The sequence below is a fragment of the Acinetobacter sp. XH1741 genome, assembly GCF_041021895.1.
GTDB lineage: Bacteria > Pseudomonadota > Gammaproteobacteria > Pseudomonadales > Moraxellaceae > Acinetobacter.
The window spans coordinates 286,728-517,413 of record NZ_CP157428.1; the positions used below are offsets into that span (position 1 = coordinate 286,728).

At 40.0% G+C, this 230,686-nt stretch carries 202 protein-coding genes, 3 tRNA genes, 3 rRNA genes, 3 pseudogenes and 1 riboswitch (1 of these 212 running past the window's edge); of the genes and pseudogenes, 93 read left to right on the forward strand and 118 right to left on the reverse strand.

Going from position 1 to position 230,686, the window contains the following annotated elements:
- Positions 1 to 825: 825 nt before the first annotated feature.
- Together ABLB96_RS01510 and ABLB96_RS01515 are read left to right on the forward strand one after the other, a co-directional pair.
- On the forward strand, positions 826 to 1,728 hold the full coding sequence (locus ABLB96_RS01510) for a helix-turn-helix transcriptional regulator (protein ID WP_348898511.1): 903 nt from the start codon (positions 826 to 828) through the stop codon (positions 1,726 to 1,728).
- A gap of 111 nt (positions 1,729 to 1,839) precedes the next feature.
- Positions 1,840 to 2,841: an aldo/keto reductase gene (locus ABLB96_RS01515; RefSeq protein WP_348898512.1), complete on the forward strand. Its 1,002-nt coding sequence runs from the start codon at positions 1,840 to 1,842 to the stop codon at positions 2,839 to 2,841.
- 45 nt (positions 2,842 to 2,886) lie between these two features.
- On the opposite strand, the gene ABLB96_RS01520 is transcribed toward ABLB96_RS01515, so the two are convergent.
- From ABLB96_RS01520 to ABLB96_RS01530, 3 genes are all read right to left on the reverse strand, one after another.
- Positions 2,887 to 3,282 (reverse strand): hypothetical protein, encoded by a 396-nt coding sequence (locus ABLB96_RS01520; RefSeq protein ID WP_348898513.1) that lies wholly within the window; start codon positions 3,280 to 3,282, stop codon positions 2,887 to 2,889.
- A gap of 77 nt (positions 3,283 to 3,359) precedes the next feature.
- Complete coding sequence (locus ABLB96_RS01525; protein ID WP_000952854.1) at positions 3,360 to 3,557, reverse strand: hypothetical protein; 198 nt, start codon at positions 3,555 to 3,557, stop codon at positions 3,360 to 3,362.
- A gap of 43 nt (positions 3,558 to 3,600) precedes the next feature.
- Entirely contained in the window at positions 3,601 to 4,344 is a 744-nt protein-coding gene (locus ABLB96_RS01530) for a hypothetical protein (RefSeq protein ID WP_348898514.1), read from the reverse strand.
- Between the two features lie 230 nt (positions 4,345 to 4,574).
- On the opposite strand from ABLB96_RS01530, the pseudogene ABLB96_RS01535 reads away from it, so the two are divergent.
- Positions 4,575 to 4,745, forward strand: a pseudogene (locus ABLB96_RS01535) (EamA/RhaT family transporter); the annotation flags it as partial.
- Positions 4,746 to 4,787: 42 nt separating this feature from the next.
- On the opposite strand, the gene ABLB96_RS01540 reads toward ABLB96_RS01535, so the two are convergent.
- Positions 4,788 to 5,953, reverse strand: a protein-coding gene (locus ABLB96_RS01540; protein WP_085947552.1) for an IS3-like element ISAba21 family transposase whose coding sequence is annotated in 2 segments (ribosomal slippage) — positions 4,788 to 5,695 and positions 5,695 to 5,953 — 1,167 coding nt in all. Because the reading frame shifts where the segments join, the coding sequence is not laid out codon by codon here.
- Positions 5,954 to 6,019: 66 nt separating this feature from the next.
- Between ABLB96_RS01540 and ABLB96_RS01545 the strand changes: the two are divergent.
- Positions 6,020 to 6,736: pseudogene (locus ABLB96_RS01545) on the forward strand (DMT family transporter); the annotation flags it as partial.
- A gap of 1 nt (position 6,737) precedes the next feature.
- Here ABLB96_RS01545 and ABLB96_RS01550 read toward each other — a convergent pair.
- Positions 6,738 to 7,649, reverse strand: coding sequence for a LysR family transcriptional regulator (locus ABLB96_RS01550; RefSeq protein WP_348898552.1), 912 nt, complete (start codon positions 7,647 to 7,649; stop codon positions 6,738 to 6,740).
- A gap of 138 nt (positions 7,650 to 7,787) precedes the next feature.
- On the opposite strand from ABLB96_RS01550, the gene ABLB96_RS01555 reads away from it, so the two are divergent.
- From ABLB96_RS01555 to ABLB96_RS01570, 4 genes are all read left to right on the forward strand, one after another.
- On the forward strand, positions 7,788 to 9,032 hold the full coding sequence (locus ABLB96_RS01555; RefSeq protein ID WP_348898553.1) for an MFS transporter: 1,245 nt from the start codon (positions 7,788 to 7,790) through the stop codon (positions 9,030 to 9,032).
- 23 nt (positions 9,033 to 9,055) lie between these two features.
- Entirely contained in the window at positions 9,056 to 9,382 is a 327-nt protein-coding gene (locus tag ABLB96_RS01560) for a gamma-glutamylcyclotransferase family protein (protein WP_348898554.1), read from the forward strand.
- Between the two features lie 111 nt (positions 9,383 to 9,493).
- Positions 9,494 to 9,569, forward strand: a tRNA-Thr gene (locus ABLB96_RS01565).
- A gap of 369 nt (positions 9,570 to 9,938) precedes the next feature.
- Positions 9,939 to 10,322: a hypothetical protein gene (locus ABLB96_RS01570; protein ID WP_348898086.1), complete on the forward strand. Its 384-nt coding sequence runs from the start codon at positions 9,939 to 9,941 to the stop codon at positions 10,320 to 10,322.
- 227 nt (positions 10,323 to 10,549) lie between these two features.
- Here ABLB96_RS01570 and ABLB96_RS01575 read toward each other — a convergent pair whose 3' ends face one another.
- The 4 genes from ABLB96_RS01575 to ABLB96_RS01590 all read right to left on the reverse strand — a co-directional run bounded on the left by ABLB96_RS01575 (position 10,550) and on the right by ABLB96_RS01590 (position 14,426).
- Positions 10,550 to 10,975 (reverse strand): GFA family protein, encoded by a 426-nt coding sequence (locus tag ABLB96_RS01575; RefSeq protein WP_348898084.1) that lies wholly within the window; start codon positions 10,973 to 10,975, stop codon positions 10,550 to 10,552.
- A gap of 8 nt (positions 10,976 to 10,983) precedes the next feature.
- A complete protein-coding gene (locus ABLB96_RS01580; protein ID WP_348898083.1) occupies positions 10,984 to 11,811 on the reverse strand; it encodes a class I SAM-dependent methyltransferase in 828 nt (275 codons plus the stop codon).
- Positions 11,812 to 11,815: 4 nt separating this feature from the next.
- Positions 11,816 to 13,114 (reverse strand): FAD-dependent oxidoreductase, encoded by a 1,299-nt coding sequence (locus tag ABLB96_RS01585; protein ID WP_348898082.1) that lies wholly within the window; start codon positions 13,112 to 13,114, stop codon positions 11,816 to 11,818.
- A 439-nt stretch (positions 13,115 to 13,553) separates the two neighbouring features.
- Positions 13,554 to 14,426 (reverse strand): pirin family protein, encoded by an 873-nt coding sequence (locus ABLB96_RS01590; RefSeq protein WP_348898081.1) that lies wholly within the window; start codon positions 14,424 to 14,426, stop codon positions 13,554 to 13,556.
- A 276-nt stretch (positions 14,427 to 14,702) separates the two neighbouring features.
- Between ABLB96_RS01590 and ycaC the strand changes: the two genes are divergently transcribed.
- Together ycaC and ABLB96_RS01600 are read left to right on the forward strand one after the other, a co-directional pair.
- Complete coding sequence (gene ycaC / locus ABLB96_RS01595) at positions 14,703 to 15,329, forward strand: isochorismate family cysteine hydrolase YcaC (protein WP_348898087.1); 627 nt, start codon at positions 14,703 to 14,705, stop codon at positions 15,327 to 15,329.
- A gap of 20 nt (positions 15,330 to 15,349) precedes the next feature.
- The gene (locus tag ABLB96_RS01600; protein ID WP_348898080.1) at positions 15,350 to 16,324 is read left to right on the forward strand and encodes a LysR substrate-binding domain-containing protein; all 975 of its coding nucleotides are present in this window, start codon (positions 15,350 to 15,352) and stop codon (positions 16,322 to 16,324) included.
- Positions 16,325 to 16,428: 104 nt separating this feature from the next.
- Here the strand turns inward: ABLB96_RS01600 and ABLB96_RS01605 are convergent, their stop codons facing one another.
- Positions 16,429 to 17,877, reverse strand: coding sequence for an NAD-dependent succinate-semialdehyde dehydrogenase (locus ABLB96_RS01605; protein WP_348898078.1), 1,449 nt, complete (start codon positions 17,875 to 17,877; stop codon positions 16,429 to 16,431).
- Positions 17,874 to 19,166 (reverse strand): 4-aminobutyrate--2-oxoglutarate transaminase, encoded by a 1,293-nt coding sequence (gabT, locus tag ABLB96_RS01610; RefSeq protein WP_348898076.1) that lies wholly within the window; start codon positions 19,164 to 19,166, stop codon positions 17,874 to 17,876. Before gabT ends, ABLB96_RS01605 begins: the two co-directional genes overlap by 4 nt.
- A 156-nt stretch (positions 19,167 to 19,322) precedes the next feature.
- Here gabT and ABLB96_RS01615 point away from each other — a divergent pair, with 156 nt between their 5' ends.
- Positions 19,323 to 20,822, forward strand: coding sequence for a PLP-dependent aminotransferase family protein (locus ABLB96_RS01615; protein ID WP_348898075.1), 1,500 nt, complete (start codon positions 19,323 to 19,325; stop codon positions 20,820 to 20,822).
- 64 nt (positions 20,823 to 20,886) lie between these two features.
- Here ABLB96_RS01615 and ABLB96_RS01620 read toward each other — a convergent pair whose 3' ends face one another.
- Both ABLB96_RS01620 and ABLB96_RS01625 read right to left on the reverse strand, forming a co-directional pair.
- A complete protein-coding gene (locus ABLB96_RS01620; RefSeq protein ID WP_348898074.1) occupies positions 20,887 to 22,329 on the reverse strand; it encodes an amino acid permease in 1,443 nt (480 codons plus the stop codon).
- Positions 22,330 to 22,632: 303 nt separating this feature from the next.
- Entirely contained in the window at positions 22,633 to 23,181 is a 549-nt protein-coding gene (locus ABLB96_RS01625; protein ID WP_072689577.1) for a helix-turn-helix domain-containing protein, read from the reverse strand.
- A gap of 68 nt (positions 23,182 to 23,249) precedes the next feature.
- Here ABLB96_RS01625 and ABLB96_RS01630 point away from each other — a divergent pair, with 68 nt between their 5' ends.
- Positions 23,250 to 23,945: an AzlC family ABC transporter permease gene (locus ABLB96_RS01630; RefSeq protein WP_348898073.1), complete on the forward strand. Its 696-nt coding sequence runs from the start codon at positions 23,250 to 23,252 to the stop codon at positions 23,943 to 23,945.
- Positions 23,942 to 24,265, forward strand: coding sequence for an AzlD domain-containing protein (locus ABLB96_RS01635; RefSeq protein ID WP_348898072.1), 324 nt, complete (start codon positions 23,942 to 23,944; stop codon positions 24,263 to 24,265). The genes ABLB96_RS01630 and ABLB96_RS01635 overlap by 4 nt, the downstream gene beginning before the upstream one ends.
- Before the next feature lie 40 nt (positions 24,266 to 24,305).
- Here the strand turns inward: ABLB96_RS01635 and ssb are convergent, their stop codons facing one another.
- The 3 genes from ssb to ABLB96_RS01650 form a co-directional block, all read right to left on the reverse strand.
- Positions 24,306 to 24,893: a single-stranded DNA-binding protein gene (gene ssb / locus ABLB96_RS01640; RefSeq protein ID WP_348898071.1), complete on the reverse strand. Its 588-nt coding sequence runs from the start codon at positions 24,891 to 24,893 to the stop codon at positions 24,306 to 24,308.
- Positions 24,894 to 24,944: 51 nt separating this feature from the next.
- A complete protein-coding gene (locus ABLB96_RS01645) occupies positions 24,945 to 26,309 on the reverse strand; it encodes an MFS transporter (RefSeq protein WP_348898070.1) in 1,365 nt (454 codons plus the stop codon).
- Positions 26,310 to 26,455: 146 nt separating this feature from the next.
- Complete coding sequence (locus ABLB96_RS01650) at positions 26,456 to 27,538, reverse strand: DUF475 domain-containing protein (protein ID WP_348898068.1); 1,083 nt, start codon at positions 27,536 to 27,538, stop codon at positions 26,456 to 26,458.
- A 263-nt stretch (positions 27,539 to 27,801) separates the two neighbouring features.
- Here ABLB96_RS01650 and tenA point away from each other — a divergent pair, with 263 nt between their 5' ends.
- From tenA to ABLB96_RS01665, 3 genes are all read left to right on the forward strand, one after another.
- The gene (gene tenA, locus ABLB96_RS01655; RefSeq protein WP_348898067.1) at positions 27,802 to 28,476 is read left to right on the forward strand and encodes a thiaminase II; all 675 of its coding nucleotides are present in this window, start codon (positions 27,802 to 27,804) and stop codon (positions 28,474 to 28,476) included.
- Positions 28,477 to 28,541: 65 nt separating this feature from the next.
- Positions 28,542 to 28,913, forward strand: a complete 372-nt coding sequence (locus tag ABLB96_RS01660; protein ID WP_348898066.1) for a MerR family transcriptional regulator — start codon at positions 28,542 to 28,544, stop codon at positions 28,911 to 28,913.
- 103 nt (positions 28,914 to 29,016) lie between these two features.
- Positions 29,017 to 29,823, forward strand: coding sequence for an SDR family oxidoreductase (locus ABLB96_RS01665; RefSeq protein ID WP_348898064.1), 807 nt, complete (start codon positions 29,017 to 29,019; stop codon positions 29,821 to 29,823).
- 43 nt (positions 29,824 to 29,866) lie between these two features.
- Here ABLB96_RS01665 and ABLB96_RS01670 read toward each other — a convergent pair whose 3' ends face one another.
- The 4 genes from ABLB96_RS01670 to ABLB96_RS01685 all read right to left on the reverse strand — a co-directional run bounded on the left by ABLB96_RS01670 (position 29,867) and on the right by ABLB96_RS01685 (position 32,262).
- On the reverse strand, positions 29,867 to 30,208 hold the full coding sequence (locus ABLB96_RS01670; RefSeq protein ID WP_004789991.1) for a GlpM family protein: 342 nt from the start codon (positions 30,206 to 30,208) through the stop codon (positions 29,867 to 29,869).
- 52 nt (positions 30,209 to 30,260) lie between these two features.
- Positions 30,261 to 30,614 (reverse strand): DUF1304 domain-containing protein, encoded by a 354-nt coding sequence (locus ABLB96_RS01675; protein WP_002053763.1) that lies wholly within the window; start codon positions 30,612 to 30,614, stop codon positions 30,261 to 30,263.
- A gap of 64 nt (positions 30,615 to 30,678) precedes the next feature.
- Positions 30,679 to 31,656: a zinc-binding dehydrogenase gene (locus tag ABLB96_RS01680; protein ID WP_348898062.1), complete on the reverse strand. Its 978-nt coding sequence runs from the start codon at positions 31,654 to 31,656 to the stop codon at positions 30,679 to 30,681.
- Positions 31,657 to 31,659: 3 nt separating this feature from the next.
- Entirely contained in the window at positions 31,660 to 32,262 is a 603-nt protein-coding gene (locus ABLB96_RS01685) for a TetR/AcrR family transcriptional regulator (protein WP_348898060.1), read from the reverse strand.
- Positions 32,263 to 32,556: 294 nt separating this feature from the next.
- Here ABLB96_RS01685 and uvrA point away from each other — a divergent pair, with 294 nt between their 5' ends.
- Positions 32,557 to 35,388, forward strand: coding sequence for an excinuclease ABC subunit UvrA (gene uvrA, locus ABLB96_RS01690; RefSeq protein ID WP_348898058.1), 2,832 nt, complete (start codon positions 32,557 to 32,559; stop codon positions 35,386 to 35,388).
- Positions 35,389 to 35,423: 35 nt separating this feature from the next.
- On the opposite strand, the gene ABLB96_RS01695 is transcribed toward uvrA, so the two are convergent.
- A complete protein-coding gene (locus ABLB96_RS01695; protein WP_348898057.1) occupies positions 35,424 to 37,130 on the reverse strand; it encodes a GGDEF domain-containing protein in 1,707 nt (568 codons plus the stop codon).
- Positions 37,131 to 38,123: 993 nt separating this feature from the next.
- On the opposite strand from ABLB96_RS01695, the gene omp33-36 reads away from it, so the two are divergent.
- Entirely contained in the window at positions 38,124 to 39,026 is a 903-nt protein-coding gene (omp33-36, locus tag ABLB96_RS01700; protein ID WP_348898056.1) for a porin Omp33-36, read from the forward strand.
- Between the two features lie 58 nt (positions 39,027 to 39,084).
- Here omp33-36 and ABLB96_RS01705 read toward each other — a convergent pair whose 3' ends face one another.
- The 4 genes from ABLB96_RS01705 to ABLB96_RS01720 all read right to left on the reverse strand — a co-directional run bounded on the left by ABLB96_RS01705 (position 39,085) and on the right by ABLB96_RS01720 (position 44,130).
- Positions 39,085 to 41,052 (reverse strand): choline BCCT transporter BetT, encoded by a 1,968-nt coding sequence (locus ABLB96_RS01705; RefSeq protein ID WP_348898055.1) that lies wholly within the window; start codon positions 41,050 to 41,052, stop codon positions 39,085 to 39,087.
- 166 nt (positions 41,053 to 41,218) lie between these two features.
- Entirely contained in the window at positions 41,219 to 41,911 is a 693-nt protein-coding gene (locus tag ABLB96_RS01710) for an ion channel (protein WP_348898054.1), read from the reverse strand.
- 169 nt (positions 41,912 to 42,080) lie between these two features.
- The gene (locus ABLB96_RS01715; RefSeq protein ID WP_348898053.1) at positions 42,081 to 43,796 is read right to left on the reverse strand and encodes a cation acetate symporter; all 1,716 of its coding nucleotides are present in this window, start codon (positions 43,794 to 43,796) and stop codon (positions 42,081 to 42,083) included.
- A 1-nt stretch (position 43,797) separates the two neighbouring features.
- Positions 43,798 to 44,130, reverse strand: a complete 333-nt coding sequence (locus tag ABLB96_RS01720) for a DUF485 domain-containing protein (protein WP_348898052.1) — start codon at positions 44,128 to 44,130, stop codon at positions 43,798 to 43,800.
- A gap of 183 nt (positions 44,131 to 44,313) precedes the next feature.
- Here ABLB96_RS01720 and ABLB96_RS01725 point away from each other — a divergent pair, with 183 nt between their 5' ends.
- Positions 44,314 to 47,811, forward strand: a complete 3,498-nt coding sequence (locus ABLB96_RS01725) for a PAS domain-containing hybrid sensor histidine kinase/response regulator (protein WP_348898051.1) — start codon at positions 44,314 to 44,316, stop codon at positions 47,809 to 47,811.
- A 370-nt stretch (positions 47,812 to 48,181) separates the two neighbouring features.
- A complete protein-coding gene (locus tag ABLB96_RS01730) occupies positions 48,182 to 48,949 on the forward strand; it encodes a hypothetical protein (RefSeq protein WP_348898050.1) in 768 nt (255 codons plus the stop codon).
- Between the two features lie 44 nt (positions 48,950 to 48,993).
- Here ABLB96_RS01730 and ABLB96_RS01735 read toward each other — a convergent pair whose 3' ends face one another.
- On the reverse strand, positions 48,994 to 49,644 hold the full coding sequence (locus tag ABLB96_RS01735; RefSeq protein ID WP_348898049.1) for a response regulator transcription factor: 651 nt from the start codon (positions 49,642 to 49,644) through the stop codon (positions 48,994 to 48,996).
- A 375-nt stretch (positions 49,645 to 50,019) separates the two neighbouring features.
- On the opposite strand from ABLB96_RS01735, the gene msuE reads away from it, so the two are divergent.
- Positions 50,020 to 50,757 (forward strand): FMN reductase, encoded by a 738-nt coding sequence (gene msuE, locus ABLB96_RS01740; protein WP_348896493.1) that lies wholly within the window; start codon positions 50,020 to 50,022, stop codon positions 50,755 to 50,757.
- A 43-nt stretch (positions 50,758 to 50,800) separates the two neighbouring features.
- The gene (sfnG, locus tag ABLB96_RS01745; protein WP_348896494.1) at positions 50,801 to 51,913 is read left to right on the forward strand and encodes a dimethylsulfone monooxygenase SfnG; all 1,113 of its coding nucleotides are present in this window, start codon (positions 50,801 to 50,803) and stop codon (positions 51,911 to 51,913) included.
- Positions 51,914 to 52,005: 92 nt separating this feature from the next.
- On the opposite strand, the gene ABLB96_RS01750 is transcribed toward sfnG, so the two are convergent.
- Complete coding sequence (locus ABLB96_RS01750; RefSeq protein WP_348896495.1) at positions 52,006 to 52,410, reverse strand: winged helix-turn-helix transcriptional regulator; 405 nt, start codon at positions 52,408 to 52,410, stop codon at positions 52,006 to 52,008.
- A gap of 105 nt (positions 52,411 to 52,515) precedes the next feature.
- On the opposite strand from ABLB96_RS01750, the gene ABLB96_RS01755 reads away from it, so the two are divergent.
- On the forward strand, positions 52,516 to 53,058 hold the full coding sequence (locus ABLB96_RS01755; protein ID WP_348896496.1) for a cysteine hydrolase family protein: 543 nt from the start codon (positions 52,516 to 52,518) through the stop codon (positions 53,056 to 53,058).
- A gap of 39 nt (positions 53,059 to 53,097) precedes the next feature.
- Here the strand turns inward: ABLB96_RS01755 and acs are convergent, their stop codons facing one another.
- A complete protein-coding gene (acs, locus tag ABLB96_RS01760; protein WP_348896497.1) occupies positions 53,098 to 55,047 on the reverse strand; it encodes an acetate--CoA ligase in 1,950 nt (649 codons plus the stop codon).
- A 563-nt stretch (positions 55,048 to 55,610) separates the two neighbouring features.
- On the opposite strand from acs, the gene ABLB96_RS01765 reads away from it, so the two are divergent.
- Entirely contained in the window at positions 55,611 to 56,186 is a 576-nt protein-coding gene (locus ABLB96_RS01765) for a DUF805 domain-containing protein (protein WP_348896498.1), read from the forward strand.
- Positions 56,187 to 56,300: 114 nt separating this feature from the next.
- A complete protein-coding gene (locus ABLB96_RS01770) occupies positions 56,301 to 57,272 on the forward strand; it encodes a mechanosensitive ion channel family protein (protein ID WP_348896499.1) in 972 nt (323 codons plus the stop codon).
- On the opposite strand, the gene ABLB96_RS01775 is transcribed toward ABLB96_RS01770, so the two are convergent.
- The 5 genes from ABLB96_RS01775 to prfB form a co-directional block, all read right to left on the reverse strand.
- Entirely contained in the window at positions 57,261 to 57,968 is a 708-nt protein-coding gene (locus ABLB96_RS01775) for a 16S rRNA (uracil(1498)-N(3))-methyltransferase (protein WP_348896500.1), read from the reverse strand. The two genes, ABLB96_RS01770 and ABLB96_RS01775, sit on opposite strands and share 12 nt — an antisense overlap.
- On the reverse strand, positions 57,965 to 59,257 hold the full coding sequence (locus ABLB96_RS01780; RefSeq protein ID WP_348896501.1) for a 3-deoxy-D-manno-octulosonic acid transferase: 1,293 nt from the start codon (positions 59,255 to 59,257) through the stop codon (positions 57,965 to 57,967). The genes ABLB96_RS01775 and ABLB96_RS01780 overlap by 4 nt, the downstream gene beginning before the upstream one ends.
- A 168-nt stretch (positions 59,258 to 59,425) precedes the next feature.
- A complete protein-coding gene (locus ABLB96_RS01785; protein WP_348896502.1) occupies positions 59,426 to 60,484 on the reverse strand; it encodes an alkene reductase in 1,059 nt (352 codons plus the stop codon).
- Between the two features lie 28 nt (positions 60,485 to 60,512).
- On the reverse strand, positions 60,513 to 60,815 hold the full coding sequence (locus tag ABLB96_RS01790) for a helix-turn-helix transcriptional regulator (protein WP_002053977.1): 303 nt from the start codon (positions 60,813 to 60,815) through the stop codon (positions 60,513 to 60,515).
- Between the two features lie 202 nt (positions 60,816 to 61,017).
- Positions 61,018 to 62,113, reverse strand: a protein-coding gene (gene prfB / locus ABLB96_RS01795) for a peptide chain release factor 2 (RefSeq protein ID WP_099143691.1) whose coding sequence is annotated in 2 segments (ribosomal slippage) — positions 61,018 to 62,040 and positions 62,042 to 62,113 — 1,095 coding nt in all. Because the reading frame shifts where the segments join, the coding sequence is not laid out codon by codon here.
- A gap of 391 nt (positions 62,114 to 62,504) precedes the next feature.
- On the opposite strand from prfB, the gene ABLB96_RS01800 reads away from it, so the two are divergent.
- Positions 62,505 to 63,272: a putative porin gene (locus ABLB96_RS01800; protein WP_348896504.1), complete on the forward strand. Its 768-nt coding sequence runs from the start codon at positions 62,505 to 62,507 to the stop codon at positions 63,270 to 63,272.
- A 43-nt stretch (positions 63,273 to 63,315) separates the two neighbouring features.
- Here the strand turns inward: ABLB96_RS01800 and recJ are convergent, their stop codons facing one another.
- From recJ to ABLB96_RS01850, 10 genes are all read right to left on the reverse strand, one after another.
- A complete protein-coding gene (recJ, locus tag ABLB96_RS01805) occupies positions 63,316 to 65,016 on the reverse strand; it encodes a single-stranded-DNA-specific exonuclease RecJ (protein ID WP_348896505.1) in 1,701 nt (566 codons plus the stop codon).
- On the reverse strand, positions 65,017 to 65,673 hold the full coding sequence (gene pdxH, locus ABLB96_RS01810) for a pyridoxamine 5'-phosphate oxidase (protein ID WP_348896506.1): 657 nt from the start codon (positions 65,671 to 65,673) through the stop codon (positions 65,017 to 65,019).
- A gap of 9 nt (positions 65,674 to 65,682) precedes the next feature.
- Positions 65,683 to 67,020 carry a phosphoglucosamine mutase gene (gene glmM, locus ABLB96_RS01815; protein ID WP_348896507.1) on the reverse strand — a complete coding sequence of 446 codons (1,338 nt, stop codon included), beginning with the start codon at positions 67,018 to 67,020 and terminating at the stop codon, positions 65,683 to 65,685.
- 148 nt (positions 67,021 to 67,168) lie between these two features.
- Entirely contained in the window at positions 67,169 to 68,635 is a 1,467-nt protein-coding gene (gene guaB / locus ABLB96_RS01820; protein ID WP_348896508.1) for an IMP dehydrogenase, read from the reverse strand.
- Positions 68,636 to 68,770: 135 nt separating this feature from the next.
- Positions 68,771 to 69,136, reverse strand: a complete 366-nt coding sequence (locus tag ABLB96_RS01825) for a YkgJ family cysteine cluster protein (RefSeq protein WP_348896509.1) — start codon at positions 69,134 to 69,136, stop codon at positions 68,771 to 68,773.
- Between the two features lie 91 nt (positions 69,137 to 69,227).
- Positions 69,228 to 70,025: an MBL fold metallo-hydrolase gene (locus ABLB96_RS01830; protein WP_348896510.1), complete on the reverse strand. Its 798-nt coding sequence runs from the start codon at positions 70,023 to 70,025 to the stop codon at positions 69,228 to 69,230.
- Positions 70,026 to 70,292: 267 nt separating this feature from the next.
- On the reverse strand, positions 70,293 to 70,868 hold the full coding sequence (locus ABLB96_RS01835; RefSeq protein ID WP_348896511.1) for a TMEM165/GDT1 family protein: 576 nt from the start codon (positions 70,866 to 70,868) through the stop codon (positions 70,293 to 70,295).
- A 15-nt stretch (positions 70,869 to 70,883) separates the two neighbouring features.
- A riboswitch (yybP-ykoY riboswitch) is annotated at positions 70,884 to 71,080 on the reverse strand.
- A 214-nt stretch (positions 71,081 to 71,294) separates the two neighbouring features.
- Positions 71,295 to 73,232: a 2-oxo acid dehydrogenase subunit E2 gene (locus ABLB96_RS01840; protein ID WP_348896512.1), complete on the reverse strand. Its 1,938-nt coding sequence runs from the start codon at positions 73,230 to 73,232 to the stop codon at positions 71,295 to 71,297.
- A 2-nt stretch (positions 73,233 to 73,234) separates the two neighbouring features.
- Positions 73,235 to 75,952, reverse strand: a complete 2,718-nt coding sequence (aceE, locus tag ABLB96_RS01845) for a pyruvate dehydrogenase (acetyl-transferring), homodimeric type (protein ID WP_348896513.1) — start codon at positions 75,950 to 75,952, stop codon at positions 73,235 to 73,237.
- A gap of 251 nt (positions 75,953 to 76,203) precedes the next feature.
- On the reverse strand, positions 76,204 to 76,896 hold the full coding sequence (locus tag ABLB96_RS01850; protein ID WP_348896514.1) for a M23 family metallopeptidase: 693 nt from the start codon (positions 76,894 to 76,896) through the stop codon (positions 76,204 to 76,206).
- Positions 76,897 to 77,003: 107 nt separating this feature from the next.
- Here ABLB96_RS01850 and ABLB96_RS01855 point away from each other — a divergent pair, with 107 nt between their 5' ends.
- Positions 77,004 to 77,444, forward strand: a complete 441-nt coding sequence (locus tag ABLB96_RS01855) for a DciA family protein (protein ID WP_348896516.1) — start codon at positions 77,004 to 77,006, stop codon at positions 77,442 to 77,444.
- Between the two features lie 97 nt (positions 77,445 to 77,541).
- On the opposite strand, the gene lpxC is transcribed toward ABLB96_RS01855, so the two are convergent.
- The 8 genes from lpxC to gshB all read right to left on the reverse strand — a co-directional run bounded on the left by lpxC (position 77,542) and on the right by gshB (position 86,778).
- Positions 77,542 to 78,444: a UDP-3-O-acyl-N-acetylglucosamine deacetylase gene (lpxC, locus tag ABLB96_RS01860; RefSeq protein ID WP_348896517.1), complete on the reverse strand. Its 903-nt coding sequence runs from the start codon at positions 78,442 to 78,444 to the stop codon at positions 77,542 to 77,544.
- A 110-nt stretch (positions 78,445 to 78,554) separates the two neighbouring features.
- The gene (gene ftsZ, locus ABLB96_RS01865; protein WP_199999723.1) at positions 78,555 to 79,730 is read right to left on the reverse strand and encodes a cell division protein FtsZ; all 1,176 of its coding nucleotides are present in this window, start codon (positions 79,728 to 79,730) and stop codon (positions 78,555 to 78,557) included.
- Positions 79,731 to 79,894: 164 nt separating this feature from the next.
- Positions 79,895 to 81,157, reverse strand: a complete 1,263-nt coding sequence (gene ftsA, locus ABLB96_RS01870) for a cell division protein FtsA (protein ID WP_348896518.1) — start codon at positions 81,155 to 81,157, stop codon at positions 79,895 to 79,897.
- Between the two features lie 60 nt (positions 81,158 to 81,217).
- Positions 81,218 to 82,072 carry a cell division protein FtsQ/DivIB gene (locus ABLB96_RS01875; RefSeq protein ID WP_348896519.1) on the reverse strand — a complete coding sequence of 285 codons (855 nt, stop codon included), beginning with the start codon at positions 82,070 to 82,072 and terminating at the stop codon, positions 81,218 to 81,220.
- 2 nt (positions 82,073 to 82,074) lie between these two features.
- A complete protein-coding gene (locus tag ABLB96_RS01880) occupies positions 82,075 to 83,001 on the reverse strand; it encodes a D-alanine--D-alanine ligase (protein ID WP_348896520.1) in 927 nt (308 codons plus the stop codon).
- A 38-nt stretch (positions 83,002 to 83,039) separates the two neighbouring features.
- A complete protein-coding gene (gene murC, locus ABLB96_RS01885; protein WP_348896521.1) occupies positions 83,040 to 84,488 on the reverse strand; it encodes a UDP-N-acetylmuramate--L-alanine ligase in 1,449 nt (482 codons plus the stop codon).
- 11 nt (positions 84,489 to 84,499) lie between these two features.
- Positions 84,500 to 85,597, reverse strand: coding sequence for an undecaprenyldiphospho-muramoylpentapeptide beta-N-acetylglucosaminyltransferase (gene murG, locus ABLB96_RS01890; protein ID WP_348896522.1), 1,098 nt, complete (start codon positions 85,595 to 85,597; stop codon positions 84,500 to 84,502).
- A gap of 236 nt (positions 85,598 to 85,833) precedes the next feature.
- Positions 85,834 to 86,778, reverse strand: a complete 945-nt coding sequence (gene gshB / locus ABLB96_RS01895) for a glutathione synthase (protein ID WP_348896523.1) — start codon at positions 86,776 to 86,778, stop codon at positions 85,834 to 85,836.
- Positions 86,779 to 86,938: 160 nt separating this feature from the next.
- On the opposite strand from gshB, the gene ABLB96_RS01900 reads away from it, so the two are divergent.
- A complete protein-coding gene (locus ABLB96_RS01900) occupies positions 86,939 to 87,151 on the forward strand; it encodes a DUF1737 domain-containing protein (RefSeq protein WP_077163725.1) in 213 nt (70 codons plus the stop codon).
- 227 nt (positions 87,152 to 87,378) lie between these two features.
- The gene (locus ABLB96_RS01905) at positions 87,379 to 89,571 is read left to right on the forward strand and encodes a TonB-dependent siderophore receptor (protein WP_348896524.1); all 2,193 of its coding nucleotides are present in this window, start codon (positions 87,379 to 87,381) and stop codon (positions 89,569 to 89,571) included.
- Positions 89,572 to 89,620: 49 nt separating this feature from the next.
- Here ABLB96_RS01905 and pyrE read toward each other — a convergent pair whose 3' ends face one another.
- Positions 89,621 to 90,271, reverse strand: coding sequence for an orotate phosphoribosyltransferase (pyrE, locus tag ABLB96_RS01910; protein WP_174730911.1), 651 nt, complete (start codon positions 90,269 to 90,271; stop codon positions 89,621 to 89,623).
- 38 nt (positions 90,272 to 90,309) lie between these two features.
- On the opposite strand from pyrE, the gene ABLB96_RS01915 reads away from it, so the two are divergent.
- Together ABLB96_RS01915 and ABLB96_RS01920 are read left to right on the forward strand one after the other, a co-directional pair.
- Positions 90,310 to 91,134, forward strand: coding sequence for an exodeoxyribonuclease III (locus tag ABLB96_RS01915; protein WP_348896525.1), 825 nt, complete (start codon positions 90,310 to 90,312; stop codon positions 91,132 to 91,134).
- Between the two features lie 456 nt (positions 91,135 to 91,590).
- Positions 91,591 to 91,941: an arsenate reductase gene (locus ABLB96_RS01920; protein WP_348896526.1), complete on the forward strand. Its 351-nt coding sequence runs from the start codon at positions 91,591 to 91,593 to the stop codon at positions 91,939 to 91,941.
- A 38-nt stretch (positions 91,942 to 91,979) separates the two neighbouring features.
- Here the strand turns inward: ABLB96_RS01920 and ABLB96_RS01925 are convergent, their stop codons facing one another.
- A complete protein-coding gene (locus tag ABLB96_RS01925) occupies positions 91,980 to 92,417 on the reverse strand; it encodes a DUF2147 domain-containing protein (protein WP_348896527.1) in 438 nt (145 codons plus the stop codon).
- Between the two features lie 149 nt (positions 92,418 to 92,566).
- Here ABLB96_RS01925 and ABLB96_RS01930 point away from each other — a divergent pair, with 149 nt between their 5' ends.
- Entirely contained in the window at positions 92,567 to 93,478 is a 912-nt protein-coding gene (locus ABLB96_RS01930; protein ID WP_348896529.1) for an alpha/beta hydrolase, read from the forward strand.
- Between the two features lie 179 nt (positions 93,479 to 93,657).
- Positions 93,658 to 94,851 (forward strand): GGDEF domain-containing protein, encoded by a 1,194-nt coding sequence (locus ABLB96_RS01935; protein ID WP_348896530.1) that lies wholly within the window; start codon positions 93,658 to 93,660, stop codon positions 94,849 to 94,851.
- Here ABLB96_RS01935 and dsbD read toward each other — a convergent pair whose 3' ends face one another.
- The 4 genes from dsbD to ABLB96_RS01955 form a co-directional block, all read right to left on the reverse strand.
- Positions 94,852 to 96,663, reverse strand: a complete 1,812-nt coding sequence (gene dsbD / locus ABLB96_RS01940) for a protein-disulfide reductase DsbD (RefSeq protein ID WP_348896531.1) — start codon at positions 96,661 to 96,663, stop codon at positions 94,852 to 94,854. It abuts the gene before it with no gap.
- Positions 96,664 to 96,681: 18 nt separating this feature from the next.
- Complete coding sequence (locus ABLB96_RS01945; RefSeq protein ID WP_348896532.1) at positions 96,682 to 97,449, reverse strand: transporter; 768 nt, start codon at positions 97,447 to 97,449, stop codon at positions 96,682 to 96,684.
- Positions 97,450 to 97,461: 12 nt separating this feature from the next.
- The gene (locus tag ABLB96_RS01950) at positions 97,462 to 98,007 is read right to left on the reverse strand and encodes an ankyrin repeat domain-containing protein (RefSeq protein ID WP_348896533.1); all 546 of its coding nucleotides are present in this window, start codon (positions 98,005 to 98,007) and stop codon (positions 97,462 to 97,464) included.
- Between the two features lie 159 nt (positions 98,008 to 98,166).
- The gene (locus ABLB96_RS01955; RefSeq protein WP_348896534.1) at positions 98,167 to 98,517 is read right to left on the reverse strand and encodes an HPF/RaiA family ribosome-associated protein; all 351 of its coding nucleotides are present in this window, start codon (positions 98,515 to 98,517) and stop codon (positions 98,167 to 98,169) included.
- Positions 98,518 to 98,769: 252 nt separating this feature from the next.
- Here ABLB96_RS01955 and puuE point away from each other — a divergent pair, with 252 nt between their 5' ends.
- The 5 genes from puuE (at position 98,770) to ABLB96_RS01980 (ending at position 102,897) form a co-directional block, all read left to right on the forward strand.
- Positions 98,770 to 99,735, forward strand: a complete 966-nt coding sequence (puuE, locus tag ABLB96_RS01960) for an allantoinase PuuE (RefSeq protein WP_348896535.1) — start codon at positions 98,770 to 98,772, stop codon at positions 99,733 to 99,735.
- A 99-nt stretch (positions 99,736 to 99,834) separates the two neighbouring features.
- Positions 99,835 to 100,338, forward strand: coding sequence for a 2-oxo-4-hydroxy-4-carboxy-5-ureidoimidazoline decarboxylase (gene uraD / locus ABLB96_RS01965; RefSeq protein ID WP_348896576.1), 504 nt, complete (start codon positions 99,835 to 99,837; stop codon positions 100,336 to 100,338).
- On the forward strand, positions 100,335 to 100,658 hold the full coding sequence (uraH, locus tag ABLB96_RS01970) for a hydroxyisourate hydrolase (RefSeq protein ID WP_348896536.1): 324 nt from the start codon (positions 100,335 to 100,337) through the stop codon (positions 100,656 to 100,658). The genes uraD and uraH overlap by 4 nt, the downstream gene beginning before the upstream one ends.
- Before the next feature lie 23 nt (positions 100,659 to 100,681).
- On the forward strand, positions 100,682 to 102,049 hold the full coding sequence (locus tag ABLB96_RS01975) for a nucleobase:cation symporter-2 family protein (RefSeq protein ID WP_348896537.1): 1,368 nt from the start codon (positions 100,682 to 100,684) through the stop codon (positions 102,047 to 102,049).
- Positions 102,050 to 102,171: 122 nt separating this feature from the next.
- Entirely contained in the window at positions 102,172 to 102,897 is a 726-nt protein-coding gene (locus ABLB96_RS01980; protein ID WP_348896538.1) for an outer membrane protein OmpK, read from the forward strand.
- A 53-nt stretch (positions 102,898 to 102,950) separates the two neighbouring features.
- Here the strand turns inward: ABLB96_RS01980 and hpxO are convergent, their stop codons facing one another.
- Positions 102,951 to 104,108 carry an FAD-dependent urate hydroxylase HpxO gene (gene hpxO / locus ABLB96_RS01985; RefSeq protein ID WP_348896540.1) on the reverse strand — a complete coding sequence of 386 codons (1,158 nt, stop codon included), beginning with the start codon at positions 104,106 to 104,108 and terminating at the stop codon, positions 102,951 to 102,953.
- A 199-nt stretch (positions 104,109 to 104,307) separates the two neighbouring features.
- On the opposite strand from hpxO, the gene alc reads away from it, so the two are divergent.
- Together alc and ABLB96_RS01995 are read left to right on the forward strand one after the other, a co-directional pair.
- Positions 104,308 to 105,318: an allantoicase gene (alc, locus tag ABLB96_RS01990; RefSeq protein ID WP_348896542.1), complete on the forward strand. Its 1,011-nt coding sequence runs from the start codon at positions 104,308 to 104,310 to the stop codon at positions 105,316 to 105,318.
- Positions 105,315 to 105,818, forward strand: a complete 504-nt coding sequence (locus ABLB96_RS01995) for an ureidoglycolate lyase (protein WP_348896544.1) — start codon at positions 105,315 to 105,317, stop codon at positions 105,816 to 105,818. Before alc ends, ABLB96_RS01995 begins: the two co-directional genes overlap by 4 nt.
- Before the next feature lie 137 nt (positions 105,819 to 105,955).
- Here ABLB96_RS01995 and parE read toward each other — a convergent pair whose 3' ends face one another.
- The gene (gene parE / locus ABLB96_RS02000) at positions 105,956 to 107,839 is read right to left on the reverse strand and encodes a DNA topoisomerase IV subunit B (RefSeq protein WP_348896545.1); all 1,884 of its coding nucleotides are present in this window, start codon (positions 107,837 to 107,839) and stop codon (positions 105,956 to 105,958) included.
- Between the two features lie 14 nt (positions 107,840 to 107,853).
- The gene (locus tag ABLB96_RS02005) at positions 107,854 to 108,435 is read right to left on the reverse strand and encodes a YqiA/YcfP family alpha/beta fold hydrolase (RefSeq protein ID WP_348896546.1); all 582 of its coding nucleotides are present in this window, start codon (positions 108,433 to 108,435) and stop codon (positions 107,854 to 107,856) included.
- A gap of 211 nt (positions 108,436 to 108,646) precedes the next feature.
- Here ABLB96_RS02005 and ABLB96_RS02010 point away from each other — a divergent pair, with 211 nt between their 5' ends.
- Positions 108,647 to 109,990, forward strand: a complete 1,344-nt coding sequence (locus ABLB96_RS02010; RefSeq protein WP_348896547.1) for an alpha/beta fold hydrolase — start codon at positions 108,647 to 108,649, stop codon at positions 109,988 to 109,990.
- Between the two features lie 67 nt (positions 109,991 to 110,057).
- Here ABLB96_RS02010 and ABLB96_RS02015 read toward each other — a convergent pair whose 3' ends face one another.
- The 7 genes from ABLB96_RS02015 to gshA form a co-directional block, all read right to left on the reverse strand.
- Entirely contained in the window at positions 110,058 to 110,411 is a 354-nt protein-coding gene (locus tag ABLB96_RS02015; protein ID WP_348896548.1) for a DUF5991 domain-containing protein, read from the reverse strand.
- Positions 110,412 to 110,926: 515 nt separating this feature from the next.
- Positions 110,927 to 111,409: a hypothetical protein gene (locus ABLB96_RS02020; protein ID WP_348896549.1), complete on the reverse strand. Its 483-nt coding sequence runs from the start codon at positions 111,407 to 111,409 to the stop codon at positions 110,927 to 110,929.
- Entirely contained in the window at positions 111,406 to 111,831 is a 426-nt protein-coding gene (locus ABLB96_RS02025; protein WP_348896550.1) for a hypothetical protein, read from the reverse strand. Before ABLB96_RS02025 ends, ABLB96_RS02020 begins: the two co-directional genes overlap by 4 nt.
- Before the next feature lies 1 nt (position 111,832).
- Positions 111,833 to 113,890, reverse strand: coding sequence for a LysM peptidoglycan-binding domain-containing protein (locus tag ABLB96_RS02030; protein ID WP_348896551.1), 2,058 nt, complete (start codon positions 113,888 to 113,890; stop codon positions 111,833 to 111,835).
- A 19-nt stretch (positions 113,891 to 113,909) separates the two neighbouring features.
- On the reverse strand, positions 113,910 to 117,191 hold the full coding sequence (locus ABLB96_RS02035; RefSeq protein WP_348896552.1) for a type VI secretion system Vgr family protein: 3,282 nt from the start codon (positions 117,189 to 117,191) through the stop codon (positions 113,910 to 113,912).
- A gap of 167 nt (positions 117,192 to 117,358) precedes the next feature.
- Positions 117,359 to 117,874 (reverse strand): disulfide bond formation protein B, encoded by a 516-nt coding sequence (locus ABLB96_RS02040; protein ID WP_348896553.1) that lies wholly within the window; start codon positions 117,872 to 117,874, stop codon positions 117,359 to 117,361.
- Positions 117,875 to 117,888: 14 nt separating this feature from the next.
- The gene (gene gshA, locus ABLB96_RS02045; RefSeq protein ID WP_348896554.1) at positions 117,889 to 119,466 is read right to left on the reverse strand and encodes a glutamate--cysteine ligase; all 1,578 of its coding nucleotides are present in this window, start codon (positions 119,464 to 119,466) and stop codon (positions 117,889 to 117,891) included.
- Positions 119,467 to 119,634: 168 nt separating this feature from the next.
- Between gshA and ABLB96_RS02050 the strand changes: the two genes are divergently transcribed.
- From ABLB96_RS02050 to ABLB96_RS02070, 5 genes are all read left to right on the forward strand, one after another.
- The gene (locus ABLB96_RS02050; protein WP_348896555.1) at positions 119,635 to 120,174 is read left to right on the forward strand and encodes a DUF924 family protein; all 540 of its coding nucleotides are present in this window, start codon (positions 119,635 to 119,637) and stop codon (positions 120,172 to 120,174) included.
- Between the two features lie 59 nt (positions 120,175 to 120,233).
- Positions 120,234 to 120,797: a hypothetical protein gene (locus ABLB96_RS02055; protein WP_348896556.1), complete on the forward strand. Its 564-nt coding sequence runs from the start codon at positions 120,234 to 120,236 to the stop codon at positions 120,795 to 120,797.
- Between the two features lie 13 nt (positions 120,798 to 120,810).
- Positions 120,811 to 122,121 carry a DUF445 domain-containing protein gene (locus ABLB96_RS02060; RefSeq protein ID WP_348896557.1) on the forward strand — a complete coding sequence of 437 codons (1,311 nt, stop codon included), beginning with the start codon at positions 120,811 to 120,813 and terminating at the stop codon, positions 122,119 to 122,121.
- 27 nt (positions 122,122 to 122,148) lie between these two features.
- On the forward strand, positions 122,149 to 123,303 hold the full coding sequence (locus tag ABLB96_RS02065) for a pyridoxal phosphate-dependent aminotransferase (RefSeq protein WP_348896559.1): 1,155 nt from the start codon (positions 122,149 to 122,151) through the stop codon (positions 123,301 to 123,303).
- Positions 123,304 to 123,408: 105 nt separating this feature from the next.
- A complete protein-coding gene (locus ABLB96_RS02070) occupies positions 123,409 to 124,776 on the forward strand; it encodes an MATE family efflux transporter (protein ID WP_348896560.1) in 1,368 nt (455 codons plus the stop codon).
- 57 nt (positions 124,777 to 124,833) lie between these two features.
- Here ABLB96_RS02070 and ABLB96_RS02075 read toward each other — a convergent pair whose 3' ends face one another.
- Positions 124,834 to 125,667: an SDR family NAD(P)-dependent oxidoreductase gene (locus tag ABLB96_RS02075; RefSeq protein WP_348896561.1), complete on the reverse strand. Its 834-nt coding sequence runs from the start codon at positions 125,665 to 125,667 to the stop codon at positions 124,834 to 124,836.
- 196 nt (positions 125,668 to 125,863) lie between these two features.
- On the opposite strand from ABLB96_RS02075, the gene ABLB96_RS02080 reads away from it, so the two are divergent.
- From ABLB96_RS02080 to phoR, 3 genes are all read left to right on the forward strand, one after another.
- Positions 125,864 to 126,535, forward strand: a complete 672-nt coding sequence (locus tag ABLB96_RS02080; RefSeq protein ID WP_348896562.1) for a TetR/AcrR family transcriptional regulator — start codon at positions 125,864 to 125,866, stop codon at positions 126,533 to 126,535.
- A 255-nt stretch (positions 126,536 to 126,790) separates the two neighbouring features.
- The gene (gene phoB, locus ABLB96_RS02085) at positions 126,791 to 127,501 is read left to right on the forward strand and encodes a phosphate regulon transcriptional regulator PhoB (protein ID WP_000650776.1); all 711 of its coding nucleotides are present in this window, start codon (positions 126,791 to 126,793) and stop codon (positions 127,499 to 127,501) included.
- A gap of 9 nt (positions 127,502 to 127,510) precedes the next feature.
- Complete coding sequence (phoR, locus tag ABLB96_RS02090) at positions 127,511 to 128,869, forward strand: phosphate regulon sensor histidine kinase PhoR (RefSeq protein WP_348896563.1); 1,359 nt, start codon at positions 127,511 to 127,513, stop codon at positions 128,867 to 128,869.
- Positions 128,870 to 128,938: 69 nt separating this feature from the next.
- On the opposite strand, the gene ABLB96_RS02095 is transcribed toward phoR, so the two are convergent.
- The 4 genes from ABLB96_RS02095 to pncB all read right to left on the reverse strand — a co-directional run bounded on the left by ABLB96_RS02095 (position 128,939) and on the right by pncB (position 133,446).
- On the reverse strand, positions 128,939 to 130,135 hold the full coding sequence (locus ABLB96_RS02095) for an alpha/beta fold hydrolase (protein ID WP_348896564.1): 1,197 nt from the start codon (positions 130,133 to 130,135) through the stop codon (positions 128,939 to 128,941).
- A 249-nt stretch (positions 130,136 to 130,384) separates the two neighbouring features.
- Entirely contained in the window at positions 130,385 to 131,236 is an 852-nt protein-coding gene (gene asd / locus ABLB96_RS02100; protein ID WP_348896565.1) for an archaetidylserine decarboxylase, read from the reverse strand.
- A complete protein-coding gene (locus ABLB96_RS02105; RefSeq protein ID WP_348896577.1) occupies positions 131,233 to 132,081 on the reverse strand; it encodes a rhodanese-like domain-containing protein in 849 nt (282 codons plus the stop codon). The genes asd and ABLB96_RS02105 overlap by 4 nt, the downstream gene beginning before the upstream one ends.
- A 150-nt stretch (positions 132,082 to 132,231) precedes the next feature.
- A complete protein-coding gene (pncB, locus tag ABLB96_RS02110; protein WP_348896566.1) occupies positions 132,232 to 133,446 on the reverse strand; it encodes a nicotinate phosphoribosyltransferase in 1,215 nt (404 codons plus the stop codon).
- 168 nt (positions 133,447 to 133,614) lie between these two features.
- Between pncB and dtd the strand changes: the two genes are divergently transcribed.
- Entirely contained in the window at positions 133,615 to 134,058 is a 444-nt protein-coding gene (gene dtd / locus ABLB96_RS02115; protein WP_348896567.1) for a D-aminoacyl-tRNA deacylase, read from the forward strand.
- A 44-nt stretch (positions 134,059 to 134,102) separates the two neighbouring features.
- Here the strand turns inward: dtd and ABLB96_RS02120 are convergent, their stop codons facing one another.
- From ABLB96_RS02120 to serB, 3 genes are all read right to left on the reverse strand, one after another.
- A complete protein-coding gene (locus ABLB96_RS02120) occupies positions 134,103 to 134,582 on the reverse strand; it encodes an SCP-2 sterol transfer family protein (protein WP_309456046.1) in 480 nt (159 codons plus the stop codon).
- A gap of 253 nt (positions 134,583 to 134,835) precedes the next feature.
- Positions 134,836 to 135,171 (reverse strand): ciprofloxacin tolerance protein AciT, encoded by a 336-nt coding sequence (gene aciT / locus ABLB96_RS02125; protein ID WP_004704819.1) that lies wholly within the window; start codon positions 135,169 to 135,171, stop codon positions 134,836 to 134,838.
- Positions 135,172 to 135,580: 409 nt separating this feature from the next.
- Positions 135,581 to 136,804, reverse strand: a complete 1,224-nt coding sequence (gene serB, locus ABLB96_RS02130; RefSeq protein WP_348896568.1) for a phosphoserine phosphatase SerB — start codon at positions 136,802 to 136,804, stop codon at positions 135,581 to 135,583.
- A 59-nt stretch (positions 136,805 to 136,863) separates the two neighbouring features.
- On the opposite strand from serB, the gene ABLB96_RS02135 reads away from it, so the two are divergent.
- The 10 genes from ABLB96_RS02135 (at position 136,864) to ABLB96_RS02180 (ending at position 150,163) form a co-directional block, all read left to right on the forward strand.
- Positions 136,864 to 138,171 carry a hypothetical protein gene (locus tag ABLB96_RS02135; protein WP_348896569.1) on the forward strand — a complete coding sequence of 436 codons (1,308 nt, stop codon included), beginning with the start codon at positions 136,864 to 136,866 and terminating at the stop codon, positions 138,169 to 138,171.
- A gap of 238 nt (positions 138,172 to 138,409) precedes the next feature.
- On the forward strand, positions 138,410 to 139,531 hold the full coding sequence (ribBA, locus tag ABLB96_RS02140) for a bifunctional 3,4-dihydroxy-2-butanone-4-phosphate synthase/GTP cyclohydrolase II (RefSeq protein WP_016139809.1): 1,122 nt from the start codon (positions 138,410 to 138,412) through the stop codon (positions 139,529 to 139,531).
- 11 nt (positions 139,532 to 139,542) lie between these two features.
- A complete protein-coding gene (gene ribE, locus ABLB96_RS02145; RefSeq protein ID WP_001007829.1) occupies positions 139,543 to 140,013 on the forward strand; it encodes a 6,7-dimethyl-8-ribityllumazine synthase in 471 nt (156 codons plus the stop codon).
- A 3-nt stretch (positions 140,014 to 140,016) separates the two neighbouring features.
- Entirely contained in the window at positions 140,017 to 140,466 is a 450-nt protein-coding gene (gene nusB, locus ABLB96_RS02150) for a transcription antitermination factor NusB (protein ID WP_348896570.1), read from the forward strand.
- Between the two features lie 15 nt (positions 140,467 to 140,481).
- Positions 140,482 to 141,399 carry a thiamine-phosphate kinase gene (gene thiL, locus ABLB96_RS02155; protein WP_348896571.1) on the forward strand — a complete coding sequence of 306 codons (918 nt, stop codon included), beginning with the start codon at positions 140,482 to 140,484 and terminating at the stop codon, positions 141,397 to 141,399.
- Complete coding sequence (locus tag ABLB96_RS02160) at positions 141,377 to 141,910, forward strand: phosphatidylglycerophosphatase A (protein WP_199966536.1); 534 nt, start codon at positions 141,377 to 141,379, stop codon at positions 141,908 to 141,910. Before thiL ends, ABLB96_RS02160 begins: the two co-directional genes overlap by 23 nt.
- Before the next feature lie 8 nt (positions 141,911 to 141,918).
- The gene (glmU, locus tag ABLB96_RS02165; protein WP_348896572.1) at positions 141,919 to 143,283 is read left to right on the forward strand and encodes a bifunctional UDP-N-acetylglucosamine diphosphorylase/glucosamine-1-phosphate N-acetyltransferase GlmU; all 1,365 of its coding nucleotides are present in this window, start codon (positions 141,919 to 141,921) and stop codon (positions 143,281 to 143,283) included.
- Between the two features lie 12 nt (positions 143,284 to 143,295).
- Complete coding sequence (gene glmS, locus ABLB96_RS02170) at positions 143,296 to 145,134, forward strand: glutamine--fructose-6-phosphate transaminase (isomerizing) (RefSeq protein ID WP_348896573.1); 1,839 nt, start codon at positions 143,296 to 143,298, stop codon at positions 145,132 to 145,134.
- A gap of 629 nt (positions 145,135 to 145,763) precedes the next feature.
- Positions 145,764 to 148,709: an ATP-binding protein gene (locus ABLB96_RS02175; RefSeq protein ID WP_348896574.1), complete on the forward strand. Its 2,946-nt coding sequence runs from the start codon at positions 145,764 to 145,766 to the stop codon at positions 148,707 to 148,709.
- Positions 148,710 to 148,711: 2 nt separating this feature from the next.
- Complete coding sequence (locus ABLB96_RS02180; RefSeq protein ID WP_369029812.1) at positions 148,712 to 150,163, forward strand: response regulator receiver domain; 1,452 nt, start codon at positions 148,712 to 148,714, stop codon at positions 150,161 to 150,163.
- Here the strand turns inward: ABLB96_RS02180 and ABLB96_RS02185 are convergent.
- A protein-coding gene (locus ABLB96_RS02185) for an IS4-like element ISAba1 family transposase (protein ID WP_085947913.1) occupies positions 150,070 to 151,160 on the reverse strand; the annotation gives its coding sequence in 2 pieces (ribosomal slippage) (positions 150,070 to 150,620 and positions 150,620 to 151,160; 1,092 coding nt in all). The two genes, ABLB96_RS02180 and ABLB96_RS02185, sit on opposite strands and share 94 nt — an antisense overlap.
- Before the next feature lie 120 nt (positions 151,161 to 151,280).
- Between ABLB96_RS02185 and ABLB96_RS02190 the strand changes: the two genes are divergently transcribed.
- Positions 151,281 to 151,709, forward strand: a complete 429-nt coding sequence (locus tag ABLB96_RS02190; protein ID WP_348897364.1) for a hypothetical protein — start codon at positions 151,281 to 151,283, stop codon at positions 151,707 to 151,709.
- 20 nt (positions 151,710 to 151,729) lie between these two features.
- Here the strand turns inward: ABLB96_RS02190 and ABLB96_RS02195 are convergent, their stop codons facing one another.
- From ABLB96_RS02195 to ABLB96_RS02205, 3 genes and pseudogenes are all read right to left on the reverse strand, one after another.
- Positions 151,730 to 152,785 (reverse strand): DNA cytosine methyltransferase, encoded by a 1,056-nt coding sequence (locus ABLB96_RS02195; RefSeq protein WP_348897363.1) that lies wholly within the window; start codon positions 152,783 to 152,785, stop codon positions 151,730 to 151,732.
- A gap of 63 nt (positions 152,786 to 152,848) precedes the next feature.
- Positions 152,849 to 153,039: pseudogene (locus ABLB96_RS02200) on the reverse strand (helix-turn-helix transcriptional regulator).
- A gap of 234 nt (positions 153,040 to 153,273) precedes the next feature.
- Positions 153,274 to 153,558 carry a hypothetical protein gene (locus ABLB96_RS02205; RefSeq protein ID WP_348897362.1) on the reverse strand — a complete coding sequence of 95 codons (285 nt, stop codon included), beginning with the start codon at positions 153,556 to 153,558 and terminating at the stop codon, positions 153,274 to 153,276.
- Between the two features lie 1,144 nt (positions 153,559 to 154,702).
- Here ABLB96_RS02205 and ABLB96_RS02210 point away from each other — a divergent pair.
- Together ABLB96_RS02210 and ABLB96_RS02215 are read left to right on the forward strand one after the other, a co-directional pair.
- Positions 154,703 to 155,902: a hypothetical protein gene (locus ABLB96_RS02210; protein ID WP_348897361.1), complete on the forward strand. Its 1,200-nt coding sequence runs from the start codon at positions 154,703 to 154,705 to the stop codon at positions 155,900 to 155,902.
- Positions 155,903 to 156,127: 225 nt separating this feature from the next.
- The gene (locus ABLB96_RS02215; protein ID WP_348897360.1) at positions 156,128 to 156,751 is read left to right on the forward strand and encodes a LysE family translocator; all 624 of its coding nucleotides are present in this window, start codon (positions 156,128 to 156,130) and stop codon (positions 156,749 to 156,751) included.
- Here the strand turns inward: ABLB96_RS02215 and murI are convergent.
- The 10 genes from murI to hutC form a co-directional block, all read right to left on the reverse strand.
- Positions 156,738 to 157,538 (reverse strand): glutamate racemase, encoded by an 801-nt coding sequence (gene murI, locus ABLB96_RS02220; RefSeq protein ID WP_348897359.1) that lies wholly within the window; start codon positions 157,536 to 157,538, stop codon positions 156,738 to 156,740. The genes ABLB96_RS02215 and murI overlap by 14 nt on opposite strands.
- Positions 157,539 to 157,561: 23 nt before the next feature.
- A complete protein-coding gene (locus ABLB96_RS02225) occupies positions 157,562 to 158,200 on the reverse strand; it encodes an HAD family hydrolase (protein ID WP_348897358.1) in 639 nt (212 codons plus the stop codon).
- An 88-nt stretch (positions 158,201 to 158,288) separates the two neighbouring features.
- A complete protein-coding gene (locus ABLB96_RS02230) occupies positions 158,289 to 160,115 on the reverse strand; it encodes a DUF885 domain-containing protein (RefSeq protein ID WP_348897357.1) in 1,827 nt (608 codons plus the stop codon).
- A 253-nt stretch (positions 160,116 to 160,368) separates the two neighbouring features.
- The gene (hutG, locus tag ABLB96_RS02235; RefSeq protein ID WP_348897356.1) at positions 160,369 to 161,289 is read right to left on the reverse strand and encodes a formimidoylglutamase; all 921 of its coding nucleotides are present in this window, start codon (positions 161,287 to 161,289) and stop codon (positions 160,369 to 160,371) included.
- Positions 161,290 to 161,299: 10 nt separating this feature from the next.
- A complete protein-coding gene (hutI, locus tag ABLB96_RS02240; RefSeq protein WP_348884410.1) occupies positions 161,300 to 162,505 on the reverse strand; it encodes an imidazolonepropionase in 1,206 nt (401 codons plus the stop codon).
- A 51-nt stretch (positions 162,506 to 162,556) separates the two neighbouring features.
- Positions 162,557 to 163,969, reverse strand: coding sequence for an amino acid permease (locus tag ABLB96_RS02245; RefSeq protein WP_348897354.1), 1,413 nt, complete (start codon positions 163,967 to 163,969; stop codon positions 162,557 to 162,559).
- 64 nt (positions 163,970 to 164,033) lie between these two features.
- Complete coding sequence (gene hutH, locus ABLB96_RS02250; RefSeq protein WP_348897353.1) at positions 164,034 to 165,572, reverse strand: histidine ammonia-lyase; 1,539 nt, start codon at positions 165,570 to 165,572, stop codon at positions 164,034 to 164,036.
- 87 nt (positions 165,573 to 165,659) lie between these two features.
- Positions 165,660 to 167,336 (reverse strand): urocanate hydratase, encoded by a 1,677-nt coding sequence (hutU, locus tag ABLB96_RS02255; RefSeq protein ID WP_002054061.1) that lies wholly within the window; start codon positions 167,334 to 167,336, stop codon positions 165,660 to 165,662.
- 251 nt (positions 167,337 to 167,587) lie between these two features.
- Positions 167,588 to 168,163 (reverse strand): HutD family protein, encoded by a 576-nt coding sequence (locus tag ABLB96_RS02260; protein WP_348897352.1) that lies wholly within the window; start codon positions 168,161 to 168,163, stop codon positions 167,588 to 167,590.
- Entirely contained in the window at positions 168,160 to 168,912 is a 753-nt protein-coding gene (gene hutC, locus ABLB96_RS02265) for a histidine utilization repressor (protein ID WP_005066641.1), read from the reverse strand. Before hutC ends, ABLB96_RS02260 begins: the two co-directional genes overlap by 4 nt.
- Before the next feature lie 353 nt (positions 168,913 to 169,265).
- Between hutC and ABLB96_RS02270 the strand changes: the two genes are divergently transcribed.
- A complete protein-coding gene (locus tag ABLB96_RS02270; RefSeq protein WP_348897351.1) occupies positions 169,266 to 170,378 on the forward strand; it encodes an acyltransferase in 1,113 nt (370 codons plus the stop codon).
- Positions 170,379 to 170,411: 33 nt separating this feature from the next.
- Here ABLB96_RS02270 and zigA read toward each other — a convergent pair whose 3' ends face one another.
- From zigA to ABLB96_RS02285, 3 genes are all read right to left on the reverse strand, one after another.
- Entirely contained in the window at positions 170,412 to 171,677 is a 1,266-nt protein-coding gene (gene zigA / locus ABLB96_RS02275) for a zinc metallochaperone GTPase ZigA (RefSeq protein ID WP_348897350.1), read from the reverse strand.
- A 148-nt stretch (positions 171,678 to 171,825) separates the two neighbouring features.
- Complete coding sequence (locus ABLB96_RS02280; protein ID WP_348897349.1) at positions 171,826 to 172,506, reverse strand: D-Ala-D-Ala carboxypeptidase family metallohydrolase; 681 nt, start codon at positions 172,504 to 172,506, stop codon at positions 171,826 to 171,828.
- Between the two features lie 158 nt (positions 172,507 to 172,664).
- Positions 172,665 to 174,053, reverse strand: coding sequence for an amino acid permease (locus tag ABLB96_RS02285; protein WP_348897348.1), 1,389 nt, complete (start codon positions 174,051 to 174,053; stop codon positions 172,665 to 172,667).
- A gap of 358 nt (positions 174,054 to 174,411) precedes the next feature.
- Between ABLB96_RS02285 and fahA the strand changes: the two genes are divergently transcribed.
- From fahA to ABLB96_RS02305, 4 genes are all read left to right on the forward strand, one after another.
- Positions 174,412 to 175,719 (forward strand): fumarylacetoacetase, encoded by a 1,308-nt coding sequence (fahA, locus tag ABLB96_RS02290; protein ID WP_348897346.1) that lies wholly within the window; start codon positions 174,412 to 174,414, stop codon positions 175,717 to 175,719.
- Positions 175,706 to 176,338 (forward strand): maleylacetoacetate isomerase, encoded by a 633-nt coding sequence (gene maiA / locus ABLB96_RS02295; protein ID WP_348897345.1) that lies wholly within the window; start codon positions 175,706 to 175,708, stop codon positions 176,336 to 176,338. The genes fahA and maiA overlap by 14 nt, the downstream gene beginning before the upstream one ends.
- Before the next feature lie 16 nt (positions 176,339 to 176,354).
- On the forward strand, positions 176,355 to 176,903 hold the full coding sequence (locus tag ABLB96_RS02300) for a VOC family protein (protein ID WP_348897344.1): 549 nt from the start codon (positions 176,355 to 176,357) through the stop codon (positions 176,901 to 176,903).
- Positions 176,904 to 177,203: 300 nt separating this feature from the next.
- Complete coding sequence (locus ABLB96_RS02305) at positions 177,204 to 177,983, forward strand: helix-turn-helix domain-containing protein (RefSeq protein ID WP_348897343.1); 780 nt, start codon at positions 177,204 to 177,206, stop codon at positions 177,981 to 177,983.
- A 65-nt stretch (positions 177,984 to 178,048) separates the two neighbouring features.
- On the opposite strand, the gene hppD is transcribed toward ABLB96_RS02305, so the two are convergent.
- A complete protein-coding gene (hppD, locus tag ABLB96_RS02310; RefSeq protein ID WP_348897342.1) occupies positions 178,049 to 179,104 on the reverse strand; it encodes a 4-hydroxyphenylpyruvate dioxygenase in 1,056 nt (351 codons plus the stop codon).
- Positions 179,105 to 179,626: 522 nt separating this feature from the next.
- On the opposite strand from hppD, the gene ABLB96_RS02315 reads away from it, so the two are divergent.
- Entirely contained in the window at positions 179,627 to 180,097 is a 471-nt protein-coding gene (locus tag ABLB96_RS02315) for a DUF523 domain-containing protein (RefSeq protein WP_348897339.1), read from the forward strand.
- 4 nt (positions 180,098 to 180,101) lie between these two features.
- Here the strand turns inward: ABLB96_RS02315 and ABLB96_RS02320 are convergent, their stop codons facing one another.
- Positions 180,102 to 181,064, reverse strand: a complete 963-nt coding sequence (locus ABLB96_RS02320) for a bile acid:sodium symporter family protein (protein WP_348897338.1) — start codon at positions 181,062 to 181,064, stop codon at positions 180,102 to 180,104.
- A gap of 54 nt (positions 181,065 to 181,118) precedes the next feature.
- Positions 181,119 to 181,763 carry a bifunctional nicotinamidase/pyrazinamidase gene (gene pncA, locus ABLB96_RS02325; protein WP_348897335.1) on the reverse strand — a complete coding sequence of 215 codons (645 nt, stop codon included), beginning with the start codon at positions 181,761 to 181,763 and terminating at the stop codon, positions 181,119 to 181,121.
- Positions 181,764 to 182,092: 329 nt separating this feature from the next.
- Here pncA and dapA point away from each other — a divergent pair, with 329 nt between their 5' ends.
- The 5 genes from dapA (at position 182,093) to ABLB96_RS02350 (ending at position 185,920) form a co-directional block, all read left to right on the forward strand.
- Positions 182,093 to 182,986, forward strand: coding sequence for a 4-hydroxy-tetrahydrodipicolinate synthase (gene dapA, locus ABLB96_RS02330; RefSeq protein ID WP_348897333.1), 894 nt, complete (start codon positions 182,093 to 182,095; stop codon positions 182,984 to 182,986).
- A 15-nt stretch (positions 182,987 to 183,001) separates the two neighbouring features.
- Positions 183,002 to 183,601, forward strand: coding sequence for a lipoprotein-34 precursor (NlpB) (locus tag ABLB96_RS02335; protein ID WP_348897367.1), 600 nt, complete (start codon positions 183,002 to 183,004; stop codon positions 183,599 to 183,601).
- A 36-nt stretch (positions 183,602 to 183,637) separates the two neighbouring features.
- Positions 183,638 to 184,357 carry a phosphoribosylaminoimidazolesuccinocarboxamide synthase gene (purC, locus tag ABLB96_RS02340; protein WP_309456119.1) on the forward strand — a complete coding sequence of 240 codons (720 nt, stop codon included), beginning with the start codon at positions 183,638 to 183,640 and terminating at the stop codon, positions 184,355 to 184,357.
- Positions 184,358 to 184,547: 190 nt separating this feature from the next.
- Complete coding sequence (locus tag ABLB96_RS02345; protein ID WP_348897330.1) at positions 184,548 to 184,751, forward strand: hypothetical protein; 204 nt, start codon at positions 184,548 to 184,550, stop codon at positions 184,749 to 184,751.
- A 332-nt stretch (positions 184,752 to 185,083) separates the two neighbouring features.
- Positions 185,084 to 185,920: a formate/nitrite transporter family protein gene (locus ABLB96_RS02350; protein WP_348897329.1), complete on the forward strand. Its 837-nt coding sequence runs from the start codon at positions 185,084 to 185,086 to the stop codon at positions 185,918 to 185,920.
- A gap of 17 nt (positions 185,921 to 185,937) precedes the next feature.
- On the opposite strand, the gene ABLB96_RS02355 is transcribed toward ABLB96_RS02350, so the two are convergent.
- The gene (locus tag ABLB96_RS02355) at positions 185,938 to 187,203 is read right to left on the reverse strand and encodes a replication-associated recombination protein A (RefSeq protein ID WP_348897328.1); all 1,266 of its coding nucleotides are present in this window, start codon (positions 187,201 to 187,203) and stop codon (positions 185,938 to 185,940) included.
- A 216-nt stretch (positions 187,204 to 187,419) separates the two neighbouring features.
- Positions 187,420 to 187,878: a YcgN family cysteine cluster protein gene (locus tag ABLB96_RS02360; RefSeq protein WP_348897327.1), complete on the reverse strand. Its 459-nt coding sequence runs from the start codon at positions 187,876 to 187,878 to the stop codon at positions 187,420 to 187,422.
- Positions 187,879 to 188,072: 194 nt separating this feature from the next.
- Between ABLB96_RS02360 and ABLB96_RS02365 the strand changes: the two genes are divergently transcribed.
- From ABLB96_RS02365 to ABLB96_RS02400, 8 genes are all read left to right on the forward strand, one after another.
- Complete coding sequence (locus ABLB96_RS02365; RefSeq protein WP_002053759.1) at positions 188,073 to 188,231, forward strand: DUF1328 domain-containing protein; 159 nt, start codon at positions 188,073 to 188,075, stop codon at positions 188,229 to 188,231.
- Positions 188,232 to 188,402: 171 nt separating this feature from the next.
- Positions 188,403 to 189,140: a dienelactone hydrolase family protein gene (locus tag ABLB96_RS02370; protein WP_348897326.1), complete on the forward strand. Its 738-nt coding sequence runs from the start codon at positions 188,403 to 188,405 to the stop codon at positions 189,138 to 189,140.
- Between the two features lie 183 nt (positions 189,141 to 189,323).
- Positions 189,324 to 189,686, forward strand: a complete 363-nt coding sequence (locus ABLB96_RS02375) for an HIT family protein (protein WP_348897325.1) — start codon at positions 189,324 to 189,326, stop codon at positions 189,684 to 189,686.
- 142 nt (positions 189,687 to 189,828) lie between these two features.
- Positions 189,829 to 190,863: an A/G-specific adenine glycosylase gene (gene mutY / locus ABLB96_RS02380; protein ID WP_348897324.1), complete on the forward strand. Its 1,035-nt coding sequence runs from the start codon at positions 189,829 to 189,831 to the stop codon at positions 190,861 to 190,863.
- Between the two features lie 47 nt (positions 190,864 to 190,910).
- The gene (locus ABLB96_RS02385; RefSeq protein WP_348897323.1) at positions 190,911 to 191,447 is read left to right on the forward strand and encodes a M23 family metallopeptidase; all 537 of its coding nucleotides are present in this window, start codon (positions 190,911 to 190,913) and stop codon (positions 191,445 to 191,447) included.
- Between the two features lie 9 nt (positions 191,448 to 191,456).
- Positions 191,457 to 191,702, forward strand: coding sequence for a hypothetical protein (locus tag ABLB96_RS02390; RefSeq protein WP_348897322.1), 246 nt, complete (start codon positions 191,457 to 191,459; stop codon positions 191,700 to 191,702).
- 30 nt (positions 191,703 to 191,732) lie between these two features.
- Positions 191,733 to 192,293: a DNA-3-methyladenine glycosylase I gene (locus tag ABLB96_RS02395; RefSeq protein WP_348897321.1), complete on the forward strand. Its 561-nt coding sequence runs from the start codon at positions 191,733 to 191,735 to the stop codon at positions 192,291 to 192,293.
- Between the two features lie 39 nt (positions 192,294 to 192,332).
- Positions 192,333 to 193,361 (forward strand): NAD(P)-dependent alcohol dehydrogenase, encoded by a 1,029-nt coding sequence (locus ABLB96_RS02400; protein WP_348897320.1) that lies wholly within the window; start codon positions 192,333 to 192,335, stop codon positions 193,359 to 193,361.
- 2 nt (positions 193,362 to 193,363) lie between these two features.
- On the opposite strand, the gene ABLB96_RS02405 is transcribed toward ABLB96_RS02400, so the two are convergent.
- Positions 193,364 to 194,788 carry a PLP-dependent aminotransferase family protein gene (locus ABLB96_RS02405; RefSeq protein ID WP_348897319.1) on the reverse strand — a complete coding sequence of 475 codons (1,425 nt, stop codon included), beginning with the start codon at positions 194,786 to 194,788 and terminating at the stop codon, positions 193,364 to 193,366.
- Positions 194,789 to 194,878: 90 nt separating this feature from the next.
- Here ABLB96_RS02405 and ABLB96_RS02410 point away from each other — a divergent pair, with 90 nt between their 5' ends.
- Complete coding sequence (locus ABLB96_RS02410; protein ID WP_348897365.1) at positions 194,879 to 195,253, forward strand: hypothetical protein; 375 nt, start codon at positions 194,879 to 194,881, stop codon at positions 195,251 to 195,253.
- Here ABLB96_RS02410 and ABLB96_RS02415 read toward each other — a convergent pair.
- Positions 195,237 to 196,139 carry a LysR family transcriptional regulator gene (locus ABLB96_RS02415; RefSeq protein ID WP_348897317.1) on the reverse strand — a complete coding sequence of 301 codons (903 nt, stop codon included), beginning with the start codon at positions 196,137 to 196,139 and terminating at the stop codon, positions 195,237 to 195,239. The genes ABLB96_RS02410 and ABLB96_RS02415 overlap by 17 nt on opposite strands.
- Positions 196,140 to 196,259: 120 nt before the next feature.
- Between ABLB96_RS02415 and dkgB the strand changes: the two genes are divergently transcribed.
- On the forward strand, positions 196,260 to 197,063 hold the full coding sequence (gene dkgB, locus ABLB96_RS02420; protein WP_348897316.1) for a 2,5-didehydrogluconate reductase DkgB: 804 nt from the start codon (positions 196,260 to 196,262) through the stop codon (positions 197,061 to 197,063).
- A gap of 4 nt (positions 197,064 to 197,067) precedes the next feature.
- On the forward strand, positions 197,068 to 198,258 hold the full coding sequence (locus ABLB96_RS02425) for an MFS transporter (RefSeq protein WP_348897315.1): 1,191 nt from the start codon (positions 197,068 to 197,070) through the stop codon (positions 198,256 to 198,258).
- A 42-nt stretch (positions 198,259 to 198,300) separates the two neighbouring features.
- Here the strand turns inward: ABLB96_RS02425 and ABLB96_RS02430 are convergent, their stop codons facing one another.
- Both ABLB96_RS02430 and dapB read right to left on the reverse strand, forming a co-directional pair.
- Positions 198,301 to 198,954 carry an START domain-containing protein gene (locus ABLB96_RS02430; protein ID WP_348897314.1) on the reverse strand — a complete coding sequence of 218 codons (654 nt, stop codon included), beginning with the start codon at positions 198,952 to 198,954 and terminating at the stop codon, positions 198,301 to 198,303.
- A 51-nt stretch (positions 198,955 to 199,005) separates the two neighbouring features.
- Entirely contained in the window at positions 199,006 to 199,827 is an 822-nt protein-coding gene (gene dapB, locus ABLB96_RS02435) for a 4-hydroxy-tetrahydrodipicolinate reductase (RefSeq protein WP_348897313.1), read from the reverse strand.
- Positions 199,828 to 200,011: 184 nt separating this feature from the next.
- Here dapB and ABLB96_RS02440 point away from each other — a divergent pair, with 184 nt between their 5' ends.
- On the forward strand, positions 200,012 to 200,374 hold the full coding sequence (locus ABLB96_RS02440) for a hypothetical protein (RefSeq protein ID WP_348897312.1): 363 nt from the start codon (positions 200,012 to 200,014) through the stop codon (positions 200,372 to 200,374).
- A gap of 114 nt (positions 200,375 to 200,488) precedes the next feature.
- Here ABLB96_RS02440 and dnaJ read toward each other — a convergent pair whose 3' ends face one another.
- The 4 genes from dnaJ to ABLB96_RS02460 all read right to left on the reverse strand — a co-directional run bounded on the left by dnaJ (position 200,489) and on the right by ABLB96_RS02460 (position 206,451).
- Positions 200,489 to 201,601: a molecular chaperone DnaJ gene (gene dnaJ, locus ABLB96_RS02445; RefSeq protein ID WP_263612597.1), complete on the reverse strand. Its 1,113-nt coding sequence runs from the start codon at positions 201,599 to 201,601 to the stop codon at positions 200,489 to 200,491.
- 104 nt (positions 201,602 to 201,705) lie between these two features.
- Positions 201,706 to 202,083 (reverse strand): hypothetical protein, encoded by a 378-nt coding sequence (locus tag ABLB96_RS02450; protein ID WP_348897311.1) that lies wholly within the window; start codon positions 202,081 to 202,083, stop codon positions 201,706 to 201,708.
- Positions 202,084 to 202,222: 139 nt separating this feature from the next.
- Positions 202,223 to 205,348, reverse strand: coding sequence for an efflux RND transporter permease subunit (locus tag ABLB96_RS02455; protein WP_348897310.1), 3,126 nt, complete (start codon positions 205,346 to 205,348; stop codon positions 202,223 to 202,225).
- Positions 205,345 to 206,451 (reverse strand): efflux RND transporter periplasmic adaptor subunit, encoded by a 1,107-nt coding sequence (locus ABLB96_RS02460; protein WP_348897309.1) that lies wholly within the window; start codon positions 206,449 to 206,451, stop codon positions 205,345 to 205,347. Before ABLB96_RS02460 ends, ABLB96_RS02455 begins: the two co-directional genes overlap by 4 nt.
- 149 nt (positions 206,452 to 206,600) lie before the next feature.
- Between ABLB96_RS02460 and ABLB96_RS02465 the strand changes: the two genes are divergently transcribed.
- From ABLB96_RS02465 to ABLB96_RS02480, 4 genes are all read left to right on the forward strand, one after another.
- Positions 206,601 to 207,224 (forward strand): TetR/AcrR family transcriptional regulator, encoded by a 624-nt coding sequence (locus ABLB96_RS02465; protein ID WP_348897308.1) that lies wholly within the window; start codon positions 206,601 to 206,603, stop codon positions 207,222 to 207,224.
- A 171-nt stretch (positions 207,225 to 207,395) separates the two neighbouring features.
- On the forward strand, positions 207,396 to 210,080 hold the full coding sequence (ppc, locus tag ABLB96_RS02470; RefSeq protein WP_348897307.1) for a phosphoenolpyruvate carboxylase: 2,685 nt from the start codon (positions 207,396 to 207,398) through the stop codon (positions 210,078 to 210,080).
- Between the two features lie 298 nt (positions 210,081 to 210,378).
- Entirely contained in the window at positions 210,379 to 211,674 is a 1,296-nt protein-coding gene (locus tag ABLB96_RS02475; protein ID WP_348897305.1) for a solute carrier family 23 protein, read from the forward strand.
- Positions 211,675 to 211,753: 79 nt separating this feature from the next.
- The gene (locus ABLB96_RS02480; protein ID WP_348897304.1) at positions 211,754 to 212,644 is read left to right on the forward strand and encodes a LysR family transcriptional regulator; all 891 of its coding nucleotides are present in this window, start codon (positions 211,754 to 211,756) and stop codon (positions 212,642 to 212,644) included.
- A 9-nt stretch (positions 212,645 to 212,653) separates the two neighbouring features.
- Here the strand turns inward: ABLB96_RS02480 and ABLB96_RS02485 are convergent, their stop codons facing one another.
- The 3 genes from ABLB96_RS02485 to ilvD form a co-directional block, all read right to left on the reverse strand.
- Positions 212,654 to 213,385, reverse strand: a complete 732-nt coding sequence (locus tag ABLB96_RS02485; RefSeq protein ID WP_348897303.1) for a sulfite exporter TauE/SafE family protein — start codon at positions 213,383 to 213,385, stop codon at positions 212,654 to 212,656.
- Between the two features lie 78 nt (positions 213,386 to 213,463).
- Complete coding sequence (locus tag ABLB96_RS02490) at positions 213,464 to 214,753, reverse strand: hypothetical protein (protein WP_348897302.1); 1,290 nt, start codon at positions 214,751 to 214,753, stop codon at positions 213,464 to 213,466.
- A gap of 314 nt (positions 214,754 to 215,067) precedes the next feature.
- Positions 215,068 to 216,897, reverse strand: coding sequence for a dihydroxy-acid dehydratase (gene ilvD, locus ABLB96_RS02495; protein ID WP_348897301.1), 1,830 nt, complete (start codon positions 216,895 to 216,897; stop codon positions 215,068 to 215,070).
- Positions 216,898 to 217,245: 348 nt separating this feature from the next.
- Here ilvD and fmt point away from each other — a divergent pair, with 348 nt between their 5' ends.
- Both fmt and rsmB read left to right on the forward strand, forming a co-directional pair.
- On the forward strand, positions 217,246 to 218,208 hold the full coding sequence (fmt, locus tag ABLB96_RS02500) for a methionyl-tRNA formyltransferase (RefSeq protein ID WP_348897300.1): 963 nt from the start codon (positions 217,246 to 217,248) through the stop codon (positions 218,206 to 218,208).
- Positions 218,205 to 219,509, forward strand: a complete 1,305-nt coding sequence (rsmB, locus tag ABLB96_RS02505) for a 16S rRNA (cytosine(967)-C(5))-methyltransferase RsmB (RefSeq protein ID WP_348897299.1) — start codon at positions 218,205 to 218,207, stop codon at positions 219,507 to 219,509. The genes fmt and rsmB overlap by 4 nt, the downstream gene beginning before the upstream one ends.
- A 40-nt stretch (positions 219,510 to 219,549) precedes the next feature.
- Here the strand turns inward: rsmB and ABLB96_RS02510 are convergent, their stop codons facing one another.
- Positions 219,550 to 219,693, reverse strand: a complete 144-nt coding sequence (locus tag ABLB96_RS02510; RefSeq protein ID WP_348897298.1) for a methionine/alanine import family NSS transporter small subunit — start codon at positions 219,691 to 219,693, stop codon at positions 219,550 to 219,552.
- 12 nt (positions 219,694 to 219,705) lie between these two features.
- Positions 219,706 to 221,184 (reverse strand): sodium-dependent transporter, encoded by a 1,479-nt coding sequence (locus ABLB96_RS02515; RefSeq protein ID WP_348897297.1) that lies wholly within the window; start codon positions 221,182 to 221,184, stop codon positions 219,706 to 219,708.
- A 630-nt stretch (positions 221,185 to 221,814) separates the two neighbouring features.
- On the opposite strand from ABLB96_RS02515, the gene ABLB96_RS02520 reads away from it, so the two are divergent.
- Positions 221,815 to 222,507 (forward strand): TIGR04219 family outer membrane beta-barrel protein, encoded by a 693-nt coding sequence (locus tag ABLB96_RS02520; protein ID WP_348897296.1) that lies wholly within the window; start codon positions 221,815 to 221,817, stop codon positions 222,505 to 222,507.
- A 55-nt stretch (positions 222,508 to 222,562) separates the two neighbouring features.
- Here ABLB96_RS02520 and ABLB96_RS02525 read toward each other — a convergent pair whose 3' ends face one another.
- The 8 genes from ABLB96_RS02525 to tyrS form a co-directional block, all read right to left on the reverse strand.
- Entirely contained in the window at positions 222,563 to 223,162 is a 600-nt protein-coding gene (locus ABLB96_RS02525) for a glutathione S-transferase family protein (protein WP_348897294.1), read from the reverse strand.
- 251 nt (positions 223,163 to 223,413) lie between these two features.
- Positions 223,414 to 223,528, reverse strand: a 5S ribosomal RNA gene (gene rrf, locus ABLB96_RS02530).
- A gap of 177 nt (positions 223,529 to 223,705) precedes the next feature.
- Positions 223,706 to 226,597: ribosomal RNA gene (locus ABLB96_RS02535) — 23S ribosomal RNA — on the reverse strand.
- Positions 226,598 to 226,957: 360 nt separating this feature from the next.
- Positions 226,958 to 227,033: transfer RNA gene (locus tag ABLB96_RS02540), tRNA-Ala, on the reverse strand.
- A 56-nt stretch (positions 227,034 to 227,089) separates the two neighbouring features.
- A tRNA-Ile gene (locus ABLB96_RS02545) sits at positions 227,090 to 227,166 on the reverse strand.
- Positions 227,167 to 227,225: 59 nt separating this feature from the next.
- Positions 227,226 to 228,762 (reverse strand): 16S ribosomal RNA (locus ABLB96_RS02550).
- Together the 16S, 23S and 5S rRNA genes with 2 tRNA genes alongside form the textbook arrangement of a ribosomal RNA operon.
- Before the next feature lie 509 nt (positions 228,763 to 229,271).
- A complete protein-coding gene (locus ABLB96_RS02555; RefSeq protein WP_369029832.1) occupies positions 229,272 to 229,688 on the reverse strand; it encodes a hypothetical protein in 417 nt (138 codons plus the stop codon).
- A gap of 155 nt (positions 229,689 to 229,843) precedes the next feature.
- Positions 229,844 to 230,686, reverse strand: partial view of a tyrosine--tRNA ligase gene (gene tyrS, locus ABLB96_RS02560; protein ID WP_348898113.1) — the 3' portion only. Its footprint extends 390 nt past the window's final position; only the last 843 of its 1,233 coding nucleotides appear in the window; its start codon lies off the right edge, out of view; the stop codon is at positions 229,844 to 229,846.

Here is a 230,686-nt window from a genome sequence, read left to right on the forward strand (position 1 = left end):
TGTTGCTATGATTTTTTAGTCGTAATGACCTATGGCTTAAAACCTAGAGTCGGTTAAACCGTTTTAAAGACCAGTTGGGTATAGATGTAAAAATTTTGGCAAAGGTTGCCAATGAAAGAGATGAAATAGTACGCATAACGGCGAACTCCTTTTGATTTAGAAGAGTCTTACCAATTACTGTCAAATAAAGGTGGCAAGACTAGAAGGGTTGACAGACTGGTACAAAAGGAAACCAGCGCACGCAAGCGTGCCCCTCCTAGCCTCACCATAAAGGCGTGACTTAGGAGAACGCACAAAACGAGATTACGTTGTTGTGCGCCTTTTGTTCCAGCTCTGTCAAAAGCTAACTGGCAATGTAGGCCAGCACGCAAAGGATAATCCGCACGTTTTTGAGTGTCAATGTAAGGTTGAATAGAAATTAGTTAAATAATTATTGTTGTTTATTCAATTAGATATTTAAGCTAAAAAGACCTTCAACTTAAATTTAACGATTTCATCATAATAGTAAAATTGGTGGCAGAACGAAAAGAGGTTAGCAGACTGGGCATACAGAACCAGCACACCTGAAGGTGTCCTCTTATCACTCTACCGTAGAATGGTTTGCAGGCAAAGAATAGTTCTCAAGTTTTTAAGTGTCAATGTACATATATTATTAATTTATAAAATATTTTTATTTATATCAGCTCATTTTCTCATTGTTAATTTATTATTCATTTTCAAAAATGCTTAAATGAACTGATTGATCACGCTATAAATAAAAGCTACAGTAAATAAAGTTTGAATTTTATAACTTTAAATAAATTGATAACGCATGCAGGCAAAGACATGGAAACCATACATGATTTTTATCAACGCTTTTCTTTAACGAGAGGTAGCGACTACTCGGTTCCATCAACTTCGTTTGGACATTTTAACGTGTTCCAACGCGATGCCTGCTCGTTTCTGACGCCTTATAGCCGCCGCGATTATTATAAAATTTCACTGGTTTTAGGCACTGGCGAACTTCATTACGCCAACCGCTGGATACGTGTAGACCGCCCTGCTTTACTGTTTTCAAATCCGTTAGTGCCCTATGCATGGGAAATTAATTCGCCTGAACAGGCAGGCTGGTTTTGTCTATTTACCGAAGAGTTTGTAAACCAAGAATCGCGACAAAGCTTTTTAAAAGACTCACCGCTGTTTAAAGTTGACGGCGACCCGCTATATTTTTTAAATGACCAGCAAGTTGAAGAAATTTCATTTATTTACAAAAAGATGATGACTGAAATAAATTCAGACTACATTCATAAATACAACGTTTTAAGAAACTATTTGCACCTGATTGTGCATGAAGCCATGAAAATGCAACCGACCCAACAGTTTGAAAAACATAGTAATGCTGCGGTTCGGATTTGCCATTTATTCTTTGAGTTATTAGAGCGCCAGTTCCCCATCGACTCGCCTCATTTTCAGCTTAAACTCAAAACTGCAAATGACTATGCCTATGGACTGTCGGTACATGTGAACCATTTAAACCGCGCTGTAAAAGAAGCCACAGGCAAAACCACCTCTGAACATATTAGCTCGCGCATTACGCAAGAAGCCAAAGCGCTGCTACAACACACCAGTTGGAATATTTCCGAAATTGCCTATAGCTTAGGCTTTGAATATTCAGCGTATTTCACCAACTTCTTTAAGAAAAATACAGGTTTTTCGCCTAAAAAATTCCGCGAAGACTGTGTGGCCTAAAAACAGATTGTTTGAATTTTATAATTATTGGTTTGAATGTTATACGTCAGTTTGAGCCAAAGCATTTTATAGTTTTTCTACTCAAGTGATTTTGCAAAAAGAGTGTGAAAAATGAAATATAGAACTTTAGGACAAACAGGCGAAAAAGTATCAGCACTTGGTTTAGGTTGCATGGGAATGAGCTTTGCCTATGGTGCCTCAGACGACACACAAAGCATTGCCACTCTAGAAAAGGCATTAGACCTCGGCATTAACTTTTGGGACACTGCCGACATGTACGGCAACGGCGCAAACGAAGTTTTGCTCTCAAAAGTTTTAGAGAAAAACCGCGACAAAGTGTTCTTGGCGACCAAATTTGGCTTCCGTTATAAAGAAGACAACCTTAACCCGCAAAACTCTTTAGAGTCTTATATCGACGGCTCACCTGAGTGGATTAAAGTCGCGGTCGAAAACAGTTTAAGACGCTTAAATACAGACGTGATCGATTTGTATTATGCGCACCGCATAGACCCAAGCGTGCCAGTTGAAGATACTATTGGCGCAATGGCTGATTTGGTCAAACAAGGTAAAGTGCGTTATTTAGGGCTGAGTGAAGCGTCGGCTGAAACTATTCGTAAAGCACATGCGATTCACCCGATTGCAGCAGTTCAGCATGAATACTCGTTACTTACTCGTGAGTTTGAGCAAACCCATTTACAAACCATTCGCGAGTTAGGCATTAGCCTTGTGCCGTATTCACCACTTTCACGTGGTTTAATCACCAATACGCTTGATGTAGGCAGCCTAGACGAAAACGATTTCCGTCGTCAGTTACCACGTTATCAAGGCGATAACTGGAAAAATAACCAAAGCTTGGCGCAAGCATTTAGCGACTTTGCCCAAAGCAAAAATGCGACAGCAGCTCAACTGGCTTTGGCTTGGATTTTGGCGCAAGGTGACGACATTATTCCAATTCCGGGTACACGTAAAATCGAGCGTCTTGTAGAAAATGCAGGTGCTGTAGACATTGATTTAACAGCGGCAGATTTAGCAGAAATCGACGCGATTATTGCGCGATACCCAAACATGGGCGCACGCTATAACGCTCAGCAATTTGCTGCGGTAAACCACTAAAATATAAGCCATAAAAAAGTCCAACTCAGTGTCGGACTTTTTTATTTAGTTTTTGCTATATGTGCCTTGCTGACGTCCGCCCTGCCAGATCGCATCTAATGATTTATCTGAAATCGTTAAGCTTTCAGGGAAAATACTTAAATCCTTTTTAAATTTAGCCTCTGGTTTTAAACCAATACAGTCACCATTTTTCCACCATGTGCCTTCGGCATATTGGTCTAATGAACCCACTGCAAGCATCCATTTAAACTTGCCGTCTGGCTGAAGTAAAAGTTCCGAACCAACTTCCATCACACCATGTAAATAATAGTGCCCACTCAACGCCTCATCGGCTTTTTGAAATTTCACTTCTTTACATGTTGTATTTGCCACATCTGCATAAACCTGAGCAGAGAAAATAGCTGTAGAAACAAGCAGTAAACGTGCGAATCTGTTTTTCATTATTTAGTTCCTAAAAAATTAATCTTATGATTTTTCGCTACTCATATTTTTGAATTTATTCCAGTTTGTACATGCAGCTATCCCATATATGAATAGAGCAAACCAGCTATACCAATACATAATAGAATGATAAAGGTTATATTTTCTGTCTCAGACTTATTTTTACGCTTTTTACCGTATAGCCCAACAATTACTGCAATTATAATTACTAAGATACTGACGAGCATTACAATGCCCATCATAATTCCATGGCCAATATTTGCCGAACTTAACATTCAAATTTCCTTTTAAATCTTAAAAATAAAACTAAGGAATTTATTATTTTCCAGACTCAACTTTTAAATAAGTTCCATCTGCATAAACGTTATGCCCAAAGCCACAGCCCGAGTTGCCCTCGTTTTGTTTAACTTGAATAAAGTTTCCTAATTTCGCACTCGTTTTAAAATCGAGCTGAATACGGCAGTCTTCGTCTTTATAAATGGTTTGTTTGGCATTGGTCGGCATTTTGGTGTCGAACTGCCCCATGTTCGGGCCATAAATTAAGCTTCTAAGGCCCATATAAACACCCGAATAGCCAATGGCATACTGGCCCTGCTTACGACTTACCGTAATGTGATCCCACTCACCAAAACCTGAGTAACGCACATACTCACCCGACAGGTCATTTGATGCTTTAGGCGCAGGTAACTGCTGAAGGTTAAACAGGCTCGACTTTGATTTTTCATCGAGCATAAACCAAGCTCTCGCCCAAAGTGGCTGACCCAGTTTGGCATAGGCTAAGCCCACATTATTGTTGGCAACTTCAACATCACGATCGGTAAATTTAACTGTGGTTTCATCTTCATTGGCTTTACAAAAGGCAGTCCAAGAGGCTTGGCTTTGGAAGTTTTCGAGCGCTTTTTTATATTGTTTTTGGTCGTAGTTTTTCTTACCTAAGCTCGCGTATTTCTTCACTTTATTACAGCCTTGTTGTAATTCTTGTTCAAAAGAAAGCTCTGCATGCGTGACCGCAAAAGTCGAAAGTGTAAGAACCGCGCAACCTGAAATAATAGATTTAATCATTTCTAAAATTCTTTAATAATTAACTAATTATATAATATGAGTAAGTTTTATAAATCACAATTATTTGAAACAAAAGTCCCTTACAATGCTTTTAGTCTTAAATAAAAATTTATTAAATCAATTCAATATAAATCGTTGAAAATACCAAGCGGTAATTGGTTATTTTTGTTGAATATTCATCCAAAAAATATTGTAGACTTCATGCGTAAAACTTAGGAAGAATTATAAGAGTGAATAATCTAGTTATTGGAACCCTATTTGCACTGTGTGCAGCAGCTTTAAATGCATCTATTGGTGTCATTAGTAAATTACTCATGCATAGTGGTTTAAACCCACAAGATATTGCCTTTTTAAAAACCATTATTGCCTTTTTCTTTTTAAGTGTTTTTTTATTTAAAGTATGATATGTGCTGAATTAGCAGGAGACTTTCACTTGGGATATGCTAGGCAGCTAACCGATAAAAGTTCTCTGCTATTTGATTTGGCGTTTTAAAATCCAAACTCTTTTGAATTCTTCGCTGATTATAAAATAACACAATGTATTTTGTAATATCTGCTTTAGCTTCATCTCTGGTTTTATAGTTGCAATGATGCACTAATTCATTCTTGAGTATGCCCCAGAAACTTTCAATCGGTGCATTATCGTAACAGTCCCCACGTTTGCTCATTGAACCTTGAAAATCACATTTTTCCAGTATCTTTCGATATTCATGGCTGCAATATTGGCTGCCTCTGTCCGAATGAATAATTAAGCCTTTCGTTGGTTTTTGATTACGAATCGCCATAGTCAGTGCATTGCAAACAAGTTGTGCGGTCATACGCTCATTTAAGCTATAGCCAACCACTTGTTTCGTGTACAGGTCTTTTACTGCTGCCAAGTATAACCAACCTTCAGCAGTCCAAATGTATGTAATATCGCTTGACCATGCAAGATTGGGCTTAGTCATTGAAAACTGTTGCTCTAGTAAATTTGCGTAGATCGCTCGATTATGATCACTCTTCGTAGTTCTTTTGAAACGCTTATGACGCTTACAATACAGCTGGTTGAGCTTTTTTATTTGACGTACAGCATACGTACTGATTTTGATACCTTGCGCTTGTAAATGCTTAGTTAATCGAATATAGCCATAGCTTTGTTTAGTTTCCTCATGAGCTATTTTGACCAAAATTGTCTGTTGATTTCGCTGAACCAATCTTTTATTCATGCCTCGTTTTAGCCAATCATAAAATCGTGACACTGAAACGTGAAGTAATCTAGCCATAAAGCTAATCGGGAATAAATATCTTTGCTGTTTCATATAGGCGTACCTTACTGACTTTCTTTCGCAAAGTACGCTGCTGCCTTTTTTAGAAATTCACGTTCCATTTCAGCTGTTTTGAGCTGTTGTTTGAGCTTTTTATTTTCTTCGAGTAAGGCATTTAGATCAGGTGAATATTGTTTAGTGCCTGCTAAGGTGCCAGTCTTTGCTTTATTATTCCAATTTGAAAGAGTTTGCATTGAAATGCCAAGTTGTCTGGCTGTTTCCGATACATTGCCTTGATTGGCTTCAATCAATTTTATTGCTTCAACTTTAAATTCTGCGGTGTAAGTCTTCTGTTTCTTGCTCATGGTAAACTCCTGATGAGTGTCTATAGTTTACCAAGTTAAAACCTCCTGTTTTCTCAGCACACATCAGTACCTGTCAGCCAAAAGATTGCGTACATTAGCAGCACGCCAAGTAAGCTCAGCGTTTTTACTCAAATTGCCATCTGTGCTTTTTTAGGGATTTTCTCTTTATTCTTTTTTGAAACCATAGCCTACAATCACGGTGCTGCAGCCAATGTCGTTGTAGTACTCATGGCTTCGGCTGCTATTTCTGCCCTATTTTTTGGTAGGTTTATTTTAAAAGAGAGTATCTATATTCACTCTCTTATTGGAACATTATTGGCAGTTGCTGGTATTAGTATCATTTCGTGGAAAGGTGAAAATAGTTTATTAATGCTGATCAATGCCTCAATTGCAGGTACAGGCTATGGTCTATTTTCGGTTTTAGTTAAAAAATTTAGGCTAAATGGCGGGCTATTTCTCACCAAATATTTATTACTTTTTGGTAGTGTTTATCTTGCCGTTCCATTTTTAATAAATTTGCATAGCATTAATTTTAATACTGATATTGTTTTAGGTTTGATTGGTTTAGCTGTGCTGCCAACCATACTCGGTTTTTTCTGCACCACAAAAGCGTTGTCTTATATGAGTGCCGCAAAAGTACAAGTGACCGAGCTTTCTGAACCCATTTTTGCAGCGCTTATGGCATGGGTTTTCATTCATGAACAGCCGACTTTATCGTTTCTATACGGCGCAATCTTCATTATTGCTGGCATCTTTTTAATGAACAAAGCACCAAAATCATAATTTAATTTATTTCATTTGCATGGTGACAAGCCACTTGCACCACACTGGCAAAGTTAATCGCCATTTGTGAAGGGTTATGTTTTTTATAAGCAAGCCCTAAGCCCACCGTAGGTACAGGTGCTTTCAAAGAACGATAAGCCACACCTTGTATTTGCAATTGTTTGGTCGACTCTGGCACCAAAGACACCCCTAAATTTGCAGACACCAACGATAAAATCGACACAATTTGCGGTGCGTTTTGTCCAATTTTGGGTTCAAAACCTCGCTCATGACAGGCTTGTTTAATTGCATCAAAAAGCCCTGCGCTAATGGAAGGTGGCGAGACAATAAAATCAAGCTCTCGTAGTGCCGTTAAGTCAATTTCTTGCGATGAATCATCCAGACTCAAAGACTCGGAAGGCAAAGCAGCAATGAGTGGTTCTGCTAATAATTCTTGAATAATTAAACTGTCGGGAATGTTGCGAGGCGAACGAATAATGGCAACATCTAAACGGTCTTCAAGTAATAGGTCAATAAGCAGTAAGGTATTGGCTTCTTCTAGTTTTAAATCCACTTTAGGATATTGCTGCTGAAAATAGCGAACACATTTAGGAATTAAAGGGTTCAACATTGAAGTGCCTGTAAAACCTAATCGTAATTGGCCCACTTCGCCATTTGCGACTTGTTTGACAAGGTTCGCTGCATCTTCTACACGCTGCTGTACAGGCTGTATCGCATTTAAAAAGGCAAGCCCAGCTTCAGTTAGCTCCACTCCATGCGGTGAACGAATAAATAACTCTGCACCTAATTCTTCTTCTAAGTCGCGTATTTGCATACTTAAAGGAGGCTGACTCATGTTTAAACGATGCGCAGCTCTGGTAAAGTTTTTTTCTTCTGCTACCGCTAAAAAGTAGCGTATATGTCTTAGTTCCATTGCTATATATAAAACATATCATGACCTATTGTTAAATATATTAGAAAAATACCATCCAAATTGCTAATTTTAATTCATCGAATTTTGTCGATGCAGACTGCCCAAAGCACTGCTACTTTTTTCTGTCATGGTTATGATATGAACTCTTCATCTACACCCAGCACCTTAAACACTGAGGCGACTTCTCTCCTTTCCCGCGAGTGGATTCACAAAGGCACTAAAGCCTATAAGCATGCAGGATTCGCTTTATTCCTTGTTGGCTTTGCCAGCTTCTCACTGATTTATTGTGTACAGCCACTGTTGCCAGCGTTTAGCCAAAGCTTCCAGATTAGCCCTGCGAGTAGCTCTTTAGCGCTTTCTTTAACAACTGCTTTTTTGGCAATTTCAATTGTGCTATCGAGTGCCTTTTCACAAGCGATTGGTCGTCGCGGTGTAATCTTTACGTCTATGCTATGTGCAGCGATTCTTAATATTGTGTCTATGTTTACCCCAAACTGGCACAGTTTACTGATGGCACGAGCGTTAGAAGGTTTGCTGCTCGGTGGTGTACCCGCAGTAACAATGGCATGGATTGCCGAAGAAATTGCCCCTGAACACTTGGGTAAAACCATGGGCTTATATATTGCAGGTACGGCCTTTGGTGGCATGATGGGCCGTGTCGGCATGGGTATTTTAATTGAGTATTTTTCATGGCGCACAGCCTTAGGTTTACTTGGAGCGATCTGTTTTATTTGCTCAATCGCCTTCGTAAATTTATTGCCCGCTTCACGTAATTTTGTACAGAAAAAAGGGCTGAATTTAGACTTTCACATGCAAATGTGGCGTGCTCATTTAAGCAATACTAAATTATTGCGCCTGTTTGCCATTGGGTTCTTGCTCACTAGTGTGTTTGTGACTCTGTTTAACTATGCCACTTTCCGTTTGAGCGGCGCACCTTACTCACTCAGTCAGACTCAAATTAGCCTTATTTTCTTGTCGTATAGCTTCGGTATGGTGTCTTCATCGTTGGCAGGTACGCTAGCCGAACGTTTCGGTAAAAAAACCATGATGATGAGTGGTTTCGCACTCATGATTGTGGGTAGCCTCATGACGCTACTTAGCTCGCTTTTTGGCATTATTATTGGGATTGCCTTTATTACCACTGGGTTCTTTATTACCCACTCTCTCACAAGTAGTTCAGTCGGTGCCGAAAGCAAACAAGCTAAAGCCCACGCCAGTTCGCTCTACTTGCTGTTTTACTATATGGGTTCAAGTATTGTCGGTTCAGCAGGTGGTTGGTTCTGGTTACACGGCGGATGGAACGCCATTGTAGGCTTAACGGTAGTACTGTCATTACTTGGAATATTTTTAGCAGTTTATACCTCACACGCAAAAGCACATTAATGAGTAACTTAAAGGAAAATCACATGTCGAGTTTATTTGTTTATGGCACTTTAGGCCCCGGTCGTCCTAATGCCCATATACTTGAAAATATTGGCGGACAATGGGCAGAAGGTTGGGTCAATGGAAGCTTACGTCATGAAGGCTGGGGAGCAGATTTAGGCTATCCGGGAATTGTACTCGATGATAGTGCCAACCAAGTTCAGGGTTTTGTTTTTAGCTCAGAACATTTAGACGCGAACTGGAAATTACTAGATGACTTTGAAGGCGAAGGCTATGAAAGAGTACCTGTTCAAGTCACTTTAAATAGTGGCGAACGTATTGATTCTTTTATTTATACGCTCAAGCCTTAAGCCATTTCTAAAGCTTAAGCATAGGAGCATTTAAAAATTGATAGAAAAAATTTAAATGCTCATTTTTTGGCTTGTATTTTTTTTAAGAAACTGTAGAATTCATTCCACGTCGCCGACATAGCTCAGTTGGTAGAGCAACTGACTTGTAATCAGTAGGTCCACAGTTCGAATCCGTGTGTCGGCACCATCATTAAACCTCATGAATATTTGATTTATGGGGTTTTTTGTTGCCTGTAGGTTTTGAAATACACCAATATTTATAATTATTTTCTCCAATTCACTAACCAGTTCTTTTGCTGCTGTTATATTTTCAGACCCAATATATTCATCATATTTTGGAGAAATATATTTTTGCAAAATTTTATTATAAACCTGAGCTTAAAAATGATTTTCTTAAAAGAATTTCTTTCCTCCAAAATAAAAATTTTATAAAAAATAGATTTAAAAAAATAAGAAATATTAAAAAGATACGATTATAATGCGCCACCAAATAAGGTCATGATAATAAGCCCTATTTTATAAACATTCATTCATTACTACATTCAACGGGGAAAAGATGAAACTTCGTTTTGTTTTGCCTACTTTATTTATAATGTTGCCTTTTACAGTACAAGCTCAAAACACGAGTTCTGCGGCTCAAGCAGAAAACATTGTAAAATCACCAGTCTGCGTACTTGAGACTCTACCTTCTGCTGACCATTATAAGTCTCTTAAACGCATTAAAGTCGCAAAAGGAATATATGGCGGCTATGAAGAAATAAAACCTAAATTAGCAAACGCAGCACGTAAATATGGTGCAGATGTAGTGATTGATTATGAGCAGAGACAAAGATTTGGTTTCTGGCCATGGCGTATTGTTCGTCCAGTACTTACAGGTATTGCGGTAAAATGGAATACACCATTTGACTGTACTGCCTTAGGTGGAAAAGAAATTCGTTAATAAAAATGAAAAAAGCCCAACATCCTGTTGGGCTTTTTTCGTATTTCGTTACTAGGCATACATCCTGTAATACCTCACGTCCTGATGCTTAAACTTATTATTGTTGTTTTACGTTTTGGAACTTCCTGTTCCTGATGAGTTCATCATAGGTAATTTGTAGATTTCTAAAAAGACGCTAATTTCCCGAATCATTGTAAGAAAAAGCTTACGGGCTTGTCAGCGTACTTCTAGCCTTCTTTCTTCTTCTCTATCATTTTTTCAAAATGTCTAAGGTTAGGGTTTAGCGTATCCCATGCATAGGCTTGGCTCACAAAAACCTCTGCTCTAGGCTGATAAAGACTCGGGTCATCCAACGTGCCTGCACGTATCGAAATCATTTCAGGAGCAATTTCAGGCAAACCAAAAAGCTGCGAACCGCAAGTCGGGCAAAAGGCTCTTTTTATAGATCGACCAGAAGAACCTACTGTCTCAAAATATTTAAGCTCGCCATTCACTTTCAATTCAGACTGATGAAAAAAAGCGATTGGTGCATATGCTGAACCTGTGGCTTTTTGGCAATCTCGGCAATGGCAATTAAAGCTATAACGTGGCTCTGCATCACTTTGGTAGCTCACCGCTCCACACAAACACGATCCTTGATATTTACCTGACATGGCTCATCCTATTTTTTTATTGCTGTTATTTGAATATAACGTACATATCCACTTTGGTAGAGTTGCTGGCATAACTTTGCAGTCATTTGAATTTTAAAATTTGCCAATCCTCGGCTTTGATTTTGTCCTTGTTGTTTTTGAATATACTCTGAAAAACCAAGTAATACGTGTTCAGACAAATCTTCAATTTGAATATCTGTAAAACCTTGCTGTTCCAAGCTCGTTCTTAGTGTTTGCTCAGTTGGTACAGCATCCCAAGCAATATCGGCTGCTTTGAGTAAATAACGATGCTTTTGTTCTTGCAGCACCGTCATGTTTTGACATGTGTCAGCTCGCATTAAGTAATGAAAACCTAAACGTGCATTTGAATTTAAAACTGGAGTGACCGAATCTAGAAATGAATTTAAATGGCTGTGATAAGCCGCATCAATACACAGCACCACATCGAAAGCCTGTTTGAATTCAAATTGTTTTAAATTTAAAAATGAACCACAAAAAATCTGTCTTATTTCAGGTATAAGTTTTTGAATTTTACTCACACATTCAGCTTGTAGCTCAACGGCACTAACGCTTTTGGGCTGATAGTCCTGTAACCAGTGCAACAAACTTGCACCCTGTCCACAACCTAAATCGAGTAAATGATCTTTTGAATTTAAATTGACAGCTTGTGCCAAATGGTCGGCCAATTGGCAACAAGCTTCACTGTAGTTTTGGGTATTTTTCCAAAAACCCAAATTTGTCCAAGCAAGCTCTCCATCATCTCCCAAGCTTGATGCATCAATGGCATATTTATGGGGAATGAGTCGAGAAAGCGCTGCTCGAACTTTTGTTTTCACAATTTTAGTAGCCGAGTTCAGGAGCAACTTCAACCTGAGGTTTTAAACCTACAAATGGTAAAGGTGCACCTAAAATTTCCGCAATGTGCATTGCAGAAGTCACTGCTGACTCTAAAATTGGCAAGCCATCACATGACCATGAACCACAGTAGAAGACTTTACGGTTTGGTTCTAAATGACGTTGCTGTAACTCTTTATTTAAAGCAATCGTTTGCGAGTCTACAACTGCACGCGTTAAGGTCACTTTTGAAATGATTTTTTTAGGGTCAATATCAGTCACTGGACGCCAAGTCTGGAATACAGGATTTTTGCCCACAAGAGATGGCTCAACAGCGTTCATCCAAACCGTAAACTGCTGACGAGTAAACTTACGGTCCATCATGTAGCTCAGCACTGACCAGTCTTTACGGCGTGGTGGCATTACGGTCGCATCTGTATGAATAACCAAGTCACCTTGTTCAAAACGGAACTGTTTTAGCAGATTCATATCTTCTGCAAATTGTTCAGGGTTTAAGAACTCTTCAAGTTTAGATGTTGGTGTTGCCACAATAACGCGGTCAAATGTGCCCTTATCACCTTGCTCATTTTCGACCAGTACTTTTTCGCCTTGTTCCTCAACTTTCTTAATTGCCGAACCGCTATGGATATCAATGCCCTTAATTAAGCTGTCTACAAATGCAGGTGTACCGCCTTTCATACGTAAGAGCATGTCCCCATCAGTTAAATGGCGTAAAAACTCTAGAAGGTTTTTTGCAGGCCAGTCGCCAATTGTTTTTGGGTTACATGTACAAATGGTATAGAGCACAGGCATTACTACACCATGCCAGAATACTTCTTCTATGTCGTTCTGATTAATAAATTCGGCGAGAGTAATATCTTGATTTTTAGATTTGAAAAACTGATGAATCGCAGTTTTTAATTGCAACATCCCTTTGACCAGACGCCAGCCATACTGCTGGATGCCTTTACGGTTATTAATAATTGGAAAATTACCAATACGACTGCGAGATGTGGTTAACCATGTTTCAGTGCGATCTTCAAATAACCAGCTACAAGACATATAGGTACGAACCGGAAAAGTTTTAATACCTAAGTGGGCAGCAAGGCTAAGTGTATTTTTCCATAGATGCGGGTTCATAACACGCAATGGTGCATCAATAATCCCACCATCGAATTCAATGCTATGGCTATCCATTCCCCGGCCAGGAAGTGCTTCAAATATCGTGATTGTATGTCCTGCATCTTTCAGAATTCTTGCTGCTGCAAGTCCTGCCATTCCACTGCCAATAATTGCGATATCCAAAATGATGTCCCATTTTTCGAGAATTTTTTTGATTATCACTCATACCTAAAAAAAACACCGTATTAAAAACTACCAGATTTTTATTTTTTGCATCAATTTATATAGAAAAATTTGAGCTGATAAAGCTTGATGTATTCATAAAATTTTACAAAAGAGGATAAGTGTATAAAAACCCATATTTTTTTAGAAATTTAAAAAAAATCTTTTAAATAAAATAAGATAATTTAACTATATTTATGTTACCCATTTTACAAAAAGCTCTTTTTACGTTATCATAAGTCCACAATAACGAGAACCACATCACATAAAACAATGCCGGAACAATAATGATATCCATCATAAAAATAGAATCTTTACAGCGAAAAAGCCCGCTATTCACACTTGATAGCGGGCTTTTTATTACTTTGGTTTAATAGCTAATTAAGCTCAATTAAACAATTTATGCTTCTTGCATAAGAGAACCAAATTTTCCACGATTAAAATCATCAATCGCTTCCATAATCTCGGCTTTGGTATTCATTACAAATGGTCCATAACCTTCGATTGGTTCATTTAGTGGCTGGCCAGTTAACACCAAGAATTTAGTATCTTCTTCAGCATTTAAACTAAACTCAACACCCTCACGAGATAAAATCGCAACGGTTTTACCTTGAAGATGGTTTGAGTCATTGACCACAACCGCACCATCTAATACCACAACAAGCGTAGTATGCCCTTCAGGTACATAGAAGGTATGTTTTTGGCCTTTGACTAACTTACCATCCCAGACGTTTAATGGGCTAAAGGTAGTTGCTGCACCTTTTGAATCTGCATATTCACCTGCAATCACACGCAAATGACTGCCATGCTCATCTAGTGCAATATCTGGAATTTCTTTCGCTTCAATCGCTTGGTATTTTCCAGGAGTCATTTTTGAATGAGCAGGTAAATTGACCCACAATTGCACCATTTCAAACAGACCGCCATGCTCTGCAAATTCAGGAGAATGAAACTCTTCATGTAACACGCCTGCACCCGCAGTCATCCATTGCACATCACCGGTTTTAATGGTTCCGCCGCCACCACTTGAGTCTTTATGAGTTACTTCACCTTGGTAGGCAATCGTCACTGTTTCAAAGCCACGGTGCGGATGCGATCCGACACCTTGTTGTTCAGTGGTTGGTGAGAAGTTATAAGGCGCTGCATAATCGAGTAACAAAAATGGGCTTAGGGTTTGGCCTAAACGGTCATAAGAGAACAGGTTATATACAGGGAAACCATCACCCACCCAATGCATGTGGTTATTTTGATATGCACCAAGAAACTTCTTCATCTGATCTCTCCTATATAGGTAGGATTTTCTTGAACTGAGATTGATTTTACGCCTCACGAGTTGCAGTTTATAGATCAGGATTAGCAACACATTATTTCATCTATGAGACAATCCAACTTTTTTAGAACATGTCTTGGCTATCGTCCTATTTTTAAAATTCTTAATCCTATTTTTTAGACTTAAATAGGACAACAAACTCAACTAGCATAATTTTAGGCACTAATGACCTACTTCATAATTTTTGATTATTTACTTTGATAACATGAGGATATAAAAATAGCTCAAGATTACGTGCGTTTAGACAAGGATAATGCTGCTGTTCTTTTAGTTGACCACCAAGCAGGTTTACTTTCTTTAGTTCGAGATATCGATCCTGATAAATTTAAAAATAATGTCTTAGCCCTAGCAGATGCTGCAAAGTATTTTAATTTACCAACTATTTTAACAACCAGTTTTGAAAATGGTCCAAATGGCCCTCTCATTCCTGAGCTAAAAGAACTTTTCCCCGATGCGCCATTTATTCCACGTCCTGGTCAAATTAACGCATGGGACAATGAAGACTTTGTAAAAGCGGTTAAAGCGACCGGTAAAAAACAATTAATTATTGCGGGTGTCGTGACTGAAGTTTGTGTGGCATTCCCTGCTTTATCTGCTCTCGCAGAAGATTTTAAAGTGTTTGTGATTACCGATGCTTCTGGTACTTTTAATGAATTAACACGCGATGCTGCTTGGGACCGTATGTCAAAAGCAGGTGCTCAGCTCATGACTTGGTTTGGTATGGCATGTGAATTACACCGTGACTGGCGTAACGATGTAGAAGGTTTAGGAACTTTATTCGCAAACCATATTCCTGATTATCGTAACCTGATGACCAGCTACAGCTTTAATACATCACAGAAATAATTCAAGTTGCTAAGATTAGAGTGCTTAAGCGCTCTAATCTTGAATTTAAATGGAGTGATCTGACATTGATAAGCTCTTTTGATGATTTTTATTATTTCTATTTGGTCGTAAAACACGGCGGATTTAGTGCGGCCAGTGAGGCTGAAAATATAAGTAAATCTAAGCTCAGCCGACGCATTATTGACCTTGAGAATAAATTTAATGTCAGCCTCATTCAAAGAACAACACGCCATTTTAAAGTGACCGACTTAGGTCAAGAGTTTTATGAGGAATGCTGCAAAGTTATTGCTCAAGTTGAATGTGCAGAAAATGTTTTGTTAAAGCAAAAAAGTGAACCTCAAGGGTTAGTGAAAATAAGCTGCCCACCACTCATGATGCATTTTCAAATTAGAAAAATTTTAAATCATTTTTTAAAAACCTACCCAAAAGTTGAGATTGCACTCGAGCTAACGAGCCGTCGAGTAGATATTTTGCATGATGATATCGACCTCGCGATTCGGACCAATTTCGAACCCAATGAAGACTCAAATTTAATTGTTCGTGATGTGATTAAAACCGACCACTGCCTAGTGGCTTCGCCTGAATTGCTGCAAGGACGCACCATTGAGCATTATTCCGAATTACAGGACTTTCCAAGTATTAGCTTGGGTACTCAAAAGCAAAATTATATTTGGCATTTATGCAATATTCGTAACGGCGAATCGGTTGATGTACCTTATCAACCACGAATCAAAAGTAATGACTTGGCAGGCGTCTACTATGCTGTGATGGATGGTTTAGGCATTGCCGACCTGCCCTTTTTAACTGTTGAGGCTGAAATTCGTAAAGGCACTCTTGTTCATATTCTTCCTGACTGGAAATCAAATATTGGCATGCTACAACTGGTTTATGTGTCTAGAAAAGGCCAACGTCTTGTGGTCGAAAAACTGATTGAAACGCTGATAGAAGAACTCAGGCGTTTACCCGAAAGCCATGAAGGGTATTTGCCGACTTAAATAAAAAAACCAGTCATGAATGGGCATGACCGGTTTTTGTGAAACATCACATACAGCATAACTGCATGTTTTCGTTCAGAACAAAGCGAACTCGCTTTTATTCCTTACTCAGATAAGTCTACGCAGAGGTATTTCATTTCGACATATTCTTCGATGCCGAATTTTGAACCTTCACGGCCTAGACCTGACTGTTTTACACCACCAAACGGAGCCACTTCATTTGAAATCGCGCCCGTGTTAATGCCGACCATACCGTACTCAAGTGCTTCACCCACGCGCCATTGACGCGCTGTGCTTTGAGTAAATAAATAGGCAGCTAAACCAAACTCGGTATCGTTCGCCATTGCCACTGCTTCATCTTCAGTTTTAAAGCGGAATAACGGTGCAAGCGGACCAAAAGTTTCTTCTTTAGACACTTTCATGTCTTGCGTTACGCCAGTCAAAACTGTTGGTTCAAAGAATGTACCGCCAAGTGCTGAACGCTTACCACCAATACGAACGGTTGCGCCTTTCTCAGTTGCATCTGCAATATGAGACTGGACTTTTGCAATCGCATCTTCATCAATTAAAGGCCCTTGAGTTGAACCTTCTTGACGTCCGTCGCCAACTTTCAATTTAGATACAGCTTCCACTAGACGCTCTGCCAATGCATCGTAAATACCGTCTTGAATATAAATACGGTTAGCGCAAACACAAGTCTGACCACTGTTACGATATTTACTTGCCATAATGCCCTGAACAGCTTGTTCAAGGTTGGCATCGTCAAATACCACAACTGGGGCATTCCCACCGAGTTCAAGCGAAAGCTTTTTAATGGTTGGCGCACATTGTTGCATTAAGATACGGCCCACTTGGGTTGAACCTGTAAAGCTTAACTTACGAACAATATCGCTTTCGCATAGGGTTTTACCGACTTCAACTGCATCACCACTAATGTTAATTAAAACATCGGCTGGTAAGCCTGCCTGTAAAGCCAATACTTCAAGCGCATAAGCGGTTAACGGTGTTTGCTCTGCTGGTTTAACCAACATTGAACAACCCGCAGCAATGGCCGGACCCGCTTTACGCGTAATCATGGCAGCTGGGAAGTTCCACGGCGTAATTGCAGCTGTTACCCCAATCGCTTGTTTAATCACGAGCAAACGTTGATTTGGCAACGTAGGTGTTAATACTTCACCATCAATACGGCGCGCTTGCTCGGCAAACCAGCGTATGAATGATGCTGCATAACCAATTTCACCACGTGCTTCTGCCAATGGTTTACCTTGCTCAGCTGTTAAAATTTGAGCCAGATTTTCTTTGTGCTCAAGCATGAGGTTGTACCATGCCAATAACACATCAGCACGAGCCAAGGCAGTTTGCTTTTTCCAAGCAGCCTGCGCTTTTGCCGAACGGTTAATTGCAGCTTCAACCCCTGCGCGGTCATAGGTTTTTACCCATGCCAAAGTTTCGCCCGTAGCAGCATCATTTACCTCGATATAATCATTCGATGCAGGTGCTTCTAACGCAATATCAGGATGTTTTAATAAATACTGCAAAGTATTTTGAATCATGCAGATTGCTCCGTTGCTTTTGCACTACCTGCTTTGAGTGTTGCAAAACCTTGTTTCAAGATATCAAGACCTTGACGGAATTGTTCAGCAGGAATGGTTAATGGATATAAGAAACGAATTACATTACCGTATTTACCACAAGTAAGAAGTAACAGCCCATTTTCCATTGCATAGTTTTGTACAACTTTTGCTTGTTCAGCAGTTTCAAGTTCTACCGCAACCATTGAACCTAATGCACGAATATCAGTCACGACATCGCCTGTTGCTTGCTGAATATCTTTAAGGGTAGCAACCAACTCAGCACCTAACTCATTTGCACGGTCGCATAGGTTTTCTTCTTCAATCGCATCGATTACCGCGTGCGCAGCAGCAACCGCAATTGGGCTACCTGCGTAAGTACCACCTAGTCCACCTGGGTTAGGAGCATCCATCACTTCTGCACGGCCAACAACACCAGAAATTGGGAAACCGCCGCCTAAGCTTTTCGCCATTGTGATGAGATCTGCTTTAGTTTCGTAATAGTTCATTGCAAACAATTTACCTGTACGTGCAAAACCAGATTGCACTTCGTCAGCAACAAGTAAAATGCCATGTTTGTCGCAAATTGCGCGTAAACGTTTTAAGAACTCGGCTGGCACTACATTGAAGCCGCCCTCGCCTTGTACTGGCTCAAGCACGATTGCTGCAACGTCATGTGGTGCAATATCTTCACTGAAAATATCTTCAACGCTTTCAATTGCCGCATCCACTGAAATACCTTTAGCAGGCACAGGATAACGTGCGTGGAATACACCTGCTGGCATCACACCGAAATCACGTTTGTAAGGTGCAGTTTTACCTGTCATTGCCATCGTCATAAATGAACGACCGTGGAAACCGTTACCAAACGTGATAATGCCGTGACGACCTGTATAAGAACGAGCAATCTTTACTGCATTTTCAACAGCTTCTGCACCTGTTGTGAAAAACGCTGACTTTGCAGGACCCACAATTGGTGCGCGCTCATTAATACGTTCAGCTAAAGCGACGTAGCTTTCATACGGTGTTACTTGATAGGCAGTATGCGTAAATTTAGTAAGTTGCTCAGTCACCGCTGCAATCACTTTAGGATGACGATGGCCTGTATTTAAAACCGCGATACCACCAGCAAAGTCGATAAATTGGTTGCCTTCCTTGTCCCAAAGCGTCGCGTTTTCAGCTTTTTCAGCATACCACTGGCACATCACGCCTACACCGCGTGGAGTTGCTTGCTGTTTACGTGCGTTAAGTGCAGAATGTTGATTATCCATTTGATTCCCTCATATTTTCATCATCAGTTGCAGCTTTGGTTTTTTGCATCCTGTGCTTAATTTTCAGGGTGCTTTACAACGACTGCCTATGTATGTAATTTCGCTCGTCTGACGGCAACTGACGAGAGCCACTTTTTAACTGTAGGAGAGAGCCAATTGCGTAGTTTACTTGGAGATCATTTGCTGCAACGACTCCAACAGGACACTGAAGGGAAACTACATCAACGCCTTTTCCGTTGCCTGCGTAGTGCCATTATTGATGGAGTTATCCAGCCCAAAACTCGTCTACCTGCGTCACGTGACTTAGCCAGTGAAATTCATGTTTCAAGAAATACGGTGCTTACTGCCTACGAACAGCTACAAGCTGAAGGCTATTTAGAAGCCCGTACAGGACATGGCACATGGGTGGCCGAAAAATTGCCAGAGAGTTTTTTAAATACACAAAATAAGAAAAAAGTAGTTTCCAACCCGACAGTTCAAAGTTCCTATGCGCTATCACAGCGTGGTTCAAACTTATTAGGTTATGCCGCGGCATCGCCACACCAATGGGGAGCTTTTGTTCCGGGAGCGCCCGATGTGACTGAGTTCCCGCATCATATTTTTAGTCGTATTCAAGCACGCTTAAGCCGTGAACCAGACATTAACCGTCTTATTTATAGTAATGCGGGCGGATGTATTGAACTTCGAAGCGCGCTGGCAGATTACTTACGTGTTGCACGTTCAGTCCAGTGCGATGCTGACCAGATTATTATTACCGAAGGTATTCACCAAGCCATCGATTTAGTCTCACGTGCGCTCAGTGATATGGGAGATAAAATCTGGATTGAGGACCCAGCTTACTGGGGAATGCGTAATACTTTACGTATTAATGGGCTAGATATTCAGCCGATGCCTGTCGATGCTGAAGGTATTATTCCTGAAGAAAATCCGGCAAAGCCGCCTAAACTCATTTTTGTGACACCATCACATCAGTATCCGCTTGGCTCACATTTAAGCCTGAACCGTAGACGTAAACTGATTGAGATTGCTCGTCAGCACAATAGCTGGATTGTTGAAGATGACTATGACAGTGAGTTCCGTTTCTCGGGTCAGCCTTATCCGTCTTTACAAGGTTTAGAAAATGATGCGCCTGTTTTATATATGGGCACATTTAGTAAAACTATTTATCCGTCTTTAAGAATTGGGTATTTGGTCGTACCTAAACCACTTTTTTCACCACTACGTATTGTGGCAGCCGAGCTTTATCGTGGGGGCCATTTGCTTGAGCAAAAAGCCTTGGCTGAATTTATTCGTGAAGGCCATTATGAAGCGCATATTCGCCGTATGCGTCTGCTCTATGGGAAACGCCGTGATTACTTAGTGAGCCTAATTCAACGTTATCTTGGCCCCGAATTTATTCATGAATATGACGAAGCAGCTGGGTTGCATCTGGTTTTAAAACTACCGAACACTTGTGATGATGTCGCAATTGCAGCGACTGCGCTCGAACGTGGCGTTAAAGTTCGCCCACTTTCACAGTACTACATGCAGTCGCATGCCTATGCAGAACGTGGACTGCTGATGGGCTTTGCCTGTGTAAATGAAAAAGACATGGTGATGGCTTTTGGTGTGCTCTTGCAGTGCTTACGTGAAGCCGGTGTACCTACGCTGAATTAGTTGTTTTCTCGTACTAAGACAAATAAAAAGAGCCTCGCAGTGAGGCTCTTTTTTATTTAAAAATTTAAACTAACTTTTCTTCATGCGTATGGGTAAGATGGGTCGCTCTACGCTCTTTACCCCAACCTAGTTTTTCAGACAGCAAACCGAAGAACACAATAATGCCAAACAATGCCGTGGTGTAAATCACTTCTTTAAAATACGTGCCTTCAATCAACATAGTAAGAATTGCACCAATAATTGCAAAGATCACCACGTAAGTTAAGTAAGGGAACATCCACATTTTAAAGTCAATTTTCACACCTTCTGCTTCAAGTTTCTTGCGCATACGAAGCTGAGAATAAGCAATGGTTAAGTACACATAAAGTGTTGCTGCACCTGTTGTTAGCATGAAAAAGTCATAAACATCCATACTCTTGGTTGCAGTTAAAACGACAGCAATTACAGAGAAGAAGCATGACACAATCACACCCACCCACGGGCTGCTTTTACTGTTTACAGAACCAAAGCTTTTCGGTGCATCACCACGTTTAGATAAAGAGAACAACATACGTGAACACGTATAAAGCGCCGAGTTAAAGCAGCTACATACCGAGGTTAGAACCACAAAATTCACGATATGACGCGCACCCGGAATACCAAGCGCAGATAACGTAACACTATAGGTTCCCCAAGTAGAATCTTTCAAAAGTTCATTGTTGTGAGGAATCAGACATACCGCAACAAACATCGAACCAACGTAGAATAAAATAATTCGCCAAACCACCGAGTTTGATGCTTTACGAATTTCTTTAGATGGGTTTGCAGACTCTGCCGCTGCTACAGTCACAATTTCAGCGCCAATATAGGCAAACATGACCCCAAGTAAAGCGGTAATAACGGATGCCCCCCCATTAGGCATAAAGCCTTGAGAGGTTAAATTAGTAATACCAGATGCAGCCGGATTACCCCAAGGCCACAAATGCATGATGGCCAAACTACCAATCACCAAGAAGATCACAATCGCAATGACTTTGATGAGAGCGAACCAGAACTCGAATTCACCATAGTTCTTTACGTTCTGCAAATTGACTGCAACCAGTGCACCAATCACGACAGTCATATAGACCCAGATGGGTATAAACGGGAACCAGTTATTTAAAATTTTACCTGCTACATAGGCTTCCCAACCCATAAGCATTGCCAGCGTACACCAGTACAGCCAGCCAATTGAGAAACCAGCCCAACGACCAATTGCACGGTCCGCATAAGTTGAAAAAGAGCCACTATCGGGGTTTAAAACAGCCATCTCGCCTAGCATTCGCATGATGAACCAGACGAGTAAACCACCTAAAGCATAGGTTAAGAAAACTACAGGGCCTGTATTGTAGATAATACTGCCAGAGCCCACAAAGAGAGAGCCACCAATAACCCCAGCAATCGAGATCATGGTTAAGTGACGTGATTTAAGTCCATGTTTTAAACTTTGGGAGTGATTGGCTTCAGAACCATTTTGATGAGCTGCCATATCATTTTCCTTAATATATGGAGGATATCGGCTAGACTCGGAAATCCTCCGAAGCCAAAAATATCCCCTAAAAATTTAGCCGTTTTGCTCAATTTCTAAAACAGAAAATTCACTGAGCTGATCCGGCGCTTCCGTATGCATACATCCAATGGCTTTAATTTGTCGTTTCGGCACTCAAGAAACGAGAGCCATTTTTGTAATAAAAGAGAGAGCCAATTGCAAAATTTATACGCAAAATTGGCCCTTTTTATATGAGATGCTGGTAAATGGCTTTTAGTTTTTATTTTAATCAGTTTGATTTTTTTAGTTCTGTTCAGAAATTAATAACGCTTTCGTCCCTGTTTCTAAGGCTCTAAATATATGTTTCTGGTCGGCAGGGTAACAAATATAGTCTCCAACACTGAGCTCGACAGCATCATCAATTAAGCCAACCAAAGCTCGCCCTTCAACCACAATAATATGCTCCACAGAACCCACAGGATGTGGCTCTGAAAGACGGTCTTCACCTGGTTCCACAATCAGTAAATACACATCACGGCGTGCGTGTGGCGGACAAGTCGCTAACAAAATTGCTTTGTAATTGGCAATTTCAGAGCTCACCGTTGGCCCATCGCCACAACGAATGACTTGCACCTGATTGCTCGGTTCTTCCATCAAACGGGCAAATGGAATATTGAGGGCCACACAAAGTGCCCATAAAGTTTCAATACTTGGGTTCCCTTGCCCTGCCTCTAGTTGAGAAAGAGTCGATTTGGCAACACCTGCACGACGAGCAACCTCTGCCAATGACAGCCCTGCTCTTTGGCGTTCACGCGTTAAACCTTTGGCAATAATTTCAATTGGCTGAGACATCCAACACTTCCGTTCTATAAAAAAAACGATCGTTCGTTTTGACAAAACAATCAGACTTATTCATTATAATGGAAAATCGTTCGTTATATCATGCTATGACTACATACTCTCTCATTAAAAAACTGAGTAAAGATACCACCCGCTCCATTTTCTTTGTGTGTCTAGCAACTAGTGTGGTTGGGATGTCTTTAGGTTCACTCGCTGCAAGTTATGGCTTAGCGCTCTGGATCCCGCTTTGTCTATCGATATTTGTGCTCGCAGGAACTGCTGAGTTTATTTTTATTGGCTTCTTGGCGGTAGGTGGTAGCCCAATTGCTGCTGCGGTTGCAGGCCTACTCGTCAATTTAAGACATTTGCCTTTTGGGATTGCGGTCAATGAATTAATCCGAGGCAAATTCTCTCGATATTTCGGGGCTCATATCATGAACGATGAAAGTGTTTTGTTTGGTATGGCACAGCCAGATTTCGAGACAAAAAAGGCTGCTTATTGGTTATGTGGAATAGGCATCATGCTGACTTGGCCGCTCGGTGTCACAGCAGGTTATTTTATTGGAAGTGCTATTCCAGACCCGAAAACATTTGGCTTAGATGCCATTTTCCCAGCCATTTTAATTGCACTTACTTTTTCTGCTTTAAAGAATAAATCTACTCGGAAAGCTGCATTTGCCGGATCAACTTTAGCACTCATTGCCACCCCTTTTTTAGCCTCAGGACTCCCAATTTTAATTTCTCTTTTTGGCTTGATATGGGGTAGAAAGAAATGAATCAACAGTTACTGATTATTGTGGGAATAGCTCTACTTGCACTGGGTACTTACAGTATTCGCTTTGCTGGTTTTCACTTAGGTGCCAAGTTCTCATTTTCTGAAAAATACCAAGTTTTACTGTCAAACGGCGCAACTGTTTTGCTCTGTGCAATTGCAGTGACCACGACATTTTTTGAAGGCCAACATTTTGCAGGTTTCGCGCGTATATTTGGGGTGGGTTTAGCGCTGTTCTTGGTTTGGAAAAAAGTACCGCTTTTATTGGTGATTTGTTTGGCTGCTGCAGGCACAGCCCTGTTACGTTTGCTTGGAATTGAATAATAAAAAAGGCGAGATAAACTCGCCTTTTTTGAAACTTTGATTAGAACGGTAAATCGTCGTCTAAATCAGCTGGTGCAGACGCTGGTTGTTGCGGTGCTTTAGGTGCAAAACCACCACCTTGAGGGCTGTTGCCACCATTACCGAAACCACCTTGGCTACCATAACCACCGCCATTGTTTTGACCGTAGCCGCCACCTTGGTTGTTATTATTTTGATAACCGCCACCTTGTTGAGGTGCGTTAAAACGTGGTTGGTTAAAATCATTACCGCCAGCGAAACCTTGTTCACCTTGTTGACGAGCATCTAACATTTGCATCTGGTCGCCACGAATTTCTGTCGTGTAACGTTCTTGACCATTTTGATCTGTCCACTGACGCGTACGTAATGAACCTTCAATATAAACCTTAGAACCTTTACGTAAAAACTGCTGAGCAATTTCCCCTAAACGGTTATGCAAAACAATACGGTGCCATTCTGTTTGTTCTTTACGTTCACCTGACGTTTTATCGGTCCAAACTTCACTTGTCGCGATTGAAAACTGGGTTAACGAGCCCCCATTTGGAAAAGTTTTTGTTTCAGGATCACGACCCAAAGTACCAACCAAAATAACCTTATTTACACCACGCATTAGCTGTCTTCATCCTATACATTTCTATGTTTTACTTTATAAGAGTTATGCTTAAATGGCTACCTCTTTACCGAACAACTGCGTTAAATCACGTCGTGCAGCATCATCTAGAGTCTGCTTATCGACTTTAATATACGCAACTTGCTGGTCAGGCATCACCACAACTTCTTCAATACCACGAATTGCCAATAGCTGTGTGGTCCACTCATTCACCTGTTGCACTTGCGGCAATGGCAGCACAATCGATGACAAATACCGCGGCTGAGCTAAACCAAAACTAATTAGCAACCATATTATAGCAATCCCTGCTAAGACACTCCATCCAATCGCAGTATTATGTAACATCAATAATTGACCACCCAGGGTGCCACCAAAAAAAGCACCTAAAAACTGGCTACTGGCATTTACGCCCATAGCGGTGGCTTTCGACTGAATTGGAGCTGACTTTGACAACCAAGAAGGCAATAAAGCTTCCATCACATTAAATGCAATGAAGAAAATACCAAGGCCTGCAAGCAAGATATATTTTGACTGATAACCAAATATGAGGAGCAACAAACCAGCAATAATGCCTGTAATTGCGGTTAAGAAAATGCCTCGCATTTTGCGGTATTTTTCAGCGATGATAATGCTAGGAAATGCAAAAAATAAACTAATGACCAAGAGTGGCAAATACACCAGTCCATGACTGGCTAAAGGAATATGCGCGAACTCGATGAGCTGTGAAGGCACATAAATAAACATGGCTGTCAGCAATAAATGCAATGCAAAAACCGAAACATGTAAACGGTTTAAATCACCCATTTGAATGACTTGCTTAAGCTGTGCCATGTAGCCTTGCTGATAATTACGATGATGGCGTGTCACTTTCGGTACAAGCAATAACATTGAAATCGCAATCAAGCCCATAATGGTCGTGACAAAGAATAAGCCAGAAATACCAACAATGCTGGTGAGCCAAGGCCCAAGACTAAACGCCACTACAAAAGATAAGCCAATACTCATGCCCATGGCCGCCATGGCTTTGGTACGCTGTTCTTCACGTGTGACATCGGCTAAAAGCGCCATGACTACAGCAGAAACTGCACCTGCACCAGCGATGGCACGACCAATAATTACGCCATAAATGGTGTCAGATAAACCCGCAATTGCCCCACCAATAGCAAACAGTAATAGGCCAAATACCACAAGCGGTTTACGACTAAAACGGTCTGCAAGTAAGCTAAATGGAATTTGTAAAATGGCCTGACTTAAGCCATAGACACCTACAGCCAAACCAATGAGTGCTGGAGTCGCATATTGATATGACTGCCCGACTACAGAAAAGACCGGAATAATCATGAACAGACCCAACATGCGTAGCGCAAAAATACTACTTAAAGCAAAAGTTGAGCGGCGTTCCAAAGCATTCATCATATCAATACACGTTATCAAACTAGGCAAATTATAAGCCGATTCGTTTCTAAAAATACGGGAGAGATGATTTAAAATAACGATTTCGGCTTTAAAAAATAAAGAGGCATTTAGCCCCTTTATTCTATCGAACTTTACTGAAAATTAGCTTAAGACGACTCTTGTTCACGTTTTGCATATTGAATAGAAGCAATCACTGCCCAAGCAATAAATGCGACACCAATCAGACCTGTCACGACTTCTGGTACATGTAAACCTGTACCACTTGCAATCATAATGAAAGCTAACGCACCAATCGCATAGTGGGCACCATGTTCTAAAAACACATAAGCGTCTAATGTGCCTTTTTCAACAAGATAAACAGTCATTGAACGTACAAACATTGCGCCAATTGCCAGACCCAGCATAATCACAACAACGTCACTGGTAATGGCAAATGCACCAATTACACCGTCAAAACTAAATGATGCATCTAATACTTCTAAATATAAGAAGCCACCTAAACCAGCTTTAACGACACCAGAAGCAGCGCCTGAACCATCTTGTATAACTGCATTGCCATCTTCGTCAATTTCAGGTTCGCCACCTAACAAATGACTTAAAACTTCAACACCAATATAAACCACAATGCCCCAAATACCAGCCATAGTCACTGCTAAACGTTGGTGGTCATCTACATAACCTGCCATCACAAGTAAAGCAATCAAAGCGAGAAATACAGACATTGCCGGTACGCTCGCTAAACTCGCAAGTTTAGATTCAAGCCATCTAAACCAATGTGTTTCTTTTTCTTCATCAAAGAAGAAATTTAAGAAAACCAATAATAAGAATGTTCCACCAAATGCCGAGATTTCTGCATGGTGAGCCATTAAACGCTCAGAGTAAGTTTTCGGGTCATTGAGTGCCATTTTAGCAACTTCAATAAACCCCATATCCGCAGTCATAGCCACAATGAGGACTGGGAAAATTAAACGCATACCAAAAACGGCGATTAAAATACCTACCGTTAAAAAGATCATTTTCCAAAACGGATCCCAGTTACGTAGAACCGATGCATTTACGACAGCATTGTCAAAAGATAAAGAAACCTCCATTACAGCTAAAATTGCAGTAATGGTTAAAGCTTTAAGCATGGTCGACACACCTGCCTCAGGTCCATGGGTAAAACCCCAATACGCGGATAGTGCTAAACACACCACCGTAAAAAATATCGAAAATCGGAAATGCTTCATGGATCAGACCTATACCAAGAACTAAATTTAATCTTTCTTTAAAAACGCGGTTATTATATCGATAATTAACCATAAAACGATGTTGTTTTATGCTGTTATCAGATTTACTTTATCTCCATGTTTAATAAAGAAATTTATAATATTTAATTAACTTGTTAATCGTATTAAATATTTTCTTGCGATATATCTATCATTATTATTTTTGTATTTTAAAATTGATTTAAAATCCCGTTCAGCAGATTTATTTTAAATGGAATGATTTTATGCTTTTTTCTCAAGAATTATGGCAACGCAATTTAAATTTATATCAAAAAATTCTCGACCTTCCTTTTAATCAGGAACTTGCTAACGGTACTTTAGATAAAGAAGCTTTTTGTCATTATGTGATTCAAGATGCTCAATATTTAGTGGCTTACGGTCGCGTGCTTGCTGTTGCAGCAGCAAAGGCATTTGAGGCTGACGATATTATGCAATTTTCAGATGCCGCTAAAATTGCAATTGTGGTTGAACGCAGCTTGCATGATGATTTCATGAAAAACTTTGGTGTGACTAAAGAAGAATTTCAAAATACGCCCTTAACTTTGGCAGGTCACCATTACACTTCATTTTTAACAGCAACGGCCTGGTCTGAGAGCTACCCTGTTGTACTTGCAGCACTATTACCTTGCTTCTGGATTTATGCCGAAGTCGGTAAAGATATTGTAAGTAAATCAATACCAAATAATCCTTACCAAGCATGGATTGATACCTATGCAGGTGAAGAATTCCATATTGCTGTTCGTAATGTGATTGCGACTGTCGATAAAGTTGCAGCACGTTGTGATGCTGATACTTTAGAAAAAATGCATGCCGCGTACACAATGGGTGCAAAACTTGAATGGTTATTTTGGGATAGTGCCTACCACCAAAGACAATGGTTAGGTTTAGACCATATTTAAAACTTCAAGAGAATCGGTCAGATGGTTCAATACGCTGACCGTTTTTAATAAAATACGAGATAAATATGTATATCGGCGAATTAGCATCTTTAACTGGAGCCACTCCTAAAGCCATACGGCATTATGAGAAATTAGGCTTGCTCCCCGTAGCAAAAAGAAAAGGAAATTATCGTATTTATGAAGAGATTGATGTTAAATCAGTTAAGATGATTCGCCTTGCGCAAGCTGTTGGGTTTAGCCTTTCCGAGCTTTATGACTTGTCAGCTTTAAAATATAAAAATAATCGCTTTCCTGTAGAAATTGCACAGCAGCTTATTCAAAAAAAGAATCAACAAATTATTGAGCAAAAAAAAGCGTTAAACCGTTTACAAGAAGATTTAAAACAACTGGAAGATGAGATTGTTCAGACTTATATTACCAATAAGATTTCTGCCTAAAACAGCTGGTTAAAATCTGCAAATAGCTTTCAAAATGAGTGCTTGACTCTGCCCTTAGGGACAAGGTTTATCGTAAGGACTTCTTTTATTACGGACCAATAAAATGAGTGCTCATCTTTCTTTATTTAAAAATTCAACAGCATTAATTACAGGCGCATCTTCAGGAATAGGCAAAGCTTATGCTCAAGAACTTGCATCTTTAGGAATTCATTTAATTTTAACAGCACGCTCTGAACAGAAACTAAATGATTTAGCCGATGAACTCAGAAAAAAATACAATGTGAATGTTGAGGTGATCGTTTTAGATTTAGCTCAAGCCAATTCAGCTCAAAGCTTATTTGATGAAGTACAAACTAGAAAATTAACGGTAGATATTTTAATTAACAACGCAGGATTTGGAAAATGGACTAAATTTTTAGATCAATCTGTATCTACCTATCAAGAAATGATTACGCTTAACATCAGTAGCGTCACCTCTTTGTGTTATCTGTTTTTACCCCACATGCTTGCGAACAAAAAAGGCATCATGATTAATATTTCATCGACAGGTGCGTTCCAGCCGTTACCTTATATTGCTGTTTATGGTGCTAGTAAGTCTTATGTATTACAGTTTACTGAAGCACTTGCGGGGGAATATGCATCTTCGGGTGTTAAATTTCTGGCAGTTTGTCCGGGCAATACCGAAACCAATTTTACTCAGGTCGCAAATGCAGATACGAGTGGCATGAAAAGCTCTACAGTTGAGGACGTTGTGTCTGCAACGGTTAGAGCACTAGATAAAAATAAAGCAACAGTAGTGGTGGGGTGTAGCAATTATTTAACGTCTCAATTGCCCCGAATTCTTTCCCGCAAAAAAATGATTAATTTAGTTGAAGGCATGCTCAGAACGCGTGTTCTTGAGCAGTCATAAAAAATACTTCAATTTAAAAGATTAAGGGGTTTCTCTTAATCTTTTAATGCTGAAACAACTGCCAGCCATAAATCAAACCTGCCGCGGCGACCACCCAACATAAAGTTGCCAAGCCTAGACACGACCACATCGACATACGTGTTGCCAAAACATAAACCGCCACCAAATAAATGGCATAAGGAATAAGTGACCATAGACCAAACAGAGCCGTTTTTTGTAATGCCTCAGCACCTTTTTGCTGATAAACAATGACATGAGCAATCAAAGCGAAAGTAGGAAAAAGCGGGACTAAACCTGCAATATAAAATGCCTTACTTTTCGATAGAATCGAAATAATGAGGACAACCCCTGCCCCCAACATACACTTTAAAAATAACGCCCACATGCGCTGATCCTACCTGATCATTTCCATAACAAAACGCTGTATTGTGCGCTTTTCAAAGAAAATTAACAGCGACTAAAGCAATTAATGCTGGAACTGCCTGAATATAAATAATCTTTTTACTCGCAGTCAGCCCACCATAAATACCCGCAATCAGTACACAGCCTAAAAAGAAATTAGCAATGGATGTCGCAAAGGGTGCATCAGCCAATAAAGACCAGAATAAACCTGCTGCTAAAAAGCCATTATAAAGCCCTTGATTTTGTGCCATGACTTTGGTGAGTTTTGCTTTTTCTGCATTATTTCCAAAGGCTTTCATGCCATAAGGTTTGTCCCACAAAAACATCTCTAGCACTAAAATGTAGACATGTAAGATCGCGATAAGCGCAATGAATATTTGTCCGATCATATCGTTTTCCTTTTTATTTTAAATCCTGAAAAAAGATCAGTCTCTCGACTGATCTTTCTAGGTTTTACGGTTTTAACAACACTTTACCTTGGCGAGCACCTTCAGTTGCTCTTTGGGCAGCAGTTTTAATCTCATCGAAACTAAATACACCTTCTACAGGTAGGATTAATTTTTTCTGAGTCGCTAATGTTAATAGCTCAACAATGAGTTCCTTCTTACGAGCAGCCGGCATTTCTTTGCTCACCACACTCGCCCAGAAACCTTTTACTGTGGCTTGTTTGAAAATCAAATCACCCGATGAAATTTGCATGGTTTCACCCGTCATACTACCGAACGAAACCAATAAACTATTTTCACTGAGTAAATTCAGCATTTCACCACTTGCGCGCCCGCCAATCGAGTCGACACCAGCAATAAGAGGTTGGTCACCGTGAAGTTGTTTAACTTGCTCTTTCCAGTTCGGCTGATCAGTTGCAACAACATGTTGAATGCCTAGAGCTTGCATTTCAGCAATTGCATCGGTACGACGAACCAGATTAATCACAGGTAGGCCACGTGCCTGTGCAATCATCGCAACTGTTTTACCTACGGCACCATTCGCCGTGTTTTGAATGAGCCATTGACCTGGTTGAACATTTACAAAGTCCAATAGCATAAGGGCACTAATTGGCATACCAATCAGCTGCGCTGCTGTTTCATCATCAATTTCATTATTGAGTGGAATAAGCCCTTGAGCCGGTGCAATAAAGTATTCAGCCCAACTACCATGAACGGATGCAACAGCAATACGTTGCCCGACCTGTACATGAGTAACGCCTTCGCCCAAGGCATCAACAATACCAACGCCTTCACTACCACCAATCGCAGGTAGAGTTGGCTTATAGCCATAGCTTCCGCGTACTGTCCATACATCATGATTATGAATTGGGGACATGATGGTTTTAATACGAACTTCGCCTGCTTTTGGTTCTGGCTTTGGCATATCCGCCTGCTCTAAAACGTCTACAGGTTCGCCAAAATTACGATGGATAATACTTCGCATGCTTTATTCCTCTATCGGTTTTAAGAGTTGTTGGGTAGTTTCTAAGGCTAAATGTAGGTGTGTTTTGTCTTGCGACAATTTTGTGAGTAAAGCTGCACCTATCCATAACTGATACATGACTTGTGCAGTTTTTAAAGGCTCAATATGTTTGGGAATTGATCCTTCTTGTTGTCCTTCTTTGAGTAGCAAAGCTAAACGCTGTGTTAGCTTCTGCACTCCATCATTAAGAATTTGACGCATATCTTCTGATAAGTCCGAAACTTCGGCCGCCAATTTCACGATGAGACAATTTTCAGCCCAGCTACCATTGACCGGATCATCAATCCACGCCTGCCATAACGCCATCAAACGGGCGTGGGCACTTTGCTCAGTGTGTTGCCAAAGTTGTTCCATACGAACTTTATAGTCCGCCATGTACTGCTCGAGCAACGCACAGCCAAATGCCTCTTTTGAAGCAAAGTAGTGATAAAACGAACCTTTGGGTACGTCACAAGCTTTTAAAATTTCTTGCAAACCAACACCGACAAAACCTTTATGTAGTACCAGCTCAAAGCTAGTATCTAAAATGTGTTGTCGCGTGGTTTCGCTTTTGTTTAATCTTTTCATGCATACACCATACTCCACTATTAGACCAGTCGTCTAGTAAAATTATGTTGCTCGTTAGAATTTGATTAGAGTAGAAATCGAGAGTAAGGAATGTTAAAAATACAACCTGCTTATTTAAACAAATTTTGTCGATTGTCGTTTAACCGTCACAATTTGTCGCTTTAAATCATTTTGTACTACTTGAACAATTTTAAATCGTTATCATATAGAGTCTGTTGTTTATAAATAGCCATATCTCCCTGTGACTAATCAAACAACACCTAAATTTTCATCAATACATAATTGAGATGTTTTATGAGCCAAAGTCATATCCGTATTCGAGGCGCACGTACCCATAACTTAAAAAATGTGTCACTCGATATTCCACGCGATAAATTTGTGGTAATTACGGGGCTATCAGGTTCAGGAAAATCTTCTCTTGCCTTTGATACCTTGTACGCCGAAGGACAACGCCGTTACGTCGAATCACTTTCGGCCTATGCCCGTCAGTTTTTATCGCAAATGGAAAAACCTGAAGTTGACTCGATTGAAGGTTTATCACCAGCGATTGCAATTGAGCAAAAATCTACCAGTCACAACCCACGCTCAACCGTCGGTACCATTACCGAAATTTATGACTATTTACGTTTGCTTTATGCACGTGTCGGCACGCCCTACTGCCCTGAACACGACTTACCTATGGTTGCGCAAACCGTTTCTGAAATGGTCGATGCAGTAAAAAACCTTGAGGAAGGCACAGCGCTTATGTTGCTTGCCCCTGTGGTTCGTGAGCGTAAAGGTGAATACAGCAACCTGTTTGAACAATTACAAGGTCAAGGTTTTGTACGTGCCCGTGTGGATGGTGAAATTATTGATATTGATACGCCACCAGAACTCGACAAAAAGAAAAAGCACACCATTGAAGTTGTAGTTGACCGTTTCAAAGTACGCGAAGACTTAGGTAACCGTATTGCTGAATCATTTGAAACTGCACTACGTTTAGGTGGTGATATTGCTGTTTTGTCATGGATGAATGGCGAACACCCAGATCGCGTTTTTTCTGCAAAACACTCATGTCCTGAATGTGACCGTGCCGTAGCTGAGCTTGAGCCACGTTTGTTTTCATTTAACAACCCTTTCGGTGCCTGCCCTGTTTGTGATGGTTTAGGTACACGTAGCCACTTTAGCTCTGAAAAGCTTATTCCTAACCCTGAGCTGGCAATTAGCGAAGGTGCTATTCGTGGATGGGATCGTCAACGTCCATATTACTATTCAATGCTACAAAAAGTTGCCGATCATTTTGGTTTTCAACTTGATACGCCTTGGAACCAGTTAGATAAAGACACTCAAAAGAAATTCCTACAAGGTACTGGCAAAGAAAAAGTCGATTTAAGCTATATCGATGAACGTGGTCGTAAACATACACGCGTTCAGCCTTTTGAAGGTATTTTGCCGCACCTTGAGCGCCGTTACCGCGAAACTGAAAGTAACTACGTGCGTGATGATTTAGCTCAATATTTATCGAATGCAGCTTGTGATGCATGTGGTGGTTCACGTCTCAATGAAATTTCACGTCATGTTCGTGTAAAAGACAAAACCATTGCCGATATTACCCGCATGTCGATTGGTGATGCTGAAAGCTACTATCAAGATTTAAACCTTGAAGGTGCTAAAGGCGAAATTGCAGATAAAATTTTTAAAGAGATTCGTGAGCGTCTACACTTCTTGGTGAGTGTAGGACTTAACTATTTAAGTCTGGCTCGTTCTGCCGAAACGCTCTCTGGTGGTGAAGCACAGCGTATCCGTTTAGCCTCGCAAATTGGCGCAGGTTTGATGGGTGTGATGTACGTACTCGATGAACCCTCAATTGGCTTACATCAACGTGATAACGACCGTCTATTACAAACCTTGATTCGCTTACGTGACTTAGGCAACACGGTGTTAGTTGTTGAACACGACGAAGATGCCATTCGTGCAGCCGACCATATTATTGATATTGGTCCGGGTGCGGGTGTGCATGGGGGTGTTGTGATTGCTGAAGGTACTTATGATGAGTTAGCTAAACATGCCGACTCACTCACAGGGCAATATCTTTCTGGCAAACTCAAAATTGAAGTACCCAAAAAGCGTACTGAATCACCACGTCCAGATGAATTCATCAAACTTTCAGGTGCCGCAGGCCATAACTTAAAGAATGTCGATTTAACCATTCCACTTGGCATTATGACTTGCGTAACGGGTGTTTCGGGTTCAGGTAAGTCAACACTGATTAACCGCACATTGCTTCCATTAGCAGCCACACAGCTTAATGGTGCAACGACTTTAACAGCCGAGAAGTTTGACTCAATTGACGGTCTACAACATCTTGATAAAGTCGTTGATATTGATCAAAGCCCGATTGGTCGTACCCCACGTTCTAACCCTGCGACTTATACAGGCTTATTTACCCCAATCCGTGAGTTATTTGCGCAAACACCAGAAGCGAAAGCTCGTGGTTATAGTGCAGGTCGTTTCTCGTTTAACGTAAAAGGCGGACGCTGTGAAGCCTGTGAAGGCGACGGTATGATTAAAGTCGCGATGCACTTCTTACCAGATATGTATGTGCCTTGTGATGCCTGTCATGGCAAACGTTATAATCGTGAAACACTTGAAGTCGGCTATAAAGGCAAAAACATTTCTGATGTTTTAGAAATGACGGTTGAAGATGCTGCTGAATTCTTTAATGCGATTCCAGTTATTCACCGCCGCTTAGAAACCTTAACTCAGGTGGGCTTAGGCTATATTCGTTTAGGTCAAGCTGCTACAACCTTGTCTGGTGGTGAAGCACAACGTGTAAAACTGGCACGTGAGTTAGCAAAACGAGATACGGGTAAAACTTTATATATCTTGGATGAACCAACAACAGGTCTGCATTTCCACGATATTGCTAAGTTACTCGATATTTTGCATGAGCTACGCAACAAGGGTAATACCATTGTGGTGATTGAACATAACCTTGATGTGATTAAAACAGCGGACTGGGTTGTGGACTTAGGTCCAGAAGGCGGTTCAGGCGGTGGTATGATCATTGCCGAAGGTACACCTGAACAAGTCGCTGAGGTCGAGATTTCCCATACAGGGCGTTTCTTGAAACCAATGTTGAAATAATAAATGCAAAAAACCGGAAATTATTTTCCGGTTTTTTATCCCTCTACTACATTTCGGCCCCGAGCTTTGGCTCTTAAGAGTGATCGGTCTGCTTTTTCTAATAGCTCCATCCAGCTTGGCGCCCCAATTGCGAACCCAATACTGACAGAGACATGCAATTTTTCATCCGTCCCCGTTAAATCAATTTCCTCTAAAGCAATTGCAATGCGAATTTTCTCGGCCAATAAACGCGCATCTAAAAAAGGCACCTGCTCTAACAAAATTAAGAACTCATCGCCCCCATAACGAACAATCAAATCAGAAGCGCGTACATTTGCTTTTAATTGATCTGCAATACGTTTAATCACTTGGTCACCGACAATATGTCCATATTGGTCGTTTACATCTTTAAAGCGATCTATATCAATAATCATCAAACAGGTTTGTGAAAATTTTTGCGGATAGCTCTCAACAATTTTTAAATATTCAGATAAAGCCAAACGATTGGATACACCCGTTAACGGATCAGTATTTGCAATATTTTTAAGCTGGAATTCAAACGCATCACGCTGCTTGAGCATTCTTTGTAAACGTTCAATCGCTTCAAATAATGAAATAAATTCGCCTTTCTTTGGATTCAGCTCATCTACTGGATAATCTTTGCTATGTGACAAATCAAGAATTAAAGTACGGGCCTGAATAAGAGGTTCAAATACCCGTCTTTTTGCATAAATTAAAGTAAGTAAAGCAGCGGCTAAAGATATGCTAGAAATGAGCAGCGTAAGAAAAAATTTCTTTTTCGCTACATATTTTTCTTGAATCGCAATTGAGACACTTTTATTAAGTAGAAACTTTTGTAAATCAATCACAGTTGTAAATTTATCAACAATTTGATCTGTCAGCTCAGTCGCATTTAAATGATACGCTTCCTGCTTTTGACTCTCATCTAAAAGTTGGTCAACTATTGGCACGCCTTTTTCTAAAAACTCAGTTTTCACTCTTGAGTAAAGACGGTGATACTCTTGAGTTTTGGCTTGCTCAGACTGTAGGGTATCGACAAGTGCCCATAAATAACGTGCTTGTTCTTGGGTCTGTAAAGAACGAGCCCGATTATCATTGGGTATGGTTTCGTTAAAAGCGACGGGTGCAATGACATTAGATGCAGTTCGACCAGCCTGATCACGCATATCGGTTAAAACTACAATTAAAGTAAAATAATTATTAATTTGGCTATCTTTACTTTTTAATTGCAACATCAGTTTTTGTAAAATTTCTCGGCAACTATCCCAAGCACCAAACATCGCCAAAATTGCCTGATCAAGTTGTACAGAGGTTCTTGTTTGCTCAGGGGTTACAACATAATAATCAACAACGGCTCGTGCCTGCTTTAAATCGTTCCTAAATTTAGTATTTAAAATATTTGCTAAATCGGAATACCCTTCTTCTTTTAAAATATGAATAGTTTCATCAATTTGCTGATCGACAGTAAGTCTATATTCTTTTAATTCTTTTTGATTTTTTACAAAATTGGCCGCGTTACTCGACATTAACTTATTTGCGGGTGCACGCTCTTTAGAAACTTTATTGGCAACTTCAGCAATCAATTTTAAGCTTTTGATTTCAACCAAAGCTTGTTTAGTTTTTAAATATTCTTGATAACTACTAACAATAAGCGGCACAGCCATAAACAGTAAGGACAAGATAATGACCAACATGAAGAAAAACAGTCGATTACTGATGTGTTCTGAACGTAATCCTGACATTTCTAGCTGGTACTCCGTAAATGTCCTACCATGACCACTACGAGATAATGAAGTAATTAACCCGCATCCTAGCACTTTACCGAGCAGAAGTTCAGCAACAAAGTTGGATTAGCCCAATATAAGCTTTCATCTTTTGTATGCAATAAAAAATATGATCGAAAGAGTAAATCATGGCTATAGCAAATCTCCATTTTACAGATGAAGTAAATTTCGCAATTCTATAAAAAGATTGTTTTTCCTCTTGGATGCCTCTTCCAGCATCCGAAACCCAGCTTTAAGCTGGGTTCTTTTTTATACACAACTAAAAGAATAAACTTCATGTAATTTTTTTAATAAAAGTTAATATTTTCTTATAGATAAAAAAAAGCTCAGCCTTGGGGAAAGCTGAGCTCGTAAAGTCTGATGTGATGCCACATCGTATCTGGGAAAGCACTGTAAACATTAAAAATGTTAGATAGTGAACTTTGCAATTGAATTTTGTGACTTATCTCTAGTTTTGTAAAGTTGATTAAATTGATCAGAATTAATTTTTTAATCGATTTTTCAATTTAAAAACGTATTTTTTTTGCTTTATTCAAATATATAATGATTCGAATTAGCTAGATTTTTTAGTTAAACTTATTAAAATAACGTTAACTATTACTCAAAATAAATAAAAATTGAAAAATGAATGATAGTTAAATGAGTATTTATTAAACAAATCGACAATTGTAATAACGTTAAATCCGATTAACAGAATCACTTTTTCCAATTATAAATGTAATTATTTTTAAATCATTTTATGGCAAATCCTTATGAATATTAAGGTTTAGCTATTTGTTAATGTTCATTTTTTTATCAGGTTGACATAAAACACTTTAATTGATGTTTTTTTAACCATTTTTAACATAAGTGTCAAATTTCCTTAACATAACGTTTTATCTATTATTGACTTCATAAATTGTTACAATACAATGGCCCCAGCTTTATCTCTTGTTAATGCTGGAAATGATTATGAAAAAACTTGGTTTAGCCACTGCTGTATTATTAGCCATGACCGGTGCTCATGCTTATCAATTTGAAGTTCAAGGTCAATCTGAATACGTTGACACAACTGCAAACGATAAAAACTACACTGGTGACGTTGCTGGTACATTCTATTTGAAAAATGTTGACACAGCTAAGGGTCCTTTAGCTGAAGCAGCTTTCTTAAACCAAGCTTCTAGCGTGTCTTTAGGTTATAGCTATCAACAATATGACCAAAACAACGGTTTAAACTACCATGTAGGTACTTACGGCGTTAAAGGTGAAGCGTACATCCCTACTCCTTACGTTCCTGCATATGCTAGCGCAACTTATAACCACACTGACGTTGACGGTAAAAACGCAATTTCACGTGATGACCAAGGCGACCGTTATGCGTTAGAAGTTGGTGCAATGTTGTTACCTAACTTCTTGATGGCTGTTGGTTATACAAATGTTGCTAACCAATTCGCTTTAGATAACTTCGGTATCATGAGCAACGGTATCTACTCTGCTGTTAACCAAACTGCTGCGATCCAAAACGATCAAGATGCTGTTACAGCACGTGCTAAATATGTAGGTCCAATCGATGGAACTAACATGTCAATTGGTTTTGAAGCTGCTGGTGCTTTCGGTCAAGAAAACCAATACGGTTTAAAAACTGACCTTTACTTAACTCCTAAGTTAAGCGTTGGTGCTGCATTCATCGGTAACGACGGCGTAGCAAACATCAAAGGCAATGACCTTGGTGAATTCCGTCAAGCTTGGGGTGGTAACGTAAACTACTTCATTACTCCAGCTCTTGCTGTTGGTGCGTCTTACATGAAAGCTGACGTTAAAAAGTCTAGCTACGACACACAAACTATCGGCTTAAATGCTAAATTCCGTTTCTAATCTCATTTAGAAATTGAATTAAAAAAAAGGACTCATTTGAGTCCTTTTTTTATGGCTATTAACTACGTACGACATTTAAGAAATATAAGTGACGTTCGTACTGATCAATAATATCCTGAATCAAATCTTCTTGAGTCCAGTCCATTACATCATAGTTTTGTCCACCCTCTCGTAAAAACACTTCAGCCTGAAAATATTGTCCATCTTCTGCTTCTGTACGACCAATTAAAAAACTTGGTGGTACTGTTTCACGTGAAACAACTTTATAAATAAAATTAATTTCATGATGATGATCAACTCGAAGTTGCATACCATCTTCAACTTCACTAATTGTCACCTCAAGATGACGACGTTTAAATTCATGCTGAATATTTTCAAAAGCACGTGAAACTTGCGTTTCAATGTATCGCTTAACCTCTTCTTCACTATGAGGATAATGCATGATTAAACCAAGACGCTGTTGCCAACTTCTTGGATTATGGATGGCACGTGGAGTAATTCGTGCTTCCTGAATTGCAGTCATTTTGGTGACATCGAGGTGTAAGGCCTTTATAAGCCCCCAACTCATCAATAGCATCACGACAGTAAACGGTAGCGCGCTCATAATGATTGAAGACTGAAGTGCTGCAAGTCCGCCAACCAAAAGTAAAATGATAGCCAGTACTGCCATAAGTACTGTCCAGAACAGCCGCTGCCATGTTGGTGAGTTTTCTGTTTTTGCTGTTAAGTAGTCAGTAACCAATGCCCCTGAGTCAGCCGAAGTCACAAAGAACAGAATCACCAAAATAGTTGCCAGCACATTCATGACACCAGCCCACGGCAAGTGTCCTAAAAACTCAAACAATGCAACAGAGGAATCTTGTTGAACGGCTTGCATTAATGTTGTCTGATGCTCGTGAATAATGCTAAATAGCGCGGCATTTCCTAAGAAGCCCATCCAGATAATGGTAAAACCAGTCGGGATAAGTAAGACGCCTACAATAAATTCACGAATAGTACGTCCACGTGAAACCCTTGCAATGAACATACCCACGAATGGTGACCATGAAATCCACCATGCCCAATATAGAATCGTCCATCCCCCAATCCAGCCATTTGGCTGATAGGCATAGAGATTAAAGGTCATGGTGAAGAGGTTGGAAATATATTGTCCTGTGTTTTGGATGGTTGTTTGAAGTAAATAAATACTCGGGCCAGCCACAAAAACAAAAACGAGTAAAACCAGAGCTAATATGAGGTTCAATTCAGATAAACGTTTTACACCTTTATCGAGGCCTAAAAAGACCGATAAAGAAGCCAGAATACTCACCACAATAATTAAAATAATCTGGACATACGTGCTTTGCTCTATCCCAAAAAGATAGTGCAAACCAGAGTTAATTTGGGTAACCCCAAAACCAAGAGACGTCGCCACACCGAATACCGTACCAATGGTCGCGAATATATCGATGCTATCTCCCCACGCGCCATATATTCTTTTCCCAATGAGAGGATAAAGAGCGGAACGGGTTTTTAAAGGCAAATTGTGACGATACGCAAAATACGCCAATGCCAAACCGACCACAGCATAAATTGCCCAAGCATGTAAGCCCCAATGGAAAAAGGTTACACGTAACGCTTGCTGTGCTGCTTCAATCGTCTGCGGTTCACCACTTGGTGGATTTACATAGTGCATGACAGGTTCAGCAACACCAAAGAACATTAAACCAATGCCCATACCCGCAGTAAAAAGCATGGCAAACCAAGAGCCATTACTATATTCAGGCTGGCTATGGTCAGGGCCTAATTTAATACGTCCAAGGGCCGAACAGGCAATATAAATTAAGAGAATAAGAAAGAATGCGACAGATAGAACATAGAACCAACTAAAGGAATCCGTGATCCATTGCTTTAATTGCTGCGTTACAAGTTCGAAAGAACTCGGAGCGATCACTACAACTGCTAAGAACAAAGCAATGATAATGACCGTACCCAAAAAGACATTTGGGTTAACATTTGCGAACCAACTCGTTTGTTTGGAAGGCATAAATCCTCCATGTTATTTTAATGAAAAGTGACAGGCATAAAGCCAATAAAGACATTCACAGAATGAACAAAGTTATATCTTTCAATAGAGAAAGCCGATAACACTTTAAATAAACTTAAATAATATTGCAGTTACAAAGGTGTAAAAAATTAAAACATCTCCTTCTTTATTTATCAGAATTTTTTTTAGGGGCATGTGAGATGTACTGTAAAGCAATCAACCGCGTAACAATCAATGCCAGATACATCACACCAAAAAACATTTGTAGCATCGCTAAAACGCGCGCTGGAGGGCTCAGAGGCATCAAATCAGATAACCCCGTTGCTGACTGTAAGCTAAAACTTAAAAATAATAGATCTAGCCAAGTTTGTAAGTGATAGGCATGATTTGAATTTTGAAAACTATTTGGAATTAATAACTGACAAATGTTATATAAAAATGCAAATCCCCAAGCAATGAGGGTAAAAACCGCAGCAGCTGCAAACAATTCATCTCGTGTTAAATACCGATCAGCAAACATATAACGAAATAACCCATAAGCTGCCGAAAAATAGGCTAATGCTTCACAGCTATGGGCAAAAATCTGGATAGTTAAATTGCTATAACCTAATAAAATAAAGACTGAAGATATAATTGCCCCACTCACAAATGTTAGACCCAAAAAAGTAAACATAGGCGTTTGACGAATCACCTTGGCAATAATAAGTAAAGCAAGTACACCTAGCGCCCAAGTTAAGGTCCGATAATATTCATTATTAAAAGTGAGCATTGCCAAAATAAGTAAAATGAACTGCACAAACAGCAGCCATGCTGAAGGTAGCAGTCGAAAACTGGCCCAAAAATCGATGATAGATCGCATTTAATTATTTTCCATTTTTCTTTATGTTTTGAATTATAGAAAATCATACTGTACAAAAAATAGAAGAAACAAGTTGTTCTTTATTAAGGAACTACTTTTAAGTAAACCTGATAGATAAAACAAAAAAAGCCCCGCAGGGCTTTTAATGAGAAGTTAAACACACTTAATTTTAGTGATCAGATGCACCAGAAGCGCCAATACCTGTCATTGAACGTACATATTGTGCATCAAAAGAAGCGCGTTCTTTTTTCGCACGTGCTGAGTTGTCAGTCACCGAGAAGAACCAACAGCAAAGGAACGACAATGGCATAGCAAATAACGCAGGACCGTTGAACGGGTTAATTGGGGTATCAGAGATTTTTAAAGTATCGACCCAAACTGCTTTAGACAGAATAATGAGTACAACCGCTGTTACCAGACCCACTACACCACCAATCACTGCACCACGTGTTGTTAAACCCTTCCAGAACATTGAAAGAACAAGAACAGGGAAGTTTGCACAACAAGCCACAGAGAATGCCAAGCCCACCATGAAAGCTACGTTTTGTTTTTCAAACAAAATACCCAAAATCATGGCGAAAACAGCTAAACCAAGTGTCGCAATTTTTGACATTCGAAGCTCTGAAGCTGGCGTAGTCTGACCTTTTTTAAATACGTTAGCGTATAAATCATGCGAAATTGCAGATGCACCTGAAAGTGTTAAGCCTGCAACTACAGCAAGAATCGTTGCGAATGCAACAGCCGAAATGAAGCCCATGAACAAATCGCCGCCTAATGCATCACTTAAATGCACGGCTGCCATGTTGTTACCACCGATAAGCTCAAGCTTGCCTGTTACAGCCATTTTTGCAACATCAAGGAATTGCGGGTTGTTTGATACGAAAAGGATCGCACCGAAACCAATAATGAAAGTCAAAAGGTAGAAGTAACCGATAAAGCCCGTTGCAACCACAACCGATTTACGTGCTTCTTTTGCATCTTTTACAGTAAAGAAACGCATAAGAATATGTGGAAGACCTGCTGTACCAAACATAAGTGCCAAACCAAGAGACAATGCATCAATTGGGTTTGCGGCAAGCTTACCTGGTCCCATAATTTTTGCAGCGTCAGACAAGCTTACATCGTGAACTTTACTGAACACTTCGATCGATTGGGTAAACATGTTACTGAAGCTAAAACCAACCGCCTTCATCACCATAAATGCCATGAAAGTAGCACCACTGAGTAGCATCACCGCTTTAATGATTTGTACCCATGTAGTTGCCAGCATCCCGCCAAAAATTACGTATGCCATCATGAGCAAGCCCACAATCACAACCGCAATGTTATAGTTCAAACCAAATAATAATTTGATGAGCTGACCCGCACCAACCATTTGTGCAATCAAGTAAAACGCTACAACCACAAGCGAGCTAAATGCAGCTAAAGTACGAACCGGTTTTTCTTCAAGGCGGAATGACACGACATCTGATAAGTTATATTTACCAAGGTTACGTAAGCGCTCTGCCACCAAGAATAAAACGATTGGCCAACCTACCATGAACCCTAGTGAATATAGCAAGCCATCAAAGCCCGAGCTAAACACCATTGCAGAAATACCAAGGAAGGACGCCGCTGACATGAAGTCACCCGCAATCGCCAAACCATTTTGGAAACCGCTGATTCCCCCACCAGCCGTATAGAAATCTTGTGCTGATTGAGTTTGTTTTGCTGCCCATTTGGTAATGAACAAGGTGAAACCAACAAAGATGACAAACATAATGATAGCATGCCAGTTGGTTGCTTGCTGCTCGGCTTCACCTAAGTCAGGACCCGCGATAGCAACAGTCGAATATAGCGATGCTGCCGTCAGTAAGGCTTTCGCTTTTAATGAATTCCATTTCATATTAGTGTAATCCTTTCTCGTGCGTGATGGCTTCTACTTCCTTCAACGCTTCTTCACTCAACTGGTCAAGGGTGTTATTCGCGATATAGGAATACACGCCACAAAGAACGAAAGATAAAATGATAATTCCTAACCCGAGTGGAATCCCCCACGTTGTTACACCACCACTAAATGAACTCATCAAAAATTCTTTGTTATAGCCCACAAGCAGCATAAAGCCCACGTAGACAATTAACATGATGATTGTGAGTGTCCAACTTAATGTGCTTTTCGTCTTGACCATTTTTTGAAACTTTGGATTGCGTAGAATCTGTTCTACTTGGCTTTGATCCATGACCAAACTCCTTACTCAGTGCCCAACCTTGGTCACTTTTTTTTAATGTATTTTTTCATTATTAAAGTTAGCAAGATTCAGGCTCCGTCGTAACTTAGACTTTGGTCGTTAAAATTTAATCAATTTATAGCTTTGTTTCGGCTTGGGTTATGATAGGCATAAGGTTTCACTTATGTAGGTCATATGAACAGCTGGCTGATTATTGGGGTTCTCACACTCTATATTGCGCTTTTATTTGTCTGTGCTTTTTTTGGTGAGAAGCATGCCAGCCGTCTTGGCACACGTGGCCGCATGTTTTTATTTAGTTTAACTTTAGGTGTCTATTGTTCTTCATGGACATTTTACGGCGCAACTGGCGCTGCTGTGCGCGAAGGCGTTATTTTCTTACCTATTTATTTAGGTCCGCTCTTATTTGTCTGGTTTGGCTATGACATCTGGCGACGTTTAGGCCGTGTTCGACAACACCATGCCATTTCATCTATTGCCGACTTTGTGGCAGCCCGCTATGGTAAAAGTGGTGTACTGGCGTCGCTAGTGACCATTCTTGCAGTGATTGCAATTATCCCCTACCTTGCGTTACAGCTACGTGCGATTGCTTTAAGTACTTCTGTGATTATGGAGCAAAGCTCGCACATTCATACCACCACAAATAGCGTGTTATTACTCACCAGTGTACTTGCCATCTTGGCTATGATTTTTGGTACAAGGCAGATTGCAAATACAGAACAACACGGTGGTCTCATGCTTGCGGTTGCATTTGAATCTTTCGTGAAGTTATTTGCTCTACTTTGCGTCGCATTATTTTTTATTTTTGAATCGCCAGCAAACTTAAGTCAAATGACTTCTGATGTAAATCAGACCTTCCAAGAGGTACAGTTATTTGGTGTACCTGAAACTTTCTGGATTCAAACTTTATTGGCAGGCTTAGCGATTATTTGTTTACCACGTCAGTTCCACGTGGCCGTAGTTGAGTTACGCGATGAAAAACATATTCGCGGTGCCCGTAAGTGGTTTGCGATTTATCTCCTTTTAACTATTTTTGCGATTATCCCCATTGCAAGCTGGGCTTTGCATGCCGCACCGAAGTTCCTGACTGTACCTGATGTGGCTGTACTGTCTTTACCTTTAAGTTATAACCAAGAGTGGCTTGCCTTACTGGCCTTTTTAGGGGGCTTTTCAGCCTCAACAGGTATGTTACTGGTGTCATCAGTTGCTTTGTCTATTATGCTCAGTAATGACTTGATTATGCCTGCCCTGTGGCGATTCAAGTTGCTTTCACGCCACGATAAACATTTACCTAAAGTACTCAAATTTAGTCGTCGCATCAGTATTATCGCAGTCATGCTACTGGGCTTTTTATTCTTCCATTTCTTTAATGATATTAACCAGCTTTCAGTATTTGGCTTATTGGCGTTTAGTGCGGTAGCTCAGTTTGCACCAGCACTCATTGGCGGATTGTATTGGCGAGGCGGAAGTCGCCAAGGGGTCTATGCAGGACTCATTGTTGGATTTTTAATGTGGAGTTATACCTTATTATTTCCAACCATTTTACGCAGTCTGCCGGAAATCTATCAGCACACAGCCCAAAATATTTTGCTTTTCGGACCTTTTGGCATCAATGCTTTGCGTCCAGAGTCGCTATTTGGCTTTGAGTCATTTGCACCATTAACTCATGGTGTAATTTGGTCACTTGGTTTAAATATTCTTTTATATATCTGGATTTCAAAACTTTACCGCCCAAGTGTGGCTGAACAAATTCAGGCAGAAAGCTTCTTCTATTATGAAACCAAGCCTTTGCCATCACCGCATACGTCTACCGATTTAACCTATTTACCGCACGATGCCGCACGCTTAAAAGTAGGTGATCTATTTGCCTTAGCCAAAAGAATTACGGGTGAGCAGCCTACCACGCAAGCTTTTGAGAACTTTTGTGAGCAAAATCACCTCACGCTCAACCCAAATAGTATTGCCAATGGCATGTGGTGGCGTTTTACCGAGCAATATCTGGCAGGTATTATCGGTGCTGCTTCTGCACGTACTTTGCTCACCACAGCAATGATTAATAACGGCCTTGCTTTAGGGCAAGTCGCTAATATTTTAGACCAAGCCTCACAGTGGCAACGTTTTAATCAAAATCTGCTCATGACCATGATTGACCACATGACCCAAGGGGTAAGTGTGGTGGATAAAAACATGTGTTTGGTTGCATGGAATAACCAATATTTAAAACTGTTTGGGTATCCGAAAGACCTAGTCTATGTAGGTTGCCCAATTGCTGACTTGATTCGTTATAACGCTGAACGCGGCGAATGTGGTCCCGGTTCAGTCGAAGAGCATGTGCGTAAACGTCTACACTGGATGAAAGTAGGGAGCGCGCATGAGTTCGAACGTATTCGTAAAGATGGCCGTGTAATTCAAATGCGAGGTAACCCAATTTCGGGTGGTGGCTTTGTGACAACCTTTGCTGACATTACTGCCTTCCGTGCCAACGAAGCAGTCCTTGAAGCTCGCGTAAAAGATCGAACACAACAGCTCGCAGATGCTTTATCAGAACAACAGCTTGCGCGCGAACAAGCCGACATGGCCAATATGTCAAAAAGCCGATTTATTGCAGCGGCAAGCCATGACCTATTACAACCAATGCATGCTGCTCGTCTGTTTAGTACTGTTCTTGAGCAAAGTATTTCGACAGAACAAGACCGTCAAACTTTGCAGCAACTTGATCGAGCACTTTATGGCGCAGAAAGTATGCTGTCTGCCCTACTCGATATCGCTCGTTTAGAAGGTGGTAGTATTCAGCCAAAAAGACAGCCCTATCCTCTACATGATTTGCTCAGTGATCTTGAGTTACAGTTTAAATCGATTGCAGCACAGCGAAACATCTCTCTAAAAGTTCATGATGTATCTTTCTGGATCGATACCGACCCGCAGTGGATTCGCCGTATTATTCAAAACTTTGTGAGTAATGCTTTACGTTATACCGCCAAGGGTCGAGTGGTGGTGGGCGTACTCCGCTCTGCTCAGCAATCTGGACATATTCGCATTGGGGTTTGGGATACTGGACCGGGTATTGCCGAAGAACAACGAATTAAATTGTTCCAAGAGTTTGAACGCTGTGGGCATTTATCACCTTGGGGTGAACAAGGCTTAGGACTCGGACTGGCCATCGTACAACGTATGACAGGTTTACTAAATTATCCGGTTCATGTTTACTCAGAGTTGGGCAAAGGTTCATGTTTTATGATTGAAGTGCCTATTGTTGAACCACCAAAAGTTACGACTTCGACTGTACAAGCAGTGCCTTTAAAAACTAAAGCCTACCGGATTTTATGTTTAGACAACGATGAAACTATTCTTGAAGGTATGAGTAGTTTATTAGGCCGATGGGGCTATCAGGTGTTCAAAGCCACCGAACCCGAGCAGGCTTTAGAAATTATTCAAAAAGAAAATATACAGGTTTGGTTGATTGACCAACATTTAAATAACAATCAACTTGGTGTTGATTTTATTATTCAAAATCGCCAAGAAGATGTACCAGTGGCTTTAATTACAGCAGACTCTCACCCAGAGTTACCGCAGCAATTAAAAGATCTGAATATCGTTTTACTCAAAAAACCGCTTAAACCCGCTTCATTAAGAGCTTGGTTATCTGGACTTAAAATTGCCAGCACAACAGACTAATTCTTTTCATCTCTCAAGCCTTTTATAGGTTTGAGAGATATTTTTGGCAAAACTTACGAGTTAAATTTAAGCCAATAGGCAGAACTGCTCAAAAAGTCTTCTTTTTACCTACGAATGATTGACCAAAATTTCCAAAGCTTCTTTTTCTATGGCAAAGCCCACCTTTTTTGTAAGTGAACACGTGTACACCTAGTTACAATTTAATAAGCTATTGTTTTTATAAATAATTATTTGATAAAAATCACCATATACGACTTTAGTCGTATTCTACTTGCATTCTTCATGGCACATAAATATTCCAAACGTATTTTATATTTGAACTTATTTCTGCCTATAGCCAATTTATGAATTAAAGCAAAGGACCACTGCCATGAATATTTCTGATAACACCCCGCAAGGGCAACTCTCGTCTCAACAATTTTATCGTCAATACAGTGCCAATGCTTTACTGCCAGAGTTAGATTGGCAAAGTATTTTCCCGAATAGCAAACTGAGCGAAGCACATATCAAAGCACTCAATACAATTTATCAATGTGCAGTCCCGCTCGCGCTCAATGTATTTCACGATTTGAATTTTGATGTATTTGCACCTGCTGCTTATCATCCGCAAGGTTTAGGTTTATTTGATAAATTAGCGCAGCAAGAAGAAAATTTCTTAAAAGTTCTTAGCGCTGAAAGTGAAAATCTTGACCATGATACACGCCATCAAATCTGGAGCATGCTACTGCGTGGTGGTGCGGTGCTAGTTTTCAAAGCTTGGCTTGGTCATGTCAAACTCGGCGAAAATCAGTTAGATATGACTCAGTTTGATGAGCTTTCAGACTTACTCTTTATTAAAACGCATCCAGATCAACTGGCTGAACGCTTACATGTAGATGAAAAAGCAAAACTTGACCATATCTTCTTGATGTATGGCAATGATATTTTCCTTGATCGATTCAATAGTTTGGAAACAGCTGCTCTGTTCGTTGATTTAGGAGTTTATGATGCAGCTTTCTTAAGTTTGCGTGATGACCGCGTGGCTGAATATTTAAAAATGAAAGGCTATGTGACTCAAGAACAGATTGATGATTTGCAATGTGCACTTAACCCGTTGTACTGCGACAGCCTAACACCAAAACAAGACTGTCTTGCTTAACACATAGACATAAAAAAGACCTCGCTTGAGGTCTTTTTTCATTTTTAGATTTTTTTATCTTCAATATTGAGTGCACTAATTGCCAGTACAGCCTGTGTACGGTTTTGCACACCTAATTTTCTAAAGATGGCTGTCACGTGGGCTTTAATCGTTGCTTCTGAAACATCGAGTTCGTAGGCAATCTGTTTATTTAACAGACCTTCTGCAACCATCATCAATACACGGAATTGCTGAGGTGTTAAAGATTGAATACGCTCGGCCAAAGCAGTTTCATCTGCTGCTCTCGGGTCAAGATTAAGATTAGATGGTAAGTTTGGCGGTAACCAGATTTCCCCATCTAACACCTGACGGATCGCTTCACCAATATGACTTGGATGAGCCGACTTAGGAATATAACCCATTGCACCATGTGCAATTGCACGCTGAATAATTGAAGTTTCTTCATGTGCAGAAACCACAATAATTGGAATAGATGGATACTGTGCTCTTACATAAACCAGCGCAGAAAAGCCTGAGGCACCCGGTAAATTTAAATCGAGTAATACTAGATCAGGTTCTGCCCCATTTTCCAAACGCTCATAAAACTCATCAACCGAAGCTGTTTCATGAATTTGTGCCTGTGGCAGGCTATAACGTACTGCCTGAATTAAAGCATGACGAAACAAAGGATGATCATCAACGATTAAAATATTCATAAGCGATTAAAGTAATCTTGAGCATAAGTATGGCCTATTGTAACCCTACTATTTAGATGAAAGATACGTTCATCTTATCCATTTTTGTGCAAAATGTTGATAAATTCAGAGCTTAGCCGCATTTTTTAGATGTTTTTACCTTTTAATCAAAATTAATCTATTTTTTGTATAAGCTTTATTTTTATTCTAAAAAATATATCATCTATTGTTATATAAAATAAAAACAATTACTTAGATGTATAACAAAGTATAAAAATCCTCTATTTAGGTTTTATATTTAAAACTGATAACGTTGACCAATTTCGTTATTTTACAGTTCGCCATCATTGTTGATTAATAAGTCTAATGTTGTTTTTTAGGCTTAGGAACCAAATCATGACTGGTATCGCATCATCAAAACCTTTAAATATTGTTGCCGTTTCTGGTGGATTAAATACGCCATCTAAAACCGAAAGTCTGGTTCAAGCCATTCTTGATGAATTATCCGAAGCAACCGATATTAAAGTTCATTTTATTAAATTAAGTGAAATCGGACCATTACTAGGCGGTGCATTTTACCGCAACCAACTTCCACAGCGTGTACAAGATGACCTTGCAGCAGTTGAAGCAGCAGATGCCTTAATTGTAGGTACTCCTGTTTACCGTGCTTCTTTTACAGGTCTTTTCAAGCATTTCTTCGATTTTGTTGAACAAACTGCGTTGGTTGACGTGCCTGTACTTTTGGCAGCATCAGGCGGTAGTGATCGCCATGCCTTGGTACTCGAACATCAACTTCGCCCATTGTTTAGTTTCTTCCAAGCACAAACTTTACCGATTGGTGTTTATGCGACAGATCGTGACTTTACCCCTGAATATACAGTGAAAAGCGAGCAATTATCTGACCGTATCACGCTAGCAGTAGCACGTGCATTGCCAATTTTAGAATGGGCGCCAGCAAAAGGTAAACGTGCTGAAGTTATCAAATCCAAATCTCAGCAAGCAAATCAAGAGCTTGGTATTAACAAGCAAATTGAGCAAGAAGAAGTATTACCTTCAGCAGCTGTACCAAATCTTGATGCAGCAGAATCTCGCTTACATCATAAATCTGGCAAATCATTAACACATGTTGCCTAAGCTCAACATGACGAAATAAAAATAACGAATGGGAGAGCGCACCATGACGCAATTACAACAACCGATTAAATTTGCTTATTGGGTACCAAACGTAAGCGGTGGCCTTGTGGTGAGTAATATCGAACAGCGTACAGATTGGAGTTATGACTACAATGTTCGACTTGCACAAGCTGCCGAAAAAAATGGTTTTGAATATGCGCTCACTCAAATTCGTTTTACGGCGGGCTATGGGGCAGAAAACCAGCATGAATCAGTAAGTTTCAGCCATGCATTACTTGCAAAAACTGAGAAACTTAAAGTGATTGCGGCTATTCTGCCCGGCCCTTGGAAACCGGCACTGGCAGCTAAACAGCTGGCTACAATTGATTATCTCACCGAAGGCCGAATTGCTATTAATGTGGTGAGTGGCTGGTTCAGAGGGGAATTTGATGCCATTGGTGAAGAGTGGCCAGAGCATGACGAACGCTATGTCCGTTCAGAAGAATTTATTCGCACTTTAAAAGGGATTTGGACCACCGATAACTATAGTTTCGATGGTAAATACTATCAGTTCCAAAACTACACACTTAAACCAAAACCTTTGCAAAAGCCTTATATTGAAGTTTTCCAAGGTGGTAGCTCACGTGCTGCACGCGACATGGCCTCTCGCGTATCTGACTGGTATTTTACCAACGGTAATACAGTTGAAGAAATTCAAAAACAAGTTGAAGATATTCGCACAAAAGCAAAAGCCAATAACCATCAGGTTAAAATTGGGGTAAATGCTTTCATTATTGCAAGAGATACCGAAGAAGAAGCAAAAGCGGTACTTCATGAAATTATTGATAAAGCCAACACTGAAGCGGTAAATGCATTTGGAGATGCCACACGTGAAGCGGGTGCAGCTTCACCAGAGCAACAAGGCAACTGGGCAAAATCAACTTTTGAAGACTTGGTTCAATATAACGACGGTTTTAAAACCAATTTAATTGGTACACCTCAGCAAATTGCAGAGCGTATTGTGGCGCTTAAACATGTAGGTGTTGATCTGATTCTTTCCGGTTTCTTACATTTTATTGAAGAGGTGGAGTATTTCGGAGAAAAAGTTTTACCGCTCGTTCGTCAGTTAGAACTTCAACAGGAAAAGGAGGTAGAAATCCAAGCTAAATCAGCCTAAAAACCTCCAGCCAAAATAGCGCAAGAAAATAAAAATAATAAATTAAAATAAAGAGTAATTGGCTCCAAGACTCGGCTTGGAGCTTTTATTTTTCAAACTTCTCGAACTACAGTTTCAACCGAATAACGACACCATTTTGAAAGAGCCTCAATAAATTCATTCAATGCTGGCGGTTCAAAATGACTGACAATCATATAACAGGCATTGCCCATCACTTTAAAGCACTCATCGATTTGTTCATATTGCTTGACTAAATTTTCAATTTCTTCAAATGCGCGCTGTTCATTTAAATGCAAATGAATAAATTGTTTATGCATGTATTGCACGGCAATGGTGTAATTCTTGATCACCCCAGCATCCATCAACTGAGCAATCCGAGCACCCACAGCCTGCCCTGTCCGGTGCACACGCTGCCCTATTTCTTTATTTGTTAAGCGTGAATCTTGCTTGAGTAATGCAATAATTTTTAGATCAATCGGGTCTAATTCAATATTCATTTTTCATGGCGAAAGAAAACAGGCGGTAATGCTTTCATAGGACTATAGCCGATTTTGGCAAAGGAGAATAACCTTGTTTTATCTCATATCAACAAGAATGTTCTCATGAAACAAGCACTGTTAGTTATCGATGTACAAAACGATTATTTTAAAAATGGCAAAATGGAATTGGTTGGACCAGATCAAGCGCTCGATAAAATAAAGCAGCTCGAACAATATTTTAACGATAAAAACTTGCCGATTATTTATGTACAACATATTAACCCGCCACAAGCCAGTTTCTTCCAAGAAAATACAGATGGGGTTTTACTTCATCCCGAACTTATTGCTGATAGTGATTCATTAATCGTGACAAAGCATTATCCAAACAGTTTTTTAGAAACCAATTTAGATGAACTTCTAAAAACACATCAAATTGAGCAACTTGTGATTACAGGTATGATGACTCATATGTGTATTGATTCAGGGACACGCGCAGCCAAAGAACTTGGCTATCAACCCATCTTAATTGCAGATGCCACCGCAACACGTGATTTAAGCCATGCTGGAAAGACTGTAAAAGCTGAAGATGTGCAAACCACTTTTTTAACTGCGCTGAGTACATTTGCAAATGTACAAAATACTGCGGACTTTTTAGCAAATGCTTAATAAGTCTTAATAAAAAAGCCCCAAATGGGGCTTTTTAAATTACTTTTGCTTATCGGGATAAACTGTAGCAATTAACTGATCTACCACAGCAGGTTCAGCCAAGGTTGACGTATCACCTAAACTATCAAGCTCGTTTGCCGCAATTTTTCTTAAAATACGGCGCATGATTTTACCAGAACGCGTTTTAGGTAATGCTGGTGCCCAATGTAGTGCATCTGGTGAAGCCACTGGGCCAAGCACTTTACGTACCCAATTAATTAACTCTTTACGCAGTTCTTCTGACTCTGGAACACCTGCTTGTAAGGTCACAAAAGTACAAATACCTTGGCCTTTAATCTCGTGAGGCATACCCACCACTGCTGCTTCTGCCACCGCTTCATGCGAAACAAGAGCACTTTCAATTTCAGCAGTACCTAAACGGTGGCCTGAAACGTTTAAGACATCATCAACACGACCTGTGATCCAGTAATATCCATCTTCATCACGGCGCGCGCCATCACCTGTGAAGTAAGTATTTTTAAAGGTCGAGAAATAAGCCTCAATAAAGCGATCTGGGTCACCCCAAATGGTACGCATTTGACCTGGCCATGAATCTTTAATCACAAGGTTGCCTTCCACTGCACCCTCTAGCTCATTGCCTTCACCATCTACAATAGCAGGCTGTACACCAAATAGCGGACGTGTTGCCGAACCCGGTTTTAGGGCTGTTGCACCTGGTAAGGGTGCAATCAAAATACCGCCCGTTTCAGTTTGCCACCATGTATCAACAATCGGACAGCGGCTCTCACCTACTACAGTGTAGTACCAGTTCCAAGCCTCAGGGTTAATCGGTTCACCCACTGAACCCAGTAAACGTAAGCTACTACGGTTACTTTCACGTACATACGAGTCACCTTCTCGCATCATGGCGCGAATCGCAGTTGGCGCTGTATATAAGATAGAAACTTTGTGTTTATCGACCACATGGCCAAGGCGTGCCCATGTTGGATATTGAGGCACACCTTCAAACATTAAGGTCGTGGTACCATTCGCGAGTGGCCCATAAATCAAATAACTATGCCCTGTAATCCAGCCGATATCGGCTGTACACCAGTACACATCATCTTGTTTTAAATCGAATACCTCTTTAAAGGTACTTGCCACATAAACCAGATATCCACCTGTAGTATGTAATACACCTTTAGGCTTACCAGTTGAACCCGAAGTATAAAGAATAAATAACGGGTCTTCGGCCTTCATAGGCTCTGGAGGACAGTTAGCATCAACCTCCATAATAATGAGGTGATACCACAAATCGCGCCCCGGTTTCATTTCAATCGGGTTAGCATTACGGTAAACCACAACGACATTTTCAACACACTCTGTGCCGGGTAGCGCTAAAGCCAAATCGACATTTTCTTTGAGCGGTAATAATTTTCCTGCACGTAGACTTGAGTCTGCGGTAATCACCAGTTTAGCTTGGCTATCTTGAATACGGCTTGCCAAAGAATCTGGTGAGAAACCACCAAAGACCACACAGTGAACCGCACCAATGCGGGCACAGGCTAGCATGGCAATTGCAGCCTCAGTCACCATTGGCATATACAATACAACGCGGTCACCTTTACCAATGCCATATTTCTTTAAAACATTGGCAAAGCGACAAACTTCATCGTGTAATTCTTTATAAGAAACGATTTTATGACGAGAAGGATGATCCCCTTCCCAAATAATGGCGGGTTTATGAGGGTGTTCTTTTAGATGCCTGTCTAGGCAGTTTGCTGATACGTTTAACTCACCATCAGCAAACCATTCAATTTTGAAATTGTCTTTGTCAAAACTGGTATTTTTAACTTGGGTAAATGGTTTTATCCAATCGACAATTTTAGCTTGCTCTGCCCAGAATTCATCTGGCTTCTCGATAGAGTGTTGATAACGTTTAAAGTAGTCTGCTTCAACAGTACGAGCTGTTTGTTTAAATTCCTCTGGTACTGGATAGATCTCATTCATACGCAACTTCCTTGATCTTGTGCATCCCATCTCGAGACTGTGGCTATTATTTTACTGGATCTTATTTGAATGCCTTTTCAGTATGATGACTCTTTAAAAGCCTAGACAATCCGACTTTGGTCATATATTGAGCACTTACTCAAGCATACGAAATTGTGAACATTTTTATAAAATTAAGTTGATTTAAAACATTTGTCTATAGGGTCTGTTCATACTTTATATATAAATTGCGTTGTAAGCTAAAATTTCACGAAACAAGGCATGAAATGCAGAAAATAGCACCCCTATTGTCAAATTTCATAACGCAGTTTTGGGTAATTTTAGCTACAACCCTTTGGGACAGAAATACTTTTTGATGCTGTGTCGTTAGACATTACTCATTTAGAATGACTAAATATTCATAATATCTGCCTAACATCATCTAAAAAGTATTCTCTGTCGCAATCATAGATAAAATATAAACAGACCCTCGTATTACATTTATAATTTTTTCAAGTTTTGATGGTTTTGACCATCAACAAAGATTATTTTAGCTTTTAGACGCAGCACAGGAATACAATAAAATGTTTGCCCAAACTCCCTCTTCTCTTCCTCCTCAACTCCCGTTTAAAGATAGCCCTTTTTCAATTCATGGACGCTTTAATCGCATGAGTTATTTGGGTGGATATGGGCTGATTTATTTAGTCACCCTTATGGGCTATTTCATTTTAGCTTCATTTCTTGGGAGCTTTCAGCTTTCTAGTGATCTGTTTAATTTTGAATTTTATAGCTCTCTTTCCGGTATAAGTGCTTTAGTAGCCTGGGCTTTTTGGCTATTTCTCATCTATCTCAATATTATTCTTGTTGTTCGACGTCTACACGATTTAAATAAAAGTGGCTGGATGGGACTACTCATATTTATTCCATTAGTACAGTTCTTTTTTATGCTTTATTTATTACTTGCCTCAGGTACAGCAGGTCCAAATCAGTATGGCCCTGTCAGATCTTCAACCTTTATAGAAAAACTGATGGCTTGGTTTATTCTATTCATTATTTTGGTTACTGTTATTTCTACCGCAGGATTTTTTTACTACTTCTGGGGTACAGGCACGCTAGAAACACCTACACAAATCTTACAAAAAGGAACGCAATACTTTTAATTAAAAAACACTTTATTATTTAGATGAACTCATTATAGTAGGCGCACATTTTATCTCCTACTATGATGAAAGCCGGAAAACAGATTTCATCAATTTATTTTATAGAGACTTGTCGTGGCTGATGAACAAAAATCCTTAACGGAAGTTGCAAAAAATACAGGTGAGCTTTTGCAAGAAGCAGGCACTAAAACCACCCAAACAGTTTTAGCGCATACTGAAAAATATCATGATGCCTATACCACTATCGACAAAATTGTAGATAGTTTTTGGGAACGTGTACCTTATATTTGCATTGCGATTACCGTTTTTATTATTTTTTGGCTACTCACCAAATTTTTTAAGTTCTTTGTTCGTAAAACTTTAGAAAACCGCTCTTATACACGTCAAAATCTAGTTCTAGTTTTAAACCGTGTTGGTAGTACAGCAATTTTATTCTTTGGTTTCTTAATTGCTTTAGTCATTATGATTCCGGGGTTTACACCAGGGCAACTCATGAGTGCGTTGGGGATCGGCTCTGTCGCAATTGGTTTTGCATTTAAAGATATTTTCCAAAACTTGCTCTCTGGTATTTTAATTCTACTCAGTGAACCATTCCGTATTGGCGACTCAATTGTTGTAAATTCACTTGAAGGAACGGTTGAAGATATTCAGATTCGTGCAACTTTCTTACGCTCACCAGATGGTCGTCGTATTGTTATTCCAAACGCAACTGTTTATACGAGTGCTTTAACTGTAAATACAGCTTACCAGCAACGACGCTGTGAATTTGTAGTAGGTATTGGCTATGACGATGATGAACAAAAAGCGAAAAAAATTATTTTAGATATTCTAAATAATGACCGGAATGTACTCAGTCAGCCTTCGTTCTCTGTCAATGTAACAGCTTTGGCAGATTTCTCGGTTAACCTTACGGTACGCTGGTGGATTAATACCACTGAAACCGATATTTCGTCATCTACCAGTACAATTCAGGCCGAAGTAAAACAAGCATTTAATGCTAACGGCATTAATATTCCTTACCCTATTCAGGAATTAAAAATGGCCGCAAATCATTTACCTTTGAGCTCTGAAAACTCAAGTAAATAGTCGGCCTAAAATATAAGAAATAGACGTTTCAGTTCTTAAAATACGGTTGCCTAAGCTCACTGCTTGGCAGCCGTTTTTTGTGAGCAAATCAATTTCATAAGGAATAAATCCACCTTCAGGTCCAACAACTACAGTACAGGCGTGACTAACATTGTTTGGCATACTCTGCTCAGCATAAGGATGAGCAACAAAGGCGGGGGTTTCTTCCGAAATGAGGGTGGGTAGAACATCTTCAACAAAAGGTTTAAAGCGTTTATAAAGTTGAATTTCAGGGGCAATCGTATCACCTGCTTGCTCTAACCCGAGCGTAACGTAATGATCAATTTGCTGTAAAAACGGAGTTTGCCAATAGCTTTTATCAACGCGATAACTATGGATCAGACTAATTTTTTGCACTCCCAAAGTTACACTGTCCATAATTAAACGGCGTAAAACTTTGGGTCTTGGTAAAGCTACAATTAAATGAACTGGAAGTTTTGCTGGTACGGCCTCTTCATGAACGGGACGGACACAAACTTGTTGTTCGTTAATTGAAACAATTTCTGTGAGATAACGAGCACCGTTTCGAATACCCACTTTCAGATTCTGGCCGACCGTAATATCAAGATGTTCATGCAAATGCTGCACTTGACGCTTTGAATGTATCGACCAGATCTCTGACTGAATATCTTCAGGTTCTAATAAAACGATATTCATGATTTTTCGGCCAAATAGCGATTAATCACTCCAATATGTTTTTGTAAGGAACCTTGATTACGCTGTAATACTTTATGTGCCTGTGCAATGAGTTGTTCAGTGGCTTCTGGTTCTGCTAGACACGCCAGCCAGATATCAACCACCTGCTGTGCATCTTGGGCAATCAACACGCCATTTTCATCAATGAACTCATCAACAATCGTTTGAAAGTTAAAGTAACGCGGCCCAACCACTGTAGGTACATTCAAAACCATCGGCTCTAAAATGTTATGTCCACCACCCGGCTCATTTAAAGAACCACCTACAAAACAAACCTGACTTAAGGCATACCATAGCCAAAGCTCACCCATGCTATCGGCCAAATAAACCTGCGTGCTTGCATGAATACTTTGCCCCATGCTTCTACGATGAGTAATTAAATTTAAATTTTGGCAAACCTCAAATACCTCATCGAAGCGTTCAGGATGGCGAGGCACAACAATACATACCAGCTCACGATCTGAATTTAAATGAGGTGCGAGTGCTTCCAAAATTTGTTGTTCTTCGGGTGCGTGTGTACTAGCAATTGTCACAACCTGACGATTCGCTAAATACCACTGCTGATGCAATTGGCCAGCTTGTTTAATAAAAGCCTCAGGGGCATGAATATCGAACTTAATATTTCCAACGACCTGACTCTTATGCTCATCTAAACCAAGCTCGACATAACGCTGACGGGTTGCACCATCTTGTGCTAACACCCAATCGATTTGCTTTAACATACCAGCAGTTAAACCTGAGACTTTGCTATAACCCTTTGCCGATTTTTCAGATAGTCGAGCATTAAGTAGCAAACAAGGTACATGCTGCAATTTGGCTTGATCGATTAAATTTGGCCAAAGCTCAGTTTCAACTAGTGCCAAAAGTCTCGGTTGGTATGATTCGAAAAACTGTTTTAAAAGCGGTTTTTGGTCTACCGGTAAATAAACCGCTTGAAATAAATCTAGATAAGGTTCTTTCAAAAAGAGCGACTTAGCACGTGCTTGACCAGTTTTTGTAGTATTGGTGACTAAAACCGGCTGCCCAAGTTTAAGATAATGCTCGATTAAAGGCTGTGCAGCATTGGTCTCTCCAACTGAGACAGCATGAAACCAGATGGCTTTTATATTTTTCGGATCTTCAAATGGTCCAAATCTTTCCAGACATTCCTGATGATATAATTCTAGACTTTCTGCACGTCTTTTTATCCGCCAGCGATAAAACGGTTTTAATAAATGTAGTGCTGTGTTGTACCAAAATGGGGTCGCCAAGCGGTTTGCCTCAAATAGTCAAAATTTAAAAACTGGGGAAAATATAACATAGATAAAAAAAATGGCAGAGTTTCGATACCTAAACTCTACCATATACAAGAAAAGTCATTGACTGAACTCACGAAAGAGCAAGTTCAGCAAATGGTAAATCAAAATAAAATAATGATTTTATGAAGCTTCTAAAGCTGGATAGTCTGTATAACCTTCAGCACCTTTCGCATATAAAGTCGTTGGTTGAAGATCATTTAAAGGTAAATCTTGCTCTAAACGCTGTAAAAGATCTGGGTTAGCAATATAAGCCTTACCAAAAGACACCGCATCCGCCTGACCTTCACGCAAAATACGTTTTGCCGTCTCTGGTGTCAGATTTTCATTGGCAATCCACACACCATTAAATTTTTCGCGAAGTTTAGGACTAATACTATCGGCAGCTTCATATTCACGAGAGAAAATGAAAGCTACATTACGTTGGCTAAGCTGCTCAACTACATAACCAAATGTCGCCAACGGGTTTTCATCACCCATATCATGAGAGTCGCCACGCGGTGCAATATGTACACCAACTCGTCCAGCGCCCCACACTTCAATAAAGGCATCAACCACTTCTAATAACAAACGTGCGCGGTTTTCAACTGGACCACCATATTGGTCATCACGCTGGTTGGTATTACTTTGAAGGAACTGGTCAATTAAATAACCATTTGCAGCGTGTAACTCAACACCATCAAAACCAGCAGCTTTAGCAAGTTCTGCTGAATGTTTATATTGAGCAACCACTTCTTGAATTTCTTCAATTGAAAGTGCACGCGGTTTTACATATGGACGTTTAGGACGTAATAGACTCACTTCACCCGCAGGTTGAATCGCACTTGGTGCAACTGGAATATCGCCATCCAAAAGCTCAGGATGCGAAATACGGCCTACATGCCAAAGTTGAACAACAATTTTTGAACCTTGCGCATGAACTGCTTCAATAATTTTGTTCCAAGCTTGTGCCTGCTCTTGTGACCAAAGCCCCGGAGTTTCTGCATAACCCACAGTTTTTGAACCGATTACTGTTGCTTCAGTAAGAATGAGACCAGCATTTGCACGTTGCTGATAATATTCCACCATTAGATCGTTTGGAACACGGCTCTCGCCACTACGTGCACGTGTTAATGGGGCCATTACCAGTCGATTTTTAATTTCAAAATCACCAACTGTTAAAGGAGTATTGAGTTCAGCCATGATCGCCTCGACTTACACTTTATTTGTTTTAAAGTGTCTGTTTTAAATGTTCGATATATTGCTGAATCAAAGCTTCATTACGTGAAAAATAAGACCATTGCCCATATTTCTGGACTTGAATGAGACCGGCCTGCTGTAAAACAGACAAATGATTGGACATTGTAGACTGAGCTACTTTACCCAAACGTTCAATATGACCTGCGCAAACCCCTTTTTCGAAACTACCACCGCACTCTTCTACCGGTAAATAATGCGCAGGTTCTTTTAACCATTGCAGAATCTGCCGACGCAGAGGATTGGCTAGGGCTTTGCTAATTGCATCAATATCCATAGGCTCAACACGTCTTTTAAACGAACAAAGCTTTGTTCAGCATTTCGAAAACATAATATCGTATTTTCGCGATATTCATATCCATTTTTTTCGATATTCATATCGTGTTTTTCCGATTAACTTCCGATCACTGAACTGCTTTGCCGTTTTAATCGCTAAAAATTTAAGAGTTCATATCGAGAAATAAAAGCTTAATAGGCTCTTATAACCCTTGTTTTAAACTTGCTTCAATAAAGCGGTCAAGGTCACCGTCAAGAACCGCACCAGTATTTGAGTTTTCAACACCTGTACGTAAGTCCTTGATACGAGAGTCATCAAGTACGTAAGAACGAATTTGGCTACCCCAACCAATATCAGACTTCGAGTCTTCAAGTGCTTGAGCCGCTTCGTTACGTTTTTGCATTTCTAGTTCATACAATTTCGCACGTAACTGTTTCCATGCATGATCACGGTTCGCATGTTGTGAACGCTGGTTTTGACATGCCACCACAATCCCAGATGGAATGTGCGTTAAACGAACTGCTGAATCTGTTTTGTTAATGTGCTGACCACCTGCACCCGATGCACGGTAAGTATCAGTACGAACATCTGAAGGATTAATATCAATTTCGATATTGTCATCAACTTCTGGGGAAATAAATACCGCAGAGAATGAAGTATGACGGCGGTTACCACTGTCAAACGGTGACTTACGAACTAAACGATGTACACCAGATTCTGTACGCAACCAGCCATATGCATATTCACCTTCAACACGAATCGTTGCAGATTTAATACCCGCTACGTCACCATCAGATACTTCCATAAGTTCTGCTTTAAAACCGTGACGTTCGATCCAGCGCATATACATACGTAATAACATTGAAGCCCAATCTTGTGCTTCTGTACCACCTGAACCTGCCTGAATCTCGACATAACAAGGATTCGGATCCATTGGGTTGCTAAACATACGGCGGAATTCAAGCTTTGCCAATTCTTCTTCGGCAGCACCAAGCTCAGATTGCACATCTACAAGCAAGCTTTCATCATCAGCTTCAACAGCTAAATCTAGCATTGCTTTGGCATCTTCAAGCTGTGTAGATAAACCATCTAACACATTAATAACGTTTTCTAGTTCGCCCTTTTCTTTTGCCATTGCCTGAGCACGGTTTTGATCATTCCAGATCGCAGGGTCTTCTAACTCACGTAAAACTTCTTCTAAACGTTCTTTTTTCAGATCGTAGTCAAAGATACCCCCGTAGTGTTTGGCTACGATCAGTTAAGTCTTTCAATTGGTTTAGATAAGGATTAATTTCCACGCGAGTGTTCCCATAAAAACAGATAAACAGTCGCATATTTTATCATAGCTCTGGTTATCTTCGAACCTGCTTTAATCTCTAACTCTGATTTCAATCTATAAGTTTTTTAATTTCTTTCAGATGATTTTAAGATTGACTCGTAACATCCCCATACAAAATTGGGTACTTTTCCAGCATTTTTGAGTTTCTACACAAAATCTCCTCAATTTTAATAAAATTAAACATTCTATTTTTATTAAATTAAATCAATTATTTAAATTAAATATAATTACATAAATTGAACATGGTTACAGTCCAGTTACTTGTACAAGATTGACGGTAATTGATTTTGCTCTAGACTAAAAGTTGTAACAAAACATTTATAAAATCGTTTTTAGAGGGGAGAGATTCCATGAAAAAACTAGCAATTGCATCAGCTCTTTTATCTGCGCTTGCAGTAAGTGGCGCAGCAAAAGCTTACCAAGCTGAAGTTGGTGGTTCTTACACTTATCTTGATCCAGATAACGGCAGCAGCGTAAGCAAATTCGGTGTTGATGGGACTTATTATTTCAACCCTGTTCAAACACGTAATTCACCGCTTGCTGAAGCAGCATTCTTAAACCGTGCAAGCAACGTTAACGCACACGTTAACTATGGCGATAACAGCGGTACTAAAGACACTCAATATGGCGTAGGTATTGAATACTATGTTCCTAACACCGACTTCTACCTTAGCGGTGATGTAGGCAGAAACGAGTATGAAATCGACCGTATTAACTACGACCAAAAAGTAACAACTTATGCTGCTGAAGTAGGTTATTTACCAGCACCGGGCTTATTACTTGCTTTGGGTGTTAAAGGTTATGACGAGAAAAATGGTAAAGACGGCGCAGACCCTACTGTTCGTGCTAAATACGTAACTCAAGTTGGTCAACATGACGTAAACCTTGAAGCTTATGGCGCGTTTGGTGACCTTGACGAATATAAAGTTCGTGGTGACTACTACATCGATAAAACTTTAAGTTTTGGTGTGGACTACTACAACAATGACTTAACTGATAAAGATGAATGGGGCATTAATGCTAAGAAATTCTTAAATCAGCAAGTAAGTGTTGAAGGTCGCATTGGTTTCGGTGATAACGACAACACTTATGGTGTTCGTGCAGCATACCGCTTCTAATCTTACCTAGATTAAAAAAATCCGCTCAATTGAGCGGATTTTTTTATTGTTTTAAATGCACAATTCGCAGCTGTAAACTCACATTACCATTAAACACATTACGGTCTATTTCATAAACTAGATGTACATGATCACGCATCGGATCAAATTCAAATCGACCTGCAGCATTAAATGCAATTGCATCGAAACTATAATGATCTAAAGCCAATTTAAGTTTTAAATGTGTGTCTTTGAGCCAACGGAAATCAATAACTTTAAAATTCCCTTCAAACTGAGGGAGTGGAAATTTTTGTCCCCAAGGCCCTAACTGCTCAATCCAGTTCAAGGTATCTAACTGCAAAGCAGAAACAGGGAGCTCACCATCAGTCCATAAGGTCGCTTGAAAGATAGACTCATCCATTGAAGCCACACAGTTATTAAATACTTGTTTAAAAGCCTCAAAGTTTTCTTTACGTATTGTCAAACCTGCTGCTGCTGCATGCCCACCAAAATGGCTTACGAGCTCAGGATGTTGCTCCGCGACTTGTTCAATCGTATCTCGAATATGGACTCCATCAATTGAACGTGCTGAGCCTTTAATATGAATACCATCTTCATCTGGTGCAAAAACAATAGTAGGCCGATGGAACTGTTCTTTTAAACGTCCCGCAACAATACCAATGACACCTTGGTGCCAATTTTCTTCAAATAGAACAAGCGCTGCAGGAATATCTTCTTTTGAAAGTTGCAAGCTATCTAAAGCAGATAAAGCTTGTTGCTTCATCTCTCCTTCAACTTGACGACGCTCTATATTTAACTGATTTAATTGCTGAGCAATCGGGTAGGCAGTTTCCATAGAATCAGCTAATAAACACTCAATACCAATGCGCATGCTTTCCATACGCCCCGCGGCATTAATACGAGGGCCTATTACAAATCCTAAATCTTGTGCTCGTAAAGAGGCTGCTTCTCGACCCGCAATATCAAGTAATGCCAATATTCCAACTCGACATTGATGTTGCTGAATGCGTTTTAAGCCTGCATCTACCAATATACGATTGTTGTAATCGAGTACAGCGACATCAGCATATGTTCCCAAAGCAACTAAATCTAAATATTGGGTAACTTTACTGGTAGTTTTGCCCTGTTTATTACGTAAACTTGCCAAATTGGCAAGCACATAAAATGCGACCCCTACCCCTGCAAGCGCTTTACTTGGAAACTCACAACCCAATTGATTCGGATTGACCACCGCCTCAGCAAGCGGTGTTTCTTTTGTTGTTAAATGATGATCGGTAATAATCACTTGCATGCCCAAGGCATGTGCAGAATCAACGCCAGCATGGCTGGAAATTCCATTATCTACCGTAATTAACAAATCTGGTTGATAAGTTCGATGAGCAAGCTCAGCAATCGCTGGAGTAAGGCCATAACCATATTTGAAACGATCTGGCACCAGATAATCGACTTGTGCCCCCATATCGCGAAGCACGAGTACCATTAATGCTGTACTGGTTGCCCCATCCGCATCATAGTCCCCGACAATAACAATTTTTTTTTGCTCATCAATAGCTTGATCTATTAATGATACAGCAGCATCCAACCCTTTAAGTGCGGGCGCAAGTAAATTCTTAAGTTTTAGCTCAAGTTCTTGCTCTGATTGCACGCCACGTCTTGCCAAAATTTCAGCAATAAACGGAGGCACGCCCTGAAACTGTTCAGGGCGTGTCAATAAAGGTCTTTGTTTAATTTGTATTTTTGTCATTTAAGGCATCAGCCGGTGCAACGTCCATTGACCATCGATTTTTTCATAACTCAAGCGGTCATGTAAACGATTTGGTCGTCCTTGCCAGAATTCATAATAATCCGGTTGCAAACGATATCCACCCCAAAACTCTGGCTTATCGAGTACTTCACGGCTTTCAACTTGTTGTTGCAAGTCTTGAAAGCGCTGCTGTAACAACTCTCTGCTTTCGATTTTTCCACTTTGCGGTGTACTAATATGAGCGGCGATCTGACTATCACGGGGACGTTTATGATAATAGTCTGTAGATTCCTGTTCAGGAATTTTGACCACATGTCCACCCACTCGGACTTGGCGCTCTAAACTCGGCCAATAAAATAACAATTCAGCATATGGGTTATCTGCCAGATCAGCCCCTTTTTGGCTGTCATAATTGGTATAGAAATCATAACCCGCTTCTGTCGCACCACGTAATAATACAGTTCTGACATGTGGACGACCGCTAGCACTGGCTGTTGCCAATGACATTGCATACGGTTCGTGCAAGTTAGCCGCTAAGGCATGATTAAACCAACCTAAAAATTGCTCATGTGGATTGTTAGCGACATGAGTCTCGTACAATTCACCTTGTTCATAGCTTAAGCGTAATTCACTTAAGTCTTTAATGACATCACTCATGGCTATACCTTATGCAACCTGTGCTTGTGAACGAACTGCATTTGCTAAATGTTCAGCTAAAGCATTTACTTCTTGCTCGTTATCACCTTCAACCATGACACGAATCACTGGCTCAGTTCCAGACTTACGAACTAAAATACGTCCACGTCCTTTAAGTTGCTCTTCGGCCTTATTAAACTCAGTCACTAGCGCTGGAATAGAGTATGGGTCAAGCATTTGCTCTAAGCGTATATTTACAAGAACTTGCGGGAATAATTTAAAGTCCTGAACTAATTCATGAAGTGCTTTATTCTGCTCAACCATCACCGTTAATACTTGCAATGCCGCAATAATGGCATCACCCGTTGTACTCTTATCTAAAGTTAAAATATGACCAGATGGTTCTCCACCTGTAACCCAGCCATTTTCTTCTAATGCTTGTAGTACATAACGGTCACCGACTTTCGCGCGAACAAAGCCAACTCCCGCTTTTTCAAGTGCGACTTCAAGTGCGATATTACTCATGACAGTACCGACCACGCCCACAGGTTTTTTCTGAGCTTGAGTCGCTAAAATATATAAAATATGGTCGCCATCAATTAAGTTACCAAACTTATCAACCATCACTACTCGGTCAGCATCGCCATCAAAAGCAATCCCTAGATCTGCGCCTTGCTCAACCACTGCTTTTTGTAAGTGTTCAGGATGTGTTGAACCACAGTTTTCATTAATATTTAAACCATCTGGCTCATTATATAAAGCAATAACTTTAGCACCTAGTTCACGAAAAACTGAAGGACCGACGCTGTAGGCTGCACCATGAGCACAATCCACAACAATTTTTAAATTATTTAAATCAAAATGATAGGGAAATGTAGATTTACAAAATTCAATATAGCGACCATTTGCATCATTTACTCGAATACTCTTACCCAAGTTTGCAGTGTCTTCAATCAATAAATCTTTTTCTAATTCTCTATTAATTTCTTCTTGTAATGAATCTGGTAGTTTTTTGCCTTCACTTGAAAAGAATTTAATACCATTATCAAAGTATGGATTATGTGATGCAGAAATTACGATGCCAGCATAGGCGTGTAATGCACGAGTAAGGTGTGCAATTGCTGGCGTCGGCAATGGACCAAGTAAGTGAACATATACACCAGCAGCGTTTAATCCTGCCTGTAAAGCGGCCTCTAAAATATAACCAGATAAACGAGTGTCTTTTCCTAATACAACAAGCGGTTTATTTTTTGGACTCGTTCGTTTTAATACCTTCCCTGCAGCAAAGCCTAATTTTAAAGCAAACTCTGGTGTAATAGGCGTTTGCCCAAATTTTCCACGAATACCATCTGTTCCAAAATAACTCATAGCTTATCTCATTTTACGCCACTTCAGCCGTGGCTCATTTCGTATATGGCTATTCTGCCATATGTCTTTTCATTAGATTTACTTTACACCAAAAACAAAAAGCCGTCAGTGTAATGACGGCTTTCTGCATTGATTTGGTTACCAAAAACTAACCGACACGATAGTTCGGAGCTTCTTTAGTAATCGTTACATCATGAACATGTGACTCAGACATACCCGCTGAAGTAATTTTCACAAATTTCGCATTTTGGCGAAGATCTTCAATTACTGATGAACCTGTATAACCCATCGATGAACGCAAACCACCCATCATCTGATGAACGATGTTACCCATTGGGCCTTTATATGGAACACGACCTTCAATACCTTCTGGTACTAACTTTTCAGCACCCGCTTTTGAATCTTGGAAATAACGGTCAGCAGAACCTGTTGCTCCAGCCATTGCACCTAATGAGCCCATACCACGGTAAGCTTTGTAGTAACGGCCTTGGAAGAATTCAACTTCACCCGGTGCTTCTTCAGTACCCGCTAGAAGTGAGCCAACCATGATTGTGCTTGCACCCGCACCGATTGCTTTTGCCATATCGCCAGAGAAACGAATACCGCCATCTGCAATTAAAGGAATTTGATCTTTCAATGCATTAGCAACGCTATCAATCGCAGAAATTTGTGGCATACCAATACCGGCCACAATACGTGTCGTACAGATAGAACCAGGACCAATACCTACTTTTACAGCATCTGCACCTGCATCTAATAATGCTAATGCAGCATCACCAGTTGCGATATTACCGCCGATGACTTGTACTTGAGGGAAGTTTTGTTTTACCCAACGTACACGTTCAATAACACCAGCAGAGTGACCGTGTGCTGTATCAACAACAATAACGTCAACACCAGCTTCAACTAATGCTTCCACACGACTTGGTGTTTCAACGCCTGTACCTACTGCAGCACCAACACGTAAACGACCAAGATCATCTTTACAACTGTTTGGATAACTCTCAGCTTTACGGAAGTCAGTTACCGTAATTAAACCTTTGAGTTCGTGGTTCTCACCAACAACCAAAACTTTTTCAATGCGATGCTTTTGCAATAATGCTTGAATATTTTCTTTAGATTCGCCTTCACGCACAGTCACCAAACGATCTTGGCCTGTCATGATATTGCTAACCGGTTGTTCTAAATTGGTTTCAAAACGCGTATCACGACCTGTCACAATACCAACAACCTTGCCGTCTTTAACAACAGGTACACCGCTAATGTTATTAGCGCCGGTAATTGCAATAAGTTCACGTACTGTAGTTTCTGGGGTTACAGTGATTGGATCTTTCACCATACCCGCTTCAAATTTTTTAACACGGCGTACTTCTGCAGCTTGAGCAGCAATATCCATGTTTTTGTGCAAAATCCCGATACCACCATTTTGCGCCATTGCAATCGCCATACGTGACTCAGTCACTGTATCCATTGCAGCTGAAACTAATGGGATATTTAAATGAATGCCGCGAGTTAAACGTGTCTTTAGAGAGACATCTTTTGGGAGAACAGTAGAGTAGGCAGGAAGTAATAAGACATCATCGAAGGTTAGCGCTTCTTGAACGATGGTCAGCATAACAATCTCACTGGTAAATTCCGTGAGCTATTATAAACAAATTTCAATGCAATTTTCATATAATCTTTGCCTTTTTCAGCAATAGATATCCGCCCACTCTAAATATTTCCCACTTATTATTAGGTTAGCTCATATTTAGCTCACCTGATCATAGTCATGATCATTTTCTGAATCTGCTGGGCTTACTTCAATTAGAGGAATCAGCTGGTGCGCCAAGCGCGCTTTCGTACACTGTTCATCAGCAATCTGCACCTCTTTACAAGTAGAACTACGCACAGCATAAATAGAACATCCTACTTCTTTACCAATTTCACCCGTTAAAGCCTGACACCGTGGCTGAGTTTGATTGGTTCCACGCATACAAGAATAAACGGGTGTCAAAGGTTCGACCAGATGTTCATCTATGAACTCGGCCTCAGCCCAGTAAAATGAAACCCGAAAATGTGCACAACACGCCCCACAGCGTAGGCACTCATCTGGAGTCGCAACTTGAGATAACATTTTTATTCAAATTCTCGTCATCAAAAATTTTTCTGTGACGCAAAATCCTAAAAAAATTTCAAATTGGACTCAAGATATTGAACCTAACTTTTTATGTTGGACAGCTAAAAATTTGTTCAGTCATTAAATCTACGCCGCATGGCAATGTTTCAATCCAGTCTAAAAACTGGTTAATCATTTCTTTGCCAATAAATGGAATACCGTGCTGCGGCACAATCATTTCAATATCCATTTGACGAACCATATTGACCCATAAGCGTATGACTTTATTGGAACACATATAGCGTTGGTGAAAAGCTTTCATTTTCATCACATGGGCATCAAAATCTTTTAGAGGCAGACTAGCATCATCGACAATTGAAGCCCCCATATCGCCAGAGAATAAAATTTTGGCAACTGGGTCATAAAACTGGAAATTACCTACCGAATGTAGAAAATGTGCCGGAACCATAACAAGCTTTGATTCGCCCAACTGGATCACTTGCCCACGATCTGGCAACTCAATAAGACGATCTTCCCAATTTCCTTTCATGCGCTCACTCATAAATGAGGAATTCAGGTGAGGTAAAAATCGTGCCCATAATTTAGAAGCAACCACTTTAGCATCTGTATAGACCAACCAACGTGGCATTGAAGTAATAATGTCTGGGTCTTGATGCGAAGCAATCACATAGTCTAGATTTTTAAGACGAGTATATTTATTAAGTTCCATAGTGAGTGGGACATAGGTCAAATCACCCCCTGGGTCAATAACAGCCGCTCGTCCATGATCAATAATTAAAAATTGATTGGCTTGTATGCCCTCACCTTTGACCAAGCTGGTAAAACTAATACATTTATGCACACCATTATCAAATAATATCTGAGATGTTGTTTTTTCAAACCCCATTTAATTTCCCCAAAAAACTTTTAAATATTAGATATTTTTATATCCATACTAAAATAAAGGGATTCTAAGAGGCTTGCAATGAATTGCTTGATATTTCTCATAATATTTTAAAATTGATTTTACTTTTCTTATTCTAGAAATGAATCATCAAAAAATTGGCGATCTTTATAGTCTCCTTAAATATACTTTATCTTGAAGCTTAACTACTTAAACACTCAAAAAAAAACGCACCCTTAATGAATGCGTTTTATATAAATTGAAAATAATTTAGAAGAAATAATGCTGTACTAGTGTAGAAAAACCCACGATGAAGAAAATAGCCGCACCAATTTTATGAATGAGTGAGATAGATAAACGTTCAGCCAATTTATTACCAATAAATACAGCGGGTGCATTGGCGATCATCATTCCTAGTGTTGTACCGAGCATCACCCAAAAAATGCTTTCATAACGTGCAGCTAAAGCGACTGTCGCAATTTGGGTTTTATCACCAATTTCAGCTAAGAAAAATAAAATAAAGGTCGCACCAAAAACACCTAATTTTTGCCATCTGTTAATGCTATCTGTTTCATCATCTAACTTATCTGGAATAAGCATCCAGAACGCCATACCAATGAAGCCAACCGCAAGCACCCAGACTAAAATTTCGGGACTTAGAACCGTTGTAATCCACTGACCAAGTACAGCAGAAATACCATGGTTAATTAGAGTTGCTAAAAGAATCGCTATTAAAATAGGAATTGGCTTACGAAAACGTGCAGATAATAAAAGTGCCAACAACTGAGTTTTATCGCCCATTTCAGCAAGGGCAACAATTGAGGTAGAAATCAGAAATTCTTGCATCTCGGTTCTCTGGCTAGCATAAATGCCTATGACCTACCCCTCCTGCTAGCCAAATATCATAAAATGATTGCAGAGTGGTAAATCAAAGGTCTTGCCAACTCAGGAACGATGAGACGTTTAAGCTATGATGACCATGTTCTGTTGAACAATTATGTTGACCATCACCTATTCACATTTGCTGTGAATAGCGGCTACTCCCCAATGAAGTATGCGTTTATTATATTCAAGTCATTCTATTTTTCAAATGTTCAAGCAAGAAATTTACCCACCCCCACCCGAATAAACACACAGCACCGAATAACACAGCAAAATAAGTGCTTATATGAATAAACCCGATATAACGATTGCTTGTTCCAGCCTGATATTTAAAGAGGCAACAAAACAAAACCCCGCCGAAGCGAGGTTTTAGTTAATTATTTCAGAATATTAGATTAATAAAGTACGAATATCTTTAAGAAGTTTCGTAAGTTTATTGGTAAAGCGAGCTGCATCTGCGCCATTAATTACACGGTGGTCATAAGACAATGACAACGGCAACATTAAGCGTGGATCAAAGTCTTTACCATTCCATACAGGCTGCATCGTTGCAGGTGAAATACCCAAGATTGCAACTTGTGGCCAGTTCACAAGTGGTGTAAATGCCGTACCACCTATTGCACCTAAACTTGAAATGGTGAAATTCGCACCTTGCAAGTCTTTCGGTGTTAATTTCTTATCACGTGCTTTTTGACCTAATACACCCAATTCAACTGCAATTTGCTTAATTGATTTTTGGTCTGGGTTACGAAGTACTGGCACAGTTAAACCATCAGGTGTTGCTACCGCAATTCCCATATGGATTTCATTGCGCAAGAGCACTGATTTACCGTCATCAGATAGATGACCTGCGAACTCACGCTCTTCTTTCAACAAATGCGCAACCGCTTTGATAATGAACGCCATAATCGTCAGGCTGATACCTTCTTTTTTGAAGTTACCTTTCAGCTCATTACGCCAATCTTCTAACTCAGTAATATCAGCCAAATCAAACTGGGTGACTTGCGGAATAAAGTTGTTCAATGACAGTTGCGGAATTGATACTTGCTGCAAACGCGTCAGTACTTTTTCTTCCACGCCACCAAACGCAGTGAAATCAGGAAGCTTTGGCAAACCCGAAACTGCTGGTGCAGTCGCCGCAACTGGCGCTGCTTGTGGTGCAGTTAAACGAGTCTTCACATAAGCAAAGATATCTTCTTTAACAACACGGCCATGCTCACCAGAAGTTTTAACTTGTGACAAAATCACGCCAAGTTCACGAGCAAGCTTACGAACAGCAGGACCTGCATACACTTTAGCGTTTTCGGCTTCTTGCTCTTTGGTTAGCTTGTCAGTACCAGATGTCGACGCTACAGGTGCAGACTGAGTTGCAGCAGGAGCTGTTGCTTTAGGGGCTGCAGCCTGTGGAGCTGGCGCCGCTTCTGCTTTTGCCACTGGAGCAGCAGGTGCTTGACTTTCAGCTTCAATTGTTGCAAGCAACACGCCTTGAGAAACTTGTTGACCTGCCTGTAAGTGAATTGCTTTTACAACGCCTGCAACAGTACTTGGAACTTCTACAGTTGCTTTATCAGACTCGACAACAACAAGGCTTTGATCCACATCAACTTTATCGCCAACTTGAACCAAGATTTCAGCAACAACTGCTTTATCTACGCCCAAATCAGGAACATTGATATCAACTGGACCAGATTGAGCTGGAGCCGCTGCTACAGTTTCTTGCTTGGCAGCAACAGGTTCAGCCGCCGCAGCTGGAGCTGCTGTAGTAGCAGGAGCTTCTGCTTGCGCATTAGACGCAGCTGCTGTTTTCACTTGAATAAGAACAACACCTTCTTTAACAGTATCGCCTTCTTTCACTTGAATACTTTCTACAGTACCCGCAACACTGCTTGGAACTTCTACAGTTGCTTTATCTGACTCTACAACAACAATACTTTGTTCAGCATCAATCTGGTCACCCACTTTAACGAGGATTTCACCAACCAATGCTTTTTCAACACCAATGTCAGGTACAGTCACATCAACAGTTGCAGTTGATGTAGCGGCAACAGGCTGAGCTGAAGCTTGAGTTTGTTGAGCAGTTGCTGGTGCTGCTTGTGCTGCACCTTCTGCTTCGATTTCAATCAAAGCAACGCCTTCAGTCACATCATCACCTTGGTTAATCAAGATGCTTTTTACCACACCTGCTGAAGTGCTAGGCACTTCAACAGTTGCTTTATCTGACTCAAGCACAACGATACTGTCGTCAACTTCAACGCGGTCGCCAACTTTTACTAAAATTTCAGCGACGTTTGCTTTATCTACACCAATATCAGGGGTCTTAATTTGCATGCTTAGTTCCCCTCACCTGTTTGCGTTTCATTGTATTCAGCAACTGCCTGAACTTCTGGATGCGCTTGTGGAGCCCATGCAACTGGACGATCCGTATCTAACTCAAAGTTAGAAATCGCATCTTTCACTAAACGAGCATCTACTTCACCTTCGTCAGCTAATTTTTTCAAAGTAGCAACAACGATATGTGCAGCATCAACACCAAAGAAACTACGTAAATTCGCACGTGTATCTGAGCGACCGTAACCATCTGTACCTAATGCAACAAATGGACGACCATCTGGAAGATATGCACGGATTTGTTCGCTGTACGCACGCATATGATCTGTAGCAGAAACTACAATACCTTCCGTACCACGTAATTGCTTAGATACCCAAGACTCTTTCACTTCTTCAGCAAGTGGGTGTAAGCGGTTGTATTCTTCACATGCCATACCATCACGTGACAACTCATTGAAGCTTGTTACACTCCAAACGTTTGAGTGGATTTGGTATTCATCACGTAAGATTTTCGCAGCTTTAATCACTTCACGAAGAATTACACCTGAACCAAGTAATTGAACAGTTGCTTTTTCATCTTTTTCGAACAAGTACATACCACGCTTAATGCCTTCCTCAGCGCCTTCTGGCATTGCAGGATGCTCGTAGTTTTCGTTCATTACCGTTAGGTAATAGAACACTCGCTCTTGGTTCACATACATACGTTGTAAACCGTCGTGTACGATCACAGCCAATTCATAACCAAAACATGGATCATAAGATACACAGTTTGGAATTGTGTTCGCCAAGATATGTGAATGACCATCTTGGTGCTGTAAACCTTCACCGTTCAATGTTGTACGGCCAGCGGTCGCACCCAACAAGAAACCTTGTGCCTGTGCATCACCAGCAGCCCATGCAATGTCACCAATACGTTGGAAACCAAACATTGAGTAGTACATATACATTGGAATCATTGGCAAGTTATTGGTTGAATAACTTGTCGCTAACGCAGCCCACGCACTCATCGCACCAGCTTCGTTAATCCCTTCTTGAAGCATGTGACCATCACTTGCCTCACGATAATGCATTAACTGTTCTTGGTCTTCTGGAGTATATTTTTGACCGTGAGCGGCATAAATACCGAGCTGACGGAACATACCTTCCAAACCAAAAGTACGTGCTTCGTCTGGAACGATTGGTACTACACGGTCTTTAATTGCTTTTTCTTTAAGTAAAGCAGCAATTAAACGAACCATCACCATAGTGGTAGATTGCTCTTTACCACCTGAACCGTTTAATACTGCATCAAATACAGATAATTCAGGAATCGCTAAAGTTTCACTCTCTTTACGACGTGCAGGTAGGTAACCACCTAATGCTTCACGACGTGCCTTCATGTACTTCATTTCTGGAGAGTTTTCACTTGGGCGGTAGAATGGAAGCTCTTCTAACTTATCGTCTGTAAATGGCAGGTTAAAACGGTCACGTACATATTTCAAAGAGTCGATCTGCATTTTCTTGATTTGGTGAGTCTTGTTCACCGCTTCAATTTCTTCAGACAAACCGTAACCTTTAACAGTTTTCGCAAGAATCACTGTTGGTTGACCTTTAGCTTTCATTGCTTCTGCATAGGCAGCAAAAACTTTGTACGGGTCATGACCACCACGGTTAAGATTATCGATGTCTTCATCGCTTAAATCTTTTACAAGTTCCGCAGCTTCAGGGTACTTGCCAAAGAATTTCTCACGTGTGTATGCACCACCTTTTACTTGATAGCGTTGGTACTCACCGTCAACCGTTTCTTCCATTACCGCTTTTAAAGCGCCTGAGCTGTCTTTTGCAAGTAGTGGATCCCAATGACGACCCCATACCACTTTAATGACACGCCAGCCTGCACCACGGAATAAAGATTCTAGTTCTTGAATGATTTTACCGTTACCACGTACAGGGCCATCTAGACGCTGTAAGTTACAGTTAACCACCCAAATGAGGTTATCAAGCTTTTCACGACCAGCAAGTGAAATTGCACCAGTACTTTCTGGCTCATCCATCTCACCATCGCCAAGGTATGCCCAGACTTTGCGATCTTCTTCTTTGATCAAGCCACGATTCATCAAATATTTTTGAATGTGTGCCTGATAAATCGACATGATTGGACCAAGACCCATTGATACGGTTGGGAATTGCCAATAGTCCGGCATTAAATATGGATGTGGATAGCTTGGTAAACCGTTACCGCCAACTTCACGGCGGAAATTACTTAACTGTTCTTCCGTTAAACGTCCTTCGAGGAATGAACGTGCATAAATACCAGGAGCACAGTGTCCTTGGTAATAAATCATATCTCCGCCAAAGTTATTGCTGTTTGCGCGGAAGAAATGGTTAAAACCTACGTCATATAATGTTGCACTTGATGCGAAGCTCGCTAAGTGACCACCTAAATCATCACCTGTTTTATTCGCACGAAGTACCATTGCTAAGGCATTCCAACGAATCAATGCACGAATACGGCGTTCCATATCTTGGTCGCCTGGCATTGCAGGTTGCTCTTCAACAGAAATTGTATTTAAGTAAGGTGTATTGAGACGTTGAATTGGAACATGCTTAGCAATTGCTTGTTGGTAAAGTTTTTCCAACAAGAATGCCGCTCGCTCAGTTCCCATATGTTGTAAAACTGAATCGAATGCATCTTGCCATTCTTGGGTTTCTTGTGCGTCGGAGTCACCGTAAAACGCCATAATTCACCTGTTCCTTGTTCTCTAATCTACTTTGTATTTTTACCACGTTTTGCCCCTCTCAAGTTATTGCCACGGGTGAATGTGAGGGGGCCCTATTATTTTCTGAATGAATAGTCATTGACCGAGCATGACTCAAAATAACAAAAAAACGCCAATATAGGCGTTTTTTTATACGATTATTACGTTAAGAAAGGTTTATGTTCATTTTCAGATTCAAAAATTTAATAACCTTGATCTTATAAGAAATGTAATTAAGGCAACATTGCTAAGTAAGTTGATGGATTCTTACGTTGACCATCTTTAACTACTTCGTAATGTAAATGTGGCCCAGTACAGCGACCTGTACAACCCACGTTCGCAATATGGTCGCCAGCAGAAACCTGATCACCCACACGAACCATTAGACGTGAAGCATGTGCATAACGCGTTAAATAACCATTACCATGGTTAATTTCAACATATTGACCATAACCTGTACCCCAGCCCGATTTAGTTACAATACCAGGACCTGTTGCATAGATAGGTGTGCCACTTGGCGCTGACATATCTAAACCACCATGATGTTCTGCACGACCACTCATAGTGCGACCACCAAAGTTAGAAGAAACACGTACACTATCAGGTAGAGGATGAGACACTAACCAAGAATAAGGATTTGAAGAAGAGGCATTGAAAGAGCTTTTAGCAGTCGTATGACCATATTTTTTTGCCAGTGAGTCGTTGTTGAGCTCAACTGTTTTTGGGCGTAAAGTGACTGAAACTTTAGCACTCGCCGGAAGATCTAAATCATCAGGATGAGTATATGAACCTTGAGATAATGTTTTTGATAACTGTTCCAATCGATCTGAGTCAGTAGATTGGTTAATATTTTGATAATCTGCAAAAGCAACTGATGCTGCCGAAGCGGCAAGTGAAAACGCTAATAAAATACGACGCGTGTGCATAAAAACCTCTTGAAACTGTTCTTACTCAAGTTCCTTATGATCTCTTCCTTGATATCGATTGAAATGAACGCTTAAGATAAAGACAAGAATCTATCTGAGAATGACCCATGTCCAAACCCGATAACGTTTTTCAACAAACCGGAAAACACATAAAAACAGGAAACCTTACGTTTCTAACAACGCAAGTCGCGCAATGGCAAAGACTTACGAAAATAATCCAACCCTTATTGCCCCAACCGGAACAATGGCAGGTTGTGTGTTATCAAAATGGCTCTTTAATTATTACTGGTGAAAATCAGGCAATGATTAGTCAACTCAGCTATTTACAGAGCCAATATATATCTAAATTATCTCAACTTGAAGGATTAAAAGACTTACAAAGAATTCAAGTTCGTTTAAGAAATAAAACTACTTCTATAACGCCCCCATCTGAGCCTTCTAAATCCATCCCCCCGGAAACACAAGAAATGTTACGTAGTGCCGCCGACTTCGTGAGCGACCCTAAGCTTAGCCAAGCTTTACTACGTTTGGCAAGCAATAAAAAATGATGAGCTTTCCATTTCTTAATTAGAATCGTTCTTATTATGTGATAAAAATCACACTTTATAGTGTTACATTATAACGTAGCCAAATAAAGACAATGACTTATGTCACACTCACGTATGGAATTGGACAGTCCATCTCGTCATCAAATGTTACAATTTCATAATTACTCGGATCACTTTGAACATTGCGTAATAGCTGATTATTCAAAGCATGTCCTGACTTGTACCCATCAAACTTGGCAATAATTTGATGACCAAGTAGATACAAATCACCCACTGCATCTAAAATTTTATGTCGAACAAATTCATCAGCAAATCGTAAACCTTCTTCGTTCACGACTCCTGTATCATCCACACCAATTGCATTATCTAGGCTCGCCCCTAAAGCCAAATTATTTGCTTTGAGGTAGTCTAAGTCTTTCATAAATCCAAAAGTTCGCGCCTCACTGACTTCATACACAAACGTTTCGGTCGAAAAATCAATGGTTGCTGACTGATATTCTTTTGCAAATGCCGGATGATCAAAATCAATCGTAAAGTTGAGCTGAAAACCATTATGTGGACTAAAAATAGCTTTTTTATCATCAATTAAAGCTGCAACAGGTTTTAATATTCTTATAAATTTTTTCGGAGCATCTTGTTCACGCAAACCACCTTGCATCAACAAATAAATAAATGGACCAGCACTACCATCCATAATAGGAACTTCGGATGCAGATACTTCCACAATTAAATTATCAATTCCTAAACCGGCAATTGCACTCATCACATGTTCGATTGTGCCTACCTTAATATCACCCGTGACAAGATTTGAGCACATAAATGCTTCTTGAATGAGCAATGCATCAGCAGCGATATCGACCGGTGGATCCAAATCGATACGGCGAAATACAATACCTCCATCCACGGTATGTGGAATGAAATTGATCATCACTTTTTGACCGCTATGAAGACCTATTCCACTCGCTTTTACCACACGACTGAGAGTACGTTGTTTCACCATGCTTTGTAACTTCTTTTTTAAAACCGCTATACGTTAGCATATTTAGTGATTGATCAAAAATAAAAAAAGGCAGTGTTTATACACTGCCTTTTAATAAATCGAACGCTAAATTACTTACGTTGCTGATTTTTCAAGTAATCTTGAATGCTCATTGGCGAAGAACGCGGTGATGAACTTGGTGCATTATTCACATCAGTTTCAGCATTTTGACGTTTATTAATTGCAGGAACATCATCTTCATCTACAGATTGTGCAGATTGAGTCGATGCATGGCTTACTGTATTACGCTTTCTTGGCTCTGCATCTGCTGCATTACGTGTAAGACCAGTTGCAATCACAGTTACGCGTAATTCATCACGTGCATCTGGATCAAATACTGTACCGTAGAAGATTTCACCTTCGTCAAGATCAACAATCTGGTTAACCACATCAGTAATGATTTCTGTTTCACGTAATGTGATGTCATCACCACCAGTAATGTTAATTAACACGCCTTTCGCATTGATAATGTTCACATTATCAAGTAATGGACTACGAATTGCCTGTTCAGCAGCTTGACGCGCACGGTCTTCACCACGGCCTAAACCAGCACCCATCATTGCGTAACCGCGAGTACTCATTGCAGTTTTCAAATCGGCGAAGTCAAGGTTAATGTGACCACGGTTAACCACAAGGTCAAAGATACTGCGTACAGCGTTTAACAATACATCATCTGCCTTTTTATAGGCATCTTTCATTGAAATATCACCATAAACGCTTAACAAACGTTGGTTAGGAATAATAATCAATGAATCAACATGTGCTTCAAGCGCTTCAATACCACGCTCAGCAGACTTTTGACGACGACGACCTTCAAAGTTAAATGGAGTCGTTACTACACCAACAGTCAAAATCCCCATTTCTTTAGCAACTTCAGCAACAACCGGAGCTGCACCAGTACCTGTACCACCACCCATACCAGCAGTTACAAATACCATGTCAGTGCCTTCAAGGTGCTGACGAATAATTTCACGGCTTTCTTCTGCTGCAACTTGACCCACTTCAGGGTTAGCGCCAGCACCTAGTCCACGTGTACTTTGCTCACCTAACTGAATTTTGAAAGGCGCATTCATGCAATCAAGTGCTTGTTTATCTGTATTGGCACAAACGAATTTAACACCCTGAATATCAGACTGTACCATGTGCTGAACGGCATTACCGCCACCGCCACCTACACCAAATACAGTGAAACGGGCTTGACCGTTGCCATCGTTTAGTTCATCTTCTATAAATTCAAATGAGGCCATGACCTTTAGGGTTCCTAATACATTATGGCAGTCACTTCAGCCCGTATACTGCCTTGATTTTCAAAAATAACTAATTTTAAGAATGCTGTGCAATACAAACCTTGTCAAGTACAGTGGTTTTCTCTTACAACTTCCTAACAATTCTACCAATAAATCCATACATCCTAAAAAATGGCTTTAAGTTTGCTATTAAACGCATTCCAGCCATTCACCATTCGTTCCCATACCGAACGGTCACTTCCCTCTTCAGGTTCCTCAACAGCTTCTTGTAACTCGCTTTGGCTAAACATAAGCAAACCAGCTGCTGTTGCATACATTGATCGACGCAATGCAGCTTGGTGCTGATCATCAGCATACACCTGCAACGGTGGATTACCTAAATGAGCAGACACGCCTAACATACGACGCGCTAAACTTACCATACCTTCAATTTGGCAAGCATCGCCTGTTAATACAACACCATGATATAAACCATGAATTGCACCGCTTTGTTCGAGTTCTTCGCGAATATGGCTAAAGATCTCTTCATAACGGGCAATAATAATTTCTGACAACTCAATTCGACTAATGGTTTGAGGGCCATCGATACCTTCTACCTGAATCATGTGATCAGGTTTAACAGCACTCAGATCAACACAGCCATGCAGAATTTTAATGCGTTCAGCTTCTTCAGTCGTTGTCTGCAACACGGCAGCAATATCACGAGTAACATGCTCGCCGCCTCGCTGTAACGTACGCGCTAATGCTAAACGACCATCTAAATAAACTGCCAGATTGGTAATGCCTGCGCCAATATCAACCAGACAAACACCATATTCTTTTTCATCTTTAAGCAAACTTGCTTCAGCAGTTGCCAAGCAAGAAACCACCATTTTCTCAACCCCAATGTTCGCACCTTTCATTGCACGATCAAGGTTTTGCATGGTAGCAATCGGCATCATCATCAACTGATAATGACCAGTCATGCTATGAGCAGTCATATTGATTGGGTTTTGAACCCATTCAGCAGAGTCACCTAACTCAAAACCTAGTGGTACTGCACTCGCTAAATAATAGTCAGAAGTCACATGGCTTGCTTTTGCTAATTCTAATGCACGCACAACTTCATTCGTTGTAATCACATGCGCTGGATTAGCAACCGGTGTACGACCAGAGGCATAGAAACTTTGCAACTCGGTACTCGGAATAGACACCCATGCACTATGAATGCGACACTCGGCCATATTCTCCGCTTCAGCAACGGCGTTTTTAATCGCAGCAATGACTTTATCGAGACTTACAATTTTTCCTTTGTTCATGCCTCGATTGCGAGCAGTCGCCATACCGATAACCTGAATGTTATCCGGCGCATGAATTTTTCCAATCAAAACTGAAACTTTATGCGTCCCAATGTCAATCGCAACAACTGAGGGAACAGCTTCACTCATCACTCATACCATTTCTTTGTTGTCTAATACCAGGCAAATTGCCTATTTTAAAGCCACGTATTATGGCTTTGCTTTTGTACCACCTGCAATGCTTGTGTCATCACTCGTTACAACAAACTGACCATTCACAATTTTAGGTGGAGTTGCATTCTTCCATTGAATAGATAATCCATTACGATATCGCAAATCAATGGCTGAGATTTTCGTCCACACAGGTTTTAGGTCAGATTGTGCCAAGTGACTTAAACGTTGCAATTTATTCATCGTTTGGTCTTGGTCAACAATAATTCGTAAACCAGAGTCAAACTGCATAAACCAAGTCATTCGCTCTGTTAGATATAACTCTTTTAAACGCAAATTAACAGGATGGAATAACTGATTAATTTCATTATAGCGTCGCATCATCATTTTAGACTGGCTTACCGGGCCATGTAACAGCGGAAGCTCAGGATGAAGTCTCGGTTCTGCCTCACTAAATACATCGCCACCATCGCTTAATAAGCGACCTGTTCCCCAACGGGCGATAGCATGTCGAGGCATAACACGAACGCGAATACCATTTGGCCAAGCACGAGATACAACAACTCGGTCTACCCACGAAATTTCTAATGCTTTATCTCGGATCTGCTCTAAGTCAGATGTAAAGTAATTATCTTTTACAATGGGTTGCACATATCGCATCACTTGCTGGGTTTCAACTGGAGTTGTTGAACCTACAACTTCAAGTTTTGCGACAGTTGCATCAGTAATAACTTTATATAGCCCGTAAATTCCGACCGCCAAGACCAAAAAGGCAATAACCAGCAACACCCATCCGCCGGCATTGGCAAGCTTCTGCTTACGCGTAGGCGTTTTTTCATGAATGGAGGTAATGGCCGCACGTTTACGGCGCATGGAAGCCGGAAGTTGTGCCATATTTAAGCCGTACCTTCCAATGTTTGCTCAAGAATTGCGACACATAGTTGGTCAAAGCTATAACCTACAGCTTTGGCAGCCTTAGGCACAAGCGAATGACTAGTCATACCTGGCACGGTATTTACTTCTAAAAGCCAGAAATTACCTTGCTCATCCTGCATTGCATCAATACGGCCCCAACCTTCTGCACCCACGGCTTGAAAAGCACGTAAACTTAAGGCTTGTAATTTTTTCTCTTCTGCGTCACTCAGACCACAAGGAATACCGTACTCGACATCATTACGCTCATATTTTGCTTCATAGTCATAAAAAGCAACATCTGCTGGTGGCTGCAAACGAATAACAGGTAAAGGCTGGCCATTTAAGAATGAAATCGTAAATTCACGACCTGTAATCCACTTCTCTGCCATAACTACAGCATCGTGCTGAGTTGCTTTTTCAATTGCTGGCGCAAAATCTTCAGCTTTCTCAACTTTACTCATGCCTACGCTTGAACCTTCATGCACAGGCTTGATAATCATTGGCAAACCTAATTCGGCAATCACCGAATCCAGATCAGTTTCTTTAGTAATAATACGATATGGTGCAGTTGGTAAATCGCTACCTTGCCAGATTTGCTTGGTTTTGACTTTATCCATGCCAATCGCAGAACCTTGTACACCTGTTCCTGTATAAGGAATATTTAACCACTCAAGCACACCTTGGATCTGACCATCTTCACCACCACGACCATGCAAGACAATAAATGCACGATCATAGTTTACAAGTTCAGTGACACTACGGTCTTGCGGATCAAATGCCTCAGCCTGAACACCTGAATTTAACAAAGCGTCCAAAACTGCTTGACCACTATCTAAAGACACAGCACGCTCAGCCGATTTTCCACCAAGTAACACAGCAACTTTGCCGAATTTTGTAGCATTTGACACGTTTAAATCCTTAACCCGATAATTCAATACTTTTTTGTTTATTTCACATACAAATGGTGCTGTGCAAGTTCTACTGAAATTGCTCCCACGTTACCTGCACCTTGTGTTAATAACAAGTCATTTGGTTGTAACACATTTTGCATGATGTTTTGCAAATTACCTTCAACAGGATCAACCAAAATCGGTTCAACCTGACCACGCAAGCGAATACTACGTGCCAAAGTACGACTGTCTGCACCAACAATTGGCTTTTCGCCAGCCGGATAAACTTCCAATAATAATAATTGATCTACTTGTGACAGTACTTCAATAAAGTCATCGAAACAATCACGCGTACGTGAATAACGGTGAGGTTGGAAAAGCATCACTAAACGGCGATCTGGATGGCTTTGACGAGCTGCTTTAATGGTTGCTTCCACTTCTTTCGGATGATGTCCATAGTCATCGACTAATTTCACATTACCTTCACCAAGCTCAAATTCACCTTGTACCTGGAAGCGACGTCCAACACCGCTAAAGCCTTTTAATGCTCGGCTAATTGCATCATCTGAAACGCCTTCATCGGTTGCAACACCAATCGCAGCCAATGCATTTAAAATATTATGCAGACCTGGTTGATTGATCGTTAGGCGTAATGGCTCACGTCCTTTACGTAACACTGTAAAGTGCGAACGCATACCGTCTTGTTCCACATCAATCGCACGAATGTCATTATCTTCGTTAAAACCATAAGTAATAACCGGACGACCCACACGCGGTAAAATTTCACGAATATTGGCGTCATCACCACAAACTACCGCTAAACCATAAAACGGTAAGTTATGTAAGAACTGTACGAAGGTATCTTTTAATTTATCAAAGCTACCTTCATAGGTGTCCATATGGTCAGCATCGATATTGGTTACAATCGCTGCCATTGGCTGTAAATAAAGGAATGAAGCATCTGATTCATCAGCTTCAGCAACAATAAAACGGCTCTCGCCAAGTGCTGCATTTACACCAGTACTGTTAAGCAAACCGCCGATCACATAAGTTGGATCAAGGTTTTCTTCAGCTAACATCGTGGTTAACAAGCTGGTTGTTGTCGTTTTACCATGAGTACCTGCTACCGCAATACCATGACGGTAACGCATGAGTTCACCAAGCATTTCTGCACGACGTACAATCGGAGTACGTTGTTCAATCGCCGCTTTAATTTCCGGATTTTCTCGATCAATAGCAGTTGAAACCACAAGAACATTGGCGTTTTTAATATTTTCTGCTTCGTGTCCGATATAGACCTTAATGCCATTTTCTTCTAATTGTTGTGTAGTTTTAGAAGCTTTAATATCTGAACCGGAAATTTTATATCCTTGGTTAGCTAACACCTCAGCAATACCACACATACCTGCACCACCAATACCCACAAAATGAATGTGTTTGATACGGCGCATTTCAGGCACTTTAATCAATTTTTTTGCTTGGTTTGCAGCTGTTGTTGGAGACATAGTAAATCCGATTACATTTTTTGAATAAGATCAACCACATGCTGAGTTGCATCTGGTTGGGCATGTTGACGCGCTTTCACTGCCATTTCTGTAAGTAACTGGCGGTTGGTCAGCGTAGTAAACAATTGATTTAAAACATCTGGCGTCATAGTCGATTGCTGGCAAATTTTTGCAGCACCGACATCGGCCAGAAATTTGGCATTTGCAGTTTGGTGGTCATCTACCGCAATAGGAAGCGGTACGAATACTGCCGCCACACCTGCGGTTGCAACTTCAGTCACAGTTAAAGCACCAGCACGGCAAATAATGAGGTCTGCTTCACTATATGCCTTTGCCATATCTTCAATAAAAGGTAGAACCTGCACCGTTAAGTTTGCTGGCGCATCTGCGTACAACGCTTGAGTTGCCTCAACTTGTTGCTGACCACACTGATGAAAAATATTGAGGGGAACTTGAAGTTGTTTTAATGCTGGAGGTAAACGCTCATTGAGTGCTTTGGCACCTAAAGAGCCGCCAACAATAAGAAAATTTAATGGCTGGCCCGCTTGCGCACGCTCATCATAGCGCCACTTTGGGCTTAAAATATCTGTAATTTCACGGCGTACCGGATTTCCAGTGGTCACCACTTTTTCACTGACAGGAAAAGTATTGGGAAATGCTTCGCATACTACTTTCGCCACACGGGATAACTGTGCATTGGTAAAACCTGCAACTGCATTTTGCTCGTGAATAAGTACAGGAATACCTAATAAACGCGCCGCTAGGCCACCCGGCCCTGCGACATAACCACCAAAGCCAGCAACCGCATCAACCTTAAGCTGTTTCATATAGCGCATAGCGCTAAAAGTTGCTTTTAAGATTTTAAAAGGCGCAGCAAGCTTACGAATGACTCCGTTTCCACGTACACCTTGAATATCAATTTGATATATTGGAATATTTTGATCTTTTAATAAACGATTTTCCATACCTATTGGCGTGGCTAACCATGAAACCTGACAACCTTGTTGTTGAAGTTGTTTGGCTACGGCGAGGGCTGGAAAAACATGTCCACCAGTACCGGCAGCCATCATCATGACATGTTTAGGTTTGCTTTGCTGTGAATCGGTCACGGTCTAATTCTTCAACTCAAAAAACAATGGAAATTGTCATCTATTTTTGTAGCCGTTTATTTTAATCCTAAAGCTTCATTAACGAAAAGCGAATTTCACTCGTTTATAACAGAAAGATGTGCTTTTTTGAAAATATGCCTACAAAGCCAAGCGTATTTCATATTGTGATTTTATTAATTCATATATTTTTAGGTGATTTCCCATTATTAACAGAGGAAATCACCTAAAGTAGATATTTATGCAGGACGACCCGCTTCTAATACATCAAATAAATCATCGGCAATCGATGTACCAAACTGAGCATCAATTTCACGAATACAGGTGGGGCTGGTCACATTAATTTCAGTGACATAATTGCCAATCACATCTAGTCCAACAAGAATTAAACCTTTTTCACGTAAGAAAGGCCCAATTTTAGCCGCAATCATCTTATCGTTTTCAGTCAGTGGACGAGCTTGGCCTAAACCACCAGCCGCCAAGTTACCGCGGACTTCACCATTTTGCGGAATACGTGCTAGACAGTAAGGAATAGGTTCACCATTCACCATTAAAATACGCTTATCCCCTTCTACAATTTCAGGAATATAACGCTGTGCCATAATTGGGCGAGTACCTAATTCTGTCAGCATTTCTAAGGTAGAACCAATATTTACACCGTCTTGGTACAAACGAAAAATACCCATTCCACCCATACCATCAAGTGGCTTAACAATTACATCGCCATGCTCTTTAATAAATTCGCGAATCAAACCCTGTTGTGATGTCACAAGTGTAGGCACTTGTAGCTCTGGAAATTGCGTTGCAAAGAGTTTTTCATTGCAATCACGCAGTGACTGAGGTTTGTTGATAATCCATGAACCTTCGCGTTCAGCTTGCTCAAGCACGTAAGTTGTATAGACAAAATTCATATCAAACGGTGGGTCTTTACGCATGAGTACAACGTCATAAGCAGCAATAGACTCTTTTCTCTTTTCGCCTAGCTCATAGTAATGACTGTAATCTTCAAATACTTCTAAGGGAGAGATTAGACCGTAAGCCTTACCTTGATCGATATATAAATCTTGCTGTAATGCATAACCCAATTCATGTCCACGACGGCTCGCCGCCCACAACATTGCCATGGTTGAATCCTTTTTCAGATTTACGGTTTCAATCGGATCCATGACGACAAGTACACGCATGCTCAAGCTCTTCTTAAAATTTAAATTAGCATGAGTATAACTGAGATTTTTCACTGGTTTTTCTTAATTTCAGTAAAACCTTATCTGTTATTTCTTTATCTTGAACTCAGGTAAATTCAGTTAAACTATGACCATAAAATATTATTTTTAAAGGCTAAAGATGAAACTTTATCGCTATTTAACAGGCCCAGATGACTCAGCCTTTTGTGCGCGAGTCACTAAAGCACTAAATCATGGTTGGGAGTTATATGAAGCACCAACCATGACTTTTAATGGCACTCAAGTGATTGTGGGTCAAGCCATTTGCAAAACAATTGATGAAAACTATGATCCAGAAATGGACATTTTAGATGTGCTCAAAAACAATGCTTAACTCCAAGGGTACTTTTAACAACGAAGTACCCCCCTTCAGAACCTTATTCATAAATAAAACTAATTATTTACCTTAAGAACCACTCTTTAGCACATAAATTATATTTTAAAATCAATAATTAAAAATCGATCACGACAATTTTATAGGCAATAGTTCTTTTATTCTAAACAATTAAATGATTATAATTATCATTTATACTTTTATTTTTGTTAACTGATTTTATTTTTATGTTAAGAATTTCTATATCATCTCCCCAAATTAAAAGCTCTTTCCCACTGAGCCTACTCAGTTTAATGATCTTGAATACTCAAGTTGCCTACGCAGAAGACTTGGCTGACTCATCATCAAAAGTTGCTGCTGTCATGCCAACCATAAAAATTGAGGCCATGAGTGAGCTCGACCCCATTAAAAGTTATATCGACTATGACAAAGCCAATGTCACCCGTAATGGCTTGGACAAAAAAGATATTCCTCAAACTGTTGATACCATTGATGTTCAGAAATATAAAATTTATGGCTCAAACGATTTAAGCGTGATGTTGCAAGGCACACCCGGAGTTTCCACCAACTACGATATGCGCGGTGATGGGATTACTATTCGGGGTTTTGGTGCTGATACAGGTGATATTTACCGTGATGGAATACGTGAAAGTGGGCAAGTACGACGTAGTACAGCCAATATTGAACGTATTGAAATTTTAAAAGGCCCTGCTTCTGTTTTATATGGGCGTAGTGCCGGTGGTGGAGTTGTAAATATGGTGAGTAAGTTCGCCAATTTTGACTCTAAAAGCTCAGTGGGTGCTTATGCAGGTTCTTACGATAACTACGGAACAACGGCCGACATCAATCAAGTCCTCAATAATAATCTAGCAGTACGTTTGACTGGAGAATATGGCGAAACGGGCAGCTTCCGTTCTGGTATTAAAAATAAAATAGAGATGCTCTCTCCAAGCTTCACTTATAAAAATGATGATGAAACGCTGACTTGGACCACACAATATACCTATGACAAATTAGGCCGAGTTCCTGATCGTGGGCCAACGCGTGACAATCTGCCTATAGGTACATCTATCAAAACAGGATTTGCCCAAGATCGCGATTATGTGGATGATATTTTGCAAGTCGTTCGTACCGACGTAAATTATCAATATGCTCCCGATTGGAACTTCCACTGGGCAGCAAGTTACCGCCAAGCAGAACAGAACTTTGATCATTTTTATTTTGGAACTTATTGTGGACTAGATGGCAAAGACTTAAAAGGCAAAACCTGTACAACTAAAAAAGGATACATCAATCAAATTTACTACTGGCAACAAACCAGCAATAAGACCACGACCAATACATTTGATATTAAGGGTAAGTTCAAAACAGGTCAGTTTGAACACCAAATTATGGTCGGCACAGACTGGACCTATGAACAACGAGAACCTCGTCTAGCCAATAAAACCCAAAATGGTTCAGCCATTTATGGTTATGTTAATCCCCTGACTGGTGAACGAGAATACAGCCGCGGCAATGGTCCCCTTTTGATTAGCCAACATAACTATAATGAAGGCACAACTTATGGGATATTTGCTCAGGATTTAATTGGTTTAAATGACCAACTTAAACTCATGGTGGGGCTACGCTACGATTATTTTGATTTTTCAACCACCAATAAACTCAATAACGACCATCGTAATGTAAAAGACAGCAGTTTTAGTCCAAATGTGGGTTTGATATGGCAACCCGTTCCAGAACATAGTTTTTATACATCTTATTCTAAAAGCTTTGCACCGTTCGGTGGACAAATGGGTGTTAACCAAGTTACTGGAAGCACCGATGTCGCAAAAATGGATAAAGAGCCTCAATATAACGAGCAATACGAAGTCGGTGTAAAAAGCGAATGGCTAGATAATCGCTTAAATACCCAACTTTCTGTTTTTGATATTCGTAAAAATAATATTCGCTATAAACCAAACCCAGACAGTGAGCCAGATGTATGGGCAACTGCTGGTCAGCATCAATCTCGTGGTCTCGAATTTAGCTTTATTGGTCGTGTACTTGATAATGTCTTTGTCCGCGGTGGTTATGGTTATACCGATGCAAAAGTAAAAGAAGATAAGCAAAATCCTGAACGAGAAGGCAATTATTTAGCTAACACATCTAAGAACACAGGTAATTTATTTGTTCGCTATTTACCAACCGAACAGTGGTATACCGAAGTAGGGGTGACCTATGTAGGATCTTATTATCCAAATATTAATAATCAAGTAAAAATGGAAGGCTTTAACCGTGTCGATGCAGCAATTGGTTATAGTGCGGACCCTTGGAATGTCACACTTGCGGTAAATAACCTAACCAATAAAGAGTACTGGCGTTCAGATAGCATGCCAGGCACACCACGTAATGTGTTATTGCGTTTGAATTATCAGTTTTAAGTAAGTAAAAAAAAGGCATCCCCCTATTTAGAGGTATGCCTTTTTCTTTTTAGATACCGTATTTCTCGCGATAAGCTTGCATATTGGCTAGCGCTTCTTTTTCGCCTTTTGCTTCTAAATAATCCATTAAATCTTTCATAGTAATCAGTGCATGCACAGGAATTTCTAATTCTTTTTGAACTTCTTGAATTGCAGAAAGTTCACCTTGACCACGTTCTTGACGATCTAATGCCACTAAAACACCCGCAATAGTTGCACCAGCATTTTTCAAAATCGTTACCACTTCACGAATAGCAGTACCCGCGGTAATTACGTCATCAATAATCCAGACTTTCTTACCTTCAACCGCAGCACCCACTAAAACACCACCTTCGCCATGATCTTTCGCTTCTTTACGGTTAAAGCCCCATGGCACACTTTTGTTATGCACTTGCGACAGAGCAACAGCAGTCGCTGCTACAAAAGGAATACCTTTGTAAGCTGGTCCAAAAATCACGTCAACATTTTCGCATTGTGTTAATTTATCGGCATAGCCTTGCGCTAAAAGAGATAAAGCTTCACCATCGTTGAGTAGGCCTGCATTAAAAAAATAAGGACTCACGCGTCCAGATTTTAAAGTAAACTCACCAAATTTAAGCACACCGCGTGATAATGCGAGTTCGATAAATGCTTGCGGGTTAAATGACACAGGCGTTGTCATGAGGTGCTCCAAATTCACAATTGAGGTTAAATTTTCGCATGATACCAAAGGATCAGTATCCAAGTGATGTAAAAATTCTTCGAGTCGTTTCCATTAACGTAAATGGCTTACGTTCTTCAGTAACGAAAGGCTTACTTGAATGGTTAGAACAATCCGATGCCGATGTCGTATGCATGCAGGAAAGCCGCATTACCCATGAACAATGGACTGAAAAGTTTAGACCCGAAGGATGGCATACCCATCTGTTTCCAGCAGAGCGTGCAGGCTATGCAGGTACTGCAATTTATAGCCGCTTACCCTTCGTTTCTATTAAAGATGGTTTAGGGTTTGAATTGGCCGATAGTCAAGGCCGCTTCATTTCTGCCGAATTTGATTTAGGTTTGTCACATCCCGTACATATTGCATCATTATACTTACCTTCGGGCTCAAGTGGTGAAGAAGCGCAAGCACGTAAAGATTTATTTTTAGGCGAATATGCAAAAATCTTAAAACAGTGGCGTGATGAAAATAAGTCAATCATTATTTGTGGCGATTACAACATTGTTCATAAACGAATTGATATTAAAAACTGGTCAGGTAACCAAAAATCGTCTGGCTGCTTGCCGCATGAACGTGCATGGCTTGATCATATTTATGATGAACTTGGTTATGTAGATAGCTTCCGCTTAGTCAGAACAGAAGCAGAATTGTACTCATGGTGGTCAAATCGCGGTCAAGCCCGTGCGAAAAATGTAGGTTGGCGTATTGACTATCAAGCTTGCTCACCAGACTGGAAATCACGTACAGTAAATGCATGGGTTTATAAAGATCAATGGTTTAGCGACCATGCCCCAGTAATTATTGATTATAAAATTCAAGAGTAAGTGAACACATGTTCACTTACATTGTCGCTTTCGCTTACAGCACATGTCGTTTTTGAGTATTTTTCTTACACACGTTTAACGGCATTATAGCCCCACGGCACAGGGAAGCAGTCAGGATGACGCAAAAGGATAGGACGCCGTAGGAAGATAAAATAAACTTAGATTAAGTTTATTTGCAAGGATGTGACAATGGACGTTGAAATGAGACCCGCATGATCAGGATGATTAAATGCGGGTTTTCTCTTTTCTATCTCTTATTTTTTGCGCTAAGTTCTTTTAGTTTTTTCATTTCTTCTTATTGAGCTCATTATTACCTTGTCTTATGACAGTAACATGACATTTCTTATTATTTTAATCATTATTTTTCATTTGTTTTAAAAGTATCTGTATAAAGTAGTGCTCAAATGCGTTTTGGGTTAGGCTGTGTGTTCTTTCTTTTTGACATGGTCCGATAAAATGTTAAAAATTTATGGTATTAAAAACTGCAACTCAATGAAAAAAGCTTTCGATGCCTTACAAGCAAAAGGTCTAAGCTACGAATTTCACGATTATAAAAAACAAGGGATCGATGCAGATACCCTAAAAACTTGGTTACAAGAAATTGGGCAAGATACGGTTCTCAACAAGAAAGGCACCACGTGGAGAAAATTGTCTGAAGAAGAGCAAACTCGTGCCTTAAGCAGCGAAGATCATCTTATTGAAGCACTGATTGCACAGCCAAGTTTAATTAAACGCCCAGTTCTACAAACGTCTAAAGGTTTTTTAGTCGGCTTTGATGAAACAGCCTATCAAAATTTAAGTGCATAAAAAAACGAGCCAAATGGCTCGTTTTTTTATTTATAGTCTTAATTAGCACGAATCCACGTTTGGTTACGGCCCAGAGCAGAAACACCAATATAACCACGTAATTTAAGCTTTTTACCACCGTCAGCTAACTCACCTTTTAATTTGTAAGTTTTGCCAGATTTCGGGTCTAAAATTGTACCGTTTTCATAACTGGTACCACCTACATTTTTTAAATTATGTACAATGGTCACACCTTTAAGCGGTTTATTTTTATACGGCCCTTCACATTTTGTACACGAATTTTCTTCACCTGGTGTCAAAATGTTTTGAATGGTTGCAGTTAAGGTTCCATCCTTCTGTTCCGTAAACTTTACTACGGCTTTGGGCTTATTGGTTTGGTCATCAATCGTTTTCCATACCGTTCCGTTTAGTGGGTCAGCCGCATTGGCAAATGCAGCCATACCAACAAGTCCTAAAGCTAAAGCAATCTTTTTCATTTTTGTAATATCCTTGGGTCTTTCAAGACTTCAGTATTCAAAACTCGCAACGATATTGCAATTTTTGAATGTGACTGTTTCGTGTAACCTTGTAACCTTGAAAAATAAAATTTATAGGGAAACAAGTTATTAACATAAGCGGATACTATATGAATATACCAAACGTTTTAAAATATTACTTAACAGAAAAATTCCTTAAAACAGCCATTCGTACCCCAAGTCAGTTGAATTTACCTCCAACTGTTCTACGTCCTATGCTTGACCAACTTTGCAGGGCTTTTCCAAAACAAAAAGATGTAACCGTTCGGCCAATCCGCCTTGCAGGTATTAAAGGTGAAGAAATTAAAGCTCAGGATTCAGCGACCCAGCTTATATTTCATATTCACGGCGGAGCTTTTTTTCTGGGAAGTTTAAAAACCCATCATGCTTTCATGACAGATTTGGCAGCTCGCACTCAAATGCAAATTATTCATGTGGACTATCCGCTTGCACCGGAACATCCATATCCTGAGGCGACCGAAGCACTGTATGACATTTATCAATCTTTATTGGTTCAGGGCATTCAACCCAAAGATATTATTTTATCGGGCGACTCATGTGGGGCCAATTTAGCTTTGGCACTATGCCTACGCTTAAAAGAGCAACCTGAACTTATGCCAAGCGGCTTAATTTTATTGTCGCCTTTTTTAGATTTAACGCTGACCAGTGAATCTTTAAGATTTAACCAAAAACATGATGCCCTGCTTTCTTTTGAAGCCCTCCAAATAGGCATTCAACATTATATTGGCAATCATATTGCAGCAGATGATCCACGGGTTTCACCTCTTTTCGATAACTTAGAAGGTTTGCCGCCAACTTTAGTACAGGTAGGTTCTAAAGAAATTTTATTAGACGACGCAAAACGTTTTAGAGAAAAAGCTGAAGAAGCAGGTGTCAAAGTCCATTTTAAACTTTACACAGGTATGTGGCATAACTTTCAAATGTTTAATGCTTGGTTCGATGAAGCAAAACAAGCGATGGCTGATATTGCCGAGTTTGCCCATGAACTTGATCAAACTTAATTTAAATAAATGAAGGGATGAATCTTAACGACTTGTCACTTTACCTGATTTATAAAAACCTTAATCTTAAGGTTTAATGAGTGAATCATGATATGTTTAGGTTATGAATCACTCAAACTCTCCCACTTTAGGATGGTCCTGACTAAGAGACATCTCTATTTTGGAGTTCTTTTATTATTATGAAAATCCGATTAATCACTGGGCCTATAAATAAAATAAAACATGTGATTCTCGAATTCATCCATAACAATCACATTATTAACTGGACGCCTTTACAAAAAAGCGCCTTGATGCTCGTACTCGCCTGTGCAATGAATTTTAGTTGGCTTTTATGGAAAGGCTATATTTTAATGATGCCTAGTGTCTGGCAATGGGCAAATTTACCTTTAGTCAAATCACAACTCTGGCTCAATTTAATTACCTTACTTTTGTTAGCTTTACTCATTATTCCGTGTTACCGCTACAAAGACCAAGATTGGGCTCAAAGAATTGTCCCGCTCATTAGCGTACAAGTCTTTATGCTCATGCTGTGCCATGATGGTTATTTAATTGGTAGCATTAGTCCCGCCACAATGGTTGGTTATGTCGGGACTATTGGGGTAGGTCTGGTTTTATTTGAAAGAAAAATTGTTTATAGCGCTTTTATACCAGCAACGATTATTTTAGCAGTATGTACTTATTTAAGTATGAATGGGGTTATTCCCTACGCTCCACTTTTTAACTTTACGGCATTTCGACATGCTCAAACCAATCCATTTTGGTTAGGAAGTATGCTGTTTTTTATTATGCCGATTTTAGTCGTTTGTTTTGTTCTATTTGAAATATTACTGACCCAATGGCGCCAACGAGAAACTTATATTCAGGACTTAAGCCAACTTGACCCACTAACCAATGTATTAAATAGACGAAGTTTAAATAGTCATCTTGATGCACTTCATGAGCAACAGTTTGATTACGCGCTAGTACTTCTCGACATAGACCATTTTAAAAAAATTAATGATGTATATGGTCATCATCAGGGCGATGAGGTTCTGATTGAAATCGCCCAATGCTTGTCAAAAAACTTGCGTAATGAAGATGTTATTGGTCGATTTGGTGGAGAGGAATTTATTTTATTACTTCCTCATACCGATATTATTCAAGCGGAAAAAATTGCTGAACGTTGCAGACAATCTCTACAAGAACTTTCTATCTTCACTAATCAAAATAACCAGATTCATGTCAGTGCAAGTTTTGGTATTAGCAGCTCCGCTTTTGCAAATGATCCCTACCTTGTGATTCGTCAGGCAGATCAGGCGCTCTATGCAGTCAAAGCTTCAGGGCGCAATCAGGTGTGTACTTTTCAACAAATGACCCACATAGAATCAATTTGACTATTTAGCTTTCGATAAGCTTGCAAGCTGCTGCAAAAGCTCTTGCTGACTAAATGCACCTGTTAAACGTAAAGAGCGAATTTCTTGTCGCTGCCCGTTTAAAAAGAGATACGTCGGCGGTCCAAGAATATTCCACTGCTTGAGCAGAGCTTCGTGTGACTGATCATAGTGACTCAAATCAAGCTTAATGAGATAGTAAGGCGCAAGAGCTGACTGAACTTCGGCTGCTTTTAAAATACGGTGTTCAATAGGCTGGCAAGCCACGCACCAATCTGCGTAGACATCTATCACAATCGCTTGATCAGCAGGTGCTGCTGCTAAAATTTTCTGAAAGTCGGCTGCTGTAGTCGCGACATGCCACGTAGCCATATGTTCAGAACTTTGCAAACTGCGATTTTGAAAATGTTGATACTGGTTGTAAGCAACAAATGGAGTAACCAGTAAAAGTAAAAGTGCATAGAGCCACTGTAGCTGCCCTTTTTTCCAAAAGAACTGATAAACAGCATAAGCTATAAAAGCGAGCCCTAATACTAGGCTAAGAACTTGCATGCCCCAATCTGGCAATAAAGGGCGAATAAAATAAAGGCTTAGGCCCAACATCAGAAAAGCAAAAATCACTTTAATCTGATGCATCCAGTCGCCCGCTTTAGGCAAGAATTTAGCCCCTAATATGCTCGCGAGCAATAAAGGAATCCCCATCCCAAAACCTAGACAGAATAAAAGCAAAGCACCTTGCCATTGGTTTTGGGTTTGGGAAATAAATAATAAGGTTCCAGCCAGAGGTGCCGTCATGCATGGGCCAACCAAGAGCGCAGAAACCACACCCATGACACCTGCACCAACCAAAGTGCCGCCTTGTTGCATAGACTGAATACGATCAAGTCGATTCAACCATGTTTGCGGTAAACGAATCTCAAACAGCCCAAACAGGTTTAGTGCAAAAACTACGAATAGCAAACTAAACGCGATCAGTGTGGCAGGTTGTTGTAGCCAGCGCTGGAAATTTAGCCCTGCTGAAGAAGCAATTAAGCCTAGACCTGCATAAACCAATGCCATGCTACATACAAAAGTAAGCGCAATTGTCCAAGCTTTTAAACCTTTATGCTCACGAATAATCAGTGAAGTTAAAATCGGCAGCATGGGTAAGGAACATGGTGTAAATGCGAGCAGCATGCCCAAACCTAAAAATAATAAAACACCATACCAAAGTGAATGCTCAATTAATTTAGCCGACCAAATCTGATCTTGTGCAATTTGGGGAGCAGTCGCCTCAGTATTAGCTTCTGAGCTTGTCTGATTATCTAAAGAATCTTGAGATGCTGATGATGTATTTGCCAAATCTAACAAGCGTTTTGGTGCTGTACCCGCCTGATTTTGCACACCGACCAATCCGTCTGCATCGGTTTGAAATTCGATGGTTTGAGGTGGATAACAAATCCTGTCTTTGGCACAACCTTGCCATGTTACCTTGTAATGTTCTGAAGGTTTGGTCTTAATTTGGAAATTGATTTGATGATAATAAACCTGACTTTGCCCATAGTTTTCATCATATTGAGAAACGGCTTTAGGCAAATTTAAAGCTAAAGGTTGAGTACCCTGCTGGACAGTAAATTTATGCTGATACAAATAATAATTCGGCTGAATCTGCCACGATAATTTCGCAATATGCGATTGTGGAGACTCAACCGAAAATGAAAAAGCCTGTTCTGGTGACAGTAGCTTATCTTCTGCAAAAACAAACTGGCTCAATACAAAAGTAGCGACTGCTAGAAAATAAATAATTCCCTGAGAAATAAGCTTTTTCATTAACATCAATTCAAGTTGGTTTTATCAGAATAAGAATGCCATACCTAAGCCACCACGGTAGCCCTTATCTTGACCATCCAAATCGACACCTACACTTGCATCAAGTTGAGTACGTTTATTGAGTGCGTAAATTAAACCTGTGCCTAAGCTATATTGGTAGTCTTGGCTTTCAGCTTTACGGTAAACAAATTCCGAATATCCTGAAAGTTTACCGGCAATTTTATAGTTAATTGTTGGAATCGCAGTCACAGCCCAGTTGCTGTTTTGCACTTCGTAACGCATCGTAATAGCAGTATTAATCAAATCATTATATTGATAAGCCACTGCTGAACTTAAGCTATAAATGTCGTCATGCGCACTAAACTCATCATTACCTGTTGCAATGAGCGCTTGAGCCAACACAGCCATTGTTAAATTTTCATCATTTAAATCAATAGCTCTTTTTAAGCCGATGCTTACATCACCTAAACCAGAGGTATCTGTCGTTTTACCTGCACGTTTGGTTTGAGTCCAACCCGGACCTTGCCAACCTAATTGTAATTCTAAGTCTTTAGCCAAACCTGTACGGAACAACATATCTCCATTTACAGTTACGGTTTTTTGTTTCACGCCATCAACAGTTGACTCTGTATAAGTTGCACTTGGTAAACCTTGTTCCCAAGCTAACTGCCCCACTGGCGTAATCCCTGTTCCGAAGCCTGAACCTGGACGGTCAAACGAGAACTCTGCGGCAAAACTACTTCCTGCAGCAACAGTGGTCAGAGCAAAAGTTAAAATTTGAAATGTTCTCATTCTATATTCCAATCAAGTAGTTAGTTCTTTTGACATTTTTGCTCCATGATGGCGCAATAACTCTAGTGTTTCACGCTCTTCTTGAAGCGCTTCTGACCAATCTATTTCATCAAAATCACAATCAAAGAACAACTGACTGATTGAAGATAAAATGGTGAGTCCTTCTTCATCACGTGTGTTTGGATCAACTTTTTCATCGAGTAAACGTTGAACCGCCGGCGCGCATGCTGAACTTGCTGCATCCCATAGTGGACCATAAAATTCTTCTGCATCCCAAAGATGAACATTTGCCTTTGCCTTAATTAAGGCTTCAAGAATATCGAGATATACTTGTAAGGCTTGTTGCTTTTCTTCTTTTGATAATGGTGTACCAGCTTCATAAGCTTCCGAAACATTTTCCCACCATTTAAAAATTCCATCACAAATAATTGATACTGGCGGTCCTTGTTCCGGATCAATAAAATTTGGATCAAGCCCCTCAGCAAGTAATTTTTGTACTTGCGTAAGTTCTAATTCTTCTATGGCTTTAATTAAAGCCTGCTGCTGGGTGGTTAACATGACCATCTCTCAAAAATATATTAGCGCTATTATGCCTAATCTCTTATGCAGATTTTAGGGGTCAATCGCATTGCATTGCAAATCTAAAGTTGTGAAGAGTTTTTATTAATTTTTTTAATTCTGCATAAAAAAAGCCCCGCAGGGCTTTTTTACAATCTTTTATACTTCATCATCAATGAATTCAGGATGTCCACCTCTCGGGTGCTCCTTTTTCTCAAAAGTATGTTCAAGGCTACGTTTTAGTTTTTCAATCGCGCCATGAATTGAAGCATCGATATTGCCTGCCTTATGGTGTACTGCAACTGGTTTCAAACCAGCAGGACGTGCTTCGATCATACATTGAATGTCTTTGTCGCCACCTTTGTCCCCATTTTCATCGCTAAAATGAACCGAAAAATGCGTAATACGCTCGCTATGACGCTGGAATTCTTGGGCAAGTTCTGCACGTACATAAGTAATTAAACGTTCGCTATTTTGGATGTTTTTATCTGTGCGGATTTCTATATTCATAAATACCATCCTCTCTTTCTTACTGTGGATCTTTTCTATGCAAAACTTTTTTATGTTGGCATGTTTTAAGCATGCATGAACCGACTTCAATTGTACATTTTGATGGTGTAATGGTTTGTTATCTCCTAACTTAAACGTACTGGTTTTAATTTATTTTGAAGATCTTCATACCTTCAATATCAGTCCATCTATAAAAATATGCAAGCTGATTTTTTAAATTTTTATGAAAAATTGAACAAAAGGAGAACAATTGTGAACGAATCTTATCTATCTGGAGCCGAGCTTATTGCACAGATTCAAAAGTCTCCTTATTCACGTGATTTAATCGGTTATCACGGTCAACCACCACAGGTGAAATGGCCCAATAATGCTAAAATTGCCGTGCAATTTGTCTTGAATTATGAAGAAGGTGGCGAAAAACATATTGAGCACGGCGATGATGGCTCAGAGCAGTTTTTATCAGAGATTATTGGTGCTGCAAGCTATTCAGCTAAACATATGTCGATGGACTCTATGTACGAATATGGTTCGCGGGCAGGCTTTTGGCGCATTCATGCTGAATTCCAAAAACGGAAGCTTCCAATGACCATTTTTGGTGTTGCAATGGCACTTGTTCGCAACCCATATATTGTCGAAGCGATTAAGCAAGCTGATTATGATGTAGTTTCTCATGGCTACCGCTGGCTTCACTATCAAGATACCGACATTGAAGTCGAAAAACAGCATATGAAACAAGCTTTGTCGGTTCTAGGAAACTTATTTGAAAATAAAACTATAGGTTGGTACACGGGACGCGATAGCCCTCATACCCGTCAGTTACTTGCAGAATTTCCACAAATTCAATATGACTCTGATTATTATGGTGATGACCTGCCTTTTTGGACGACGCTCACCAATGCTGCGGGTACAACTCGCCCTCATCTCATTATTCCTTACACTCTAGAATGCAACGACATGAAATTCTGCTCACCGGGTGGATTTAATAATTCAGAACAGTTTTTTCAATATTTAAAAGATAGTTTTGATGTGTTGTATGCAGAAGGTGAAACTGCACCAAAAATGATGTCGATTGGAATGCACTGCCGTATTTTAGGGCGTCCAGGTCGTTTTAAAGCATTACAAAAATTTCTAGACTATATTGAAATGCATGATCGTGTCTGGATCTGTCGCCGTCAGGATATTGCAGAGCATTGGTATAAAAATCACATAATTCAATAATTGATTTTTAATTTTCTAAACTCATCAGCGAAACACAAACTACTCTTGGCACTGTTATTGCTAAAACTCTATATGACAACCATGAGTTTAGGTATGACAGTGTTTTTAGCCGAGTTTAATCAAGCCCCACCCGACCAACTCAAGACGCTGTTAAACAACTGCGCCCATATTCCAACTTGGGCCGAAAAAATTATTTCAGAACGCCCCTACTCATCAACATCAGTTCTTCTAGGGCATGCAGAACAATTAAGCCATACGTGGTCATGGCAAGAAATACAAACTGCTTTAGCCACCCATCCAAAAATTGGTGAACGGCAAGCAAAAAAACAGCTTAATGCAAAAGAACAAAATTTTTCAGCTCAAGAACAAGCTGGCATTTCCTTAGATGAACAAACACAACAAGCCCTACTGCAAGGCAATCTTGAGTATGAACAGAAATTTGGTTTTATTTTTTTAATTAAAGCAGCGGGCCTTAGTAGCAACGAGATTTTAAAAAAACTCCATCAACGTCTTCAAAACAACTTAGCTATAGAGAAAACAGTTGTACATGAGCAACTCGCAGCAATTGCTCTATTACGCCTATCTCAGGAAATACAAGCATGATCAGCACTCATATTTTAGATACGAATTTAGGTAAACCGGCTGCACAGGTCGAAGTGAAGTTATTTCATGCAGCAACTCATGAACTAATTGCCAAAGCAACGACTAATCAAGATGGGCGGGTGAGTGATTTTGGAATAACAGTCTTTGCAAAAGGTGCTTATCAGCTTGAATTTGAAATTGCGCCTTATTTTTTCTCACAGCACATCAAAACTTTTTTCCCGCGTGTTTGTATTCAATTTTTTATAGAAGACATTAACCAGCATTACCACATTCCATTACTGATTAGTCCGTTTGCCTACTCCACTTATCGCGGTAGCTAACAAAATATAAATAGGAGAAAAATATGAACCATCGACAAAAAAATGCGATTTCTCCAGAGCATGAATATTTAGGAATCTCCAAAAGTTTTGCTTACGGTTTGCAGCATGTGCTCACCATGTATGGTGGCATTGTGGCCCCACCACTGATTATTGGAACAGCGGCTGGTTTAAGCTCAGCACAAGTCGGGATGCTCATTGCAGCAGCCCTATTTGTAGGTGGATTAGCAACGCTGATACAAACCATTGGAACCAAATATCTAGGCGCAAAATTACCTCTGGTGCAGGGGGTCTCTTTTGCGGGTGTGGCAACGATGGTCGCCATTATTACCACGGGTGGCGGCTTACCTGCGGTTTATGGGGCAGTCATTGTAGCCTCTCTGCTTGGACTTTGCCTTGCACCCTACTTTTCAAAAATCATTCGTTTTTTTCCACCTGTTGTAACGGGGTGCGTCATCACTATTATTGGACTATCTCTGTTACCCGTTGCAATTCGCTGGATGATGGGGGGCAACGACAAAGCACCCAACTGGGGAAGCGTAGAAAATATCTCTATAGCTCTCATGACCCTAGGCATAGTCATTGTTTTAAATATGCTGCCGCAAGCAGGCATTCGTCGCTTATCTATATTATTAGCGATCGTGGCTGGCACCATACTTGCCTACTTCATGGGCTTTGGTGATTTTAGCCAAGTGAGCTCAGGCGCTTGGATGCAATTCCCACATTTATTTGCATTTGGTCTACCAACTTTCGAACTCAGTGCAATCTTATCGATGCTGATTGTGACCTTAGTGATTATGACTGAAACCACAGCCGATATTATTGCTGTCGGAGACATTGTAGGAACTGAGGTCGATTCAAAACGTATCGCAAATGGTGTTCGTGCAGATATGTTCTCAAGTGCTGTTGCTCCTATTTTTGGTTCATTTATGCAAAGTGCTTTTGCACAAAACGTAGGACTGGTGGCAATTACAGGTATTAAAAGCCGATTTGTCGTGGCAGCAGGCGGTGTCATTCTGATTATTTTGGGACTATTGCCTGTTATGGGTCGCCTTATTGCCGCAATTCCCATGCCGGTACTCGGTGGTGCAGGTTTGGTCTTGTTTGGGTCGGTTGCAGCAAGTGGAATTCGCACTTTGGCAAAAATTAATTATAACGATCAGAAAAATTTAATTATTGTCGCGACCGCTTTATCGGCAGGAATGATTCCAATTATTAACCATGAATTTTATGCTCATTTTCCAGTTTGGGTACAAACTCTTTTTCATTCAGGTATTAGTTCAACTTGTATCTTTGCTATCTTATTGAATTTATTATTTAATCATTTTCCTGTATTTCGTAGCTCGCCAACCCCACATTTAAGCCAAACAATAAACACGCGAAACACACACTAATGAGTTAGTTTTTAGCGCCCCACCTCGGTGGGCTTTTTTTTTAACCGTTGATCAAATTTGGCTTCATTTTTGCTTAAGACTCTGTATCCTTAGCGTGCTTTATTTGGGGGGAGATCATTTAAATGCGATTAAAGCAACTGGCGGCGACTTGTGCCTTGTTATCTGCAACTGCCATGGTTCAGGCAAAACCAATCTGGCAAGATTTTAGCGTAACGGGTCTTTATGGTGAAAACTATGAAGTTGTAGACGCAAAAGAAACCACCATTACTTTGGAATATGCAGCAAAAGTTAAATATGCTGATGTGTTCTTTTTCATGGACCGCATGCGCGGTGAAGATGATCACAAAAGCACATATTTTGAGTTATCACCACGTTTAAGCCTAGGCGAAATATCTGGTAAAAAATTGGCGTATGGGCCAATTAAAGATGTGTTAATTAGTACCACTTGGGAAAGTAACAGCGAAAACGGCAATAACTTCGATAACTTCCTATATGGTTTTGCTGTCGACTTAGACATTCCATATTTTAAATATGCAAATTTAAACTTCTACCGCGCGAGCAATGAGAAAACTGACGACGATTATCAAATGACATTCGTCTATGGAATTCCATTTAATATTGCATCTGAAGAGTTCTTGATAGATGGTTTCTTGGATTGGTCAACTGCTGAAGGTGACCATGCCAGCGAAATGAATTGGACAACGCAGTGGAAATGGAATGTGGGTAAACACATTTCTCCTGACACACGTCTATACCTCGGTATCGAACACTCTATATGGAATAATAAATTCGGTCTGCAAGGCCGAGACGAAAATAACGTGAGTGCATTGATTAAATATCACTTCTAAAATTTTTATTTAGAAGCATAAAGCAGCAAGGAAAACTCCTTGCTGTTTTTGTTTTAATCGAGTGGATTGCCCACAATATTACTAATAATACCCTGCATAATATGGCCGCCTTGTTCACGGCGTAATTCTGCATACCATGCCTGCGTAACTGTTTCATCTTTCATATGGGTTACATCACAACGTTTGCGTGCTCGAAGAACCAATTCGTTTGCACGTTCATTACGTTTGTTTTGATAGCGTCGTAAAGCATCCTCTAGGCCCAACGTATTAATTTGCAAAGAACGCGCTAAATAAATCGCATCTTCCATAGCTTGGCAACCGCCTTGTCCAATGTCGGGTGTAGTGCTATGTGCGGCATCCCCTAAAATCACCACACGACCTTTATAAAACTGAGCGAAGGGTTCAATATCATGTATTTCTACCCGATTGGTCTTTTGCGGATCTAAACGCTCAATAAGCTGCTGTACAGGTTGGCACCAATCAGCAAAATATTGTTTTAAAATTTTTTTATATTCATCTCGGTTATTTTCTAAACCTGCTGGTAATGGCACATCTAAAAAGAAATAGAATTTCCCATCTGCAACGGGCATCAGTGATGCACGCTTACCTTCCCCTACATAAGTCGTCCATTGTTTAGCTGGTGCTAAATCTTCTGAGATCTCAACTAAACCATTCCAGTTCACATAACCTGCATAACGACGTTGTACTTGCTGGCCGAGCACATAAGCACGAGTCAGTGAGTGAGTACCATCTGCCCCAATCAATAGATCAGCCTGTGTTGAGCTGCCGTCTGCAAAATGCACCTCAACAAAATCTGCTTTATCCTCAAGACTCACCATTTTTTTGCCTAGGTAAATCTGGTCTCGGCCAAACTCATCCATAAGCATATTTTGTAAATCTGCACGTGCAACCGGATATGGTCGTTGTCCTACTTCTTCAATTAATGGCAATAAACTGAATTGTGTCATCACATCACCAGTTAAACCATCGACATAGGCCAAGTCATCCATTTGTCCGCCAAGTTTAGCGATTTTCTCGGTTAATCCCAGATAGTTTAGACATTTCACTCCATTCGACCACAGTGAAATTGCGGCACCGACGGGCAAAATCTTTTCAGTTTGCTCAAAAATACGAACTTGGTGACCAAATTTCTTTAATGCAATCCCTGTAGTTAGTCCTCCCATTCCCGCACCAATAATCACCACATTCATAACACTCTCCTATAGATATTCACCTATAGGGTGCTTATGCTAAAAACATGCCATCGTTCAAAATTTATTTAGCTTTTCCACAAAACTGGCATACACCATGCTTATATATTTAAGTATAAAACTTGTCTCGACATGCTCTGTGTCAGCACAGTTTTAAATGAAAAATCATGTTTTTAACAAGAAATACGGATACTCCACTATGGCAACATTGCATGCTCCAGCTTTTGAACTTCCTGAAGTTTTGAATACAAAAACTAATTTGGCAGATGCCCGAATTGGTGCACAAGTCATTGAGTGTTCAGATGATTTCTTTGCTGAAGCAAAGCGTATGCTGCAATTTGAAGCACCTGTTTTTGTTGAAGATAAATTTGATGACAACGGTAAATGGATGGACGGATGGGAAACCCGCCGTAAACGTCATGCAGGTTATGACTGGTGCATTGTGAAGCTAGGTGTAAGTGGAAAAATCACTGCACTTGATATTGATACCAGCTTTTTTACAGGAAATTATCCAGCATCTGCATCATTAGAAGCATGTTATGCACCAAATGGTGACCTTACAGGTGCAAAATGGGAGAGTGTTTTAGAAAATACTGAACTTGGCCCAAGTCAGCATCATATTTTTATGGTCAATAATGATGCACTTTTCACCCATATTCGCCTCAATATTTTCCCAGATGGTGGTATTGCCCGTTTACGTGTCTACGGCGATGTTCATATTCAAGTGATTGATCGTGAGCAAACTCTCGATTTATTGGCCCTTGAAAATGGTGGTCGTGTAGTGGCCTATAGCGATGCGCATTTTGGACACCCGCGTAATTTGATTAACCCTGGTCGTGGCGTCAACATGGGCGACGGATGGGAAACTAAACGCCGCCGTGCGCCAGGTTATGACTGGTGTATTCTTGCGCTGGGCAAAAGCGGAAAAATTGAGAAACTGGAAATTGATACAGCTCACTTTAAAGGGAACTTCCCTGCCCAAGTATCTATACAAGCGGTTTACCTTGAAAATGCAACCGATGCACAATTAATCCCACAAAGTATGTTCTGGTCTTACTTACTTGAAGCCCAATCGATGCAAATGGATCATATTCATGAATATGTGAATGAGATTTTACAGCATGAAAAAATCTCTCATATTCGGATTAACATGATTCCTGATGGTGGTATTAGTCGTGTTCGTTTATGGGGGAAAATTGCCAACTCATGATGATGAATACTGTTCAAATTCAGCCTTTAACCATTCAGAACTTTCAGCCCTTCGGTGAGGTCATTTGTTGTGACGGGTATGATTTTTTTCATATTAATGATGCCCACACCGAGCGCTACCATGCGCTCGTTGAGACTGAAATTGAAGGGGAAGCAAAAGCAGGAATTAGTATTTTTCGTAATATTAAGGCCAGTGTATTACCTCTGGAAATTTGTATGCTAGAACGCCATCCAAAAGGCTCTCAGGCATTTATTCCATTACAGCAACAAAAGTTTTTAATTATTGTCGCGCCCGCTTTAGACGAAAATACTCCCGACATTTCAAAGCTCTGTGCTTTCGTCTCGAATGGTAAGCAAAGTATTAATTATCGGGCAGGCACATGGCATCATCCTTTGCTTACTTTCGAGGCACCGAGTGATTTTGTAGTAGTAGATCGAATTGGAAGTGGCGCAAATTGCGATGTTTTTCAATTTCCAAATGCTATAAAAATTATGGTCTAAATCAAAATATACAGATCTGTCTATTTTTAATTTAATGGTCACAACACCAATAGCAACAAACGTTGTGGTGATTTCCAAAAATTTAGGTTTATATAAAAAAATCCCCGCCTATTGAGCGGGGATCTTTTTATATTTTTTTAGACAGTGATATCAGCTAAGTTACCTTTCTGCTCAAGCCACTGCTTACGATCTGCCGAACGTTTTTTGGCAAGTAACTTGTCGAGCAAACCTGCTGTTAAATGTGTATCGTCCAGATCAAGCTGTACCAAACGACGTGTATTTGGATCCATTGTTGTTTCACGAAGCTGAATCGCGTTCATCTCGCCCAAACCTTTGAATCGGGTAATTTGCGGATTACGATTGCCTTTAACATTTTTTAAAATAGTTTCAAGCTCATCATCATCTAGCGCGTAATAAACATCTTTACCAATGTCGATACGGAACAATGGCGGCATCGCTACAAATAGATGACCTTCTTCAACCAATGCTGGAAAATGCTTGACGAATAAAGCACAAAGCAAAGTCGCAATGTGTAAACCGTCGGAGTCGGCATCAGCCAAAATACAAATTTTGCCATAACGCAGTTCTGATAAATCATCACTACCCGGATCTACCCCAATCGCAATTGCAATATCGTGAACTTCTTGAGACGCGAGTACTTCATCTGAAGAAACTTCCCACGTATTTAAGATTTTTCCGCGAATTGGCATGATAGCCTGAAAGTTTTTATTACGAGCCTGCTTAGCACTACCACCCGCAGAGTCACCCTCGACAATAAATAGCTCACTTTCTTCACGCGTTTGGCCAACACAGTCTGCCAATTTACCGGGCAATGCTGGACCAGAAACAATCTTTTTACGCTCAACTTTTTTCGCAGCTTTTAAACGACGACCTGCTTTAGAAATTGCCATTTCAGCAAGTTGCATAGCAATTTCAGCATGTTGATTAAGCCAGAGCGCAAAAGCATCTTTCGCAATATTTAAAACAATATTGGCAGCTTCACGACTTGAAAGACGCTCTTTGGTTTGACCTGAAAATTGTGGTTCTTGGAACTTAAGCGACAAAATATAGTTCACGCCATCCCAAACATCTTCAGCCGAAAGTTTAAGATTACGTGGTAACAAGTTACGTAGCTCACAGAACTCACGTAAAGCTTCGGTCACTCCCGAACGTAAACCGTTTACATGGGTACCGCCTTGTGCAGTTGGAATCAGGTTGACGTAACTTTCTTGAACCTGTTCACCGCCCTCTACATTCCAACAAATTGCAAATTCACATGCCGCACGATCTGCCCGCCCATTACTCACAAAGGCTGGACTTGGCAAAATTTCACGATCTTGCAATTCATCCATCAAATAATCGACAAGGCCATTTTCAAACTGCCATTCGATTTTTTCATCATTAATTTGATCGATATAAGTAATTTTTAAACCAGCCGCTAACACAGCTTTGGCTTTTAAATTATGTTTAAGTGCTTTTAAAGCAAATTTTGGACTATCAAAATATTTAGCTTCTGGCCAGAAATGTACCGTTGTACCAGTCACGCGTTTTGGTGCTTTGCCTTCTAGGACTGCTAAAGGCGCAACGGGCTCACCTTGCTCAAATGCCATTTGGTATAAATTACCCTGACGCTGAACTTCTACCTCAACACGTGTAGATAAAGCGTTTACAACCGAAATCCCCACACCATGCAAACCACCTGAGAACTGATAGTTATCGGTACTGAACTTACCACCAGCATGTAACTTGGTCAGAATGATTTCGATACCACTTTGGCCATATTCAGGATGAATATCGACCGGCATACCACGGCCATTATCTTCAACCGACAATGAACCATCTTTATAAACCGTGACACAGATTTTGTCGGCATGACCAGCCAAGGCCTCATCGACAGCATTATCAATAACTTCTTGGGCTAAATGGTTTGGACGAGAAGTATCGGTATACATTCCTGGACGACGACGAACAGGGTCTAAACCGGAAAGGACTTCAAGTGATTGAGCCGTATATTGTGTCACGTTGTACGTTTTCCTTATTTGATGGTGTGCGCAAAGAATTCGATTACTAACGGTAATTTTTCTTCAAAATCTTCCATGGCATGATTGCCATGAGCATCCGTCAAAATCAATGAGGATGGTGTTGCAGCACTATAATAACGTTGTGCTTGACGATAATCCAAAATTTCGTCGCCTTGTTGCAACAAGACGAGTACTTTGTCAGCATTTTCAGGTTGTTTTAGTTCCAGTTGTTCTAACTGCCGTAATTGAACATGATCAATTGACCATTGATCATTCACCTTATAAGGCATGCTTTCAACTTGAAATAACTTATCAAACAACGTCCATGGTTGCATAGCAGGATTAATCAGTACAGCCGGAATATTATATTTCGCGACAAAATATGTCGCAAAAAACCCGCCGAGACTACTACCGACTAAAGCCACATTGGGCAACGATTCAATTAGCTCTGAGACTTGCTCTACCACTTGATCGGGAGATCTATTTAAATCTGGCAAATACACATTAATGCCGAGTTCGCTACAATACTGCTTAAGGCTTAGCCCTTTAATTGAAGAAGAGCTACTATTAAAGCCATGGAGGTAGATAATATTCATATATTTCCCTCTTAAATTGAGAATAAACTCTCATTTTTGTTCTCAGTTTGTATATAAAAACACTATTGTCAGACAAGAAAAACGATTCAACTTACCATTCATCAGTATTTTAAAAACATGTGTTATTTAAACTACTAAGATGGAAATGTTAGCTGCCGTTCATAAAAAGTACAGCTTAAAACGTCAGTGATAACGTAAATGGGGAAAAGATATGCCGAGCTTAACACCGTTACATGAAACTTATTGTAAATGGGATCGTACGCCACCGAGTCAGGCCGACGTACTAGAAGGTTTAGCTCAACTGTTCAGCACCAGCTTAAATGGTGTACATGAATTAATACAAGTCATTAATATTGAAGTATTAAAAAATGCTTTTGGTATTAGTGCCCAAAATGCTAATAATTTTCAAAAACGCCCTTCTGTGCAAAAGGCATATCAATTTTCTTATGGCGCCTTACAGAAATATGGTCGTTATTTTTTAGCGCCAGGTTTACGTCGCATTATTGAAAAATTTCCAACTCTTCACGAAAAACCATTAACACCAACTCTTCATTTTTTGGTGGGGATTTTAAATGGTATTTTCGGAGACTATTTGCTTAAACAACATAGTCCCCTTGCCTTACCCATGGTGCTATACGATCACTACGGTGCAATACAACAAGGTGAACTCGCAGGCCGTATTGTAATTTTGGTTCATGGTTTATGTATGAACCACCTGACTTGGTCAAATGCACACTATGGCGGCATTGGTGAGCGTCTGCTCGCGCAGCGTGATCACAACACCATGCTGTATTTAAATTACAATACAGGTCGCCGCATTTCAGCCAATGGCCGTAGTTTCTCTAACTTATTAGAAGATTTGGTACAACGTAATCCAAGAATTACCAGCATTGATTTAATTGGCCATAGTATGGGTGGACTGGTTTCCCGTAGCGCACTGTTTTACGGTAAACAAAATATGTACCAATGGATACATATGATCGAAAATCTAGTCTGTATTGGATCTCCTCACCATGGTGCGGTACTTGAGCGCTTTGGTTTTGCTATACAAGATAAGCTCGGGGCATTCCCATTTGTTGGGTTACTGGGCCAGTTAGTTAATATCCGTAGTAATGGCATTTTAGACTTGCGCCACGGTAGCGTTCGTGACGATGACTGGGAATATATGGATGCTCGTATAGGCATGATGGATGACAATCGTGCTCCGGCTCCTCTACCTTCCCATATCAACACCTTTTTAGTGGCAGGAACACTCGAGTTTGAAAAGGTCCGTAATAAAGCGCTTACCGTGATTGGCGATTACTTAGTGAGTGTGAAAAGCGCACTGGGGGAACATCCAAATCCACGTTTTCAACTTAAAGTTCCAGACTCACATAAAGCGGTGTTTTATGGCTTAAATCACTTTGAAATTCAGTATCACTCCAGTGTCGCGGAACAGATTACTCGCTGGTTATATCCTCATGTGAATGATTATGTGCAAGAAGGTATTCAAACGCATATTATTGATATGCCGAACTATACGCTTGAAGATTTGGAAGGGATTGTAGAGACGTAAAAAAAGCCCAACTTTTGTTGGGCTTTTTTATAGAATCTGAAATATTTTAAAAAGAGCTCTATAACTATTATTTATCTTTAAAAAATAAGTTGTCTTTACTATCTAAAACTTCATCAGAATAAAGATAGTATTTTCCTTTATTAAAGACTACTTTTCCTAACTTTTCACCACTTTTAGCTTTAAAGAAATATAGTTCATTATTTTTCTCTTTTACTTTACATATATAAGATTTATCAACCTGAAAGCCAGCAACAGAATACTCACACTTTTTGGGTGTTAGCGTTAAAACCGATTCTATCGTCGCAACATTACCACCCGGCAACTCTTCTGAACTATAATAATGATAAGTACCATTCCACTTATCTGCATTTGCAAATGTGGTAACAGAAAGAGCCAGCAATAATAAACAAAATTTTTTCATTTAATTAATTTATAAATAATCAAGTCAAACTATTATAACCAAATTACAAAATTTAGAGAAATATATAAAATCTAACTATCAGCATGTAAAACCTAAAGATAAGGCTTACTCATAGATTACATTATTATAGAGATTTCTTAGGATGTTAAGGGAAAACATATATGATTTACTTCAATCTTCAATAGTAATAACTTTGTAAGTTATAATATTATGCTATAAACTTTTAATTTATAGCATTATAAGTTAAATCAAGATCCTTTAAGTGAGTAAACATTCAGGTTATACATTTTCGTACATGCTACTCTTTTTGATCCTTATCACATATTTGAGATATAGTTTAGTCAGCATCCTATAAGATAGTTTAGCTAAGAAAAGCTAATTTTAATATTTTTATACAGTTATGATCTCCATTCATTTAATCACTATGGACACAATCTGTGTCCAGTGAAGTATGATGTGTCTAGTAAAATTTACTAATCTACTTTTAGATTAAAAAATTCCACCTCTCTTTCCAACTATTTACACTTATTCGTTATATTAAACTTTGGGGATTTATTAAAACTTACTAAGGTAAAACCTCTATCGATGAAGTTTTCTGAATCTTCATTGGGAGCATGAAAAATCCACTCTGAAATACCATTATTTTTTAAAGTAACATCAAAGTTAAAATTACTTCCCATATTCTTATCTTGGAAATACACCTCATACTCATTAGGATTAGTTTTCAATATTTTAGTTACTTTATAAAATGGTTGATCAGGAGTATCGAATGAGAATTTAATTGATTGATTCTTTTGATCAAAGTTCACAAAATTGATGTTAGTTGAATTTTTTTTCCTATTCGCCTCCACACTACACTCATATATCCACTTATCTTTTTTATCTTTATAAATATAATAATTATTACTGTCCTGAAATTTTAAAAAAAATTCACTAATGTTATTAGCAAAAGAAACACTAGGAAGCATCAATAAAAAATACAAAAAAACAATTTTCATTTACAAATACCTACGCTGATAATATTCTTAGCCTTATTTTTAGGAATAGAAAAGAACGATAAGTCTTCAATCCTCTTATTTCCTAAATAAGCATCCCATTTATAGACATCACTATTATTAATCTTTTTTATTTTATAAGTATATACAATATTATATGGATTACGAACCTCTAATATATGTTCATTTTTGTTCATTTTTCCCTTAAGAATTAAATATTCTGTACTCTCTGGTAATGCTAAATGTAAAGATTTATCTGTTAAAGTTATGTTCTCAAGTTCTTTAGTTGATTCACTTTTACAAAGCCTAACAAATCCCCCTTTCTTCTTATCAATCATAATATAATCACCCGTAGGAATTTTTGCTACAGTAGGAAATGCTACTATTATAAGTACTAACAAACTTATTAGTTTCTTCATCATCATACTAATTTCTTCTAACTTGTGTCATCGTATAAGTGCTTCCATTATAAGCTGTTTTACCCCGTAAAAATCCATTAATTATATAAAGCTTGTTACTATTACTTGTTCCTTTTTCTTTATGGCGTGTTCCTACATCATAAAAACGATAGTAAACTTTTCCATTTTCACATCCTCGCCCTACAACTACAATAAAATGATCTGTTGTTCCTTCATTAACCCCATATCCAAGTTTATGATCTACACCAATCATAACAGGATGACCAACATTAAGTTCTTTATCCAAATAATTCATTCCATTTTGAAAATTTGATGTTGCTTCAATTGTAGAATGATTCGAATTTTCCAAAGCTACTTGGAATAGTCCAGTTGGTGAACCAGCTGATGAACTAAGTTTGCTATTTTTCAAAATTAATACACATGTCCGAGCACAAGCTACATTTGGTCTAGGTTGGGTAAATTGAGAAATCCACTCTACAGATGCACTCAAATCTACATGTTTTGTTTGGCAATTCGGACATATATCTTGTATAGGCTGTACAGGTTTAATTGAACAAGCGAAATTATTTTCTTTATTTTTACTGTCTAAACCTGTAGTAAGATGTTTATTTATTTCTTGAGTAACCTCCCAGATATATGTCTTCCCATCCTCAAACCCTCTTATAGGAATTTTTTTCTTATTCTTATCTAATTTAAAATTACCATTCTTATCTTTTCTATAAGCAAAAATATTTTGATATTCTCCTTTTTCCTTCATAAAAGCAGGATTAGCATGATAAGCACTTCTCTCACTACCACCCTCATATAAAATATCATTTGGCTTATTTTTACCAGACAATAAAGCATTAGGATAATTAATATACAAATACATATCTGTTAATGACTTCATTAATTTATGCCGATCAGATCTTGTGAAATGTTGTTTAACGAGATCTAATTGTTGAGCCCCGCTCATTTTAGTAAGTTTTTCTACCGAGATATTATTTAAATCTTTTCTAACATCTGGACCAAATTGAATAAGACCATAATAACCTAAACCATTAGGTTGGGCTGGATCAAATGAACCACCTGTTTCCAAATGCATACATGCCATTAAATAATTAGCCATATTTTTAGTATCATTTGGCCACATATCTTTACAAATCTGTATAACCTTTTTTCTAAACTCACAATTTACAAATTTTGTAGTTTTCCCCCAAATTAAATCATAATCTTTACAAACACATCCACTTAAACTTGCTACAGCTACTGGTTTTTTATCTTCATTATGTTCTTGCTGTACTTCAATTTTTTGAGTGGGTGCGGTTGACGTTTTCTGTTGAGGAATTGATTTAGAATCCGATGCCGTTGACTGCTCTTTTTTGGTCACAGGTGGTTGTGGTTGTGGTTGTGGTTGTGGTTGTGGTTGTGGTTGTGGTTGTGGTTTAGTCTGCCCAACCTTTGGTTCTGCAGTTTTATTTGTTGTATCTGTTTGTGGAGCAATACTTGTTGATTTACTCTTTCTATCAATAGAAACTGTTCCCGTTTTCTTATGTGGGGGCACTTTAAAAGTCATATTTTCATCAAGCTTAATTATTGCATCTGCGTTCCCTTCAACTATATCAATATTTTCATTTTGATATATTTCATGTGGAGATTTTATATTTGGATTCAAAGCTAATAAAGCGGAAACAGTTGTATGATGCTCTTTTGCTATTTTAGATAATGTATCTCCACTTTTAACTTTGTATGTTCCTCTCCAATATTTACCTTGTTTTTGATGAGGTAATAGAGTTACATCAAATTTCATTTTTGGACTAATAAGCTTTACTTTTATATTTTTACTTGGGGTATGTACTTTACCAATTTCTTTCAGAGTATTATCTATATCCTTTCTTACAAAAATAGTTAGTGTATTTCCTCCCACATATTTAAGTGTGATTTCACCTTGTGCATTTGTATTACCTTTTTTTACCAAATCCTTCCCATTCTTAATTTCGTAATATAAATTAGGAATAGGTTTATGTGTTAAATCATGTAATGTAAAAGTAATATTATAAAGTTTATGTTTTAATTCTGTATTCATCTTTTTTAACCGTATATATTTATTTAATATCTTGATTTTGAGATTCAACTTGAGAAACTTCTTCTTCAATTTCAACAACCCAATCCGTATTTGTATCCACAAAAACTTCAGCAGGTTCTGAAGAATCAGAACTAATTCGTGCAGTACGACCATTCTCATCCAACGAGCCAGTCGAAACTCGTCCATTTTTAAACTTAGCTACATAAGACAATCTAGATAAATCAAAATCCCAAAATAAATCATAAACATCTAATTTATTACTGTACATCATGGTACTTGGCAGTTGAGGAACCTCATAAGAAACCTTGGCCCCACTCGTAAACAAATGCTGCCCAGCTTTACTTTCAAACTTACCGCCTGTTGTTGAAAACACGCCATTGGCATTAATTTTGAGCTGTGACCCACCAGCTGTTAATACAATTTCTTTAGGACTCGTAAGCTCGATTTTATCTTCAGTAGAAATGAGCTTGATGACCTTCTTGGCAATTGCTTCAATAGCATCATCTTGTGCTTGTAGTTCGAGCTTTCCTTTTGCTGCATAAGCACGCAAACCCTTTTGCGCAGCGAACAAACTGATTTTGTCTTGTGCATGCCCAATAATATTTTTTTGTGCACTTAAATTAATAGAACCGCTGGCACTTTCGGCAATATCTTGCGATGCTTGCAGAATAATATTTTCAGGTGTCGTCAAGGCAATGCCATTTGGCGATGCTAATAACATAAGCGCTTGTCTAAAGATTTTGCCTTGTTCTTGCTGTTTAGTATCGGAACTGCTTTCTAAACCTTGGGTATAACCTTCCATAAAGCCTTGCAAAGAACTCAATGCTTTAGAAGGTGATATTTCTAATTTACTGCCTTTACTAAAAGTTCCGCACACACTCATCATGTCAAAGTCTTTAGTCTCGACATTGGCTAAGACTTTTCCGACCTCTTGAATACTTTCAAATGGATTTTTATGAATACGGTCTTTAATGCTGGCAAGTTTTCCTTTAACGATGTCTGCACCATGTTCTTCAACGTTTTCGATGAACGCTTTTAAGTTTTCTACCGCATCTTTGGCATCGGTAAAGAAAGCATTAAATTCATCTACAACGCCTTTTGTATTTCCACCTAGTGCACCAATGTCTTGAATAAAGCCACCACAGCTTTTTAGTGCGTGAATTGGGTCGTTATTAATCCCTTCTTTAAATAGGTTCACCGTACTATCTAATGCCTGTCCTGTGGTTTTTAACTCAAGCGACTGGATGAATTTGGGTAAGCGATTAATCACATTCAAAGCATCAGTTTGTTGCTTAGCTGCAACTTCACTGAGCATTTTCATGCTTTCATAGCCTTGTGAAAGTAAAGATTGTGCTTGAGCAGCCTCTAAATGGTCTGCAATCGCCTGCTCTTGTGCATAGGTACTAATGAGCATGCCTTTACCCGCACGCACAGCACCCCAAGCATCTGTTCTCAGCTCAAAACCTTCACCACGGCCTTGGCTCGTCTCTTGTTCTTTTGGATGGCTTAAGTTACCCAAATTCAGCTGTGTTGCTGCATGACTACTTTGGAGTTGGGTACTAATTTGTCCGGTTGTGTCATCAAAGCGTAATTGGTTGAAGCCACTACCATTGATTTCCTGACTGCGAATCCCGCTCAATTTTTTAGTTGCAGGAAGTTGCCCTTTTACATCGAACTTGGTTGGTGAGCGCTGCGCTTCATGGATGCGCCCAGTCACAAATGGACGGTCGATATTGCCATCAAAGAAGTCAATAACAACTACCTCACCAATACGTGGCAAGAAACGTGCGCCATAGCCTTCTCCTGCCCAAGGAGTCAGTACATCCACCCAAGCTGAGTCAGTATCGTTGTCATTGCTACCTGCACCACCGTCATGGCCATGATCATCACTACGGGTAAATAGAAAACGTACTTTAATGCGTCCCCATTCATCGACATGAATGGTTTCTCCTTTTGGCCCCACGACTTTTGCTCGTTGTGGATAGGCAATTGGTCGGTGCTGCTCTGGATTATATTCAGGTGCAGTCTTGATTTGACGGCGTATTAGAGTCAGCTCATTACCTTGACGCTCTATATCATCATAACCATGTTGATCCCAACGACTTTGGGTTAATAACTGGCTAACTTGCTGATGTAAGTCTTTAGGTAAGTTATTTTGGTTATAAAAGTTTTTAGCAATGATCAAGAACTCTTGATCTGCCCCTTCATGCTGATCAATTTCAGGGTGCTCGCGTAGATTAAACCAATAGCCGACTTGGCTATCGCGGACACTACTATAGGCTTTAAAGTATTTGGCCCGACTCGCATGCATGTCGGTGAAGTGCTGATTTAATTTTTCTAATTGGCCACTGCCTGAAGCTGTTGCCTGATCTTCCCCTTTTAAATCTTGCATCCAAGCGGGGCTTACATGCCATGCTTGTTCAAGACTTAAAGTGGCTGAGTCAAAGTTGTCTGAGTGTGTATGCGTGGTAACAACCGAACCATTACCCTCTTCTTGTGCTAACGCATCAGGTTGCCAGCGCTGCACATGCACCGCTGTCGGTTGCAGACTCCGCACTGCAACAAAACCAGTAATACTATCTTGATATTCAGTTGCACTACTTCTGTGATAGCGAATACTACGACGTTCTAAAGCCTGATACTGGCTATTGTCATCAATTAATCGTAGTTTTTGAGCTTGTATTGGTGCAGTAAAATGAGGGACAAAAAGCTCTGATTCATCAATAAGCCAACTAATGCCTTCACTTCGCCATAAACGCGTAAGGAAGTCATAATCAGACTCATTGTGCTGCATGGTAAACGGTCGAATATCATAGTTTTGACCTAAACCACCCAAGTCTAGACTTAAACTCGCAGCAAAAAGTGGACTTTTTTCTTGCCATTCTTTAAATAGAACTTCGGTAATTTCTACAATACTTTTATTCATAAAAACACGACTATTACGGCGTTTGTGCCATAAATTTGTCGCATCTTCTAAAGTCAGCTTATAAAGCGTTAAAGCGCCATCACTTTGCCCATAACTGGCTTCAGTCACAATACCTGTTGTTCGGAACAATTGTCCCGAATCTGTGACCTGATCAACAGCGACTTGCACACCAATAAATTGCTTCAGTGCAATTTGAGAATTGGTTGAAAGACAGATCAACTCCGCCATTAGGCCACCATTCAACTGATGTTGGCCTTCTATACGTTGTAAGAATACTTGGTTATTGAGTAGTTCATTAGAAAATTGTACGTGAATAGCACGTTTCTGAGCATTTAGCCCTATTTTTTCCAAGACACTAAATATATTAAAAAGCATTTTTTTATAATCATAAGGATGTATAAACGGCTGCACTTTATAAAAAACAGAACTATCTGTCTACAAAATTATTCGTTATTTTTATCAATTTTTCTTATATCTTCACTCATTCGAATATGATTAAAAAAAACTCAACCTGAGTTGAGCTTTTTTTAATCACGTTAAACTCACTTTTTAGCAGTCTTAAATACTGGATAAAAACGGAATAACTGCCATAAACAAACAAGTAATAGCAAAAGGAAATAAACCAATGACCAAACTGGTAAAGACTGACCTAAAAAGGTCCAGCCAATTGCCGCGCACTCGCCTGAACCAGAAAGCACTTCTTGTAAAACTGCTTTCATAGGTAAAACATCAATTAAATAATTTAAACCCGGTCCACAACTTGGTACTTGGTCTGGTGGTAAATGCTGTAGCCAAATATGACGCCCTGCTACGCCCACTGACCATAAAATTGCGATACCTGCTAAAAACGCATAAAAACGTTTAATCGCATTGGAAACAGGGTTATGCAAAAATGCAATAAGCGCCACAAAACCCATTGCCATTAAGCCAACACGTTGAAAAATACAGAGCGGACATGGCTCTAACCCTTTTACATGTTCCAAATACAACGCAAAAGACATGCCGACAATGCTTGCCAGTACAAGTAGTCCACTCACCAAACGGTAACTTAATCGCATGTAAAACCTCATTTTTATCTATATTGTTCAAGATATTGATCAAAACTGATCTGACTATCTTGTTCAAGTTGTTCTTGCTGCTGTAAAGATTGTGCAGCCAATTGTTCAAAATATTGCAAAGTCTCTGCACTGATTTCATGCTTTTCATAACTTTCAGCATGTAACTGTGCCATATGACTGCCAAAGCTCCAGGTTCCACCGTGCTTTAATGTGTCATCAATCACATGAGCAGATAGAGTCTCATCTACTTCATCAATGCGTTCTTGCATTACGGCCAAAGCCGAGCTGTACAGTTTTGTAGCATAGGTCTGATCGAGTAAATGAGCACAGTCTTGCATGTTAGAAATATGCTGACGTGCCCAATCTTCAATATGGTAAGACCCGTTTAAATCAGTAATGGTGGCGTTTGGTGCTCGACCACGGTTAACCACTTCTGTCTGGTTCTTCTCAATCAAATCCTGCTCTGGACATAACAACTCAGGGCTATCGCTTAATAAACAATAAAGCGTTAAGACCTCAAGGAAACCAGCCGTTGTTTCATTTAAACCAATTGCCGAATATGGATTTACATCCACTGCACGAAGTTCAACGTAACCCACTCCTCGATTTTGCAAGGCTTGAGATGGCGTTTCACCTGCGTGTGGCACCTGTTTTGGACGCACGAGACTGTAATACTCATTCTCGATTTGTAAAACATGGTCATTAATTTGCAGCGGTTCACCTGATGCATCATTTAACCCTAAACGACTAAATGGCGGGTAAGGAGAATGTACAGCTTTTTGTAAACCAGCCAGATAACCAGATAAGTTGTTGTAGTGAATACCTAAACTTTTTTGTGCCGAGTTTTGGTAGCCTAAACGTCCCATACGTAGCGCTGTAGCATACGGCAAATAGTATGACCCTTTGATTAAAGGCAACAAATGATGTTCATGGCCCGTCAAAAAACAACGACAAACCGAAGGGCTCGCCCCGACCAAAAACATAACCAGCGGCGTTAAACGAATAAAGTTACGGATAAGTCCAAAATAGCGATGACTACGATAATCTTGCAGACTGAGTGATTTTAATTTTTCGTCAGTTTCATGTTCCTGCAAAGCAGAAAAAAGAGTATCAGGAAAAGATAAATTATAGTGTACGCCTGAAATGGTTTGCATACGGCGTCCATAGCGGATCCCCAAACCACGGCGATAAAGCGTCTTAAAGCGACCAATATTAGACGTGCCATACTGAGCTAAACGAATGCGCTCATCATTGTCATCCAACATACATGGCATAGACAACGGCCAGAGTTTTTCACCATTTTCTAAATGACGGTGTACAACTGCATGAATATCTGTAAGCTCATGCAAAGCATCGCCAATGGTTGGCTGTGGTGAAGTAATAAACTCCATCAACGCTTCAGAATAATCTGTGGTGATTTTTGGATGTGTTAAAGCTGAGCCTAATGCCTTTGGATGTAACTCTTGTGATAAGAACCCATTACTTTGCATACGTAAGCTTTCACGTTCTATTCCACGTAACATGCCTTGTAGTAGCGACGAATCCACCCAAGCAGGAATAACTGATTGAGATGGTGTAGTGGGTTGACTCATGCATTTGCTCGCTTATAAAAGATCACTATATACAAAATCGTGACATGATACGGCTATTGATATGATCACATCATTTCAGTTTGGCAATTTTTATCACAATCTTGTTATTTAAGACACGAAAGAATTGTGATTTTATTGAAGAATAATTGCTAAAGAGTTGTCAATATCATGAACGATCAAGACATTTTAAACTTCTGGTTTTCACCTGAACACCGTTCACTTTGGTTTGCAAAAAGTGATGAGTTTGACACAAAAATTCGTGATCAATTTGCAGACGTTCATCGTCAGGCAACTCGAGCAGAACTCTGGTCTTGGCGAAAAACACCAGAAGGTCGTCTTGCAGAGATTATTGTGCTAGATCAGTTTTCTCGCAACATTTATCGTGATCAACCTGAATCTTTTGCTTACGACAGCCTTGCTTTAGCTTTGTCACAAGAAGCAATTAGTTTGCAACTCGATGCACAGCTTAACCCAGAGCAACGCTCGTTTTTATATATGCCATTTATGCATAGTGAATCAAAACAGATTCATGAGTTTGCCTTAAAATTATTTCAACGCCTCGGCAATGAAATTAATTTAAGCTTTGAGAAAAAACATAAAGTGATTATTGATCGCTTTGGACGTTATCCTCATCGCAATGCCATCCTTGGGCGTGTCTCAACACCAGAGGAAACCGAATTTTTATTAGAACCGAACAGCAGTTTTTAAGACTTCTCTATTTTTAATGCTGAGTCATTTATTTTTTCATGCTCAGCAGGGAGTTCACCATGAAATATCTCTCTCTTTGTTTAGCTTTGGGCACTGCCTTAACTTTAAGTGCTTGTTCAACCCTACCAAGCAAGCCAAAAACATTTGATCAGCTTGGACAGTTTTCGGCCTATCCATTAAATGCTCAAACATTTCGAATCAGCTTTCAAGCTGACTCAAATATGAGCTATGGAACAGCTGAAGAAATTACTTTGGTGAAATCAGCACAAACGACTGTACAAAAAGGCTTCCGCTTTTTTAAAGTGCAAAATGACCCAAGTAATCAAAGCCAAAAACCACCTCGTCAGGCTGTGGTTTACCCGTCTGCACCGAGTTTCTACCCATATGGTTATGGTCGTCGTTATCCGGGTTTCTGGCATGATCCGTTCTATGATTTCCCTCAAGTGGTCAATATCGACCCTGTTCAAGTGTCGTATACTATTGAATGTTATCGCGATCAAAAGCAGGCTCCTCAAGACGCTTTTGATGCAACGTTAATTCTCAGATCTATCGGACAAAAATATGGCTTAAGTCCGACAGGCGAGTTGTTGCCGCCACCTGAGCCGCCAGTAAAACAAAAATGAGTAGGATGACCGTATGAATATGGCAGAAGAAGTACACCATGCACCCAATCTAAAACGCAGCAAATATTTCGCGACAATGGCACTTGTTATTGTGGTGGTGCTGTGGATAGGGTTATTGATTGCCAATCGCTTTCTGCCAGAGTATACGAACTTAATTCATATTTTAATGTTAGGTGCGGAAGCTGGTGTAGTGGGTGGACTCGCAGACTGGTATGCCATTACCGTTTTGTTTCGAAACCCATTTGGTAAGCTTCCTATCCCTAAATTTTTACGGGATCATACCGAAATTATTCCGCGCAATAAGGCTCGTATTGCAGAGTCAATGGGCCGATTTGTGCAGGAAAACTTCCTGTCACCTCAAGTAGTAGAACGAAGTTTAGAAAAAACCGATTTAAGCCTTGCCATTGGGCAATGGCTTGCCAACCCACAAAACAACACGCAAGTGGTACAGCTCATTCAGCAAACTGTTCCGAAAATTTTTGAGTTTGTTAGCCAAGAGCAAATTGCTAATTTTGTGCAAAACAACAGCGTGCAATGGGTGCGTAACACCCAAGTCAATAAACTCGCGAGCGAAATGCTCCGTGCGGTATTGGAAAATGACTTCCATCAAGACGTATTGCAACGTGGTCTCGATATCGCGCATGAGTGGGTGGTACAAAATCCAGATAAAACCCGTGAATTGACCCGAAAAATGTTTAAAGCGCTGGGCGTCTGGTCACTTGCAAAAGGTGCAAGCTGGATTGGAATTGATGTGCAGCAACGTACCATCGACTCTCTGGTTGAAAAAGTAGAGTCGATGCTGGCCGACCCAGAACACCCTTGGCGTCAGGAAATTGAAACTGTTGCACACTCGCTCATGCTGGAGTTAGCCAATCCTGACAGTGTGGCAAGTCAACGCTTAAATAGCGGTAAAGATGCGCTGCTCGACAGTCCTCAAGTCTTAAACTTCATTAGTGGCGCGGTGACTATTTTATGTGATGCGATTAAAGAAGATTTAATGAAAGAAGACTCTGGCATTGCAATGAACCTTAGAGCTGCCATTCAACAACTGGGTGAAAATCTTGTTCAAAATGTAAAAGTACGCAATGTTCTCAACAAAGAAATGACAGGACTTGCCCTGAACTTTACAGACCAATATAGCCATAAAATCATACGCTATGTAAGTGAGCGCATTCATGAATGGGACTCGCGTGAAATGATTGGAAAAATTGAGAATGAAGTCGGTGGTGACTTACACATGATTCGCGTAAACGGCGTTGTGGTCGGTGCATTTATCGGTTTAACTCTAGGTGTAATCCGCGCAGCAATTGAATCGATTTTATAACCTAAATAATTTCTTTAAGAGAATAATATGCTACAGCTTCAATCAAAATTGCCCGCTCAAGGGGTCACTATTTTTAGTACCATGACGGCAATGGCACAGCGTTTGGGTGCACTTAACCTTTCACAAGGTTTTCCAGATTTCCCTGCCCCTCATGCTCTGCTCGAAGCATTATCTCAGGCAACTTTGGCTGGACATAATCAGTACCCGCCCGGTGACGGTATTCTCGCACTACGCGAGCAGCTTGCTTTACAGTTTCAGCAGCGTGATCAGCTTCTACTTGACCCTGTCACCCAAATCACGATTACGCCGGGTGCAACCATTGCAATTTTTTGTACCATACAGGCATGCATTAATGCGGGTGATGAAGTCATTATTTTTGACCCAAGCTATGACAGTTACGGCCCTTCTGTTGAGTTAGCCGGTGGTAAAGCTGTTCGTATTGCTTTGCAGGCACCTGACTTTAAGGTGAACTGGCAACAAGTTAAAGATCTGATTAATGACAAAACCCGTATGATTGTGGTGAACACACCCCACAACCCAACTGGTACTATCTGGGAAAAACAAGATTGGTTAGAACTTATTGAACTGATTCGAGATAAAAATATTGTGGTTTTATCCGATGAAGTCTATGAACACTTGGTTTTTGATGGCCACCAACATTTTAGCGCTTTGCATTTTCCAGAGCTTAGAGAGCGTAGTTTTGTGATTGGTTCTTTTGGTAAAACCTTCCATGTAACAGGCTGGAAAACGGGTTATTGCGTGGCTTCACCAGAGTTAATGCGTCTATTCCGCCAGATTTACCAATATGCAAATTTCTGTGGTACGACACCTTGTCAAATTGCGCTAGCGCAATATATGCAGCAACATCCGGAACATATTCAGGAACTTTCGCAGTTTTATCAAACTAAGCGAGATCGTTTTAATCAAGCGATTCAGAATAGTCGTTTTTTAATTAAGCCCTCTCAAGGTACTTATTTTCAAAATCTTGATTACAGTCAAATTAGACCTGACTTAAACGATGTTGAAATGTGCCAGTTTCTTGCGGAACAACATAAAATTGTGGCTATTCCAGTTTCGGTTTTCTACCAGCAAGCGCCAGAGCCTTTACGCTTGATCCGCTTCTGTTTTGCTAAAAATGATGAAACATTGCAAAAAGCAGGAGAAATCTTGAATGAATGTTAATAAATTTAGAAACTTAGCACAGTAAAACACTACAAGAAATTTCACCTAAATGTGCTAAGTTGAATATCCGCCCCGCTCATCAAAGAAATGGGCGATGGAGAATACATGCCACCAAGACAGTCTTTAATTCATCAGCAAAATCTATGGAAAACATTCTTTGTTTTCTTATTGCCACTCATTGCAACCAATATCTTGCAAAACCTTTCCGGCACCATTAACACCATCTTTGTTGGACAAATGATGGGGGTCGATGCAATTGCCGCAGTCTCTGTGTTTTTCCCTATTTTATTCTTGCTACTCGCCTTTATTATCGGGATTTCAACCGGTACCACTGTTTTAGTAGGACAAGCTTGGGGCGCACAAAATATTGAAAAGGTTCAAAGTGTCGTCGGTTCTACTCTATTTATGACACTAATTGGTGGGGTAATTACTGCAATTATTGGTGTTTGTTTTGCCCACAATATTTTAGAGCTTTTAGGTACTGACCCAAAGGTAATGCATCTTTCTTTACCTTATGTGCAATGGATGTTGGCAGGTAGTCCGCTTTTATTTGTCTATATTATCTATACCTCAATTTTACGTGGTGTAGGTGACAGCACTACCCCTTTGCTGGCGCTTGCTTTAACCAGTGTAATCGGTTTAGTCATTACCCCTATTTTACTTAAGGGTTATTTTGGCTTCCCTGCTCTCGGCATTATTGCTCCAGCAATTGCAACCATTACAGGCTATGTGGCTATCTTAATTTTTCTTGCGATTTATCTAAATAAGAAAAAGCATCCCCTTCGGCCCAACCGCCAGCTTTTGCAACATATCCGTCATAATCCGGAACTTAGCAAAATTATTTTGCGTTTAGGTGTTCCAACCGGTATTCAAATGATTACGACGTCTATGGCAGGACTCGTGATTGTAGGTTTAGTTAACCGTTTTGGAGCGCATGCGACAGCGGCGTATGGTGCTGTAAACCAAGTCCTTAACTATATTCAGTTTCCTGCTTTATCAATCTCAATTGCAGCCTCAATTTTTGCAGCACAAGCGATTGGTGCAGGTAAATCAGACTTACTTGCACGTGTTACCCGCACGGCTTTAGGTATGAACTTTTTATTTACAGGTACCCTAATCGCACTGGGCTATTTATTTTCAAAATACCTAATGGCTTTATTTATTACCGACCCAACTGTGGTGGTACTAGGACAACAACTTTTATTTATTGTACTTTGGGCAATTTTATTCTTTGGTGCAGGTGCTATTTTTGCATCGATTATGCGTGCCAGTGGTACCGTGACCGTCCCAATGCTATTAAATATCTCGGCTATTTTATTTATTGAAATACCATGTGCTTACTGGTTTAGTTCAATGTGGGGACTTAAAGGAATCTGGATTGCCTATGCCTTGGCATTTGTTAGTCTGTGTATTGTTCAAGGCTTGTATTACCAGTTTATTTGGAAGAAAAAGAAGATCAAAGTTCTGATTTAAAGCAGCTTAAGTCTGATAAAAAAAGCCATCAATTGATGGCTTTTTTGAATTTAAATCTTATTTCATCCATTTTGTCACAATGGTTGAAGCACGTTGGTATCCAGTCGGGAACAAACGCTGGAATGCATCAAGAATTTTTGCATCACTACCAATAAGTAAACGGCGTTTATTTTTCAAAACCGCATCTAGAATTTGACGAGCTGCTTCTTCTGGCGGGGTACGCAGAAACTTATCAAAGTTTTCAATCGATTTATTTGGATCCATACCTAAAGTACACAAGCTATCACTCATTTTTGCAGCTTTAGCAATGTTGGTACGAATACCACCCGGATGTACGCATAACGAGCTTACGCCACATTTTTCAATATCTAATTCTTGGCGTAACGATTCGGTAAAACCACGTACCGCAAATTTGGTCGCATTATAGGCAGACTGGGTCGGCTGAGCTGTTAAACCAAATAAGCTTGAAATATTGATGATATGACCATCTTGAGTTTGCTTAATAAACGGTAAGAATTCCTTCGTCCCGTAAACCACACCCCAGAAGTTAATCCCAACAATCCACTCTAAATCTTCGTAGGTTGCACCTTCTACAGTTGAGCCTAAAGCAACTCCGGCATTGTTAAAAATTAGGTTAACCGCACCGTGGTCTTGCACAGTTTCTTGTGCCCACTGCTTTACCGCTTCACGGTCAGAAACATCAAGTTTTTTAGTGGTTACACTAATATTTCCGTAGGGTTTTAATAGCTCAACAGTTTTCTCTAGTCCCTTTTCATTAATATCACTCAATGAAAGATGGCAGCCTTGTTTCGCCAAGAGAATTGCTAATTGTTGCCCAATGCCAGAACCTGCGCCCGTAATTGCAGCGACTTTGTTTTTAAAATTTTTCATTGTCCATCCTTTGTTTTTCGATTTGCACAATCGGTTCATTGCATGTGCACTTTAGACTCTTTTAATATAATTTTGACAATATTCATTGTCAATATAGTACACTGTAATTTCAGATAGATTGGCACAATTGTGCTGACAGCTTTATCATAGGCCCCATATTTGCCGAAAAACCGAAAAATCAGGAAACCATTTAGTTATGGCGACAAACGACTCAACCAGTAAAAAGAAAACAAAAGCTGTGAGTAAAGAACGTCAGTTCAAAGGATTATCTCTTTCTGAACGTAAAGAGGCACGCCGCGAAAAACTCATTGAAGCCGGTATTGCAACTTATGGAACCCTTGGCTTTTTTTCAGTGACGGTAAAGGATGTTTGCCAAGAAGCAAAACTCACCGAACGATATTTTTATGAATCTTTTAAAAAGAGTGAGGATTTATTCCAGACCATCTTTTTAAAAATGATTGAAGAGTTACAGCAGAACTTGATGCAAGCTGTCATTAAGGCAGCACCAGATCCGGAAAAAATGGTGGACGCTGGTTTAAGAGCACTGCTCACGACTTTAAAAGACGATCCAAGACTGGCTCGTATTGTCTATGTCGATGCAGTACTGGTTCAGGAATTACATAATCAGGCTACCATTCAAGAAACGCTTGCCCAGTTTGATCGCATGATTCAAGCCTTTGTTATGCTGACCATGCCACAAATACAGCACAAGGAAAATGAACTCTCTTTAATTGCAACTGGCTTAAATGGATATGTCACACAAATTGCGATTCGATGGGTCATGGGCGGCTTTGAACAGTCTCTGGAACAAGTTTTAACCGCATGCCGTATCGTTTTCTTAGCGCTATTAGCAAAAGTTTCAAAATAATATTAAAGTTTTTTGACACTCTGTTTAATCGAAAGATACGACTCAAGGTCAGCTCATAACACCTTGAATGGTTTTAAGAAAAATTTTACAGTCCTGTCATCATTTGGTCATGTGCTTGCCGTATTTTTGTCACAAATTATTGCTACATTCGATTTTATAGACTTTTCTGCAATGAAATTGTCATAATTAATCTTTGTAATAAGCCTGTCATAACTACAAAACGGTTCACCGTTAAAATCTACAAGGTATTACGCTGTGAAAGATGACTATATTTTAATTGTCGATGATGAGCTTCCTATTCGTGAAATGATCCATACTTCTTTGGACATGGCAGGCTTTCAATGTTTACAGGCTGAAGATGCCAAACAAGCTCATCAAATTATCGTCGACCAACGTCCGGCGCTTATCTTGCTCGATTGGATGTTACCCGGAGGCGTAAGTGGTGTTGATTTGTGCCGCCGCTTAAAACGTGATGAAAACTTAGCAGAAATTCCAGTCATTATGTTGACCGCTCGCGGTGAAGAAGACCATAAAGTACAAGGTCTAGATGCCGGTGCAGATGACTATATGACCAAACCATTCTCTACCCGCGAATTGGTTTCTCGTATTAAGGCTGTTTTACGCCGCGCAAATGCATTAAGCGGTGAAAAAACAATTGATGCCAATGGTTTAATTCTTGATCCTGTAAGCCAACGCGTAAGCTTCGGCAACAGCATTTTAGATATGGGACCAACAGAATATCGCTTACTTGCATTTTTTATGACCCATCCGGAACGTGCATATACACGCGCCCAGTTGCTCGATCAGGTATGGGGCGGTAATGTATACATTGAAGATCGTACCATCGATGTACATATCCGTCGTTTACGTAAAGTTTTAGAACCTTTTGGTGTTGACCGATTTGTTCAGACCGTACGTGGTACAGGTTATCGTTTCTCTACACGTGCAGATTTAGCCGCAGGTTAACCAAAATTTATGTATGAACCCTACCCCGTCCCTGAACAGGTACGTGAACAAAAGCTTTCCCGTTACAGTAGTTTATGGACGTTTGCTAAACAGGATTTACGACTTTTATTATTTTTCCTGATTATTGCAGGTTTAGTCGGTTTAGGGGTTGGGTATTTCTGGAGCTGTATTTTTATCGCCTTCGTGGTGTTTTTTGCACTCCAGTTGCGTTCTTTATATTTGGTCAATGATTGGATTGCCAACAATCCTTACGATGTTCCTCCCAACCTAAGTGGAATTTGGGGGGCATTATTATTTAATGTGTATCGTGCTCAGCGTCAGGAACGTATTGTTCAAGCTGAAATGGTGGGGCTGATTGACCGCGCTCAATCGTCTTTAGTTGCACTTGCTGAAGCAGTCATTCTCATTGATGATCAGCATCAAATTGAATGGTGGAACCCAGCCGCAGAGCGATTATTGGGTATTAGCCCGCTCGATCGTGGTCGAAATTTATTAACGATTTTACGCCAGCCTAGTTTTATTGAATATTTTAATAATATTGATCAGGCACCGGATGGTATCAAGCTACACTCGAATTTTGATGAAGACCGATATGTACAGGTCAAACTCACACGGTTCGGTGGAGAAAGCCGTTTACTCGTAGCATATGACGTGACGCGTATGCACAACCTTGAACAAATGCGTAAAGACTTTGTCGATAATATTTCGCATGAACTTCGTACCCCGTTAACTGTACTAAGTGGTTATATCGAAACATTTACCGATCAAGAAGATATTAGTCCACGTTGGAAACGCGCATTTGACCAAATGCAATCGCAAACCAAGCGTATGAATGCGTTGGTTAATGATTTACTGCTGTTATCAAATTTAGAAAATAATAAGAAAATTGCGAAAAATCAGATTATTGAAATGCCGAGCCTCATGAATCAACTCTTTGATGATGCTCAGGCCTACAATGCCGATTATGGTCACACGCTCAATTTACATATTGATAGTCACTGTGACTTAATTGGTTCTGACATGGAAATTGCCAGCGCGTTTAGTAATTTAATTACCAATGCCATTAAGTACACACCAAAAGGCGGAACCATTACCATTGGTTGGCACGACGATGGTGATCATGCTTACTTCAGCGTGCAAGATACAGGCATTGGAATTAACCCAAAACATTTGCCACGTCTAACCGAACGTTTTTACCGTGTAGACAGTGACCGTAGTCGTCAAACAGGTGGTACAGGTTTAGGTCTTGCGATTGTAAAACACGTACTCATGCAACACGGCGCGTATTTAGACGTGCAATCTAAAGAAAATGAAGGTTCAACTTTTACCGCAGTTTTTCCAAAAGAAAGACTATACAACATGACTTAAAGTTAGCCCCTTTCATAGATAAAAGCCGACTCATAAAAAGTCGGCTTTTTTGTGATATTCACATTCTGTTTATTTAGAAGTCGAGCAATACGACTTGATCTGATTTTTCTCTATAACGTTTAAGAAGTTGGTAGCGAAAGTATTACTTTGACGTAATGCATCCCGATGATCTCCACCATCAATCGTTTGATAAATGGTTGGTTTTTTTAATTTACATAACTGTTGGTAATAAGCATATGTGCCTCTCGGATCAACTAAATGGTCTTTAGAACCCTGCACGATCATTAAAGGAACAGTCGGCACCATATTCTCAATCGACTGTTTTTTAAGATAAGTCAAAAGAGGCTTTAAATCTGCATCGGAGCGAAATACTCTCGCAGGTGATTGTTTTAAGTCTGACTGAAGCTCAGATAAACAGCGGCTTCGTGCTTGAGTCAGCACAGTGTTCATTTCAGGGCTGACTAAATTTTCAGGAACAATCCTTGGTTCTGCTGCTTGCGCACCCAATAAAACAATCGGGAAAAACGCAGCCACACTTGGGTCAGGACTTGGATTGCTCAGTACATATTCTGCAATGCCTTCATATTGATAGCCGCCGGGAGCAAGAGCAATCGCCCCTTTTAAATCCAGTTCGGGTGCATCTTTTTGTCCATAGGCTGCCACGGCAATAGCAGCAGCTCCGCCTTGGCTATGCCCCATCACAAACCATTGTTTACTAAAATCTTTTGGCTTAAGCAGATGTAATGCCCGCACGGCATCTACGACTGTATGCAGTTGGCTATTGGCATTCATATAAGGATGTGCACCCGGTGTACCCAGTCCCTGATAATCAGGTGCGACTACGGCATAGCCTCGTGCAAGCCAAGAATCTAAAGCCTTTGAAGCAACTTCTTGATAGGAATGAACTGGACCACCTACATAGTCACCCGAAGGTGCACAGGTGTCGGCAACTCCGGTCGTACCATGTGCCCAAGCCAGGATCGGCCAGCCATTTTTTGGCGGTGTTCCTTTTGGCAATAAAATGAAAGCCGATGTGACGATCGGTTCACCATTCACACCTCGACTACGGTAATTTACCAACAAGCGCTGATCTGCATGAGGAAATAAACTCGTCACGTCTTGCTGTTCTATAGACAGTATTGAACCCGGTTTTTCACTCACAATTTGCTTATTTACATCTGTAATTGGAGTAGCCATAGCAGAACCTGATACTAAACAAACGCTGCTAAATAAAATTTTTAGAAAAGAATTACTTTTTTTACTCAAGGGATTACTCCTCTACTTTCTAATCATCATTTCAAATTGAATTTATAAAAAATATGCCCCTATTGCATACAAAGAACCGAGCAAGAGGCAAATGAAAGAACTCACATACCAAAATAGATCACTATTCCCACTAAATCTAGCCTTTAACCATGGAAATGCCAAACCACGCAAAATAAATATCATGGCAACTAGAAAAATATAAATAAAAAAAAGAGAGCAAATGCTCTCTTTTTAAATCTGATTTATAAGTTAAATCGTATGGCCCATACGCTCGCCCATGACGACAACTGACTCGGCTTTAAAGCGTTTTTCCCATTCGATTTTATCTTTTTCAAATAAAATAATTGCGGTAGAACCTAAATAAAAACGGCCAAGCTCAGCACCTTTCTCAAGCTTCAATTGATGATGCTGTAATTCGATACGACCTGAAGGTTTTACTTTGCCTGTTGCCACAGTTTCAATACCAGCAACAATCATAGCACCCACTAACACAACAGCCATACGGCCAAGTTCAGTATCAAACAAGCAAACCATACGCTCATTACGGGCAAATAAACCCGGTACATTTTCAGCAGTCACCTGATTTACTGAAAATAACTCACCCGGTACATATAAAGTTTCAGTTAATGTTCCTGAAAATGGCATATGAACACGGTGATAATCACGTGGAGAAAGATAAACTGTTGCAAACTCCCCTTCTTGGAAAGGTTGAGCAAGTTGTGGGTCACCAATTAATTTTTCTACAGAGAAGCTTTGGCCTTTTGCCTGAAAAACTTCGCCAGCAGTAATTTTACCAATTTGAGAAATTGCGCCATCTGCTGGAGACACGATGCTATCGGCATTTTCATCAACCAAACGCACGCCATCTTTCAATGCACGAGTAAAGAAGTCATTGAAAGACTTATATTTTAAAGCATTGTTTTGCTCAGCAATCGATAAATCAATGCCGTATTTGGTTTTAAATGCATGAATAACCGCAGTTTTTAATACTGGATTTTCACTTGCAGCAACTTTACCCACCACACGGCTTAACTGATGCTGAGGAACAAGATTTTGTGCCTTAATAAATAATTCTTTTTTTAAGCGAGATGTAAAACTCAAGACGGCGTTTCTCCAGTAATGATAGGACTATCGAGGCGATTGCCCCATTCACTCCACGCACCATCATAAGCTTTTGCTTCCCAACCCAAAAGTCTAGCCAAAATATAGGCCAAACCAGAACGGTGATGTGACTGGCAGTATACGACTACAGGTTGTTTTAAATCGAACCCAAGTTGTTCAAGACGCTGCCGTGTGCGTTCAAGCGGATGCAATTTTAGATGATTTTGACGATTAAGTGCAGTACTCCATTCAAAATGGAGTGCATTTGGAATGTGACCACCGCGTCGAGCCGCTAAACGAACACCACTATATTCATCAATCGTCCTACAATCCCACAGTTGAATATTTTCCTGTTCAACCTGTTTGCGTAGCTCCTCATAGTTCACTCGGAACTGAGCAGCATGAGACAAATCAATTTTTATTAAATCATCAACTTGAGGTAGTTTTTCAACCTCAGCCGTAGTTGGTAAACCAGCACCTAACCATGCATGAATACCACCATTAATTAAACTGGTACGGGTAAATCCTAAGCAATGTAAGTTCCAGATTAATCGCCCAGCCCATGCACCACCTTCATCATCATAGACCACCACATGGTGATTTGGCGAAATATTCAATTTTTCAATCAGCGCTTGTAAACCTGCTTCATCGGGCAAAATACCAGTGGCTTCTTCATGTTGAGCCACCAACCATTTAGGCTGTAAGTGAATTGCATGAGGAATATGAAGTTGCTCATAAACCGATGCACGGCTCAAATCTACAACACGAATATATTCATTGCCTAAATAAGGCACCAACTCTTCTGCTTCTATTAATAAATCGAGTTTAAAATCTGGGGATGTCATCGTCATGGTTACTTTTTATACCAGCTTAATTTCATATTAGCATAAGCTTATATCTATCAAACTCTGATTTTCTGCTACCGTTTAGCAAAAAATCAGATATAAACATTCTCAAGCCTTAAGTGCTTGGTTAGATGTCGAACTGCATTGTAATTAAACAGCTTTCTCAAGCTCTTCAATTTCAAAAACCTGACGTAAATAAGCCAAGAACGTATCGTTATCCGTCATGGTTTTTCCTGGGCTATCCGAGATTTTCGCAACCGACTGACCATTACACTCAACCAGTTTCAACACAATATTCAGCGGTGTTTGACCCATGTCATTGGTCAAATTGGTTCCAATACCAAAGCTGACCTGAAAACGGTCTTTGAAATATTGATGCAATTCCCACGCTTTTGGTAAATTGAGACCATCACTAAAGGTGAGCATTTTGGTTTTGGTATCAATTTTTAATTTACGATAGTGCGCGTAGGCTTTATCGCCCCATTCATACGGGTCACCACTGTCATGGCGCAAACCATCGAATAGTTTTGCAAAGTACAAATCAAAATCTCTTAGAAATGCATCCATCCCAACAACGTCAGTCAAAGCGATTCCTAAGTCACCACGATACTCTTGAACCCAAGTTTCTAAAGCAGCTTTTTGAAAGTCACGTAAGCGAACATCAAGAGCCTGAAACGCTTGTAGGAATTCATGCGCCATGGTTCCAATTGGCGTAATATTTAATTCTTTAGCAAGCAACACATTACTTGTTCCACGGAACACATGCGGGACAGTTTTATGGAAGGCTGCAACTACATGTTTTTGCCATTCAAAGCTATAACGACGGCGTGTACCAAAATCAGAAACTAAAAATGGTGGGTCATTCGGCTGTTGAGATTTTTCATATTGCTGAATCAGTTCGAGTTTTGCCTGTAAACGTCGTTCGCCTTCAGCCCAGACTTCATCGGTTCTAATACGGCTAAAATAGAGCTCGTTTACAATGGCGAGAACAAAAATCTCAAACATCATGGCCTGAACCATCGGCCCTTCAATATGAATATCTAATCGGCCTTCGGCATCAATACTGGCCTGAATAAAACGACGTTTGAGTTGGAATAATTCTAAATAATCGACAAAGTCGCTTTTAATAAATCGTAATTTTCTTAAATATTGTAGCTCGTCTTCTTTATATTTGAGATTACATAGATGGTCGAGTTGCTCGTTTAAATCATCCAAAATATCCACTAATGGATAAACCGTATCTTCTAAGTTTCTGCAACGAAAATGATAGACACTATGTGTTTGCGGGAATTTATGCAAAACCACTTGTAGCATCGTAAATTTGTACAAGTCTGTATCTAGTAAAGAATGGATAATTGGAGACATAGTCAATGATTATTCGCTTGCTTCTTAGCATTAAAGCATATTTTTATGGATGAATTGCGAGGTTTTATACCATTGTTGCAGTTGCATGAAATTTCCTTTTAAAAATCATTTAAATTAATTTCTGCTAAACTGCATCAATTCAAACAATTGCAGAAACTCTCTCTAACAATGCGCGCTTTAATACAACGAGTTCTTGAAGCTAAAGTGGTGGTAGACGGTGAAACAACCGGTGAAATCCAGCATGGCTTATTGGTTTTTTTAGGAATTGGCCGAGACGATACTTTAGCTATGGGTCAAAAGCTTATCGATAAAATTTTAAAATATCGTATTTTTGATGATGAGCAAGGCAAAATGGGCTGGAATGTCTCTCAGGCAAACGGTGGTGTTCTGCTTGTTTCTCAGTTCACCCTCATGGCACAAACACAAAAAGGTTTACGTCCAGACTTCGGCCCAGCCATGCCCCCTAGCGACGCAAAAGCACTCTATGAACAACTGGTTGAATATACCCGTTCACAGTTTGAAAATGTTCAAACAGGCATTTTTGCTGCTGATATGAAAGTACACCTCATTAATGATGGGCCAGTAACGTTCAATCTAGAAGTCGAAGCATAGACATAAAAAAACTCCCAAAATGGGAGTTTTTTTATGTCTGGATATTAACGACCAGTTTTTTCTTTAATAAAAGCACGCGCCTGACGTACTTTGTCTTTTACTGGTTTTGGTAATCTTGGTGGAATGAGTTTAGCTGCTTGGTTAAACCAAACAAGCAAGCTGAAATCGCCTTCCATTTTAATGCTACCGTCTTGCATACCTGTCATAAATGCAGTTGGATCGCCTTTAAGTAAAGTTTTTACACCTTGCTCACTATCTGCAAACTGCAAAATAAAGTCAGCTTTTTCAGGTGAGCCAGCAACTGTATCGATGTGGCCATGATTAATAATAATTTGGCGAGCAACACCTAAGTCAGTACCAATTTGAATACGGAATGCACGGTCATGAACTAACTCAATAAACTTAGGACTTGTACGTGCCAACTGTTTCATACGCAGTGCCAAACCTGCTACCAATAAATCTAACGGGTCTGTACTGACATCAACAAGTGGTAACTTAACTACAGGTATAGAAGAAAGTTTCATGAACATTCACGCCTATTGTATTTTTATGAAAATCTGGGGGCAAAACTCAGCAAGGACTCACCATTGCCTGTTTTGTGCATCGACTGATGATATTCTAATTGGCAACGCAATCTATATATGAAACGTCAACAGACCAGTCTATCGTAGCATAACTGGCTATTTTTTAATAAATGCTTTGTATAATAAAAATCATGTTTTCGTAAATAAAAAAGGCATGCTGTGCATACCTTTTTACCGTTAGATAACAATGTAATTATCGGCTAGAACATTGCTGCTGATCATCTTCATATACCGGCGTATGTTCTATATATTGGCGATTTGCCAAAGCCTTCTGTGCCTGTTTATCCTCACGTAATAAAACAAATGTAACCATTACCATCGCTAGACTTAGTGCAGTTAAATAACTATATGTGACTGGCATTTCAAAAGTGACTTGAACTCCAAAGCGGACCACTTCCAATAGCCCCCAAAAAAACATCCCTGCAAGCATAAAACCAAGCCAACGACGGTAAGGAGAAAAGAAAACAGCAACAAGCGCGACAGCAATTAAGCTGAATCCGGCGATAGCGGCAAAATTCGCTGTTACCATAGAAACCTCCGTCTTAATGAAAACGTCTAAAAACATTCGGTCTTAACTTCAGACCTCATTCCAAAAACAACTTTAATTCATGATTTGTGTTGAAGCTTAGAAAGCATTATGGATGTTTTTTTTTAGAAAAAAAGACCTGTTATTCGACAATGCGACATACTTTGTCGCAACATTCTTTTGTCATTACATTTTTATAAAAATTAAAAAGTTCTACGTCCTATATAGCATCAATTCTGGCGTGTCATTACAAAAAAATATGCTGTTTTTTTACCTAAAAATAAGTTTTTTTCAGTTTTTTTTATTGCCTTTTTTCTGTGCACAATTTTGTCATAACTTGCTTGTTTTTATGACTATTCTGGACAAAAAAAGCGCTACTCTTGAGCAGCGCTTAATGATTCTTGATTATTAGTTAAGCTCGGCTTAAATCTTTGTCATGCATTCCGAGTAAATACAGCACACCATCCAAACCAACGCTTGAAATGGCTTGATTCGCATTTTGGCGAACGAGTGGTTTAGCACGATATGCAACACCTAAGCCCGCAATCGCAAGCATTGGCAAGTCATTTGCGCCATCGCCTACAGCCATTGCCTGCTCTAGCGAGATACCGAGTTTGTTAGCAAGTTCGCGTAATAATTCAGCTTTACGTGCGCCATCAACAATGACGCCTTTCACTTCACCAGTCACAATGCCATCTTGTACATCTAAAACGTTGGCATGAACTTCGTCTATACCCAATTTAGCTTGTAAATATTCAGCAAAATACTGAAAACCACCAGATAAAATTGCGGTTTTATATCCAAGCGCTTTTAAAGTCGAAATAAGGCGTTCGGCACCTTCAGTAATCGTTAAACGCTCAGCAATTTTTGGTAAAACCGATGCATCTAAACCTTTAAGTAAAGCAACACGCGCACGGAAACTTTGCTGGAAATCAAGCTCACCTTGCATGGCTCTTTCAGTAATTTCAGCAACTTGCTCGCCTACCCCAGCTTCGCGTGCCAATTCATCAATAACTTCTTGTTCAATTAAAGTTGAATCCATATCGAAACATACCAAACGGCGGTTGCGTCGATAAGCGTTATCTTCCTGAACAGCAACATCAATATTTAATTCGCTTGAAAGACGTAAACAAGCAGCACGCATTGCTTGTGCATCTAAAGTTGGGCCACTGCTTAAACCAAACTGTACACAGGCACGACGAGGTAATGTGCTATCTTTTTCAAGGTCTACACGGCCTGATAAACGGGTGACCGTTTCGATGTTAAAGCCTTGGCTAGACACAATTTGTGTAACCGCTTGTAAATGCGCAGCAGTGAGTTCAGGTGCCAAAGCCGTGACGATATAACGAGTTCGTCCGCCTTCACTCACCCATTGATCGTATTCTGCGCCCGAGATTGGTTTAAAGCGCACTGTTAAGCCAATATCATGTGCTAAAATCAAAATCTCTTTCATTGCCAACGCGGTTGCAGTCTCATTATCTGAGCCCACCACGATGCCCAATGTCAGTTGATTATGAATAACGGCCTGACCTACATCCAGTATTTGCAATGAATGTACGGATAGTACTTGCATTAATCGGGTAAACTGGTTTGGTTGGTCCGGTCCTAAAAAGGATATAAGAATGATTTCTCGCATGAATTGACTCTAGTCTGAGTGACAACTATTGTAAGAATCATAATCGAATTTCAATATAATTGCCTTGGAAGTTTAACTTGATTGCGCCTAGACAAGGGCTATTTGCTAGCCTACTGATCATTAGTTTTGCATTGCATACCTTTTTATTGGTGATTGCAACGACACACCAGCTCAATGAAAACCGTGCGAGTCAAGGTCAGCTCATGACCAGCCAACTCGTAGCAGACAGCTTATCTGAGCTTGAACCTGCCAATACGGTATCTTTGGCGCTTATTGCCAATCGCTATGCGACCAATCCAAGTGTGGCATCTATCCGTATTCTTGATGCTAATAAACAAGTTTTGGCAACAAGCGGTATGTCAAAAACTCGCGAAGGTGAAATTTTTGTTCGTGATGCTCTTCAAAATGAGAAGAAAGTCGGTTCTATTGAAATTACGCTTATTCAACCAAGTATCGGGGAAATTCTTCGCACTCAATGGCTTGCCATTTTAGCGTCATTGTTCCTGCATGTTTTATTATGGCTTGCTTACCGCGCAATCGCTCGCCCAACCCGTAGCGAATACTTGGCTCGTATTAACGAAGAAAACCGCTTGAAACATGAGATTCAAGAGTTAACTCAAGCCCTAGCACTTGAGAAGCAAAATACGGTGACCTTGGTTGCACAAGCTCAGCAACAAGCCAAAGCGAAACCGCTTGTTCGTTCGCAACCAGAAAAAAACGCAGAGTCTTCTGACCAAGATACTTTGGCACTGAACATTCAGTTTTATGACCCTAAACAATTATTAAGCAGTGTTAACCAGTCTGTATCGGTACCGTACTTTAAACTTTGCCAGCTCTTCTTAAATAAAAGTATTGAACTATGCACAAAGCATCATCATTTAAAGACTACCGATGTTGAGGTAGTTGATGAGTTTAATGCGGAAGGCGCAACACTTGCCATTTCAACATCACATCCGCACGCTGTAGAGTGCTTGCTCATGGTAGGTACGGTTTTCCAATTGCTTTCAGACGTTTTATATAAACGTTACCGTGAAGATAAACGTTTTGCCCTGCAAACTCGTAGCGCTGTGTGTAATGCTGTAGAAGCTATGCAAATAGATGCCAAAGAGGCAGCTCAGCGTTTAGCACAACATCTTCATGCTAAAGAGTCTGCACTTTATCTTGATAATGAACAGCTTAAAGCAATTCAAGACAGCTATCAGCTTGTTGCTATGCCAAACCCAAGTAATATCATGACTCGTCATGCATTTATGATTAATGGGATGAATGCTGAATGTGCAGAGCTTGCGCAAAATATTCGAACTGAAATTCTCATGGGTAAAAAATCAATTCCACAAAATGATAGCCCAAGTAGTGCAGCATCTTAAAAGTCACTAAGCGCATTGAAACCTAGCCTTTTGGCTAGGTTTTTTTATTTAAATTCATGGTATTTATGATAAATAATTTTATTTTCTTATGATTTATTCAGATAAATAAATCCAGATCTATTCTATCTGGTTGTAAATTTGGATAAATCAGAATCATAGGCAAAATTCTATAAACAGCGTAAACTATGCGAAATTTATTCAATAGAAATTGTCTTACGACAAAAAAAGGTGAAAGCGAATGCCGCTGAGTCGTGTTGAAGATCTTGTCGCCGATATTCGTGCAGGCAAAATGGTTATCTTGATGGATGACGAAGATCGCGAAAATGAAGGTGATCTTGTCATCGCAGCAACGCATGTTCGTCCTGAAGATATTAACTTCATGATTACCCATGCACGTGGTCTAGTGTGTCTAACGTTAAGCCGTGAACGCTGTAAACAGTTAAACCTCCCACTCATGGTTGACCAGAACGGTGCCCAGCACAGCACTAACTTTACGTTATCTATTGAAGCGGCTGAAGGGATCACCACTGGTATTTCAGCAGCAGAGCGTGCACATACAATTCAAGCTGCTGTCGCAGCACATGCTAAACCAAGCGATATCGTACAACCGGGACATATTTTCCCACTCATGGCACAACCAGGTGGCGTATTGCACCGTGCAGGTCATACTGAGGCGGGTTGTGATTTAACACGTTTAGCAGGTCTTGAACCAGCTTCTGTCATTTGTGAAATCATCAATGAAGATGGCACAATGGCACGTCGTGCAGATTTAGAAATTTTTGCTGAGAAGCATGGCTTAAAAATTGGTACAATTGCCGACTTAATTCACTACCGTATGACGAATGAGCAAACTGTAGAACGTTTGGATCAAAAAACGATTCAAACAGAATACGGTTCATTTGAGCTCTATCGCTATCGTGAGATTGGTAACCCTGACATTCATTTGGCTTTAGTGAAAGGCGAGCCAAAAGAAGGTGTTACAACGGTACGTGTACATGGTTTTAGCCCAATTCGTGATTTGCTTAAGCTTAATAAGGCGGATGGCGAACCTGCTTGGAATCTTGACCGTGCACTACAGACAATTGCAGCAAGTGACCGCGGCGTTTTAGTCTGGATCGGACAAGATCATTTGCAAGACTTGGGACCAGCGTTGGATGATTTAAATAAGCCAAAACCGGTGAAATCCAATGCAGCACTTTCACACCAATATCAAACGATTGGTGTAGGTGCGCAAATTTTGCGTGATTTAGGTGTTGAAAAAATGAAGCTTCTTAGCTCACCATTGCGTTTCAATGCTTTATCTGGCTTTAATTTAGAAGTAGTGGAATATATCACTGCTGATCAAATCACAACGAAATAATCGAGGTTGCTATGGCAATTCGCCGTATTGAAGGTTTATTACATCTCGCAAGCGAAGGTCGTTATGCGATTTTAGTGGGTCGTTTCAACAGCTTTGTTGTTGAACACTTATTGGAAGGCGCGATCGACACATTAAAACGTCACGGCGTAAATGAAGACAACATTACTGTTATTCATGCTCCTGGCGCATGGGAACTCCCGATCGTTGCTAAAAAATTAGCTACATCAAACCAGTTTGATGCCATCATTGCTCTTGGTGCAGTGATTCGTGGCAGCACACCTCACTTTGACTTTGTTGCTGGTGAATGTGCAAAAGGTTTAGGTGTAGTTGCGTTAGAAAGCAGCTTGCCTGTTATCAATGGTGTATTAACTACTGACAGCATCGAGCAAGCAATCGAACGCTCAGGTACAAAAGCAGGAAACAAAGGTAGCGAAGCTGCTTTAACTGCAATTGAAATGGTTAATTTATTAAAGGCAATTTAAAGCATGTCTCAAACACTGCAAGCCGCTTACGCAGCAAAACGCAAAGCACGTCGTTTTGCTGTACAAGGTATTTACGAGTGGCAAATGAGTCACAACCCTGTACATGAAATTGAAGCACGTACACGTGCCGAAAATGCAATGCACAAGGTAGACTTAGGCTATTATCACGAACTACTGACTCAAGTTATCGCTGGGCATGAAGAGCTTGATGCGTTACTTATTCCGGTACTTGACCGTGAAATTGACGCGCTTGATGGCGTCGAGCTCGCGACTTTACGCTTGGGTGCTTATGAGTTACGTGATCATTTAGAAATCCCATACCGTGTGGTACTTGATGAAGCAATCGAACTCGCTAAGCATTTTGGCGGAGCAGACAGTCATAAATACATCAATGGTGTATTAGACCGCCTCAGTTCGACACTGCGTAGCGCAGAAAAACAACAAGCAGACTAATAGGCTTGGTGTTCTATGGCTGAGTTCTCAATTATTGACCGATACTTTAATCGACAGTCAAATCCTGATGTCGCGCTTGGTATTGGTGATGACTCAGCCTTAATTACTCCCCCTCCAAATCAACAACTGGTGATCTGTGCAGATACACTTGTTGCTGGACGTCACTTCCCTCTTGAAACCTCGCCTCATGCGATTGGCTGGAAAAGTGTTGCCGTAAATCTCTCAGATATTGCTGCAATGGGTGCCAAACCGCATAGTATTTTACTTGCGCTTAGCCTGCCTCAAGTTGACCATGCATGGCTTGCAGAGTTTAGTCAGGGAATATATGACTGTTGCAATCAATTTGGCGTCGCCTTAATTGGTGGAGATACGACCCAAGGTCCACATCTCACCATTACCGTTACCGCGATGGGCTGGATAGAAACCGGACAAGCCGTATTACGTTCAGGCGCTAAAGTGGGTGATTATGTGTGTGTCAGTGGCCAAGTTGGCGATGCAGCCTACGGTCTTCAACACTTAGGGCATCCGCTGCAACAAAGACTCGACTATCCAACACCTCGCTGTAAACTCGGACAAGAGCTTAAAGGGCTCGCCTCTAGCATGATTGATGTTTCAGATGGCTTAGCTCAAGACTTAGGACATATTTTAAAAGCATCCAAGGTTGGAGCACGTCTCATTTTGGAAAAACTGCCTGTTGACCCTGTATTGCAACAATTAAACGAACAACAACGTTGGCAATATGCCCTTGCAGGTGGAGACGATTACGAATTATGTTTTACAATAACACCGCAAAATTATGAAAAACTTTTGCAAAAACAACTGGACGTTAAGATTACAATGATTGGACAGATCGTTGAACAAACAAAACTAACTTTTGAGCATTTGGGTTCAGATTGCCCGTTGCAAATTCATGGATACCAACACTTTGCATAAACCGCCGATTCATTTTAAGAACATGTCTTGGTTCAACCGCTGCATCGTTTTCTGTGGGGTTGGTTTTGGATCTGGTCTCGCACCTAAAGCACCCGGAACTTTTGGCTCCGCTTTTGCCTTACTTTTCATCCCTATCTGGGTATCTCTCGGTTTTACGTTAAGTACAATTGCTATTCTCATCATGTCCTTGGTGGGAATTTATATTTGTGACCAAACCGCAAAAATCATTGATGTTCATGATGATGGACGAATTGTTTGGGATGAATTTGCAGGACAATCAATTACTCTGCTGCCTTTAATATATTTTAATATTATGTCGTTACAATGGGCGCTAATTGGTTTTTGCTTATTCCGCCTGTTTGATGTTTGGAAACCTTGGCCAATCCGTGTTGCCGACCAGAAAGTTGCTGGTGGCTTCGGAATTATGCTGGACGACATCATTGCAGGGCTTTGGGCGGCACTATGTATTATCATATTTATTACTTTTTGGGGCGTAACGCCATTTAAGTAGGTTTACTCATGTCAACTACCGTCATTATCCTAGCTGCAGGCAAAGGAACGCGAATGCGTTCACAACTACCTAAAGTACTACAACCTTTAGCCGGTCGACCGCTACTAGGACATGTTATTAAGACAGCAAAACAACTATTAGCAAAAAATATCATTACCATTTATGGACACGGCGGCGATCACGTAAAACAGACGTTTGCACAAGAAAATATTGAATGGGTTGAACAAGCAGAACAATTAGGTACAGGTCATGCTGTACAAATGACTTTACCGGTGCTTCCTAAAGACGGTATTTCATTAATTCTATACGGTGATGTACCTTTAGTACGTCAAGCAACGCTTGAGCAACTTGTTGAAGTATCTAGTAAAACCGGTATTGGTATGATTACTTTACACGTCGATAACCCAACAGGTTATGGCCGTATTGTTCGCCAAGAAGGAAAAATTCAAGCGATTGTTGAACATAAAGATGCAACAGATGCTCAGCGCCAAATTCAAGAAATCAACACAGGTATTTACTGTGTAAGCAATGCAAAACTTCATGAATGGTTGCCTAAGCTTTCTAATGAAAATGCGCAAGGCGAATACTATTTAACGGACATCGTTGCGATGGCGGTAGCAGATGGCTTAGAAATCGCCTCTATTCAGCCAGAACTTGCTTTTGAAGTTGAAGGGGTGAATGACCGCTTACAACTTGCAGCACTTGAACGTGAATTCCAACAACAGCAAGCAAAAGAACTTATGCAACAAGGCGTAACTTTTGCCGACCCTGCCCGTTTTGACTTACGTGGTTCTGTAAAAGTTGGACACGATGTTCGTATTGATGTGAATGTCATTATTGAAGGTGACTGCGAAATCGGTGACTTTGTAGAAATCGGTGCGGGTTGTATTTTGAAAAATACAAAAATTGCAGCGGGAACTAAAATCCAAGCGTATAGCGTTTTTGATGGTGCAGTTGTTGGTGAGAACACCCAGATTGGCCCATTTGCACGCTTACGCCCAGGCGCTAAATTGGCGAACGAAGTCCACATTGGTAACTTCGTTGAAGTCAAAAACACAACTATCGGTCTTGGCAGTAAAGCCAACCATTTCACCTACTTAGGTGATGCCGAGATCGGTGCGGACTCAAATATTGGGGCAGGTACAATTACCTGCAATTATGATGGTGCAAATAAACACAAAACCACTATTGGCGATGCAGTCTTTATCGGTTCTAATAGCTCGCTGGTTGCGCCTGTGACTATTGGAAATGGAGCAACAGTCGGTGCGGGTTCTGTGATTACGAAAGATGTGGCTGAACAAAGTCTCTCCTTTGAACGTGCTCAACAAATTTCTAAAGCAAATTATCAACGTCCCCAAAAGCGTGAAAAATAAGAGGATTGAATTATGTGTGGTATCGTCGGAGGCGTTGCAGAGCGTTGTGTAACCGAGATTTTAATCGAAGGTTTAAAACGTCTTGAATATCGCGGTTATGATTCAGCGGGCGTTGCTTTACTGAATAATCAACAAGTTTTACGTGAGCGCCGTGTAGGTAAGGTGATTAACCTTGCCGATGCAGTTGCTGACCAGCAGCTTACTGGGGTAGTTGGTATTGCTCATACACGTTGGGCAACACATGGTAAACCAACTGAAAATAATGCTCACCCGCACATGTCGGGCAAAGTGGCAGTCGTTCACAACGGTATTATCGAAAACTATCAAGAGCTTAAAGATGACCTTCAAGCTTTAGGATATGTATTTACCTCTCAAACAGATACAGAAGTTGTTGCTCACTTAGTTGCTGAAGCACTAAAAAGCACTGACAGCTTACTTGAAGCAGTAGAATCTGTTGTTCCTCAGCTTAAAGGTGCATACGCACTGGGTATTATCCATAGCGATTACCCAGATGAGTTAATCACTGTACGTGAAGGTTCACCACTCGTGATTGGTGTAGGTATTGGTGAGAACTTTATTAGTTCAGACCAACTTGCGCTTTTACCTGTGACTAACCGTTTTATGTATTTAGAAGAAGGTGATATTGCTCGCCTGACTCGTACTTCAATTGAAGTATTTGCAAACGGTCAACTTGTTGAACGTCCAGTGAAAGAGCTTGATGCAACAGTAAGTAATGCTTCAAAAGGTGAATTTAAGCACTACATGCTCAAAGAAATTTATGAGCAACCAGAAGCAATCAAACAAACGATTTCTCAAGCACTTGACGGCAACAGCTTACGCGCAGATTTCTTGCAAGATGCCAATGCAGATTTCAGCAAAATTCAAAGCGTACAAATCATTGCGTGTGGTACAAGTTACCACTCAGGTATGATCGCGAAATATTGGTTTGAACAACTCATTGGCGTGCCATGCCAAGTGGAAATCGCGAGTGAATTCCGCTATCGCACACCTGTAATTGTTGAAAACACGCTCTATGTTTGTATTTCTCAATCAGGTGAAACAGCCGATACTTTAGCTGCATTACGTGAAACGCAAAAACGTGCCAAAGCAAACAAGCTCAGCATTCAGACTTTAACCATCTGTAACGTTGCAACGTCTTCAATGGTACGTGAAACTGATCACCACTTATTGACCCTTGCTGGGCCTGAAATTGGTGTTGCATCAACTAAAGCGTTCACGACTCAGCTTGCTGCGCTCATGCTACTCGTTCTCAAAATTGGACAAGTAAAACAGCGTATTAGCAATGCAATGATTGAAGAGCTTGCTCGTGAATTATGGCACAGCCCGAAAGTTATTCTTGATACGCTTAAAAATGATGATGAAATTTTACGTTTATCAGAATTGTTCGTTGAAAAACAACACTGTTTATTCTTAGGCCGTGGTACACACTATCCAATCGCATTGGAAGGTGCATTAAAGCTTAAAGAAATTTCATATATTCACGCAGAAGGTTATGCGGCTGGTGAGTTAAAACATGGGCCATTGGCACTTGTTGATAACGAAATGCCAATCGTTATTCTTGCTCCAAATGATGAAATGCTTGATAAGCTTAAGTCGAATATGGAAGAAGTTCAGGCGCGTGGTGGTGAGTTATTCGTTTTCGCTGATGAAAATAGCGGCGTAGTCGAAAAAGATCGTCAACACGTTGTACAAATTCCGGCAGTAAACGAATGGCTTGCTCCAATCATTTATAGCGTACCAGTTCAGTTGTTGTCTTATCACGTTGCTGTATTACGTGGTACAGACGTTGACCAGCCACGTAACTTGGCGAAGTCAGTAACTGTAGAGTAATTCAAAAAGATCATTATTACGGCATCACCTGCTTTAATAATTGATTGATTAAGCCCGATATGTAACGCATATCGGGCTTTTTTATTGCTTGATTCAAAGGATTGATAAAAAATTGGAAAGCAATCCTAGATAGGTAGCCGAAGTCAGTTTCTAGTTTAATAATTAAAATATTGTGATATTAGAGGTTGATTCTTCTGATAATAAGAAACCACTTCCACTCGTGTTTTATTGCTTAAAAAATAGAAAATATATGATTATGAATTAAAAGGATGGATGGGATGTTTAACTAATATCACTCTAAATTATATTACTAATTAATCCACCACAGTGAAAAAGTTAAAGAATTTTAGTTCAAGCAAAAAAAGATATTTATGATATTAATGTTCAAATCTATTTTGGTAAAAGCAACCTCAAAAACTCTTTTCAGTCTCTTGACCTAATATTATAAATGGCAGGAAAAATTGAAAAATACGGCCTCATTACATCTGATTTTAAAATTATATAAATTTTTCAGCGTATCTTTTCTTATTTTAAAAGACATCTAACAAACATTAAGTTATTATCATATAACAAGAAAAAGTATCCATATTAGATACGTACCTCATAATTCTGATTATTTAAGGTTTAATATGTCTGTAAAATCTTTTAACTTTAGAGCTAGAGCTCGTACTATTGAGCACTTAGGTAAAGGACAAATTGCAGACTGCCCCACGGCTGTTAGTGAGCTTTGGAAAAATGCTTATGATGCTTATGCAAGAGATGTTGCATTATTTACTGTAGATGCCGATTATCCTTGCGGTGCATTAATCGATAATGGTTGTGGTATGTCACCAGAGCAAATTATTGATAACTGGCTAATTGTTGGTACTGAATCCAAAAGTAAGAAAAAAGCTCTAAGTGAAAAAGATCGTTTTGGTATCTCAATACGTCAAACACAAGGCGAAAAAGGAATTGGTCGGCTCTCCGCAGCATTTTTAGCAAACGTCACTTTCCTTGTAACCAAAAAGTTAAATGGCTCTTTTACATCTCTTCTTGTGGATTGGCGGTTATTTGAAAATCCATATCTTTCATTTGAAGATATCAGTATTCCCTTCTTGGAGTTCGATACGATTAATGAAATCACAATTGCATTTGATTTACTAAAAGAAGAACTCATCAAAAATGTTGAATTTGAAGATAAAGGCTCAATAAAGCAAAGAGCATGGGATCGTTTTTCTGATGATGAACTAGAAGAAAGTAATTCCCGTGATATTGTTACAACACAGGATCAAATTCTCTATTTTTGTCGACATTCTGTCTTAGATGAAAGAGCAATTACTCCTTGGAAAGAAATACTAAATAAAGTTTCTGAAAAAGATGGTGGACAACACGGAACAGCTTTATTTTTACTTGATTTAAGAAGAGATTTAACATTATTAACTAATCAAGAAAACTTAGGTACTCAAAACCACGAATTCATTGCAACTCAACGTGACTTAGTTGATACATTAAGAGCTTTTACAAACCCATATGTTGAAAAAGATCAAAATTTCTCTTACGAAATTTTTACGATTAAAAAAAATAATTCCTCAAAGCCAATATTAACTGAGCAAGAGGTTTTTGGGCTTTCAGAATTTTCATCGCTTGAACATATAGTAATTGGAGAATTTGATGAAAAAGGCTGGTTTAAAGGCAATGTAAAAGCTTTTGGTCAAGATAAAGGGGAAATATCAATTGCTCCAAATATCAGTATTAATCCTAAATCTGGTATTGGTAGTTTTAAATTTCAACTTGGTTCTTTCGAATTTAACCAAAATATAAGTTCACTTGATAAGAATCAAATCGATGTATTAGATGAACAAGGAGATAAATATGGTGGACTTCTAATCTTTAGAGATAATTTACGTGTACTCCCTTATGGTCGTCTAGATAATGATTTTTTTGAAATTGAAGCCCGTCGTACTAAACATGCAGGTACATACTATTTTTCTAATCGCCGAACGTTTGGTTATATTGGCATTACGCATCAGAATAACAAAGAGCTTAAAGATAAATCTGGTCGAGAAGGTTTTATTAGAAACTCCGCGGCAATCCAATTAAAAATATTAGTTTCAGACCTTTTAATTGCGTTAGCAAATCGATATTTTGGTTCTAAGTCTGAACAACGCCAAGAGTTACTTCTAGAAAAGCAAAATAAAGAGCTTAGAAAAGATGCACAAACACAAGCTAGAAAAGCTTCTCAAAAAAGCTTCAAAGATGCTTTAAAAAGCCAAACACCAAAATTAGATGATTCTTTATCAATAGCCAAAGATCTAAAAGATAGTATCGAAAATGTAGATAAACTTAGTGCCGATGAACTACAAAAAGTTGATCAGCAAGTCTCAAAACTTGAAGTGATCCGGACTGAAATTAAAACGCCTACCAAACCACCCAAGCTAGGAATTCATGAAGAAAAGTATAGGGAATATCGTGATAAATATAACGAATTCTCAGCTTATGTTATTCAGTTAAAAACTGTTGTTAATAAGATGGAGTCAGAATTAAATAAATTAGCTCCTCAACAGACAGCCAAGAAATTATTTGATAAAAACCAAGCTATTCTAAATTCTAAATTAAATAAATATCTTTCAGTCATTGAAGCTAAGATTGATGTACTTCATTCGACTTGGAAAAAAGATATTAGTGAAGATAGAAGCTCATACTACAGTCAAGCAATAAGTATTGTTGAAAGTGTTGAAGACTCCTCTCATTTAGAAAATGCCCTAAACAATCTAGATATTATCTATCTACAGTTAGTAGAGGCCTATACATTTAAATATGATGCAATTTTAAAAACATTAGAAAAAATATCTGACGGCATTAACTTAGATTCAGCATTTTCAATAGCAGAAGAAGAACGATCAGATATTGAAGAAAAAATGCGAACAATCAATGCGGTCGCACAACTTGGAATTAGTGTAGAAATTTTATCTCATGAGCTTGAAGAAATAGATTCATTGGTCACTCGTGGATTAAATTCATTGCCAAGTGATGTAAAAGAACATCCTGGTTTCAAATTAGCGTACGACTCTCATAAAGCACTCACAAGCCAAATTCGCTTCCTTTCCCCATTAAAAATTTCTGGCTATCAAGCCCGCCAGACAATTACTGGTAAAAATATCGAAGCCCATATTGAGCAGTTCTATCGTGATCGTTTTGAAAGACAACGTATTAATTTTGAAGTAACTGAAGCCTTTAGATCTTTAAAAATTAGTGACCTTCCTTCACGCATCTACCCAGTATTCATTAATTTGATTAACAATGCGATGTATTGGGTTGCATTAGTTGAGGACAGAAAAATTAAAATTGATTTAATTGATGATCTCGTTGTGATTGCAAACTCAGGGCCAAAAGTTGATGAAGATGATGTTCAAAGACTGTTTGATCTTTTCTACACAAAACGAGCGAATGGACGTGGTGTAGGACTTTACTTATGTCGTGAGAACTTAGCTGTAGCGCATCACAAAATTTGGTATGCCGAACAACATAATGACGACCCTTTCATATTCGAAGAGGGCGCTAACTTTATTATTAAATTTAATGGATTGGAGAAATAATTGTGACTGTTGCACTAAATTACGCGAGTTTAGTTACTCAAACATTTTGTGATAATGCTATACGCAGTGTAATGATGATAGATGATGAATTTTTATCATATCCCGCTTTAATTGAGGGATTAAAGAGTAAACAAGTTTTAGCTACTAAATTAGTAGAAAATTCCTCAAGAGCCGCTGAGTTAGAAAAATTTTTTCAATCAAAAAATATTCTTTGTGATATCGACAACTCAGCTGAACATGCACAATGGGATAAAATTCGGAAGTCTGATCTTATAATTATCGATTATCACCTCGAAAATGATAGTCCTAAAAAGACCTTAGAAATTCTAAATGATTTACAAACCTCTCAGCATATGAACTTAGCGGTGGTCTACACAAATGAACCATTAGAAACGGTTTGGAAACAGATCGCTTCATCTCTCGTGAAAAAACATAAAACATCAGATGTTCTATTAGAACTGGACATAGATGAATTAGATGAGATTTGGGAAAAAATAATATTAGATGATACTTATAACCTTTCAAACGATGAAATTTCTGAGTATTTGAATACCAAGCTTCCCCCTAAACGTATCTCGAATACAATTGATGCCGATGAAGAACTATTCTCTATTTCCTCTATAATTAAAGCAAAATACGATAATCCAAATGATGATTTCCAGCTTATAGATAACCTTTCTACCTTAATTTGTAATTATCAACTTGAACAAATATCAGATGAATTTGGTATTAATCCTACAATCGAATCTAGCAAATTTATATCCAATAAAAATGGAAATAAATGGATTAAAATCAACAATATTTTTATTTGCCTAGTGAATAAAGTTGATAGAAGTACTAGTATTGACACTCCACCACAGAAAATTTGGGACACACTAAACGAATCACTTATTGAATGGAAGCCTACATACTATCAATTAATGCAGTCCGAAATTCAAAACTTTATTGAGTCAAATGCATTCGCTTTTAGTTCTAAACATGATAATGAAATTCTTTCGCAAGCTGCTTGGCTAAATGAAATTTTAAAATCCACTGAATTATCTCAATTTAACATCATTCAATCTCTTTTTAAAAATTTATCTGAAGATCTATTTTTTAAATTTAAAAAGAGCTCTAGCTTAAATAGATATATAGATAATATTTTTTTAGTATATAAAGAAAAATTTACTAATTACCCAAGTTCTAACCAACAGAAAAGCCTTGAATTTTGTGCAAAAGAAATGAATATCGCAATAGGACAAGATACATATCAAGATATGTATCATGCTCTGAATATGCATGCATCTTCAAAGAATTATGAAGAAAAGCATATTTCTACAGGAACCGTTTTTTTAGATAAAACCTCTGTACACGACAAATTTCACAGAACCCTTATCCTATCAGGATTCTGCCTTCTTAAAATTGCCAAAATTTCCTTAAACTCTTCTTTTTTCCCAAAACCAATTAAACGCTGAATCGCCATTTGAACATAGTCTAAACCATAGCGAAATAAACTCATTGAGAGTCGTCCATGCTTCTTTATTTTTATCGCTTTTTTTTGATCATGTTGCCATTCACCCGTTAAGTAACACCAACAGAAGCTTATAGCTAACACCGCAATCAATTTTTTCACTCGTCTAGGGTCTGTCAAGCGCGTATTTTCAAGATTAAACCCGCGTCCTTTGAGACAACTGAATAAGGTTTCAATTTCCCAGCGTAATGCATAATCCTGAATAGCATTGGCATTAAACTGAGGAGAAACGACGAGTAAAAGCTCTCCATTTTCTAACTGTAGTGCACTTATATATAGTTTCACCCGACCAACCAAAATCCGTCGTTTACGACATTCAATTTGACCAACTTTAAGATGGCGAAATAAATCACTAATTTTATGATTCTTTCCTAAATGATTGGTGACAATGAAGTTTTTTTAACACGAATGCAGAAGTTGATGTCTTGTTCAATTAACCATGTAAACCACTGCTCACCGATAAACTCTCTGTCTGCGAACACATTCACAATACGGTCTTTACCAAAAATGGCTATAAAGCGTTGAATCAAAGCAATGCGCTCTTTCGTATCTGAATTTCCACGTTTATTAAGCAATGTCCAAAGGATAGGTATCGCTATTCCACGATAAACGATTGCGAGCATCAGGATATTAATATTTCGTTTTCCCCATTTCCAATTGGTTCTATCTAAAGTCAGTTGCACTTGGTCGAATGAAAACATATTGAAAATCAACTGAGAAATTTGACGATAATCAAAATACTGACCTGCAAAGAAGCGCTGCATACGTCGATAAAATGATTGTGGTAAGCACTTGATGGGCAAGGCTTTAGATGCAGAAGAAAGATTACATGTTTGCTTTAAAATAATCACAAGCATGATGAGCGCAAAGCACTTTAAATGTGACTTGTTCCATTTTAGAGATTTGTTTAAGATAAGATATAACTCATTGAGATGTGTCATAGTATTCGTCGTTAGAAAACAATTATTATGACATTATTTCAATGAGTTATCTATTTTTGTCGTGTACAGAGAGATAAAACTTATAATAAATGGTATTTATGTGTTTCTGCAGCTTGTGATATGGTTCCAGCACAAGGAAATGATCCTCATCATATTAGGCTGACACCCCACAAGATTATTAAGGTCCTTGAACTATTCAAAGTAAGTAAACCAAGAGATGCCCTAAGAAATGCTTCTCACTCGAACTATATTTATATCTTAGATGGAAATAAGCCTCTATACTTATCGATTGTTACAAGTAGTCGACCATTACCAAGTATTGATTATCTTTTATTAAAGGATCAAAAAAATACTTTTACTAATCAACCAAATATTATTAACGGATATTTGATAAATAAAGATTCAACTACTGACAATCCTAATTTGGAAGAGATTGAACTTAAAGTTAAGTCCCAATTACGTACAGGATATGCTGAAAGATTTCAATCTGTAGCAGCACAATATACAGCTAGAATTGGGGTAGATTATTTCAATGAAAAGACTCTGTAAACGGATTAATAATTGATTTCTTAAACCTTTAATTCGGTTAGGTAGTGGTTCAGAATGGCTAAACCAAATTGTTTAGCCATTTCACAAGGTACAGCATTTCCAATCTGTCTAGAAGCCTCAACCACACTTCCCTTAAAGATAAAGTCTTGAGGAAACGTCTGTAACCGTGAAGCTTCTCTTACACTAATTGCACGATGCTGATTCGTATCTGGATGACCAAAACGTCCATTAGAATAACTATAGCAACGTGTTGTTAAGGTAGGAGCTGGCTTATCCCAACTCATACGACCATAAACATCCATATGCCCAGAATGTGTCTTATGGCATTCATTAATCAAATGTTCAGGCCAATGACGTCGATCCCCCCCTTCTGGAGTGTTCTGAATACGCTCTAGATTACGAGAATTCAACGTTGGACATCTATGCCACGGATCGTCAGGATGTATTCCACCAGCCTTAATTGGAGGAAAATCACCTATAAAGTCTTTAACTGTAAGGATTGATGGAAGTCCTTCACCATGTGTCCTTGGTGGAATTTCCATTTTTTTCGATTTACAAGCCAGTAAAACAAACCGCTTACGTTTTTGAGGAACGCCATATTCTTCAGATTTTGCGATGAATTCTGTAATCTTATATTTTTTAGATTCTAAAAAAGTGATGAACCGCTTGTAAGGGCCATCTTTTTCTTTATCGATTTTTTGAAGACCAGGAACATTTTCTACAAGAATATATTCAGGTTTTAATTTGCTGATAAACCGGTGTGTTTCATCTAATAATGTACGTCGAATATCATCTTCACTTTTTGATTTATTTTGTGTAGAGAATGGCTGACATGGGGCACATGCAACAAACAAAAGAGGTTCTTTTTCTCTGTTTTTCTCTTTAAAAGCTTTTGCTAATTCTTTTTCATCTAATTCTCTAATATCAACATTATAGAATAATGCCTCAGGGAAATTAGCCTGATATGTCTCAGCCGCCTTTATATCAAAATCGAGTCCAATAGTGATATCTAATCCAGCTTGACGTAGTCCTTCACTTGCCCCACCGCAACCAGAAAAGAAATCTATTACTTTCAAAACAACACCAAGTTATATATTTAAAAAATATGCCAAATCATAACAGAAGATACGTTTCTAAAATTATTTTGGAAATAAATCTTTTGCATCCAATTCTAATAAAGCTGCCAATTCATAAATTTTTTCTAAAGTAGGATTACCTCTCTTTCAATCCGTCCTAAATAACTACGAGCAATGTTACAGAGCAATGCCAATTGCTCTTGTGACATGTTTCTTTCTTTTCTATATTTGCGAACCAATTGCCTAAATTGAATAGTAAGTTCTTACATAAATATTCAAATGCTTAAAAAACAGAACTATCACTATTTGAGGACTATATCCACGGTCTATAACTCTCTACCGCTACACAGAGTTTTTACGTATAAGAAAAACCAGTTTGATAGCAAAGCCCCCCTAGGCCCCTATGTCACAACAGTCTTTTACTTTTGCGCTGATTTAAAGTTTGAGAGATCATTGCGACACAGAGATAAAGGAGCTAAGCGCAGGACTTAGCCCATTTTGGTTTTATGGCAGCGCCAAATGCTGCTGAGCAAGTTAGGGGCAAAGTCCTGTGGGAGAACAGGACTTTGCAAACTGGTGCGTTTTAAACGTTGTACGGTTTGAGGTGAATACACCTGCGTAAGCTGTTGGCAAATACAATCACAACTGGCTTGCATGCGTTCACCTGACAAACAAATTCTTTTAAATTCCTGCTGAGCATGGGCATCATCATGCGTAATTCCATAACCACCTATCACAAGGTTTAAAACCAATATAATTTTATAAAGTTTCATATTATTCTCATGATTATTTAAATCCTTAAATAAAATAAAAATATGATTTGCATAAATATTAAAATAATTTTTTAAATAAAAATTAATCCTCCAACAAAAATAGGAAAATAAAATAATTAAGATTTTAAAATAAAAATAATTTATAAATTTAAAAAATCAGGATATAGAAAACCCAAATTTTAAATAAATAAAATAGTTAAATAAGAGAGAAAATGAGTTTAAATTGTGGCATGGCCAACTCCTTAAAAATGGAGTCCTACCACCAAATCACCGTCAATTGATTAGGGTGGTAGAACGAAAGAGGGTTAGCAGACTGACCTAGCGACCAGCACGCGCGTACGCGTCCCCCTTCCGCCCTACCATAGAGAAAAAGGGGGCACAAAGGTTCCACACGGGGAATACTTAGGAAAGTATAACCCGCTACGCTAGGGACGGTCTGCTAAAACCGGCTGGCAATGTAGGCCAGCAACGAGATAATAATCGGTGATTTTAAGTACGTCAATTTATTTTAATAAAAAAGTTTAAATATAATAATTTAATTAATACTTAAATAATATTATCCATTTTATTATATTTATGACTTTTAATTAAATTTAAAATATAAACTTTGGTTGCATCTATATTTATTAAATAAAATAGACTGATCATTAATTCTAATTTAATAGTTTATATAAATACATCTAAGATGAAGACAATTTAAATATATAAAATATCTTATAGAAAAAGCCCTTACTCCCTAAGTTGATAAGCCAACATCTGTTCCCACCCTTTCAAGCGCTTATTTTTCTATAGCTTTTACTGTAAATACGCACCTAACAAAGAGAAAGGCCATCAACATGTTGCTATATTGCTTAGTACAGATGTTGACCAGCAGCCTAACTTGGTTAAATCAGTAACAGTTAATGAATTTAAAAGTATATTTGGCTTTTTTATTGAATTTATAAAGCTCTAAAACATAGTAGCTCCCTTTTATTAAGACATTCTAATAAATATAAATAATTCAATATGTTATATACAAAAACCAACAAAAACATTTGGATTTATACATGAAAAGTTATGGTATAAATCACGCTTCGAAATTTGCCTAATAACTATAAATTTCGACTATTACAAAACACTTTCTAATTATAAGGAACGACTAATCATGGCTAATGGATTCCCAACTGGAAACTTTAGAATCGTTAACAAAGAAACAGGTGCGTGTATTTCAAGTTTGTACGGTGGTCAAACCGATGGTGTACACACGGTAACTAGACGTGGTGAAACGGGTCATTTTGCATATTCTCATACAAATGACCGAAAATTTACGGTACATGATAAGGTTAAAAACATAGACGAAGAGCTTTGGTATTTTGATAGCCACGAATATCGCAGTGGGCGAGAGAATAAGCTATTCAACAAAGTTAAAGATATCCGATCTAGTTGGGTACTCGGTGCTTACGTTAAAACAAAAGTGATTGGATCTAAACTGAAAGACCACGATTTAGAACATTTTGTTAGTCTTTTACCCAAGCAAGATGAAGAAACACTAGCTCATTTAAGAACCAATGATGGTCTGGATATTATTCGCTTATTAGAAAAATTTATTGATATTAACGGCGAAGAAACCATTAAATCGGAGCTTGTGGGTAAGCTTGATAATAAAAAATTTGATGAATATTTAAATCCAGTCCTCGCTCATGCATCAATTCGTAGCATTGAGCAAAAGTTCTATAAACTTGCTTCCGCTCCTTGGCTACGTTTAAATATTCCTGATTTTAAAGGTATTCCTGAAATTGATGAACAACTCTATAAGATCATTTTTGCCTCTGTGCAATTAGATGTCTTGGATCTTAAAGATGGGCATCGAGATTCTGTGTTCCGATTGTATTTTCACCATTACGATATCAATGAACTTCTAAAAAAAATTAAAAAAGAGCAACTTGAGGCACTACGAGTAAAAGCATGGACAGAGCTTCAAGATGTAGAAGACTCTCAAAAAGAAGCCGTAAAAATTATTCTAGAGCTTAGAAAAACGCTAGATTTACATACTGATGAAAAAAATATGAATACGGCCCAAAAAATTTTGCAGACAGGTTTAAAGTCAAATGAGTCTTTTGAACAACTGCAAACAGCGTTAAAAAGTACAAAGCGTAAAGAATTACAAGCAGTTCATTCGCATAGTGGCGATATTTTCTTGCAAGGAGCTGGCCGCCAGTACCAAACTAGTTGGGCATTTGAAGATGGCTATATTTTTGTAGAAGGCCAACCAGATGCAGTACTGACACATCTCTGGGGTTCATCTGTAGGTATTAGTCAACGATCTAATGATCCAAGACAGCGCTGGGAACTTAAAAGAGCTTAATCTAAGGCGCTCTAGCTTAGGTTTAGTCATTAAAACCTTTAGACAGTGACGCGAAAAGCTAAATAAGTTTATTTGCAATCATCCAAAGAATTTAAAATTATTCTTTGGATGATTTTGAGTTTTATCGCCATAAATCTGATTATAAAATTGAAATAGTCATAAATTTCATATACTTTAAATTGCTTAAAATTCACTCAAAAATAGTAACAATAAGATAGGCAAAACATGATTTCTTTAGAGCTGTTCATTACATTTTTAATGACTACAATTATTTTTGCTTATATTCCGGGTCCAGCCATGCTGTATACCGCTGCACAAACGCTTTCCCGCGGTAGAAAATCGGGTTTAATGGCAGCATTTGGGATTTTTTTAGGAGGCTGTTTTCATATCATTGCCGCCTCTTTAGGCTTAACGACCATCTTTCAAATTATTCCAAAACTCTATGATATTATTAAAATTTTAGGTGCTTTGTATTTAGTTTGGTTAGGTATTAAATTAATTAGATCGTCCTCTACCCCAACTATTCAGCAAAATGTTGAAAATGGTCAGTTATCTTTAAGGCAGAGCATACTGGTCGAAGTGTTAAACCCTAAAACCGCTATTTTTTATATCGCATTTTTACCTCAATTTATTAATACCTCATTCGATTTTCCAGTTTGGTCTCAATTCATCATTTTAGGGCTAATTGTGAATCTGATCTTTGTATCTGCCGATGTGGTTTGTGTGTTTTTAGCCAATTATATTAGCCAAAAATTAACTAAATCGAACAAGCCCCAAAAATCTATGTCCGTGATGGGTGGACTCATTTTTATGGGGCTTGGCGTTTTTCTGGGCTTTAAAAACCAGTAGTTTCTACAGGTAAACGTTTACCTAACAAAGAAAAAGTAACATCCGCAACTTCCAACGGGTCTGAACTGGTCCAAATAATATGATTTCCCTCATTTGGACTGTCAGAACTTAAATGATATTGATTGAGCTGCCGAATTAATTGCGCTGTTACAGCTTCCGAAGGCTCAATAATTTGAATATCATCACCTACAATTTCCTGAATCGTATCCGAGACAAACGGATAGTGTGTGCATCCTAAAATAATTGTATCCACTTTTTGTTCGACCAACGGCGCCAAAATATTTTCTAAATAATCCTTAACTTCCGCGGTATGTGCTTTGCCCGTTTCGATTTTTTCGGCTAAGCCAATACAAGGCACCAAAGACACTTTGATATTTTGTGCATAAGTTTCGATTAAACTTTTTAAGTTTTTACCCTTCACCGTGGTGGCAGTTGCCAAAACAGCAATATGCTTGCTCATGGTCATTGCCACAGCAGGTTTTACCGCTGGTTCTATCGCTATAAGTGGCACATTAATTTGCGCTCTAATGGTTTCAATCGCTACAGCCGTCATGGTGTTACAAGCAATCACGATCGCTTTGCATTTGCCATGATTAACGAGGTTTGAAATTAAATGCGTGGTTCGTGAAACAATCCAGCCACTTTCTCTATCGCCATAAGGCACGTATTTCGAGTCTGCAAAATAGATAATATCTTCATTCGGAAGCGCCTGCCGAATATGCTTAAACAGAGACAGCCCGCCTAAACCAGAATCAATCATTCCAATCGGGTTGTTATTGTTATTCATGGTTTTTCCTACATTTGATGTCTTTAGAAAAATTCGTTCATGGTTGCCAAGTCTGTGAGCACGACTTTAGGCTGAATGGTTTTTAATTTTTCAGCCGATGTATAGCCCCAACCTACCGCAGCAAAATCAATACCTGCTTTATGCGCGGCTTCACCGTCAGTGGTTTGGTCGCCGACATAAATGGCTTGGTTTTTACTTAAGTCCAAAATGTTAAGAACATGTTTTATTCGCTTCGCTTTGCCAAATATAGACGAGCCACCATCAATATGGCTAAAAAGCTCACAGAGTTCTTTACCTAGTACATTTTGACAGTTTTCTTTAGAGTTTGAAGTAATAATTGCGAGCGTATAACCCCGCTTATGCAGTTCAATTAAATGGTCGCGCATGCCTTCAAACAGATGAATTTCTTCATCTCTTTCTTTCATTAACCGAATAAAATCTTTCGCAATCCAAGGCAGTTTCCACCTAGAGACATTCATCTCTTTCATAATTTCTTTAGGCGTGAGTTGTTTGTAGTAATCAACTTCATGCTGTTCAACGGACTTAAATTTGTATTTGGAAGAAAGTTGATTTAAAACGCCCAGAAAAAAGTTAAAGGAGTCGACTAAAGTGCCATCTAAATCAAAAATAATAGCCTGATATTCTTTTAGGTTTTTGTCCATTTTCAAGTTCGAAAATATATTTTTTATGATTATATTCTGTTTTTAAATCAGGCCCAACGAGGACCTGACCTAAATTTTGAATTTTATTTTACGCTGCCGCTTTTTGTTCCTTTATCCAATTTTTAATACGGGCATCGAGTATATTTAAAGGCAAGGTTCCTGCGTTTAAGATCATGTCGTGGAAGGCTTTTATGTCAAAACGATTTCCAAGCTCATGTTTCGCAAGCTCCCGTAGCTCTAAAATTTTGAGTTGTCCCATTTTGTATGCCAATGCTTGGGCAGGAATAGCAATATAGCGGTCTGCCTCTGCCTGAATATCAGGTTCATCTAAAGCTGAGTGTTCTCGCATAAAATCAATCATTTGCTGACGAGTCCACTTTTTATAGTGCACGCCAGTATCAACCACTAACCGACAAGCGCGGAATAACTCACTCGATAGTCGTCCATAGTCCGAAAGCGGGTCTTTATAAAAACCAACATCTTTACCCAATTGCTCTGCGTAAAGTGCCCATCCTTCAATATAAGCGGTGTGGTTGGGCTGCTTACGGAACATCGGCAAATTTGGCAGGTTTTGGGCAATATCAATCTGCATATGGTGCCCGGGAATGGCTTCATGGTAAGCGGTCGCTTCCATTGATATTTTGGAACGTTCAGAGAAGTCCCCAGTATTTACATATACTTGTCCGGGGCGTGAGCCATCAGGTGTTCCTTGGTGATACTCGGCACCTGCCGCTTCTTTTTCTCGATATTGCTCTACAGGTAAAACTTCGACTTTATTTTTGGGCAATAAACCAAACAGCTTCGGCAACTCTGGTTGCATTTGGGCGATATATCCGCGATAAATCTCTAAAATTTCTTCACGAGATTTTGGGAAAACCGCAGGATTTGTTTTTAAGGATTGTTGGAAACTTTTTAAGTCATTGAAACCTTGTGCTTTGGCAATTTTCAGCATTTCCGCTTCTATACGGGCAACTTCTTTTAACCCCAATTGATGAATATTTTCAGGGCTTTCCAAGGTGGTCGTATTATTTTCTACATAATAGCGATAAAGCTCATCACCGTTTGGCAAGCTCCATATCCCCTCATGCTGTCGCCCATGGGGTAAGTAGTCTTTCTGAATAAACGTACCTAGTTTTTGATAAGCGGGGCGAACTTGCTGATCTATGGCTTGTAGTATTTCACGACTTAAACGTTCTTGTTCTGCTTTCGAAATGTTTTTTGGAAATTGCTTTAATGGCGAAGCAAAAACACTATCCTTCCCTGCTGGCGTTGCAATGCTATTAATCTGCTTTGCCACCTTTTCAATTAAATACTTGGGTGGCATCAAGCCATCTTTTTGTCCTTGTTTCGCTAACTCAATACCTTGATCAAGAATAAGAGGGATTTGTTTTAAACGAGCAATATAGTCTTGGTATTGTTTAGTATTATTAAATGGAATCGAACTAATAAATCCCGGAAATTGTAAATGCAGCCCCCACATTTGATTGAAAGGCATCTCATAGAGTTTCAAATCATAACTTTTTAGTGTCTCTTTCAACTGATAAATCATTAAGTCTTTATTTAATTGATCAGTTGCTGAAAACCCTGTGCTATCAATTGCTTCAAAACGTTTTAAAAAATTTTGAGTAGTTTTTTTATCTTTCTCGATCTGATTTTTTGAAACCTCGGTCCAACGATTGTTGTAGCGTAAATCGCCTAATGTCGTTGCAGTTTCAGGATTATTTTTCAAAGTATATTCCCACTGTTCTTGTAAAAGCTGGTTTAAAGCTTTCACCCGAACAGAGACATTACTGTTTGGTTTAGATTGTGATTTTTCGATGGTATTTGTATTTATTTCGGGGCTTGCAGCATCAGACGAATGAGACATCCAAAATAAAACACTGATACAAGCAAAATGTAAGGTTCTGTTTTTCATTTAATTATCCAGACATATTTAATGAAGTTTAAAATATAGACAAAACAAATTACGTGCCAAGCAGCCTATAAAATAGTGTAAAAATCGAGTATTTTTTTAACTCAATGATTTTATAAATTAATTTTCTTTTGAATTAAATTATTTATAGTTGCTATCTATATTCCGTATCTGACTTTAAGGGTTTGGAAACTTAAAAAAAAGCGCACGTGAGCGATCACAGTGCACTTTTCATTTTTACATTAAAAATTGTTTCTTAAGAAAACAAATATTGATAAACAATATATGCAGCCAGTTTTGCTGTTCTATTGTCTAAATCAAATTTTGGATTGCACTCGGCAATATCTAAAAGTTTGATTTTTCCAGTCTCTTGAATATGCTTAAAAATTGCTTCAAAAGTGGCTAAATCAATGCCTTTTACAGCAGGTGCACTGACTCCCGGTGCAACCGCAGCCGCAAAGACATCTAAGTCAATCGTAACGTACAAACAGTCTACTTTTTCAATAAAAGCATCCACCGCTGCAAGCACGTTTGGTAGGTTAAAAATATTAACCTCATGATCTCTTAAATATGAGCAATTTAAAGCATCGGCGGTATCAAACAAAACTTTAGTATTGGCATGGTTAGCAACCCCAATACATAAGTAATTAAATTGTTTTTGATACTCTTCTGAAAGTCGAGCCGCTTGTAAAAAAGGTGTTCCAGAAGTGGCATGCTCTGCTTCACGCAAATCAAAATGGGCATCGAAATTAATAATACCTATTTTTTTATCTGGCGCGTTGGCTTGTACATATTGGAATAGACCGCTAAAGCTACCAAAAGCGACTTCATGTCCACCGCCTAATACAACAGGTTTTAGGCCATGTTGCAGGCTATTTGCAACTTGTTCCGCTAACTCAGTTTGTGCTTGCTCTAAGTTCTCATATTCACAAGTCACTGTACCCAAATCGACAATACTGACTGGGCGATGAATCGGTAAGTTAGCCAATTGTGTGCGAATCGCATCTGGCGCATCGGCAGCACCGACGCGGCCTTTGTTACGTTTCACGCCTTCATCAGAGCTAAAGCCAATCAGGGCAAATTCGGCATGTTGGTTTTTATTCACAATATGATGGATACGTTGGTGTGCTTCACCCTCGCCATCATGTCGGCCTTGCCATTTAAATGTGTGATTCATATGACACCGTTTAAAAAATAACTTCTTGTCCATGCTGAACCACTCGCTTAGGCAAATCTCCGCCAAGCCAGTAAACAATTTCAGATGGATGCTCAATATCCCAAGCCACAAAGTCAGCGACTTTACCTTGCTCTAAACTACCGTGCGTTTGCTCTAAACCAAGCGCTTGTGCCGCATGAATGGTGACACCCGCTAATGCTTGCTCAGGCGTTAAACGGAATAACGTACTGCCCATATTCAGCATTAAACGCACAGAAAGTGCCGGAGATGTACCCGGATTTAAATCACTCGACAGCGCAATACGCACGCCATGTTTAATGAGGCTTTCAATTGGGGGGTATTGTGTTTCACGCAATAAATAAAAGGCACCCGGTAGTAACACAGCAACCGTGCCCGACTCTGCCATCGCTTTGACATCGTCTTCGGTCATGTACTCTAAATGGTCAGCCGACAAAGCATGATAACGTGCTGCCAAGCTTGAACCGCCTAGCGATGAAAGCTGTTCAGCATGAAGCTTAACGGGTAAACCCAATGATTGTGCTGTTTTAAAAACACGTTCAACCTGAGCTGGTGAAAAGGCTAAATGCTCACAGAAAGCATCCACTGCATCGACCAAACCTTCAGCATGCAATTTAGGCAGCATTTCTGTACAGATATGCTCGATATAAGCATCGCTTTGGTCTTTGTATTCTGGTGGTAAAGCATGAGCAGCCAAACAGGTGCTTTTGACCGTCATTGGTAATTTTTCACCAATTTGACGGATCACACGCAGCATTTTGCGCTCATTTTCGTAGTTAAGTCCGTAGCCAGACTTAATTTCGATGGTCGTTACACCATCTTGCTGCATACAGCGAATACGTTTTAATGCTGAGTTCAGTAATTGTTCTTCGCTGGCTTCTCGGGTTGCACGTACTGTACTTGCAATACCGCCACCGCTCGCCGCAATTTCAGCATAACTTACGCCTTCTAAGCGCTTTTCAAACTCAACGCTACGGTTGCCACCAAAAACACTATGCGTATGACAGTCGATGAACCCTGGGGTTACCCAAGCTCCATTTAAGTCAACTGTTTCGGAATAAGTGTCGGCAGGAAGTTGTTGTTGTTTTCCAATCCAGTGGATGAGATGCCCTTCGGTAACAATCGCAGCATCTTCGATATAAGAATATTGCCCATTTTGCATGGTGGCAATATGGCAGTTCTGCCAAAGTTTTTTCATTAGCCTATCCTCGAAACTGCCCAACAGTAAAACCATTGGGCAGTTGATTTGTTAGCTTTCCATTTCTATGTTTTGCTGGACAGGCTCACTTTCCTTTCCCAAGCTTTGCTCCGGCTTTACCCAAATGCGATACGCAATGGTTAACAGAGCAAGCCATGCCGCACCTACATAAATTGCAGGACGCGAGTCTGGGAAGTAACCCATCATCACTAAAATGAACACCATAAACCCGATTGCGAAAGCAGGAGCATATGGCCAGCCAAATACAGGGAAATCCAGTGCCTTAATTTCAGCAGTAGATAATTTACGGCGCATTGCCACTTGCGAAAGCAAGATCATGAGCCATACCCAAACGGTTGCAAACGTTGCAATTGATGCAATGATGACAAATACATTTTCAGGAATCAGGTAGTTCAACACTACGCCAATTAACAGCACGCCAGCCATAACCACAACAGTCATCCATGGCACACCATTACGTGATAATTTTTGGAAAATTCGAGGTGCTTGACCACGATTTGCCATACCGTACAACATACGGCCGGCACCAAACACATCACTGTTAATTGCTGAAATTGCAGCAGTTACCACCACAACGTTTAGAATATTTGCAGCAGATTTAATGCCTAAGTTTTCAAAAATTTGTACAAACGGACTGCCTTGGCTACCAATCTGGTTCCATGGGAAAATCGACATAAGTACAAAAATAGTGAGTACATAGAACAGTAAAATACGTACTGGAACGGCATTAATTGCTTTTGGTAAGGTGGTTTTCGGGTCTTGTGACTCACCTGCGGTTAAACCAATAATCTCGATACCGCCAAAGGCAAACACAACTACAGATAAACATCCAATCAAACCTGCAATACCATGCGGCATGAAACCGTCATAAATCCATAGGTTTTGAATTCCCGGTACAACACTGCTGTGGTCAACGTGGAAGCCGTAGAACATGAGACCTAAGCCACCTAAAATCATGGCAACAATGGCACTGACTTTGACAATTGAAAGCCAAAATTCAAGTTCACCAAAGACTTTTACATGAATAAGGTTAATCGCGCCTAAGAACATGATCAGAGACAAAATCCAGATCCACCGCGGCACATCGGGATACCAGAACCCCATATAAATACCAAACGCAGTGACATCGGCAATTGCAACGATCACCATCTCAAAAACATAAGTCCAACCTGTGGTAAAACCAGCCAACGGGCCAATGTACTGAGATGCATAGTGGCTGAATGAGCCAGAGACAGGGTTATGGACAGCCATCTCACCCAGTGCGCGCATAACGATATAAATTGCAATCCCTGCAACGATATACGCGAGTAATACTGAAGGCCCTGCCATTTTAATGGCAGTTGCCGATCCATAGAAAAGCCCAGTTCCAATTGCTGAGCCCAATGCCAAGAAACGAATATGGCGGGTGTTTAAGCCCCGCTGTAGTGTGGAGTTTTGTGACATTTTAATCTCCAATCCTTGAGGAAATTTAGTTGGATTCGGTCACTCCATGTGACCGTTTTATCAATCACACTTCAGATAAACTAGGGAGCAGTTTTGGAATGAGTAACTTGTTTAGGCAACCACTCGCAAGCAATTCGCTAGCCTGTTCAATATCAGGAGCAAAGAAACGATCTTCGCTGTAGTAAGGAACTTGATCGCGCAAGATTTTACGAGCTTGTTCAAGTTTAGGCGAGCTTTTTAAACCTTCACGGAAGTCTAAACCCTGACAAGCGCCTAACCATTCAACAGCTAAAATGCCACGAACGTTGTCAGCCATATACCAAAGTCGCTTACCAGCATTCGGAGCCATTGATACATGGTCTTCCTGATTGGCAGATGTTGGTAAACTATCAACACTTGCAGGATGTGCTAGTGCCTTATTATCGCTCGCAAGTGCTGCTGCTGTCACTTGTGCAATCATAAAGCCTGAGTTAACCCCACCATTTGCCACCAAGAACGGTGGAAGTTGTGACATGTGGCGGTCCATCATCATCGAAATACGACGTTCTGACAGTGAGCCAATTTCTGCAATTGCCAATGCTAAATTATCGGCCGCCATTGCAACAGGTTCCGCGTGGAAGTTACCACCAGAAATCACGTCGCCTTGTTCAGCAAAAACAAGCGGGTTATCCGATACAGCATTTGCTTCAATTGCTAATACTTCAGCCGCCTGACGGATTTGGGTTAAACATGCACCCATCACCTGTGGTTGGCAACGTAAAGAATATGGGTCTTGAACTTTGCTACAGTCTTCGTGTGAATGTGCAATTTCACTTGAGTCTGTTAATAGGTCACGATACGCCGCAGCCACATCAATTTGACCACGTTGACCACGTACTTCGTGAATACGCGCATCGAATGGTGCACGTGAACCCAGCATTGCTTCAACGCTTAAGCCACCACAAACCGTTGCAGCAGCAAATAAATCTTCAGCTTCAAACAAGCCACGTAACGCATAAGCCGTTGAAACTTGTGTACCGTTTAAAAGTGCCAAACCTTCTTTAGCTGCTAAAGAAATCGGTTCTAAACCTGCAACTTTTAAAGCTTCAACTGCTGGTAACCATTCACCTTTATAACGTGCTTTACCTTCACCAAGTAAAACTAAAGACATGTGTGCAAGTGGTGCTAAGTCACCTGATGCACCTACTGAACCTTTCAGTGGAATGTGCGGATAAACTTCGGCATTAATTAAAGCCAACAAAGCATCAATCACTTTACGACGAATACCCGAGAAACCTCGCGCCAAGCTGTTTGCTTTTAACAAAATAATTAAGCGAACCATTGCATCATCAAGTGCTTCACCCACACCTGCTGCATGCGAAAGAACTAATGAACGCTGTAATTTTTCTAAGTCTTCAGGCGCAATCTTGGTCGAAGCAAGCAAGCCAAAGCCCGTATTAATACCGTAAGCTGTACGTCCTTCATTTACAATTTTCTCAACACAAGCCACGCTCGCGTTAATTGCAGATGAAGCACTTTCATCTAATTTCACTTTAATTGGATTGAGGTAAGCTTGACGTAAATCGGCTAAGGTCAGTTTTCCCGGTTGGATCAATAATTCCATGTTGGCTTCCTAATTTTTTGCACTATATTCTGCTGAGACGGTGCTTTTCACAATTGCAAAAAGCACCGCTTGTTCTTCCATGTATTTTTATTGCGTGATCATTGGCAAGTGTAAGCCTTGCTCTTTCGCACAGTTGATCGCAATTTCATAACCTGCATCGGCATGACGCATAACACCTGTTGCAGGGTCATTGGTGAGTACGCGAGCAATACGTGCAGCAGCTTCATCTGTACCATCACACACAATCACAACGCCTGAGTGTTGAGAGAAGCCCATACCTACACCGCCACCGTGGTGTAAAGACACCCAAGTTGCGCCGCCTGCTGTATTGAGCAATGCGTTTAATAAAGGCCAGTCTGATACTGCGTCTGAGCCATCTTGCATTGCTTCAGTTTCACGGTTTGGACTTGCAACCGAACCTGAGTCTAAATGGTCACGACCAATCACAACTGGTGCAGACAATTCACCGCTACGAACCATTTCGTTAAACGCCAAACCAAGTTTTGCACGTAAGCCTAAACCTACCCAGCAAATACGCGCTGGTAAACCTTGGAAGCTAATGCGTTCACGCGCCATGTCTAACCAGTGATGTAAATGCTCATCATCAGGAATTAATTCTTTAACTTTGGCATCTGTTTTATAAATGTCTTCTGGGTCACCAGAAAGCGCTGCCCAACGGAATGGACCAATACCACGACAGAACAATGGACGGATGTATGCAGGTACGAAGCCTGGGAAATCAAAAGCGTTTGCTACGCCTTCATCTTTCGCCATTTGACGGATATTGTTGCCATAGTCAAATGTTGGAACACCCATTTTTTGGAAATCAAGCATTGCTTGTACGTGCTTCGCCATTGACTGTTTTGCAGCTTTTACCACAGCTTCCGGTTCAGTTTTCGCACGTTCACGGTATTCATCCCAAGTCCAGCCGACTGGTAAGTAACCGTTAAGTGGATCGTGTGCACTTGTTTGGTCAGTCACCATGTCTGGACGTACACCACGGCGAACAAGCTCAGGTAAAATTTCAGCAGCATTGCCATGAAGCGCAATTGAAATTGCTTTGCCTTCTTTTGTATAGCGGTCAATACGCGCTAAAGCGTCGTCTAAATCAGTCGCTTGTTCATCTACATAACGGGTACGTAAACGGAAATCGATACTTGCTTGTTGGCATTCAATGTTTAAAGAACACGCACCTGCAAGTGTTGCAGCTAAAGGCTGAGCACCACCCATACCACCTAAACCGGCAGTAAGCACCCAACGACCTTTTAAGTCACCGTTGTAGTGTTGGCGGCCTGCTTCAACGAAAGTTTCATAAGTACCTTGTACGATACCTTGGCTACCAATGTAGATCCATGAACCCGCTGTCATTTGACCGTACATAGCCAAAGCTTTTGCGTCTAACTCGTTGAAGTGTTCCCAGTTTGCCCAGTGTGGCACAAGGTTTGAGTTTGCAATTAAAACACGAGGTGCATCTTTATGAGTTTTAAATACACCTACTGGTTTGCCTGATTGAACTAATAAAGTTTCGTCAGTTTCAAGATTTTTTAGCGTATCTACAATTTTGTCGAAACATTCCCAGTTTCGTGCTGCACGACCAATACCGCCGTATACAACCAACTCTTTCGGGTTTTCTGCAACGTCCGGATCAAGGTTATTCATCAACATACGTAATGGGGCTTCAGTTAACCAACTCTTAGCCGTTAATTCAGTGCCACGTGGTGCACGAATTTCTACATCACGAAATTTTGTTGTCGTTGTTGTCACAGTCGGACTCCTTCCTTTGAGCTTACATCAGCAGAACATCACTTGTTTCTGCATTTGTATAGTAATGTATTAACTTGTATATACATCCATATACTACACAAATATTTTTCGGCGTGAAGAGGGTTGCTCATATTTTTTTGAAAAAATTGAATAAGCTTATGAATTAAATTAATTTATTTTTATATTCTGCATAAAAAAAGCACATATCTTTTCACTCGATATGTGCTGTTTAATATGCCAATTACTTCGCTTTAACGTTGAATTAACTCAATAACATAGCAACTTTGGCGTTGTTTTTTTGAAAAATTGATTGAGGTCACACCAGCATTTTTTTCAATTTTTAGCGTCTCGTGAGCAGCAAGTTGAAAGAGATCACCCTCAACGCTTACTTGTGTCTCACCACCCTGATTAAAAATAAAAATCAGGTCTGCCGAGCTGATAAATGCCTGCTCCGTGGCCTCATTCAACCACTGAAAACGAGCATGAAACTTTGCAGGGTCATAAATTAAATTTAAATCTCGAATTGCCCCATCGACCAGTTCACTTTGAACCTGACTCTCACCATGAAAAGCAAAAATATCACCTTGGTTTAGCGTTTTGGCAGGCAGATCATCGACATGCAATACCATGCCCTGTCCATCAAGTATGCTAATAATGCGCTGCTTATTGGGAAATAACGAAAATGGCCCAGAAGTGGTCACATCTGCCATCGAAATGCGCCACTCAAAGTCAGCCTCACCTTGGCTTCGCGCAATTTCTAAAGTGAAACCTGCACCGTTTTTCCAAAGCATTTTTGTATATTGATCGGCCCTGATCAATTCAATCATGGATTAAATTTCCCTTCGAGATAATAGCGGCTACCCGGATAAATTAGACGTGCGCTTGAGATCAACTGCTTGTTTGACCATGTACGGCGACGGATGAGTAAACACGGCTCAGCTTTAGTAATTTTCAACCATTTACACTCTTGAGGAGATGCTAAAACAGCCTCGACAATGTGCTCGCCTTCTGACACTGGTGCTTTTGCCATGAGGTAAGCATTCGGCGTAATGGTTTTAAAATCTTGTTGTAGATAATCTGGGATCAGTGCTGCGTCAACTAAACGATCTTCGACTTGAACAGGGACATCATTTTCATAATGCACAATAATCGAGTGAAATAATCTTTGCCCTTCACGAGTCTGCATTAACACGCTTTGCTCTGCATTTGCATAAATTTGTTCTAAGACTAAAACTTCAGCGTGGTGCTTATGGTTTCGTGCAATAATCTCATCGGCAATATTATTAATTTGAAAAAGTGCAGTTCGGCCTTGCCCTTCAGCAACGAATGAGCCAACGCCCTGAATACGAACGAGTAAACCCTCGGTCGTTAACTCACGAAGCGCACGGTTGACCGTCATGCGGCTACAGCCAAGTTGATTGACCAACTCACTCTCCGAAGGAATTTTTTTATTTACAGCCCACGAGCCTTCATAAATTTTTTGTGAAATCAGTTGTTTTACGCGTTGATATAAAGGAACTGGACTATCAGCTTCAATCGAAAGCTCAGCATGTTCTTGTTTTGATGTTCTGGGCATAACAAATACTCAAAAAGGCAGCAGGCAAAATGGTATTTTAGTTGACATGCTATGTATATACAACTACATACAACATGTTAATTGATGAATTAAATAGATTTTAAAAAGTTTAAAAAATAAACATAGCTCAATAAGAGCTAATTTAAAGTTTTATGTAGAGAAATTCAAATATATAAGGCTTTTATCAATATTTATTTAACAGTTGTCTCTGCTATGTCTTTATTCAATTCAACCATTTGAAAAAACATTCATTTTTTAATTTACGAAATGATGCTTAAAATTTTTATTTAAAATAACCGATCAATAGTATTCTTCTGCCACACAGTATATTAATAAAGCTGGAAGCACATCGAATGCGTAATTATAAAATAGATATTCTTCGAGGAATGTCTATCCTATTGGTTCTTTTACATCATTTTAATATTCCCTATAAACTTAAAGATACATGGTTAGGTTTTGATTTCTTAGGTGAAGCATTTAGCACAGTCATCGCAAGAAACGGAAATTATGGCGTCACCATGTTTTTTGTGATTTCGGGGTTTTTAATTACCCATCACACTTTAAAACGAGACAAACAATTCTCCGCAATTAACCTCAAACATTTTTATATCCGACGGGCAGCGCGTATTTTACCGTGTCTGGTATTACTGATTTTAGGGGTAAGTATACTCGGTTCATTTGACTTAAAACCCTTTATGAACCAAGCACCCAATGGCATTGAGGTCTCTTATCCTTTAACCATTTTTGCGGCTTTAACCTTCTGGATGAATATCCTGATTATTAAATTCGGCTGGATAAACTACGCTTTGGGCGTGTTGTGGTCGCTCTCTGTAGAAGAAGTTTTTTACTTTGTGTTTCCATTATTGTGCCTCTTCACACGTAGTAATAAAGTCTTTATTGCGGTGCTCATTGGAGTGATTTTATACGGGCCTTATTTTAGGTCTCTACATTTTGGCGAAGAAAGCGGTGCCTATTTATATCATTATTTTTCAAGCTTTGATGGTATAGCTGTCGGCTGTCTAACTGCTATTTTTTCTTATACTTATCGACCAGATTGGACTTATAAAAAACCTCTGTCTTGGTTGCTTATTTTGAGTATGACCGCTTTATATTTATATGCGCCAATTAAAGAAGTCAGTACATGGGGAATTAGCCTATTTGCTTTTGCTACAGGTCTACTCATTTTGTGTTTTCAGCATCCTTCCGAAACACAAGCGCATAACCTATTGACCAAAGTAATGGTCTGGTTGGGGAAACGAAGTTATGAAACTTATTTGTTTCATCTGGTGGTGCTTGGTCTTATAAAGGTTGCCTTTATTCCGGCTCAAACCGACGCTAGCATCAAAATCATGCTTTTAATGGGCTACTTGGTTCTGACTTTTATCATCAGTGCGGTAATTGAAAAATATTATTCCACCCCACTCAATAACTACATTCGAAAGCTTTTTATTAAAGATAAAACATAAAAATAAGCCCCTTTTAAATAGGGGCTTATTTCATTAAGCGATCAACATGGTTTCATCGTCTTGCTTAAAAGGATTCGACCATCTCTGCCAAGCTTGTGGCCCTAAAGCCATTTCTTCGTCGTTTAACAAACAATGATCTAAGCGTTGTATTAAAGCTTGCTCATCCATTTGCATACCAATTAAAACCAGTTCCTGACGCGCATCACCTGTGCGAGCGTCCCAATCTTTCTTAATTTGTTCAATGCTGGCTAAGTCACTCGGCCAGTCTTCTTCTGCAACAGCCGCCCACCAATAACCTGCTAAACCATGTCGAGCCATCGCACCCGCTTGTGACCATGAATAAGCCAATGTCGGTTCGGCAGCCAACCAGAAAAAGCCTTTAGAACGCACGACTCCCGGCCATTCAGCCTGTACCAAATCATAAAAACGCTCTGGATGGAAAGGTCGGCGTGCGCGGTAAACAAAGCTACTAATGCCATACTCTTCAGTCTCTGGCGTATGCTCACCACGTAATTCTTTTAACCAGCCCGGTGCTTGTGCCGCTTCATCAAAATCGAATAGCTGTGTATTTAAAATTTTATCTAAAGCGATCTTTCCAAACTGAGCAATTTCAATTCGGGCACGCGGGTTAAGCGTTTTTAAAATTGCAATGAGCTGGTCTTGCTGAGCCTGATCAATCAAATCAATTTTATTCAGCAGAATCACATCACAAAACTCGATCTGATCAATCAGAAGGTCAACCACAGTTCTTTCATCTTGCTCACCTAAGGACTCGCCACGTTGTTGCAGGGAATCAATTGAACTGTAATCTTTCAGAAAGTTAAACGCATCGACTACCGTGACCATGGTGTCGAGTCGAGCGAATTCATTGAGAGAGTTTCCATTTTCATCTTCAAAGGTAAAGGTTTCTGCAACAGGCAGTGGTTCTGAAATACCCGTCGACTCAATCACCAATTGATCAAAGCGCCCTTCATCGGCTAAGCGTCTCACCTCAACCAGTAAATCTTCTCGTAATGTACAGCAGATACAGCCATTGCTCATTTCAACCAGTTTTTCATCCGTTCTTGAAAGCTCTGCCCCACCTTCGCGTACTAATGCCGCATCAATGTTTACCTCAGACATATCATTAACAATCACGGCAATACGGCGGCCTTCGCGATTATTTAAAATATGGTTGAGTAAGGTGGTCTTTCCTGCACCTAAAAACCCCGATAAAACAGTGACAGGAAGCTTAGCAAATGAGTTGGCGTTTGCAGTGTGCATGGCTTGATCTCTTTGAATATTATTTAAACTGATCATGGCTGGCCATCTAAATATGGCCAGATCACAGGCGTAATCTATTTCTAAACCACAATAATGTTATGTTATAACATAACTATTGATCAAGTTTTTATTCAGCCTTTATTTAAGCCAACTCAGTTAGTCGTTGAAAAAATTGCTTTTATAGTCACTGACAAATTGAGGTTTTATAGTGATGGTCAGGTCCCCATGATCGAAAGCCTTGGCTATCAATATGAATTTGTCCCGAAGCATAAACACCCAGCCCCATGTTAAGTGCTTGCCCTTTGGTTTCCCAAAACTGACAAAGCTTGGTTTTGGTTTGTTGGATATTGAGCTGGTCTAAATCACTTGGTTGTTCTGGTCCAATCCGAAAATCAAGCGCTGCATTAAACACATGGCGAGATGCGTCAGCACCACCTGCACAGCGGTTTAAAGATAAAGCCCGATAAGCCGATGTCACTTCAAAATCATTAATTACGCCATCGTCAACTAATGCTTTTAAAATACTAAGCGTCGGAACAATGTTGGACCAAATCTCGCGTGGCGGCACCGCATAAGGCTCGACTCCACATTTTTGCCAATCTCTGGCCGAACGTAATAACTCATAATCTGGCACTAAATTGGCAAGCCCTTTTTGCTTAAGAAATTGCTTATAAGCTTGCACAGACTGGCCATGATCTGCGGTTGCGATCCAAGCGGTATAATCTTCGGGTTGTTGTTTTATTCTCTCTACTGTTTTAGAGGGTTTAGGCAAAGAATGATGATGTTTAGAGGCCGTTGGCTTTGGTGTTTGAGTCGTACATGCCGCAAGAGAAAGTAAGATTAAACCTAAATAGTAATGTTTCATAAATATGTTGTTCCTCCCCCAACATCGGGAAGCCTTAGTTATTCATTTAAGAGATGTTATAATATAACAATTACAAAGTCCTTTCATTTCTGTTGTAAATTTTAAAAATAAAAAAGGACGTATCAATACGTCCTTTTTAGCTTCCAACTCAAACCTGATTACATATCAGCTTCTAAAGCATGTACAGGCTGCTCAGCTTTTAACTTACGGCGTTTAAATTGGTAAGCCACCATCAAACACAAAATCCATCCTGGAATCATCATGACCGCCACACGCATATCTGGTGTTAGCGACATCACAACTAAAATTCCGAGCATGAACACCATGCAAAGATAGTTGCTAAATGGGTACATGAAGCTTGGGAATTTCGTCGTTTGACCTTGGCGCATCATAAATTTACGGAATTTTAAATGTGTCCATGAAATTACAACCCAGTTAATTACAATCGCTGCAACCACCAACATCATGAGCAAGCCAAATGCTTTTTCAGGGAAAATGTAATTTAACAACACACATAAAATAGTGACTGCCGCAGAAAGGATTACTGCATTGGTTGGAATACCGCGTTTATTAATATGTGCAAATACTTTTGGTGCATTGCCTTGCTGAGCAAGACCTAACAACATACGGCTACTGCAATAACTTGTACCGTTATAAACTGATACCGCAGCAGTCAAAATTACGAAGTTGAGTAAAGTCGCAACACCTTGGCTGTCTAAAGAAGCAAATACCATTACAAAAGGACTGCCGCCTTGTGCCATTTGATTCCACGGAAATAATGCGAATAAAACAAAAAGTGTCGCAATATAGAAAATCAAAATACGATAGATAATCTGATTTACTGCTTTAGGTAAGGTTTTGTCTGGGTCACGTGCTTCAGCTGCAGTAATACCAAAAAGCTCAATACCGCCAAAGGCAAAAACAATGACTGCCATGGCCATAACCAAACCTTTAATGCCATATGGGAAGAAACCACCAAGTGCCCAAAGATTGGAAATGCTGGCTTGTGGCCCTGCTGTACCGGTTGCAAGTAAATATGAACCGAAAGCGATCATAGCTAAAATGGCTAAGATTTTGACAATGGAAAACCAAAATTCCATTTCACCAAAAAATTTAACGTGCAGTAAATTGATACCGTTAATGAGAATAAAGAACGTTAGCGCAGATGCCCACGTTGGGATTTGTGGCCACCAATATTGGATATACAGACCAATTGCGCTGAGTTCTGCCATACAGACAAGGACATTGAGTACCCAATAGTTCCATCCTGACATAAAGCCTGCAAAAGGCCCCCAATATTTGTAAGCAAAATGGCTAAAAGACCCACTTACTGGTTCTTCCACCACCATTTCACCGAGCTGACGCATCATTAAAAAAGCAATAAATCCTGCAATCGCGTAACCCAAGATTACCGACGGACCTGCCAATTTAATCGATTGTGATATACCAAGAAATAGCCCTGTACCAATCGCTCCACCCAATGCAATGAGCTGGATGTGGCGATTACTCAAACCATGTTTCAGGTTTCCTTGCTCTTGTGTTGACATATGATTATTCTCATCCTTGTCACGTAATTTTTTTCCACTAAATTACGTATATCATAAATTGATCAGATTTTCATAGAGATTGATGAAAAAATAATTGCGTTACTTTTCTCACAACCGCGCATGAAAACAGAAAATGCAAGAAATAACAATTATTATGCAATGTGTAATTAAATTATGTATTGCGTAATTTTATGAATTCAGTATTATAAGAACTAAGAAGCAATTGGTTGTTCTCGGTCTATATCAAACTCATCAGCAAAAAGATGATCTAAATTAAGATTAAATCTTATTGAGTAGCTCAGTCCCTAGACCGAACTTTTATTTGTATAAGACGCGAGATGAAGACAAGGAAGCGAAAATGGAACAAAAACTAAATTCTTTTATTGAAGTTTCACCTCAATCTGATTTCACTATTCATAATTTGCCTTATGGTATTTTTAGTAAAACAGCCGAAGGCGAGCGTCAGGTCGGTGTAGCTATCGGTGATTGGGTCATTGATCTCGCTGCTCTTGAAAAGCATGGTCTTTTAAAACTTTCAGATCAAGACACTTACTTTAACCAGCCGACACTTAATAAATTTATTGAATCAGGCAAAGCTAACTGGTCTAAAGTTCGTAAGACGTTACAGTCTCTTCTTTCAGTTGAAAATTTAACGCTTCAAGAAAATGAAGCATTGCGTCAGGAAGTTTTAGTTAAGCAAGACAGCGTGACTTTACATTTACCTGTTCGCGTACCGGGCTATACCGATTTCTATTCTTCTAAAGAACATGCGACCAATGTGGGCTGTATGTTCCGTGACCCTAAAAATGCATTGCTGCCAAACTGGAGCGAATTACCTGTAGGTTATAACGGCCGTGCTAGCTCTGTTGTAGTCAGCGGAACTCAAGTAGTACGCCCTTCAGGTCAGATCAAACTTCCAAATGAAGAACGTCCAGTTTTTTCAGCTACTCGTAAACTCGATTTCGAACTTGAGACAGCATTTATTGTGGGTAAACCAACGGAGCTTGGTCAGCCGATCTCGATTGAAAATGCTTGGGACCATATTTTTGGAATGGTATTACTCAACGACTGGTCAGCACGTGATATCCAGCAATGGGAATATGTTCCTCTTGGCCCATTCAATGCGAAAACATTTGCAAGTTCGATTTCACCTTGGGTGGTAACGCTTGAAGCACTTGAACCATTTAAGGTTGAAGGCCCGAAACAAGAACCGAAACCACTGGCTTATTTACAAGAAAATATCGCCAACAGTTATGACATTAACTTGAGTGTTGAAATTCAAACACCAAAATCAGCACAAACTGACGTGATCTGTAAAACCAATTTCAAATATATGTATTGGTCTATGGCTCAGCAGCTGACTCACCACACGATTGCGGGTTGTAACGTTCAGGTTGGTGACTTGATGGGTTCAGGTACTATTTCAGGTTCTACACCTGACTCGTATGGTAGCTTGCTTGAGCTGACTTGGAACACCACGAAGCCTTTAACACTTGCTAATGGTGAAACTCGTGGTTTCTTACAAGACGGCGATACCCTCATTATGAAAGGTCACTGTGAGAAAAATGGTATCCGCATTGGTTTTGGTGAAGTTCGAAATACTGTGCTTCCTGCATTAGCTTTTGATTTTGCAGAGACTTCGGAGCCTGACTATGAAGCTGTATAGTTACTTTCGTAGCTCTGCAGCTTACAGAGTACGGATTGGCCTCAACCTTAAAAGTCTCGCTTATGAAACTCTGCCAGTTCATCTGGTTAAAAACGAGCAGCAAAGTGAAGACTATTTAAAGTTAAACCGCAGTGCTTTAGTACCAACTTTAGTGGACGGCGATTTAACCTTGTCACAATCATTAAGTATTTTGGAATATCTGGATGAACAATATCCCGAAACCAAACTCCTTCCAAATGATGTGAAAGAGAGAGCCAAAATCCGTGCTTTTGCACAGGCCATCGCTTGTGATATTCACCCGTTAAACAACTTACGTGTTCTGAAATATTTAAAAAATGATTTAAACGTTTCAGACGAACAAAAAAATTATTGGTATCAGCACTGGATTCTTGAAGGCTTTCAAAATCTCGAACAGCTACTTCAAGATTCAAACGGACAGTTTTGCTTTGGACAACAAGCAACGATTGCCGATTGCTGCCTGATTCCACAGGTCTACAACGCGAAACGCTTCAAGATAGATTTAGCTGCGTTTCCAAAAATTGAATCAATTTATCAACATTGTTTGTCTATCCCAGCCTTCTATAACGCGGCGCCAGAACAACAACCAGATTGGGAATAGTAAAAGGAGTTTCAACATGACATTTGCCATTAAAAAAATACATCACGTTGCATATCGCTGTAAGGATGCAAAAGAAACTGTTGAGTGGTACAAAAAAATGCTCAACATGGACTTTATCTTAGCTTTTGCTGAAGACCATGTGCCTTCAACCAAAGCCTTTGACCCTTATATGCATTTATTCCTAGATGCTGGTCAAGGCAACGTTTTGGCATTTTTTGAATTGCCAACCCAACCAGAAATGGGCCGTGATGAAAACACGCCTCAATGGGTACAACATATTGCCTTTGAAGTTGAAGATTTAAATGCCCTTCTAGCTGCAAAAAAACATTTGGAAGAAAATGGCGTTAAAGTGTTAGGAATTACTAACCACGGTATCTTCCACTCAATTTATTTCTTTGATCCAAATGGTCATCGTTTAGAACTCACTTATAACGATGTACATGCAGAAGAAAAAATTGCGAAAATTACCGAAGAAATGAAAACTGAAATGTTAGATGAATGGAGCAAAACCAAACGTGCTCCACACCATACTCATTTCTTGCATGAAGAAGAATTAGGCGCTTAATTCTTTTAAAGCAATCGTTTCAAAAGTCGGCATTGGTGGGAATAGTTTGTATGAACTGTTCTATATCAATGCCGATTTATATTGTTTAAATCTACTAAACTTCTATCAATTTACGCTATAAATGAAAGATGAAGGTCATTGTAAGAATTGTTGATTATTAAACATGTGAATTTCGCTAATAGAAAAAGGTGATTTCTATTTTTCTATAGGCTCAGGCATGATGTAAAACGCATCAATTCCAATTTATGTTTTTAAACAGAACTGTTTAACTGCTGAAGTAAATCGATTAAGGGTATTTAAATGATTGAAGAAAAAATATCTGGGGGGGTTCAATCACTTGAAGTTGGTTTATCCGTACTAAATGCCCTGTTAGAGCACAATCAACCGATTATTCTCAAAGACTTGTCCAGTAAGCTCGAGATGCACCCTGCCAAAGTACACCGTTATTTGGTGAGCTTAATTCGCATGGATTACGCCAAACAACTTGATGATGGTCAATATGCTCTAGGTGATCAGGCATGGCGTTTAGGCTTAAACTGCATTCAGCACAGTGACACTTTGCAGTTGGTACAGCATCTAATTTACGACCTACAAAGTAAAATTGGCTGTGGTATTCAAATTAGTAAATGGTCACCGAAAGGCCCTGTCGTGGTTCAATCGATTGAATCTAACCACCCTATTTCGATTGTAACCAAAGTCGGTTCAATTATGCCTTTGGTCAATTCTGCTGCAGGGCGTTTATTTGCGTCTTACCTTCCTGAGCATTTTATTCGTCCTTTATTAGAAGCTGAGTGGCAAAAACACCAAGAACTTGGACTAAATATTGCACCGCACAACTGGCAAGAATTTTTAGAACTTAAAGAGACGATCCGCCAGCAACAAATGTCTGCGGCTAAAGGTGATTTGCTGACAGGAATTAATGCGGTGGGTCTACCTGTATTTAACTCAAACCAAGGGATTGAGTTTTGTATTGTGGCACTTGATAGCGAAATGTTCTTACCTGTTGACCCACAAAGTAAAATTATTGAAACACTTAAAAATGAGATTAATTCAATTAATCAATATATTAAAAGCCGCTAATCATTAGCCATAAAAAAACCAAGAGCAATGCTCTTGGTTTTTTTAGATTAGAGACAAAGCAAAAATTATTTTGCTTCAAGAACGCCACGGCGAATTTGGTCACGTTCGATTGATTCAAACAATGCCTTGAAGTTACCTTCACCAAAACCGTCGTCATCTTTACGTTGAATGAATTCGAAGAAAACTGGTCCAATCATGTTTTGAGAGAAGATTTGCAATAAAAGCTTCTTCTGACCGTCTTTAGTATTACCATCGAGCAAAATACCGCGCTGTTGTAATTCATCAGTCGGTTCACCATGCTCAGGTAAACGGTCTTCTAACATTTCATAATATGTATTTGGTGGTGGAGTCATAAATTGTAGACCCAAACCTTTTAACTTATCCCAAGTCGAAATTAAGTCATCACAAATAAACGCAATATGTTGAATACCTTCGCCATTAAAATCAGCTAAGAATTCTGCAATTTGACCGTTACCCTTGTCTGAGTCTTCATTTAAAGGAATACGGATCATGCCATCTGGAGCTGTTAATGCTTTAGATGTTAAACCTGTATATTCGCCTTTAATGTCGAAGTAACGAATTTCTTGGAAGTTAAAAATCTTCTCGTAGAAGTTTGCCCAGTACTCCATACGACCTTTGTAGACGTTGTGAGTTAAGTGGTCAATTTCTTTTAAACCAGCACCTTCAGGGTTTCTTTGCTTGTCGTCAAAGAAAATAAAGTCATTTTCATAAATATCACGGTCAACCAAGAAGATTGGCATGCCACCAATACCTTTAATTGCCGGAATGTTAAGCTCCATTGGCCCAACATTAGATTGCATTGGTTCTGCACCAAGCTCTACAGCCTTTTTATAAGCTTTTGCCGCATCGCGTGTTTTGAATCCCATCGCGCAAGCAGATGGACCATGCTCATTGAAAAAGAATGAAGCATAAGATTCTGGCTGATAATTCAGGATAATATTGATATTTCCTTGACGCCATAAGTACGCTTTTTTCGATTTATGCTTGGCTACTTTTGAAAAGCCGATTGTTTCAAAAATTGGATCTAATTCATTCTCTTTTGAAACAAACTCAATAAATGCAAAACCGCATAGTTCTAATGGGTTCTCTAAAATATCCATCTAGTTTCCCTCTGGTGATTACCTGATCCGTTTATTTCTCATGCTGATCTGGTCAGCTCCTTTCTCTATAGAATACGCATTTGCTGGGAGAGTGTTTGAACCGTCAAAATGCCTTAGCCCAACGCATCCTATGAGAAAAAAACCAATAACTAAAACGAAGATTGAGTGAGCGCAATGCCGATGATTAACTTCCCTTCTATATGGTGTTTATTTTCCATACACACTGTCCTTTCTTATCTAAAAGTACGATTGAGATTTTTCAATAAATCTTTAAAAATCGCCTTTTCCTAAAGTCATTCCTAGATTTATGGAGACCAACATCCTTGTTGGACCTCCAATGGCCATTTACCTTAAAACAGATGCTACTAAAAACAATTAAATTATGCAATACATAATTTAATTATGAATTGTGTAATTTATTAATCCATTTACTGTGTTTGTATCAGCTCGTTTTAAATTTCTTAATTTATAAATCATTGGGTACACTCAAACAGGATTTATAGCTCTAATGGCAGAAAACGAATGCTTTTAATCAGTGCCTGTTTAATTGGTGAACCTGTACGTTATGACGGCCGATCATGCTTACACACTACGCTTCAACAGCTATTTTTAAATAAAAAAGCTCATGCGCTCTGTCCCGAGTTATTAGGGGGCTTTAGCACCCCTCGTTTACCCGCAGAAATTGTGGGCGGTACAGGCCAAGATGTATTAGATAGCAAGGCAACCATAAAGGATTCATCTGGTTTAGACGTCACAGATTTATATTTAAAAGGTGCCTACCGTACTTTAGAAGTGGCACGGCACATAAAAGCAAGCTGTGTGGTTTTAAAAGAAAATAGCCCGTCTTGCGGCAGTCAAAAGATTTACAACGGTACTTTTCAAGGTGAGAAGATTACGGGAACTGGTATAACCACAGCGCTTTTGCAGCACCATGGTTTCAAAGTGATTTCTGAAAACGAAATTGAAGACTGGTTAGCGACCCACCCGCTTTAGTGCATTAATCAGCTTTTACTTGAGTAGATTTGTCTTCATCTGTACGCCGTGCCCAGTAAGTCGCAAGTGCAGGGCCAGAAATATTATGCCAAAGACTAAAAATAGCACTTGGTAAGGCAGTAATCGGAGAAGCCGCAAAATGTACCGCTGCAAGTGCCACACCTAAACCTGAGTTTTGCATACCAACTTCTATCGCAATTGCCTTACTGTCCGCATAAGGTAATTTAAAGAATCGAGCTGCTGCAAAACCTAACAAATATCCAAATCCATTATGCAATATCACCACTGCCAAAATGAGCAAACCCGACTGGAAAATAGCGGCTTTACTGCCCCCAATAATGGCTGCCACAATCGCGACAATCGCAACGACCGACACCAAAGGCATGACTTGAATATATGATTCGACCTGACGTTTGAACCATATCCTTAAAATCAGGCCAACCACAATAGGCAACACCACCACTTGTAAAATCGAAATAAACATCGAAGCTGCATCAATCTTTAGCCATTGGCTGGCAAGCAAATAGAAGATTGCAGGTGTTAATATTGGTGCTAAAAGTGTTGATACCGATGTACAGGCGACCGATAAAGCTACGTTGCCTTTCGCCATATACGTAATCACGTTTGACGCCGTTCCACCCGGACAGCAGCCCACCAAAATAACGCCGACTGCTATTTCAGGCGGTAAATTAAATAATTTACACAAAACAAATGCCAATCCCGGCATGACCACAAAGTGGGCAACAACGCCAAGCAATATCGCCTTAGGGCTTTGCAACACCCCTTTAAAATCATCGACAGTCATGGTCATTCCCATGCCGAGCATAATAATGCCCAAAATCCATGGAATATAAGCTTTAAGCCAGACAAAAAACTCAGGTTGCCATAGTGCCAATAGCGCAAAAACGATGACCCATAAAGCAAACGTTTTCTGAACAAATTGAGTAAAACGTAATAATGCGGACATGTTGTTTATCCATACCAAATTGCAATTAAAGTCAAAATACGTAAAGCAATATGCTTAGCTTCGTCTCAACAGATCAGTCGATTGAATACGGACCACACCTTGTTGCTGCATCGCTTGCCATGCCTGCTCTAAAGAACCGTTGAGATTAATACCTTTACAGGCATCTTCAATCACAAATGTTTTAAAGCCGAGTTGAATTGCATCTAAAGCAGTCCATGCTACACAAAAGTCCGTGGCAATACCGACCACATAAACCGTATCAATTCCACGCTCTTTTAAATAGCCCGTTAAACCTGTCATTGTTATGTGGTCTGCTTCCATAAAAGCCGAATAGCTATCAATATGAGCATGAAAACCTTTTCGAATAATGAGTTGAGCTGTCGGAATATTTAAATCTGGATGGAACTCGGCATCATGCGTGCCTTGTACACAATGCTTAGGCCAAAGCACCTGCGGTCCATAGTCAAGCTCAATCGTTTCAAAGGGCTGTTTACCCAAATGGTTGGCTGCAAAAGAAATATGATTATCTGGGTGCCAATCTTGGGTGAGGACTACATTTTCAAAACAACCCGCCAATTGGTTAATCGTTGGAATAATAGTATCGGCATCGGCAACCGCCAAGTTTCCACCTGGCGTAAAACCATTTTGTACATCAACTACGACTAAAGCCGCATTTTGTGGTTGTTTATTCATTTTCATGCCATCTTAAGTCCCATTCGGGAAAAATATGCATTTTATCTTGCCATAAAAAAGACGGTATCAAGTAGGGTTTCGCAGAATTGCGCCATATTCTCTTATTTACTGTCTTTTACTTGAAATGATCAAATTGGCATACTATGTTTTGCTCAAGTTTACATAGGGATTATCGGTTAAGCATATTGTTCTTATGCGTCTGATCAGTCATAATTTGCATAATTGTCATTCAACAATCTGTTATTGTTAGAACTGGACAATCAAAATACTGCAACCATCCCACATTTTGTTTTTCTTACCTCAGATTCGGATGGATAAATAGGATATTTTTTAAAATGACTCAGCAAGCACAGACCATTCAAGGCTCAATCGTCGCAATTGTCACTCCCATGTTGAAAGATGGCGGTGTAGATTGGAAGAGTCTTGAGAAGCTGGTTGAGTGGCACATAGAACAAGGTACAAACAGTATTGTAGCCGTCGGGACAACCGGCGAAGCCTCAACATTGAGCATGGAAGAGCACACACAGGTTATTAAAGAAATTATTCGTGTAGCCAATAAACGTATTCCAATTATTGCCGGTACTGGTGCAAACTCAACCCGTGAAGCAATCGAATTAACTAAAGCTGCCAAAGACCTCGGTGCTGATGCAGCTTTACTTGTAACACCATACTATAACAAACCAACCCAAGAAGGCCTTTACCAGCACTATAAAGCGGTTGCTGAAGCTGTTGAATTACCTCTTGTTCTTTATAACGTACCAGGTCGTACTGGCGTAGACTTGTCAAACGATACAGCGGTACGTTTAGCAGAAATTCCTAACATTGTCGGCATTAAAGACGCAACAGGTGACGTACCTCGTGGTAAAGCTTTAATCGATGCTTTAAACGGCAAAATGGCTGTTTACTCAGGTGACGATGAAACTGCATGGGAACTTATGCTTCTTGGCGCAGACGGTAATATCTCGGTTACTGCAAACATTGCTCCTAAAGCAATGAGCGAAGTATGTGCGGTTGCAATTGCTAAAGATGAGTCACAAGCGAAGACGCTTAACAATAAGATTGCAAATTTACACAATATTCTATTTTGCGAATCAAACCCAATTCCTGTGAAATGGGCACTACATGAGATGGGACTGATTGATACTGGTATTCGTTTACCACTCACTCCTCTCGCTGAGCAATATCGCGAACCTCTCCGCAATGCCCTAAAAGATGCGGGAATTATTTAATAAGAGCAATTTATGATGCAATTACGTCTTGGTTTAGTCCTTGCAGTTTCAGCCTTAAGTTTAGCTGGCTGTGGTCGCTTCGCACTCAATAATCACTCTTTAGATTATAAAAAAGCAAAGCAACTCGCCCCGCTTGAGTATCCTGCCGATGCAACTGTACGACCAGTGACACCTTTGTATCCTGCACCAACAGTAGACCAGCTCGCTATCGATCATGCGCCGAAGTTTGAAAACAAGCGTGGCAACCGTTTTGCATTACCACGCCCTGAACAAACTCAAGGTGATACAGCAGATGCATCTGCTCAATCAGGTAGCGCGCTTAGTCGCCCTCAACTTGTGACAGATGGTAATAAAAACCCACTGTTAAAAATTGATGGAAGTACTGCTGAGATTTGGCAATACACCAAAGCAACTTTAAGTACGTTAAATTACAACATCATCGCTCAAGGCAGTAATCAAGCGACGATTAAAGTAAATGATAAAACTTATGTGCTGAAACTAACTGGTGTTGGCTCTAGTCATAGCCTTGCTCTATTTAATCCAGACAACACTTTTGCCAGCCCTGATGTTGCCGCAGAAGTGTTAAACCAGATTTACCAAAATTGGCCAGCCTAGTCGTTTACTAGGCATTTTTCTTTAAAAGGTTCCCTCATGTTAAAACAAACCTTGCTCTATACTGGTAAAGCAAAATCTGTATATGAAACAGACAATGCCGACCATCTGATTTTAGTCTTTCGTGATGATGCCTCTGCGTTCAACGGCGAAAAAATCGAACAACTAGATCGTAAAGGCAAGGTGAACAACCGTTTTAACGCCTTCATCATGGAAAAACTTGCTGCTGCGGGTATTGAAACGCATTTTGAAAAATTGCTTTCTCCAACTGAAGTGCTTGTTAAAAAGCTTCAAATGATTCCTGTTGAATGTGTAATTCGTAATTACGCAGCAGGTTCTCTATGCCGTCGTTTAGGTGTAGAAGAAGGTAAAGAGTTAACTCCTCCTACTTTTGAATTGTTCTATAAAGATGATGGCCTAGGCGATCCAATGGTTAACGAATCTCAAGCAATTGCTTTAGGTTGGGCGACTGCTGAACAGTTAGAACAAATGAAAGTGTTAACTTATAAAGTAAATGATGTATTAAAAGCATTATTTGCTGAAGGCAACATGATTTTGGTCGACTTCAAACTTGAATTCGGCGTTTTCCATGACCGTATCGTGCTTGGTGACGAATTCTCTCCAGACGGTTGCCGTCTATGGGACAAAGAGACTAAGAAAAAACTCGACAAAGACCGTTTCCGTCAAGGTTTAGGCGGTGTTGTTGAAGCTTATGAAGAAGTTGCTGCTCGTTTAGGCGTAGATTTATCTGACATCTAATGAGTTAAACTTCATAAAAAAAACCGGGTTTTAACCCGGTTTTTTTATATTTAAATACTTTAGATATTAAAAAGTAGACAGATTTGTATATTTAATTAAATTATGACTTGCACAATACAAAAACAAAGCACTAAAATTTAAGAAAATACAAATTGCATCACAATAATTAAATTTAAAGTATGGTGAGTCTATGGAACTATTTAAGCTTGAAAAGAGATTAATGAATCACTCAATACATTTTGGTGAAAATCCCTTAGTGATTTTATCTAATTTTAGTCACTCGGCCTTAAAACAAGGCTGGAGCCAAGCTGAAGTCGAGAGCGTCATTTCTGAAGCCTCCCAAGGTGACTATATGAAACTCATACGTACCTTAAGGGCTTATACATTGATTTAATAATGTTTACTGTTGCTACTGCATCTTTATTGCAATAGGCACTCTACTACACTTATTTTTCACGGACTCATAGCATTTATTAGTCTTTAATGTAGGTAATAAATCGCCTCGCAATATGCCATGCCGAGCGTCTTTTCTTATTTAGTATTACTATCTGACTAATTTCTATTATTCCCGTATTATTTTTTTCTTCTTTGTTACCAAGCTAATCTTCAATTTATAAAAAGACACATAAAAACTGTTAGGACTCAACTGGATTTATGCCAAATACTGGCTTAACAATAAATAAAAATAAGAAGTAAAAAATATTTATTCAGTGAGGAGTAAATCTAATGGATCATGAAATAGAGGAAGAAAAGGTCGAGCAAACCTTAAGCTGGCGCGAAAAAATGGCAGTTGAAGAACATGAGAAACTGTCACCCCGACTAGTCTATGAAATTATCCGCCGTGATGGTGCCGAGGAACTGGATCGACCGACCGCTGCATTAATCTTTTCAGGAATTGCCGCTGGTTTGGTAATGAGTTTTTCATTTGTATTTAAAGCCATTATCGCCTCTTACCTTCCAACCGATGCCATCTGGACCGATTTAATCACTAATGTTGGTTATACCATAGGATTCCTGATTGCTATTTTGGGCCATATGCAACTCTTTACTGAAAATACCATCACTACAGTTGTGCCTTTATTTAAGCCCTTTACCCTAGATAAATTAAGAGCGGTGGGACGCTTATGGGGTATTGTGATTCTCTGTAATATCATTGGAACAGGTTTGGCGAGCTTATTTTTTCTAACCACCGACTTGTTTACTCCAGACATCGACAAAGCTCTAGATGAACTAGCCCATCATGTTGCATCTTTTTCTGCGATTGAGAATCTACTCAAAGGTGTTATGTCAGGATTATTAATTGCCGCTTTAGTCTGGATGTTGCCCTCAGTCAGTAATAAATTCCTATTAATCTTCTTCATGACTTATTTGATCGGGCTGGGTGACTTTACCCATGTCATAGTTGGCTCTACCGAAATGTCCTATCTGGTCTGGCAAGGAGAGGCCTCTATTGGTGAGTATCTGTTTAATTTCCTAATCCCAACCACTGTGGGCAATATTATTGGTGGTACAGGCGTGTTTACTCTGCTGATTTACGGTCAGGTCACTGAAGAACTGGAATAGTAAGAAGCAATAGAGAACTATTGCTCCTGCTGCCATCTGCGTTGCTGCAAACGCTCACCTTCCACTTCACGCTTGTTTCTAGCAGATTCATACAATTTGGTTCCCTTTAACTCAGGCGGCAAATAGTCTTGCAACACAAAGTGTTCAGGATAATCATGCGGATAGAGATAATTAATCCCATAGCCTTGCTGTTTCATCAGCTTGGTTGGCGCATTTCTTAAGTGTAGTGGCACTGGTAAATTTGCTGTTTTTTCAGCAAGTTCTAAAGCCCGATTAATCGCAAGATAAGTACTATTACTTTTTGCACTCGTTGCTAAATACACTGCTGTTTGACCCAGAATAATTCGAGCCTCAGGCATTCCTACTGCTTGTACAGAGCGGAAACACTCACCTGCGAGTAATAATGCATTTGGATTAGAGTTTCCAATATCTTCTGACGAAGCGATGAGCATACGCCTTGCAATAAAAACTGGATCTTCGCCACCTTTAAGCATCCGAGCCATCCAGTACAAAGCTGCATCCGGATCACTACCACGAATCGATTTAATGAAGGCAGAGACTAAGTCGTAATGCTGTTCACCCGATTTGTCATAACGTGCGATATTTTGCTGAGCAACTTTTACCACAACCGCATTGGTAATCGTGTTTTCAATCTCTGGTTCAAAGGTACTTGCAATCAAGTCCAGTAAATTAAGCGCTTTGCGAGCATCACCTGCCGCAAACTGCAAAAGAGCATCGTACTCTTCAATATGAATATAGCGTTCTTTTAAGAATTTGTCGGCTTGAAGTGCATTATTGAGGAGGGTCTGAATTGCATCACTATCTAAGCTATTTAAGGTATAGACCTGACAGCGAGATAAAAGCGCACTATTGACTTCAAAAGACGGGTTTTCAGTCGTCGCACCAATTAAGGTAATTTTGCCTTTTTCTACCGCACCTAATAATGCATCTTGCTGTGATTTATTAAAACGATGAATTTCATCAATAAAAACCACAGGTGTCAGTAAATCACCACTTTCTGCAATCACTTCACGTAATTCTTTCACGCCCGTATTCAGCGCAGATAAGCTTACAAATGGGCGGTCTATTGCCTGTGCCAAAAGTAAAGCAATCGTTGTTTTACCAACGCCTGGTGGCCCCCAAAAAATAATGGAAGGTAAATGCCCCTGATCAATCATTTGACGTAAGGGTGCATGTTCACCTAACAAATGATCTTGCCCAATAATTTCAGACAAGTCTCTTGGACGCAGGCGTTCGGGAAGTGGAATATGGGTGTCTGACATCTCAAATAGCTTTATCGTCTTTTCACTATAGTCTATTGCGTCTCACAGAAATCTACAATTTGAATCTATGAGACACATCCTTTGCATCATAAGGATGCTGCTAATCATCTCAGCATGCTTCCCTTTTATTTTTATATAACGGAGATGATTAAAAAATTTATCCTTAAAATGTTACTTTATAATACGCTGTAATTAAAAATGCCCATCACGAGCATATTAACGCACCCAACGTACCACATAGTCTTCCAGGTCATCTTCGTGAACATCAGTTTCAGGAATACAGCGTCCCGCAACCGACTTTTTCGCTTTAACCACGCTTTGTCTAGAACCGGTATTTAAATAGTGCCATGAAGGTAAATTTTTGCCTTCATTCAAACGTTTATAAGCACAACTTGAGGGTAACCAGTGAATAGTCTTTAAAGACTCTACCGTTAACTGTAAGCAATCAGGTACCTGTTGCTGACGGTTAGAATAATCCGAACAACGCCCTGTACTGCAATCAAGCAACTTACACGCTACTTTGGTATACGCGACTTCATGCGTATCTTCATCTTCAAGTTTGACCAGACAGCACAAACCACATCCATCACACAAAGCCTCCCACTCAGCCTGAGTCAGTTGCTCAAGCGTGTAATTGTTCCAAAACAATGGACGAAGTGAGGTCTCGGTAGACATAAGTTTTTAACAGCTGAATAGATGAAACAATGTATGAGTATAACATTGAAGTGTACGGTGCTAAAAAAAGAAGTCGTATTTTTAGAATCACAAAATGATTGTTTAATATACATTTCAACCACATAAACGACACATTCGGTTCAAAAAACAAGCTATATAGTTAAAGAACAATGAAAAAATAAGGAGGACAGCATATGTTCCGTTGGGCAATAATTTTTGCAGTGATTGCACTCATTGCCAGTCTATTAGGGTTTGGTGGTGTTGCAGGGTTATCTAAAGACTTTGCCGTGATTTTATTAGTTGTGGCTGTAATTCTCGCTGTTATTGGGTTTATTTCGCGAGGCCGAACCTAATTTAATTATGACCATATAAAAAAGAAGGAACCAGTTTCCTTCTTTTTTATTGCCTAAATATTTCTATGTTTTTCTTTTGATGTAGATTTTTACATAGTTATTTATATGGCTTTTATTTTTTATGCTTTAATCAAGCGTATTTAAACCAAGTTAAATTTCAGGATTAATGTTATGAGTACAGCAATTAAAACCCGTGAAATTCAATATACTGCGCCAGATGGCAGCCATTTAATTGGTTACTTTGCGGCTCCAGAGAGTGAAACTCCTGTACCCGGTATCATTATTGGTCCTGAGTGGTGGGGCCGTAACGAATATACGCAGCAACGTGCACGTGAGCTTGCTGAACACGGTTATGCTGCGCTTGCAATTGACATGTATGGCGACAAAAAAGTCACCACAACCGCAGCTCAAGCTTACGAATGGATGATGCAGACATTTGAAGAGCTAGACACGGTGACGGATCGCGCCAACGCAGGTCTTCAAACTTTGGCTGCCCAACCAGAAGTGAACAGTGAGAAACTTGCCGCTGTTGGTTTTTGCTATGGTGGTAAAGTGGTACTCGATCTTGCACGCGCAGGTGCCCCACTTAAAGCAGTTGCAACATTCCATGGTACGTTAACACCTAAGGCACCTGCTCAAAAAGGCAACATTCAAGGTGAAGTTTTAGTTCTACATGGCGAACTAGACAGCATGGTCACCTTAGAAGATGTTGCTAATTTTGAAAAAGAGATGCAAGCTGCTGAGGTTAAACACGAAGTAGTGGTTTTAAAAAATGCTAAACATGGCTTTAGTAACCCGCTTGCAGATGAAAGAGCTAAAGCGAACGGTGTAGACCTTGGCTACAACAGCGAAGCGGAAAAACAAGGCCTTGCTAAAATGTACGCTTTATTAGAACGTACTTTAAAATAAAAGAAGCAAATTTGGAGCAAATGTTTTTTTGCATTTGCTCCCTTAAATGTTTATGACTTTGCAATATTTTTACTGTATTTTTTAAACCATACTTCAATAACTATACTCCCGTTGAGCTAGAGCAAAGCCTAGTCTTATTTCCCGCACTCGGGGTTTAATGGAATAACATGAGAGGATACAACAATGACTGACAAGAAATGTCCGTATTGCGAATTTGATGAATATGACATCATTGATAAGAATGAATTTGCTGTAATTTTACCTGACCCAAATCCGTTGTCTAAAGGCCATTGTGTTGTAACGCCACTACGCCATGTTAACTCTTTTTTTGACATTACATCTAAAGAGCACGAAAGCTTACTGACACTTCTTGAAATTGCCCGTCATGAAACACAGCTTCGTCATCAACCCGCTGGTTTTCATATAGGCTTTAATGATGGTGAAGTATTTGGTCAAACTTCCGACCACTTCCACATTCATGTGATTCCATATTACAAAAACCAACCGTTGAAACTTGATCAACGTTGGGGCGTAAAAGAGGATTAATCCTTTTTATGCTTGAAACAGAGATTACTCGTTTTAAAGTAATCTCTGTTTTTAACACGCTCTTTTTCATTGTCTGCTTTAAACAAAACTTCTCCCTAATTTCAGCTATAATTTAGTCCTTATTTTTCTTCTATAGCTGTTCATGCCTGAATTTTCTTTTTCTGATGCCCTCTTAAACTGGTTCGATCATCATGGTCGTCATGATTTGCCGTGGCAAGTTGCAGATGATCCATATAAAGTTTGGGTTTCTGAAATTATGCTACAGCAGACTCAGGTAAAAACAGTTCTGCAATATTTTGACCGCTTTATGGAACGCTTCCCAACAGTAGAAGCTTTAGGTCATGCCACTTGGGATGAAGTCGCTCCTTACTGGGCAGGTCTCGGTTATTACGCTCGTGCGCGCAATTTGCATAAAGCTGCCGGCCTTGTTACACAGCAAGGTAAATTCCCTGAAACGCTAGAAGAATGGATTGCACTACCCGGCATTGGCCGCTCTACCGCAGGCGCACTCATGTCTTTGGGTTTACGTCAGTACGGTGTCATTATGGATGGCAATGTGAAGCGCGCCTTAGCCCGTTTCTTTGCTATTGAAGACGATTTAAGCAAACCACAGCACGAACGTGAAATATGGAAACTGGCTGAAGAGCTTTGCCCGACACATCGCAATCATGACTATACTCAAGCGATTATGGATCTCGGCGCAACCATCTGTACGCCTAAAAAACCGCTATGTCTATATTGTCCAATGCAAGCTCATTGTCAGGCATATCAACAAGGTCTAGAACAAGAATTACCTTTTAAGAAACCGAAAAAAACACCGCCCGTTAAAACAGCAGATGTTCTTATTATTCAGTGCGAAGATGAATGGTTCTGGCAACAACGCCAAGCCCATGGCCTATGGGGTGGTTTATTCTGTTTACCTATTTTAGAAAATGAACATGAGCGACTAAGTCTAAGCCAGCAATTTAAACTACAGCCTCGACCACAAACGTTTCAGATCAGTCATAGCTTCACTCATTTCACTTGGTTACTTAATGCCCATGTGTTCCACGTGGAACCTGATCAAAAAGAACATCTGGCTATTGAACTTGAAGGACAATGGCTGAGTCCTGAACAAGCCATTGCCAAAGGTGTTCCAACCGCTATGAAAAAATTGATCTCGACAAGCCGTTCATGACATAGTGAACAAAATAATTTTGATATGGCTGTGATAGGGAGTATTTTGTGCGACGTTTTGTTTCTCACTTCTCACTTGGTTTTCTCATTATTCTTTTGGCTGCCTGTGCCAGTGCGCCTAAAAAACCTGCTCCGCTTTCACCAGCTCAAGTCAGCAAACTTAAGAGTATGCAGCTCCCAAATCGACTGCCTGTACCCGTAAAAGGCGTCGATCGAGATGAATTAAAAGACACATGGGGAGCTGCTCGGAGTCAGGGCCGTAGTCACGAAGGAATTGATATTTTGGCTCCACGTGGAACCAAAGTGTACAGTACGACCGAAGGTATCGTTGCTGACCTTCGCAATAATAACCTCGGTGGCAAAGTCATCTGGATTTTAGGCCCTGCGGGGTCATGGCATTATTACGCTCATCTTGATGGTCATAAACGTGGCCTAAATGTAGGTGACTATGTCAAAAAGGGCGATCTAATTGGCTATGTCGGCAATACGGGCAATGCACGTTATACTTCACCACATCTACACTATGGTCTTTATCTAAATGGTAAAGGGCGTGGTGCTGTTAATCCTTATTCATATTTACGCTAGGAACATTTTATGTCGGAAGCGCTGATCAATCGCTTAGTAGAGTTTGCCGAGTCTGGTAACCAGCAAAAGATCATTTTAAATGGCAATAGCTATCAAGGCTGGATCATGGAAATCAGCGATGATGCCCTACTGATCAGTACCGGTTTTTCAGATAAAGTGGGCAAAGACTTTTGGTTAAAGTTTGAAGACTTAACTCAAGCCGAACTATATTATTGGGATACTCGCCCAAATGAATGGGTGTTATTTCAACTTTAAAATTCCAAGATAAATATAAGGAGCATCATCATGAAAACTCAACGCTGCGGATGGTGTTCCAACGACCCTCTTTATATTGCCTATCATGATAAAGAATGGGGAAAACCGGAACACGATGAAGCTCGACTATTTGAAATGCTTTGTCTTGAAGGCCAACAAGCTGGCTTATCATGGATTACCGTACTAAAAAAAAGAGAAAGTTACCGAGAGCATTTTTTTAATCACCCTATTGCAGATATTGCTTCATTTACAGATGACTTTTTGGAACTAAAATTATCCGATGCTGGTTTAATTCGTCACTTAGGTAAACTCAAAGCCATTCGCGATAACGCCATCGCTTGGCAAGCGCTTAAAGCACAAGTGGGTGATGTTCCTACATGGCTTTGGCAGTTTGTAGATGCGACGCCTCAACACAATGATGTTGTCGATTACCGACAAGCCCCTGCTCAAACTGAGCTGAGTGTAAGACTTTCTAAAACCCTTAAAAAGAATGGTTTCAAATTTGTTGGCCCAACCACCTGCTATGCTTTTATGCAAGCAGTAGGCATGGTCAACGATCATGAAAACGATTGTCAATTTAAAGTTTCATAACCCACCAAAACGGTCCAAATCCGCTTAAGGAGTTTCCCAATGAGCAATAATATGGTTCAGGCTTATGCTGCAATGCAGGCAGGTGAGAAACTGGTTCCTTACCAATTCGATGCAGGTGAATTACAACCGCATCAGGTAGAGGTAAAAGTTGAATATTGTGGTTTATGTCATTCTGATATTTCTGTTTTGAACAATGAGTGGCGTTCAACTGTGTACCCTGTGGTTGCAGGCCATGAAATTATTGGACGAATTGTTGCTTTGGGTTCAGAAGCCAAAGGTCTAAAAATTGGGCAACGTGTCGGCATTGGCTGGACTGCTGAAAGTTGCCAAGCCTGTGATGAGTGTATTGGTGGTCAGCAAGTACTTTGTACAGGCGGAAGTGTTGCAACAATTGTGGGGCATGCTGGTGGCTTTGCCGATAAAGTCCGTGCAGGCTGGCAGTGGGCTATTCCTCTCCCTGACGATTTAGACCCAGAAAGTGCAGGTCCTCTACTTTGCGGTGGAATTACCGTTTTTGACCCATTACTCAAACATAAAATTCAGGCAACACATCACGTGGGTGTGATTGGTATTGGTGGCTTAGGTCATATCGCCATTAAGCTACTCAAAGCTTGGGGCTGTGAAATCACGGCGTTTAGTTCTAATCCAGATAAAACGGAAGAACTCAAAGCCATGGGAGCCGACCATGTCGTGAATAGCCGCGATACCGACGCAGTAACAGCACAAAAAGGGAAATTTGATTTATTGCTCAGTACCGTGAATGTGACCTTAAACTGGCGTGCTTTTATTTCTACGCTAGCACCACATGGTTCTTTGCACTTCTTGGGACTCACCCTTGAACCTGTTCCTGTTTCGGTCGGCTCTCTTATTGGTGGTGCTAAGTCAGTAACAGGCTCACCTACAGGTTCACCTGCAGCACTACGTCAACTTTTAAAGTTTGCTGCCCGTAAACAAATTGCGCCTCAAATTGAACTGTTTCCAATGTCACAGCTCAATGAAGCAATTGAACGTCTACACTCAGGTCAGGCACGCTACCGCATTGTGCTTAAAGCAGACTTCGCAGAATAAAACTAACTGACTGTCTTCATCTGTTGTCGTGACCAGTCCGCCAAGTCTTTAATCGCTTGGCGGACATCTGCTGTTAATTCATGTCCTGCATTTAAACGAATAAAGTGCCGATAGCGTTCATCCTCACCAAACACATGACCGGGAACGACGGTAACTCCGTGAGATTTTGCAGTGTAATAGAGCGTTAAACTGTCTACAGTTTGAGGTAACTGTATCCATAATGCATATCCCCCTTCTGGTTGGTTCAATGCAATTGGAATGCCTTCAAAGGCTTTTAAAATACAGCTACGGTACTGCTCGACTTGGCGCATTAAATTTGGTCGTAGTTGCTCTAAATGCTCTCGATAACCACGACTATAAATAAAGTCTGCCAAACCCAACTGTAACGGCGTATTCACCCCAATATTATTTGCCCACAGCTCAAGTCTTAAATGCTGTGCCTTTGAGCTTAAACAAAACCACCCAACCCGATATGCACTCGACAGCGACTTAGAAACCGATCCACACCAAATGACATAACCTTCACGATCCCAATAACGAATCGGTAGCGGACGTTCATTGCTGTAACCACATTCACCAAAAATATCGTCTTCAATAATAAAACACTGATACTTTGCAGCTAGTTCGGCAATTTTTTGTTTTTCTGCATTACTTAAACAATATCCCAAAGGGTTTTGATAGTTGGCTGTCATTAAGCAAACTTTAGCTAAACCTTGCTTCATAAATGATTCTAAGCGCTCAAGATCAATGCCACGATGGTGCGCCGGAATTTCAATAATCTGCCGTTTTAAGCCCGCTAAAAGTTGTAATTGACCATTAAACGTAGGCGTGGGAATCAAAATACTATCGCCTACTTCTGTTAGATGCTGAATCACCAAAGACAAAGCAGGCATACAACCGTTAGTAATAAAAATATCTTCTGTTGCGATAAAAATGCCATCTTCACGCCAATGATCAGATAGTGCTTTTCTTAACTGCTCATGGCCTTGTTTATTACAGTAGAGAAAGTCTTGAGGCTGACAATTTTTTAAAGCACGTTGGATAGAACGACGTAAACCTTCTATAGGAATAAAATGTGGCGTTAATTGAATCGAACCTAAAGGTACGAGATGACTTTGTAAGGCAGCTTCTTGAATTTGATTATGCAACTCCAGATTTGAGACTTGCCGAGGTAAAGACAAAAAATCCGGGCTATCAGGAATAGGGCTAGATGGTGTCCGAGCAACCACAAAATAACCTGACTTCGGTTTTACATAAATGAGTCCCCTCGCCTCAAGTAACTCATAACAACTTTTTGCTGTACTTAAGCTAATGCTGTGCTGACGCGCAAAATCTCGTAAAGAAATAAGCTTCTGATGAGGCTTCAGCTCATCTTGATAAATACGATGTGCTAATTGATTAGCAAGAACCTGATATTGGAAAGTCATTCTGTGCTGCTTTTTTAAAAATTTCTGTATCTGTACTGGTTTATAGAACACCTTTAGGCTATACAAATCAACTCAGTGAGTAGCAAGATGATGAAATTAAAAGCTATATTTTTATTTACTATTGTTTTAGCAGGTTGCCAACCGCAACCAAAAAATGAGCAACACAGATACCTTGTTTGCCAAAGCTTAATTGAAGGTTATTTAAAAATGACTAACCAGCAAGATTACAAATTAGAGCAACGCACAAATGATACGGCCAATACGATTTCTCATTATCAATATAAGCGTAATAGCTCAAATGAAGTTGTAATGGTAAATTCGGTTGATTCCAAATTATATTTTAGCTGCCGAGAACAGCAAAAAAGCTATTTTCTGTTTCAACATTCATCACAAGGACAAACTACTCCTATTTTAGAAGTTCATTTTCCAAGTGATGTCTATGGTACTTTTAGAGACAGGTTTTAAAGCCATCTTTTAACTGTTCTGCCAAAAACTCAATAAATAAACGGATTCGTTTTGGTAAATGCTCTTGTTGATAATACACAGCATGGATGCTCTGATATTGATGTTCTATTTGGTCTTCAAATAATGCGATTAATCGTCCTTCTTGTATATCTTTCCAAATTTCAAATTCAGATAGCCGTGCAATACCGTGCCCTCTAATCGTGAGTTGGCGTACCGTCTCACCACTCGAGGCTTTAATTTTTGAGTGGGCAAAAAAATACTCATCACCAACTTTAATTGGCCAACTATTAATATAATTAGGTCGAGTGAAACCAATCAAATCATGGTGTTCAAGTTCTTGAGGCTGTGTCGGTGTGCCCTTAATGGCTAAATAATCTGGGCTTGCCACAATATATAAACGACTCTTACACACTAATTTGGCGTGAAGACTCGAATCATTAAGCTCTCCAAATCGAAACGCCACATCAGTCTTATGCTGCAATAGATCAATTACCTGATCATTACTATTTAGTTCAATTTCAATATCGGGATAGCTTTCACGGAACTTATGCATTAATGGCGCAATCACGTGCAAAACGAACGGCGTTGCCGAATCAATGCGAATAAGACCAGCAGTCCCCTGATCAGACTTTTGTAATTCTTCTTCAGCAGCATTCAGCTCATTTAAAATTTTACGAGCCTTGATGAGAAACTGCTGCCCTTCTTGGGTGAGTTTCAACTTACGTGTCGTTCGCTCTAACAATGTCACCCCTAACTTTGCTTCCAAACGTGTAAGAGAACGACTTATGCCTGAAGGTGTTTGTTTTAAATGTTCTGCTGCGGCGACAAAGGAACCTGTATCAACAATTGTGATAAAGGCAACCAGTTCTTCAATTGTTGATTTCATGGCTTATTCTATTATTGACTAATCATCAAAGATATTTTGCTTATTCATCTATTTTTTCGCAACAATAATCCAAGCAAAATGCACCTCAAGTTAAACAATGATTTAAATTCAGGTGAACACATGAATATCCCTCGTTTTGGTCTAGGAACTTTCCGTCTAAAAGAACAAGCGGTGATTGATTCTGTTAAAAATGCGCTAGATGTAGGTTACCGTGCAATTGATACCGCTCAAATTTATGACAATGAAGCAGCGATTGGTCAAGCTATTGCCGAAAGCAGTGTGTCACGTCAGGACTTATTTTTAACCACAAAAATCTGGGTAGATAATTTTGCAGAAGATAAGTTTATTCCAAGCTTAAAAGAGAGCTTAGAAAAGCTTCGTACTGACCATGTTGACCTCACTTTGATTCACTGGCCGGCACCAGATTTAGGCGTTTCAATTCCTGAAATCATGCAGCTTTTACTTGAAGCAAAACAACAAGGTCTTACCAAACAAATTGGTATTTCAAACTTCAATATTGCACTTACCCAACAAGCGATTGATACGATTGACGTAGAGCATATTGCAACCAACCAGATTGAGCTAAGTCCTTATCTTCAAAACCATAAACTTGTAAATTTCTTACAAGAGAAAAATATTGATGTCACTTCATATATGACGCTTGCATATGGCAAAGTGCTTCAAGATCCTGTGTTAGCTGAAATTGCAGCAAACCATAAAGCAACAACAGCACAAATTGCACTGGCATGGGCATTGCAACGTGGTTTTGCAGTTATTCCATCTTCGACTAAGCGTGAAAACCTGATGAGCAATTTAAAAGCGCAGGATATCGAGTTAACTTCAGCTGAAATGCAACTGATTGCCGAACTTGACCGTAACAGTCGTGAAGTTAGCCCAGAGCCATGGGCACCAGTTTGGGACTAAACTCATGAACACTCAATCAAATACAGCGTTCTCGCTACTGGCATTGGCGATTGGTGCCTTTGCCATTGGTACCACTGAATTCTCTCCAATGGGATTGTTGCCAAATATCGCTCATGATTTAGGGATATCAATTCCAACGGCCGGAATGTTAATTACCGGTTATGCACTGGGCGTCATGCTCGGTGCCCCATTTATGACTCTCTGGTTTGGTGGCTTTGCTAGACGTAATGCGCTTATTTTTCTCATGGCGATCTTTACGGTAGGTAACCTAATCGCAGCGTTTGCTCCAAGCTATATGAGCTTATTAGGCGCACGTCTTATTACGAGCCTAAATCATGGTGCTTTCTTCGGGATAGGTTCAGTGGTAGCCGCCAGTATTGTGCCTGCACATAAGCAGGCCAGTGCCGTAGCAACTATGTTTATGGGCTTAACCATTGCCAATATTGGTGGTGTACCATTGGCAACATGGGTTGGGCAAAATATTGGCTGGCGTATGTCTTTCCTTGCGATTTCCTTGCTTGGTGTTATTACCATGCTCGCGTTATGGAAAGCACTGCCATCAGGTATGGTTGCTCAAAAACCAAATGTGAAAGCTGAGTTAAAGGTATTAACGCGCACTCCTGTGGTTCTTGCATTACTCACCACCGTACTCAGCGCAGGTGCCATGTTTACGCTCTATACCTACATTGCGCCAAGTTTGACTGAGTTTACTCATGCTTCACCGACCTTCATTACTTTCATGTTGGTATTAATTGGTGTTGGTTTCTCAATTGGTAACCACTTAGGTGGTCGCTTTGCAGACTTATCCATCAACAAAACTCTCATTGGCTTCTTGGTTCTGTTGATTGTCATGATGGTGATTTTCCCAATTCTTGCACAAAGCCAAGTGGGAGCAGCCATTGCCTTAGTGATCTGGGGTGCAGCAACCTTTGCTTTAGTACCGCCATTACAAATGCGTGTAATGTCTGTTGCTCATGAAGCCCCGGGACTCGCCTCTTCTGTAAACATTGGTGCATTTAACTTAGGTAATGCAGTCGGTGCAGCAGCTGGTGCTTTAGTTCTCAATTTAGGTTGGGGCTATAGCGCAGTATCGTTTGCTGGTGCATTGCTTGCTGGGTTAGGTTTGTTATTGGTTTTATTCCAAATCAAACGAGAAAACAGCCCGACACAAGCTTTACAGCAATGTTCAGATTAATAAAAAAAAGCGCCTGAGATCAGGCGCTTTTTTTCTTGTTTATTATTTTAAAATCTCGGGCAATTTAGGCTGCTCATAAATCGGGTTCATTACTTCCCGCTTCATTTTAAGCAGCATTTGATATGGTTGCTGCTGAACAAACATATTTACAAAGCTCAAAGGAATTGAACCAGCCGGGTCTGCATAGCCACTGGTCGTTACTTTAACTTTGTTATTCGCTAACTTCTGGAACGTCCATTCACCTTCATAACGGGTTAAACGAACCACATCAGGTTGAATCGGATAATTACTATTAATCGCTGTGTTCTTAATCGTAATGACGCCATTAGCAGCTTTACTCATTTTTCCTTTAACTACCACATCGCGGTCTTTCAGGGGAAAAGGAAAATCTAACACCATATATAAAGTAAATTCGCCCTTCTTCTCATCCTGCGAAAGCATTTCAACTTTACCCATATAAGGCACCCATTGCGCTGCACGTTTTACATCTAAAATCACTGCTACAGCACGCTCAATGGGCACATCAAAGGTTGTCTCTGCTTTATATTGAAAGACTGGATTATCAGCCTTTTGATAGGTCCACACTTTAATATGATTACGGTCAAGGCTGAGTTTAGCCTTGTCTGTAGAGGCAGCCCCTGTATAGAGGCTGCTTAAGCAAAGAAGAGTGGTCAAAGCAATTTGTTTTTTATTCATGTTCTGCTCTATCTTGTTTTTCTCGCCACATATGGGAGGTGTACAGATGGTTTACACCTGTACGTCGTTCAACCCTAAAACATCTTTCATGTCATATTTGTGCGCTTCACGACCTACAACCCATGCAGCAGCTCGTACTGCACCAGCAGCAAAGTTCATACGGTTAGTGGCTTTGTGAGTCACTTCAACTCGCTCACCCTCACCAATAAACATGACAGTATGTTCACCCACAATATCGCCACCACGGATGGTTTCAAAACCAATCGTCTGACGGTCACGTGGACCGGTATGCCCTTCACGACCATAAACAGCAACTTCTTTTAAGTTACGGCCTAAAGTATCCGCAATTGCCTCACCCATCATGAGTGCTGTACCAGATGGTGCATCTACTTTATGACGGTGATGAGCCTCAATCACTTCAATATCTACTGTATCGCCAAATACTTTTGCTGCAAGCTCAAGTAACTTGATTGATACATTTACACCAACAGAATAGTTTGCAGCATATACAACAGGTATGTGTTTTGCCGTTTCATCAAGCTGAGCTTTTTGTTCATCGGACATACCCGTTGTCCCAATGACTATAGCAACCCCAGCTTCACGACATAGCTTTAGATGCTCAGATGTTGCAGCAGGAGTAGAAAAGTCAATTACGACATCACAGTCTTTAAGAACATCAATCAAGCTTCCTGTAAGCTTCACTCCAATTGAACCCACTCCTGCAAGTTCACCAGCATCAGCACCGATTAAAGTACTTTCTGGACGAACAACAGCGGCTCCCAATTGATAACCTGCTTGTTGAACTGCCTGAATAAGTATACGACCCATACGGCCGCCTGCACCCAAAATACCAATGCGTGGAGCTGCTGACATAATCCTTCTCTATCTTCGTTTTTACGTAATTGGCTTACTATATCAAAACTCTTTGCTCACGATAAAAAGTAAAAAATATTTTTTAAGATGAACTGAAATTTAACTGGTTTTCACAAAAGTTAAAGAATTGATCTGCACACTACCGAGCCACGAATGAAAAAAAGATGACTATAAGGAGTTCAGCATGCATTCGAAAATTATAGGCTTAATAGCCATGGGGATGATGAGTTCAATGGCATTTGCAGAGCCTGCAATCCAGCCAGGAGACACATTAGAAAGTTTATCTAAAGCACGCATTACCACGAGCGTAAATACTCAAGCAGTAACATCTACAACTCAACCGAGTGTAGCAAGCAACACGAATGCTGAAGTTAAAGTGGAAGATATTGACCCGATTATTGAAGAAAAAACTGCACAAGCAGAAACAGTAAAAGTAGCCGTACAACCCGTTACTCCAACTACTGTAGAACCTGTAGTTGCTCCAGTTGTATCTGATGAACTCAGCGTAAGTGTTGCCGATATTGATGTTGCTCACCCGACAGAGTAAGCGGTAGTTATTTTCTTTTCAGCAGAATAAAAATAATAAGATGAATCAGCGCAATAAAAAGGCGGATATCTTATCAATATCCGCCTTCTTTTTAACTTCTGATCTAATCAATTATTAATCGAATAAGCGATCAAAGAATGATTTTTTCTTTGGTGAAGATGCACTGTCTTCGCCATCAAATGATGCTTGTAATTCTTTGAGTAATTCACGTTGACGAGACGTTAAGTTGACAGGTGTCTCTACCACAATACGGCAAAGTAAGTCACCCACCATACTGCTACGTACAGGGCGAACACCCTTACCACGTAAACGGAATAATTTACCTGTTTGAGTTCCCTCAGGAATCTTCAAGCTAACGCGGCCTTCCAAAGTCGGGATTTCAATTTCTTTACCAAGTGCAGCATCAGCAATGCTTACTGGTACGTCCATATATAAATCGGCGCCATCACGTTGGAAAATTTCGTGTTCGCGAACAACCACTTCAACGTATAAGTCGCCCGCTTGACCATCACGAATAGCCTCGCCTTTACCACTTAAACGAACGCGGTCGCCATTATCTACACCCGCAGGAATAGTAACTTCCAAGGTTTGCTGACGATCAGCTACACCTGAACCATGACATGCATGGCATGGGTTTTTAATGATTTTGCCTTGGCCACGACATGTGCCACAAGTTTGTTGTACAGAGAAGAAACCTTGCTGCATACGTACTTGTCCTGAACCATGACAAGTTTTACACGTTTCTACATCTTTTGGATTTTGAGAGCCTTTACCATCACACACATCACATGGTGCAGGAGCAGTAAAGGTAATTGTTTTCTTAACCCCTTTTACAGCTTCCTCAAGGGTAAGTTCCATTACATAGCGTAAGTCTGAACCGCGACGTTGGCGTTGCTGACGTCCGCCGCCACCAAACGCTCCACCAAAGATATCACCGAACTGGCTGAAAATATCTTCTGCACTGAAACCGCCAAAGCCACCACCAGCGCCACCAAAGCCGCCTTCAAATGCATTATGTCCCATACGGTCATACATGCTGCGCTTTTCGCTGTCCGATAAAATCTCATAAGCTTCAGAAGCTTCTTTAAACTTTTCTTCAGCCTCGGCGTTGTCAGGGTTTCTGTCAGGATGATATTTCATCGCCAATTTACGATAGGCTTTTTTGATCTCATCATCACTTGCGGTTTTTGAAACGCCTAAAACCTCATAATAATCACGTTTAGCCATGTTTGGCGGTGCTCCTCACGGAAATTTTATCAATACTCTATTGCCGACTAAATGGGGGGCTTTAGCCGAATTTACAAGGGGAAAACTTTCAAAAAACAGATATATTAAAAAACTGCCTTATTTTTTAAATATTTAGACAAGCCTTTTAACCATGCATTTAATAAAAATAACCAAGCAATAGCGCTAAAAACAACACCAGCAACTGTTGATGCCGTTACCCACAGGTTACTGTTCCATGCAAAAAAGAAGAGAGGAATAAACCAGACAACCGCAAAAACTGACATGAAGAGGAATAGTATGCCATTGCGCATAATCCAGAGCGCATGAGCATGAATCCAAACTTCTGCATCATCCACAACAGCTACTCTACGAGCGACCAGATAAGCAAAGGCCGCAAAAATAACCGTAAACAATGCAAGAAACATGAACGCATAAGAAATTACAATATAACGGCGATGCTGTTCGATATGGTCTTGCCCCATCTGTATTTCACCTCAATTCACTGCACTTTGCCTATTTTTTATGCAGTGAAATAATCCTGTATTTTTTGTGTAAAGACAGGTGCTACTATATTGGACTTTTCAATATTTCGCACCTTTATTCACAAAAAATTTATGTATTTTATGCGGTTTTTTTCACCTTAAACCACGCAGCATACAATGCAGGTAAGAAAAACAATGTCAGCATGGTCGCTACAATCAATCCACCCATAATTGCAACGGCCATTGGACCGAAGAAAATACTTCGTGAAAGTGGGATCATTGCTAACACTGCTGCCAAGGCTGTCAAAATAATTGGACGGAAACGACGTACTGTTGCCTCAATAATCGCCTCCCATGTTGGATGTCCGGCTTGCCTATCTTGTTCAATCTGATCAATCAGAATGAGCGAGTTACGCATAATCATGCCCGATAAGGCAATGGTTCCTAACATTGCGACAAAACCAAATGGTTTATTAAACAGAAGTAAGAACAGAACAACCCCGATTAAACCTAATGGCGCAGTCAAGAACACAATGGTTGCCCGAGACAGACTCTTAAGCTGAATCATCAGTAATGTCATCACAACCGCTAAAAACAGTGGCATACCGGCATTAACCGAACTTTGTCCACGTGCCGATTCTTCTACTGTTCCACCGACTTCAATGAGATAGCCGCTTGGTAACTCAGCGCGTAATTTATCCATTGATTCTGCTAACTCACCAACAACGGTAGCTGGCTGCAATTTGGTACGAATATCTGCACGTACAGTAATGGTTGGTAAGCGGTTACGATGCCAAATCAAGCCATCCTCAAACTTATATTCAATTTTGGCAATCTGCGCTAAAGGTACTGTTGTGCCATTCGCTGTTGGTACTGCTAAACTCGATAGTGAAGCGACTTCAACACGCTCGGCTTGATCCCCGCGTAAGCGGATCTCAATGAGTTCGCGCTTTTCACGATATTGTTCAATCGCACTGCCTGTAATAGATGCATTCAGGAAGTTTGCCAAATCGACACTAGAGACGCCCATTTGTCGAGCACGATCTTGGTCAATTTGAATTGAAATAATCTTACTCGGCTCACCCCAGTCCAAATGGACATTGGTGGTATTTGGGTTTTCACCAATCACCTTAGCAACCTGCTGCGCCTCTTTACGTACCAGATTTAGATCTTCGCCTGACACACGATACTGCAACGGATAGCCCACAGGTGGACCATTTTCCAGTAATGACACACGTGTACGAACTTGCGGAAGCAATTGCTTAATTTGAGTTTCCAGCGATCGACGAATTTCATCACGGTCATCAAGAGAAGTAGATAAGACCACAAACTGTGCAAAGCTGGCTTGAGGTAATTGCTGGTCTAAAGGTAAATAAAAACGTGGTGAACCTGTACCCACATAGGCCACATAGTTATCAATACCTTTTTGTTTAGACAGGAACTTTTCAACCTTTTTCACCGCTTGTTCTGTCGCGGTTAAAGAAGCACCTTCTTCAAGTTTTAAATCGACTAAAATTTCGGTACGGTTTGAAGGTGGGAAAAACTGCTGAGGAACCATTTTAAACATCAGCACAGAGAGCACAAAAATCCCAACCGTTGTCGCAATTACAGTTTTACGATAGGTCACACAAAACTCGACCATTTTTCTAAAACGTAAATAGAAACTAGATTGATAAGGATCGTAATGATGGTCCTGAGAAATCTCGACTGTTTGTGGTTGCGGTTTTTTCGTTAATCTTGCCCATAAACGGACATACCAAGGCGCTTGATGACCTGTTTTAGAAAAATCAGGCAGTAGTTTTTCACCCAAATAAGGCACAAATAAAACTGCCGCAACCCAAGACACCAATAACGCAATCGTCACCACCTGAAAGATCGAGCGCGTGTATTCACCCGTACTAGACTGCGCTGTAGCGATAGGTAAAAAGCCTGCCGCAGTAATTAGTGTTCCTGTCAGCATTGGAAATGCTGTGGTTTTCCAAGCAAATCCGGCGGCTTTAATTCGGCTATAACCCTGCTCCATCTTAATTGCCATCATTTCAACGGCAATAATGGCATCATCGACCAGCAGACCTAAAGCTAAAATTAGGGCACCAAGCGAAATCTTATGTAGGCCGACATCAAATAAATTCATGCCAGCAAAAGTCATCGCTAAAACCAATGGAATGGAAAAAGCGACAACTAAACCAGTACGGAAACCTAAAGAGAAAAAGCTCACGAGCAAAACAATAATGATTGCTTCAGCGAGTACTTTCACAAACTCATGAATACTGCGTTGTACTGCTACAGGTTGGTCAGACACCTTCTGTAGTTTCATGCCTAAAGGTAAAGTTTTTTGCAGTTGGGCAAATTCCGTTTCCAGATTTTTACCTAGAGCAATAATGTCACCACCCTTACGCATAGACACGGCAAGACCAATACCATTTTCACCCATAAAACGCATACGTGGTTGAGCTGGCTGACTAAAACCACGATAGACATCAGCAACATCACCCAACTGGATCGTTTTGTTCCCTACCAATAGAGGTGTTTTCTTAATTTCATCAATATTTTGTAAATGTCCACTCACTCGAATTTGGATTCGGTCTGTGCCCGTTTCAAAAAAACCTGCACTTGCCATACTATTTTGCTTTTGTAAGGCTTCTTGAATTGCAGAAAGAGGAATACCGAGTTGAACCGCTTTGGTGTTGGAAATCTCAATCCAGATTTTTTGATCTTGTAAGCCAATCAATTCTACTTTGCTGACGTCCTTGACTCGCTGAAGCTGTAATTGCAAACGATCGGCATATTCTTTTAAAAGTGCATAGTCAAAGTCTTTGCCTGTCAGTACATAAATATTACCGAAAGTATCGCCAAACTCATCGTTGAAAAATGGTCCTTGCACACCGCTTGGTAATTCGGTGCGAATATCATTGACCTTTTTGCGTACGTTGTACCAAACATCAGGAATTTGGGCAGAAGTGAGAGAGTCCTTGGCAACAAACGTAACCATTGACTCACCCGGACGGGAGTAAGCCATAATCTTGTCATACTGCCCGGTTGTCATCAGCTCCTTTTCAATACGATCGGTCACCAGCGTTGAAACTTCTTTGGCAGTCGCTCCAGGCCAGAATGTTTTAACGACCATCACTTTGAAGGTAAATGGCGGATCTTCACTTTGAGATAATTTTGAATAAGAAATTGCCCCAATAATGGCGAGCAGCAACATAAAATAAAGGACAATCCCTTTATTATTCAGTGCCCATTCCGAGAGATTGAATTTCATGGCTGCGCTGCTCCCTGAACCTTCACCGCACGGTTTTCACGGTCAATCGGGTGAATCTTCTGCTTATCGCGTAGCAAATGCACACCACCAATCACCACCCAATCATTTGGTGTCAAACCAGATAAAACTGGTACGCTGTCTCGGCCGTATGCACCAATCGTCACGGGTACTTTACGTAAAGTTTGATTTGTATTTACGACCCATACATAAGGTTTATTATCTGTTGCTGAAACACTCGAAAGTGGAACACTCATCACATTAGCTTTAGTCGAGCTAAAAAATACACGCGCACTTTGCCCAAGCTGAATAGTAGATTGACCTTCTTTGAGTGCAACTTTGACCGTAAAGGTGCGGGACTGATCAGCCGCAGGAGAAACTTCGCGGACATATCCGGCAAATTTTTCATTCGGTTTAGACCACAAGGTAATCCACGCCGCTTGCCCCACTTTAATCTCGGCAACAGCTTGTTCTGGTACGCCGATGACCACTTCACGTTCACCATCAATTGCCAATTGATATGCCGCTTGCCCTGCTGCAACGACTTGTCCAATTTCTATATTCCGCGCTGTAATCACCCCGTTTTTATTAGAAACAAGTTGGTTATAACCAGTTTGGTTTGCAGAAACTTCATAGTTAGAGCGGGCTTGTTGTAAAGCTGCTTGCGCCGCGTCGTACTGATTTTTGACCGTATCAAATTGTGAACGGCTTACTGCATTTACAGGTAATAATTGTTGAAAACGTTTAAGTTCATCCGATGCTGTTTTCGCTGCTGCTTGTGCGTTCTGTAATTGGGCTTTGGCAGCATTTAATTGTAGCTGTGCATCTGCTACATCGAGTTTTGCTAACACTTGCCCAACTTTAACTCGGTCTCCTACATCTACATAGCGAGCCGTAACTTGTCCACCCACACGAAATGCCAAGGCTGTTTGTTGTCGAGCCTGTACATCGCCTGCATAACTTTTTAGTTCGTTTAGTGTGGTCGAAGGTTGCGTCACCATCACATAGGGTATTTCTTCTGTTTTGGGAGCCTCTTTACTACACCCCATTAATGTGACCGTGCAAACAATCACCATACTCATGATGAGAGGTTTTAACAGATTCATATCTTATCGCTCTTATTCAAACTGGTTTTTTAAGGCACAATATGCTTGCATAATAGTTTGTTTGTTTTTTAATTAATATACCCATGGGTACATTAATTAAAGAAAAACTTATAAATATTTATTTTTTTGAAGTTTTATTAGAGGGTTTTGTGCAAACAGTTAATCAAAGTGGTCGCCCTAAAGATCTGGAAAAACGTGCTCGTATCCTACAGGCCGCTAAAGCTATTTTTTTAAAATCCGGCTATCACGGTACGAGCATGAACCAGATTGCACAGGAAGCAGGTGTTACTAAACTCACTGTTTATAATCACTTTCAAGATAAAGCAAACCTGTTTATCTGTGCCATTCAACAAACATGCGAAGAGACGCTGAATACTAAACAATTTGAATTAGATGCATCAGCAGACTTTTATCAAGCCCTTTTTACTGTGTGTTCACGTGCCTTACAAATTATTTATTCACCTGAAGCACTCAAGCTTGAACATGTATTATTTGAGCTTGCAGCAGAACAAAGCCCATTGGCTGAACAGTTTTTTAATGCATCTCATACCCGACTTCAAAATCAGTTGGCTGCATTCTTTCAACAAGCGGCTGAATTAGGTTTTATTCAAGCCGATGACCCGACTTATCAAACAGAGCTTCTTTTAACTTTGTTGCTTGGTGTACGTCACCATAAGGTTCTACTTAGAATTATTGCTGTACCTACTGCACAAGAGCTTGAGCAAATTATTCACGATGCAATCACTTTATTCTTGCTCAAGTATTGGAATTAAACCAAAGTCCGATTGTCAAAAGTTGCACTGAGTGCATGCCCTCGTTCAAGCCGCTATAAGCGAATTAAATGTTATTTTTTAAGCAAAAATTCACATTTTCTTACGCTCAAAGCTTGGAATGTTCGTTAATCGCGCTATATTCGATAAGAATAAGAACAGGAGAAAAATAGCATGGTTCAGCAAATCGATGCGCCACTGCGTGAGGATGTCCGCTTACTTGGTAATTTGTTAGGTGAAACCCTAAAACAACATGCAGGACAAGAACTGTTTAATCAGATCGAGCAAATCCGTGCACTTGCCAAAGGTGCACGTGATGGTCAAGCTGAAGCCGAAAAGCAATTAGAACAATTATTTTTAGAACTGCCCGACGAAGAGCTATTACCTCTTACCCGCGCTTTTTCTCACTTCCTCAATTTTGCCAATATTGCCGAGCAATACCATGTGGTGCGTAGCCGCAGACAGGCAGAGTTTGATTCGGAGGCTAACTCTCCAAACCCACTGGTTCACTTATTTCAAAAATTTAAAGATAAAAGTATTTCGACAGAAAAACTGTTCCAGCAAATTTGTGATTTAAATATTGAACTCGTCCTTACGGCGCACCCAACTGAAGTAAGTCGTCGTACCCTGATTCAAAAATATGACGATATCAATGCTTGCCTATCGCAGCTTGATCAGCAAAAACTCACCCCACGCGAACGTCAAAATGCACTTGCCAACTTAAAACAGCAAATTAGTTCGGCATGGCAAACAGATGAAATCCGTCAGCACCGCCCAACTCCTGTCGATGAGGCAAAATGGGGCTTTGCAACCATTGAGCAAACGCTTTGGAATGCTGTTCCTAAATTTATTCGTGAATTAAATGAGTTGGTGCAAGACAATTGCCAACAAAACTTACCACTCAACATTGCACCAGTACGTTTCGCGTCTTGGATGGGCGGAGACCGTGATGGTAACCCAAATGTTACCCATCAAATTACGCAAGAAGTCTTGTGGTTATCACGCTGGCAAGCAGCTGACCTGTACCTCAGAGATATTGAAAACTTACGTTGGGAGCTTTCAATTCAGACTTGTTCTGAAGAAATGATTCAGGCCATTGGTAGCCAACATGCAGAACCTTATCGTGAATATTTACGTGCGACACGAGAACGCTTAAAAGCGACTCGCCACTGGTTAGCTCAGCGTTTGCAAGGCTTAGAAGCAGACGACAGCAATGTCATTAAAAGTAAAGATGAGCTTTTACAACCGCTATTGCTGTGCTATCGCTCTTTAATTGACAGCAACCTACCTGAAATTGCGAATGGTCAACTACTCGACTTTATTTACCGTGTGAACTGTTTTGGTATTGAACTACTTAAACTCGATATTCGCCAAGAATCAGGTCGTCATCGCCAAGCCATTTCTGCCATTACCGAGTATTTAGGTTTAGGTAATTTTGAGTCATGGACTGAGCAAGCACGCCAAAACTTCCTGATTCAGGAGTTACAAAGTAAACGCCCGCTTTTACCAAAATATATTAACGAACCAGAAGGTAGTTTGATTGGTCACCCAGATGTTCAAGAAGTATTTGCAACCATGCGTACTTTGGCAGACCAACCACCTGAATCTTTAGGGGCTTATATTATTTCTATGGCTGAATATCCGAGCGATGTTTTAGCCGTATTGTTATTGCAAAAAGAAGCGGGCATTCAGCACCCTTTACGTGTCGTGCCTCTATTTGAAACTCTAAAAGATTTAGATGGCGCTGCCACTACCATGAATACGCTGTTCAATATGCATTGGTATAAACAGCATATTCAAGGTAAACACGAGGTCATGATTGGTTACTCCGACTCCGCAAAAGATGCCGGATTCATGTCTGCCAACTGGGCGCAATATCGTGCTCAAGAAGAGCTAACAGCAATCGCTCGTATTCACGGCGTGCAGTTAACTCTGTTCCATGGCCGTGGTGGCTCAATTAGCCGTGGTGGTGCCCCAACTCAACAAGCACTATTTTCACAGCCACCAGGCTCAATCTCTGGTGCAATTCGTGTAACAGAACAAGGTGAAATGATCCGCTTCAAATTCGGTCTAGAAGGTATTGCGATGCAAAACCTTGAAATCTATACCGCAGCAACACTTGAAGCGACATTGTTGCCACCACCTGAGCCTAAGGCTGAATGGCGGGAACTCATGAACCGTATGACAGATCATTCTGTGAAGGTTTATCGTCAAACAGTGCGTGAAAATCCACATTTTGTGAAATATTTACGTACTGTCACACCTGAGCTTGAGTTACAAATGCTACCTCTAGGCTCGCGTCCAGCAAAACGTAAAGTTAGTGGTGGCATTGAGTCTTTACGTGCGATTCCATGGGTATTTGCATGGACTCAAATCCGTTTAATGTTGCCTGCTTGGTTAGGTACTGGCGCAGCCATTAATGAAGTGATTGCCGATCAGCAAAAAGCAACTTTAGATGAAATGCTTCAGCAATGGCCTTATTTCCAGACGCTCATTGATATGCTGGAAATGGTATTGTCTAAATCCGATGCCAACATTGCACTCTATTACGAGTCTCATTTGACTGAAGATGAAGATTTAAAAGTGCTCGGCAACCAGTTACGTCAGCGTTTAAAAGATGCTGTTGAAACCCTACTTGCATTAAAAGATGAATCAAAACTACTAAGCAACAATGAAGTTCTTGATCAATCTATGCAGGTTCGTAAACCGTATTTACTTCCTTTGCATCTTTTACAGGCAGAACTGATGAAGCGTCGCCGCGATTATCTCGCGGAGCGTCAGGCAGAACACACCCCTGTTGATCATGCACTGATGGTAAGTATTGCGGGTATTGCTGCTGGTCTACGTAATACAGGCTAAACTGTTTTTACCGATTGTTTGACAAAGCAGTACATCACTGATGTGCTGCTTTTTACTTGCAAAGTTCCCCATTTTTCATAAATTTTCTCGGATTTTCTATTTTTTTAAATATTTTTTAAAAATCATAAAATTAAGCATTATTATAAAAAAATAACTAATTCCTTATATTTAGAATTCTTAAAATTATACCAATCGTTAAAAAACAATTGCTTTTCACTCACATACTGCTCTCTAGAGATTAAATGCTTTCCCAAGAAAGAGTATCATTGCACCAATTAAAGAATAATGAGCTTATTTTATGTCCAACTGGTTTCCAAAATGGCAGCCTTACCAAGGTGATGTTGACCATCGACCGGTCTCTACCAATGAATATCTCCCACCAGTTCAAAGTGCCATTTTAGGTATCCAACATACATTTGCCATGTTTGGATCTACTGTTCTAGCACCATTACTCATGGGCTTTAACCCTAACCTTGCTATTTTAATGTCTGGCATCTGTACCATCCTGTTCTTTTTAATGACAGGGGGACGTGTTCCAAGTTATTTAGGATCGAGTTTTGCCTTTATTGGTGTTGTTGCAGCAGCGACTGGACATATTACAGGTTCGGGTGCAAATCCAAATCTATCTATAGCGTTAGGTGGAATCGTAGCGTGCGGTATTTTTTATGCACTTATCGGTTTTATTGTCATGCTCACTGGTACACGCTGGATTGAAAAACTCATGCCACCTGTTGTGACTGGCGCCATTGTTATGATTATCGGTCTAAACCTTGCACCTGTTACTATTAAAGGTGTTGCAGGTCAGCCATTTGAAATGTGGATGGCTTTAATTACTGTACTTTGTATGGGTAGTATTGCGGTCTTTACGCGCGGTTTATTACAGCGTCTACTCCTATTGATCGGTTTAGTCTTGGCCTATGTCATTTACGCCATCGCCAGCAATGGCTTAAGTTTAGGCAAACCAATCGATTTTAGCCAGATCGCAGCTGCTACATGGTTTGGAATCCCAAGCTTTTCGCACCCTACTTTTGATACCAAGGCTATTTTAATTATCGCACCAGTTGCACTTATTTTAGTGGCAGAAAACTTAGGGCATATTAAAGCAGTAGGTGCAATGACTGGCGAAAACCTAACACCCCAATTAGGTAAAGCATTTGTAGCAGATGGCTTGGCAACCACACTCTCTGGTGGTGTAGGTGCACCCGGTATGACAACTTATGGTGAAAACATTGGTGTCATGGCTGTCACTCGTGTGTATTCAACCATTGTCTTTGTCATTGCAGGGATCTTTGCAATTTTCTTAGGGTTATCTCCAAAATTTGGTGCAGTGATTAGTACCATCCCAAGTGCAGTACTTACTGGCGCATCTATTGTGGTATTTGGTTTAATTACCATTGCTGGCGCAAAGATTTGGATTGAAAACAAAGTTGATTTTTCAAACAATAAAAATCTGATTGTAGCTTCGGTCACCATTATTTTAGGTGCCGGAAACTTTGAATTGGTATTTGGTAATTTCAATTTAGGCGGTATCGGTACCGCAACTTTTGCAGCCATTATTTTAAATTGGCTATTTAGTTTAAAAGATAAAACCTAAATTCAAAAAGGCAGCGAAAGCTGCCTTTTTTCATCGCTTTTTAGTATGATAAATTTTTGCGTTTCAATACGTTCATATCATGCGTTTTGATTTTTTTGATTTACAGCTGGTTCTTCATATTGTCTCTACAGGTAGTCTAACCAAAGGTGCTGACCGCTCTGCTATTTCTCTTCAAGCGGCAAGCGAACGTATTAAAAAACTCGAACAATATTTTGAGACGCCGTTATTTATTCGTCAGACTACTGGCGTAGAACTCACCACGGCTGGACATGCATTTGTAGAGCATGCTCGTCAGCTTTTAGCACAAAAAGATCAACTCGAACAAGAAATGCAGCGTTTTAGGCCACCTACAACACAAGCATTAACACTCTGGTGTAATTCCTCTGCTCAAAGTGAATATCTGCCTACTTTATTGCCACAATATCTGGTGCTTTATCCAGAGATGAATATCGATTTGCACGAAGCAGAAAGCTCAGAAATTGTAGAAGCATTGACACAAGGCGTAGCAAGCTTGGGACTGGTCTCGAGTTTCTTTAATACGAAGCATTTGCAAACTAAAGAATTTGCAAGCGACCCCTTAGTTCTGATTTGCCCTACTACCCACAACTTAGCTCAATACCAACAGTTAAATTTGGTAGATGCTCTAAACTATGGTTTTATTGGGCTTAAGCCCCATCATTCATTACAGCAGTCCATTGAAACCCAAGCCAAGTTATTAGGCTTTAACATACAGTACCGTTTACGCTTACCGAACTTTGGCGCTATTGCTGAGGTTGTTGCCAAGGGTGTTGGAGTTGCGATTATGCCGGCGCGTGCTGCTCAGCGTTTGCAATCAGACTACGATTTTCACTCCATCCAATTACTAGGTGCTTGGGCAAACCGCAAACTACTTCTAGCCACACAAAATTTTAATCAGCTGCCTAGTCGTTATCAGCAATTTGCAGATTTTTTATTAGAGAATCGCCCTTAGAAATTTGACTCAGTGAAAAATCATATAGAGTCCTAATGACATCAACCCTATAAAAAAGATACGGCGGAATAACTGCTCGTTTAGTCGATAACGGATTTTTTTACCGATCCACATTCCAACTAACGCAGCCAATAAAGCAGCAAAAGATAAACGATAATCCAGCGTTATTCCCGACATAGGGTTGTGGTGTAAAAACACTGCAAGACAAATCGTAGAGACAGTAAACGTTAATCCCAGAGCCTGAACCAACTCATCACGTTTTAAATGCAAAGACTGTAAATAAGGGACGATAGGAATAATAATAACCCCTGTAGCTACAGTGACTGCGCCACCAATATATCCAATAATCGGCGATAACCAGCGCTCATACTTTCCTAAATGGGGCAGCTTTTTCACACATAGACCATAAAGCCCATATAAGGCCAACATACAGCCTAATAAAATCTCACTACTGTGCCCATGACTTTGACTTAAAGTGGGTAGAAAGCTCCATATTGAGCCCACCACAATGCCTACAAGCAAAGTCCAGAAACGGCGAACAAAAGCCCATACATGGCCTTCGGCAAAAAGCTGCCAGACATTTGTGACCATAGAAGGAACAATTAAAAGAGATGCCGCTTGAAAAGGGCTCATCGCAATAGTGAGCAAGCCCATCGATACCGCGGGCAAACCTAAGCCAATCATGCCTTTAATCATGCCAGCAAAGGCAAACACCACCATAATAATTGCTAGAAATGTCACTGTTTATCTCCGATTCCCTACATGGTTATGCTACGGAAAAAACAGGTTTTGCCCTATTCTTGTTTTTGGGAGTGGGCCTCAATTAAAAGTTGAGGCCGTTTTATATTTTTCTTCTAATACATTGCTAAAAATACTTTCAATCATCCAAACTCGATACAAGCTATTAAATACATAGCTTTGCCCATCAATACGTAATTCTAAAACTGGCAAATCAGGCTGATGCTTATCTTTGCAAAGCGCATCATTTTGTGCCAAAACCGAAGGGACGTCCTGCTCGGTTAACTGCTCAATACCAAGCTGTTGCTGTAACTCTTGGAAATGTCTTTGGAAAGATAAGTCTTTTCCTTTGGTCCAAACAGCTTGCAAAATCGTAAAAATTGTTTCGAGTTGCTGACCTTCAGACACACTATAGAAAAGCTTTGCCATCTCAAGCGTGGTTTCTTCGGTAGGACGGCAAAAAGGTGTAAAAGCAACCTCTGTCCGTTTAGAAACACGTGTTGCCAAGCTCCAGTCAAACCAGTCACGCCCTTGGTAGCTCAGTGGATAGACTTTTAACTGAATATCATAATAGTCTGCGAGTTCTTCTTTAATATAAGCAAGAAGCAACCAGCTCATCGGATCTTCTAAAGCAATAAATACATCAAGCTCAGGATGAAGAGACTGAATTTCATTAAGCGCCTCAGCATCATTAATTAAATGCTCACGCCACTCGATATGATTAATTAAAAAAATCGGATTACCCGTCAGTAATTTTTGTTGTTTTAAGCGGCGAGTTAAACGTAATAAATCATCTACTGCGTGATATTTACGACCACCAAATTCAAAGTATGCCGCTGGAACAGACTCATCTGTAAAAATACGTTCTGGAAAATGCTGTGGAACCTGATGCTTCACTGCCATGGCATGTAAAGTACGTAACTTTCCATATTGTTGTTGCCAAAGCATGTGAAAAATATCTTCAAGTAAATGTAAGAAATTTTGACCCTGTAATGGGGTTCTTCTTAATATAACTGTGGCTTGTTTTAAAGCTTCTTGGCTTGGGATTTCTGGAAACTCATCAAAAGCAAAACGGTGCTGTTTTGCTAAAATTTTGGCATCATTTAAACAATAATGCTGCCACTCCTCATGCGTCATACTATTAGGAGGTTCAGAAGCCGTATGAGAAATAATAATTTTTAAAGGCTTAAGTTCATCACTTAAAATTTCATCTAATTGAGACAATTGCTGAACAGCTAGATAGCTATACACATCATCAAGTCGTAAATAAATACTTAAACCATTTTCCGTGGGTAACACCGCTTGACGAGAAGGCTTTTGGTAAAACCAGCTCGATCGGATAGGGTCAAACCAACGGCGTAGCAGTGACATGAGTAGTGCCTCTAAAAAATAAATCCTAAGCAAGATCAAAAATTATTTTGATCATAGTGCAAGGTGAAACAGGAGTCGAGATGGAAAGATGACTCCCGGAGTTCGCGCAGAAAATATGTCATGTATTTCGCGAGGTTCTGCATAGGTGAAGATTTTATCACCATTTTATGACAAACCCCTAGAATGATCTGAAAACACCTTTTTCTACAAGCCGATTTTTTTTACCAGACATAAAAAAATGCACCCATAACATGATAACAATTCATCGTGTTAATAGGTGCATGATTCCTACTCAATTATTTAAATTGAATATTTTATAAAACGCGTACAGCTCCTTTTGCTGCACTTGTTGTATGCATTGCATAAACTTTTAACGCTTTTGATACTTTACGTTTACGTTCTTCTTTCGGATGCCAGCCTTTCGCTTCTTGAACTGTACGACGGTGCGCCATAGTCGCATCATCAACGTTCAAATGAATGGTACGGTTTGGAATATCAATTTCAATGGTATCGCCATCTTCAACCAAACCAATTGCACCGCCTTCAGCAGCTTCTGGCGAAACGTGACCAATTGACAGACCTGATGAACCACCAGAGAAACGACCATCCGTTACCAATGCACAGTCTTTTCCTAAACCTTTCGATTTAAGATAGCTGGTTGGGTAAAGCATTTCTTGCATGCCCGGACCACCACGTGGACCTTCGTAACGAATAACAACTACATCGCCAGCTTTAATATCATGACCCAAAATTGCATCTACAGCTGCATCTTGGCTTTCAAATACACGCGCTGTACCCGTAAATTTCAAGATCGATTCATCTACACCCGCAGTTTTTACGATACAGCCATCAAGCGCGATGTTGCCGTATAGAACTGCTAAACCACCATCTTTAGAGAATGCATGTTCTGCATTACGAATAACGCCTTTTTCACGGTCGCCATCTAAAGTTGAATAGTAACGATTTTGTGAGAACGCAACTTGGGTTGGAACGCCGCCTGGAGACGAACGATAGAACTCATATACATTAGCATCTTCAGTGCGGATAATATCCCACTTATCTAATGCATCTTTTAAAGTTTTCTCATGTACAGTCGGTACTGAAACATCAAGTAACTTCGCACGATCAAGCTCGCCTAAAATGGCCATGATGCCACCTGCACGGTGAACATCTTCCATATGAACGTCTTGTTTTGCTGGTGCTACTTTTGAAAGTACTGGTACTCGACGTGATAATTCGTCAATATCATCCATTGTAAAATCAACTTCAGCTTCACTCGCCGCAGCCAATAAGTGCAGAACAGTATTGGTTGAACCACCCATTGCAATATCAAGCGTCATTGCATTTTTAAAAGCAGCTTTAGTGGCAATTGAACGAGGCAAAATACTTGCATCGTTTTGTTCGTAATAGCGCTTAGCCAACTCAACAATAAGCTGACCCGCTTTTAAGAATAATTTCTTACGGTTAGCATGGGTCGCAACAATCGAACCATTCCCAGGTAAAGATAAACCTAAAGCTTCTGTTAAACAGTTCATTGAGTTTGCAGTGAACATACCTGAACAAGAACCACAGGTTGGACATGCCGAACGTTCAAATTCTTCAACTTCTTCGTCTGTATAACTTTCATCAGCCGCAACAACCATGGCATCTACAAGGTCAATCGCTTTTTCATTACCGCGGAATTTAACCTTACCAGCTTCCATTGGGCCGCCAGACACAAAAACGACAGGAATATTCAGACGCATTGCAGCCATCAACATTCCCGGTGTAATTTTGTCACAGTTAGAAATACACACCATTGCGTCGGCGCAATGTGCATTGACCATATATTCAACTGAGTCCGCAATCAAATCACGCGATGGTAATGAATAAAGCATGCCATCATGCCCCATTGCGATCCCGTCATCTACTGCAATTGTATTGAACTCTTTAGCAACACCACCTGCTGCCTGAATTTCTGCTGCGACAAGTTGCCCTAGATCTTTTAGATGTACATGGCCTGGAACAAATTGGGTAAATGAGTTGACCACTGCAATAATTGGTTTGCCGAAATCTTCATCTTTCATTCCTGTTGCACGCCATAAGCCACGTGCGCCAGCCATATTTCTTCCGTGTGTCGATGTTTTTGAACGATAGTCAGGCATTTGTGTTTCCAACAAGTTGTGCTTGAGTGAAATGACTTCCACTCTGGCTGAATGATACTGATATAGCGTTAGATCAGTCGGAATATTGACTCATCATCATAATTTGATCATTCTCCATTCTATAGAAGCAAATAATATTGGGAAAGCCAAGAACGATAATACTCAGTCAATATTTAGCAAAACTTACATGAATAATTTTTTATTTTTTTATAACCTTTTTTTATCAATAAAATTTTTTCAATAATTTTTTGTTCACTATTTAAAAACTAAAATGCTCAATCGCCATGAGTTTAGGGCTTCAATCGTTTTTCACGTATACTAGCGTTAAACTCTTTTTGGATTGCATTTGTGAAAATTATTTTTGCTGGCACCCCCGAATTTGCTGCAATAGCATTGGCGGCTTTATTAAAAACTCCTCATGAAATTATCGCGGTTTATACCCAACCAGACCGTAAAGCAGGTCGTGGTCAAAAATTAACGCCATCTCCTGTAAAACAGCTTGCACTTGAACATGATATTCCTGTTTATCAACCGCTTCATTTTAAAGCCTCAACAGAAGAAGGTTTAGCGGCTCAGCAAGAACTCGCAGCTTTGGGCGCTGATGTTATGGTGGTTGCAGCGTATGGCTTAATTCTTCCACAAGCTGTACTCGATACACCAAAATATGGCTGTTTAAATATTCACGGCTCGCTACTACCACGCTGGCGTGGAGCAGCACCAATTCAGCGTGCCATTGCAACAGGCGATGAAGAAACAGGTATTACGATCATGCAGATGGCTGCCGGTTTAGACACAGGCGATATGATGTATAAAACCTATTGCCCAATCACAGCCGAAGATACATCTGCCACTTTACATGACAAACTTGCAGATCAAGGTGCAACAGCGATTTGTGCAGTACTCGAGTCGGAAGAAACACTACAAAAATATTTGGCAGAACGCGAAGTTCAAGATGAAAGTTTAACGGTCTATGCTCATAAACTTGTAAAGTCAGAAGCGCGTATTGATTGGTCAATTGATGCTATTCAAATTGACCGAAATATTCGTGCATTTAACCCTTGGCCAGTTGCCTTCATTCAGTTAGATGAAAATAATGCGCTGCGTGTCTGGAACTCAACAATTTCTAGTCAAAGCAAAGTAAATGCGCAAGCTGGTGAAATTATTGCAATTGATAAACTAGGCGTACATGTGGCTTGTGGCGAAGATTCATTTATTTGCCTAACTAGTGTGCAATGGCCGGGTGGTAAAGCAATGAATGCTCAACAAATTGCCCAAACTCAAAAACTTCATGTAGGACAAATTCTGCCATGAGTCAGGTTACTTCAAATACATCACGGTTTAACCTGCGCGCTCAAGTCGTCCAGACCTTATTAAAAGTACAGCAAGGGCAATCATTGGCTAGTATTTTAAATACACAGCTCAATCAAGTCGCAGAGCGCGACCGTGCTTTGTTTCATGAGCTGGTTTTAGGTACATTGCGCCAATGGTTTGCACTTAAATCAATTAGCTTACCTTTGCTCAGCAAACCTTTAAACAATGAGACAGTAGAAACCTGCCTATACGTTGGCCTTTATCAAGTTTTATGCACACGTATTGCTGCTCACGCCGCCATCTCGGAAACAGTAGATGCGACTAAACAACTTGGTTTCCCTGCTCTTAGTGGTATTGTAAATGCTATTTTGCGCCGAGCTACTCGTGAAACTGATGAATTCGAACAAGGTTTACAGCAAGCACACGGCTTACCAAGTTGGCTTTTTAAACGCTTAAAAAAGGATTGGGGTGAACAAACCGAAGCTCTCTGCCAATCGTTAAAACAAGTTGCACCTTTAACTTTACGGGTAAACCAACGCCATATTGGCCGAGATGCTTATTTAGCAAAACTACAAAGTTTAGACATTCAGGCGCGTGCATGTACTCTGTCTGAAGCGGGCATTGTTCTTGAACAATCTGTACAAATTACTCAGTTGCCAGGTTTTGAACAGGGGTGGTTCTCTGTACAAGATGAACATGCTCAGCTGTGTGCAAGCATATTACCCGACTTAAATAATAAAACGATCATTGATGCTTGTGCTGCTCCAGGCGGTAAAACAGCTCACTTGCTGGAAAAATTTAAACCAGCACAGTTAATTGCCATTGATCAGGATGCGAGTCGTTTAGTCCGTGTCACTGAAAACTTAAACCGACTGGCGCTAGATCAAAGTCATACTGAAATTTTGGCAGCAGATGCAACCAAATGGACTCCTGCTCAATCTGTAGATTGTATTGTGCTTGATGCACCTTGTTCTGCGACAGGCGTAATTCGACGTCATCCTGATATACGTCTATTGCGTCAATCTACCGATATAGCGCAAACCATTGAGCTACAAAAGCAGATTTTGGAACACATGTGGCAACAAATTAAAGTTGGCGGCACACTGCTCTACATCACCTGTTCAATTTTAAAAGCTGAAAATGAACAACAGATGATCGACTTCTTTGCAGAACATCCAGATGCAAAAGAAATTAAAATTGAAGCAACTTGGGGAATTGAGCAAACCCATGGTCGCCAATTGCTGCCACAAGAGCAGGCGGGTGATGGATTTTATTATTGTAAAATTCAGAAAATTGCATAAAAAAAGCAGGCTTTATGCCTGCTTTTCTACTAGGCCAGCATCAAAGTGTATGCTGGTCTTTTACTTCTTCTAAAACTTCATCTAATTCTTCAGGATGCTTCGATAAATGTAAGATGGATAAAGCGAGTCCACCCCATACGAACACCATCGAAATTATCAACATCACGATTGCCGAAGTATTCATTATATTATCCTCCTAGCGATCTTTCATTTTACTTAACACGATAGCAACGACTGCACAGAAAATCACACTGCCCCAGCCAAAGATACCTTGTAAGCTCATACTATAAGTATCATAGCCATTTTTGATCAAATTAAAAACAGTCATAGAGAGTGTTGTTAATAAGATTAAAGAAGTAATGACTGTTAAAGTGAAGTCCCAGCCTTTACCCAATTGAATGGTTGAGATACGGTTTACATGATCACGAAGCTCTTTAAGTGCTGAGCGCTTAAACCAAGCTACGCTAATGATCGATAATAATGCACCACCAATAATCCCAATGTTATTGATAAAGTGGTCAACAATATCAACTAGCTTAATCGCATTTACACTTGAGAATAAAATAATTGAAACGAGTGCACTACCACCACCGATAATGGTTACAGCTTTTTTACGCCCCCACTTCAACTTGTCTTGCATTGCAGCAATAGGTACTTCCAAAATACTGACCATTGAAGAAATACCGGCAACGAATAATGAAGAGAAGAACAAAAGACCGAATAAATCAGCACCAGACCCTAAACTTGAAATAATTTTAGGGAAAGCAATAAATGCGAGCCCAATACCGCCACTCACCACATCTTTAACTTCAGTACCTGCTGCATGTGCCATAAAGCCAAGCGCTGCAAAGATGCCAATACCTGCCAGAATCTCTGTCGATGCATTCGCAAAACCAACAATAAGACCCGAACCTGTTAAATTTGTTTTTGGTTTTAGGTAGGACGCATAGGTCACCATAATCCCGAAACCTACAGAGAGTGAAAAGAAAGTATGACCATAGGCTGCTAACCAGACCTTATAGTCCATCATGGCAGACCAGTTCGGTGTAAAGAAAGCATTTAAACCTTGTACCGCACCTGGTAAACGCAATGATTGGATCACTAAAATAGTGAATAAAATAAACAATAAAGGCATGAAAATCTTATTAGATAATTCAACACCCTTTTTCACTCCACCATATAAAATGATTAAAGTGAGTGCCCAAATTCCTACAATTGGCCAAAATAGATGACTTACAAACTGTAAATCAAAGCCCGTAGCTTTTGAGGTTTGTAAGTAGGTATTGAAGAAGAAACCTTCCGGATCACCTCCCCACATCTGACCAATAGAAAAATAAATATAACTACCAGCCCAAGTCAGTACACTTGCGTAGTACAAACCAATGATGATACAGACACAAACCTGCCACCAACCTAATGTTTCTCCGCCTTTAAATAAGGCACGATATGCTTTAGGAGGGGAACCCGTACTACGATGCCCTACCGCATAATCTAAAAATAATAACGGTAAACCAGCAGTAATGAGTGCCAATAAATAAGGAATAAGAAACGCGCCACCACCATTTTCATATGCAACGTAGGGGAAACGCCAAATATTACCTAAGCCTACAGCCGAACCAACGGCTGCGATAATAAAACCAGATCGTGACGTCCAGTTTTCACGAGTATCTGTCATAAAACACCTAATATTAAAAAATTACTTATTTTTACTGCTTTTGTTGATTGTTATTCCGCACGCAAAAAAAGAACCAAAGATTACTTTTGTGTTTGATTGAGAATAAAAGGCACCTTTTGAGCATTTTTATTTTCATTACAAACAAGCAAAAATAGAAAACTCTTCCTTAAAGATTTTTGTCCATTTTTTGCCCCTATATAGCTGAACAATACCTGTTTTTATTTATTTTTACTGTAATTTCCGTCTGAAATTTTACGTTTTTTTAAAAAATTCTTATTTTATGGGTTTATTTTTTAGCTCACATTCATGTTCTAAAGCAGAATGTTAGATCATTATATATAGTGATATTTTCTATTTTTTAAATTATTTTCTATTCAATAAAGTAGATATATCAACTAATTTCTTGGATGAGTAGAAGTAAAAATTATTGGTTCATTTCACAAAACTTATACTAAAACTTCAAAAATTAGATCCACGAAAAACTATTTATTTTTAAATAAAAATCAAATAAATAGAGAATTTAGTGAAATTAAAAAAACCGAAATTCTTTATATCCTAATTTTCATCAATGCATAACCATATAGATATCTATATTATGCGCACAACGTTTTCTTTTCTTAGGATGTCACGATGAAAATATTAAAAATGTCTTTTCTAGCGCTTGGGATGAGCCTAAGTGGATTAGCACAAGCAGATTTTATAGGGGTGAAAGGAGATGTTGGTTATTGGTTTTACGATGGTAAAGCAAATATGTCCTCACAATTACCCGATGATCAAGACCTAGACCGAAAAGGCAGCGCTCAGCTTTCACTCTCTTTTGAGCATCCGATTCCATTTATTCCAAATGCCAAAATTCGTTATGTAAATCTAGATACACAAACTAAGTCAGAAACTCTAGGTCAATCTAACTATAAAATTAATTTAGATCATAGTGATTTTATTCTTTACTACGAGTTACTAGATAATATTGTAAGTGTAGATGCTGGTCTTGGTGCAACTGTATTAAATGGTGACATTACAGCTTATACAGGTAAACGCATAGATATTGATAAAACTTATCCTATTGCTTATTTATCAGGCGAAGTAAAACTTCCATTCACAGGTTTAAGCGCTAAAGGTGAAGCGACCCATACGAACTTTAATGATGCAAAAATTACAGATGCATTAGCAGAAGTGAAGTATAAGTTCGTCGATAATTTAGTTGTCGATTTAGGCTTGAAAGCTGGCTACCGTGTACTCAATATTGACTTAGATGATTACGATAACAATGATCTTAAATTTGAGTTTAAAGGTCCTTACGTTGGCTTAGAAGCACATTTTTAAATCAGAATTCGTAGCAAATCTTTCGAATAAAAAAGAGCTCTGTAAGAGCTCTTTTTTATTCAACCATACTCACATATTTCGGGTGTTTCTGAATTCTTTGACACCATGCTTGAATATTTGGATATAAGTTTAAATCGAAGCCACCTTCTTCAGCGATATGCGTGTACGCATATAAGGCAATATCAGCAATGGTAAATTGATTTCCAACGAGATAGTCATGCTCTACTAAAGCTTTATCCATAATAGATAGTGCTTTATGGCCTTTTGGTTGTAAATTATGATATTCCTCAGTTCTTTCTAGAGGTAAGCCTAAATATTTATTAATAAAACGAGCAACTGCAATAAATGGTTCATGGCTATATTGTTCAAAGAACATCCACTGATACATTTTTGCCTTAATATAAGGATCTGTAGGAATGAATTTTGTTTCCTCAGCTAAGTAACCTAAAATAGCATTAGATTGACTTAAAACACGACCATCATCCAAGACTAATACAGGTATTTTTCCATTTGGATTTAAGGACAAGAATTCTGCCGTTTGAGTATCTTTTTTTAAAATATCAACATGAATCCATCTATGTTTAATATTCAATAAGGAAAGTAATAATTTAATTTTATAACAGTTGCCTGAACCTACATCGCCATAAATTATCATGGATGCTCTTCCTTTATTCTTAATATTTAAAAGATTAATTTGCTTATTATTTATAGCACAGCTCACCTTAGAAAAGCCTTTTTATCATCCCACTCTTGAAGAAGGACTACGCACAGCTCTAAAACATGCACGTAGACAGTTAAAATAATACCTTTAGAAGGATTTTCTTAATTTTAAAGTGGGCTCTTATTTATTTCGCGCACATAAAAAAACACCCCAAGCTCTTTTGAGATTGGGGTGTTTGAATAATGAGCTGGCGATGACTTACTCTCACATGGGTAACCCCACACTACCATCAGCGCTAAGAGGTTTCACTTCTGAGTTCGGGAAGGGATCAGGTGGTTCACTCTTGCTATGGTCGCCAGCACAACTGTTATGGATACTTGCCTTGGTCTTATTGTCTGCCAATGCGTTTTCCAAATCTTTACAGATGGGCTGATTGAATCTGAACTTGTTCATTTTAACTAGTGGAATAACTAAATCAAGTTACTTAGTATGATAATGAATCGATTGATGCTTTATATACAACTGCTTGGGTGTTGTATAGTCAAGCCTCACGAGCAATTAGTATTGGTCAGCTTCACATATCGCTATGCTTCCACATCCAACCTATCAACGTCCTAGTCTCGAACGGCTCTTTAGAGGACATAAAGTCCTAGGGAAATCTTATCTTGAGGTAGGCTTCCCGCTTAGATGCTTTCAGCGGTTATCCCTTCCGAACATAGCTACCCGGCGATGCGACTGGCGTCACAACCGGTACACCAGAGGTTCGTCCACTCTGGTCCTCTCGTACTAGGAGCAGATCCTCTCAAATTTCCAGCGCCCACGGTAGATAGGGACCGAACTGTCTCACGACGTTCTAAACCCAGCTCGCGTACCTCTTTAAATGGCGAACAGCCATACCCTTGGGACCTGCTTCAGCCCCAGGATGAGATGAGCCGACATCGAGGTGCCAAACACCGCCGTCGATATGAACTCTTGGGCGGTATCAGCCTGTTATCCCCAGAGTACCTTTTATCCGTTGAGCGATGGCCCTTCCATACAGAACCACCGGATCACTAAGACCTACTTTCGTACCTGCTCGACTTGTGGGTCTCGCAGTTAAGCGCGCTTTTGCCTTTATACTCTACGCGTGATTTCCGACCACGCTGAGCGCACCTTCGTACTCCTCCGTTACTCTTTAGGAGGAGACCGCCCCAGTCAAACTACCCACCAGACACGGTCCTCGTCCCGGATAACGGGACAGAGTTAGAACCTCAACATTACCAGGGTGGTATTTCAAGGACGGCTCCATTGGAACTAGCGTTCCAACTTCAAAGCCTCCCACCTATCCTACACAAGTAAGGTCAAAGTTCAGTGTCAAGCTGCAGTAAAGGTTCACGGGGTCTTTCCGTCTAGCCGCGGGTACACTGCATCTTCACAGCGATTTCGATTTCACTGAGCCTCTGCTGGAGACAGCGCCGCCATCATTATGCCATTCGTGCAGGTCGGAACTTACCCGACAAGGAATTTCGCTACCTTAGGACCGTTATAGTTACGGCCGCCGTTTACTGGGGCTTCGATCAAGAGCTTCGCTTACGCTAACCCCATCAATTAACCTTCCAGCACCGGGCAGGCATCACACCCTATACGTCCACTTTCGTGTTTGCAGAGTGCTATGTTTTTAATAAACAGTTGCAGCGGCCTGGTTTCTGCGGCTGTCATCAGCTCAGGAAGCAAGTTCCATCACCAACAACAGCGTACCTTCTCCCGAAGTTACGGTACCATTTTGCCTAGTTCCTTCAGCAGAGTTCTCTCAAGCGCCTTGGTCTACTCGACCTGACCACCTGTGTCGGTTTCGGGTACGATTCCTGTGTAACTGAAGCTTAGAGACTTTTCCTGGAAGCATGGTATCAGCCACTTCACTGTACAAGTACAGCTTGCTATCGGATCTCAGTATAGAGTACCCCGGATTTGCCTAAGATACATACCTACATCCTTCCACCTGGACAACCAACGCCAGGCTGACTTAACCTTCTCCGTCCTCTCATCGCATTACACAGAAGTATTGGAATATTAACCAATTTCCCATCGACTACGCCTTTCGGCCTCGCCTTAGGGGTCGACTCACCCAGCCCCGATTAACGTTGGACTGGAACCCTTGGTCTTTCGGCGAACGGGTTTTTCACCCGTTTTGTCGTTACTCACGTCAGCATTCGCACTTCTGATACCTCCAGCATACTTCTCAATACACCTTCATCGGCTTACAGAACGCTCCCCTACCACTTGACTAATGTCAAATCCGCAGCTTCGGCACATAGTTTTAGCCCCGTTACATCTTCCGCGCAGGCCGACTCGACTAGTGAGCTATTACGCTTTCTTTAAAGGGTGGCTGCTTCTAAGCCAACCTCCTAGCTGTCTATGCCTTCCCACATCGTTTCCCACTTAACTATGATTTTGGGGCCTTAGCTGGCGGTCTGGATTGTTTTCCTCTTGACTACGGACGTTAGCACCCGCAGTCTGTCTCCCGGATAGTACTCATAGGTATTCGGAGTTTGCATCGGTTTGGTAAGTCGGGATGACCCCCTAGCCGAAACAGTGCTCTACCCCCTATGGTATTCGTCCGAGGCGCTACCTAAATAGCTTTCGGGGAGAACCAGCTATCACCAGGCTTGATTAGCCTTTCACCCCTATCCACAAGTCATCCCCTGGCTTTTCAACGACAGTGGGTTCGGTCCTCCAGTTAGTGTTACCCAACCTTCAACCTGCTCATGGATAGATCGCCTGGTTTCGGGTCTATACCCAGCAACTAAACGCCCTATTAAGACTCGATTTCTCTACGGCTCCCCTATACGGTTAACCTCGCTACTGAATATAAGTCGCTGACCCATTATACAAAAGGTACGCAGTCACCGAACAAGTCGGCTCCCACTGCTTGTATGCATGCGGTTTCAGGATCTATTTCACTCCCCTCACAGGGGTTCTTTTCGCCTTTCCCTCACGGTACTGGTTCACTATCGGTCAGTCAGGAGTATTTAGCCTTGGAGGATGGTCCCCCCATATTCAGACAAGGTTTCACGTGCCTCGCCCTACTCGTCATCATTATGTGTGCCCTTTCGTGTACGGGAATATCACCCTCTACGTTCGCACTTCCCAGAGCGTTCCACTAAAACACACATAACTTAATGGGCTGATCCCCGTTCGCTCGCCGCTACTGAGGGAATCTCAATTGATTTCTTTTCCTAAGGGTACTGAGATGTTTCACTTCCCCTCGTTCGCTTTGCAACACTATGTATTCATGTTGCAATACCTACCTTAAAGTAGGTGGGTTCCCCCATTCAGAAATCTCCGGATCAAAGGATATTTGCCGCCTCCCCGGAGCTTTTCGCAGGCTATCACGTCTTTCATCGCCTCTGACTGCCAAGGCATCCACCACATGCACTTAATTACTTGACTATACAACCCCAAACAGTCGTCAACACCTACAAGTGAGTGTTGTCCGTGCGATTCTTCATCGCTACTATCTGTTGTCTGTGTACTTAAACACTGTACAGCTTCAATCTAAATTCATATACCAAAACGCTTGATTCAGTTAATTTGCTAGTTCTCAATTAACTCCAAGATCAGAATTACTTCATCTCTCTTTGTTATTGAGTGAACAATTTATTTCAGACTCAATTTTGCCAATCTGTTAATGAATAAACATGCCTTCGTCAGGTCATGCTTAATACCGTGATACTTAAATCACAGAAGTTAATAAACCAAGATCTCAATCTCTATTTACTAATTTCTGTAATCCGAACTTCTCTTAAGTTCTGGTGGAGACTAGGAGAGTCGAACTCCTGACCTCCTGCGTGCAAAGCAGGCGCTCTACCAACTAAGCTAAGTCCCCAGCTTACATCATCAGTCATGTATCTTTTTATCTATAACTTCAACCAGTCAAAGTCATGGTGGGTCTGACAAGACTTGAACTTGTGACCCCACGCTTATCAAGCGTGTGCTCTAACCAACTGAGCTACAGACCCTCAGATACATCTATGAAGAACAACTTGTTGTGGATTCTTACCAATCGTCAATCTTTCGTTAAGGAGGTGATCCAGCCGCAGGTTCCCCTACGGCTACCTTGTTACGACTTCACCCCAGTCATCGGCCACACCGTGGTAACCGCCCTCTTTGCAGTTAGGCTAGCTACTTCTGGTGCAACAAACTCCCATGGTGTGACGGGCGGTGTGTACAAGGCCCGGGAACGTATTCACCGCGGCATTCTGATCCGCGATTACTAGCGATTCCGACTTCATGGAGTCGAGTTGCAGACTCCAATCCGGACTACGATCGGCTTTTTGAGATTAGCATCACATCGCTGTGTAGCAACCCTTTGTACCGACCATTGTAGCACGTGTGTAGCCCTGGCCGTAAGGGCCATGATGACTTGACGTCGTCCCCGCCTTCCTCCAGTTTGTCACTGGCAGTATCCTTAAAGTTCCCGACATTACTCGCTGGCAAATAAGGAAAAGGGTTGCGCTCGTTGCGGGACTTAACCCAACATCTCACGACACGAGCTGACGACAGCCATGCAGCACCTGTATGTAAGTTCCCGAAGGCACCAATCCATCTCTGGAAAGTTCTTACTATGTCAAGGCCAGGTAAGGTTCTTCGCGTTGCATCGAATTAAACCACATGCTCCACCGCTTGTGCGGGCCCCCGTCAATTCATTTGAGTTTTAGTCTTGCGACCGTACTCCCCAGGCGGTCTACTTATCGCGTTAGCTGCGCCACTAAAGCCTCAAAGGCCCCAACGGCTAGTAGACATCGTTTACGGCATGGACTACCAGGGTATCTAATCCTGTTTGCTCCCCATGCTTTCGCACCTCAGCGTCAGTGTTAGGCCAGATGGCTGCCTTCGCCATCGGTATTCCTCCAGATCTCTACGCATTTCACCGCTACACCTGGAATTCTACCATCCTCTCCCACACTCTAGCTAACCAGTATCGAATGCAATTCCCAAGTTAAGCTCGGGGATTTCACATTTGACTTAATTAGCCGCCTACGCGCGCTTTACGCCCAGTAAATCCGATTAACGCTTGCACCCTCTGTATTACCGCGGCTGCTGGCACAGAGTTAGCCGGTGCTTATTCTGCGAGTAACGTCCACTATCTCTAGGTATTAACTAAAGTAGCCTCCTCCTCGCTTAAAGTGCTTTACAACCATAAGGCCTTCTTCACACACGCGGCATGGCTGGATCAGGGTTCCCCCATTGTCCAATATTCCCCACTGCTGCCTCCCGTAGGAGTCTGGGCCGTGTCTCAGTCCCAGTGTGGCGGATCATCCTCTCAGACCCGCTACAGATCGTCGCCTTGGTAGGCCTTTACCCCACCAACTAGCTAATCCGACTTAGGCTCATCTATTAGCGCAAGGTCCGAAGATCCCCTGCTTTCTCCCGTAGGACGTATGCGGTATTAGCATCCCTTTCGAGATGTTGTCCCCCACTAATAGGCAGATTCCTAAGCATTACTCACCCGTCCGCCGCTAGGTTAGGTAGCAAGCTACCCTTCCCCGCTCGACTTGCATGTGTTAAGCCTGCCGCCAGCGTTCAATCTGAGCCATGATCAAACTCTTCAGTTAAAATCATTTTGCACCTTATTTAAAGACAAGGTGCCAATTCTGGCTCATCAATTACTGACTTAAATTCGCTCAAATAAACTTCGAGTAATTTAAACCAATCAATCAATGAAAATTATTTCGATTAATCAATCAGTAAAAATCCACACAAGTTGTTCTTCAATTCTCTTAATGATCTTCTTCCTGGTTCGTCACCAGCAAGCTAGGTCGGCTATATTACTCTTAATCTCTTAAAAGTCAACAGGTAATTTCGATATTTTTTAAAACTTATTTTCTAAACCATCTCATCATCAAATTCATCACTTAACGCAACCAACTTAATCACAAGTAACTGTTTTTCAACAAGTTTCTATCTGCATCACCGCCGATGGATGTGCATTATAGAGGATTACTAACCCTTTGCAAGGGGTATTTCAGTCTTTTTCTATTGAGTGCCGTTTTTTTCTACTATTTTTCGAAAAAAGTGATATATGTGGCTTTTTTTTAGGCATTTTCAGTATTTTTTATTACTTTTATATAGACAATATATGAGTAATCTTAATTTTTAACTGTCTTAAATAGTGTTTATAGACATATATAAGTATTTTTCCCTTTCCAAAGATTCCAAAGATTCCAAAGATTCCAAAGATTCCAAAGATTCCAAAGATTCCAAAGATTCCAAAGATTCCAAAGATTCCAAAGATTCCAAAGATTCCAAAGATTCCAAAGATTCCAAAGATTCCAAAGATTCCAAAGATTCCAAAGATTCCAAAGATTCCAAAGATTCCAAAGATTCCAAAGATTCCAAAGATTCCAAAGATTCCAAAGATTCCAAAGATTCCAAAGATTCCAAAGATTCCAAAGATTCCAAAGATTCCAAAGATTCCAAAGATTCCAAAGATTCCAAAGATTCCAAAGATTCCAAAGATTCCAAAGAAATAATAGAGCAAATACTCTACCCTGCTTTTATTTTTACTTATTTTTTAATTTCATTTTTTATTATTAATTATGTTTAGATGGTTCCACGTGGAACGCTTAATTGATGTTATAAGCCTAAAATAAAAAAAGCAGGATTACTCCTGCTTTTTACTACTCGATAACTTTCTTAGTCTGTGAAAGTTACACGTGCAATTGCTTTCTTGCCTGACTGAATAATGAAAGTTCCGTTTTCTTTTACAGAGAAACTTGCATCAACAGCATTCCAGTCAACTTTTACTGCACCGCGCGCTACCGCATCTTTTGCTGCGGCTGCATTCGGGTTTAGGCCTGCTACACGTAGAATCGTAGCAATGAAGATTTCTCCTCCAAACTCACCACGTGAAATAGTCACTTCAGGTGTGTCTTCTGGCACTTCACCTTCTGTAATACGGTTACCTGCACTTTTGTGGGCATTAGCAGCCGCTTCTGCATCATGGAAGCGTTCAACTAGCTCAAGCGCAAGAATACGTTTTACTTCTTGTGGATTACGACCAGCAGCGATTTCATCTAATAAAACCTTGATCTCATCAAGAGATTTAAAACTTAATAAATCGAAGTAGCGTTCGATTAAAGAGTCTGGCATTGATAAAACTTTTTGGTACATTGCCCCTGGCGTATCAAATACACCAATATAGTTACCTAAAGATTTAGACATTTTATTTACGCCATCTAAACCTTCTAGAATCGGTACAGTGATACACACTTGTGATTCTTGGCCATAACGGCTTTGTAATGTACGACCCATAAGTAAGTTAAAGGTCTGATCTGTACCGCCTAACTCAACGTCAGCTTCAAGTGCAATCGAATCATAACCTTGAACTAAAGGATATAAAAACTCATGAATCGCAATCGGCTGATGGTTGCTATAACGCTTTGTAAAGTCATCACGTTCTAACATACGCGATACAGTTTGCTGACTTGCCAATTGAATAAGGTCAGCAGCAGACTTTTGATTAAACCATTCTGAGTT

What these genes read in the sequence shown, in the direction of transcription:
- ABLB96_RS02345 (WP_348897330.1), top strand. Translation starts at nt 184,548, where the DNA reads ATGGAACTATTTAAGCTTGAAAAGAGATTAATGAATCACTCAATACAT.
- ABLB96_RS02300 (WP_348897344.1), top strand. Translation starts at nt 176,355, where the DNA reads ATGACATTTGCCATTAAAAAAATACATCACGTTGCATATCGCTGTAAG.
- ABLB96_RS02390 (WP_348897322.1), top strand. Translation starts at nt 191,457, where the DNA reads ATGTCGGAAGCGCTGATCAATCGCTTAGTAGAGTTTGCCGAGTCTGGT.
- thiL (WP_348896571.1), top strand. Translation starts at nt 140,482, where the DNA reads ATGGCTGAGTTCTCAATTATTGACCGATACTTTAATCGACAGTCAAAT.
- ABLB96_RS01790 (WP_002053977.1), bottom strand. Translation starts at nt 60,815, where the DNA reads ATGGATATTGATGCAATTAGCAAAGCCCTAGCCAATCCTCTGCGTCGG.
- ABLB96_RS01605 (WP_348898078.1), bottom strand. Translation starts at nt 17,877, where the DNA reads ATGATTCAAAATACTTTGCAGTATTTATTAAAACATCCTGATATTGCG.
- ABLB96_RS02215 (WP_348897360.1), top strand. Translation starts at nt 156,128, where the DNA reads ATGATTTCTTTAGAGCTGTTCATTACATTTTTAATGACTACAATTATT.
- ABLB96_RS01755 (WP_348896496.1), top strand. Translation starts at nt 52,516, where the DNA reads ATGAAACAAGCACTGTTAGTTATCGATGTACAAAACGATTATTTTAAA.
- ABLB96_RS01825 (WP_348896509.1), bottom strand. Translation starts at nt 69,136, where the DNA reads ATGTTATCTCAAGTTGCGACTCCAGATGAGTGCCTACGCTGTGGGGCG.
- msuE (WP_348896493.1), top strand. Translation starts at nt 50,020, where the DNA reads ATGACTGGTATCGCATCATCAAAACCTTTAAATATTGTTGCCGTTTCT.
- ABLB96_RS01625 (WP_072689577.1), bottom strand. Translation starts at nt 23,181, where the DNA reads ATGTCTCAGCCAATTGAAATTATTGCCAAAGGTTTAACGCGTGAACGC.
- ABLB96_RS01800 (WP_348896504.1), top strand. Translation starts at nt 62,505, where the DNA reads ATGAAAAAACTAGCAATTGCATCAGCTCTTTTATCTGCGCTTGCAGTA.
- ABLB96_RS02245 (WP_348897354.1), bottom strand. Translation starts at nt 163,969, where the DNA reads ATGTCACAAAACTCCACACTACAGCGGGGCTTAAACACCCGCCATATT.
- ABLB96_RS02005 (WP_348896546.1), bottom strand. Translation starts at nt 108,435, where the DNA reads ATGAATATTATCTACCTCCATGGCTTTAATAGTAGCTCTTCTTCAATT.
- ABLB96_RS02055 (WP_348896556.1), top strand. Translation starts at nt 120,234, where the DNA reads ATGAAATATCTCTCTCTTTGTTTAGCTTTGGGCACTGCCTTAACTTTA.
- ABLB96_RS01945 (WP_348896532.1), bottom strand. Translation starts at nt 97,449, where the DNA reads ATGAGAACATTTCAAATTTTAACTTTTGCTCTGACCACTGTTGCTGCA.
- ABLB96_RS01675 (WP_002053763.1), bottom strand. Translation starts at nt 30,614, where the DNA reads ATGATCGGACAAATATTCATTGCGCTTATCGCGATCTTACATGTCTAC.
- ABLB96_RS01995 (WP_348896544.1), top strand. Translation starts at nt 105,315, where the DNA reads ATGATGATGAATACTGTTCAAATTCAGCCTTTAACCATTCAGAACTTT.
- ABLB96_RS02120 (WP_309456046.1), bottom strand. Translation starts at nt 134,582, where the DNA reads ATGAAACTTTCTTCTATACCTGTAGTTAAGTTACCACTTGTTGATGTC.
- ABLB96_RS02285 (WP_348897348.1), bottom strand. Translation starts at nt 174,053, where the DNA reads ATGTCAACACAAGAGCAAGGAAACCTGAAACATGGTTTGAGTAATCGC.
- ABLB96_RS01925 (WP_348896527.1), bottom strand. Translation starts at nt 92,417, where the DNA reads ATGAAAAAGATTGCTTTAGCTTTAGGACTTGTTGGTATGGCTGCATTT.
- ABLB96_RS02050 (WP_348896555.1), top strand. Translation starts at nt 119,635, where the DNA reads ATGAACGATCAAGACATTTTAAACTTCTGGTTTTCACCTGAACACCGT.
- ABLB96_RS01715 (WP_348898053.1), bottom strand. Translation starts at nt 43,796, where the DNA reads ATGAAATGGAATTCATTAAAAGCGAAAGCCTTACTGACGGCAGCATCG.
- ssb (WP_348898071.1), bottom strand. Translation starts at nt 24,893, where the DNA reads ATGCGTGGTGTAAATAAGGTTATTTTGGTTGGTACTTTGGGTCGTGAT.
- glmU (WP_348896572.1), top strand. Translation starts at nt 141,919, where the DNA reads ATGTCAACTACCGTCATTATCCTAGCTGCAGGCAAAGGAACGCGAATG.
- ABLB96_RS01835 (WP_348896511.1), bottom strand. Translation starts at nt 70,868, where the DNA reads ATGCAAGAATTTCTGATTTCTACCTCAATTGTTGCCCTTGCTGAAATG.
- ABLB96_RS02350 (WP_348897329.1), top strand. Translation starts at nt 185,084, where the DNA reads ATGGATCATGAAATAGAGGAAGAAAAGGTCGAGCAAACCTTAAGCTGG.
- ABLB96_RS01980 (WP_348896538.1), top strand. Translation starts at nt 102,172, where the DNA reads ATGCGATTAAAGCAACTGGCGGCGACTTGTGCCTTGTTATCTGCAACT.
- ribE (WP_001007829.1), top strand. Translation starts at nt 139,543, where the DNA reads ATGGCAATTCGCCGTATTGAAGGTTTATTACATCTCGCAAGCGAAGGT.
- ABLB96_RS02315 (WP_348897339.1), top strand. Translation starts at nt 179,627, where the DNA reads ATGCTTTTAATCAGTGCCTGTTTAATTGGTGAACCTGTACGTTATGAC.
- ABLB96_RS02335 (WP_348897367.1), top strand. Translation starts at nt 183,002, where the DNA reads ATGCAATTACGTCTTGGTTTAGTCCTTGCAGTTTCAGCCTTAAGTTTA.
- pdxH (WP_348896506.1), bottom strand. Translation starts at nt 65,673, where the DNA reads ATGAGTGATGTCATTAAAGACTTAAGTGAATTACGCTTAAGCTATGAA.
- ABLB96_RS02480 (WP_348897304.1), top strand. Translation starts at nt 211,754, where the DNA reads ATGCGTTTTGATTTTTTTGATTTACAGCTGGTTCTTCATATTGTCTCT.
- ABLB96_RS01575 (WP_348898084.1), bottom strand. Translation starts at nt 10,975, where the DNA reads ATGTCAGGTAAATATCAAGGATCGTGTTTGTGTGGAGCGGTGAGCTAC.
- ABLB96_RS01830 (WP_348896510.1), bottom strand. Translation starts at nt 70,025, where the DNA reads ATGGGGTTTGAAAAAACAACATCTCAGATATTATTTGATAATGGTGTG.
- ABLB96_RS01850 (WP_348896514.1), bottom strand. Translation starts at nt 76,896, where the DNA reads ATGCACACGCGTCGTATTTTATTAGCGTTTTCACTTGCCGCTTCGGCA.
- ABLB96_RS01510 (WP_348898511.1), top strand. Translation starts at nt 826, where the DNA reads ATGGAAACCATACATGATTTTTATCAACGCTTTTCTTTAACGAGAGGT.
- murC (WP_348896521.1), bottom strand. Translation starts at nt 84,488, where the DNA reads ATGTCTCCAACAACAGCTGCAAACCAAGCAAAAAAATTGATTAAAGTG.
- ABLB96_RS01915 (WP_348896525.1), top strand. Translation starts at nt 90,310, where the DNA reads ATGATACCAAAGGATCAGTATCCAAGTGATGTAAAAATTCTTCGAGTC.
- ABLB96_RS01590 (WP_348898081.1), bottom strand. Translation starts at nt 14,426, where the DNA reads ATGAAGAAGTTTCTTGGTGCATATCAAAATAACCACATGCATTGGGTG.
- ABLB96_RS02475 (WP_348897305.1), top strand. Translation starts at nt 210,379, where the DNA reads ATGTCCAACTGGTTTCCAAAATGGCAGCCTTACCAAGGTGATGTTGAC.
- recJ (WP_348896505.1), bottom strand. Translation starts at nt 65,016, where the DNA reads ATGACAAAAATACAAATTAAACAAAGACCTTTATTGACACGCCCTGAA.
- ABLB96_RS01855 (WP_348896516.1), top strand. Translation starts at nt 77,004, where the DNA reads ATGTCCAAACCCGATAACGTTTTTCAACAAACCGGAAAACACATAAAA.
- purC (WP_309456119.1), top strand. Translation starts at nt 183,638, where the DNA reads ATGTTAAAACAAACCTTGCTCTATACTGGTAAAGCAAAATCTGTATAT.
- ftsZ (WP_199999723.1), bottom strand. Translation starts at nt 79,730, where the DNA reads ATGGCCTCATTTGAATTTATAGAAGATGAACTAAACGATGGCAACGGT.
- ppc (WP_348897307.1), top strand. Translation starts at nt 207,396, where the DNA reads ATGGTTCAGCAAATCGATGCGCCACTGCGTGAGGATGTCCGCTTACTT.
- dkgB (WP_348897316.1), top strand. Translation starts at nt 196,260, where the DNA reads ATGAATATCCCTCGTTTTGGTCTAGGAACTTTCCGTCTAAAAGAACAA.
- ABLB96_RS02225 (WP_348897358.1), bottom strand. Translation starts at nt 158,200, where the DNA reads ATGGACAAAAACCTAAAAGAATATCAGGCTATTATTTTTGATTTAGAT.
- ABLB96_RS01645 (WP_348898070.1), bottom strand. Translation starts at nt 26,309, where the DNA reads ATGATGAATGCTTTGGAACGCCGCTCAACTTTTGCTTTAAGTAGTATT.
- hutC (WP_005066641.1), bottom strand. Translation starts at nt 168,912, where the DNA reads ATGCCCAGAACATCAAAACAAGAACATGCTGAGCTTTCGATTGAAGCT.
- ABLB96_RS02190 (WP_348897364.1), top strand. Translation starts at nt 151,281, where the DNA reads ATGGTTCCAGCACAAGGAAATGATCCTCATCATATTAGGCTGACACCC.
- dnaJ (WP_263612597.1), bottom strand. Translation starts at nt 201,601, where the DNA reads ATGGCTAAACGTGATTATTATGAGGTTTTAGGCGTTTCAAAAACCGCA.
- ABLB96_RS01685 (WP_348898060.1), bottom strand. Translation starts at nt 32,262, where the DNA reads ATGAAAAGATTAAACAAAAGCGAAACCACGCGACAACACATTTTAGAT.
- ABLB96_RS02025 (WP_348896550.1), bottom strand. Translation starts at nt 111,831, where the DNA reads ATGATGATGAAGAAACTAATAAGTTTGTTAGTACTTATAATAGTAGCA.
- hutI (WP_348884410.1), bottom strand. Translation starts at nt 162,505, where the DNA reads ATGAAAAAACTTTGGCAGAACTGCCATATTGCCACCATGCAAAATGGG.
- rsmB (WP_348897299.1), top strand. Translation starts at nt 218,205, where the DNA reads ATGAGTCAGGTTACTTCAAATACATCACGGTTTAACCTGCGCGCTCAA.
- murI (WP_348897359.1), bottom strand. Translation starts at nt 157,538, where the DNA reads ATGAATAACAATAACAACCCGATTGGAATGATTGATTCTGGTTTAGGC.
- ABLB96_RS01905 (WP_348896524.1), top strand. Translation starts at nt 87,379, where the DNA reads ATGTTAAGAATTTCTATATCATCTCCCCAAATTAAAAGCTCTTTCCCA.
- ABLB96_RS02060 (WP_348896557.1), top strand. Translation starts at nt 120,811, where the DNA reads ATGAATATGGCAGAAGAAGTACACCATGCACCCAATCTAAAACGCAGC.
- ABLB96_RS01635 (WP_348898072.1), top strand. Translation starts at nt 23,942, where the DNA reads ATGAATCAACAGTTACTGATTATTGTGGGAATAGCTCTACTTGCACTG.
- ABLB96_RS02305 (WP_348897343.1), top strand. Translation starts at nt 177,204, where the DNA reads ATGATTGAAGAAAAAATATCTGGGGGGGTTCAATCACTTGAAGTTGGT.
- ABLB96_RS01670 (WP_004789991.1), bottom strand. Translation starts at nt 30,208, where the DNA reads ATGTGGGCGTTATTTTTAAAGTGTATGTTGGGGGCAGGGGTTGTCCTC.
- lpxC (WP_348896517.1), bottom strand. Translation starts at nt 78,444, where the DNA reads ATGGTGAAACAACGTACTCTCAGTCGTGTGGTAAAAGCGAGTGGAATA.
- phoR (WP_348896563.1), top strand. Translation starts at nt 127,511, where the DNA reads ATGTATGAACCCTACCCCGTCCCTGAACAGGTACGTGAACAAAAGCTT.
- ABLB96_RS02070 (WP_348896560.1), top strand. Translation starts at nt 123,409, where the DNA reads ATGCCACCAAGACAGTCTTTAATTCATCAGCAAAATCTATGGAAAACA.
- ABLB96_RS02320 (WP_348897338.1), bottom strand. Translation starts at nt 181,064, where the DNA reads ATGTCCGCATTATTACGTTTTACTCAATTTGTTCAGAAAACGTTTGCT.
- aciT (WP_004704819.1), bottom strand. Translation starts at nt 135,171, where the DNA reads ATGGTAACAGCGAATTTTGCCGCTATCGCCGGATTCAGCTTAATTGCT.
- ABLB96_RS02510 (WP_348897298.1), bottom strand. Translation starts at nt 219,693, where the DNA reads ATGAATACTTCGGCAATCGTGATGTTGATAATTTCGATGGTGTTCGTA.
- ABLB96_RS02205 (WP_348897362.1), bottom strand. Translation starts at nt 153,558, where the DNA reads ATGAAACTTTATAAAATTATATTGGTTTTAAACCTTGTGATAGGTGGT.
- ABLB96_RS02525 (WP_348897294.1), bottom strand. Translation starts at nt 223,162, where the DNA reads ATGATAATTTATGGCGATGTAGGTTCAGGCAACTGTTATAAAATTAAA.
- ftsA (WP_348896518.1), bottom strand. Translation starts at nt 81,157, where the DNA reads ATGAGTGAAGCTGTTCCCTCAGTTGTTGCGATTGACATTGGGACGCAT.
- ABLB96_RS02035 (WP_348896552.1), bottom strand. Translation starts at nt 117,191, where the DNA reads ATGCTTTTTAATATATTTAGTGTCTTGGAAAAAATAGGGCTAAATGCT.
- ABLB96_RS02450 (WP_348897311.1), bottom strand. Translation starts at nt 202,083, where the DNA reads ATGGGGCAAGACCATATCGAACAGCATCGCCGTTATATTGTAATTTCT.
- ABLB96_RS01695 (WP_348898057.1), bottom strand. Translation starts at nt 37,130, where the DNA reads ATGTCAGGATTACGTTCAGAACACATCAGTAATCGACTGTTTTTCTTC.
- ABLB96_RS02490 (WP_348897302.1), bottom strand. Translation starts at nt 214,753, where the DNA reads ATGTCACTGCTACGCCGTTGGTTTGACCCTATCCGATCGAGCTGGTTT.
- ABLB96_RS01515 (WP_348898512.1), top strand. Translation starts at nt 1,840, where the DNA reads ATGAAATATAGAACTTTAGGACAAACAGGCGAAAAAGTATCAGCACTT.
- ABLB96_RS01730 (WP_348898050.1), top strand. Translation starts at nt 48,182, where the DNA reads ATGAATATTTCTGATAACACCCCGCAAGGGCAACTCTCGTCTCAACAA.
- ABLB96_RS01710 (WP_348898054.1), bottom strand. Translation starts at nt 41,911, where the DNA reads ATGCGATCTATCATCGATTTTTGGGCCAGTTTTCGACTGCTACCTTCA.
- ABLB96_RS01750 (WP_348896495.1), bottom strand. Translation starts at nt 52,410, where the DNA reads ATGAATATTGAATTAGACCCGATTGATCTAAAAATTATTGCATTACTC.
- ABLB96_RS01950 (WP_348896533.1), bottom strand. Translation starts at nt 98,007, where the DNA reads ATGTTAACCACCCAGCAGCAGGCTTTAATTAAAGCCATAGAAGAATTA.
- ABLB96_RS02020 (WP_348896549.1), bottom strand. Translation starts at nt 111,409, where the DNA reads ATGAAAATTGTTTTTTTGTATTTTTTATTGATGCTTCCTAGTGTTTCT.
- ABLB96_RS01725 (WP_348898051.1), top strand. Translation starts at nt 44,314, where the DNA reads ATGAACAGCTGGCTGATTATTGGGGTTCTCACACTCTATATTGCGCTT.
- ABLB96_RS02520 (WP_348897296.1), top strand. Translation starts at nt 221,815, where the DNA reads ATGAAAATATTAAAAATGTCTTTTCTAGCGCTTGGGATGAGCCTAAGT.
- ABLB96_RS02370 (WP_348897326.1), top strand. Translation starts at nt 188,403, where the DNA reads ATGAGTACAGCAATTAAAACCCGTGAAATTCAATATACTGCGCCAGAT.
- ABLB96_RS02395 (WP_348897321.1), top strand. Translation starts at nt 191,733, where the DNA reads ATGAAAACTCAACGCTGCGGATGGTGTTCCAACGACCCTCTTTATATT.
- glmM (WP_348896507.1), bottom strand. Translation starts at nt 67,020, where the DNA reads ATGAGTTATTTTGGAACAGATGGTATTCGTGGAAAATTTGGGCAAACG.
- nusB (WP_348896570.1), top strand. Translation starts at nt 140,017, where the DNA reads ATGTCTCAAACACTGCAAGCCGCTTACGCAGCAAAACGCAAAGCACGT.
- ABLB96_RS02270 (WP_348897351.1), top strand. Translation starts at nt 169,266, where the DNA reads ATGCGTAATTATAAAATAGATATTCTTCGAGGAATGTCTATCCTATTG.
- hutH (WP_348897353.1), bottom strand. Translation starts at nt 165,572, where the DNA reads ATGGAATTATTGATCCAACCGGGAAAACTGACCTTAGCCGATTTACGT.
- gshA (WP_348896554.1), bottom strand. Translation starts at nt 119,466, where the DNA reads ATGAGTCAACCCACTACACCATCTCAATCAGTTATTCCTGCTTGGGTG.
- alc (WP_348896542.1), top strand. Translation starts at nt 104,308, where the DNA reads ATGGCAACATTGCATGCTCCAGCTTTTGAACTTCCTGAAGTTTTGAAT.
- ABLB96_RS02080 (WP_348896562.1), top strand. Translation starts at nt 125,864, where the DNA reads ATGGCGACAAACGACTCAACCAGTAAAAAGAAAACAAAAGCTGTGAGT.
- ABLB96_RS02015 (WP_348896548.1), bottom strand. Translation starts at nt 110,411, where the DNA reads ATGAAAAAATTTTGTTTATTATTGCTGGCTCTTTCTGTTACCACATTT.
- aceE (WP_348896513.1), bottom strand. Translation starts at nt 75,952, where the DNA reads ATGGCGTTTTACGGTGACTCCGACGCACAAGAAACCCAAGAATGGCAA.
- ABLB96_RS01530 (WP_348898514.1), bottom strand. Translation starts at nt 4,344, where the DNA reads ATGATTAAATCTATTATTTCAGGTTGCGCGGTTCTTACACTTTCGACT.
- uraH (WP_348896536.1), top strand. Translation starts at nt 100,335, where the DNA reads ATGATCAGCACTCATATTTTAGATACGAATTTAGGTAAACCGGCTGCA.
- ribBA (WP_016139809.1), top strand. Translation starts at nt 138,410, where the DNA reads ATGCCGCTGAGTCGTGTTGAAGATCTTGTCGCCGATATTCGTGCAGGC.
- ABLB96_RS01550 (WP_348898552.1), bottom strand. Translation starts at nt 7,649, where the DNA reads ATGGAACTAAGACATATACGCTACTTTTTAGCGGTAGCAGAAGAAAAA.
- ABLB96_RS02405 (WP_348897319.1), bottom strand. Translation starts at nt 194,788, where the DNA reads ATGACTTTCCAATATCAGGTTCTTGCTAATCAATTAGCACATCGTATT.
- acs (WP_348896497.1), bottom strand. Translation starts at nt 55,047, where the DNA reads ATGAATGAGATCTATCCAGTACCAGAGGAATTTAAACAAACAGCTCGT.
- ABLB96_RS01555 (WP_348898553.1), top strand. Translation starts at nt 7,788, where the DNA reads ATGAACTCTTCATCTACACCCAGCACCTTAAACACTGAGGCGACTTCT.
- ABLB96_RS02260 (WP_348897352.1), bottom strand. Translation starts at nt 168,163, where the DNA reads ATGATTGAATTGATCAGGGCCGATCAATATACAAAAATGCTTTGGAAA.
- ABLB96_RS01620 (WP_348898074.1), bottom strand. Translation starts at nt 22,329, where the DNA reads ATGGCAGCTCATCAAAATGGTTCTGAAGCCAATCACTCCCAAAGTTTA.
- ABLB96_RS01785 (WP_348896502.1), bottom strand. Translation starts at nt 60,484, where the DNA reads ATGGCTGAACTCAATACTCCTTTAACAGTTGGTGATTTTGAAATTAAA.
- ABLB96_RS01665 (WP_348898064.1), top strand. Translation starts at nt 29,017, where the DNA reads ATGAGTGCTCATCTTTCTTTATTTAAAAATTCAACAGCATTAATTACA.
- pyrE (WP_174730911.1), bottom strand. Translation starts at nt 90,271, where the DNA reads ATGACAACGCCTGTGTCATTTAACCCGCAAGCATTTATCGAACTCGCA.
- pncB (WP_348896566.1), bottom strand. Translation starts at nt 133,446, where the DNA reads ATGTCTCCAATTATCCATTCTTTACTAGATACAGACTTGTACAAATTT.
- ABLB96_RS02400 (WP_348897320.1), top strand. Translation starts at nt 192,333, where the DNA reads ATGAGCAATAATATGGTTCAGGCTTATGCTGCAATGCAGGCAGGTGAG.
- ABLB96_RS02410 (WP_348897365.1), top strand. Translation starts at nt 194,879, where the DNA reads ATGAAATTAAAAGCTATATTTTTATTTACTATTGTTTTAGCAGGTTGC.
- mutY (WP_348897324.1), top strand. Translation starts at nt 189,829, where the DNA reads ATGCCTGAATTTTCTTTTTCTGATGCCCTCTTAAACTGGTTCGATCAT.
- ABLB96_RS01525 (WP_000952854.1), bottom strand. Translation starts at nt 3,557, where the DNA reads ATGTTAAGTTCGGCAAATATTGGCCATGGAATTATGATGGGCATTGTA.
- ABLB96_RS01930 (WP_348896529.1), top strand. Translation starts at nt 92,567, where the DNA reads ATGAATATACCAAACGTTTTAAAATATTACTTAACAGAAAAATTCCTT.
- ABLB96_RS02075 (WP_348896561.1), bottom strand. Translation starts at nt 125,667, where the DNA reads ATGAAAAATTTTAAAAACAAAGTCGCTGCAATTACGGGCGCAGGTTCT.
- ABLB96_RS02010 (WP_348896547.1), top strand. Translation starts at nt 108,647, where the DNA reads ATGCCGAGCTTAACACCGTTACATGAAACTTATTGTAAATGGGATCGT.
- ABLB96_RS01735 (WP_348898049.1), bottom strand. Translation starts at nt 49,644, where the DNA reads ATGAATATTTTAATCGTTGATGATCATCCTTTGTTTCGTCATGCTTTA.
- uvrA (WP_348898058.1), top strand. Translation starts at nt 32,557, where the DNA reads ATGAGCCAAAGTCATATCCGTATTCGAGGCGCACGTACCCATAACTTA.
- ABLB96_RS01720 (WP_348898052.1), bottom strand. Translation starts at nt 44,130, where the DNA reads ATGGATCAAAGCCAAGTAGAACAGATTCTACGCAATCCAAAGTTTCAA.
- ABLB96_RS02160 (WP_199966536.1), top strand. Translation starts at nt 141,377, where the DNA reads ATGGATACCAACACTTTGCATAAACCGCCGATTCATTTTAAGAACATG.
- ABLB96_RS02065 (WP_348896559.1), top strand. Translation starts at nt 122,149, where the DNA reads ATGCTACAGCTTCAATCAAAATTGCCCGCTCAAGGGGTCACTATTTTT.
- dapA (WP_348897333.1), top strand. Translation starts at nt 182,093, where the DNA reads ATGACTCAGCAAGCACAGACCATTCAAGGCTCAATCGTCGCAATTGTC.
- hutG (WP_348897356.1), bottom strand. Translation starts at nt 161,289, where the DNA reads ATGAATCACACATTTAAATGGCAAGGCCGACATGATGGCGAGGGTGAA.
- ABLB96_RS02365 (WP_002053759.1), top strand. Translation starts at nt 188,073, where the DNA reads ATGTTCCGTTGGGCAATAATTTTTGCAGTGATTGCACTCATTGCCAGT.
- ABLB96_RS02175 (WP_348896574.1), top strand. Translation starts at nt 145,764, where the DNA reads ATGTCTGTAAAATCTTTTAACTTTAGAGCTAGAGCTCGTACTATTGAG.
- ABLB96_RS01840 (WP_348896512.1), bottom strand. Translation starts at nt 73,232, where the DNA reads ATGCAAATTAAGACCCCTGATATTGGTGTAGATAAAGCAAACGTCGCT.
- fahA (WP_348897346.1), top strand. Translation starts at nt 174,412, where the DNA reads ATGGAACAAAAACTAAATTCTTTTATTGAAGTTTCACCTCAATCTGAT.
- ABLB96_RS02030 (WP_348896551.1), bottom strand. Translation starts at nt 113,890, where the DNA reads ATGAATACAGAATTAAAACATAAACTTTATAATATTACTTTTACATTA.
- dsbD (WP_348896531.1), bottom strand. Translation starts at nt 96,663, where the DNA reads ATGTTAATGAAAAAGCTTATTTCTCAGGGAATTATTTATTTTCTAGCA.
- ABLB96_RS01570 (WP_348898086.1), top strand. Translation starts at nt 9,939, where the DNA reads ATGAAACTTCGTTTTGTTTTGCCTACTTTATTTATAATGTTGCCTTTT.
- ABLB96_RS02455 (WP_348897310.1), bottom strand. Translation starts at nt 205,348, where the DNA reads ATGAAATTCAATCTCTCGGAATGGGCACTGAATAATAAAGGGATTGTC.
- ABLB96_RS02040 (WP_348896553.1), bottom strand. Translation starts at nt 117,874, where the DNA reads ATGCGATTAAGTTACCGTTTGGTGAGTGGACTACTTGTACTGGCAAGC.
- ABLB96_RS01560 (WP_348898554.1), top strand. Translation starts at nt 9,056, where the DNA reads ATGTCGAGTTTATTTGTTTATGGCACTTTAGGCCCCGGTCGTCCTAAT.
- ABLB96_RS02360 (WP_348897327.1), bottom strand. Translation starts at nt 187,878, where the DNA reads ATGTCTACCGAGACCTCACTTCGTCCATTGTTTTGGAACAATTACACG.
- tenA (WP_348898067.1), top strand. Translation starts at nt 27,802, where the DNA reads ATGCTTTTTTCTCAAGAATTATGGCAACGCAATTTAAATTTATATCAA.
- ABLB96_RS02105 (WP_348896577.1), bottom strand. Translation starts at nt 132,081, where the DNA reads ATGACATCCCCAGATTTTAAACTCGATTTATTAATAGAAGCAGAAGAG.
- ABLB96_RS02440 (WP_348897312.1), top strand. Translation starts at nt 200,012, where the DNA reads ATGCATTCGAAAATTATAGGCTTAATAGCCATGGGGATGATGAGTTCA.
- ABLB96_RS02460 (WP_348897309.1), bottom strand. Translation starts at nt 206,451, where the DNA reads ATGAATCTGTTAAAACCTCTCATCATGAGTATGGTGATTGTTTGCACG.
- ABLB96_RS02415 (WP_348897317.1), bottom strand. Translation starts at nt 196,139, where the DNA reads ATGAAATCAACAATTGAAGAACTGGTTGCCTTTATCACAATTGTTGAT.
- ABLB96_RS02230 (WP_348897357.1), bottom strand. Translation starts at nt 160,115, where the DNA reads ATGAAAAACAGAACCTTACATTTTGCTTGTATCAGTGTTTTATTTTGG.
- ABLB96_RS01650 (WP_348898068.1), bottom strand. Translation starts at nt 27,538, where the DNA reads ATGAAGCATTTCCGATTTTCGATATTTTTTACGGTGGTGTGTTTAGCA.
- ABLB96_RS02375 (WP_348897325.1), top strand. Translation starts at nt 189,324, where the DNA reads ATGACTGACAAGAAATGTCCGTATTGCGAATTTGATGAATATGACATC.
- ABLB96_RS02355 (WP_348897328.1), bottom strand. Translation starts at nt 187,203, where the DNA reads ATGTCAGACACCCATATTCCACTTCCCGAACGCCTGCGTCCAAGAGAC.
- ABLB96_RS01705 (WP_348898055.1), bottom strand. Translation starts at nt 41,052, where the DNA reads ATGCCTTCCAAACAAACGAGTTGGTTCGCAAATGTTAACCCAAATGTC.
- gabT (WP_348898076.1), bottom strand. Translation starts at nt 19,166, where the DNA reads ATGGATAATCAACATTCTGCACTTAACGCACGTAAACAGCAAGCAACT.
- ABLB96_RS01630 (WP_348898073.1), top strand. Translation starts at nt 23,250, where the DNA reads ATGGAAAATCGTTCGTTATATCATGCTATGACTACATACTCTCTCATT.
- ABLB96_RS01765 (WP_348896498.1), top strand. Translation starts at nt 55,611, where the DNA reads ATGTTTGCCCAAACTCCCTCTTCTCTTCCTCCTCAACTCCCGTTTAAA.
- zigA (WP_348897350.1), bottom strand. Translation starts at nt 171,677, where the DNA reads ATGATCAGTTTAAATAATATTCAAAGAGATCAAGCCATGCACACTGCA.
- dtd (WP_348896567.1), top strand. Translation starts at nt 133,615, where the DNA reads ATGCGCGCTTTAATACAACGAGTTCTTGAAGCTAAAGTGGTGGTAGAC.
- ABLB96_RS01680 (WP_348898062.1), bottom strand. Translation starts at nt 31,656, where the DNA reads ATGCGAAGTATTATCCATCGTAATTTTGGCGAACCTGTAGACGTTTTA.
- sfnG (WP_348896494.1), top strand. Translation starts at nt 50,801, where the DNA reads ATGACGCAATTACAACAACCGATTAAATTTGCTTATTGGGTACCAAAC.
- ABLB96_RS01920 (WP_348896526.1), top strand. Translation starts at nt 91,591, where the DNA reads ATGTTAAAAATTTATGGTATTAAAAACTGCAACTCAATGAAAAAAGCT.
- gshB (WP_348896523.1), bottom strand. Translation starts at nt 86,778, where the DNA reads ATGCGTGTACTTGTCGTCATGGATCCGATTGAAACCGTAAATCTGAAA.
- ABLB96_RS02425 (WP_348897315.1), top strand. Translation starts at nt 197,068, where the DNA reads ATGAACACTCAATCAAATACAGCGTTCTCGCTACTGGCATTGGCGATT.
- ABLB96_RS01955 (WP_348896534.1), bottom strand. Translation starts at nt 98,517, where the DNA reads ATGAATATAGAAATCCGCACAGATAAAAACATCCAAAATAGCGAACGT.
- omp33-36 (WP_348898056.1), top strand. Translation starts at nt 38,124, where the DNA reads ATGAAAAAACTTGGTTTAGCCACTGCTGTATTATTAGCCATGACCGGT.
- ilvD (WP_348897301.1), bottom strand. Translation starts at nt 216,897, where the DNA reads ATGCCTGACTATCGTTCAAAAACATCGACACACGGAAGAAATATGGCT.
- ABLB96_RS01520 (WP_348898513.1), bottom strand. Translation starts at nt 3,282, where the DNA reads ATGAAAAACAGATTCGCACGTTTACTGCTTGTTTCTACAGCTATTTTC.
- ABLB96_RS01900 (WP_077163725.1), top strand. Translation starts at nt 86,939, where the DNA reads ATGAAACTTTATCGCTATTTAACAGGCCCAGATGACTCAGCCTTTTGT.
- ABLB96_RS02280 (WP_348897349.1), bottom strand. Translation starts at nt 172,506, where the DNA reads ATGAAACATTACTATTTAGGTTTAATCTTACTTTCTCTTGCGGCATGT.
- hppD (WP_348897342.1), bottom strand. Translation starts at nt 179,104, where the DNA reads ATGGATATTTTAGAGAACCCATTAGAACTATGCGGTTTTGCATTTATT.
- ABLB96_RS01975 (WP_348896537.1), top strand. Translation starts at nt 100,682, where the DNA reads ATGAACCATCGACAAAAAAATGCGATTTCTCCAGAGCATGAATATTTA.
- hpxO (WP_348896540.1), bottom strand. Translation starts at nt 104,108, where the DNA reads ATGAATGTGGTGATTATTGGTGCGGGAATGGGAGGACTAACTACAGGG.
- ABLB96_RS02210 (WP_348897361.1), top strand. Translation starts at nt 154,703, where the DNA reads ATGGCTAATGGATTCCCAACTGGAAACTTTAGAATCGTTAACAAAGAA.
- glmS (WP_348896573.1), top strand. Translation starts at nt 143,296, where the DNA reads ATGTGTGGTATCGTCGGAGGCGTTGCAGAGCGTTGTGTAACCGAGATT.
- ABLB96_RS02515 (WP_348897297.1), bottom strand. Translation starts at nt 221,184, where the DNA reads ATGACAGATACTCGTGAAAACTGGACGTCACGATCTGGTTTTATTATC.
- maiA (WP_348897345.1), top strand. Translation starts at nt 175,706, where the DNA reads ATGAAGCTGTATAGTTACTTTCGTAGCTCTGCAGCTTACAGAGTACGG.
- serB (WP_348896568.1), bottom strand. Translation starts at nt 136,804, where the DNA reads ATGCGAGAAATCATTCTTATATCCTTTTTAGGACCGGACCAACCAAAC.
- ABLB96_RS01875 (WP_348896519.1), bottom strand. Translation starts at nt 82,072, where the DNA reads ATGGCACAACTTCCGGCTTCCATGCGCCGTAAACGTGCGGCCATTACC.
- dapB (WP_348897313.1), bottom strand. Translation starts at nt 199,827, where the DNA reads ATGTCAGCAGCTCCACGCATTGGTATTTTGGGTGCAGGCGGCCGTATG.
- ABLB96_RS01775 (WP_348896500.1), bottom strand. Translation starts at nt 57,968, where the DNA reads ATGAATATCGTTTTATTAGAACCTGAAGATATTCAGTCAGAGATCTGG.
- guaB (WP_348896508.1), bottom strand. Translation starts at nt 68,635, where the DNA reads ATGCTGACCATCGTTCAAGAAGCGCTAACCTTCGATGATGTCTTATTA.
- ABLB96_RS02430 (WP_348897314.1), bottom strand. Translation starts at nt 198,954, where the DNA reads ATGAATAAAAAACAAATTGCTTTGACCACTCTTCTTTGCTTAAGCAGC.
- ABLB96_RS01660 (WP_348898066.1), top strand. Translation starts at nt 28,542, where the DNA reads ATGTATATCGGCGAATTAGCATCTTTAACTGGAGCCACTCCTAAAGCC.
- pncA (WP_348897335.1), bottom strand. Translation starts at nt 181,763, where the DNA reads ATGAAAATGAATAAACAACCACAAAATGCGGCTTTAGTCGTAGTTGAT.
- ABLB96_RS01935 (WP_348896530.1), top strand. Translation starts at nt 93,658, where the DNA reads ATGAAAATCCGATTAATCACTGGGCCTATAAATAAAATAAAACATGTG.